General features: G+C 70.3%; 208 protein-coding genes and 2 pseudogenes (2 of these 210 only partly in view). 86 read left to right on the top strand and 124 right to left on the bottom strand.

From position 1 onward, the window contains the following. Window positions 1-541, top strand: the 3' end of a protein-coding gene (gene mptB, locus AB0M01_RS21920) for a polyprenol phosphomannose-dependent alpha 1,6 mannosyltransferase MptB (protein WP_363672215.1). 950 nt of this gene lie to the left of the window's left edge; only the last 541 of its 1,491 coding nucleotides appear in the window; its start codon lies beyond the left edge, outside the window; it ends in the stop codon at window positions 539-541. Here mptB and menD read toward each other — a convergent pair. Genes menD through menE form a run of 3 tightly spaced genes read right to left on the bottom strand, consistent with a single transcriptional unit; the run spans window position 435 to window position 4,092 of the window. Continuing rightward, window positions 435-2,072 carry a 2-succinyl-5-enolpyruvyl-6-hydroxy-3-cyclohexene-1-carboxylic-acid synthase gene (gene menD / locus AB0M01_RS21915; RefSeq protein ID WP_363672213.1) on the bottom strand — a complete coding sequence of 546 codons (1,638 nt, stop codon included), beginning with the start codon at window positions 2,070-2,072 and terminating at the stop codon, window positions 435-437. The two genes, mptB and menD, sit on opposite strands and share 107 nt — an antisense overlap. Further along, complete coding sequence (locus AB0M01_RS21910; RefSeq protein WP_363672211.1) at window positions 2,069-3,010, bottom strand: o-succinylbenzoate synthase; 942 nt, start codon at window positions 3,008-3,010, stop codon at window positions 2,069-2,071. The genes menD and AB0M01_RS21910 overlap by 4 nt, the downstream gene beginning before the upstream one ends. Beyond that, a complete protein-coding gene (gene menE / locus AB0M01_RS21905; RefSeq protein ID WP_363672209.1) occupies window positions 3,007-4,092 on the bottom strand; it encodes an o-succinylbenzoate--CoA ligase in 1,086 nt (361 codons plus the stop codon). The genes AB0M01_RS21910 and menE overlap by 4 nt, the downstream gene beginning before the upstream one ends. 61 nt (window positions 4,093-4,153) lie before the next feature. On the opposite strand from menE, the gene AB0M01_RS21900 reads away from it, so the two are divergent. After that, window positions 4,154-5,026, top strand: a complete 873-nt coding sequence (locus AB0M01_RS21900) for a 1,4-dihydroxy-2-naphthoate polyprenyltransferase (RefSeq protein WP_363672207.1) — start codon at window positions 4,154-4,156, stop codon at window positions 5,024-5,026. On the opposite strand, the gene AB0M01_RS21895 is transcribed toward AB0M01_RS21900, so the two are convergent. After that, a complete protein-coding gene (locus AB0M01_RS21895) occupies window positions 5,027-6,136 on the bottom strand; it encodes a PLP-dependent cysteine synthase family protein (RefSeq protein ID WP_363672205.1) in 1,110 nt (369 codons plus the stop codon). An 83-nt stretch (window positions 6,137-6,219) separates the two neighbouring features. Between AB0M01_RS21895 and AB0M01_RS21890 the strand changes: the two genes are divergently transcribed. Genes AB0M01_RS21890 through AB0M01_RS21870 form a run of 5 tightly spaced genes read left to right on the top strand, consistent with a single transcriptional unit; the run spans window position 6,220 to window position 9,617 of the window. Further along, a complete protein-coding gene (locus AB0M01_RS21890; protein WP_363672203.1) occupies window positions 6,220-6,576 on the top strand; it encodes a hypothetical protein in 357 nt (118 codons plus the stop codon). Then, entirely contained in the window at window positions 6,573-7,586 is a 1,014-nt protein-coding gene (locus tag AB0M01_RS21885; protein WP_363672201.1) for a M48 family metallopeptidase, read from the top strand. The genes AB0M01_RS21890 and AB0M01_RS21885 overlap by 4 nt, the downstream gene beginning before the upstream one ends. Window positions 7,587-7,611: 25 nt before the next feature. Then, window positions 7,612-8,097 carry a GNAT family N-acetyltransferase gene (locus AB0M01_RS21880; protein WP_363672199.1) on the top strand — a complete coding sequence of 162 codons (486 nt, stop codon included), beginning with the start codon at window positions 7,612-7,614 and terminating at the stop codon, window positions 8,095-8,097. A gap of 40 nt (window positions 8,098-8,137) precedes the next feature. Next, complete coding sequence (locus AB0M01_RS21875; protein WP_363672197.1) at window positions 8,138-9,298, top strand: SGNH/GDSL hydrolase family protein; 1,161 nt, start codon at window positions 8,138-8,140, stop codon at window positions 9,296-9,298. 28 nt (window positions 9,299-9,326) lie between these two features. Then, window positions 9,327-9,617, top strand: coding sequence for a hypothetical protein (locus AB0M01_RS21870; protein ID WP_363672195.1), 291 nt, complete (start codon window positions 9,327-9,329; stop codon window positions 9,615-9,617). A gap of 63 nt (window positions 9,618-9,680) precedes the next feature. Here AB0M01_RS21870 and AB0M01_RS21865 read toward each other — a convergent pair whose 3' ends face one another. The 9 genes from AB0M01_RS21865 to hemL all read right to left on the bottom strand — a co-directional run bounded on the left by AB0M01_RS21865 (window position 9,681) and on the right by hemL (window position 18,281). Continuing rightward, window positions 9,681-11,255 carry an MFS transporter gene (locus tag AB0M01_RS21865; protein WP_363672193.1) on the bottom strand — a complete coding sequence of 525 codons (1,575 nt, stop codon included), beginning with the start codon at window positions 11,253-11,255 and terminating at the stop codon, window positions 9,681-9,683. A gap of 60 nt (window positions 11,256-11,315) precedes the next feature. Next, entirely contained in the window at window positions 11,316-11,927 is a 612-nt protein-coding gene (locus AB0M01_RS21860) for a TetR/AcrR family transcriptional regulator C-terminal ligand-binding domain-containing protein (protein WP_363672191.1), read from the bottom strand. Between the two features lie 219 nt (window positions 11,928-12,146). Continuing rightward, complete coding sequence (locus tag AB0M01_RS21855; protein WP_363672189.1) at window positions 12,147-12,398, bottom strand: DUF4229 domain-containing protein; 252 nt, start codon at window positions 12,396-12,398, stop codon at window positions 12,147-12,149. 1 nt (window position 12,399) lies between these two features. Next, window positions 12,400-13,368, bottom strand: coding sequence for a c-type cytochrome biogenesis protein CcsB (ccsB, locus tag AB0M01_RS21850; RefSeq protein ID WP_363672187.1), 969 nt, complete (start codon window positions 13,366-13,368; stop codon window positions 12,400-12,402). Beyond that, the gene (locus AB0M01_RS21845; protein ID WP_363672185.1) at window positions 13,365-14,987 is read right to left on the bottom strand and encodes a cytochrome c biogenesis protein ResB; all 1,623 of its coding nucleotides are present in this window, start codon (window positions 14,985-14,987) and stop codon (window positions 13,365-13,367) included. Before AB0M01_RS21845 ends, ccsB begins: the two co-directional genes overlap by 4 nt. Window position 14,988: 1 nt before the next feature. Then, a complete protein-coding gene (locus AB0M01_RS21840) occupies window positions 14,989-15,732 on the bottom strand; it encodes a cytochrome c biogenesis protein CcdA (protein ID WP_363672183.1) in 744 nt (247 codons plus the stop codon). Between the two features lie 2 nt (window positions 15,733-15,734). Next, a complete protein-coding gene (locus tag AB0M01_RS21835) occupies window positions 15,735-16,298 on the bottom strand; it encodes a TlpA disulfide reductase family protein (RefSeq protein WP_363672181.1) in 564 nt (187 codons plus the stop codon). Beyond that, window positions 16,298-16,921, bottom strand: a complete 624-nt coding sequence (locus AB0M01_RS21830) for a histidine phosphatase family protein (protein WP_363672542.1) — start codon at window positions 16,919-16,921, stop codon at window positions 16,298-16,300. The genes AB0M01_RS21835 and AB0M01_RS21830 overlap by 1 nt, the downstream gene beginning before the upstream one ends. A 37-nt stretch (window positions 16,922-16,958) precedes the next feature. Beyond that, window positions 16,959-18,281, bottom strand: a complete 1,323-nt coding sequence (hemL, locus tag AB0M01_RS21825) for a glutamate-1-semialdehyde 2,1-aminomutase (RefSeq protein ID WP_363672179.1) — start codon at window positions 18,279-18,281, stop codon at window positions 16,959-16,961. A gap of 233 nt (window positions 18,282-18,514) precedes the next feature. On the opposite strand from hemL, the gene AB0M01_RS21820 reads away from it, so the two are divergent. Continuing rightward, window positions 18,515-19,882 carry a lytic murein transglycosylase gene (locus AB0M01_RS21820; protein WP_363672177.1) on the top strand — a complete coding sequence of 456 codons (1,368 nt, stop codon included), beginning with the start codon at window positions 18,515-18,517 and terminating at the stop codon, window positions 19,880-19,882. A 111-nt stretch (window positions 19,883-19,993) separates the two neighbouring features. Here AB0M01_RS21820 and AB0M01_RS21815 read toward each other — a convergent pair whose 3' ends face one another. Both AB0M01_RS21815 and AB0M01_RS21810 read right to left on the bottom strand, forming a co-directional pair. Next, the gene (locus tag AB0M01_RS21815) at window positions 19,994-23,644 is read right to left on the bottom strand and encodes a S8 family peptidase (protein ID WP_363672175.1); all 3,651 of its coding nucleotides are present in this window, start codon (window positions 23,642-23,644) and stop codon (window positions 19,994-19,996) included. A 251-nt stretch (window positions 23,645-23,895) separates the two neighbouring features. Further along, window positions 23,896-24,858 carry a TIGR03560 family F420-dependent LLM class oxidoreductase gene (locus AB0M01_RS21810; RefSeq protein ID WP_363672173.1) on the bottom strand — a complete coding sequence of 321 codons (963 nt, stop codon included), beginning with the start codon at window positions 24,856-24,858 and terminating at the stop codon, window positions 23,896-23,898. A gap of 123 nt (window positions 24,859-24,981) precedes the next feature. Between AB0M01_RS21810 and AB0M01_RS21805 the strand changes: the two genes are divergently transcribed. Beyond that, entirely contained in the window at window positions 24,982-25,671 is a 690-nt protein-coding gene (locus AB0M01_RS21805) for a hypothetical protein (protein WP_363672171.1), read from the top strand. A gap of 186 nt (window positions 25,672-25,857) precedes the next feature. Then, entirely contained in the window at window positions 25,858-28,995 is a 3,138-nt protein-coding gene (locus AB0M01_RS21800; protein ID WP_363672169.1) for a glycoside hydrolase family 3 N-terminal domain-containing protein, read from the top strand. A gap of 45 nt (window positions 28,996-29,040) precedes the next feature. On the opposite strand, the gene AB0M01_RS21795 is transcribed toward AB0M01_RS21800, so the two are convergent. From AB0M01_RS21795 to AB0M01_RS21785, 3 genes are all read right to left on the bottom strand, one after another. Then, a complete protein-coding gene (locus AB0M01_RS21795; protein WP_363672167.1) occupies window positions 29,041-31,185 on the bottom strand; it encodes an MMPL family transporter in 2,145 nt (714 codons plus the stop codon). A gap of 115 nt (window positions 31,186-31,300) precedes the next feature. Further along, on the bottom strand, window positions 31,301-32,209 hold the full coding sequence (locus AB0M01_RS21790) for a DJ-1/PfpI family protein (protein WP_363672165.1): 909 nt from the start codon (window positions 32,207-32,209) through the stop codon (window positions 31,301-31,303). 7 nt (window positions 32,210-32,216) lie between these two features. Beyond that, a complete protein-coding gene (locus tag AB0M01_RS21785; RefSeq protein ID WP_363672163.1) occupies window positions 32,217-32,816 on the bottom strand; it encodes a cysteine hydrolase family protein in 600 nt (199 codons plus the stop codon). 222 nt (window positions 32,817-33,038) lie between these two features. Between AB0M01_RS21785 and AB0M01_RS21780 the strand changes: the two genes are divergently transcribed. Beyond that, window positions 33,039-34,250: an aldose epimerase family protein gene (locus AB0M01_RS21780; RefSeq protein ID WP_363672161.1), complete on the top strand. Its 1,212-nt coding sequence runs from the start codon at window positions 33,039-33,041 to the stop codon at window positions 34,248-34,250. A gap of 77 nt (window positions 34,251-34,327) precedes the next feature. Next, the gene (locus AB0M01_RS21775; protein ID WP_363672159.1) at window positions 34,328-35,812 is read left to right on the top strand and encodes an alpha/beta hydrolase; all 1,485 of its coding nucleotides are present in this window, start codon (window positions 34,328-34,330) and stop codon (window positions 35,810-35,812) included. On the opposite strand, the gene AB0M01_RS21770 is transcribed toward AB0M01_RS21775, so the two are convergent. Continuing rightward, window positions 35,806-36,966: an FAD-dependent monooxygenase gene (locus tag AB0M01_RS21770; RefSeq protein WP_363672157.1), complete on the bottom strand. Its 1,161-nt coding sequence runs from the start codon at window positions 36,964-36,966 to the stop codon at window positions 35,806-35,808. The genes AB0M01_RS21775 and AB0M01_RS21770 overlap by 7 nt on opposite strands. A 106-nt stretch (window positions 36,967-37,072) precedes the next feature. Here AB0M01_RS21770 and AB0M01_RS21765 point away from each other — a divergent pair, with 106 nt between their 5' ends. Next, on the top strand, window positions 37,073-37,762 hold the full coding sequence (locus tag AB0M01_RS21765; RefSeq protein WP_363672155.1) for a TetR/AcrR family transcriptional regulator: 690 nt from the start codon (window positions 37,073-37,075) through the stop codon (window positions 37,760-37,762). After that, window positions 37,759-38,265 carry a GrpB family protein gene (locus AB0M01_RS21760; protein ID WP_363672153.1) on the top strand — a complete coding sequence of 169 codons (507 nt, stop codon included), beginning with the start codon at window positions 37,759-37,761 and terminating at the stop codon, window positions 38,263-38,265. Before AB0M01_RS21765 ends, AB0M01_RS21760 begins: the two co-directional genes overlap by 4 nt. A gap of 4 nt (window positions 38,266-38,269) precedes the next feature. Here the strand turns inward: AB0M01_RS21760 and AB0M01_RS21755 are convergent, their stop codons facing one another. Together AB0M01_RS21755 and AB0M01_RS21750 are read right to left on the bottom strand one after the other, a co-directional pair. Next, window positions 38,270-40,699, bottom strand: a complete 2,430-nt coding sequence (locus AB0M01_RS21755) for an AAA family ATPase (RefSeq protein ID WP_363672151.1) — start codon at window positions 40,697-40,699, stop codon at window positions 38,270-38,272. 126 nt (window positions 40,700-40,825) lie between these two features. Beyond that, complete coding sequence (locus tag AB0M01_RS21750; RefSeq protein ID WP_363672150.1) at window positions 40,826-41,200, bottom strand: MerR family transcriptional regulator; 375 nt, start codon at window positions 41,198-41,200, stop codon at window positions 40,826-40,828. A gap of 53 nt (window positions 41,201-41,253) precedes the next feature. Here AB0M01_RS21750 and AB0M01_RS21745 point away from each other — a divergent pair, with 53 nt between their 5' ends. After that, window positions 41,254-42,138, top strand: a complete 885-nt coding sequence (locus tag AB0M01_RS21745) for an NAD(P)-binding domain-containing protein (protein ID WP_363672148.1) — start codon at window positions 41,254-41,256, stop codon at window positions 42,136-42,138. Window positions 42,139-42,147: 9 nt separating this feature from the next. Further along, window positions 42,148-43,350, top strand: coding sequence for a cytochrome P450 (locus AB0M01_RS21740; protein WP_363672145.1), 1,203 nt, complete (start codon window positions 42,148-42,150; stop codon window positions 43,348-43,350). 43 nt (window positions 43,351-43,393) lie between these two features. Here AB0M01_RS21740 and AB0M01_RS21735 read toward each other — a convergent pair whose 3' ends face one another. Beyond that, window positions 43,394-44,857 (bottom strand): hypothetical protein, encoded by a 1,464-nt coding sequence (locus AB0M01_RS21735; RefSeq protein ID WP_363672143.1) that lies wholly within the window; start codon window positions 44,855-44,857, stop codon window positions 43,394-43,396. Window positions 44,858-45,143: 286 nt separating this feature from the next. Between AB0M01_RS21735 and AB0M01_RS21730 the strand changes: the two genes are divergently transcribed. Beyond that, on the top strand, window positions 45,144-46,031 hold the full coding sequence (locus AB0M01_RS21730; protein ID WP_363672141.1) for a phosphotransferase: 888 nt from the start codon (window positions 45,144-45,146) through the stop codon (window positions 46,029-46,031). On the opposite strand, the gene AB0M01_RS21725 is transcribed toward AB0M01_RS21730, so the two are convergent. From AB0M01_RS21725 to AB0M01_RS21710, 4 genes are read right to left on the bottom strand one after another with little or no spacing between them, the layout of a single operon-like run. Continuing rightward, the gene (locus tag AB0M01_RS21725; protein ID WP_363672139.1) at window positions 46,023-47,150 is read right to left on the bottom strand and encodes a Gfo/Idh/MocA family oxidoreductase; all 1,128 of its coding nucleotides are present in this window, start codon (window positions 47,148-47,150) and stop codon (window positions 46,023-46,025) included. The genes AB0M01_RS21730 and AB0M01_RS21725 overlap by 9 nt on opposite strands. 20 nt (window positions 47,151-47,170) lie before the next feature. Further along, window positions 47,171-48,502, bottom strand: a complete 1,332-nt coding sequence (locus AB0M01_RS21720) for an extracellular solute-binding protein (RefSeq protein WP_363672137.1) — start codon at window positions 48,500-48,502, stop codon at window positions 47,171-47,173. Between the two features lie 26 nt (window positions 48,503-48,528). Further along, window positions 48,529-49,413 (bottom strand): carbohydrate ABC transporter permease, encoded by an 885-nt coding sequence (locus tag AB0M01_RS21715; RefSeq protein ID WP_363672135.1) that lies wholly within the window; start codon window positions 49,411-49,413, stop codon window positions 48,529-48,531. Next, window positions 49,403-50,302: a sugar ABC transporter permease gene (locus AB0M01_RS21710; RefSeq protein ID WP_363672133.1), complete on the bottom strand. Its 900-nt coding sequence runs from the start codon at window positions 50,300-50,302 to the stop codon at window positions 49,403-49,405. The genes AB0M01_RS21715 and AB0M01_RS21710 overlap by 11 nt, the downstream gene beginning before the upstream one ends. Window positions 50,303-50,479: 177 nt before the next feature. Between AB0M01_RS21710 and AB0M01_RS21705 the strand changes: the two genes are divergently transcribed. Further along, window positions 50,480-52,228, top strand: coding sequence for a hypothetical protein (locus AB0M01_RS21705; protein WP_363672131.1), 1,749 nt, complete (start codon window positions 50,480-50,482; stop codon window positions 52,226-52,228). Window positions 52,229-52,449: 221 nt separating this feature from the next. Next, window positions 52,450-52,809 (top strand): STAS domain-containing protein, encoded by a 360-nt coding sequence (locus tag AB0M01_RS21700; protein WP_363672129.1) that lies wholly within the window; start codon window positions 52,450-52,452, stop codon window positions 52,807-52,809. A gap of 43 nt (window positions 52,810-52,852) precedes the next feature. On the opposite strand, the gene AB0M01_RS21695 is transcribed toward AB0M01_RS21700, so the two are convergent. After that, window positions 52,853-53,515, bottom strand: coding sequence for a hypothetical protein (locus AB0M01_RS21695; protein WP_363672127.1), 663 nt, complete (start codon window positions 53,513-53,515; stop codon window positions 52,853-52,855). A 103-nt stretch (window positions 53,516-53,618) separates the two neighbouring features. Between AB0M01_RS21695 and AB0M01_RS21690 the strand changes: the two genes are divergently transcribed. Then, the gene (locus AB0M01_RS21690) at window positions 53,619-54,842 is read left to right on the top strand and encodes an MFS transporter (RefSeq protein ID WP_363672125.1); all 1,224 of its coding nucleotides are present in this window, start codon (window positions 53,619-53,621) and stop codon (window positions 54,840-54,842) included. A 1-nt stretch (window position 54,843) separates the two neighbouring features. Here the strand turns inward: AB0M01_RS21690 and AB0M01_RS21685 are convergent, their stop codons facing one another. From AB0M01_RS21685 to AB0M01_RS21640, 10 genes are all read right to left on the bottom strand, one after another. Beyond that, entirely contained in the window at window positions 54,844-55,146 is a 303-nt protein-coding gene (locus AB0M01_RS21685) for a hypothetical protein (RefSeq protein ID WP_363672123.1), read from the bottom strand. Window positions 55,147-55,690: 544 nt separating this feature from the next. Then, window positions 55,691-56,440 (bottom strand): aminoglycoside phosphotransferase family protein, encoded by a 750-nt coding sequence (locus AB0M01_RS21680; protein WP_363672121.1) that lies wholly within the window; start codon window positions 56,438-56,440, stop codon window positions 55,691-55,693. 320 nt (window positions 56,441-56,760) lie between these two features. Further along, window positions 56,761-57,429, bottom strand: a complete 669-nt coding sequence (locus tag AB0M01_RS21675) for a class I SAM-dependent methyltransferase (RefSeq protein ID WP_363672119.1) — start codon at window positions 57,427-57,429, stop codon at window positions 56,761-56,763. A 96-nt stretch (window positions 57,430-57,525) separates the two neighbouring features. Next, a complete protein-coding gene (hemB, locus tag AB0M01_RS21670; protein ID WP_363672117.1) occupies window positions 57,526-58,506 on the bottom strand; it encodes a porphobilinogen synthase in 981 nt (326 codons plus the stop codon). A gap of 3 nt (window positions 58,507-58,509) precedes the next feature. Continuing rightward, window positions 58,510-60,177, bottom strand: coding sequence for a uroporphyrinogen-III synthase (locus AB0M01_RS21665; protein ID WP_363672115.1), 1,668 nt, complete (start codon window positions 60,175-60,177; stop codon window positions 58,510-58,512). 62 nt (window positions 60,178-60,239) lie between these two features. Beyond that, on the bottom strand, window positions 60,240-61,121 hold the full coding sequence (gene hemC, locus AB0M01_RS21660) for a hydroxymethylbilane synthase (RefSeq protein ID WP_363672113.1): 882 nt from the start codon (window positions 61,119-61,121) through the stop codon (window positions 60,240-60,242). Then, on the bottom strand, window positions 61,118-62,404 hold the full coding sequence (locus tag AB0M01_RS21655) for a glutamyl-tRNA reductase (protein WP_363672111.1): 1,287 nt from the start codon (window positions 62,402-62,404) through the stop codon (window positions 61,118-61,120). The genes hemC and AB0M01_RS21655 overlap by 4 nt, the downstream gene beginning before the upstream one ends. Next, window positions 62,401-63,156, bottom strand: coding sequence for a redox-sensing transcriptional repressor Rex (locus AB0M01_RS21650; protein WP_184799268.1), 756 nt, complete (start codon window positions 63,154-63,156; stop codon window positions 62,401-62,403). Before AB0M01_RS21650 ends, AB0M01_RS21655 begins: the two co-directional genes overlap by 4 nt. 124 nt (window positions 63,157-63,280) lie before the next feature. After that, on the bottom strand, window positions 63,281-63,523 hold the full coding sequence (locus tag AB0M01_RS21645) for a glutaredoxin family protein (RefSeq protein ID WP_363672109.1): 243 nt from the start codon (window positions 63,521-63,523) through the stop codon (window positions 63,281-63,283). Continuing rightward, window positions 63,520-64,968 (bottom strand): AMP-binding protein, encoded by a 1,449-nt coding sequence (locus AB0M01_RS21640; RefSeq protein ID WP_363672107.1) that lies wholly within the window; start codon window positions 64,966-64,968, stop codon window positions 63,520-63,522. The genes AB0M01_RS21645 and AB0M01_RS21640 overlap by 4 nt, the downstream gene beginning before the upstream one ends. A 37-nt stretch (window positions 64,969-65,005) precedes the next feature. Between AB0M01_RS21640 and AB0M01_RS21635 the strand changes: the two genes are divergently transcribed. From AB0M01_RS21635 to AB0M01_RS21625, 3 genes are all read left to right on the top strand, one after another. Further along, window positions 65,006-65,893: an HAD-IB family hydrolase gene (locus AB0M01_RS21635; RefSeq protein WP_363672105.1), complete on the top strand. Its 888-nt coding sequence runs from the start codon at window positions 65,006-65,008 to the stop codon at window positions 65,891-65,893. A 44-nt stretch (window positions 65,894-65,937) separates the two neighbouring features. Beyond that, complete coding sequence (locus AB0M01_RS21630; RefSeq protein WP_041289570.1) at window positions 65,938-66,480, top strand: sigma-70 family RNA polymerase sigma factor; 543 nt, start codon at window positions 65,938-65,940, stop codon at window positions 66,478-66,480. Window positions 66,481-66,923: 443 nt separating this feature from the next. Further along, window positions 66,924-67,784: a DUF5667 domain-containing protein gene (locus AB0M01_RS21625; RefSeq protein WP_363672102.1), complete on the top strand. Its 861-nt coding sequence runs from the start codon at window positions 66,924-66,926 to the stop codon at window positions 67,782-67,784. A 51-nt stretch (window positions 67,785-67,835) separates the two neighbouring features. Here AB0M01_RS21625 and AB0M01_RS21620 read toward each other — a convergent pair whose 3' ends face one another. From AB0M01_RS21620 to AB0M01_RS21600, 5 genes are all read right to left on the bottom strand, one after another. Then, entirely contained in the window at window positions 67,836-68,078 is a 243-nt protein-coding gene (locus tag AB0M01_RS21620; protein WP_363672100.1) for a hypothetical protein, read from the bottom strand. A gap of 79 nt (window positions 68,079-68,157) precedes the next feature. After that, window positions 68,158-68,295 (bottom strand): hypothetical protein, encoded by a 138-nt coding sequence (locus AB0M01_RS21615; RefSeq protein ID WP_363672098.1) that lies wholly within the window; start codon window positions 68,293-68,295, stop codon window positions 68,158-68,160. Between the two features lie 3 nt (window positions 68,296-68,298). After that, on the bottom strand, window positions 68,299-69,378 hold the full coding sequence (locus tag AB0M01_RS21610) for a lysophospholipid acyltransferase family protein (RefSeq protein ID WP_363672096.1): 1,080 nt from the start codon (window positions 69,376-69,378) through the stop codon (window positions 68,299-68,301). Then, a complete protein-coding gene (locus AB0M01_RS21605; RefSeq protein WP_363672094.1) occupies window positions 69,371-70,378 on the bottom strand; it encodes an NAD-dependent epimerase/dehydratase family protein in 1,008 nt (335 codons plus the stop codon). Before AB0M01_RS21605 ends, AB0M01_RS21610 begins: the two co-directional genes overlap by 8 nt. 67 nt (window positions 70,379-70,445) lie before the next feature. Beyond that, the gene (locus AB0M01_RS21600; protein ID WP_008356322.1) at window positions 70,446-70,547 is read right to left on the bottom strand and encodes an AURKAIP1/COX24 domain-containing protein; all 102 of its coding nucleotides are present in this window, start codon (window positions 70,545-70,547) and stop codon (window positions 70,446-70,448) included. Window positions 70,548-70,634: 87 nt separating this feature from the next. On the opposite strand from AB0M01_RS21600, the gene AB0M01_RS21595 reads away from it, so the two are divergent. Next, window positions 70,635-71,300 (top strand): class I SAM-dependent methyltransferase, encoded by a 666-nt coding sequence (locus AB0M01_RS21595; RefSeq protein WP_363672092.1) that lies wholly within the window; start codon window positions 70,635-70,637, stop codon window positions 71,298-71,300. 11 nt (window positions 71,301-71,311) lie between these two features. Here AB0M01_RS21595 and AB0M01_RS21590 read toward each other — a convergent pair whose 3' ends face one another. Further along, window positions 71,312-71,833 carry a GNAT family N-acetyltransferase gene (locus AB0M01_RS21590; RefSeq protein ID WP_363672090.1) on the bottom strand — a complete coding sequence of 174 codons (522 nt, stop codon included), beginning with the start codon at window positions 71,831-71,833 and terminating at the stop codon, window positions 71,312-71,314. A 5-nt stretch (window positions 71,834-71,838) separates the two neighbouring features. Continuing rightward, window positions 71,839-73,689, bottom strand: a complete 1,851-nt coding sequence (locus AB0M01_RS21585) for a BTAD domain-containing putative transcriptional regulator (protein WP_363672088.1) — start codon at window positions 73,687-73,689, stop codon at window positions 71,839-71,841. 84 nt (window positions 73,690-73,773) lie between these two features. Here AB0M01_RS21585 and AB0M01_RS21580 point away from each other — a divergent pair, with 84 nt between their 5' ends. After that, window positions 73,774-74,640: an alpha/beta hydrolase gene (locus AB0M01_RS21580; RefSeq protein WP_363672086.1), complete on the top strand. Its 867-nt coding sequence runs from the start codon at window positions 73,774-73,776 to the stop codon at window positions 74,638-74,640. Window positions 74,641-74,699: 59 nt separating this feature from the next. On the opposite strand, the gene AB0M01_RS21575 is transcribed toward AB0M01_RS21580, so the two are convergent. Further along, a complete protein-coding gene (locus tag AB0M01_RS21575) occupies window positions 74,700-74,915 on the bottom strand; it encodes a helix-turn-helix domain-containing protein (protein ID WP_012923942.1) in 216 nt (71 codons plus the stop codon). Window positions 74,916-75,050: 135 nt separating this feature from the next. Next, the gene (locus AB0M01_RS21570) at window positions 75,051-76,226 is read right to left on the bottom strand and encodes an acetoin utilization protein AcuC (RefSeq protein ID WP_363672084.1); all 1,176 of its coding nucleotides are present in this window, start codon (window positions 76,224-76,226) and stop codon (window positions 75,051-75,053) included. A 233-nt stretch (window positions 76,227-76,459) separates the two neighbouring features. Here AB0M01_RS21570 and AB0M01_RS21565 point away from each other — a divergent pair, with 233 nt between their 5' ends. The 4 genes from AB0M01_RS21565 to AB0M01_RS21550 all read left to right on the top strand — a co-directional run bounded on the left by AB0M01_RS21565 (window position 76,460) and on the right by AB0M01_RS21550 (window position 81,262). Next, a complete protein-coding gene (locus tag AB0M01_RS21565) occupies window positions 76,460-77,116 on the top strand; it encodes a DUF4097 family beta strand repeat-containing protein (RefSeq protein WP_363672082.1) in 657 nt (218 codons plus the stop codon). Between the two features lie 30 nt (window positions 77,117-77,146). Continuing rightward, entirely contained in the window at window positions 77,147-79,339 is a 2,193-nt protein-coding gene (locus AB0M01_RS21560) for a DPP IV N-terminal domain-containing protein (protein WP_363672080.1), read from the top strand. Window positions 79,340-79,501: 162 nt separating this feature from the next. After that, the gene (gene trpS / locus AB0M01_RS21555) at window positions 79,502-80,476 is read left to right on the top strand and encodes a tryptophan--tRNA ligase (RefSeq protein WP_363672078.1); all 975 of its coding nucleotides are present in this window, start codon (window positions 79,502-79,504) and stop codon (window positions 80,474-80,476) included. Window positions 80,477-80,521: 45 nt separating this feature from the next. After that, complete coding sequence (locus AB0M01_RS21550; RefSeq protein ID WP_363672076.1) at window positions 80,522-81,262, top strand: endonuclease/exonuclease/phosphatase family protein; 741 nt, start codon at window positions 80,522-80,524, stop codon at window positions 81,260-81,262. Here AB0M01_RS21550 and AB0M01_RS21545 read toward each other — a convergent pair. From AB0M01_RS21545 to proC, 5 genes are all read right to left on the bottom strand, one after another. Further along, the gene (locus tag AB0M01_RS21545) at window positions 81,252-82,154 is read right to left on the bottom strand and encodes a TIGR03560 family F420-dependent LLM class oxidoreductase (RefSeq protein WP_363672074.1); all 903 of its coding nucleotides are present in this window, start codon (window positions 82,152-82,154) and stop codon (window positions 81,252-81,254) included. The two genes, AB0M01_RS21550 and AB0M01_RS21545, sit on opposite strands and share 11 nt — an antisense overlap. Window positions 82,155-82,164: 10 nt before the next feature. Continuing rightward, the gene (locus AB0M01_RS21540; protein WP_363672071.1) at window positions 82,165-84,567 is read right to left on the bottom strand and encodes a glycoside hydrolase family 65 protein; all 2,403 of its coding nucleotides are present in this window, start codon (window positions 84,565-84,567) and stop codon (window positions 82,165-82,167) included. Continuing rightward, complete coding sequence (locus AB0M01_RS21535) at window positions 84,564-85,292, bottom strand: beta-phosphoglucomutase family hydrolase (RefSeq protein ID WP_363672070.1); 729 nt, start codon at window positions 85,290-85,292, stop codon at window positions 84,564-84,566. The genes AB0M01_RS21540 and AB0M01_RS21535 overlap by 4 nt, the downstream gene beginning before the upstream one ends. An 11-nt stretch (window positions 85,293-85,303) precedes the next feature. Continuing rightward, the gene (locus AB0M01_RS21530; RefSeq protein WP_363672068.1) at window positions 85,304-85,867 is read right to left on the bottom strand and encodes a hypothetical protein; all 564 of its coding nucleotides are present in this window, start codon (window positions 85,865-85,867) and stop codon (window positions 85,304-85,306) included. A gap of 111 nt (window positions 85,868-85,978) precedes the next feature. Next, a complete protein-coding gene (gene proC / locus AB0M01_RS21525; RefSeq protein ID WP_363672066.1) occupies window positions 85,979-86,788 on the bottom strand; it encodes a pyrroline-5-carboxylate reductase in 810 nt (269 codons plus the stop codon). Between the two features lie 230 nt (window positions 86,789-87,018). Between proC and AB0M01_RS21520 the strand changes: the two genes are divergently transcribed. Next, on the top strand, window positions 87,019-87,513 hold the full coding sequence (locus AB0M01_RS21520; protein WP_363672064.1) for a hypothetical protein: 495 nt from the start codon (window positions 87,019-87,021) through the stop codon (window positions 87,511-87,513). 64 nt (window positions 87,514-87,577) lie between these two features. Here AB0M01_RS21520 and AB0M01_RS21515 read toward each other — a convergent pair whose 3' ends face one another. The 8 genes from AB0M01_RS21515 to AB0M01_RS21480 form a co-directional block, all read right to left on the bottom strand. Beyond that, window positions 87,578-90,109 carry a tetratricopeptide repeat protein gene (locus tag AB0M01_RS21515; RefSeq protein WP_363672062.1) on the bottom strand — a complete coding sequence of 844 codons (2,532 nt, stop codon included), beginning with the start codon at window positions 90,107-90,109 and terminating at the stop codon, window positions 87,578-87,580. A gap of 78 nt (window positions 90,110-90,187) precedes the next feature. Next, complete coding sequence (locus tag AB0M01_RS21510; protein ID WP_363672060.1) at window positions 90,188-91,117, bottom strand: proline dehydrogenase family protein; 930 nt, start codon at window positions 91,115-91,117, stop codon at window positions 90,188-90,190. A 251-nt stretch (window positions 91,118-91,368) separates the two neighbouring features. Further along, window positions 91,369-92,397, bottom strand: a complete 1,029-nt coding sequence (locus AB0M01_RS21505; protein WP_363672058.1) for a DUF695 domain-containing protein — start codon at window positions 92,395-92,397, stop codon at window positions 91,369-91,371. A gap of 137 nt (window positions 92,398-92,534) precedes the next feature. Beyond that, the gene (locus AB0M01_RS21500) at window positions 92,535-93,272 is read right to left on the bottom strand and encodes an ABC transporter permease (protein WP_363672056.1); all 738 of its coding nucleotides are present in this window, start codon (window positions 93,270-93,272) and stop codon (window positions 92,535-92,537) included. Between the two features lie 63 nt (window positions 93,273-93,335). Continuing rightward, complete coding sequence (locus tag AB0M01_RS21495; RefSeq protein WP_363672054.1) at window positions 93,336-94,025, bottom strand: ABC transporter ATP-binding protein; 690 nt, start codon at window positions 94,023-94,025, stop codon at window positions 93,336-93,338. A 47-nt stretch (window positions 94,026-94,072) separates the two neighbouring features. Then, window positions 94,073-94,603, bottom strand: a complete 531-nt coding sequence (locus AB0M01_RS21490; RefSeq protein WP_363672540.1) for a TetR family transcriptional regulator — start codon at window positions 94,601-94,603, stop codon at window positions 94,073-94,075. A gap of 107 nt (window positions 94,604-94,710) precedes the next feature. Then, window positions 94,711-95,571 (bottom strand): sugar phosphate isomerase/epimerase family protein, encoded by an 861-nt coding sequence (locus AB0M01_RS21485; protein ID WP_363672052.1) that lies wholly within the window; start codon window positions 95,569-95,571, stop codon window positions 94,711-94,713. 22 nt (window positions 95,572-95,593) lie between these two features. Beyond that, the gene (locus AB0M01_RS21480; protein ID WP_363672050.1) at window positions 95,594-96,526 is read right to left on the bottom strand and encodes a Ppx/GppA phosphatase family protein; all 933 of its coding nucleotides are present in this window, start codon (window positions 96,524-96,526) and stop codon (window positions 95,594-95,596) included. Between the two features lie 157 nt (window positions 96,527-96,683). Between AB0M01_RS21480 and AB0M01_RS21475 the strand changes: the two genes are divergently transcribed. Continuing rightward, window positions 96,684-97,430, top strand: a complete 747-nt coding sequence (locus AB0M01_RS21475; RefSeq protein WP_363672048.1) for a hypothetical protein — start codon at window positions 96,684-96,686, stop codon at window positions 97,428-97,430. On the opposite strand, the gene AB0M01_RS21470 is transcribed toward AB0M01_RS21475, so the two are convergent. Then, on the bottom strand, window positions 97,423-98,373 hold the full coding sequence (locus tag AB0M01_RS21470; RefSeq protein ID WP_363672046.1) for an NAD-dependent epimerase/dehydratase family protein: 951 nt from the start codon (window positions 98,371-98,373) through the stop codon (window positions 97,423-97,425). The two genes, AB0M01_RS21475 and AB0M01_RS21470, sit on opposite strands and share 8 nt — an antisense overlap. Window positions 98,374-98,476: 103 nt before the next feature. On the opposite strand from AB0M01_RS21470, the gene AB0M01_RS21465 reads away from it, so the two are divergent. The 3 genes and pseudogenes from AB0M01_RS21465 to AB0M01_RS21455 all read left to right on the top strand — a co-directional run bounded on the left by AB0M01_RS21465 (window position 98,477) and on the right by AB0M01_RS21455 (window position 99,832). After that, window positions 98,477-99,109: a VOC family protein gene (locus AB0M01_RS21465; protein ID WP_363672044.1), complete on the top strand. Its 633-nt coding sequence runs from the start codon at window positions 98,477-98,479 to the stop codon at window positions 99,107-99,109. After that, window positions 99,106-99,552: pseudogene (locus AB0M01_RS21460) on the top strand (Type 1 glutamine amidotransferase-like domain-containing protein); the annotation flags it as partial. The gene AB0M01_RS21465 and the pseudogene AB0M01_RS21460, both read left to right, overlap by 4 nt. A gap of 19 nt (window positions 99,553-99,571) precedes the next feature. Further along, window positions 99,572-99,832 carry a hypothetical protein gene (locus AB0M01_RS21455; protein ID WP_363672042.1) on the top strand — a complete coding sequence of 87 codons (261 nt, stop codon included), beginning with the start codon at window positions 99,572-99,574 and terminating at the stop codon, window positions 99,830-99,832. Here the strand turns inward: AB0M01_RS21455 and AB0M01_RS21450 are convergent. Beyond that, the gene (locus AB0M01_RS21450; protein ID WP_363672040.1) at window positions 99,829-101,232 is read right to left on the bottom strand and encodes a wax ester/triacylglycerol synthase family O-acyltransferase; all 1,404 of its coding nucleotides are present in this window, start codon (window positions 101,230-101,232) and stop codon (window positions 99,829-99,831) included. The genes AB0M01_RS21455 and AB0M01_RS21450 overlap by 4 nt on opposite strands. Before the next feature lie 114 nt (window positions 101,233-101,346). Continuing rightward, the gene (locus AB0M01_RS21445) at window positions 101,347-102,771 is read right to left on the bottom strand and encodes a beta-N-acetylhexosaminidase (RefSeq protein WP_363672038.1); all 1,425 of its coding nucleotides are present in this window, start codon (window positions 102,769-102,771) and stop codon (window positions 101,347-101,349) included. Between the two features lie 175 nt (window positions 102,772-102,946). Between AB0M01_RS21445 and AB0M01_RS21440 the strand changes: the two genes are divergently transcribed. After that, the gene (locus AB0M01_RS21440; protein WP_363672036.1) at window positions 102,947-104,185 is read left to right on the top strand and encodes an MFS transporter; all 1,239 of its coding nucleotides are present in this window, start codon (window positions 102,947-102,949) and stop codon (window positions 104,183-104,185) included. Here AB0M01_RS21440 and AB0M01_RS21435 read toward each other — a convergent pair. Then, window positions 104,156-105,028, bottom strand: coding sequence for a GNAT family N-acetyltransferase (locus tag AB0M01_RS21435; RefSeq protein ID WP_363672538.1), 873 nt, complete (start codon window positions 105,026-105,028; stop codon window positions 104,156-104,158). The genes AB0M01_RS21440 and AB0M01_RS21435 overlap by 30 nt on opposite strands. A 61-nt stretch (window positions 105,029-105,089) precedes the next feature. Here AB0M01_RS21435 and AB0M01_RS21430 point away from each other — a divergent pair, with 61 nt between their 5' ends. From AB0M01_RS21430 to AB0M01_RS21380, 11 genes are all read left to right on the top strand, one after another. Then, window positions 105,090-105,785, top strand: a complete 696-nt coding sequence (locus AB0M01_RS21430) for a class I SAM-dependent methyltransferase (RefSeq protein WP_363672034.1) — start codon at window positions 105,090-105,092, stop codon at window positions 105,783-105,785. Between the two features lie 72 nt (window positions 105,786-105,857). After that, on the top strand, window positions 105,858-106,418 hold the full coding sequence (locus AB0M01_RS21425) for a hypothetical protein (RefSeq protein ID WP_363672032.1): 561 nt from the start codon (window positions 105,858-105,860) through the stop codon (window positions 106,416-106,418). After that, window positions 106,415-107,659 carry an ABC transporter substrate-binding protein gene (locus AB0M01_RS21420; RefSeq protein ID WP_363672030.1) on the top strand — a complete coding sequence of 415 codons (1,245 nt, stop codon included), beginning with the start codon at window positions 106,415-106,417 and terminating at the stop codon, window positions 107,657-107,659. The genes AB0M01_RS21425 and AB0M01_RS21420 overlap by 4 nt, the downstream gene beginning before the upstream one ends. Beyond that, window positions 107,659-109,434, top strand: a complete 1,776-nt coding sequence (locus tag AB0M01_RS21415) for a sugar ABC transporter permease (RefSeq protein WP_363672028.1) — start codon at window positions 107,659-107,661, stop codon at window positions 109,432-109,434. The genes AB0M01_RS21420 and AB0M01_RS21415 overlap by 1 nt, the downstream gene beginning before the upstream one ends. After that, a complete protein-coding gene (locus AB0M01_RS21410; RefSeq protein WP_363672026.1) occupies window positions 109,431-110,756 on the top strand; it encodes a hypothetical protein in 1,326 nt (441 codons plus the stop codon). The genes AB0M01_RS21415 and AB0M01_RS21410 overlap by 4 nt, the downstream gene beginning before the upstream one ends. Window positions 110,757-110,834: 78 nt before the next feature. After that, window positions 110,835-112,247, top strand: coding sequence for a DNA repair protein RadA (radA, locus tag AB0M01_RS21405; RefSeq protein WP_363672024.1), 1,413 nt, complete (start codon window positions 110,835-110,837; stop codon window positions 112,245-112,247). A gap of 112 nt (window positions 112,248-112,359) precedes the next feature. Further along, entirely contained in the window at window positions 112,360-113,295 is a 936-nt protein-coding gene (locus AB0M01_RS21400; RefSeq protein ID WP_363672022.1) for a beta-ketoacyl-ACP synthase III, read from the top strand. Between the two features lie 243 nt (window positions 113,296-113,538). Next, window positions 113,539-114,633: a DNA integrity scanning diadenylate cyclase DisA gene (gene disA / locus AB0M01_RS21395; RefSeq protein ID WP_363672020.1), complete on the top strand. Its 1,095-nt coding sequence runs from the start codon at window positions 113,539-113,541 to the stop codon at window positions 114,631-114,633. A gap of 200 nt (window positions 114,634-114,833) precedes the next feature. Then, window positions 114,834-116,321: a DHA2 family efflux MFS transporter permease subunit gene (locus tag AB0M01_RS21390; RefSeq protein ID WP_363672018.1), complete on the top strand. Its 1,488-nt coding sequence runs from the start codon at window positions 114,834-114,836 to the stop codon at window positions 116,319-116,321. A gap of 207 nt (window positions 116,322-116,528) precedes the next feature. After that, window positions 116,529-117,095, top strand: coding sequence for a helix-turn-helix transcriptional regulator (locus AB0M01_RS21385; RefSeq protein ID WP_363672017.1), 567 nt, complete (start codon window positions 116,529-116,531; stop codon window positions 117,093-117,095). Continuing rightward, a complete protein-coding gene (locus AB0M01_RS21380; protein ID WP_363672015.1) occupies window positions 117,077-118,576 on the top strand; it encodes a DHA2 family efflux MFS transporter permease subunit in 1,500 nt (499 codons plus the stop codon). The genes AB0M01_RS21385 and AB0M01_RS21380 overlap by 19 nt, the downstream gene beginning before the upstream one ends. Here AB0M01_RS21380 and AB0M01_RS21375 read toward each other — a convergent pair. After that, window positions 118,573-119,283 (bottom strand): hypothetical protein, encoded by a 711-nt coding sequence (locus tag AB0M01_RS21375; RefSeq protein ID WP_363672013.1) that lies wholly within the window; start codon window positions 119,281-119,283, stop codon window positions 118,573-118,575. The two genes, AB0M01_RS21380 and AB0M01_RS21375, sit on opposite strands and share 4 nt — an antisense overlap. A gap of 32 nt (window positions 119,284-119,315) precedes the next feature. Between AB0M01_RS21375 and AB0M01_RS21370 the strand changes: the two genes are divergently transcribed. Further along, a complete protein-coding gene (locus AB0M01_RS21370) occupies window positions 119,316-120,209 on the top strand; it encodes an A/G-specific adenine glycosylase (protein WP_363672011.1) in 894 nt (297 codons plus the stop codon). 75 nt (window positions 120,210-120,284) lie between these two features. Here AB0M01_RS21370 and AB0M01_RS21365 read toward each other — a convergent pair whose 3' ends face one another. Further along, window positions 120,285-121,235 (bottom strand): DivIVA domain-containing protein, encoded by a 951-nt coding sequence (locus tag AB0M01_RS21365; RefSeq protein ID WP_184799394.1) that lies wholly within the window; start codon window positions 121,233-121,235, stop codon window positions 120,285-120,287. Between the two features lie 72 nt (window positions 121,236-121,307). Further along, a complete protein-coding gene (locus AB0M01_RS21360) occupies window positions 121,308-123,641 on the bottom strand; it encodes a kinetoplast-associated-like protein (RefSeq protein WP_363672009.1) in 2,334 nt (777 codons plus the stop codon). Between the two features lie 311 nt (window positions 123,642-123,952). On the opposite strand from AB0M01_RS21360, the gene AB0M01_RS21355 reads away from it, so the two are divergent. From AB0M01_RS21355 to AB0M01_RS21335, 5 genes are all read left to right on the top strand, one after another. Continuing rightward, complete coding sequence (locus AB0M01_RS21355; RefSeq protein ID WP_363672007.1) at window positions 123,953-126,607, top strand: hypothetical protein; 2,655 nt, start codon at window positions 123,953-123,955, stop codon at window positions 126,605-126,607. Next, window positions 126,607-127,116 (top strand): hypothetical protein, encoded by a 510-nt coding sequence (locus AB0M01_RS21350; RefSeq protein ID WP_363672005.1) that lies wholly within the window; start codon window positions 126,607-126,609, stop codon window positions 127,114-127,116. Before AB0M01_RS21355 ends, AB0M01_RS21350 begins: the two co-directional genes overlap by 1 nt. A gap of 101 nt (window positions 127,117-127,217) precedes the next feature. Then, window positions 127,218-128,534, top strand: a complete 1,317-nt coding sequence (locus AB0M01_RS21345) for a hypothetical protein (RefSeq protein WP_363672003.1) — start codon at window positions 127,218-127,220, stop codon at window positions 128,532-128,534. 696 nt (window positions 128,535-129,230) lie between these two features. Continuing rightward, window positions 129,231-129,689, top strand: a complete 459-nt coding sequence (locus AB0M01_RS21340) for a helix-turn-helix domain-containing protein (protein ID WP_363672001.1) — start codon at window positions 129,231-129,233, stop codon at window positions 129,687-129,689. Window position 129,690: 1 nt separating this feature from the next. Beyond that, on the top strand, window positions 129,691-130,239 hold the full coding sequence (locus AB0M01_RS21335) for a PIN domain-containing protein (RefSeq protein WP_363671999.1): 549 nt from the start codon (window positions 129,691-129,693) through the stop codon (window positions 130,237-130,239). A gap of 141 nt (window positions 130,240-130,380) precedes the next feature. Here the strand turns inward: AB0M01_RS21335 and AB0M01_RS21330 are convergent, their stop codons facing one another. From AB0M01_RS21330 to AB0M01_RS21315, 4 genes are all read right to left on the bottom strand, one after another. Next, window positions 130,381-132,915 carry an ATP-dependent Clp protease ATP-binding subunit gene (locus AB0M01_RS21330; RefSeq protein ID WP_363671997.1) on the bottom strand — a complete coding sequence of 845 codons (2,535 nt, stop codon included), beginning with the start codon at window positions 132,913-132,915 and terminating at the stop codon, window positions 130,381-130,383. Window positions 132,916-133,266: 351 nt separating this feature from the next. Continuing rightward, the gene (locus AB0M01_RS21325) at window positions 133,267-133,599 is read right to left on the bottom strand and encodes an Lsr2 family protein (protein WP_363671995.1); all 333 of its coding nucleotides are present in this window, start codon (window positions 133,597-133,599) and stop codon (window positions 133,267-133,269) included. Between the two features lie 230 nt (window positions 133,600-133,829). After that, window positions 133,830-135,350: a lysine--tRNA ligase gene (lysS, locus tag AB0M01_RS21320; RefSeq protein ID WP_363671993.1), complete on the bottom strand. Its 1,521-nt coding sequence runs from the start codon at window positions 135,348-135,350 to the stop codon at window positions 133,830-133,832. A 10-nt stretch (window positions 135,351-135,360) separates the two neighbouring features. Next, complete coding sequence (locus tag AB0M01_RS21315; RefSeq protein WP_363671991.1) at window positions 135,361-136,572, bottom strand: MFS transporter; 1,212 nt, start codon at window positions 136,570-136,572, stop codon at window positions 135,361-135,363. A 60-nt stretch (window positions 136,573-136,632) separates the two neighbouring features. Here AB0M01_RS21315 and AB0M01_RS21310 point away from each other — a divergent pair, with 60 nt between their 5' ends. Together AB0M01_RS21310 and AB0M01_RS21305 are read left to right on the top strand one after the other, a co-directional pair. Next, on the top strand, window positions 136,633-137,208 hold the full coding sequence (locus tag AB0M01_RS21310) for a helix-turn-helix domain-containing protein (protein WP_363671989.1): 576 nt from the start codon (window positions 136,633-136,635) through the stop codon (window positions 137,206-137,208). A gap of 64 nt (window positions 137,209-137,272) precedes the next feature. Continuing rightward, window positions 137,273-137,929 carry a DedA family protein gene (locus AB0M01_RS21305; RefSeq protein WP_363671987.1) on the top strand — a complete coding sequence of 219 codons (657 nt, stop codon included), beginning with the start codon at window positions 137,273-137,275 and terminating at the stop codon, window positions 137,927-137,929. Window positions 137,930-137,934: 5 nt separating this feature from the next. On the opposite strand, the gene AB0M01_RS21300 is transcribed toward AB0M01_RS21305, so the two are convergent. Further along, on the bottom strand, window positions 137,935-139,221 hold the full coding sequence (locus AB0M01_RS21300; protein WP_363671985.1) for a hypothetical protein: 1,287 nt from the start codon (window positions 139,219-139,221) through the stop codon (window positions 137,935-137,937). An 81-nt stretch (window positions 139,222-139,302) separates the two neighbouring features. Here AB0M01_RS21300 and AB0M01_RS21295 point away from each other — a divergent pair, with 81 nt between their 5' ends. After that, entirely contained in the window at window positions 139,303-139,704 is a 402-nt protein-coding gene (locus AB0M01_RS21295) for a TIGR03668 family PPOX class F420-dependent oxidoreductase (RefSeq protein ID WP_363671983.1), read from the top strand. On the opposite strand, the gene AB0M01_RS21290 is transcribed toward AB0M01_RS21295, so the two are convergent. The 7 genes from AB0M01_RS21290 to AB0M01_RS21260 all read right to left on the bottom strand — a co-directional run bounded on the left by AB0M01_RS21290 (window position 139,705) and on the right by AB0M01_RS21260 (window position 149,303). Further along, the gene (locus AB0M01_RS21290; RefSeq protein ID WP_363671981.1) at window positions 139,705-140,970 is read right to left on the bottom strand and encodes a hypothetical protein; all 1,266 of its coding nucleotides are present in this window, start codon (window positions 140,968-140,970) and stop codon (window positions 139,705-139,707) included. Between the two features lie 8 nt (window positions 140,971-140,978). Next, window positions 140,979-142,241 carry a hypothetical protein gene (locus AB0M01_RS21285; protein ID WP_363671979.1) on the bottom strand — a complete coding sequence of 421 codons (1,263 nt, stop codon included), beginning with the start codon at window positions 142,239-142,241 and terminating at the stop codon, window positions 140,979-140,981. 2 nt (window positions 142,242-142,243) lie between these two features. Next, the gene (locus AB0M01_RS21280; RefSeq protein ID WP_363671977.1) at window positions 142,244-143,497 is read right to left on the bottom strand and encodes a hypothetical protein; all 1,254 of its coding nucleotides are present in this window, start codon (window positions 143,495-143,497) and stop codon (window positions 142,244-142,246) included. Between the two features lie 8 nt (window positions 143,498-143,505). Next, on the bottom strand, window positions 143,506-144,792 hold the full coding sequence (locus AB0M01_RS21275; RefSeq protein ID WP_363671975.1) for a hypothetical protein: 1,287 nt from the start codon (window positions 144,790-144,792) through the stop codon (window positions 143,506-143,508). Next, window positions 144,765-147,290 carry a hypothetical protein gene (locus tag AB0M01_RS21270; protein WP_363671973.1) on the bottom strand — a complete coding sequence of 842 codons (2,526 nt, stop codon included), beginning with the start codon at window positions 147,288-147,290 and terminating at the stop codon, window positions 144,765-144,767. The genes AB0M01_RS21275 and AB0M01_RS21270 overlap by 28 nt, the downstream gene beginning before the upstream one ends. Window positions 147,291-147,404: 114 nt before the next feature. Beyond that, window positions 147,405-148,871 (bottom strand): multicopper oxidase family protein, encoded by a 1,467-nt coding sequence (locus AB0M01_RS21265; protein ID WP_363671971.1) that lies wholly within the window; start codon window positions 148,869-148,871, stop codon window positions 147,405-147,407. Next, window positions 148,872-149,303: a hypothetical protein gene (locus AB0M01_RS21260; RefSeq protein ID WP_363671969.1), complete on the bottom strand. Its 432-nt coding sequence runs from the start codon at window positions 149,301-149,303 to the stop codon at window positions 148,872-148,874. Window positions 149,304-149,468: 165 nt separating this feature from the next. Here AB0M01_RS21260 and AB0M01_RS21255 point away from each other — a divergent pair, with 165 nt between their 5' ends. Further along, a complete protein-coding gene (locus tag AB0M01_RS21255) occupies window positions 149,469-150,986 on the top strand; it encodes a nucleotidyl transferase AbiEii/AbiGii toxin family protein (RefSeq protein WP_363671967.1) in 1,518 nt (505 codons plus the stop codon). On the opposite strand, the gene AB0M01_RS21250 is transcribed toward AB0M01_RS21255, so the two are convergent. The 5 genes from AB0M01_RS21250 to AB0M01_RS21230 are packed head-to-tail and all read right to left on the bottom strand — an operon-like array spanning window position 150,970 to window position 155,947. Continuing rightward, window positions 150,970-151,734, bottom strand: a complete 765-nt coding sequence (locus tag AB0M01_RS21250) for a type III pantothenate kinase (protein ID WP_363671965.1) — start codon at window positions 151,732-151,734, stop codon at window positions 150,970-150,972. The two genes, AB0M01_RS21255 and AB0M01_RS21250, sit on opposite strands and share 17 nt — an antisense overlap. 3 nt (window positions 151,735-151,737) lie before the next feature. Then, window positions 151,738-152,592, bottom strand: a complete 855-nt coding sequence (gene nadC, locus AB0M01_RS21245; RefSeq protein WP_363671963.1) for a carboxylating nicotinate-nucleotide diphosphorylase — start codon at window positions 152,590-152,592, stop codon at window positions 151,738-151,740. 4 nt (window positions 152,593-152,596) lie between these two features. Beyond that, window positions 152,597-154,258 carry an L-aspartate oxidase gene (locus AB0M01_RS21240; RefSeq protein WP_363671961.1) on the bottom strand — a complete coding sequence of 554 codons (1,662 nt, stop codon included), beginning with the start codon at window positions 154,256-154,258 and terminating at the stop codon, window positions 152,597-152,599. Between the two features lie 22 nt (window positions 154,259-154,280). Beyond that, window positions 154,281-155,108 carry a pantoate--beta-alanine ligase gene (panC, locus tag AB0M01_RS21235; RefSeq protein WP_363671959.1) on the bottom strand — a complete coding sequence of 276 codons (828 nt, stop codon included), beginning with the start codon at window positions 155,106-155,108 and terminating at the stop codon, window positions 154,281-154,283. Continuing rightward, the gene (locus AB0M01_RS21230) at window positions 155,105-155,947 is read right to left on the bottom strand and encodes a Rossmann-like and DUF2520 domain-containing protein (RefSeq protein WP_363671957.1); all 843 of its coding nucleotides are present in this window, start codon (window positions 155,945-155,947) and stop codon (window positions 155,105-155,107) included. The genes panC and AB0M01_RS21230 overlap by 4 nt, the downstream gene beginning before the upstream one ends. Window positions 155,948-156,069: 122 nt before the next feature. Between AB0M01_RS21230 and AB0M01_RS21225 the strand changes: the two genes are divergently transcribed. Both AB0M01_RS21225 and AB0M01_RS21220 read left to right on the top strand, forming a co-directional pair. Then, the gene (locus AB0M01_RS21225; protein WP_363671955.1) at window positions 156,070-156,636 is read left to right on the top strand and encodes a 2'-5' RNA ligase family protein; all 567 of its coding nucleotides are present in this window, start codon (window positions 156,070-156,072) and stop codon (window positions 156,634-156,636) included. Beyond that, window positions 156,623-157,513 carry an SAM-dependent methyltransferase gene (locus tag AB0M01_RS21220; RefSeq protein ID WP_363671953.1) on the top strand — a complete coding sequence of 297 codons (891 nt, stop codon included), beginning with the start codon at window positions 156,623-156,625 and terminating at the stop codon, window positions 157,511-157,513. The genes AB0M01_RS21225 and AB0M01_RS21220 overlap by 14 nt, the downstream gene beginning before the upstream one ends. 14 nt (window positions 157,514-157,527) lie before the next feature. Here AB0M01_RS21220 and AB0M01_RS21215 read toward each other — a convergent pair. Both AB0M01_RS21215 and AB0M01_RS21210 read right to left on the bottom strand, forming a co-directional pair. After that, window positions 157,528-158,607: pseudogene (locus AB0M01_RS21215) on the bottom strand (PH domain-containing protein); the annotation flags it as partial. A gap of 191 nt (window positions 158,608-158,798) precedes the next feature. Then, window positions 158,799-159,287 (bottom strand): PH domain-containing protein, encoded by a 489-nt coding sequence (locus AB0M01_RS21210; RefSeq protein WP_363671951.1) that lies wholly within the window; start codon window positions 159,285-159,287, stop codon window positions 158,799-158,801. A gap of 26 nt (window positions 159,288-159,313) precedes the next feature. On the opposite strand from AB0M01_RS21210, the gene AB0M01_RS21205 reads away from it, so the two are divergent. From AB0M01_RS21205 to AB0M01_RS21180, 6 genes are all read left to right on the top strand, one after another. Then, window positions 159,314-160,519, top strand: a complete 1,206-nt coding sequence (locus AB0M01_RS21205; protein WP_363671949.1) for an NADH-quinone oxidoreductase subunit D — start codon at window positions 159,314-159,316, stop codon at window positions 160,517-160,519. 202 nt (window positions 160,520-160,721) lie between these two features. Continuing rightward, on the top strand, window positions 160,722-161,051 hold the full coding sequence (locus AB0M01_RS21200) for a helix-turn-helix transcriptional regulator (RefSeq protein ID WP_363671947.1): 330 nt from the start codon (window positions 160,722-160,724) through the stop codon (window positions 161,049-161,051). Next, complete coding sequence (locus tag AB0M01_RS21195) at window positions 161,038-162,342, top strand: HipA domain-containing protein (RefSeq protein ID WP_363671945.1); 1,305 nt, start codon at window positions 161,038-161,040, stop codon at window positions 162,340-162,342. The genes AB0M01_RS21200 and AB0M01_RS21195 overlap by 14 nt, the downstream gene beginning before the upstream one ends. A gap of 41 nt (window positions 162,343-162,383) precedes the next feature. Then, window positions 162,384-162,761 carry a DUF6153 family protein gene (locus tag AB0M01_RS21190; RefSeq protein WP_363671943.1) on the top strand — a complete coding sequence of 126 codons (378 nt, stop codon included), beginning with the start codon at window positions 162,384-162,386 and terminating at the stop codon, window positions 162,759-162,761. A 52-nt stretch (window positions 162,762-162,813) separates the two neighbouring features. Then, window positions 162,814-163,461 (top strand): thioredoxin domain-containing protein, encoded by a 648-nt coding sequence (locus tag AB0M01_RS21185; protein WP_363671941.1) that lies wholly within the window; start codon window positions 162,814-162,816, stop codon window positions 163,459-163,461. Then, a complete protein-coding gene (locus tag AB0M01_RS21180) occupies window positions 163,445-164,005 on the top strand; it encodes a vitamin K epoxide reductase family protein (RefSeq protein ID WP_363671939.1) in 561 nt (186 codons plus the stop codon). Before AB0M01_RS21185 ends, AB0M01_RS21180 begins: the two co-directional genes overlap by 17 nt. On the opposite strand, the gene AB0M01_RS21175 is transcribed toward AB0M01_RS21180, so the two are convergent. The 16 genes from AB0M01_RS21175 to dacB all read right to left on the bottom strand — a co-directional run bounded on the left by AB0M01_RS21175 (window position 164,006) and on the right by dacB (window position 177,054). Then, a complete protein-coding gene (locus tag AB0M01_RS21175; RefSeq protein ID WP_363671937.1) occupies window positions 164,006-164,800 on the bottom strand; it encodes an inositol monophosphatase family protein in 795 nt (264 codons plus the stop codon). It lies immediately after the preceding gene. Between the two features lie 114 nt (window positions 164,801-164,914). Beyond that, window positions 164,915-165,355 (bottom strand): hypothetical protein, encoded by a 441-nt coding sequence (locus tag AB0M01_RS21170; RefSeq protein ID WP_184799463.1) that lies wholly within the window; start codon window positions 165,353-165,355, stop codon window positions 164,915-164,917. An 11-nt stretch (window positions 165,356-165,366) separates the two neighbouring features. Continuing rightward, window positions 165,367-165,879: a DUF3180 domain-containing protein gene (locus AB0M01_RS21165; RefSeq protein ID WP_363671934.1), complete on the bottom strand. Its 513-nt coding sequence runs from the start codon at window positions 165,877-165,879 to the stop codon at window positions 165,367-165,369. A 2-nt stretch (window positions 165,880-165,881) separates the two neighbouring features. Continuing rightward, a complete protein-coding gene (gene folK, locus AB0M01_RS21160) occupies window positions 165,882-166,448 on the bottom strand; it encodes a 2-amino-4-hydroxy-6-hydroxymethyldihydropteridine diphosphokinase (RefSeq protein ID WP_363671932.1) in 567 nt (188 codons plus the stop codon). Next, window positions 166,445-166,834 (bottom strand): dihydroneopterin aldolase, encoded by a 390-nt coding sequence (gene folB / locus AB0M01_RS21155; RefSeq protein WP_363671930.1) that lies wholly within the window; start codon window positions 166,832-166,834, stop codon window positions 166,445-166,447. Before folB ends, folK begins: the two co-directional genes overlap by 4 nt. Next, window positions 166,831-167,337, bottom strand: coding sequence for a nuclear transport factor 2 family protein (locus AB0M01_RS21150; RefSeq protein WP_363671928.1), 507 nt, complete (start codon window positions 167,335-167,337; stop codon window positions 166,831-166,833). Before AB0M01_RS21150 ends, folB begins: the two co-directional genes overlap by 4 nt. Continuing rightward, window positions 167,334-168,131 (bottom strand): dihydropteroate synthase, encoded by a 798-nt coding sequence (folP, locus tag AB0M01_RS21145; RefSeq protein WP_363672536.1) that lies wholly within the window; start codon window positions 168,129-168,131, stop codon window positions 167,334-167,336. The genes AB0M01_RS21150 and folP overlap by 4 nt, the downstream gene beginning before the upstream one ends. A 142-nt stretch (window positions 168,132-168,273) precedes the next feature. Continuing rightward, window positions 168,274-169,425, bottom strand: a complete 1,152-nt coding sequence (locus AB0M01_RS21140; RefSeq protein WP_363671926.1) for a S1 family peptidase — start codon at window positions 169,423-169,425, stop codon at window positions 168,274-168,276. Between the two features lie 182 nt (window positions 169,426-169,607). Then, window positions 169,608-169,868, bottom strand: a complete 261-nt coding sequence (locus AB0M01_RS21135) for a Txe/YoeB family addiction module toxin (RefSeq protein WP_363671924.1) — start codon at window positions 169,866-169,868, stop codon at window positions 169,608-169,610. Next, window positions 169,865-170,107 carry a type II toxin-antitoxin system prevent-host-death family antitoxin gene (locus tag AB0M01_RS21130; RefSeq protein WP_363671922.1) on the bottom strand — a complete coding sequence of 81 codons (243 nt, stop codon included), beginning with the start codon at window positions 170,105-170,107 and terminating at the stop codon, window positions 169,865-169,867. Before AB0M01_RS21130 ends, AB0M01_RS21135 begins: the two co-directional genes overlap by 4 nt. Window positions 170,108-170,160: 53 nt before the next feature. Beyond that, complete coding sequence (gene folE, locus AB0M01_RS21125) at window positions 170,161-170,733, bottom strand: GTP cyclohydrolase I FolE (RefSeq protein WP_363671920.1); 573 nt, start codon at window positions 170,731-170,733, stop codon at window positions 170,161-170,163. Between the two features lie 40 nt (window positions 170,734-170,773). Beyond that, the gene (gene ftsH / locus AB0M01_RS21120; protein ID WP_363671918.1) at window positions 170,774-172,804 is read right to left on the bottom strand and encodes an ATP-dependent zinc metalloprotease FtsH; all 2,031 of its coding nucleotides are present in this window, start codon (window positions 172,802-172,804) and stop codon (window positions 170,774-170,776) included. 195 nt (window positions 172,805-172,999) lie between these two features. Continuing rightward, a complete protein-coding gene (gene hpt, locus AB0M01_RS21115) occupies window positions 173,000-173,551 on the bottom strand; it encodes a hypoxanthine phosphoribosyltransferase (RefSeq protein WP_363671916.1) in 552 nt (183 codons plus the stop codon). 4 nt (window positions 173,552-173,555) lie between these two features. Next, complete coding sequence (gene tilS / locus AB0M01_RS21110; protein WP_363671913.1) at window positions 173,556-174,491, bottom strand: tRNA lysidine(34) synthetase TilS; 936 nt, start codon at window positions 174,489-174,491, stop codon at window positions 173,556-173,558. Between the two features lie 73 nt (window positions 174,492-174,564). Further along, on the bottom strand, window positions 174,565-175,647 hold the full coding sequence (locus tag AB0M01_RS21105) for a zinc-dependent metalloprotease (protein ID WP_363671911.1): 1,083 nt from the start codon (window positions 175,645-175,647) through the stop codon (window positions 174,565-174,567). 36 nt (window positions 175,648-175,683) lie between these two features. Next, window positions 175,684-177,054, bottom strand: a complete 1,371-nt coding sequence (gene dacB / locus AB0M01_RS21100) for a D-alanyl-D-alanine carboxypeptidase/D-alanyl-D-alanine-endopeptidase (protein WP_363671909.1) — start codon at window positions 177,052-177,054, stop codon at window positions 175,684-175,686. A 50-nt stretch (window positions 177,055-177,104) separates the two neighbouring features. Here dacB and AB0M01_RS21095 point away from each other — a divergent pair, with 50 nt between their 5' ends. Both AB0M01_RS21095 and AB0M01_RS21090 read left to right on the top strand, forming a co-directional pair. After that, window positions 177,105-177,593, top strand: a complete 489-nt coding sequence (locus AB0M01_RS21095; protein ID WP_363671907.1) for an inorganic diphosphatase — start codon at window positions 177,105-177,107, stop codon at window positions 177,591-177,593. A 91-nt stretch (window positions 177,594-177,684) separates the two neighbouring features. Further along, window positions 177,685-179,238, top strand: coding sequence for an alpha/beta hydrolase (locus tag AB0M01_RS21090; protein WP_363671905.1), 1,554 nt, complete (start codon window positions 177,685-177,687; stop codon window positions 179,236-179,238). On the opposite strand, the gene AB0M01_RS21085 is transcribed toward AB0M01_RS21090, so the two are convergent. The 4 genes from AB0M01_RS21085 to AB0M01_RS21070 form a co-directional block, all read right to left on the bottom strand. Next, window positions 179,225-179,395, bottom strand: coding sequence for a hypothetical protein (locus tag AB0M01_RS21085; protein ID WP_363671903.1), 171 nt, complete (start codon window positions 179,393-179,395; stop codon window positions 179,225-179,227). The genes AB0M01_RS21090 and AB0M01_RS21085 overlap by 14 nt on opposite strands. 89 nt (window positions 179,396-179,484) lie before the next feature. Then, window positions 179,485-180,867 carry a C40 family peptidase gene (locus AB0M01_RS21080; RefSeq protein WP_363671901.1) on the bottom strand — a complete coding sequence of 461 codons (1,383 nt, stop codon included), beginning with the start codon at window positions 180,865-180,867 and terminating at the stop codon, window positions 179,485-179,487. 232 nt (window positions 180,868-181,099) lie between these two features. Next, the gene (locus AB0M01_RS21075; protein WP_363671899.1) at window positions 181,100-181,918 is read right to left on the bottom strand and encodes an endonuclease/exonuclease/phosphatase family protein; all 819 of its coding nucleotides are present in this window, start codon (window positions 181,916-181,918) and stop codon (window positions 181,100-181,102) included. Window positions 181,919-181,987: 69 nt separating this feature from the next. Continuing rightward, a complete protein-coding gene (locus AB0M01_RS21070; RefSeq protein ID WP_363671897.1) occupies window positions 181,988-183,067 on the bottom strand; it encodes an oxidoreductase in 1,080 nt (359 codons plus the stop codon). Between the two features lie 95 nt (window positions 183,068-183,162). On the opposite strand from AB0M01_RS21070, the gene AB0M01_RS21065 reads away from it, so the two are divergent. Further along, window positions 183,163-184,062, top strand: coding sequence for a bile acid:sodium symporter family protein (locus tag AB0M01_RS21065; RefSeq protein ID WP_363671895.1), 900 nt, complete (start codon window positions 183,163-183,165; stop codon window positions 184,060-184,062). Here AB0M01_RS21065 and AB0M01_RS21060 read toward each other — a convergent pair. Beyond that, the gene (locus tag AB0M01_RS21060) at window positions 184,059-185,363 is read right to left on the bottom strand and encodes an RICIN domain-containing protein (RefSeq protein ID WP_363671893.1); all 1,305 of its coding nucleotides are present in this window, start codon (window positions 185,361-185,363) and stop codon (window positions 184,059-184,061) included. The genes AB0M01_RS21065 and AB0M01_RS21060 overlap by 4 nt on opposite strands. A gap of 36 nt (window positions 185,364-185,399) precedes the next feature. Next, window positions 185,400-186,266, bottom strand: coding sequence for a helix-turn-helix transcriptional regulator (locus AB0M01_RS21055; protein WP_363671891.1), 867 nt, complete (start codon window positions 186,264-186,266; stop codon window positions 185,400-185,402). A gap of 100 nt (window positions 186,267-186,366) precedes the next feature. On the opposite strand from AB0M01_RS21055, the gene AB0M01_RS21050 reads away from it, so the two are divergent. Further along, a complete protein-coding gene (locus AB0M01_RS21050) occupies window positions 186,367-187,107 on the top strand; it encodes an SDR family NAD(P)-dependent oxidoreductase (protein WP_363671889.1) in 741 nt (246 codons plus the stop codon). On the opposite strand, the gene AB0M01_RS21045 is transcribed toward AB0M01_RS21050, so the two are convergent. The 8 genes from AB0M01_RS21045 to AB0M01_RS21010 form a co-directional block, all read right to left on the bottom strand. Beyond that, on the bottom strand, window positions 187,104-187,403 hold the full coding sequence (locus tag AB0M01_RS21045; RefSeq protein WP_344182297.1) for a thiamine-binding protein: 300 nt from the start codon (window positions 187,401-187,403) through the stop codon (window positions 187,104-187,106). The genes AB0M01_RS21050 and AB0M01_RS21045 overlap by 4 nt on opposite strands. 30 nt (window positions 187,404-187,433) lie before the next feature. Further along, window positions 187,434-189,041 carry an MDR family MFS transporter gene (locus AB0M01_RS21040; RefSeq protein ID WP_363671886.1) on the bottom strand — a complete coding sequence of 536 codons (1,608 nt, stop codon included), beginning with the start codon at window positions 189,039-189,041 and terminating at the stop codon, window positions 187,434-187,436. Next, a complete protein-coding gene (locus AB0M01_RS21035) occupies window positions 189,038-189,694 on the bottom strand; it encodes a TetR family transcriptional regulator (RefSeq protein ID WP_363672534.1) in 657 nt (218 codons plus the stop codon). Before AB0M01_RS21035 ends, AB0M01_RS21040 begins: the two co-directional genes overlap by 4 nt. Before the next feature lie 75 nt (window positions 189,695-189,769). After that, window positions 189,770-190,813, bottom strand: a complete 1,044-nt coding sequence (locus AB0M01_RS21030; RefSeq protein ID WP_363671884.1) for a dihydrodipicolinate synthase family protein — start codon at window positions 190,811-190,813, stop codon at window positions 189,770-189,772. Window position 190,814: 1 nt separating this feature from the next. Beyond that, window positions 190,815-191,831 (bottom strand): NAD-dependent epimerase/dehydratase family protein, encoded by a 1,017-nt coding sequence (locus AB0M01_RS21025; protein WP_363671882.1) that lies wholly within the window; start codon window positions 191,829-191,831, stop codon window positions 190,815-190,817. Then, on the bottom strand, window positions 191,831-193,012 hold the full coding sequence (locus AB0M01_RS21020) for an amidohydrolase family protein (RefSeq protein WP_363671880.1): 1,182 nt from the start codon (window positions 193,010-193,012) through the stop codon (window positions 191,831-191,833). The genes AB0M01_RS21025 and AB0M01_RS21020 overlap by 1 nt, the downstream gene beginning before the upstream one ends. Then, on the bottom strand, window positions 192,999-193,757 hold the full coding sequence (locus AB0M01_RS21015) for a 6-phosphogluconolactonase (RefSeq protein ID WP_363671878.1): 759 nt from the start codon (window positions 193,755-193,757) through the stop codon (window positions 192,999-193,001). Before AB0M01_RS21015 ends, AB0M01_RS21020 begins: the two co-directional genes overlap by 14 nt. Window positions 193,758-193,761: 4 nt before the next feature. Further along, window positions 193,762-195,306 (bottom strand): glycoside hydrolase family 3 N-terminal domain-containing protein, encoded by a 1,545-nt coding sequence (locus tag AB0M01_RS21010; RefSeq protein WP_363671876.1) that lies wholly within the window; start codon window positions 195,304-195,306, stop codon window positions 193,762-193,764. Window positions 195,307-195,475: 169 nt separating this feature from the next. Between AB0M01_RS21010 and AB0M01_RS21005 the strand changes: the two genes are divergently transcribed. The 6 genes from AB0M01_RS21005 to AB0M01_RS20980 are packed head-to-tail and all read left to right on the top strand — an operon-like array spanning window position 195,476 to window position 201,552. Continuing rightward, complete coding sequence (locus AB0M01_RS21005; protein WP_363671874.1) at window positions 195,476-196,753, top strand: extracellular solute-binding protein; 1,278 nt, start codon at window positions 195,476-195,478, stop codon at window positions 196,751-196,753. Beyond that, window positions 196,750-197,673, top strand: coding sequence for a sugar ABC transporter permease (locus AB0M01_RS21000; protein ID WP_363671872.1), 924 nt, complete (start codon window positions 196,750-196,752; stop codon window positions 197,671-197,673). The genes AB0M01_RS21005 and AB0M01_RS21000 overlap by 4 nt, the downstream gene beginning before the upstream one ends. After that, window positions 197,670-198,503, top strand: coding sequence for a carbohydrate ABC transporter permease (locus AB0M01_RS20995; RefSeq protein WP_363671870.1), 834 nt, complete (start codon window positions 197,670-197,672; stop codon window positions 198,501-198,503). Before AB0M01_RS21000 ends, AB0M01_RS20995 begins: the two co-directional genes overlap by 4 nt. Beyond that, window positions 198,500-199,705: a Gfo/Idh/MocA family oxidoreductase gene (locus tag AB0M01_RS20990; RefSeq protein ID WP_363671868.1), complete on the top strand. Its 1,206-nt coding sequence runs from the start codon at window positions 198,500-198,502 to the stop codon at window positions 199,703-199,705. Before AB0M01_RS20995 ends, AB0M01_RS20990 begins: the two co-directional genes overlap by 4 nt. After that, window positions 199,702-200,688 carry a LacI family DNA-binding transcriptional regulator gene (locus tag AB0M01_RS20985; protein ID WP_363671866.1) on the top strand — a complete coding sequence of 329 codons (987 nt, stop codon included), beginning with the start codon at window positions 199,702-199,704 and terminating at the stop codon, window positions 200,686-200,688. The genes AB0M01_RS20990 and AB0M01_RS20985 overlap by 4 nt, the downstream gene beginning before the upstream one ends. 12 nt (window positions 200,689-200,700) lie before the next feature. After that, window positions 200,701-201,552 (top strand): LamG-like jellyroll fold domain-containing protein, encoded by an 852-nt coding sequence (locus tag AB0M01_RS20980; RefSeq protein WP_363671864.1) that lies wholly within the window; start codon window positions 200,701-200,703, stop codon window positions 201,550-201,552. Here AB0M01_RS20980 and AB0M01_RS20975 read toward each other — a convergent pair. Next, window positions 201,549-202,025, bottom strand: coding sequence for a MarR family transcriptional regulator (locus AB0M01_RS20975; protein WP_363671862.1), 477 nt, complete (start codon window positions 202,023-202,025; stop codon window positions 201,549-201,551). The genes AB0M01_RS20980 and AB0M01_RS20975 overlap by 4 nt on opposite strands. A gap of 37 nt (window positions 202,026-202,062) precedes the next feature. On the opposite strand from AB0M01_RS20975, the gene AB0M01_RS20970 reads away from it, so the two are divergent. From AB0M01_RS20970 to AB0M01_RS20960, 3 genes are all read left to right on the top strand, one after another. Then, the gene (locus tag AB0M01_RS20970; protein ID WP_363671860.1) at window positions 202,063-203,325 is read left to right on the top strand and encodes a nucleotide disphospho-sugar-binding domain-containing protein; all 1,263 of its coding nucleotides are present in this window, start codon (window positions 202,063-202,065) and stop codon (window positions 203,323-203,325) included. 4 nt (window positions 203,326-203,329) lie between these two features. Next, window positions 203,330-205,783: an excinuclease ABC subunit UvrA gene (locus AB0M01_RS20965; protein WP_363671858.1), complete on the top strand. Its 2,454-nt coding sequence runs from the start codon at window positions 203,330-203,332 to the stop codon at window positions 205,781-205,783. 71 nt (window positions 205,784-205,854) lie between these two features. Next, window positions 205,855-206,691 (top strand): SAM-dependent methyltransferase, encoded by an 837-nt coding sequence (locus tag AB0M01_RS20960; RefSeq protein ID WP_363671856.1) that lies wholly within the window; start codon window positions 205,855-205,857, stop codon window positions 206,689-206,691. Window positions 206,692-206,851: 160 nt separating this feature from the next. Here AB0M01_RS20960 and AB0M01_RS20955 read toward each other — a convergent pair whose 3' ends face one another. Genes AB0M01_RS20955 through AB0M01_RS20945 form a run of 3 tightly spaced genes read right to left on the bottom strand, consistent with a single transcriptional unit; the run spans window position 206,852 to window position 209,575 of the window. Beyond that, on the bottom strand, window positions 206,852-207,385 hold the full coding sequence (locus tag AB0M01_RS20955) for an Lrp/AsnC family transcriptional regulator (RefSeq protein WP_363671854.1): 534 nt from the start codon (window positions 207,383-207,385) through the stop codon (window positions 206,852-206,854). Continuing rightward, the gene (locus AB0M01_RS20950) at window positions 207,382-208,851 is read right to left on the bottom strand and encodes an aldehyde dehydrogenase family protein (protein WP_363671852.1); all 1,470 of its coding nucleotides are present in this window, start codon (window positions 208,849-208,851) and stop codon (window positions 207,382-207,384) included. Before AB0M01_RS20950 ends, AB0M01_RS20955 begins: the two co-directional genes overlap by 4 nt. Beyond that, entirely contained in the window at window positions 208,841-209,575 is a 735-nt protein-coding gene (locus tag AB0M01_RS20945) for an SDR family oxidoreductase (protein WP_363671850.1), read from the bottom strand. The genes AB0M01_RS20950 and AB0M01_RS20945 overlap by 11 nt, the downstream gene beginning before the upstream one ends. A 113-nt stretch (window positions 209,576-209,688) precedes the next feature. Between AB0M01_RS20945 and AB0M01_RS20940 the strand changes: the two genes are divergently transcribed. Continuing rightward, window positions 209,689-210,135 (top strand): MarR family transcriptional regulator, encoded by a 447-nt coding sequence (locus tag AB0M01_RS20940; RefSeq protein WP_363671848.1) that lies wholly within the window; start codon window positions 209,689-209,691, stop codon window positions 210,133-210,135. After that, window positions 210,132-211,352 (top strand): MFS transporter, encoded by a 1,221-nt coding sequence (locus tag AB0M01_RS20935; RefSeq protein WP_363671846.1) that lies wholly within the window; start codon window positions 210,132-210,134, stop codon window positions 211,350-211,352. The genes AB0M01_RS20940 and AB0M01_RS20935 overlap by 4 nt, the downstream gene beginning before the upstream one ends. A gap of 3 nt (window positions 211,353-211,355) precedes the next feature. Here the strand turns inward: AB0M01_RS20935 and AB0M01_RS20930 are convergent, their stop codons facing one another. Then, on the bottom strand, window positions 211,356-213,242 hold the full coding sequence (locus AB0M01_RS20930) for an ABC transporter permease (protein ID WP_363671844.1): 1,887 nt from the start codon (window positions 213,240-213,242) through the stop codon (window positions 211,356-211,358). A gap of 69 nt (window positions 213,243-213,311) precedes the next feature. Next, a complete protein-coding gene (locus AB0M01_RS20925; RefSeq protein ID WP_363671842.1) occupies window positions 213,312-213,899 on the bottom strand; it encodes a TetR family transcriptional regulator in 588 nt (195 codons plus the stop codon). 91 nt (window positions 213,900-213,990) lie between these two features. Between AB0M01_RS20925 and AB0M01_RS20920 the strand changes: the two genes are divergently transcribed. After that, window positions 213,991-216,504: a bifunctional FO biosynthesis protein CofGH gene (locus AB0M01_RS20920; protein WP_363671839.1), complete on the top strand. Its 2,514-nt coding sequence runs from the start codon at window positions 213,991-213,993 to the stop codon at window positions 216,502-216,504. On the opposite strand, the gene AB0M01_RS20915 is transcribed toward AB0M01_RS20920, so the two are convergent. The 3 genes from AB0M01_RS20915 to AB0M01_RS20905 form a co-directional block, all read right to left on the bottom strand. Further along, a complete protein-coding gene (locus tag AB0M01_RS20915) occupies window positions 216,482-217,396 on the bottom strand; it encodes a GNAT family N-acetyltransferase (RefSeq protein ID WP_363671837.1) in 915 nt (304 codons plus the stop codon). The two genes, AB0M01_RS20920 and AB0M01_RS20915, sit on opposite strands and share 23 nt — an antisense overlap. 528 nt (window positions 217,397-217,924) lie before the next feature. Then, complete coding sequence (locus AB0M01_RS20910) at window positions 217,925-218,536, bottom strand: hypothetical protein (protein ID WP_363671835.1); 612 nt, start codon at window positions 218,534-218,536, stop codon at window positions 217,925-217,927. Then, window positions 218,529-220,496 (bottom strand): acyl-CoA dehydrogenase, encoded by a 1,968-nt coding sequence (locus AB0M01_RS20905; protein WP_363671833.1) that lies wholly within the window; start codon window positions 220,494-220,496, stop codon window positions 218,529-218,531. The genes AB0M01_RS20910 and AB0M01_RS20905 overlap by 8 nt, the downstream gene beginning before the upstream one ends. A 58-nt stretch (window positions 220,497-220,554) precedes the next feature. Here AB0M01_RS20905 and AB0M01_RS20900 point away from each other — a divergent pair, with 58 nt between their 5' ends. The 6 genes from AB0M01_RS20900 to lanKC form a co-directional block, all read left to right on the top strand. Continuing rightward, on the top strand, window positions 220,555-220,950 hold the full coding sequence (locus tag AB0M01_RS20900; protein ID WP_363671831.1) for a TOBE domain-containing protein: 396 nt from the start codon (window positions 220,555-220,557) through the stop codon (window positions 220,948-220,950). After that, entirely contained in the window at window positions 220,951-221,805 is an 855-nt protein-coding gene (modA, locus tag AB0M01_RS20895) for a molybdate ABC transporter substrate-binding protein (protein ID WP_363671829.1), read from the top strand. It begins immediately after the preceding gene. Window positions 221,806-221,843: 38 nt separating this feature from the next. After that, window positions 221,844-222,653 carry a molybdate ABC transporter permease subunit gene (modB, locus tag AB0M01_RS20890; RefSeq protein ID WP_363671827.1) on the top strand — a complete coding sequence of 270 codons (810 nt, stop codon included), beginning with the start codon at window positions 221,844-221,846 and terminating at the stop codon, window positions 222,651-222,653. Then, window positions 222,650-223,717 carry an ABC transporter ATP-binding protein gene (locus AB0M01_RS20885; protein WP_363671825.1) on the top strand — a complete coding sequence of 356 codons (1,068 nt, stop codon included), beginning with the start codon at window positions 222,650-222,652 and terminating at the stop codon, window positions 223,715-223,717. The genes modB and AB0M01_RS20885 overlap by 4 nt, the downstream gene beginning before the upstream one ends. A gap of 207 nt (window positions 223,718-223,924) precedes the next feature. Then, entirely contained in the window at window positions 223,925-224,878 is a 954-nt protein-coding gene (locus AB0M01_RS20880) for a hypothetical protein (protein WP_363671823.1), read from the top strand. A gap of 241 nt (window positions 224,879-225,119) precedes the next feature. Further along, window positions 225,120-227,191, top strand: partial view of a class III lanthionine synthetase LanKC gene (lanKC, locus tag AB0M01_RS20875; protein ID WP_363671821.1) — the 5' portion only. 484 nt of this gene lie beyond the right edge of the window; only the first 2,072 of its 2,556 coding nucleotides appear in the window; the start codon lies at window positions 225,120-225,122; the stop codon falls past the right edge of the window.

The raw sequence follows: 227,191 nt of genomic DNA, 5'->3' as shown, positions 1-227,191 counted from the left end.
GTCCATCGCCAACCTGGTTGGGCTGGGCACGTCCGGCGTACTGGACTGGCTAGGAGCCGAGGACGCAGCTCAGCAGGCGCTGCAGATCATCCGGCTGCTCGGCATCCTCGCGGCGCTCGGTCTGATCGCCGTACTCGGGCTGCGGTCGCACATCCATCAGGCGGCGCGCGCTGTCGGCGTGGCGATGCTTGCCGTCGTACTGCTCGGGCCGACAGCGCACGACTGGTACTTCCTCTGGTGCCTGCCGTTCCTGGCCGTCGCCAGGCCCGGTAGACGCCTCATGACCGCACTGGTCGGCGTCAGCATGATCCTGACGGTCGCCGCACCGCTCAACTCGTCGCTGCGCGGTGCGGTCATCCCCATCCTGGTCACGACGTCGCTGGTGCTAGTGGTCGTCGGCACGCTGCTCGGCCGGCTCCGCACGCTGCAGCCCGCTACTGCGCCCCGACCGCCTCGTTCACCGCAGCCTGCAGCTCCAGGTGCAGCGTTGACGGCCGTGGCAGCCGCACCTCCACCAGGTCCACGCCCGCAACAGTCCTGACCAGCGCGGCGCGCAGCTCGTCGGCGGTCGTCACCAGCGTGTACGGCGTACCGGTGGCTGCTGCCAGCGCGCCGAAGTCCGTCCCGTGCGGCGTACCGAAGACCCGCTCGAAGTCGGTCGAGCCGGCCTGCTCCAGCGTCGAGAAGATGCCGCCGCCGTTGTCATTGACCACCACGATCCGCAGGTCAGGCCGGGCTTCGGCGGGCCCGATCACCAGCCCGCTGAAGTCGTGTATGAAGGCCAGGTCACCGATCAGCGCGTACGTCGCCCCGGCGTTCGCCAGCGCGGCACCGACAGCGGTCGAGACCGTCCCGTCGATCCCCGCCAGACCGCGGTTGGCCACCGTGCGGATCGGTACGACGGGCGCCAGGTCCAGGTCACGCACCGGGTTCGATGAGGCGACCACGAGCATCCCGTCCGCGCCGACGGCCTCGCCGACGATCGCTGCGACGCCAGGGCCGGTCAGCGAGCCGGCGAGCAGCTTGTCGATCGCCGGACGGGCCAGCTGGTCGGCCTGCTGCCAGCGGGCCAGCCAGTCGGTGCTGTCGGCGTCGATGACCTCCACACCGGTCAGCACGGTCGCTGCCCGGCGTACGGCGTCCGGCCAGGAGCCGGTCGGCGCGACCACGACCACCTCGACGTCGGGCCGGCCCAGCAGCCGGGTGATCGGCCGGGACAGCGTCGGGTGCCCGAACACCACCACCCGCTCGATCTCCGCCGCGAGCTTCGTTGCTCCCAGCAACAACCGGTACGCCGGGATCACCGACGGCCCGATCCGGGCCCGGCTCGACGGCTCCGCGAACAGCGGCCAGTTGCCCGCCTCCGCGGCCAGCCGCGCGGCCTGCGAAGCGCCGTCGCCCGCGACCACGACGGTCTTCGGCCCGGCCGACAGCGACGACGGCTGAGCACCAGCAGCGCGCACACTCGTCCACGGGCCGCTGCTGCGCCCGTCGAGCGGCTCCGGCCAGTCCGGCCCGTCCGTCGGCACCAGCGGCTCGGTGAACGAGCAGTTGAGCTGCACCGGCCCCGGGTCGTTGCTACGCACTCCGACAGCAGCAGCAACCGCCCGCGCGATCTGCGACCGCCAGTACGCGACCTGGCCGGTCTCACGCCGCGGCACGCCCATCTCGTGGAACAGCCGCACCGCACCGCCGAACACCTTCAGCTGGTCGGTCGTCTGGTTCGCACCGCTCCCCCGCAGCTCCGGCGGCCGGTCCGCGCTCAGCACGAGCAGCGGCAGCCCGCTGTGCGACGCCTCCAGTACGGCGGGGTGCAGGTTGACCACCGCCGTACCGGACGTGGTGACCACCGGCACCGGCAGACCGGTCCCCCGGATCAGCCCGATCGCCAGGAAGCCCGCCGTACGCTCGTCGACCCGCACGTGCAGCCGCAGCCGGCCCTCGCGGTCAGCAGCGGCCAGCGCCATCGCCAGCGGAGCGCTGCGCGAGCCGGGCGCGAGCACGACCTCCCGGACGCCGCACCTGATCAGCTCGTCGACGACAACCGTCGCGAACGCAGTGGACGGGTTCATCCAGCACTCCTCTTCAAGGCTTCGACTCTGGCCAGCCGTGCTTCCCACACGGCCGCAGTCTCGGGTGACGCAGTAGCTTCGGCCAGCAACGCCGGATCGGGCGTGAGCCGCTTCACCGGCAGGAACCCGTCGACCGGCAGCAGCGGCTCAGCGACGACCTCTCCGGTGAACATCGCGACAGTCGCCAGCCCGCACGCGTACGGCAGCTCCGGCAACGCAGCAGCGAGTGCGACGCCGGCAGCGATCCCCACCGACGTCTCCAGCGCCGACGAGACCACTACCGGCAGCCCGATCTGCTCAGCGATCTCCAGACAGGCCCGCACGCCACCGATCGGCTGCACCTTCAGCACAGCGATGTCAGCGGCCTCCAACTCCCGGACCCGCAGCGGATCCTCCGCCCGCCGGATCGACTCGTCAGCTGCCACCAGTACGTCGGTACGCCGCCGCACCAGCGCCAGGTCCTCGACGGTCCAGCACGGCTGCTCGACGTACTCGAGGTCGAACCGCGACAACTCCTTCAGCGCCGCGAGAGCCTCGTCGACCGACCAGCCGCCGTTGGCGTCGATCCGGACCCGCCCAGCGCTGCCCAGCGCGTCCCGGACGGCTTCGACCCGAGCCAGGTCGTCAGCAAGCGTCTGACCCGGCTCAGCGACCTTCACCTTCGCAGTAGCGCAGCCGGACGCCCGCACGATCTCAGCAGCTCGCTCCGGTCCCAGCGCGGGCACAGTGCAGTTCACCGGGATCTGCTGCCGTAGCGGCGCCGGCCAACCCTTGAAGGCAGCCTCCTGCGCAGCCCGGAGCCAGGAGACGCAGGTGGCGTCGTCGTAGTCCCGAAACGGGCTCCACTCGGCCCAGCCCGCCGGCCCCTCGAAGAGCATCCCCTCGCGCACGGTGATGCCCCGGAACTTGTTCTTGAGCCCCAGCGAGTAGGTGATCACCGCACACCCGCCAGCAACCGCTGCCGGTCCACCTTGCCCGACCCGAGCATCGGCAACGCGTCCAGCCGAACCAGCTCGCGCGGAGCCCACGTCCGCGGGAGGGTCTCGGCCACGTGATCTCTCAACGCGTCCAACGACGCAGTACCGACGACGAACGCCACTACCCGACTCCCCCACTCCTGATCAGCCACACCAAGCACCACCGCGTCAGCAACGTCCGGGTGCTCCAGCAGCCGAGCCTGTACGGCGGGCAGCGTTACGTTGACCCCACCGGAGATCACCACGTCGTCCACGCGGCCGACGACCTCCAGCCGCTCGTCGACGAACCGGCCGCGGTCCTGTGTCCGGAACCAGCCGTCGCGCAGCACCTCCGCGGTCAGCGCGGGCTGCAGCCGGTAGCCGGAGAACAGCGTCGGGCCCTTGATCAGGATCCGCCCCTCGTCCAGCGCAACCTCTGTCCCGTCCAGCGGTAGCCCGGCGTACACGCACCCGCTCCCCGTCTCGGTCATCCCGTACGCGGGGATCGCCGTCACCCCCGCGGCCGCCGCCCGCGCCTTCAGCTCAGCCCCCATCGACGCCCCGCCGATCACAATCGCGTCGAAGCTCCGCAGCGCGTCCGGCGCCGAGTCCAGGTACCGGCTCAGCTGCGTCGGCACCATCGCCGTGTACCGCCGCGCCCCGGTCATCTCCGCCACCGCAGCCAGGTCGTCGGCCACCACCGGCGTCGTACCGGCCAGCAGCGACCGAGTGAGGATCTGCAGCCCGCCGACGAAGTACGGCTTCATCGGGAGCAGCCACTGGCCCGGTCCGCCGAGCCGGTCGTGCGTGGCCGTGGCGGAGGCGACCAGAGCGTCCCGCGACAGCAGGACCCCCTTCGGCTCACCCGACGACCCCGACGTGGTCAGTACGACGGCGCAGCCGTCCTCCAGCGGCTCGTCCGGCGCGGCGGCCCGGCGTACGCGCTCGGCAGCCGCCGGGTCAGGGGGCACCGGGGCGAACGGCCGGCCGGTACCGTCCAGCACCTCGGACAGCGCGGCAAGGACGGCCTCAGGCGTGCCGGGCACCAGACGCAGACTAGACATACTCCGCTGAGCGTAGCCCCGACGCGCGATCGCCGACCCGACGGCTGACAGAATCCGGGCCATGGCCAACCTTTCTCAGTGGATCGAGGGCGCCCGGCCCAGGACGCTGCCTGCCGCCGTCGCCCCCGTGCTCGTCGGCACCGGCGCCGCCGCGTACCTGGACGGCTTCGTCTGGTGGAAGGCCCTGCTGGCCCTCGGCGTCGCCCTGGCGCTGCAGATCGGCGTCAACTACGCCAACGACTACAGCGACGGCATCCGCGGCACCGACGAGAACCGGGTCGGCCCACTGCGACTGGTCGGCTCCAAGGTGGCCACCCCGCGCGCGGTGAAGACCGCCGCGTTCACCTGCTTCGGTGTGGGCGCCGTGCTGGGGATCGTGCTCTGCGCCACCTCCAGCTGGTGGTTGCTGGTCGCAGGAGCGGCTTCGCTGGTCGGGGCGTGGTTCTACACGGGCGGCAAGTCGCCGTACGGGTACCGCGCGCTGGGAGAGGTCAGCGTGTTCCTCTTCTTCGGGCTGGTCGCAGTGCTCGGTACGACGTACGTGCAGGCCGAGACGCTGCACTGGACGGCCGTCGCCGGTGCGGTAGCCATCGGAGCGATCGCGTGCGCGCTACTGGTCGCCAACAACCTGCGCGACATCCCCACCGACTCGGTCACCGGCAAACGCACGCTCGCCGTGGTCATCGGCGCGGCCCGCTCCCGGCAGCTGTACGCCGCACTGATCGCGCTCGCCTTCATCCTCGCCGCACTGTCCGCGCTGGCCACCCCGTGGACGCTGCTGGCCCTGATCGCGCTGCCGCTGGCCATCAAGTCCATCCGGGTAGTGGTCAGCGACGCCGTCGGCCCGGCCCTCATCCCGGTGCTGAAGGGCACCGGGATGACAGAGCTGGTGTACGCCGTCGGACTGACTGCTGGTCTGTTCCTGGGGAGCTGACTACTCGCGCCAGAGACCTGTCTCGGCGAACCCCCGCAGCGTCTGCTCGTACGGGCTGATGTCGATGCTGTTGCTCCGCAACCAGTCGTCGTCGTAGTACGTGTTCGTGTACCGCTCACCGCCGTCGCACAGCAGCGTCACGATGCTCCCGCGCTGCCCCATCCGCCGCATCTCCGCGGCCAGCCGCAGCGAGCCCCACAGGTTCGTCCCGGTCGACCCGCCGACCAGCCGTCCGGTGACCCGCGAGCAGAACCGCATCGCCGCGATCGACGCCGCGTCCGGGACCGCGATCATCCGGTCCACCACCCCGGGCACGAACGAAGGCTCGACCCGCGGCCGCCCGATCCCCTCGATCCGCGACGGCCGCCCGGTGGCGAAGTCGCTGTCCGCGGCCTCGAAGCCCGGGAAGAACGCCGACCCCTCCGGGTCGACGACCGCGACCGACGTCGCGTGCCGCTGGTAGCGCACGTACCGCCCGATCGTCGCCGACGTACCGCCGGTCCCCGCGCCGACCACGACCCAGGTCGGCACCGGGTGCTGCTCGAGCGCGAGCTGCCCGAAGATCGACTCGGCGATGTTGTTGTTGCCGCGCCAGTCGGTCGCGCGCTCGGCGTACGTGAACTGGTCCATGTAGTGGCCGCCGGTCTCCTCGGCCAGCCGCTTGGCCTCGCCGTAGATCTGCCCGGACCGCTCGACGAAGTGGCAGCGCCCGCCGTAGAACTCGATCAGCTGGATCTTCTCCCGGCTGGTCGAGGCCGGCATCACCGCGACGAACGGCAGCCCGAGCAGCCGCGCGAAGTACGCCTCGCTGACCGCAGTCGACCCGCTGGACGCCTCGATGACGGTCGTCCCCTCCTGGATCCACCCGTTGCAGAGCGCGTAGAGGAACAGCGACCGCGCCAGCCGGTGCTTCAGCGAGCCGGTCGGGTGCACCGACTCGTCCTTCAGGTACAGGTCGACCCCGCTCATCGCCGGCATCGGGAACACGTGCAGGTGCGTGTCCGCACTCCGGTTGGCGTCCGCGTCGACCACCCTGACCGCCTCGGACACCCACGCCCGCTGCTTGTCGTCCCGCCGGTCCACTTCCCTGCACGCCAACACGTCACTCATGAGCCACAGGCTAGGGCTACTCGCGGCGAGTTGAGTATTCCTACTCTCTGCAACCACCCCCGGCGGCGGGCAGGCTGAGACGCATGATCCCCCTGGGTTTCGAGTTGCACCTGTCGCCGGTCGAGCAGGCCGTGCTGCTGCTCGTGCTGGGCGCACTGGCCGTTGCTGCCGCGCTGCCGGCCAGCGCCGTACTGGCTGCTGTAGGAGCGGGCAGGGCACGAGCAGCCGGGCGCAGCGGCGTCGGCAACGGCCTCTGGTACTGGCTGTGGGGTACGGCGCTCAGCTGGGCGGCCATGATCGGTTGCCACAACCTGCAACTCGGCTGGTGGGCGGTGCCTCTCGGCTGGCTCCCGGCCCTGGTGGCCGCCTGGCTGCTTCGGTCCGGACCCTCCGGGCGGCTACTTTGGGGGGACGTACGCCGACCCGTGGGGGAACGATGACGAACGACGAACGGCCGACCCGGCAGCGGGTGACGCTCACCGACATCAGCTCGCGGGCCTGGGAGCACCCGGCCGACCGGGGCGCCCTGGTCGCGCTGCGGCAGCTCAAGGGCTTCGACTTCGTGCTCCGGAAGATGTCCGGGCTGATCAACGAGCGGGCCTTCCGGCTGCAGTTCCTCGGCTCGGCGATCAAGGTCGACGAGCGGCAGTTCCCGGCCGTGCACCGGCTCTACACCGAGGCCGGCGCGACGCTCGACGTCCGGCAGCTGCCCGAGCTGTTCGTCACCAACAGCCCGATCTGGAACGCCGTCACGATCGGTATGGACCGCCCGTTCATCGTCGTGAACAGCGCGCTGGTCCAGGGCCTGGACGAGGAGGAGCTGCGGTTCATCCTCGGCCACGAGCTCGGCCACGCGCAGAGCGGGCACGCGCTCTACCAGTCTCTGCTGCTCTGGCTGATGCGGTTGACCGGCGCGATCAACTGGATGCCGATCGGCGCGCTCGGGATCCGGGCCATCATCGCCGCCCTGCACGAGTGGTCGCGCAAGGCCGAGCTGTCCGGCGACCGGGCCGGTCTGCTCGCCGTACAGGACCCGGCGGTCGCGCTGCGGGTCCAGATGAAGCTCGCCTCCGGCGGCCAGCTCGACCAGCTCGACACCACCGCGTTCCTCGCCCAGGGCACCGAGTACGAGAGCTCCGGCGACCTGCGCGACTCGGTCCTCAAGCTGCTGCTGCTCGAGGCGCAGACGCACCCGCTGGCCGTCATCCGCGCGCACGAGCTGCGCCGCTGGGTCGACGAGGGCGAGTACACCACGATCGTCTCCGGCGACTACCCCAAGCGCCAGGACGACGGCAACGCCTCGATGAGCCAGGAGGCGAAGAACGCCGCCAAGTCGTACTCCGACGCCTTCGCCCGCTCCCAGGACCCGCTGGCCAAGTTCCTCCGCGACCTCGGCGACGGCCTCGGCGGCGTCCGCGACTGGGTCAGCTCGAAATTCCCCCCGCGCTGACGACGTCGTAGGCCATGCTTGACCGGTGATCGATCTGCACGTCCTGACACCGGACGACTGGAAGACCTGGCGCGAACTGCGGCTGGCGGCGCTCGCGGACGCGCCGGCCGCGTTCGGTTCCCGGTACGCCGACTGGGTGGACGCCGAGGAGGACCGCTGGCGGGCCCGGCTGGCTGTCCCCGGCTCGTACTGCCTGATCGCCACGCTCGCCGGTGCCCCGGCGGGGATGGCGAGCGGGGTGCCGGCCGAGGACGAGCCGGACGTCCGCGAGCTGATCTCGATGTGGATCGCGCCGGTCGCCCGGGGGCGCGGGCTCGGGGACGCGCTGATGGCGGCGGTCGAGGACTGGGCCCGCTCGGACGGCGCCCAAGCCGTCGAGCTGTCGGTTGTCCAGGGCAACGAGAACGCGCACGCGCTGTACCTGCGGAACGGGTACGTGCTCACCGACAAGACCGGTGACCTGATGCCCGACGGCGTCCACCGCGAGCTGGTGCTGCGCAAGACGCTGTAACTGACTTGCCCAGGGCAACCGGCGGGGGCAGGCTGCAGGTATGCCTCAGTGGATCAGCACGCCCATCACCGCCGAGCTCGTCCGCGGCGCCATCGAGTTGGAGAAGACCGAGTACGGCGTACTGCCGCACCGCCTCGGCGCCCTGGGCCGGGAGCAGAACGTCGACGGTCAGCTCGCGATGGCCGAAGCCCAGCCGTCGGGGGTGCGGGTCGTCTTCCGGACCGCGGCGGCGGCGATCGAGCTCGACGTGCTCCCGACCAAGATGGCCTACGTCGGCGTGCCGGCCCGGCCGGACGGCATCTACGACCTCCTGGTCGACGGCGAGCTCGCCGCCCAGGGGACGGCGGACGGCGGCAACGTGCTGACCATCGACTTCTCCACCGGCAGCCGGGTGACCACGCCCGGACCGGTCGGGTCCGTCCGGTTCAGCGGCCTGCCGGCCGAGACCAAGGACGTCGAGATCTGGTTGCCGTACGCCGAGATCACGCAGCTCGTTGCCCTGCGCACCGATGCGCCCGTCGAGCCCACGCCGGCCACCGGGCGTCGTACCTGGTTGCACCACGGCAGCTCGATCAGCCACGGGTCCAACGCCGACAGCCCGACCGGGATCTGGCCGGCGCTCGCCGCCAGGCAGGCCGGGGTCGAGCTGGTCAGCACCGGCTTCGGCGGCAGCGCGCTGCTCGACCCGTTCACCGCGCGGACCCTGCGCGACACCCCCGCCGACCTGATCAGCGTCAAACTCGGCATCAACCTGGTCAACACCGACCTGATGCGCCTGCGCGCACTGGGCCCGGCCGTGCACGGCTTCCTGGACACCATCCGCGAGGGGCACCCGACGACGCCACTGCTGGTGATCTCCTCGCTGCACTGCGCGATCCACGAGCACACCCCCGGGCCGCTCGCGCCGGACTTCAGCGACGGCACGGTCAAGTTCATGGCCACCGGCGACCCCGAAGAGGTTGCCGCAGGCAAGCTAACCCTGACCGTCATCCGCGAGGAGCTGGCCCGCGTCACCGCCGCCCGCGCCGCCGGCGACCCCAACCTGCACCACCTCGACGGCCTCACCCTGTACGGCGAGGCCGACGAAGCCGCCCTCCCCCTCCCCGACCGCCTCCACCCCGACGCCGCCACCCACCGGCTGATCGCCGACCGCTTCGTCGAGCACGCTTTCCTCAACGGCCCGTTCGCCGAGAAGAGCTGACTGGTGTACGAGCGGGCACCGGGAACCCATGCCAACTCCCGACGGCCACCACGTCGTCATCAACGGCCGTAAGTGGCGAGCCACCGACCCCGCGATCCCTGACGACGTCCGCGACCGGCTCCAGCACGCCCTGATGGCAGCCCGCCGCGCCATCGCCCAGGCCCACCGCGACGACGACCCCGAGGCGGAACGCCGAGCCAGGTCCCGCGTCCAGACCGCGAAGGTCGCCCTCGGTGAGCGCGGTACGCCGTGGTGGGAGCAGACCGCCCAGGAGCGGGAAGACCGCTGGTCGAGCGGTCTGCGTCAGCTCGACGACTGATCGGGAACGACGAAGGGCCGTATCTCCCGCCCCCGGGGACACGGCCCTTCTGTCAGAGGTGCGTCAGCCGATGTGGACGCCGCCCGGCTGACCGTCGTTGGCGAGGTCCTTCGCCTTGACGGACAGGCCCAGGATGGTGATCAAGGCCGCGCCGAGGATGATGAACGCCGAGACCGTGAACGCCTGGGTGAAGCCGTGCGTCGTGGCGACCGCGGTGAACTGGCCCTCGAGCTGCTTCAGCTGAGCCGGGGACTGACCCGACTCCGCCGCCTTCTGCAGACCCGGGGCGAGCTCGGCGAACTTGTCCTTGATCGCGTTCGCCGAGACCGTGCCCAGCAGGGCCAGGCCGACCGCGCCACCGATCTGCTGCACCGTGTTCAGTACGGCGGAGCCGACGCCCGAGTCCTCGTTGGCCACACCGGAGACGGCGGTCAGGGTGAGCGGCACGAAGATCAGGCCCATCCCGAACGACAGCAGCAGGATGAACGGCAGCACGTGGGTCAGGTACGTCGAGTCGACCTCGAGCCGCGAGAAGCCCCACATGCCGAGGCCCGCGAGAGCCGCGCCTGCGCCGGCGATCCAGCGGGGGTCGATCCGCGCGATCAGCGTGGAGGCGACCTGCGCCGCGACCACGATGCCGAGGCTGAACGGCAGGAACGCGAAACCGGTCTTCAGCGCGCTGTAGCCGAGGATGTTCTGGATGTAGATCCCGAGGAAGTAGAACATCGAGAACATCGCCGCGCCGACGATCAGCATCACGAAGAAGCTCACGCCGCGGGTCCGGTTGGCCAGGATCCGGAACGGCATCAGGGCGTGCTTGGAGCGCGCCTCGATGACCAGGAAGACGGCCAGCAGCACCAGGCCGCCGATGATGTACAGCAGCGTCGCGCTGTCACCCCAGCCGGCCGAGCCGGCGTGGGTCAGGCCGTAGACCAGCGAGGTCAGACCGACCGTTCCGGTGACCGCACCCGGGATGTCGAACTTGCCGTGCTGGCGGGCCGACTCCCCGAGGTAGCGGATCGCCAGTACGGCGACGATCAGGCCGATCGGGGTGTTGATGAAGAAGGTCCAGCGCCAGGACGCCTCGGTCAGCGCGCCACCGAGGATCAGCCCGACGGCGGCACCGGCGCCCGACATCGCGGCGTACACGGCCATCGCGCGGTTGCGCTCCTTGCCGGCCGGGAACGTCGTGGTGATCAGGGCCAGCGCGTTCGGCGAGGCGGCCGCGGCCGCGACGCCCTGCAGGATCCGGCTGGCCAGCAGGATCGTCTCGTTCTGCGCGATGCCCCCGACGAACGAGGCGACGCCGAACAGCACCACACCGAACATGAACACCTTGCGGCGCCCGAGGATGTCACCGATCCGGCCACCGAGCAGCAGCAGGCCACCGAAGGCCAGCGCGTACGCGTTGACCACCCAGGGCAGGGATGCGTTGGTGAAGCCGAGGTCGGTCTGGATGTGCGGGAGCGCGATGTTGACGATGGTGCCGTCGAGCACCACCATCAGCTGCGCCATGCTGATCAGCGCGAGCGCGATCCCGAGGTTGCGGTGACCGTGGGCCGCGGGCTCGGTCGCTGCGTTCTCAGCGTCGACCGGTCGCCCTTCGGGCGGATCGGCCTTGACGACGTCTTCGGACATAAGTGGTAGATCCCCTCTTGGTGGTACTGGCTTCTGGGTCGCCGACCGGCCCCACACCGGTCAGCTCGCCTGCGACCCCCGCGCCGCAGGCAGGATCACGTGGTCGATCACGCGCAGGATCAGGTCCTCGGTCGGCTCGACGCCGAGGACGAAGGCATGGTGGATGACGAGCGCCGGCAGGGTCTGGGAGAGCAGCTCGACATCGACGCCGGCCGCGATCTCCCCCCGGGCGACGGCCCGCTCGTAGACCCGGCCGGTGAGGCCGAGCCGTGGCTTCAGGAAACGCTCCTTGAAGGCGAGCTGCAGGTCGTCGTCGCGGTGCAGCGCGGTCAGCAGACCGGCCATCACCGACATCGGCATCTCGTCGGTGAAACCGCCCTCGTTGCAGGACAGCGCGATCAGGTCGCCGCGCAGGCTGCCGGTGTCGACCTCGTCCGGGATCGGGCAGCCCTTGGCCCGACTGATCGCGTCGACGACCAGCTCGGCCTTGCTCGTCCAGCGCCGGTACAGGGTCGCCTTGCTGGCCTTGGCGGCGGTCGCCACAGCGTCCATCGTCAGCCGGTCGTACCCGAGCTCCGCGACCAGCTCGACGGTCGCGTCGAGGATCTCGTCCTCACGCCCACCCTCGACCCGCGGCCGCTGGCGGGGTCCGGCTTCGGTTACCTCGGTCATCTTCACCCTGTGTGATCGCAACGCAACAGATAGAACGAAACGGTTTCGTTTCATCCACCACGTTACGACTCATGTGAAGGAATGCACAAGCGATTTTTCCAGAGTTCGCCACGTGGCCTGGATCACTCTGCGTACCACCCACCCAGCTGGTACGACGAACAGAAGGCCCCGCCGACCATCAGGTCGGCGGGGCCTCGAAGCACAGCGAGGGCGCGGGACTCAGTCCTCGTCCTCGGCCTTCCGGGCGGCCTCGAGCCGCTCCGTCATCAGCGTCGCGCGGGTGTCGATCCGCGCCGCCAGCCGGTCCCGCCAGGCCCGCAGCACGAAGATCGACAGGATCGACGACACGATCAGCGCGATCAGCAGCAGCGGGAACAACCCCAGCCAGCTGCTCAGCGCGAACCACAGCACCGCGAACGAGGCGGCGAACAGCGCCAGCCGCAGACCGGTGTAGATCAGGAACTCCTTCATGTCACACCCCGGCGTAGGAGTGCAGCCCGCTGACCAGCAGGTTCACCCCGACGAAGTTGAAGATGAAGACCACCCAGCCGACGATCGCGATCGTCGCCGCCCGGCGGCCGCGCCAGCCGGCGGTGGCCCGGGCGTGCAGGTACGCCGCGTAGACGACCCAGGTGACCAGCGACCAGACCTCCTTGGGGTCCCAGCCCCAGTACCGGCCCCAGGCGTACTCGGCCCAGATCGGCCCGGCGACCAGCACGCCGAAGGTCCACAGCGGGAACGCGAACGCGAGCACCTTGTACGCCGTACCGTCCATCGCCTCGGCGCTCGGCAGCCGGCGCAGCGACGCCGGCATGGTGCCGCCGTCCACGACCTTGCGCTCCGCGCGGGCCTTGACCAGGTAGAGGATCGAGACCAGGCCGCCGATCGTGAACGCACCGCCGGAGATCGCCGCGGCAGCCACGTGGATCACCAGCCAGTACGAGTGCAGCGCCGGGACCAGCGGGCCGGCCGGGGTGTAGAGCGCCAGGGTCGCCAGGCCGAGCACGGCCGCGACGACCAGCGTGACGCCGAGCCCGAGCCACTGCAGCTTGTAGCGGTGGACGAAGCCCAGGTAGACCGCGGCGACGGCCAGCGAGGCCGAGATCGAGAACTCGTACATGTTGCCCCACGGCACCCGCTCGGCCGCGAGGCCACGGGTCAGCACCCCACCGAAGTGCAGCACGAACGCCAGGTAGGTCAGCAGCAGCCCGACCCGGCTGGCCGCCTCCGCGCGGGAGGAGCCGGTGGGGACGACGACGCTGCTGTGCGCGGTCTCGACGGAACCGGCGGCACCGACCAGGGCCGGCTCGTTGACCTCGGCCTTCGTCACCGCGCGGCTGACCGCCCACTCCATCGCGTGCGCGACCATCGCGATGGCGTAGACGACGGTCGCCGTCGGGACGAGGAGGTTGGAGACTTGTGCGTAGGTCTCCGGGCTCATGGCTGCTCCTGCGGGGTCGGGCCGTCGGGGCGCGGTTCTGGGGACTTGAGGGTGCGAGCGATGGCCTGGATCTCGTCTCCGAGCCCCCGCTCGGCACCGCGGTCCAGGCCGGCCACCTCGACCACGGTACGCCCGTCCTGCGTGCGCACCCGCACCCAGGTCCGGCGCGGGTGGACGAACAGCGAACCCATCAGGCCGAGGATCGCCAGCAGGATGCCGGCCAGCGCCAGGTTCATCCCGGGGACGTGGCTGACCTGCAGCTTCACCCAGCGGTCGTAGGAGTCGAAGGTGAACGAGCCGCGGCCGTCGGGCAGGTCGATGCTCTGGCCGGGCGCGAGCTGGAAGCGCAGCTTGTCACCCTTGCCGTTGTCGAACTGGGTCAGCTTGGACTTGTCCAGCTGGTAGACCGACTGCGGCTTGCCGTCCTCGGTGCTCGGCCGGCCGTAGTACGCCGTCATCGCCAGCGCCGGGTTCAGCGAGTCGGGGAAGACCGAGACCGGGCCGCGCTGGTCGATCACCGCGGTCGGCAGGAAGAAGCCCTCGAAACCGAGCTGCTCGGGCCGGGCGTCGGGTGCCTTGATCACACCGAAGGAGGAGAAGTTGCCGTCCTGCGGCAGGAACGGCGCCGGGCCCGAGAACGCGACCTGGCCCTGTCCGTCGCGCACGGTGACCCGCGGCGCATAACCGTGGCCGAGCAGGTGCACGCTGGTGCCGTCGACCTTGAGCGGGTGGTTGACCCGCAGGTCGTACGACTTCTCCGCCGACTCCGGCGTCTCCTGGTAGGTCAGGCTCGCGTTGAACTCCCGGGCCGCACCGCGCTGCGGGCCGTCCTGCTGGAACCGGACCTGGAAGTCCTTGACGGTCAGCGAGAACGGCGGCAGGTCGTCGGCGCCGAACGCGCGGCCCGGCGTGAAGTCGTCGTACTGGGCCACCGCGTTCGAGAAACCGTTGCCTACGACAACCAGTACGGTGCCGCGGTAGCCGAACAGCGCACCCCAGGCGACCCCGACCAGGGCCAGGATCAGCGAGAAGTGGAACAGCAGGTTCCCGGCTTCCCGCAGGTAGCCGCGCTCGGCGCCGAGCGCGCCGTCGTACACCTCGACGCGGAAGCGCCGCTTGCGCAGCTCCCGGCCGGCCAGCTCGAGCAGCGGCCGGTCGTCGTCGGGGTCGAGAGTGAACTTCTCGTACTGCGGAAGGCGGTCCAGGTTGCGCGGCGGCTTCGGCGGACGGGCGCGCAGGGCCTTCAGGTAGACCTGCAGACGCGGAACCACACAGCCGATCAGCGAGATGAACAGCAACAGGTAGATGGCCGAGAACCAGGCCGACTTGTAGACGTCGAACAGGCCGAGCTTGTCGTAGAACGGGCCGAGCTTCGGGTGCTGCTCGAAGAAGTCCGAGACTTTCACCGGGTCGACCGAGACCTGCGGGATCAGCGATCCGGGCACCGCGCCGACCGCCAGCAGGAACAGCAGCATGAGCGCGGTCTTCATCGACGTCAGCTGGCGCCAGGCCCAGCGCAACCAGCCGACGAAACCCAGCGCCGGCGGGTCGGGCCGCTCCGGCGGCTTGCCGCCGGACATCGTGGCCTCGGGCTCGACCTGTTCCTTGACGTCGCTCACGTCAGACCGCCGATCCGAAGTTGGCGACCCACTGGCGAAGGTCCGCGGTCATCGTGTCCCACACTCCTGTCAGCAGCAGCAGACCCACCGCGATCATCAGTACGCCGCCGATCCGGATCACCAGCAGCTGGTGCTTGCGGACCCAGGCGACCGCGCCCAGCATCCGGCGGAAGGCCAGGGCCGCGACGATGAACGGGATCCCGAGGCCGAGGCTGAACACCAGCGCGAGCGTCGCGCCGCGGCCGGTGCTGCCCTCGGTGGCGGCCAGGTTCATCACAGTGCCGAGGGTCGGCCCGATGCAGGGCGTCCAGCCGAAGCCGAACAGGACGCCGAGCAGCGGCGCGGCCGCGATCCCGACGGCCGGCACCCGGTGCACCCGGACGTCGCGCTGCAGGAAGCCGAACCCGCCCAGGAAGATCAGCCCGAGCACGACGGTCGCGCCGCCGAGGATGCGGGTGATCAGCGTCTGGTGGTCGAGCAGCGCGTTGCCGATGGCACCGAACAGCACACCGGTCAGGATGAACACCGACGAGAACCCGGCCACGAACAAGCTGGTCCCGGCCAGCATCCGGCCGCGCTGCTTGGAGCCCAGCTCGGCCGCCGACAGGCCGGTCACGTACGAGAGGTAACCCGGCAGCAGCGGGACGACGCACGGCGAGAAGAACGAGATCGCCCCGGCCAGCACCGCGATCGGCAGTGCCACCAGCATCGAGCCCGTCATCGACTGCGCGAACCACTCGCCCATCGTCAGCCGGCGTCCTTCACCATGCCGAGCAGGGTCTGGGTGGTGACCGAACCGATCACCCGCGCCGCGACCTTGCCGTTCTTGTCGATCACCAGCGTGCTCGGGATCGAGCTCGGCGAGATCTGCCCGCGGAAGCCGAGCAGCTGCTTGCCGCTCGGGTCGTACAGGCTCGGGAAGCCGACGCCGAACTCCTGGACGAACTTGCGCGCCGGGGCCTTGTCCAGGTCCCGGGTGTTCAGGCCGATGAACTCGACGTCCGCGCCGAGCTGCTTGTGCGCGGCAACCAGATCCGGGGCCTCGGCCCGGCAGGGCGGGCACCACGAGCCCCACACGTTCAGGACGACGACCTTGCCCTTGTGGTCGGCCAGCTTCCAGGACTTGTCGTCCAGGGTGTCACCGCCGAAGTCCGGCGCCGGCTTGCGGTCGGCGGCGGCGAAGCTGGAGACCCGGCCGTTACCGCTGACGAAGCCGGACTGGCCGCTGCGGTTCTCGCTGGTCTCCTGCCCGGAGCTGCAGGCCGAGGCCAGCAGCGCGACCAGCGCCACCACGACCGCCGTACGGCGCATCAGGCACCGCCCGCGAACTTCTTCGGGTTCTTGACCGGGAGCAGGTCCTTGGCCGGTTCGGCGTACCCGACGGAGACGATCTGGTCGCCGTGGAAGGTGAAGCTGGTCAGGCTGGCCAGGCTGCACTGCCGCTTGCGCGGGTCGTGCAGCATCCGGCGGCCCTCGATCGCGGACCGGACGATCCAGATCGGCAGCTGGTGGGAGACGATCAGCGCCTCGTGCCCCGCCGCCTTCTGCCGAGCGGTCTCGATGGCGTCGCGCATCCGGCGGACCAGCTGGCTGTACGGCTCACCCCAGGACGGCTTCCACGGGTTCCGCAGCAGCCACCAGGCGCTCGGCTGGCGCAGCGCACCGTCGCCGACACCGAACTTCTTGCCCTCGAACTGGTTCGCGGCCTCGATCACCCGCTCGTCGATGTCCGGCGTCAGCCCGAAGGTGGCGGCGATCGGCTCCATCGTCTCCTGGGCCCGCTCCAGCGGGGAGCTGACCAGGTGCACGATGTCGCGGCCGGCCACGTGCTCGGCGACCCGGTCGGCCATCTTCCGGCCGAGCTCGGACAGGTGGTAGTCGGGAATCCGGCCGTAGAGCACGCCGGCCGGGTTGTGCACCTCGCCGTGCCGCATCAGGTGCACGACCGTTGTCTCGGTCACCGAAACCCCTTCAGTTCTGGACGGCGGCCGCCGCGCGAGCGGCCGGGGCGAGTGCGGTCTCGAGCCGGGACAAGGCGTCGTCGTCGATCGCGGCACTCACGAACCACGCCTCGAACGCACTCGGCGGCAGGTAGACACCGGCGTCCAGCATGGCATGGAAGAAAGCGGCGAACCGTGGCAGCACCTGGGCTCCGGCACCGGCGAAGTCGCGGATCGGACCGCTTGCCTCCTCCGACTCCACGAAGAAGACGCTGAAGAGGTTCCCGGCCGCCTGGATGACGTACGGCACACCTTCCTTGTCCAGCGCGGTGCCGACCAGGCGCTGGATGGTGGCCGAGGTCTCGTCGAGCCTGGCGTAGACCTCGTCGGTCGCCAGCCGCAGCGTGGCCAGCCCGGCCGCCGTGGCGACCGGGTTCCCGGACAGCGTTCCGGCCTGGTAGACCGAGCCCTCCGGCGCGAGGTGGGCCATCACGTCGGCGCGGCCGCCGAACGCCGCGGCCGGGAAGCCGCCGCCCATCACCTTGCCGAAGGTCATCAGGTCCGGCTGCACGCCGTCGACGCCGTACCAGCCGGAGCGGGTGATCCGGAAGCCGGTCATCACCTCGTCCGAGATGAACAGCGCGCCGTTCTCCTTGCAGAGGCCGGCGAGGAAAGCGTTGAAGTTGTCCTGCGGCGGCACGACGCCCATGTTGCCGGGCGAGGCCTCGGTGATCACGGCGGCGATCTGGTCGCCGTACTCCGCGAAGGCGGCGCTGACCGCGGCCTGGTCGTTGTACGGCAGCACGATCGTGTCGGCGGTGGTCGCCTCGGTGACCCCCGGCGTACCGGGGATGCCGAGGGTGATCACGCCGGAGCCGGCCTGGGCCAGCAGCGCGTCGACGTGCCCGTGGTAGCAGCCGGCGAACTTGACGATCTTGTCGCGGCCGGTGAAGCCGCGGGCCAGCCGCAGCGCCGACATCGTCGCCTCGGTGCCGGACGAGACCAGGCGGACCTTGTCGACCGGGGTCCGGCCGACGATCTCCTGGGCGAGCAGCACCTCGGTCTCGGTCGGCGTACCGAACGACGTGCCGCGCGACACCGCGGCCTGGACCGCGGCGATCACCTCGGGGTGCGCGTGGCCGAGCAGCATCGGGCCCCAGGAGCAGACCAGGTCGAGGTAGCGGTTGCCGTCGACGTCGGTGATGTGACATCCGTCACCCGAGGTCATGAAGCGCGGGACCCCACCGACGGCGCGGAACGCGCGGACCGGGGAGTTCACGCCGCCAGGCGTGACAGCGGTGGCTTGGTCGAACAGGGCGGCGGAGCGAGCGGTGTGGTCTGACACGGCGGCCATTCTCCCCGACAGACCAGCGCGCCGAGTGGGCGGGCAGGGCGTGGGGGGTTCCGCTGAGCGTTGTTACGGGCGAGTATGGGTACCCGGTGACCGCTTGTGCACAGTCCGCGCCCGCTTCGTAACCCACGCACGGGACAGGCGTTAGACCAGGTGAACGCGGTAACGGGGCCGACTAGAAGACGTGTCCGCAGCGTGGGGCGGGACAGGTCGATGAGTCACGGAGGGGATCATCGATGGCGAAGGGCAAGCGCCGCGCCACTGCGGGCGGGTGGCGTCAGGTGGCGCCGCTGGTTCCGCTGGCGCTGTTCGCGAGCGCGTTCACCGTCAGTGCGACCGACGACCCGGCGGTCGCGACCGCCGCGCTGGACCAGGGCCTCGGCCCGAACGTCCCGGTCGTCGTACCGAAGCAGCCGATCAGCGACCCGGCGAACGTGCCGGTGCCGGGCTCGGTCGGCAACGGCGTGGACAAGACCGAGGAACCGACCCAGGTGGTCTCCGGTCTGTCCCGGAACGGGATTCCGACCGCCGCGCTGAAGGCGTACTCGCGCGCCCAGCAGGTGCTCGCGCAGGCCGACCCGACCTGTCACCTGCCGTGGACGCTGGTCGCGGCGATCGGTCGCGTCGAGTCGAACCACGGCCGCTTCGGCGGGAACGCGCTGACCACCAGCGGGGTCGCCACCCCGGGGATCTACGGCCCCCGGCTGGACGGCGTGAACACGGCCCGGATCACCGACTCCGACGCCGGCCGCCTGGACGGCGACGGCGCCTTCGACCGCGCGGTCGGGCCGATGCAGTTCATCCCGGCGACCTGGCAGGCGATGGGTGTCGACGGTGACGGCGACGGCGTGAAGAACCCGCAGGACATCGACGACGCGGCGATGTCGACCGCGGTCTACCTGTGCTCCGGCGGTGTCGACCTGACCCGCGCCGGCGACCTGAACGCGGCCGTCCTGCGCTACAACCACTCCCAGGCCTACGTCGACCTCGTGGTCAGCATCGCCAAGGCGTACGCCGGCGGCAGCTGGATCGTGGTCGGCAACGGCACCGAGGACGGCGACCAGGGCGTGCTGCGCGCCGACGGCCGCAACGACGACGACACCATCGACGCCCCGGCCGACGAGAACCTGCCCAAGGCGATCGACCTGCCGGTCTACCCGCCGGCCAAGCCGGGGTCGAAGCCGACACTGCCCGGTGACGGCGGCCAGACCAGGCCGACCACCAGGCCGACCCAGAAGCCGACCGGCAAGCCCACCCCGGGCAAGCCCGGTACGACGAAGCCGACGCCGGACAAGCCGACCACCCCCAGCAAGCCCAGCACCCCGCCGCCGAGCACGCCGAACGGCGTCGCCACGCTGCAGACCGCGGCCGGCGTGGTCGTCGGGACCGTCGGCAGCACCCTGACCGAGCTGACCAAGGCCGCGCAGTACTGCCAGAGCGAGATGGCCAAGGTCACCATCAAGAACCCGACGCAGGCCCAGCTGCAGAAGTGCGTGACCGCCTTCCAGACCGGCGGCACCGCCGCGGTCGACCAGGTGATCCGCAACCTGCTGTCCCTGCTCGGCCTGCTGGGCGTCCTCGGTGGAGGGTTGCTCGGCAGCTGACCACCCCCTAGACGGCGCGCCGCCCCCCACCCCTCCCTTGGCGCGCCCCCGGCGACGCCACGGAGCACCTCCCCCCAGCTTCGTGGCGTCGCCCTTTTCGTGGTCAAGCGCTTACTTCACCCAGGGCTTCTCGATGGTCTGGGTGATCCGGTTGCCGAGCAGGTCGGTCGAGGTGACGCGGAGCTTCGCGGCCGGGCCGGGCGGCACGGTGGTGGCACCGAACCACAGCGGGAGCGGCGTCCACTTCTTCCCGTCCAGGCTGACCTCGGCCGTCGTACGGAAGAAGCCGAGGCCGCGGGCACCTGGCTGGTAGCCGGGCTTCAGCTCCAGCCGGCGACCGGTCAGCTTGTAGTCGATCTGGATCAGCGGCAGCACCTCGCGGGTCTTCACCTGGCCCGAGCGGAAACGCCACTCGGTCTGGGTCGCCGTCGACGTGGTCGCCCACGTGTTGGGCGCGCGGCGTACGTCGAGACTGAGCTCGTACCACGCACTCTTCGCCGGTACGGCGAACTGCGCCACCGACCAGTCCTTGCGCCCGATCTCCTTGCCACCACTCGTGAGCTTGAGCAGCGTCGCGTCGCCGCGCATGTCGCTCCATCCGTAGATCGTCCGGTCACCGTTCACGTGCTGCGGGATCGCGATCCGCAGCGCGTTCTCGAACCGCGCCACCGGCAGTCCGTCGATCTCACTGCCCGTCGCGTCCGGGATCGCCGGCCGCGCGATCGGCGCCCACACGTCGCGGGTCACCCGCTCGTTCGGCCGGTAGCTTCGCGCCAGGCTGTACTCGAAGCCCGACTCGTTCCACTCCCCTGCCGACGTCTTGTCGTCCCAGGTCGTGCCCGGTGTGTCGGACGCGATGTAGTCGGTCCGGGTCACCGGACCGGCCACCAGCCGGGTCGCTCCGAGGCCCGCGCTCACCCCGGGGAGGTGGGCCGACCGCTGGTCGAAGTGGAGGACGTTGGCGTCGACCCGGGCGAAGTTGGTGGTGACGACAGCCGGACGCAGCTTGGCGAAGTCGTAGGTCAGCGGGCCCTTGACCTGCTGCGGTCCGGTCACGAGGTCGTAGCGGTAGGTGCTGTCCTTCAGACCGGTCAGTTTCACCTGGACAGGCCGTTGCTTCAGCAGCTGCAGCAACTTCGCACCCTCCGCTTGCCGCAGCAGGTAGAACGGCAGGTCGAGCCAGGCGCCGTCGCTCCAGAAGCCGGGCTGCTCGTTGTACATGAAGACTGCCTTCGCGCCGGCCGCCTTCGCCGCCTCGACCTGCGGGAACGTGTGCTCGTAGTCCACGTAGCGGATCAGCGCGATCTTGTCGCGAACGTCCTTCAGCTCCTCCGGCCGGCCGTCACCGGCGTTGACGAGCTGCAGCGCCTCGGTGCCGACGTACCCGACGTTGCCGCCGTCCCGCGGAGTCGGCAGCCGGAAGCCGCCGGCGCCGAGAACGTCGGCGGTCAGCTTCGGCTGCGCCAGGTCCCAGCGCTGGACAACCCGGGCCGAACCGTCCTGCACCTTGCCGAAGTCACCGACATACACGTTGCCGCTGACCTCCCGGTCGTAGCCGAACCCCGACACGGCCTCCCGCGCACCGGTCTTGCGGTGCCAGGCGATGCCGAAGTTCTCCAGATCGGCGCGCTGCGGCGTCTTCACGGTCACCAGGTGGGCCTTGCGGGCGTCGAAGACGAACGTCCGGTCGCCGCTGATCTTCGCCTCGGGCGCACCGAGCAGGGCGACGCCGTTGACCCAGTCGGCCTCGTCCGAGCCCATCACGTAGGCCATCACGGCGTACCGGCCGGTCGGGACGTCCAGCGTGCGCCGGCCGTTCTCGTCGAAGACGATGGCGTTGATGTCGCCGGTGTCGAGGTTCCAGAGCTGGACACCGCTGTTCGCCGCGACGGTCGGCCGCGCGGGCTTGCCGTCCCGGCCGATGCCCTTCACGGTCACCTGGTGCAGGCGACCACCAGCGGCGAAGCCCAGACCGGTCCGGTACGACGTACCGCCGGCTCTGGCCACCAACTCACCGGCATACTTCGCCGGACCGGTCTTTCCCAGATCGAGCCGAACCGTCGCCGAGGCAGACCCGCCGGCCGGAACCACAAGCCGGCTCGGCGTGACAGCCAGGACCGCGCCGACACCACCCGGCGACTTGGCCTGCACCGACAGCTCCAGCGTCACCGCCTTCCCGGAAGTGTTGCTGTAGGCGACCTTCCGCTCGACCGGCTTCGGCGCCGTACCGGTCCAGGAGACGTCACCGAAGAACACGTTCGCCGTGTCGGCCAGCACCTTCGGGTCCAGCGCCCGCGGGATGTCGATCCGGCCCATCCCCTGCGCCGCCGTCGCCACGCCCTTGCTCGGCACAGCCGTCGTGGTGAGCGCCGCCTTCAGCTGCTGCCCGGTCCACTCCGGGTGCCGCTGCGCGAGGATCGCCGCCGCGCCCGCGACGTGCGGCGTCGCCATCGACGTACCGCTCATCGCCGTGTAGTGCTCGTCGACGATGTGCCCCTGCTCGGTCCCGGCCGCGCGCGCGGCCACGATCTCGACGCCCGGCGCGGTCACCTCGGGCTTCAGCGCGCCGTCGCCCAGCCGCGGCCCGCGGCTGGAGAAGGCCGCGAGCTTGTCGTCGCGGTCCACCGCCCCGACGGTCAGCGCCGTCTCCGCGGCTCCCGGCGTACCGACCGACTCCTCGGTGCCCGCGTTGCCCGCGGCAACGACGAACAGCGCGCCGCTGGACTTCGACAGCCGGTCGACCGCCGCGCTCATCGGGTCGGTCCCGTCCGACGGCAGCCCGCCGAGGCTCATGCTGACCACCTTCGCGCCCTGCTGGACGGCCCACTCCATCCCCGCGATCGCCTCGGAGTCGAGCCCCCCGCCGCTGTTGTCGAGCACCTTGCCGACCAGCAGCTCCGCGCCCGGCGCGACGCCCTTGCGCTTGCCGCCGGACGCCGTACCGAGCCCGGCGACGGTCGACGCGACATGCGTGCCGTGCCCGTGGCCGTCCTGGACACCCTGGTCCGGGACGAAGCTCGCCTCGCCGACGACCTTCTTCTTCAGGTCCGGGTGCCCCGCGTCGTACCCGGTGTCGAGCACCGCGACCTTCACCCCGCGTCCGTCGTACGACGAACGCCAGGCGGCCGGCGCACCGATCTGCTGCGTGGAGCGGTCGAGCGTCGCGTGGGTGCGGCCGTCGAGCCAGAGCTTGGTGACGCCGCTGCTGAGGGTCCGCGGGCCGGCGATGCCCTGCCAGAACTGCTTGGCCTGGGACTTGTCGACCGACACCGCGGTGGTGCCGACGCTCGCCAGCGTCCTGCGCTGCGTGCTGCCCTCGGGAGCGGCCGGGGCGCTGGCTCCGCTGAGCAGCACCGGCAGTTTCGCCGTACTGGCGTCGTCGTAGCCCTGCTCGGCGAGCAGGCTCAGGTTGAACAGCCGCCGGTCGACCGCGCCCGCGGTGAACAGCTGGTACGCCGCCGCGGGGACGACGGTGAGCTCACCGTCGAAGTCGCCGAAGTAGTAGTTGGAACCGTCCACGAGTCGCCCGGTCCGGCTGCCGTCGGCGGCGACGGTCAGCTCGGCGACGTCACCGGTGACGAGCGTGATCCGGTACGTCGAGGCGCCGGGCGTCGCGAAACCGGTGGCGCCGGGTGAGGGGGGAGGGGCCCCGGCACCACCGGTGGTCGGCGGCCCTGCCTGCGCCTGCACCGGTACGGCGACCGCCAGCGTGCCGACGATCACCGAACTGAACATGCTGGTCGCGCGTCGTGACCACCGCATCCTGGGCTCCTCACCGGGGCCCGACGGGCGCGGGGCCACCGTGAGCGAGCCTGACAGTTGCCTTCAGCCACGGTCCATCGGTTGCGCTGACCGGCACCCGCCATGGCCGGTTCCGGTCAGCGGCCGGGCTGTGGCGTTGGGTTGCTCGCAGTTCGGTTGGGTCGCAGTTGCGAGTTTTTTCGGCCGGGCAAGCACAACGGCCCGGATCCCCCTGACGGGATCCGGGCCGGTGTGCTGCTCGACGTCGAGGCTCAGGCGAAGCGCTTGGCCACCCGCTCGACGCGGTCGACCAGGTCCAGGTCGTAGGCGACACCCGGTACGTAGAAGATCACGTAGTCGGCGCCTGCCTCGAGGGCCGCCTCGACCTTGAGGGCGATCTCGTCCTCGGTCGCGATCGTGTTGTCCTTGCTGAACTTGTCCCAGTCCTGCGGGCCGCGGGCCTTGTCGGTGGCCTTCTTCGGGTCGTCACCGGCGTCGATCGGGAACACGTTCAGCCCGGTCGACTTGACGATCTCGTCGTAGTCGCGGCCGACCTTCTCGCAGTGGCCCTTGAGGATCGCGGCCTTCTCCCGGATCACGTCCGGGTTGCCGCCACCGATGTTCGCGGCGTCGGCGTACTGGGCGACCAGTTTCAGCGTGACCTGCGGGCCACCGCCGCCGATCCAGAACTTCGGCTTGGTGTTGTTGGCGCCCTTGGGCAGGTTGATCGGGCCGTCGATCGAGTAGTGCTTGCCGTTGTAGACCGGCCGGTCCTCGGTCCACATCTTGTGGATGATCTCGGTGGCCTCCCGGAACGCCGCCATCCGCGGCTTCACGTCGGTCCACTCGTAGCCGTAGGCCTTCCACTCGTGCTCGTACCAGCCCGCGCCGATCCCGGCGTACAGGCGGCCGTGGCTGGCCACGTCGACGGTGGACGCGATCTTGGCGTACAGCGCCGGGTTGCGGTAACCGTTGCAGCCGACCATCTGGCCGATGTTCACCCGCTTGGTGTCCCGGGCCAGCGCGGCGGTCGCCGACCAGCACTCGAAGGTGGTGTTGTCACTCGGCTCCGGAACGGTGTGGAAGTGGTCGAACAGCCAGATCGAGTCCCACGAACCGGCGTCGGCCCGCTTCGCGACATCCGTCATCGCCTCCCACTGCTCCACCGGGTCGGCGATCGCGGTGAGGTCCATCTTCCAGCCCTGCGGTACGAAAATCCCGAAGCGTGTACTCATACCGCTATCCTTTCCCGCCCGCACTGAACCGGTCCACCACCTGACGGACGGGATTCCTTCTCACACCCAGCACCGTGGTTTCTCAATCGAACTCCGGACGCCGCGGCGACGTCGTACGAGACCGTGAACAAGTTCGACCACCTCTTCGCCACCGCGGCCCCGCTGATCACCGCGGGCCGGCACAGCGTCGACATCCCCCCGACCGAGAACCACCCCCGCTGGCCGGTCAGCGCGGTGCTGCGCCCGGATCCGGCCGACCCGGTCGCGCTCCGCCTCGACGCGTTGACTCTGGAGGCCGCCGCAGTCGCCGGCCCCGGCCACTACCAAACCGGCCAGTCCGGCTCAGCCCACCTCACCGTCCGAGCCCTCGAACGCCACCACGAGGTCGTCCACCCCGACGAACCCCGCATCCAGCGCTACACCGAAGCCCTCCGCGCGGCCGCCACCGAAACCCCACCACTGACCTTCACCGTCACCGGCCTGACCCTCACCCAAGGCACCGTCATGGCCTGCGCCACCGCCTCCAGCCCGCACCCCGACCACTTCCAGAAGCTGTACGCCGACGCACTGGGCCCCGACGCCTGGCTCGAAGGCGACACCCAACGCGACATCTGGTACCTCAACCTCCTCCACTTCGCGGCACCCATCCCCTCCCCCACCGCCTTGATCAACTGGGTCGAGGCCCACCGCGACCACCCCCTCGGCCAGTTCACCGTCGACACGACGGAACTGGTCCGTTTCCGCCACACCTCGGGCGCCCGCCCCCACATCCGTCCGGAGACTTTGGCCACGGTCGCGCTCATACACGACTGACGCTCCTGCGGACGCCGGTCTTGCTCCGTGAGAGCGCTCTAGTTCCGGAACCGGTGGGGTCTTGACCGGGGGGTGGGGAGGGCTGAGCATCGGGCCCGACACGGGTGTGAGGCGCCTGTGCGGAGAGTCAGGGAGTCGCCCATGCCCAGGTGGCCAGGGAAGCGTGTTCGGGGTCGGACTGTGGGGGTGACGGTGCTCGCGGTGGTGGCGGGGCTGTTGCCGTTGGGGGTGGCTTCGCAGGCCGCGGCCGACGACCCGGTGCCGACCGTGCTGGCGGCGTTCGAAGGGGATGAAGCGTTCGCGTCGCCCCCGAACCCGGGGATCTTCGGGTGGGGCAGTGACGCGGACGATCCGCCGACGATGGAGTTCCAGGCGCGGGACGACGCGCCGGTGGGCGAGAAGGTGCTGCACGGGACCTACAACGTCAGCGGGTACGGCGGGTTCAGCCATGACGTGACGTTCGACCAGGACCCGGGGAACTGGTCGGCGTACAAAGGGATCCGGTTCTGGTGGTACGGGCAGAACACCGCGCCGCTGCCGCCGGGGTCGGGCAAGCGGATCTTCTTCGAGATCAAGGACGGTGGCGCGAACGCCGAGGCGTCGGAGCTGTGGAACACCAGCTTCACCGACGACTGGCAGGGCTGGCACCTGGTCGAGATCCCGTTCAGCGAGCTGAACTACCGCGGCGACTACCAGCCGGTCGGCGGGATCGACCAGATCCTCAACCTGACCCAGATGTGGGGTTACGCGTTCACGATGCCGGTCGGTACGCCGGGTGAGTTCGCGATCGACCAGGTCGAGATCTACGGCAAGGCCGACCCGGCGCTCAAGGCGAGCGTGGTCACCGACGCCGGCGTCTACCCGGTCAAGGAGGGCGGCACCGCGGCGGTGAAGGTGTCGGTCGCCACGACCGGCAGCACGCCGCTGGAGGAGCCGGTCACGGTCGACTTCCGCAGCGGCACCGGTACGGCGGGAGCCGACGACTACAACCCGGTCTCCGGTGCGTTCACCTTCCCGGCCGGTACGCCGTCCGGTACGTCGCACGTCGTGCAGGTGACGACCCGCAAGGACAGGACGGCCGAGGCCGCCGAGACGATCCCGGTCGAGCTGACCGTGACCGGCGCGAAGCCGCCGGCCACCCAGCCGGTCGTCGTGATCAACGCCCACGACCTGCCCTACCTGAACGCCAAGCTGCCGATCAAGGCGCGGGTCAGCGACCTGCTCAAGCGGATGACGCTGGCCGAGAAGGTCGGCCAGATGACCCAGGCCGAGCGGAACGCGGTCCGGACCAAGTCCGACATCGCGACGTACGCGCTCGGTTCGCTGCTGTCCGGCGGCGGCTCGGTGCCGACCCCGAACACCCCGGCGTCCTGGGCCGCGATGATCGACAGCTTCCAGCTGAACGCGCAGGCCACCCGCCTGCAGATCCCGCTGATCTACGGCGTCGACGCGGTGCACGGGCACAACAACGTGATCGGCGCGACGATCCTGCCGCACAACATCGGCATCGGCGCGACCCGTGACCCGGACCTGTCCCGCCGGACCGGTGAGGTCGCGGCGACCGAGGTCCGCGCGACCGGCATCCCGTGGGACTTCGCGCCGTGCGTCTGCGTGGTCCGCGACGACCGCTGGGGCCGCTCGTACGAGGGCTTCGGCGAGGACCCGGCCCTGGTCAAGGCGATGGCGACCGTGATCACCGGCATGCAGGGCAAGGCCGACGGCAGCCAGCTGAAGCAGAACACCCACGTGCTCGCCAGCGCGAAGCACTACGTCGGCGACGGCGGGACGAAGTACGGCTCGTCGACGACCGGGGCGTACAAGATCGACCAGGGCGTCACCGAGGTGACGAAGCAGGAGCTCGAGGCGATCCACCTCGACCCGTTCAAGACGTCGGTCGACCTCGGCGTCGGGACCGTGATGCCGTCGTACTCGAGTGTCGACATCATCGGCGATGACAAGCCGGCGGTGAAGATGCACGGCAACGCCGAGCTGATCAACGGCGTGCTGAAGGACCGGATGGGCTTCGAGGGTTTCGTGATCTCGGACTGGCAGGCGATCGACCAGCTGCCGGGCGACTACAACAGCGACATCCGGACCTCGATCAACGCCGGGCTGGACATGATCATGGTGCCGACCCGGTACCAGGACTTCACCCAGGGCCTGACCACCGAGGTGACCGAGGGCCGCGTCGCGCAGTCCCGGATCGACGACGCGGTACGCCGGATCCTGGAGCAGAAGTTCAAGCTCGGCCTGTTCGAGAAGCCGTACGCCGACACCAGCAAGCTGGCCGAGGTCGGTGGCGCGAAGCACCGGGCGGTCGGGCGCGAGGCCGCGGCCAAGTCCCAGGTGCTGCTGAAGAACGACGGCAACGTGCTGCCGCTGAAGTCGACGGCGAAGGTTTACGTTGCCGGGAGCAACGCGAACGACCTGGGCAACCAGCTCGGCGGCTGGAGCATCAGCTGGCAGGGCGGCTCCGGCGCCACCACGACCGGGACGACGATCCTCGACGGCATCAAGCAGAACGTGCCTGAAGCAACCTTCAGTCAGGACGCGTCCGCGCCGCTCGAAGGTCACGACGTCGGCGTCGTGGTGGTCGGCGAACGCCCGTACGCCGAGGGGATCGGCGACGTCGGCAACGGTCACGACCTGCTGCTCAGCGACGCCGACAAGGCGTCGGTGGACAAGGTCTGCGCCGCGATGAAGTGTGTCGTGCTCGTGGTCTCCGGCCGGCCGCAGGTGGTCGCGGACCAGCTCGGCGACATCGACGCGCTGGTCGCGTCGTGGCTGCCGGGCACCGAGGGCGCGGGTGTCGCCGACGTGCTGTTCGGCAAGAAGGCGTTCAGCGGGCGGCTCCCGGTCACCTGGCCGAAGTCCGAGGCGCAGCAGCCGATCAACGTCGGGGACGCGGCGTACGACCCGCAGTACCCGTACGGGTGGGGTCTGACCACGCAGGCGGCGACGCGGCAGAAGTTGCTCGATGCAAAGGTCGCGCTGCTCCGGAAGGGGCTGCTGGACCCGAACGTGCTGGTCGCGGCGATCTCGATCGACGTCGCGCTGCACGTGAAGGACTGGTCGGGGCCGCAGGCAACGACTGCTCTCGCGGCGCTGACCGCTGCAGGCAAGGCGCTGCAGCGGAGCCGGGTGGACGGGTTCGCCGAGGACGACGCGGTGGTCGCGGCCGCGCGGTGGATCGCGCAGGACCAGATCGGGCAGAACCTGGATGCTTCGGTGTCCAAGCTGACCGCCGACGCCGAGCACCTGGCGCTGAGCGGTGATCTGGGCGGTGCGATCGCGAAGCTTGCGGCGGCGTACAAGCTGAAGTAGGCACGCAGGAAGGGCCCGGCTCGAGAGCCGGGCCCTTCCGTGCGTTCAGACCGCGACCAGCTCGCGTTCTTCCGTGCGGGTTGCCTCAGGCAACTTGTTCGGCCACCAGGCCCGGCGCCCGAGCAGGACCAGGATCGCCGGCAGCATCACGATCCGGACCAGCGTCGCGTCGACCAGGACGGCGACCGCGAGGCCGATGCCCATCTGCTTCATCTCGATCATGCCGAGCGTCGCGAACAGGGCGAACACCGAGACCATCACCGCAGCCGCGCTCGTCACGACCCCCGCCGACTCGGTGATCCCGCGGCGTACTGCCTCGGCCGGAGCCAGTCCGTCCTGGACGGCCTCGCGGATCCGGCCGAGCACGAACACGTGATAGTCCATCGAGAGCCCGATCAGGATCACGAACAGGAACAGCGGGATCCACGAGATCACGAAGCCGGGCGAGGTGAAGTCGAGCAGGCCCTCGGCCCAGGTGTGCTGGAAGACCAGCGAGAGGGCGCCGAAGCAGACCGCGACCGATGCCAGGTTGAGCAGCGTCGTGACGAGCGCGATCGCCGGGCTGCGGAAGGTGAACAGCATCATCAGCAGCGTCAGCCCGAGCACGAACGCGATCACGTACGGCAGCTTGTCGCGCTGGTTCTGCCCGTAGTCGACACCGCTCGCGGTCTCGCCGCCGACCGCCCAGGTCGCTCCCGGCACCTCGGCGAAGGCGGCCGGGACCAGCTCGTTCCGCAGCTGATTCAACGCGACCTTCGCGTCGTCGCTCGTGTCCGGCAGCACCGACACCAGCGTCAGCACGGAGGTGTCCCCCGCGGTCCGCACAGCCTGACCAGGCGGTACGACGAACTGCTTCGACGCCACGGCCGACCGCTGCAGCTGCTCCAACGCCGGGACAGTTGCGTCGCCCTTGGCGACCACGTCGTACGCCATGCCCTCGGACGGGAAGTTCGCCTGCAGTTGCTGCATCGTCTTCACCTCGGGGATGCTCGACGGCAGCGTGTTCAGGCCGCCCGGGTCGGTCTTCATCCCGAGCGCCGGTACGGCGAGCGCGACCACCGCGACGGCGGAGATCAGCAGCGCGAGCTTCGGGAACCGCAGTACCGGAGCGACCAAGCGGCGGCTGATCCCGCCGGGACCGATCCGCCGGTTGAGCCGCCAGATCAGCGGGACGCGCGGGCGGTCGACGCGGTGGCCGAGCTTGGCGAGCAGCGCCGGGAGGACGGTCAGCGAACCCAGGACGGCGACCGCGACGACCACGATGGTGGCGGTGGCCATCGAGGAGAAGACCGGGTCCTGGGCGACGTACAGGCCGGCCATCGAGACGATGACCGCGAGACCGGAGACAACCACCGAGTGTCCCGACGTGGCCGCGGCGATCTCGACGGCGTCGACGGTACCGTGACCGCGACGGCGTTCCTCGCGCTCGCGCTTCAGGTAGAACAGGGAGTAGTCGACGCCGACCGCCATACCGATCAGCAGGACGACGTTCGCGACCGAGCCGCCGTCGGGGAACAGGTAGGACAGCGGCGCGTAGAAGCCGAGGGCCGCGCCGACCGCGGAGAACGCCAGCAGGACAGGGATTCCGGCCGCGATCAGGGCGCCGAAGACGAGCAGCATCAGGGCGAAGGTGATCGGCAGGCTGAGCTTCTCGGCCTTGGCGAGATCGTTGCCGACCTGCTTCCAGATGCCGGCGTCGAGGGACGCCGCGCCGGTCTGCTGGATGGTGAGGCTCTGGTGTCCTTTCTGTACGTCGGCGGTCGCGGCGACGAGCTTCTCGACGTTGTCCGCGGCGTCGTCGGCGCTGCCCTTCAGCTCGATCGGGAGCAGGGCGGCCTTGCCGTTCTCGGCCCAGACGGGCTCGCCGACGCCTGCGACGGGGTCGAGCGCGGTCATCTTCTGCTTGAGCTGCGCCAGAGCGGTGGTCGCCTCGGCGCGGTTCAACGGGCCGTCGGGATCGGTGACCAGCACGGTCTCACTCGGCTTGCCGTCGAGACCCGCCTGATGAATCAGCTCCGCGGCCTGCCCGGACTGCCCGACCCAGGTGTCGGCGGCCTTGGTGGTCTGCTTCGGAACCATCACGGACAACCCGACCGCGACGGCGACGAGAATCAGCCAGAGACCGATCGCCCGCCATGGATGGGTCGCACTCCACCGCGCGGCGCGCACGGTCACGGATCCCCTGCTCATCTTCTGCCCTCTCGCCAACCCCGCCCGGGCGCCCTGCCCGCTGGTTGAAAGCCTGGTGGGAAATGAGAGGGATCTCAGGAGACGCAGCTCCCCAGGGGAGGTAGGTCTAACTCCCCTACGCAGATCTGGAACGCAACCGGCGGAGCATTCTCGGGTCTTCGAAGCCGACGACTCGGGACGCCGACTCGACCGTTGTCCCGTGGGCGATCAGGTGTTCGGCTCGTTCCAGGCGGAGGAGTTGTTGGTAGCGCAGGGGGGTGAGGCCGGTGGCGGCGGTGAAGACTCGGGTGAGGGTGCGTTCGCTGACGCCGGCGCAAGCGGCCAGCTCGGACAAGGGCAGGCGGTCGGCGTAGCGGCTGTCGATGACGTCCTGGACTCGGTGGGCGAGGTCGCTCAGGTGGCCGCGGTGGCGGAGCATTGCGCTGTCCTGGAGCTCGTCGCCGTTGCGGCGGGCGTAGACGACCATCTCACGGGCGACCCGGGCGGCCGCGACCGCGCCGTGCTCGACGGCGACCAGGTGCAGGGCGAGGTCGATGCCGCTCGCGATGCCGGCCGAGGTGATCACCCGCTCGTCCATCACGTAGAGCACGTCCCGGACGATGCTCGCCTTCGGGTAGCGCGCGGCGAGCTCGTCGGTCAGGTCGTGGTGCGTGGTGTAGCGGCGTCCGTCGAGCAACCCCGCGGCGCCCAAAGCGTCAGCGCCCGAGCAGACGCTGGCCACCGAACCGCCCGCGGCGTGGTGCGTTCGCAGCATCTGCTTGGTTCGCGCGGAGATCGGCGGCCACGGCGACAACCGCGGTGACCGCCAGCCCGGTACGACGACCAGGTCGTCCCGCCCGAGCGCAGGCCAGTCCAGAGAAGCTTTGACCGGCACGCCCTGCGCGGTCGACACCTCCTCGACGTCCGCCACGTAGTGCAGCGTGTAGCCGTACCCGAGATCGGCAGCCGTCGAAAACACCTGCGCCGGCCCGGCGAGATCGAGCAGGTGCAGCCGTGGGACCAGGAAGAACACGACCTTGCGCATGATCCGGTCAGGATCCCACAAGCACACCGGCCTGCTCGTCGAGCGTCCGGATGGTGGCGAACCGTCCCGCCAGCGCGTACTCGGTCCGCTCGACGACCACCGACGGCATCAGCGTCCGCGGATCGGCCAGCACCTCCTCGAGCGTCGCGTCGGCGGGCAGCGTCCAGTGCGGCAGCGGCGTCGTCGCGGTCGCCTCGGTCACGAACACCACGTCGTACCCGAGATCGGAGGCGACCCGTGTGGTGGTCTCGCAGCACTGCTCGGTGCGGATCCCGCTGATCACCAGCTCGCGGATCCCGTGCTGGGTGAGGAGCTGCTGCAGATTCGTGGTGGTGAAGGCGTTGTGCGACGTCTTGCTGATCACCGGCTCACCCGCGCGGGGCTCGAGTCCTTCGATCAGCCGGACGTTGCCGGACGCCGGGTCGAACACGGTGCCGGTGCCGGGCTCGGTGTGCAGCACCCAGACCACCAGATCGCCGCGCTCGCGCGCGCTGGCGACCAGCCGGTTGACCCGGTCGGCGATGTCGGGGTGGTTCACGGCCTGCCAGTTCGGCCGGACCCGGAAGGACTCCTGGACGTCGATCACGATCAGCGCAGTCTGTGTCATGCCTCCAGCCTCCCCGTACGGCGGACGCCGCGACAGTCACCATCACGCCGTACGGCGGACCGATCCGGTCACCACCACCGGCCTCAGCCAAGGCGCCGCCCAGTCATCGGACGAATCCGAACGGTTACGAACTGTTCCAAACATCGGACCGAGCTGCTTACAGTGCCCGGGCCGGTGTGAGAACGCTCTCGCCGGCCCCGCCCACCTGATCGAGGAGCTGACATGACCGACCACCTGCCGCGTCGCCACGTCCTGCGCACCGCCGGCGCGCTCGGCCTCGGCGCCGTCGCGGCCGGAGCCCTGACCGGCCCGGCCGGCGCCGTACCGGCGGCCACTACAGTCGCGTCCATGGGTTCACACCACGGCCGCCTGTCCATCCGCAAGGACCCGTTCGGCACCACCCCGGAGGGGGTCGGCGTCGACGTGTACACCTTCACCAACGGTCGCGTCACGATCTCGATGCTGACCTGGGGTGCCACCATCCAGCGGGTCGAGACCCCGGACCGCCGGGGCCGCACCGAGAACATCAGCCTCGGCTTCGACAACCTGCCCGACTACGCCGCGCTCAGCCCGTACTTCGGCGCGACCATCGGCCGCTACGGCAACCGGATCGCGAAGGGGCAGTTCTCGATCGACGGGAACAAGTACCAGATCCCGGTCAACGACGGCGAGAACGCGCTGCACGGCGGCACGCTCGGCTTCGACAAGAAGGTCTGGAAGGCGAAGGTCGTCCAGACCGGGCAGCACGTCGGCGTCGCGTTCACGTACGTCAGCCCGGACGGCGAGATGGGTTTCCCCGGCACGCTGACCACCACCGTCACCTACACGCTCGGCTTCGACGACGACCTGCGGATCGACTACCACGCGACCGTCGCGGGCAAGCCGACCGTGGTGAACCTGACCAACCACGTCTACTTCAACCTGGCAGGCGAGGGCAGCGGCTCGATCGAGGGCCACGTGCTGGAGCTGAACGCACCGTCGTACACGCCGGTGGACTCCGGGCTGATCCCGACCGGCGAGATCGCGCCGGTGGCCGGTACGCCGTTCGACTTCCGGCGGCCGACCGCGATCGGCAAGCGACTGCGCGACGACCACCCGCAGCTGGTGATCGGGCGCGGCTACGACCACAACTTCGTGCTCGGCGGCAAGGCCGACCGGGACGGGCTGCGGTTCGCGGGCCGGTTCACCGAGCCCGAGAGCGGCCGGACGGTCTCGGTCCGTACGGCGGAACCCGGCGCGCAGTTCTACAGCGGCAACTTCCTCGACGGCACCTTCCAGGGGATCGGCGGTAAGACGTACCGGCAGGGCGACGCGTTCGCGTTCGAGACCCAGCACTTCCCGGACTCGCCGAACCAGCCGGACTTCCCGTCGACGGTGCTGCGGCCGGGGCAGACGTACTCGACCCGGACGATCTACTCCTTCGGGACCGACTGACGGGGTAGTCCTTTCGTCGCACCCCGAGGGTCGCCAGGGGGACGCGTCAGCGGGCCTGGAACGCCCACGATGGAAACATGTTCAGAACAGCCGTTCCGCTGACCGTCGCCCTCGCCTCGATCACCGCCGCCCTGGTCCCTGGTGTGTCGCAGGCCGAACCTCTTGCCACCGGGATCACCTGGACCGACTGCCCGGCCGACATCTCCCCGGTGCCGATCCCGAAGGGCATGCAGTGCGGCACGCTGAAGGTGCCGCTCGACTACCGCGCCCCGGACGGCCGCACGATCGACATCGCCGCCTCGCGACTGCCCAGCACGAAACCCGAGAAGCGCCGCGGCGTCCTGCTGACCAACCCCGGCGGTCCCGCGGCCGGGCAGAACTACCCGGCGTTCCTCGTCGCGGCCGGGCTCCCGCAGAGCGTGCGCGACCTGTACGACGTGATCGGGTTCGACCCGCGCGGGATCGGCAAGAGCACGCCGGTGACCTGCGACCTCACTCCCGAACAGCTCGGGACCGGCAACATCCCGCCGTACGCGAAGAACGCGGCGGACGTGGCCGCTCGGGCGGCCGAGGTCAAGCAGGTCGCGCAGCAGTGCGCGACCTCGAAGACCGCCTGGATGCTGCCGCACGTCAACCCGGCCAACACCGCTCGCGACATGGACTCGATCCGCGCCGCGCTCGGTGAGTCGAAGATCTCGTTCGCCGGCGCCTCCTGGGGCACGCACCTCGGCGCGGTCTACACGACGCTGTTCCCGCAGCGCAGCGACCGGATCGTGCTCGACAGCAATCTCGGCCCCGGCGGCTGGGACTACCCGAGCGACCGGCTCTGGTCGCAGGGCGTCGAGGACCGCTTCCCGGACTTCGCGAAGTTCGCCGCGGCCAACCACCGCGAGTACGGTCTCGGCCGGACGCCCGCGCAGGTCAGGGCCAAGTACTTCGAGCTGGCCAAGCGGCTGGAGAAGAAGCCGGTCCAGACGCCGGACGGGCCGTTCGACGCGGTGGCGTTCCGGTTGCTCAACTTCGGGCTGCTCTACGGGCCGACCCAGGCTCCGCTACTCGCCAGCATCTGGAAGGCCGTCGACGCCAACCAGCCGCCGCCCCCGATCCCCGGGGACCCGGCCGGCGCGGAGAACCTGATCTCAGGCCGCTACTACATGGTCTGCAACGACGGCTACTGGCCGAAGTCGGTCAGCACCTACCAGCGCGCCGTGGCCGCTGACCGGATCAAGTACCCGCTGTTCGGAGCCGCCGGAGCCAACATCACCCCGTGCGCCTACTGGCCGGACCCGGCCGAGCCGGCGGTGAAGATCACCGACCGCGGACCGTCCAACGTGCTCCTGGTCCAGAACCTGCGCGACCCGGCCACGCCGCTGGCCGGAGCTCGGCAGCTGCGCAAGGCCCTGGGCGATCGAGCCGTCATGGTCACCGCCGACCAGGGCGGGCACGGCGTCTACCCGGGCGGCAAGAACCGTTGCGCCAACCACGCGGTGACGACGTTCCTGACCACGGGTGAGCGTCCGGAGCACGACTACCACTGCGCGGCGGCCGCCGCACCTCAGTGAGCCTCGTAGTCACGCAGGTCGATGTCGTTGGCGGCCTTGTCGGCGTACTTGGTCATCAGCGCGAACATCCGTGAGTTGAGGAACCAGTTGCGCAGCTTGATGCCGGTCGCGGTCCTCGGAGCGAGGAAGCGGCCGGCATTGCTGTTGCCGGCGATCTTCGCGTAGCGCTTCATGATCTCGTCGTACTGCGCGTAGGCGATCTTGTAGTTGCCCTGAGCAAGTTTCAATTCGCCGGCCAGGACGTAGGCGCCGACCACGGCGAGGCCGGTGCCGAAACCGCCGAGGGTGTTCCCGTACGCCGAGTCGCCGACCAGCGCGGCGCGGCCCCTGGTGTAGCGGCCGTCCATCCGGACCTGGCTGATCGAGTCGAGGTAGAAGTCGTCGAACTCCTTCATCTCCTCGAGCATCCGCGGCACCTGCCAGCGGACCCCGGCGTACGCGCGCCGGACGATCTCGCGCTGGGCCTCGATGTCGTCGCGGCTGTAGCCGAGCTCGGGTGAGGCGAACATGTAGAGCTGCTGCGCCTTCGAGCCGCCGCTGACCGCGAGCCGGCCGGGGGTGTTGTGGCCGTGGGCAACCTGTCGCTCGCGCGATCCTTCGCCGCTCCACGGGCTCGCGCCGGCCACGCAGTAGTAGTGGCCGAGGTGCTTCACGTAGTCCTGCTCGGGGCCGAAGGCAAGCTTCCGGACCCGGGAGTGGATGCCGTCGGCACCGACCACGAGGTCGAAGGTGCGACTGGGTGCGAGCTCGAAGGTGACCTCGACGCCGTCCGCGGTCTCGTGCAGCGCACTGATGGAATCGCCGAAGAGGTACTCGCAGTTCGCGGCGGTGCGCTCGTACAGGATCTCGGACAGGTCGCCGCGCAGGATCTCCAGGTCGCCGCCGGTGAACTCGCCGCGGGCCACGGCCAGCTCTTGGTCGTTCTCGTCGACGAAGACGGTGTCGGTGGTACCGGTCCGGCGGCGGCGCACCTCGTCGAGGATGCCCATCCGCTCCAGCACGGCGAAGTGGGTGGCGCCCTTGAAGTCGACGGCCTGGCCGCCCGGGCGCAGCCGCGGCGCCCGCTCGACGACGGTGACCTCGAAGCCGTACCGGTGCAACCAGTACGCGAGAGCGGGGCCGGCGATGCTCGCGCCGGAGATCAGGACCTTCATGACAACCCCTCCTGGGACTGCGTCTCATGGACTCTGTTTCCGGTGGACGCGAATTAGAGTATGGTAGACACAGTTCGACGTCAACAGTTTTCCGAGGAGGTCCGCGATGCCGGTCCCGACCGCCACCGAACTGCTCTGGGGCACCCAGCAGCGCGCCCGGCGCGGCCCGAAACCCGCGCTGTCGCTGGAGCGGATCGTCGCCGAGGCGATGGCCCTGGCCGACGCGGAAGGCCTGACGAATTTGTCGATGCAGCGCTTGGCGGAGCGTCTCGGCTTCACCAAGATGTCCCTGTACCGCTACGTCCCCGGCAAGGCCGAACTGACCGCCCTGATGCTCGACGCGGCGATCGGCGAGCCACCCACACCTTCTTCCGATTGGCGCACGGGCCTACAGGCCTGGGCCGACACGATTCACGCCCGCTACAGCGCCCACCCCTGGGCGATCGACCTCACCACCGGCCAACGCCCGATCGGCCCCAACGAGCTCGGCTGGATGGAAACCGCCCTGACCTGCCTGTCCGGAACCGGCCTCACCGGCTCCGAGCGCCTGGACACAATCGTCCTCCTCAACGGCCACGTCCGCAGCCTCGTCGAGCAACTGGCCCCACCCGGCGCATCCCACGACGACTACACCGTCCAGCTGGCCGAAGTCCTCTCGACCGCCGGCCACGCCTACCCCGCCGTCACCGCCGCCTTCGCCGAAGAGTCCGCCGCAACCGAGCAGAGCAACGCCCTCCAGTACGGCATCACCCGAATCCTCGACGGCCTCGCCGTCCTGATCGAGTCCCGCGCATGACGACGATCGCCGACTACGACCCCACCTGGCCCACCCAGTACGCCGAGATGGCCGCCCACCTGCACCCGATCCTCGGCGACCCGATCGAGCACATCGGCAGCACCGCCGTACCGGGCCTCGCCGCCAAACCCGTCATCGACATCGCCGCCGCGCCCGACCGCCCCGTCGACGACCAGGCCCTCGCCGCCCTCGGCTTCCAGCACAACCCCCACGGCCCGCCGGGCCGTCGGACTTACACGCGGGTGGTCGACGGCGTCCTCACCCACAACCTGCACGTCTTCCCCACCCCGGCCTGGCCCGAACTCAACCAGCGCCTCCTCCGCGACCACCTCCGCGCGACCCCCGAAGCCGTCCGCCGGTACGCCGCCCTCAAGCGGCAACTGGCCGCCGAGGGCCTCACCGGCTTCGACTACACCAAGGCCAAGACCGACCTGATCCAGGAACTCACCGACACAGCCCGAGCCCACCACGGCTTGCCCTCGGTGCCGGTCTGGGAGTCATGAGCATTCAGTTCTCGGGTTGGTCGAACGGTAAAGGATTCGGTGACTGCGCCGCGGGCGGCTTTGGCACCGGCTTGCTTCGCTGTAGCCCCGCAGCCTTCTTCCACCGCGCAACCTGCGGCTTGAGATCAACATCGACCGCCTTGCACATACCGGTGAAATGATCGTGGTCACAGCTGTACACGAAGCGGAGTACCTGCCCTAGTTCCTCCGAAACCATGGCCGAGCCGAGAGTGACGGAGGGGTTTGGCTCGTCACGATGTGAGGCTCCGTGGACGAAGCGGATCATTCGCTGCGTCAGCTCGTTCGGCACCTCACCCATCGACGCTGCTCGTTCCACCTTGCTTCGGAAATCTCCACCGCTGGGAGCCTTGAACGCGACGAAGCCCTCCAGCAATCTTCTCGCGGCATTCCCGAGCAACGGCAGGTCGGCGTCCACCTGCGTCGACACGGCCTCCGCGATCCGGTGAAAGATGTAGTGGTACTCCGTGGGGTGTTCGAGCAGTCGTGGTGACATCGGATGCAACGAGATCTCACGGTCCCCGGACGCTGTCATGTGCGCCTTCGTCTCCAGGAACTGGACCTGTGGAAACTCCTTCTCCTTGGTGTCTCCCGATCTGATGGCGCGTACTGAGGCCGCACGAGCCTTCTCGCAATTCACCAGAAGCAGTCTGAACAGATCGAAGTCGTGGGTCAGGACGATCATCTGCGCGAAACTCTTGGTCCGCTCCGTGACAAGCGAGAAGGCCGCGAACAACCCGTCCTTGTCGAGGCTGGTCACCGGGTCGTCGATCACCACCAGGTCGGTGGCCGGAGTGACGTCGTCGGCTTCGAGACTCCGCAGAAAGTACAGCAGGGCGATCGAACTCCGCTCTCCCTCGCTGAGATTCACGGCAAGCTTCTCACCGCGAAGTACCCGGTATCCCTGACCGTCCTCGCTCACGGTCAGCGTCAGGTGGACGTGCCCGAGATGGTCAGCCAGGTCTTGATTGATGAGGTCGGCCATCTGCCCCACCTCCTGTTGATCGTCTTGCCAGCGCCGTTCTTCCTGACGCAGGCTCCTGATCTGTCTCTCCAGACTGCTCTGCACCCTGGTTGCCAGTTCCTGCCTGCGCACCGCGGTCAGATACCGCTTCCTGAACGAGTCGACCAGGTGATGGAGAATCTCGGACTCCGCCTGCTGCCGCACCTCGCTCATTCGCTCGACATCAGCGTTGTTGGCGGCCAGAACCTCGCCGGCCTCCGAAAGATCGGCGGCGTCCGGCGCAGCAGCATCGCGTGGAGCAACCTCCTCGTACAGGTTCTCCGCTCGCTGCGAGACCACCGCCGCCACTGTGTCGAGATGGTCCGCTGAGCTCCGCCGCACGGCATCGAGCGTCGCGAGCACGTCCTTCCATCTCACCTGGTACGCCGGGAGAAGATCGTCCGCCTCGGGCAGTTCTTCCCACCATGACTGAAGCGCGCCCTGTGCTTCTCCGATCTGCCGCGCCAGCGACTCCAGATCGTCTCGCAGCTGAGCTGACGACGTGTCGAAGTGCGATGAGTACGCGGTCCGTAGCTCCTCGGAGAGGCGGCCGGATTCACAGAACCTGCACAGGTCCCCAGCCTGGTGCAGGTCGAGGCCCGCTTGAATCCACTCGGAAAGCACTCGGTCGTTCTCCAGCGCAGAACGAACCACGCTGCTCAGCTTCCGTGAAACGGCCTCGCCGACCCGGCTGCCGAGGTCCAACAGGTCGAGCGGTGGCGCCGCAATAGCCGGCACCCGCCGAGGAGCGTCCTGTCGTCGCAGGAGGTCCATGTGCTGCCCGTACCGCACCTCGTCCAAAGCGACCTCCGGCTGAGATTCCAGCAGCAATTTCTTGACCGTTGCGACCGTGAACACGCGGGAGTTGTACGTCTGCTCACGGACTGTCCCTAAGACCTCCAGCACCCGACGTTTCGCGTCCTCTTTCGCCGCCTTCTCATCCCGCGCGAGCGTGCCCCGGGTGGCCCGCACGGTCTCCAACCACCTGTTGTCGCGGACGAGACTGTCCTGGACCGAGCGCAGCGCCTTTTCAGCGTGAACGTTCCGGGCACCCAGTTTCAGAATTCCTGCCGACGCGGCACGTCCGTCGAGGAAGAAGGCCAGTTCCTCCTCGACGAAGTACCGGTTGAAGACGTGAATGCGTCGCACGACAGACTCCGGGAGCGGCCCCGTCCGCCATCGGTTTCCTTCGGCATAGCTGGCCAGGACAGCCGACCGTCCCGAATTCTCATCGGTTCCGTCGATCGTTCGCAGAACCTCAGCGAATGTCGTCTTGCCGGTGCCGTTCCGGCCGAAGATGACCGTCTTCTTGCCGAGCCAGCATCCGGTTCGTGTGAAGAGATCACCGCCGATCCCCCGAAACGACTCCATCGGCGCGAACGTGCGCACCTTGACGGTCCCCGCGTCTGTCATTTGTTCTCGACCCTTCTCGCAGTGCATCAAGCGACTCTGCAGACCTTGATGCGCAGTGCTTCCGGGTTTGTTACGGGGCGTCACCAAACGCGTTTTGGAAAGTTACTTACCGTGCTGCGGTCGTAATCATGACGCCTGGTAGACGCCCTCCGGCAGCGGGTTGCTGATGATCGTGGTCAGCGCCGTGCGGGCGGTTTCCAGGGCGGTGATGGTGGCGGTGATGCGGTCGCGTTCCTTTTCGAACTGGGGGACGAGCTCGGGGCAGAGGGCGACCAGGGTGCCGTTGGACTCGGTCATGCAGGGGAGGAGCTCGGCGATGGCGACGGTGCCGAGGCCGGCGCCGAGGAGGATGCGGATGTGGCGGACGCGCTGGACGTCGGCTTCGGCGTAGACGCGGTAGCCGGTCGAGGTACGGGTGGGAGCCAGCAGGCCCTGTTCCTCGTAGTAGCGGAGGAGGCGGCCGCTGACGCCGGTGCGGTGGGACAGTTCGCCGATGCGCATCTGGTCTCCCGAGCTTGACTCTCACAGTGATGTGAATGTCTAGCGTGCCGGACATGACCGACAATTCCGCAGTCACCGTTCTCGGCCTCGGGCCGATGGGACGCGCGCTCGCCTCCGCCTTCGCTGCCGCTGGACACCCGACCACCGTCTGGAACCGTACGCCGGGCAAGGCCGGCGGGCTCGCCGTCACCGAAGCATCCACCGCCGCCGAGGCTGTTGCCGCCGGCCCGCTCGTCGTCGTCTGCGTGCTCGACTACGACGCCGTCGACGCGATCCTCGACTCCGCGGCCGACGCGCTGAAGGGCCGGACCGTCGTCAACCTGACCGCCGACTCCCCCGACCGCGCACGTCGTACGGCGGACTGGGCCGCCGCGCGCGGCATCGACTACCTCGACGGCGCGATCATGACCCCGACCGTCACCATCGGCGGTCCCGACGCCGTCTTGCTCTACTCCGGCCCGCAACACCTGTACGACGACCACGCGCCGGCCCTCGCCGCCCTCGGCGGCACCGCGAGCCACCTCGGCGAGGACCCCGGCCGCGCGGCGGCGTACGACGTCGCGCTGCTCGGGATCTTCTGGACCGCGATGACCGGCATCATGCACGCCTTCGCGCTCGCCAAAGCCGAGAACATCGCCGCCGCCGACCTCGCCGGCTTCGCGCGCGGGATCACCGACCTGCTCTCCCCCAGCCTCGACGACCTGGCCGCGAACGTCGACAGCGGCAACCACCCCGGCACCTTCTCGAACATCACCTCGGCAGCCGCCACGCTCGAGCACATCGTGCACGTCTCCGAGCAGCACGGCATCGACGCCGGACCTGTCGAAGCCGCCCGCGCGATCGCCCGCCGAGCGATCGCCGACGGCCACGGAGGTGACGACTTCAGCCGGATCACCGACACACTGCTCAGCCGAGCGAAGGGTCACCTAACTACATAGGGTCGAACCATGACGGAGACCGTGCTCAACATCCCGTTCGACGACGCGTTCCGGTTCGACCCCTCGCCGACCTTCGCGGAGCTGCGCGAGAACCGGCCGGTGGCGCGGGTGCGGACGCTCGCGGGCGCCGAGGTCTGGCTGGTCACCCGGTACGACGACGTGAAGCTCGTGCTGGCCGACCCGCGGTTCTCCCGCGCCGCGGTGGTCAAGCAAGGGGCGCCGCGGGTCGCGCTGGCCAAGCCGATGCCGAACAGCCTGACCACGACCGACCCGCCGGAGCACAGCCGGCTGCGCAAGCTCGTTTCGTCGACGTTCGCGCACCGGCGGATCGAGCGGACGCGGCCGTGGGTCGCGGAGCTGTCGGCGCAGCTGGCCGACGACGTCGCCGCGGCCGGGGACGGCGCGGACATCCGTGAGCTGGTGGCGCTGCCGCTGCCGATCCAGGTGATCTGCCAGCTGCTCGGCGTACCGTACGAGGACCGCGAGCAGTTCCGGGAGTGGACCGAGCTCGGCTACAGCATGAAGATGGCCGAGAAGGACCTGGTGGAGAACGCGATGACGTCGCTGACGGCGTACATCGAGGAGCTGGTCGACCGGAAGCTCGCGAACGCCGACCAGCCCGCCGAGGACCTGCTCGACGAGCTGGTCCGGGCGCGCGAGGAGGGCGACCGGCTGAGCCAGGAAGAGTTGATTGCCTTCGGCGTCAACCTTCTGGTCGCCGGGCACGAGACGTCGGCCAACCAGATCTCCAGCTGCGTCGCGACGTTGCTGCGCTGGCCGGAGAACTGGGCGCGGCTGGTCGCCGAGCCCGAGCTGGTGCCGTCGGCGGTGGAGGAGCTGCTGCGGTTCAACCGGTTCTCGGAGGTCGGGCAGCTGCGCGTCGCGGTCGAGGACCTCGAGCTGCACGGCGTACAGATCAAGGCCGGGGAGGGCGTGATGGCGGCGCTCAACTCGGCCAACCGGGACCCGCGGGCCTTCGAGGACCCCGACGAGCTGCGGCTGGACCGGAAGGAGAACAAGCAGCTGTCGTTCGGCTTCGGCCCGCACTTCTGCCTCGGCGCGCAGCTGGCGCGGATCGAGCTGCAGGAGTCGCTGCTCGCGCTGCTGCGGCGGTTCCCGAAGCTGTCGCTCGCGAAGCCCGCCGAAGAGCTGGAGTGGCGAAGGGTGCTGGTCAGCGGCCTCGCCGAGCTCCCGGTCAACCTCGGAAACTGAAAGGACCCGCACCGACAAGGTGCGGGTCCTCCCAACATTCAGATCAGTTCTTCGACGAGACCAGCTCAGCCTCGTACTGCTCGATGAAGCGGCTGGCCATCGGCTCGCTGCAGCCGATCGCCTCGGCGAGCTTCTTCGCGCTGCGCTCGTGACCCTCGGGCCAGTCCGACAGCATGTTCCAGGCGCGCATCCGGCGCTTCTCCAGGTCGGTCGGCTCCGGCTCCCCCTCGGCGGCGACGACCTTCGGCGCCGGACGGGACGCCTTCGTCTTGGCCGCCGGCTTCGGCGCGGGCGCGGGCTCGGTCACAACGACCGGGTCGACGACGACCGGCTCCGGCAGCACCGGCTCCGGCAGGACCGGCGGCAGCACGGTCTCGACGACCGGCTCCGGTACGCCGGGACGCGAGACCTGGTCGGCCGGCGCGAACGGCGACGGCTCCGACGGCTTCTGCACGACCGGCGACGCCTTCACCGGCTTGCGGACCCCGTTCACCACGTGCTCGGACTCGTCCTCGACGACCTCGGCCTCGGCGACGCCCTCGGCGTTCACCGGCGGATCGACGATGGCCATCAGCTCACCGGTCATCGCCTCGCCCCAGGCGTCCTCGTCGCGCAGGTTCACGCCACCGTCGGTGCGCACCTGCTGCGCCTTCAGCGCCTTGCCCTCGACCACCCAGACCGCGGCGCGCAGGTCGTTGCGCTCCTCGGCCGGCGGCTCCTCCGGCGGCGGCGAGATGGCCCGGGTCAGCTTGTTGGTGACCACCTCGTAGTTGATCCGCTCCTCGAGCATCCCGGCCAGCCGGTCGGCGTCGTACGTCGTCTCGGCGATCTTGGCCAGCCGCTCGTCCTGGTGCTCGGAGCGGATGTACTCGGCAACGGTCCCGGCGATCGCGTTCCGGCGGGCGGCGTTGCGGACGTGGTCGCGGGCCGCGCGGATGCTCTCGAACATCCCGTACCCGTGCTCGATCGCGAGCGACCGGGCCTGCCAGGTCAGCCGCGGCTCGCGCAGCCACTGCACGACGCCGTACACCGGTCCGGTGTTGGCCATCTGGCCCGACACCCGGAGCGCGTCGCGGCGCCGGGCCGAGCTGTGGATCAGCCAGAGCACGTACGCGAACGCGGACAGGCCGCCGAAGCCGAAGGCCAGGAACCGCTCCTCGGGCCGCCAGTGGCCGACCACGTTGAAGACGAGTGCGACGATCGCCGCGAACAGCGACATCGCGCGGTAGGCGTAGGCCTGCTCGCCCTTGCGCCGGCGCAGGTCGGCGAGCGCCGCGGTCGCCACACCGCCGAGCTCGATGACGGCGACGGCGGGGGTGACGAGGGCGATCTTCAGGAACGTCGAGAAGCCCTCGTCGGGCCAGGGGATGTGGGTGACGCCGGCCCAGACCTGGCCGACGAGTGCGGCGGTGGCCGCGGTGGCGTAGAAGGCGTAGGCGACCTTGTCCGCACCTGTGAGGGGTACGTTCGCGAGTTCGCCGGAACTGGTGCTGGTGTTCTCCTGCAAGACGTGATCTCCTGACCGGTTTGGGCTCTCCGGCAGTTCGTCGGTGGTGGTCGTCGTACCGCGACCGTCTGGGCCTCCCCAGGCAAGTACTGCAGCGGCTGCACGAGGCTACCGGTTCCTGGGGCGTTCAGGGGAGGTGAATCCGTACAACGATTCCGTCCTACCCCGTGGACCTCAGCTGTCCCGCAGGAAAACCCGCTTCCTGCGCGGCGCCCGAGTACGGAATCGTCTGCTTCAGTACTCTCCAACGCCTGCCACCCCCGCGACGTCACGCAAAGGACATCACATGGTCCGCGCCCTGAGATCGTTGCCCCACCCGGACAGCCTCCGCGACCACCTCGCGGAGGTCTACCAGCTGCCGTTCACCGGGTGCGAACTGCGGCGGTCGCTGGTCAACGACGTGTACGAGCTGAGCACGCCGACGGAGGCGTACGTCCTCAAGCTGTACGCCGGACGCCCGCTCGCCGACATCCGTTGGGAGGCAGGTCTTTGCGAGCACCTGGTGGGGAAGGTCGCGACGCCGCGGGTGCAGCCGCTCGCTGACGGGTCGGCGGTCGGCGTACTGGCGCTGCCGGAAGGCGATCGTCCGTACCTGCTGACGGCGCTCGTCGAGGGGTTCAAGCCGCAGCCGCCGTTCACCGACGGGTTGTACGAGGAGTTCGGTGAGCTGGTCGCGCGGTTCCACCTGGCGGCGGACACGTTCACGCCGGTACGCCGTACCTCCAACGACCTGGACCAGATGGTCGGCGAGATCGTGCCACTCGTCTCGGCGCCGGACGCGGAGCTGGTGCGAGCCCTGGCCGGGAAAGTTGCCGACGGCGTGAGTCGTGGGATCAGACATGGAGATGTCTCCCTCGACAACATCCTGATCACTCCCGACGGCCTCAACCTGCACGACTTCGATCTCGCCGGCGAAGGTTCCCTCGCCGCCGACTTCACTGGCGTCGCCGCGACTCCGCACTGGGACGCGTTCCGCACGGGCTACGAGCGGCACCGCGCGATCCCCGCGGCCGACCTCGCCGCGATCGACCGGCTGGGCATCGGCGAACGGATCGCGAACCTGCACTTCCATCTCGTCCGCAAACCGCTGTGGCGAGGCACCGAGTCCCGCACCGAAGGCTGGGCAGCCGGCGAACTGTCCGAGCTTCGCCTGGCTGCGGGACGCCTACTGTGAGGCCCAGGGCGCTCCCAGCTCACTGAACAACTTCAGGTTCTCGGCCGCCAGTTCAGCCCACTTCCCGACCTCGGCGACCCCCGGGTGCCGCTGCAGCCCTTCGCCGTACCAGGTCACGTACGCCGGATCGATCGCCCGCGGCGGCTCGGCCAGCCGCACCGCCTCGAGCACTTTGGTGAAGCCGCCGAGTTGGTCCAGGGGTGCGAGCAGCTCGACGGTTGGGTCCTCGCGGTGCTCGATCAGGTTGAGCAGCAGGTCGTCGCGCTCGTACGTCGTACCGGTGGTGACGCCGTCGACCGTCAGGTCGAGGCGGTCGGACGGATAGGTCAGTACGGCGCGGCCGCGCGAGCCGTGCACGATGATCCGCGGCTCGGCGCCCGGCGGCTCCGCCGCGAGGGTGAGTGCGGCGACGATCGTCGTCCCGCGCGCGGTCCGGATCCGCACGCTGGAGGTGTCGTCGGACTCGATCGGGTTCGCCCGGTATAGCTCGGTCTCGACCGCCGCGACCTGCTCGGCCGCGCCCGACCCGTCGACCAGCAGCGCCGTCGCCGACGCGTGCGCGAACGCGTTCGTCACCGCTCCGTCGACCACCGCGACACCGTCCAGCTCGCGCCGCCCGGCCCAGCGGGCGCGCTGCCAGTACTCCTGCTTTCGGATCCAGGCGCCCACCGTGCCGATCCCGCGGATCTCGCCGAGCCGCCCGTCGGCCACCCACTCGCGCATCGCCCGGGCGGCGCGCGAGCCATGCACCTGGAAGCCGACCTGACAGACGCGCCCGGTCTCGTTCACCACTCGCACCAGCCGCTCGAACTCGGCAAGCGAAGCCGCCGGCGGCTTCTCCAGCAGCACGTCGGCACCCGCGCGCAGAGCCAACTCGGCCAGCGGAACGTGCGTGTGGATCGGCGTACAGATGACCACGACATCCACGGGAGTTGCTGCCAGCAAACTCTCGAGATCACCGAAAACAGCAACCCCCGGTGCGAGCTCGTCCGGCGGCCGCGGGTCCGCGACAGCCACCAGCCGAACGCGCCCGGCTGTCTCCAGCCGGGCGACGTTCCGCACGTGCGCCGTCCCGTGACCGTGGACACCGACCAGGGCGATCCTCGGTACGTCGTTCACGCGGTTGCCTCCTGCAACATCTACTTGGCCAGCTCGCCGTTCATCTCGTCGAGGAACTTCTGCGCTGCGTCCGCCGGTTGCAGACGCCCGAAGAGCACCTCGGTCGTGTAGCGCTGGATGATCTTCTCCACCTGACCACCACCGACCGGCGGCGGGGGCGACGGCTTGCCGAGCTCCTTGGCGATGGCCTGGATGAAGGCGGCCGAGGCGGCGTCGGCGGGCTGCAGCTTCGAGGTGACCGCGGCGCGGATCTCGGTGTTCGGCGGGACGCCCCGCTCGGCGAGCAGCAGGTTGCCGGCGGCGGTGTTGTTGGCCAGGTAGCTGACGAACTTCGCGGCCTCCTTCGGGTGCTTGGAGCGCGACGAGATCGACCAGAACATCGAGCCCTTGTAGTACGAGCCGTTCTCGGTCGCCTTGCCGGTCGCGCTCGGCAGCCGGAGCAGCTTGAGCTGCTGCCCGGACGCCTTGCTGAGCGCGTTGAGCTGGTTGCTCCAGGCGTAGCTCATGGCGAGCTTGCCGGTCGCCATCCCGGACTGGTCCAGCGGCGCGGTCATGTCCTGCGAGGTGAACTCCGCCGACGGCGTCGCCTTCGACGCCTGCAGCGCGAGCAGGTCGGTCCAGTACTGCGTGAGCTTGTCCTTGCTGATCCCGAGCTTGCCGTCCTCGGTGAACAGCGACTCGCCCTGCTGCCGGGCCCACATGTTCAGGCTGGCGTCGTTGGTGCCGTACGCCGCCGTACCCCAGCCCTTGCCGTTGAGCTTCTGGCTGATCTCGGCCGCGACCTTGCCGTAGTCGTCCCAGGTCCAGGTGGTGTCGTCGGGGATCGCCACCCCGGCGGCCTTGAACACGGCCGGGTTCGCGACGATCGTGAACGCGTTGATCCCGGCGTTCAGCCCGTACAGGCCGCCGTCGAACTCGCCGGCGCCGAGGGTGTCCGGCTCGAACTTGCCGGTGTCCAGCCCGTCGGCCTTCTTCAGGTCGAGCAGCGCGCCGCGGTCGGCGTACTCGCGCAGGTACTTCTCGTCCATCTGGATCACGTCGGGCGCGTCGTTGGCGGCGACGGTGGTGGCGAGCTTGTCCCAGTAGCCGGCCCACTCGCCGAACTCGCCCTTGATCTTGATGTTCGGGTTCTCCTTCTGGAAGGAGTCGATCACCTGCTGGGTGATCTTGTGCCGGGTGTCGGAACCCCACCAGTTGAACCGGAGGGTGACCTCTCCGTTCGCGGAGTCACCGCCGCCGCCGGAGTCGCCACCGCAGGCGCTGGTGGCCAGCAGCGCAACGGCGACCGCGACGGCGGCCAGGGCCCGCACCCGCCGGCGGGGCGGTGCGGTCAGTCGGGGTAGCGGCCTCATGGGGTGAACCTTTCTGACGATCGGGACTACTTGATGCCGGTGGTGGCGATGCCCTTGATCAGGAACCGCTGGCCGAGCAGGAAGGCGAGGAAGACCGGGACCAGCGAGACCACCGACATCGCGAACAGCGATCCCCACGACGTACTGGCGGTGGCGTCGACGAAGGCCCGCAGCGCGACCGGGACGGTGTACATCTTCGGGTCGGTCAGGTAGATCAGCTGGCTGAAGAAGTCGTTCCACGTCCAGATGAAGGTGAAGATCGTGGTGGTGGCCAGCGCCGGCACCATCAGCGGCAGGATCACCCGCAGGAAGATGCCGCCCTTGCCGCAGCCGTCGATCCGGGCGGCCTCGTCCAGCTCGCGCGGGATGCCGCGGATGAACTGGACCATCAGGAAGACGAAGAACGCGTCGGTGGCCAGCAGTTTCGGGACGACCAGCGGCAGGAACGTGTTGATCCAGCCGGCCGTGCTGAACAGGATGTACTGCGGCACGATCACGACGTGGATCGGCAGCATGATCGTGACCAGCATGATCGCGAACCAGAACTTCTTGCCGGTGAAGTTCAGCCGGGCGAACGCGTACGCCGCCATCGAGCACGACACCAGGTTGCCGACGATCGAGCCGAGCACGACGGCCGCGGAGTTGAGCAGGTAGCGGGTGAAGGGTTCGGTGAGCGCGTTCCAGCCGACCCGGTAGTTGTCGATCCGCAGGTCGCGGATCAGGATGCCGGGGTCGCGGAAGATCTCGTTGCCGGGGCGCAGCGAGCTGACCACCATCCAGATCACCGGGTAGAGCATCACCAGCGCGGTCGCGGCCAGCGCGACGTGCGTGAGCGCGGGGCGGACTCGCCGCCAGGCGAGCGTCGTACCGGAGGTGGCCGGGACCGGGCGGGTCAGGGTCTCAGTCGTCATAGAACACCCAGTACTTCGAGGCGACGAAGTTCGCCGCGGTGAGGACGGCGATGATGACGAGCAGGAACCACGCCATCGCCGAGGCGTAGCCCATGTCGAAGTTGCCGAAGCCGCGGTCGTACAGGTAGAGCGTGTAGAACATCGTCGAGTCGGACGGACCGCCGGTGCCGCCGGAGACGACGAAGGCCTGCGTGAACGACTGGAACGCGTGGATGATCTGCAGCACCAGATTGAAGAAGATGATCGGGGTCAGCAGCGGCAGCGTGACGCTCGCGAAGCGGCGCAGCGGGCCGGCGCCGTCGACTGCCGCCGCCTCGTAGTACATGGTCGGGATCTGCCGCAGGCCGGCCAGGAAGATCACCATCGGGGCGCCGAAGGTCCAGACGTTCAGGACGACGAGCGTGCCGAGCGCCGTACTGGGGTCGGAGATCCAGCCCTTGCCGTCGAAGCCGAGCGGGGCGATCACCTGGTTGAGCAGGCCGTCGGTGCCGAAGACCTGCTTCCACAGGATCGCGATCGCGACGCTCGAGCCGAGCAGCGACGGGAGGTAGAAGACCGAGCGGTAGAAGGCCATTCCGCGGACGCCACGATCCAGTACGACGGCCAGCAGCAGCGCGACCAGGAGCTGCAGCGGGACCGAGACCAGCACGTAGGTGAAGGTGACCTTCAGCGAGTTGTGCAGGCGCTGGTCGGACAGCATCCGGGTGAAGTTCTCCAGGCCGGTCCACTGCGGGGCCTGGATCAGGTTGTAGTCGGTGAAGGCCAGGTAGAGCGAGGCGATCATCGGGCCGACCGTGATCACGAACAGGCCGGCCAGCCACGGGGACAGGAAGAGGTAGGCAGCGACGTTGTCCTTTTTCTGCCCACTCAATTTCTTTCCTCCGGTCATTTTGGAAAGCGTTTGCCCAGGCCGGTCAAACTAGTGGAGCGGACCGGTTCAGACAAGAGTTCACCGGGTGATTGGGTGACCGGTTCCGGACACCTGCTGAGTCTTGACAGTGCGACGGCGGCCGAGAACAGTACTGGGCATTTGGCAATCGCTTTCCCGCCGCTTTCGGAGGCTCGTATGCACCGCCGCACGTTCCTCGCCGGATCCCTGGCCGGGCTGTCCGCCGGCACCGTCCTCCCGTCTCTCGCGACCGCGGCCCCGGCCGCCGCGGACGAGGAGCTGCTGACCGCGCTGACCCGCTTCAACGAAACCCAGATCCCGCTCGTGCTCGGCAATTACCAGAGCACCGGCGACAGCGTCCGGACCGTCGCCCGGAAAGCGCGGCGACTCGTTTCCGGCTACATCTGGAACCGGTCGCGTTTCCACCACGACGCGACGTTGCTCGCGCCGCTGCGTTTCCTGGTCGACAAACTCGAGAGCACCCAGCACGACGACGGCACGTACGACGTCGGCAACCTGCACTCGCCGCCGGACAGCGCGTTCGCCGTACAGGATTTCTGCACGGTCTACGCGCTGCTCGACGCGGACGGCAGCGCCGCGACGGTCGCACACCGCGCGGTGCTCGAACGCGTGATCCGCAAGGCCGGGCCGGCGCTGGCCTCCGGCGGCGTGCACACGCCGAACCACCGCTGGGAGGTCTCGGCCGCGCTCGCGCGAACCCACCACCTGTTCCCGGACCGCCGGTACGCCGCCCGCATCGACGACTGGCTCGACGAGGGCATCGACGCGACCCCCGACGGGATCTACAGCGAGCGGTCGGCGACGTACGCGTCGGAGGTGACGAACCCGAGCCTGCTGACGATCGCTTGGCTGCGCCACAAACCGGAGCTGATCGGCTTCGTACGGCGCAACTTGGAGGCGACGCTGCATCTGCTGGAGCCGAACGGCGAGGTGGACACGATCGCGTCGCGGCGGCAGGACCAGACGCGGGTGCGCGAGGTGTGGTGGTACCTGACGCAGTTCCGCGAGCTGGCGCTGCACGATCGCGACGGGCGGTTCGCGACGGTTGCCAAGGACATCGAACGGCGTGGGACGGGTGAGTTGGGCGACTTCCTGGCGGAGGTGTTGGAGCGGCCTGAGCTGGCTGCAGTACTGCCGGGTTTGAAGGCTGCGCCTGCTGACTTCGTGGCCGAGTACCCGGCGCACGCGTTGGCGCGGATCCGTCGTGGGGACCGGACCGCGACCGTGTTCGGTGGGACCGACTTCCACGACATCCCGGTGATCGCGTCGGGGCTGTCGACCAACCCGACGTTCTTCAAGCTGCGCAAGGGTGCGGCGATCCTCGACTCGGTGCGGTTGTCGCCGCAGTTCTTCAGCACCGGGCACTTCCGGAGCGACGGGTTACGGCGTACGGGGTCGCGGACGTTTCGGCTGGCCGACGAGGTGAAGGTGCCGTACCACCTGCCGCTGCCGCGTCGCTATCGGCGCGAGGACGGCGACTACCCGCTGACGCTGGACGGGCGGTTCTACGCGTCGATGGACTTCCCGCACCGGCCGAAGCAGTACCGGACGCTGCGGACCGCGGTGACGGTGTCGGAGGTTTCGGGCGGGTTCGACCTGGCGGTCGAGCTGGCGGAGTCGGAGGTGCCGTTCGCGATCGAGCTGTGCTTCCGTAGCGGTGGTTCCTTGAGCGGGGTCCAGGCATTAGATGCTCCGGGCAACTATCAGTTGGTGGAGGGGATCGGCTCGTACGTCGTGGGCTCGGACCGGATCACGTTCGGGCCGGGGAACGGGGCCACGCGGGTGTCGATGGATCCGGGTGAGCGGTACACGCAGCTGAACGGATCGCTGGTGCCGGACGGGCAGCGGGTGTACATCACCGGGCGGTCGCCCGGGCGGTTGGTGCTGCAGCTGCGGACTTCCTGAGCCGCCGAGCTCCGGACGGCGACTGTTCGTGGTGGGGCTTCCACGCTCCGCGCACAACGGCGTATCGGCAGGGTGTGGATGGTTGAACTGTCGGTCTGACGGGTGATACTGCTCGCAGACTGATGGTTCAGCCCCGAGCCATCGCCGGCGCGGCTCACCGCCGCGGCCGGCGGACCCGGTGCGACCCACCGGCCGCCGACAACCCGAGGAGTATCCAGATCGTGGCTGCCGACAGCACGGATCTGTCCGTCCAGGTCGACCATCTCGGCCCGCACCCGCTGGTCCGGCTGTCCGGCGACGTCGACGCCGAGTCGGCCCCCGCACTGACCGAGACCCTCCGCGCGGTGCTGACGACGATCGGCACCAAACCGCTGGTCCTCGACCTGACCGAGGTCGAGTTCATGGACTCCAGCGGGCTGGGCGTCCTGATCGGCGCCCACCAGCAGGCGGCGGTTCAGGGCGGTGCGCTGATCCTGGCCAACCCGCATCCGCGGGTCGCGAAGGTCCTCCGGATCACGAAGCTGCACAAGGTGTTCACGGTCACGGAGACGGTGGAGGAGGCGCTCGCCTCGGAGGCCTGACCCGGCGAGCGGCGGATGCTCCTCGGGGCCCGGCGCCCTCCGGCTAGCGGGTGCGCTCTCGGATCTGTCCTTCAGAGCGATTGGTCTGGGAGTGCCCCCGCGACGCCGACCCCGGCGCAACCTGCTGCGACTTCGGCGTCGGGTTCTGCGCCGCGTTCGCGGCTTTCGCCAGATCCGCGGCCTTCACCAGCGACCCGTCCTCCCCGGCCTGCGCGAGCGCCTGGCTCCCCTCGGTCGCCTCCGCCCGGTTCGTCTCCGACCGGCCGAGCGTCTCGACAGCCTTCCGAAGTACCTCCCGTACTCCGTCAGCCCCCTCCTGAGCGGCCCTCCCCGAGCCCTTCGCACCGGCCCGCATCGCCTCGTCGACCCGGCGCCCGCCCTCGACGAGCGACCCGTGCGCCCTGTCCACAGCACCCCGCAGATCCGTCAGCTGATTCCCCAGCCGCTTGAGCTCCGGCGTCTCCGTCCCGACCCCGGCGACCACGCCGTCGCGCGCGTTCAACCCCGCCGTCAGATCGCGCCCGGCCCGCTCCAGCGTGCTCCGAAGCCCGGCAACCTGCCGATCAACCTGCTCCAACGGCGCTGCAGACCCGCCGCCGAGCTGCTTGGCCAGCCCCTCGGCATCCCGCTGAACCTTCTCCATCAGCGGCACCGCCTCCCGCACCGCCTTCGCGACATCCTGCGCCAGATCCTCCAGCTCACTCATCGCTCAGCATCTCCCCTGTCGTCCACCACGGCCCACCCACCGTAGACGAGCCCCGGCGCAAACCCGTTGCCCCAGCACCCCACCCCGACCAGGATGAATCCTCGTGCCCCGCCGCCGACTGCTCGCCGACCTCACCCCGCTCCGCGAGTCGACCGACTTCCGCTGGCTCTGGGCCGGCCAGTCGCTGTCCGCCGTCGGCAGCACGATGACCATGGTCGCCGTCGCCATCCAGGCGTACGACGTCACCGGCTCCTCGATCGCCGTCGGCGGCCTCGGCCTCGCCAACCTGATCCCGACCCTCCTGCTCGGCCTCTTCGGCGGCTCGATCGCCGACGCCGTCGACCGCCGGCGCCTCGTCCTCCTCACCAGCACCGGGCTGATGGCCGTCGGCATCCTCCTCGCCGTACAGGCGTTCCTGCACTGGGACCGGCTCTGGCTCCTGTACTTGCTCACAGCAACCTCCGCCGCCTTGGCCGCCGTCGACGGCTCGGCCCGGCGGACGTTCCCACCCCGCTTCCTCCCGCAGCGCCTGCTCCCCGCGGCCGCGGCCCTCAACCAGCTCTCGTTCCAGGTCGCGATCATCGCCGCCCCGCTGCTGGCCGGCGTGCTGATCGCGACGACCGGCATCGGCGCCGCGTACGCCGCCGACGCGTTCACGTTCCTCGCCGCCCTGGCCGGCATACGCCGTCTCCCACCGATGCCCCCGGCCGGCGGCGGCTCGACGGTCAGTCTCCGTTCCGTTGCCGAAGGCATCCGGTACGCGACCAGGCACCCGCTGATCGGCATGATCTTCCTGCTCGACCTCAACGCCACCGCGCTCGCGATGCCGACGGCCCTCTTCCCCGCCCTCGCCGACACCCACTTCGGCGGCGGCCCACAAACCGTCAGCTACCTGTTCGCCGCCATCGGCGTCGGCGGCATCGTCGCCGCCACCCTCTCCGGCCCACTCGGCCACCTCCGCCACCAGGGCCGCGCGATGCTCATCTCGGTCGCCCTCTGGGGCACCGCCATCGGCACCGCCGGGCTCACCAACCACCTCTGGCTGGCCCTCATCTGCCTGGCCACAGCCGGCGCCGCCGACATCGTCACCACGGTCTTCCGCGCCACGATCCTCCAAGCCAACACCCCCGACGAACTCCTCGGCCGCGTCAGCTCCCTCGACCTGATGGTCGGCATCGGCGGCCCCAACCTCGGCAATGTCCGCGCCGGCGCCCTAGGCGGCCTCCTCGGCCCAGCCCCCGCCTTGGTGCTGGGCGGCCTCACCTGCCTCATCTGCGCCGGCATCCTGACGCTGTCATCCAGAACGTTCCGCCAGTACAAGCCCTGACCTACCCCAGCCCCTCAACCCACCGAAGCTCGCCGTACAACCGCTCCCGATCAGCCCGCCGCAACCCCGGCTCGAGCATCACCAACAACGTCCGGATCCCGACCGTCGGCGGACAGCAAGCCCAAACCCCACACTCGCCATCCCGCAGGTCGAACCACGGATGCATGCCATCAGCAACAACCCGGTGCCAGTCATCGACAACCTCCTCCGCCGACTCCCCACCCTCCAACCGCCGCAACGTGTCACGGGTGAGCACCGACAACCCCGGCACCTCGGACAACCACGGATACCGACGTACCCTCACCACAACTCATCAAGCCGCGCCAACCGCTCCCTGAACCGCCGCGCATCCCGCGGCGGCAGACTGTGCTCGACCGCCGCAAGCACCGCCCGCACCTCTCCGAACGTCGCGCAACACTCCCAAACGCCGCACCCCTCGAACTCCGGATCCAGCACCCGATGCTCCGGCCGCCGAACAAGAACCTCCCACTCCCGCAAGGCCAACGCCACCTGCCCCGGAAAGAACCGCCCCCGCTCCAACCGAGCAACCACCACCCGCCCGTACGGCGACAGCCCGTCGATCCGAGAACCCTCACGAGGGCGCCCCGCCCTCCGCAGCCGAGTAACCCCATCGGCCTTGACCTGCCCAGGACGCCTACGCGGCATGTCCCTTTCGTGAAGTCAGCATCCGCAGATCCTCCCACCGCGACCGCGCCGCAGGCAACCGACCTGTGCGCCGACACCCACCACTGATCAACCCTCCAGTGCAGCCCCTGACCGCCGATTCCCAGGCGTGACGCGCGGCTGCGACAGTTGGTTGATCAGTGGTGCACGTCGGTCCTCGGCGCCTACAGCCAACCGCAGGCCACGCGCAGGAAGTCATCCCGCCGAGCCGTCGCCGTTGCGTCGTAGAGCTCGGTCGGGGTGTTGAGCGCGGCCACGGCGTCCCAGTACTCCACGTCCGGGGCCCTGCATCCGGTTGCGGTCTCGTACCCGTCGAGCACCACCGCCGGCGCCGCCGCTCCGAACGAGATCGCAACCTGCTTCCGCAGCTCCCCGAGGTCAACCCCGCGGGCTCCGACGCCAGCCGTCTTCCAGTCGATCAGCGCGGCGACCTCGTCCCCGCTCCACACGAGATTTCCCGGCCACACGTCCCCGTGGAGGAATACGTGATCGCCCGCCGGAATCCCATTCGCTCGGACCACCTCGTCAGCCGCCTGCAACAGATCCGTGGTCGCCATCTTCCCCGTACGCCGATCCGCCGCGAAGTCATCCACCGCGATCGGCCGAGGCCGAAACGGCAAGTCGTCCGATGCCTCGATCGAGACCGCATGGACCCGCGCAAGCACAGCCCCCGCAGCCCGCAACTGCACCGGCGAAGCCACTGCCCAACTGCTCGCACCTTCGACAAGACTCTCGAGCGTCACCGGCACGCCGTCCAAAACCTCGAACCCCAGCAAGCGAGGCGCCAGCAAGCCATGCCTCCCGGCAACTTCGAGCCCCGCAGCGCCAGTACGCACCATCGCCACATCAATCCGCGGCGTCGGCGCCCGCAGCACGGCTCTCGTCAGCCGCCCACCGCGCTCGATCCCCAGCAACCAGGGCCCTTGATCACCATGCAACGCCTCGACCTCAAGCGTCCTGGCACCACGGCCAATGGCAGCAGCTGCCCATTCCAGCATTCGCTCGGTCGGCCATTCGCCGCCTGCGCCCTCAGCTTTCCCGCACACCAGCAGCCTAGCGACCGAGCACCGCCTGTACGCCGTACGCCGGCCCGGCGGGTGTTCCGATTCAGCGGCAGAGAGCGCACACAGGTAGCGGCAGAGAAGGCACGACCCTAGCGGCAGAGACGGCACGTACTCAGCGGCAGAGACGGCACACAGGCGGCGGCAGAGAGCGCATCGAGCGCTCAGATGGGTCAGCTCGCGAGGGCGGTCCAGGTCAGCGTGTAGCGCCAGAAGAGGCTGCGTCTGGTGCGGGCGCCGGGGAGTATGCGGCTGGCGGTTCGGGCGATTTCCTCGAAGGGTTCTGTGGCCGTGGCGGTGGGGGCGGTCATGTGGGGCGGAGGTTCGGTTGCGCGGCGGGGGTGAACGACGGCGCCCACGATTGGGTTCAGGATCAGCGAGGCGATCGACCATGGGAGGTCTCCGCGGGATTCGCTGCTGAGGCCGATCACGACGAGGCGGCCGTTGGGGCGGAGGAGGGCGCGGGCCTGTTCGAGGGTGGGTTGCAGCGGGAGATGATGCAGGACCGCGACGAAGGTGATGAGTTCGTAGCGGGTCTGGTGGGAGTCGTCGAACGGCTCGTTGAGGATACGGACGTTGGGGAGGTCTGCGGTGGTGCGGCGGGCGCGGTCTGCCGTCGCGGCGTCGGGCTCGAGGCCGGTGACCGCGGGGAGGATGCCGGCGAGCCGGCGGACGAGGTTGCCGGTGCCGCAGCCGACGTCCAGGGCGTCCGTTCCACCGGTGGCGCGGACGCGGCGCGCGTGGTGGAGGACGAGCGCGGCGTAGGCGTCGTTGTGCGACCAGGGGTGCGCGTCGTTGAAGCGGCCTACGGCGGTCAGTGCTCGCTGGAGGGCGGGAGGCATGGTGCGACAGTACGGCGGCGCGCGGTCCAGCCGGGTGGACGGTGAGCGCACACCTCGGGTCGGTGAGAGCGGACCGTAGCCGGCCGCGTGGGGCTACTACCGGTGGAGAAGCTCAGCCGCCTCGGAAGCCCAGTACGTGAGGATCGTGTCCGCGCCTGCCCGCTTGATGCTGGTCAAGGTCTCCATGATCGCCCGTTCGCGGTCGATCCAGCCGTTCGCGGCGGCCGCCTCGACCATCGCGTACTCGCCGGAGATGTTGTACGCCGCGACCGGCACGTTCACGTGATCCCGCACCTGGCGGATGATGTCCAGGTACGCCAGCGCAGGCTTGACCATCACCAGGTCGGCGCCCTCGGCGACATCGAGGTCGACCTCGCGGATCGCGTCGCGGGCGTTGCCGGGGTCCTGCTGGTACGTCTTGCGATCTCCCTGCAGCGACGACCCGACGGCCTCGCGGAACGGGCCGAAGAAGGCCGACGCGTACTTCACGGCGTACGCCATGATGACGGTGTCGGTGAACCCAGCGGCGTCCAACGCACGACGAACGACGCCGACCTGGCCGTCCATCATCCCGGACGGGCCGACGACATGTGCCCCGGCGGAGGCCTGCGCGACGCCCATCTCGGCGTAGATCTTCAGCGTCGCGTCGTTGTCCACGCGGCCGGCGGAATCGAGCACCCCGCAGTGCCCGTGCGACGTGAACTCATCCAGGCACAGATCCGACATCACCAGCAGGTCGTCGCCGGCCTCGGAGACCGCGTCGGCGATCGCGACGTTCAGGATCCCGGCCGGATCCAGCGCCCCGGACCCGACAGCATCCTTCTCAGCCGGTACGCCGAACAGCATCACCCCGCCCAGCCCCAGCTGCACGGCCTCGGCGACCGCCTTCCGCGCGGTGTCGCGGGTGTGCTGGTAGACCCCGGGCATCGAGCTGATCGCCACCGGCTCCCGGATGTCCTCGCGGACGAACATCGGCAGGATCAGCTGCCGCGGCTCGATCGTCGTCTCCGACACCAACCGCCGTACCGCCGCCGACGAGCGCAGGCGGCGCGGGCGGACATCCGGGAATCCAGGCATGAGCTAGCTCTTCCTCCGCGATCCCGCGCGCCGCTCGGACGGGCGGGTGACGGGTTCCCCCGCCTCGACCATGGTGTCACGCCGGTCCGCGCCGAAGCGGGCCAGTGCGTCGGCCAGCTCCTCGGCCGACGGCGACTCGGCCATCGCGTCGACGCGCAGGCCGTGCTCCTCGGCGGTCTTCAGGGTGGCCGGGCCGATCACCGCGATCACCGTGGAGGCGTGCGGCTTGCCGGCGATGCCGACCAGGTTCCGGACGGTCGACGACGAGGTGAAGACCACCGCGTCGAACTTGCCGGACTTGATCGCCTCGCGGGTCGGCGCGGGCGGCGGGGCGGCCCGGACCGTCCGGTACGCCGTGACGTCGTCGACCTCCCAGCCCAGGTCGGTCAGACCGGCGACCAGCGTCTCGGTCGCGATGTCGGCGCGGGGCAGGAAGACCCGGTTGATCGGGTCGAGCACCTCGTCGAACGGCGGCCAGTCCTCGACCAGGCCGGCGGCCGACTGCTCACCCGACGGCAGCAGGTCGGGGCGGATGCCCCAGGCGGCGATCGCCTCGGCGGTCTTCTCGCCGACCGCGGCGATCTTCAGCCCGGAGAACGCGCGCGCGTCCAGCCCGTACTCGTCGAACTTCTCCCGGACGGCCTTGACGGCGTTGACCGAGGTGAACGCGACCCACTCGTAGCGGCCTTCGACCAGGCCACGGATGGCCTTGTCCATCTGCTGCGGGTTGCGCGGCGGCTCGACCGAGATGGTCGGGACCTCTTCGGGCATCGCGCCGTAGCGGCGCAGCCGGTCCATCAGCGGACCGGCCTGGTCCTTGGTGCGCGGCACCAGGATCCGCCAGCCGAACAGCGGCTTGGTCTCGAACCAACTGAGCGCCTCGCGCTGCTCGACGACCGAGCCGACCACGATCACGGCCTCGCCGGTGACCTTCGCGGCGCGCAGGTCGGTGACGATCGTGCCGAGGGTGCCGACGACGCTGGTCTGGGCGGTGGTGGTGCCGCCGACGGTCGCGCAGACCGGCGTACCGGCGTCGAAGCCGGACTCGACCAGCGCGGCGGTGACGTCCTTGAGGACGTCGACCGCGTTCAGCAGGACCAGCGTCTGCTTCGGGTGCAGCCGGCTGAAGTCGAGCTTGGCCTCGGCCAGGTCGAGGACCGTGACCTCGCGCTCGCTCTTCACGGTCAGCGGGATTCCCGCGTACGCCGGTACGGCGCTGACCTCGCTGACGCCCGGTACGACGTTGAAGCTGATCCCCGCCTTGCGGCAGGCCGCGGCCTCTTCGGCGCCGCTGGAGAAGGTGAACGGGTCACCGGTCAGCAGCCGTACGACGTTCGCCGCGGTCTTGGCGGTCTTCACCACCAGCCGAGCCCGGGCGGCGACCTTCAGCGCCCGGCTGCCTTCGGCGCCGGAGCCGTCGATCACCTCGACGCCGGGCCGGCAGTAGGCCAGGAAGGCGTCGTGCTCGGGGCCCTCGACCACAACGGCGTCGGCGTTGGCCAGGACGTCGCGCCCGGCGATCGTCAGCAGCGCTGGATCACCCGGTCCGACCCCGACGAACGTGACGTGCCCGAGCGGTCTGGTCTGCTTGGCCGTGCTGCTTGTCGCCGCGGCCTTCGCCGGCACCTTCTGCGGAGTCTGGGTGGCCGCTGCTGTCTTCGCGCTGCTCACGTCTGCCGTCGCCTTCGCCCTTGTCTTGCTCGTCTTTTCCGTCGTCGTGCCCCGTGCCGGTGTCATGTCTGCTCCAGCAACTCGTGCGCCAGCGCCCGGCCGACCGCCTGTGGATCGTCGACCGACCCGTTCGCGGACAGCCTCCGGACCCCGTCGTCCTGACCGAGCGCTCCGCGCAGCCACAGCTCCGGCCCGTCCTCACCTTCGACCACCTCGGCCAGCGCCCCGACCGGTGCGGTGCACCCGGCCTCGAGGGTCGCCAGCAGCTGCCGCTCGGCGGTCACCGCGGCCCGGGTGGCCGGGTCCTCCAGCGGCGCCAGCGCGGCCAGTACGGCGGTGTCGTCGCTGCGGCACTCGATGCCCAGGGCACCTTGTCCCGGCGCCGGCAGCACCTGGATCGGGTCCAGCGTCTCGGTGATCTCGTCCAGCCGGCCCAGCCGGGCCAGCCCGGCCCGGGCCAGCACCACCGCGTCCAGCTTGCCTTCGGCAACCATCCCGATCCGGGTGTCCACGTTGCCGCGGATCCCGGTCAGCTCGACGCCGAGGCCGAGGGCCTCGATCTGCGCCTGCCGGCGCGGTGAGCCGGTCCCGATCAGGGCGCCGGTCTGCAGCTCGCCGAGGGTCAGGCCGTCGCGGGCGACCAGGACGTCGCGCGGGTCCTCGCGGACCGGGATCGCGCCGAGGGTCAGGCCCTCGACCGGCGCGGTCGGCAGATCCTTCAGCGAGTGCACGGCGATGTCGATCTCGCGGGCCACCAGGGCGTCGCGCAGCGCGCTGACGAAGACGCCGGTGCCGCCGATCTGCTCCAGCGGCGCGCGGTTCACGTCGCCGGTGGTGACGATCGGGACCAGCTCGACCTCGTGCCCGAGGGCCCGCAGCGCGTCGGCGACATGGGTGGCCTGAGCGGTCGCGAGCGCCGACCGGCGGGTTCCGAGCTTGATCATGCGGACTCACCTCCGGTGGTGGTCTTGGGGGCGGTGACCGCGTCGACGGTCGCCGGGTCGAGCGCGAACAGCTCGCGCAGCGCGTCGGCGTACGTCGGGCCGCCCGGATCGGCGGCCAGTTCCTTCACGCGGACGGTCGGGGTGTGCAGCACCTTGTCGACGACGCGCCGGATGGTCCGGGCGACCTCGTGGCGCTGGTTCTCGTCGAGGCCGGGCAGCCGGCGGTCGAGGCGGGCGAGCTCGGAGTCGACGAGCTCGCTGGCCATCGCGCGCAGCGCGACGACGGTCGGCGCGACCGAGGCGGCGCGCCGGGTCGCCTCGAAGGCCCCGGTCTCCTCGCCGACGATCCGGCGGACCTCGTCGATGTCGTGCTCGCTGCCGCCCGCCGTACCGGCGAGGTCGGCCAGAGTGACCAGCGTGACGCCGGGGATCCGGGCGACGCCGGGCTCGACGTCGCGCGGCAGCGCGACGTCCAGGACGCCGATCGGGCGCCCGTCGGAGGCGTTGCGGATCATCTCCTCGGTCAGCACGGTGCCGCGGGCCCCGGTGCAGCTGACCACCAGGTCGGCCTCGGCCAGAGCGTCCGGTACGCCGGCCAGCGGGATCGCCGTACCGCCGATCCGCTCGGTCAGGGCGATCGCGCGCTCGTGGTTGCGGTTCGCGATGGTGACGCTCGCGGCACCGCCGTTGATCAGGGTCTGCGCGGCCAGCGAGGCCATCGAGCCGGCACCGACGATCAGCGCGCGGCGGCCCTCGAAGCCGCCGACGGCATCCAGGCCGGCGGTGACCACCGAGCGGCCGGCCGAGTCGATCCCGGTCTCGGTGCGGGCCCGCTTACCGGTCCGCAGCGCGTGCTGGAACAGAGCGTTCAGGCCGCTGCCGATCGTCTCCAGGTCCTGGCCGACGCGCAGCGACTCCTTCACCTGGCCGAGGATCTGGCTCTCGCCGACGACCATCGAGTCCAGCCCGACCGACACCTGGAACAGGTGCGCGACGGCGCCTTCCTCGAAGTGCACGTAGAGGTGCTCGGCCAGGTCGAGCAGCGGGACGCCGGTGATGTCGGACAGGATCGCGGTGACCTCGTCCATCCCGGCGTGGAAGCGGTCGACGTTGGCGTAGACCTCGGTGCGGTTGCAGGTGGCCAGCACGGCCGACTCGCTGACGGCGGGACTGTGCTGAACGGTGATCGCCAGCTTGGTCGCCGCGTCCGCGTCCAGCGCGACCCGCTCCAGCACGGAGATGTCACCACTGCGATGAGAGATGCCGACGACCAGGTAGCTCACGCGCCCACACCTCCGCCCACGGAAGGCAGATCGGGCAGACCGTTGATCGCTGGTAGTTCGGGCACCTCGGGGAGCGCCGCCTCTCCGGACTTTCGTTGTTCGTGGTACGCCAGGATCTGCAACTCGATCGAGAGGTCCACCTTGCGGATGTCGACGCCGTCGGGCACGGACAGCACCACCGGCGCGAAGTTCAGGATGCTGGTCACCCCGGCCGCGACCAGCCGGTCGCAGACCTCCTGGGCCGGACCGGCGGGAGTGGTGATGACACCGATCGAGACCCGGTCGGCGGCGACGATCTCCTCCAGCTCGGCGAAGTCGCGGACGACCATGTCGCCGATCCGCTCGCCGACCAGCTCGGGCGCCGCGTCCAGCAGGGCGACGATCCGGAAGCCGCGGGTGCCGAACCCGGAGTAGTTGGCCAGCGCGTGGCCCAGGTTTCCGATCCCGACGATGACGACGGCCCAGTCCTGGGTGACGCCGATCTCACGGGCGATCTGGTACCGCAGGTACTCCACGTCGTACCCGACCCCGCGGGTGCCGTAGGAGCCGAGGTAGGACAGGTCCTTGCGGAGCTTGGCCGAGTTGACGCCGGCCGCGGTCGCGAGATCCTCGCTCGACGCGGTGGCGATGCCACTGTCCGACAGCGCGGTCAGGGCCCGCAGGTACACCGGCAAGCGCGCGACAGTGGCCTCGGGAATGCCGCGTTCGGTTCGCGTCGGCGCGCCGGGGCGACGGCTGCGGGCAGGCGTCACAGTTCTCCTGGAAAGGTGGTTCGCGAGTCACTCGCCTCACGGCGGGCGACACCCCCACTCTAGGAGCTTGTGAACGTGAGAACAAAATCGGCGGTGACACCCATGACGGACGTCACGTCGAAACTCACGCTGTTGTCAAGGCCCTCTTCAGCCGGGCGGGGTCGACCCGCCAGAAGTCGTGCTGGCGGCCGTCGACGAAGGTGACCGGGATCTGCTCGCCGTACTCGCGGAACAGCTCGGGGTCCTGGGTGATGTCGATCTCGGTCCACTCCACGCCCAGCTCGGCGCAGACCGCGGCCACGATCGCCTGGGCGTCCTCGCACAGATGACAGCCGGGTTTGCCGTACAGCGTGACCCGCGCGCTCACCGGTCCGCCTCCCGGAGCCGGCCCTTGGCGACCTTGCCGGTGACCGAGTGCGGCAGGTGGTCGACCACCTCGATCTCGACCGGGCACTTGAACCGGGCCAGCCGCTGCCCGGCGTACGCGAGCACCTCGGCCACGTCGACCGCAGCACCGGTGGCCGGTACGACGAACGCCTTGACCGCCTCGCCGGTCTCCTCCGACGGGACCCCGATCACCGCGGCCTCGCGGACCCCGGGAGCGCCGACCAGGACCTCCTCGACCTCGCTCGGGAACACGTTGAAGCCGCTCACGATGACCAGCTCGCGGAGCCGGTCGACCAGGTACAGGTCGCCGTCGGCGTCCAGGAACCCGACGTCTCCGGTGCGGTACCAGCCGTCGGCGTCCGGGCCGTCCGCGCCGTCGGGCCAGTAGCCGGAGAACAGGTTCTTGCCGCGGACCAGGATCTCGCCCGGGTCGTCGCCCTCGACGTCCTCGCCCTGCTCGTCGGCGATCCGCAGGTCGACACCGGGAAGCGGGCGGCCGACCGAGCCCGGCTTCGGCTCCTCCTCGCCGAGCGTCGTGGTGACGCCCGGGGACGCTTCGGTCAACCCGTATCCCTGGTGGACGAACAGGCCGGTGACCTGCTCGAACCGGTCGGCCAGGGCGCGGTCCAGGCTCGACGCGCCGGTCAGCACGACCTTGACCGAGGCCAGCCGCTCCCGGAGGTCGTCGCGGGCCAGCAGCGCGTGCAGAGCGGGCGGCGCGAGCGGGAGCCGCGTCACGGCGTACGAGCTGATCAGGTCGACCGTGCCGGTGGAGTCGAACCGCTGGTCGATCACGAGCGCCGCGCCGGTGGCGATCGCCCAGCCGAGGACAGCGTTCAGGCCGAACGCGTGGAACATCGGGAGCACGCCGAGCACCACGTCCTCGGGGCCCATCCGGTCCTCGCCGAGACCGGCCAGGTTCTCCACGTTGGCGGCCAGCGCGCGGTGGGTCAGCATCGCGGCGCGCGGGTCGCCGCTGGTGCCGGAGGTGTAGAGCAGGACCGCAAGGCTCTCCGGGTCGGTCTGCGGCGACAGCGGAGCGTGACCGCCGAGGTCGCCGGCCCGGACCACCTTGACGCCCTCGAGCTTGTCCGCGAGGTCGCCGTCGGCGACCGCCAGGCGCGCTCCGGAGTGCTGCACGACGTTGCCGATCTCGGGCTTGGTGAGCCCGGTGTTCAGCGGTACGGCGACCAGCCCGGCGCGCAGACATCCCAAGTAGGCCGTGACGAACTCGATGCTGTTGGCCATCAGCAGGATCACCCGGTACCCGGGCACGAGACCGGCACCGGCGTACCCCTGGGCGGTCCGCTCGACGGCCTCGTCGAGCTCGCTCCAGGTCAGTCGCCGGTCACCGTCGACCAGCGCGAGACGCTCCCCATGACGTCGCGCTGTGTCACGAAGAACATCCGCGAAGTTGAAGTTCACAGCGCGAGTCTGTCATGTTCCGGTTAAGGTGCTCAGAGTGACCAGGGACCTACGCGCCAGGTCCGTGCTGGCCGGTGAGGCGAGTGCGGCGGCGGCCGAGCTGGAAGCCGCGCTGGCGACCCCCTCGGTGAGCCACGCGGCCGCCTTCTTCGACGTGGACAACACGCTGCTGCAGGGCGCCTCGGTGTACCACCTGGCGCGTGGTCTGTACCGGCGCCGGTTCTTCACGTTCGCCGAGATCGCCGCCAAGGCCGGGCAGCAGCTCGCCTTCCGGCTGCGCGGCGAGACCCCGGACTCGGTCGCCAAGGCCCGCTCCGCGGCGCTGTCGTTCATCGCCGGGCACCGGGTCACCGAGGTCGAGATCCTGGTTGAGGAGATCTTCGACGAGCTGATGGCTGACAAGATCTGGCCAGGGACGAAGGCGCTCGCGCAGCAGCATCTGGACGCCGGCGAGCGGGTCTGGCTGGTCACGGCCGCCCCCGTCGAGGTGGCCCGGGTGCTGGCCCGGCGGCTCGGCCTGACCGGCGCGCTGGGAACTGTTGCAGCCCAGAGTGACGGGGTCTATACAGGTGTACTTGTGGGCGATATTCTGCACGGCCCGGCCAAGGCGGAAGCCGTCCGGGCACTGGCCAAGCACGAGGAGCTGGACCTGACCGCGTGCTCGGCGTACTCGGACTCGGTGAACGACTTGCCGATGCTGGAAATGGTGGGGAATCCGTGGGCGATCAACCCTGACAGCAGGCTGCGGCGGCATGCCCGGACGGCCGGCTGGCAGGTCCGGGACTACCGGACCGGACGCAAGGCGACGCGCCTCGCCCTGTTGACAGCGGGTGCTTCAGGCGTAACGCTCGGTGCTGTCTCAGCCGCTGTGGCCATCCAACGATGTCTCAGTCGCGGATGTGCCAGTCGTAGACGTGTCAGTTGAAACGGGGAGAGATCTTGACGACGCCGGAGCCGAGCCCGGACGGGATGAGACGTGCAGAGCTCGTCGATCGCGCCCAGGCTGGAGACGTCGGTGCATTCGGTGAGCTGTACGACGAGTACTCGCTCACCGTCTATCGCTACATCTACGCGCGGGTGTCGTCCTCGGCCCTGGCCGAGGACCTGACCAGCGAGACGTTCGTCCGGGCGCTGCGCGCGCTGGACTCGTTCCGCTGGCAGGGCCGGGACTTCGGTGCCTGGCTGGTGACGATCGCCCGCAACCTGATCACCGACCACTACAAGTCGGGCCGGGTCCGGCTCGAGGTGGTCACCGACGAGATCGAGACGCACGACCGGCAGACCGAGGGGCCGGAGGTCGACGTCCTGGCCGCCGCGACCGCCGAGGTGCTGCGGGACGCCGTCGCGGCCTTGCCGGACGAGCAGCGCGACTGCCTGACCATGCGATTCTTCGCCGGTCTGTCGATCGCCGAGACGGCCAAGGCGCTGGAGAAGTCCGAAGGCGCGGTCAAGCAACTGCAGTTGAGGGCCGTCAGGCACTTGGCGAAGGTAATCCCCAAGGACTTGAGGTGAGGCGGATGACAACCAAGGTCTTCCGTAACCAGTCAGGGAGTTTCTTCGTTTGCCTGGTGAGGACCTGTCGGTGACCCCGACTGGACCATTGAGGAGAACGAGAACTCATGAGTGACCTAACCAGGGCTCGAGCGCGCGCGGATGCCTTCGCGCACGCCGTCGATCACGGGCCCCGTCACTCTTCGCGACTGAGCGATGACCCTGAGTTGCTGGAAGCTGTGGAACTGGCCGGGCGGCTGAGGACCGCCGGGGCAGTGGCACCGCGACCGGAGTTCAGCGCCGAGCTGAGGCACCGTCTGCTGGAGCAGGCGGCCGCCAGGGCGGCGACGACTCCGACCGTTGTGCACAGCTCACCGGACAGCGAGGAGGACTTGCCGCCCCGCGAGGACGACGAGGCGTCCGTGACACCGATCCGTCATCGCCCCGGCCGGAGGATCCGGCTGGTGGCGAGCACCGCCGCGCTCGTACTGCTCGGAGGTGGCATCGGTTCCGCTGCCGCCGCCCAGCAGGCGATGCCCGGCGACACGCTGTACGGGATGAAGCGCAGCATCGAGAACGTGTCGACCAACGTCAGCGTCGGGGACGACTCCCGCGGCCGGCGGGACCTCGAGCACGCGATGACCAGGCTGTCCGAGGTGGACGCGCTGGTGTCGAACGGCGGCGACGTGGCCGTCATCAACAGCACGCTCGGCCTGTTCAACGACCAGGCCCGCAAGGGCGTGTCCCGGCTCGTGGCGTCGTACCAGCAAGACGACGACCCCGGCTCGATCACGGCGATCACGACGTTCATCACCAGCGCCCGCCAGGCCATGGGTGAGCTCGCTCCGAAGTTGCCGCCCGACTCGCTGAAGGCCGCCGTCGAGGCGGTCACCACGATCGACGAGCTGACCCGGCACACCAAGCTGGCCTGCCCCAAGTGCGACCAGCCGAAGCCGGCCAAGAACGTCACCGAGCCGAGCACGGAACAGCCGAACGCGCAGCCGAACGACCCCGAAGACCCGGTCAAGTCGGGCCCGACGGTGCCGTCGGCCAAGCCGAGCGCGAAGCCGAGCACGGCGCCGACCGAGGTCCCGGACACCACCAAGGTGGAGGAGCGGAACACGACGCAGCCGACCAAGCTGCTGACCCCGCCCGGCAACCAGCCGTCCGGGACGCCGACGTCGACGTCGTCCGGTACCCCGCTCCCGAGCCTGCCCACCCCCGGAACGCCGAGCTGGCCCTGGCCGTTCCCGACCCTGAGCCTGCCACTGCCGACGATCAACCTCCCCGGCGTGATCCAGACTCTGCTGCCTCCCTGGAAGTAGCACCTGAAGTGAAAGAGCCCCCGGCGACGGTGTCGCCGGGGGCTCTTCTTTTTACTGCACTGCTTTGAGCCAGGCGTCGTGGTGCTGCTCGACGTACTCCGCGGCCGGTCCCCAGTAGTCGGCGTGGCCTTCCGCGTGCAGGCGAGCCCACGGCTGCTCCCCCGTCTCGGCACCGCGGACCAGCAGTTCGAACATCCCGCGGGTGTGCGCGGCGATCGCCTGCGGGAACTCGCGCCGCTCGGCATCCTCCACGCCGTCCCAGTCGATGAAGACCCAGCGATCGCCGTCGATCACCAGGTTCCACGGCGCGGGATCGTTGTGACAGATCAGCCGGCCACCCGCAGGATCCGGGATCGGCTGGTACCAGTGCGCGTCAGCGGGTGGGCTGATGGTCGAGGACGGCCTCGACGGCCGGCGTGGAGGCGGTGACCGGCTTGCGCACCGTCGTACCGACGCGGAGGACCGCGTCGGCGACGTTGCCGCCGTGCAGTAGCTCCTCGACCTCGCTCAACGCTCAGAAGAAGACGCTGCGGCGCTGCATGAGCAGGGCGTACAGGGTCTGCTGGATGGTCTCGCGGACCTGGTCGGTGACGTTGAAGACCAGCATCGGGTCGTCGGCGGCGCCGTCGGGGAAGTCGTCGGTGCGGATGGGTTCGCCGAACTCGATCAGCCACTTCGACGGCAGCGGGACCATGCCGAGCGGGCCGAGCAGCGGGAAGAACGGGGTCACCGGGATGTACGGGACGCCGAGCAGCCGGGCCAGCGACGCGATGTTGCCGACCAGCGGGTAGATCTCCTCCGCGCCCACGATCGAGCACGGCACGATCGGTACGCCGGTCCGCATCGCGGCGCTGACGAAGCCGCCGCGACCGAACCGCTGCAGCTTGTAGCGCTCGCTGAACGGCTTGCCCAGGCCCTTGAAGCCCTCGGGCCAGACGCCGACCAGGTTCCCCTCGCGGAGCAGCCGCTCGGCGTCGTCGTTGCCGGCCAGCGTCGCGCCGCCCTTGCGGGCCAGCTCGCCGACGAACGGCGTCCGGAAGACCAGGTCCGCGGCGAGTGTGCGCAGCGGGCGGTTGGTGTGGTCGGCGACGATCAGCTGGGTGATCAGGCCGTCCAGCGGCATCGTGCCGGAGTGGTTCGCGACGATCAGCGCGCTACCGGTGTCGGGGATGTTCTCGATCCCGCGCACCTCGACCCGGAACCACTTCTCGGCCAGCGGGCGTAGCCCGGCGAGCAGCACCTGGTCGGTCAGCTCGGCGTCGTACCCGAACTCGTCGACTTCGTACTGCCCGGTCAGCCGCCGGCGCAGGAACGCCAGCCACTCCGCGACCTTCTGTTCCCCGGCCGCGCCGAAGAGGTCCCGCACCATCCGCTCGAACGCGACGAAGTCGGGAGCTGAGGCATCCACAGACTGATCAGGTACAGAGTTGTCCACAGAGATCTGAGGATCTTCTTCGGTCTGAACCTCGGGCTCGATCTTCTTGTTTTTCTTCCCGGCCAGCGAGCGCGCGGCCGCCGACGGCGTCGTACGCCGGGCACTCCCGCGCCCAGGGCGCCCGCCGGAGCCGATCGGGATGATCTCCGCGTCAGCCACGCAGTGCTCCCAGCCCGGCGGTGAGCAGCTTCGACGCCGTGGTCATCGCGCCGGTGCTGATCGAGGCGCGGAAGTCGTCGAACGCCTCCGCGGTCGTGTACTGCGGCTCGAATCCGAACTCGGTCCGCATCCGGGTCGTGTCCACCGCGCGGCCGTAGGTGAGAAAGGTGATCTGGTCCGGCGAGAAGTCGGCCAGCCGGGCCCGCCGGACGACGGCCGCCGTGCTCGACGCCGTGAACGAAGGCAGCCGGACCACCGGGCGGCCGAGCCGCCGGATCGCCTGGGACAGCACGAGGACACCGTCGCCGGCCAGGTTGAACGTGCCCGGGAGGTCCTCGACGGTCGCGTGGTGGATCGCCTCGACGCCGTCGCTCTCGTGCAGGAACTGCAGGCGGGCGTCGTACCCGAAGACGGTCGGGACGACCGGCATCGCGAAGTAGCGGGTGATCGGGGAGTCGGTCTGCGGGCCGATCCAGTTCGCCATCCGCAGGGTGCTGACCGTCACGTCGGGGCGGCGCCGGGCGAACCCGCGCACGTACCCCTCGACCTCGACGGCGTCCTTGCTCAACCCGGTGTGGTGGATCGCGCGCGGCGCCATCTCCTCGGTGAACATGGCCGGGTCGCGCGGACCCGCGCCGTACACCGTGGTCGACGACTTGACCACCAGCTTGCGCAGGCCGGGCGCCTTCTGGCACGCGGCGAGCAGCTGCATGGTGCCGATGACGTTGATCTCCTTCATCGACGACCGGCCACCGGCGCTGCCAGGGGTCGCCACCACGCCCGTGTGGACGACAGTGTCGACGTCCTCACCGGCGATGACCTTGGCGATCACGGGGTTGCGAATGTCGGCCCGGACGAACCGGACCCGGCCGAGCTCGGCCCGCGGCGGGACCACGTCGATCCCGATCACGGTCCCGATGGAGGGGTCCGCGGCCAGTCGCCGCGCACACCGAGCACCGGCGTCCCTCGAGACGCCGGTCACCATCACCACCTGTGCCACGAGTGACCCCCAGCCAGACAGCAACCCCGCACAACGCCGCTCTGGTGACCAGAGCGGCTGGAACTGCTTACTTGCCGAGCTTGCGGCGCTGCACCCGCGTCTTCTTCAGCAGCTTGCGGTGCTTCTTCTTCGCCATCCGCTTACGGCGCTTCTTGATAACCGAACCCACAGTTGGACCTTCCAAACTTAAAGAGAGCGTCGGCAAAGCCTACCCGCAAGTGTGCGTAGGCACCTAAGTGAGGGGTAGGTAAGGGGGATGAGAGCTCGATACAACGGCGTCGCCGACTGGTACGCCGCTCGCAGCACGCACTGGGCCGAGGACAACCGCGACGACCTGCTGGAGCTGCTCGGGCCCGGCCCGGGAAGGCTCTGTCTGGACCTCGGCTGCGGCACCGGAAACTACTTCGAGATGATCGCCGAGACCGGGCGGAGGATCGTCGGGCTGGACCGGTCGGCGGACCAGTTGCGGTACGCGAAGGCGAAGGGCGGCGTGCCGCTGGCCGAGGGTGACGCGGCCCGGTTGCCGTTCGCGGACGAGAGTTTCGACGACGTCGTCGCGTTGTGGATCTCGACCGATCTCGACGACTTCCCGGGGACGCTGCGCGAGGTCGCTCGGGTGCTGCGGCCGGACGGGTTGTTCTACTTCTACGGCGCGCACCCGTGCTTCAACGGCCCGCACATCGAGTACCAGGAGGACGGCGGGCGGCTGGCACACCCGACGTACCGGCAGTCGGGCTGGCACGAGCCGGCGCCGTGGACCGGGGACGACGGGATCAGGCGGACGGTGGGGATGCGGCACACGCCGCTGGCCGAGTTCCTGAACGCGTTCCTCGCGGCCGGGCTGCTGCTCGACCACGTGGTCGAGCCGGCCGGTGGGCCGGTGCCGGGTGGGCTGGCCGTCCGCGGGAGGCGGATCGGGTAGGTGCCGCGCCGCTAGTCGGCCGGGTGCGACCAGATGCGGAGCTGCAGGTCGCGGCTCTTCTGCATCAGTCTGATCGGCGGGAGGTCGGTCGGGGTGTAACCGGTGCGGGTGGCGACGGCCTCGCTGGCCTCGTTGCCCGGCTCGATCTCGAGGATCACGCGGTGCAGACCGAGCACCTCGTGCGCGTACCCGGTCAGTACGTCGAGCGCCCGCCCGGCCAGCCCCCGCCCGCGGTACGCCGAGCCGACGACGTACCCGAGCGCACTGGTCCGCTGGTTGATCATCACCTCGCCGAGCGGCTGCTCGCCGTCGGTGGTGATCGCCAGGTGGATCCGCCCGTTGTCGGTGTGCGCGGCGTCGTAGTACTCCTCGGCCGCCGCCAGGTCGAACGGCGTTCGCAACGGCGTCCAGTACGCGACGTCGGGGTCGTCGAACAGCTGCGACATCGCGACCAGGTCCCCGCGCTCCCACTCCCGCAGCACCAGCCCGTCCCCCGCGATCCGCAGCCCGGGACCGCCGTACCTGATCGTCATGCGGGTCAGTCTGCAGCAGGATCGCGCTTCAGGCGATGCCAGATCTCGCGCACCGGGCCGAGGGTGACGAGGCCGCTGCCGGCGCTCTCCTCGGCCAGGGCGGGCGCGAGCGCCGCGGCCGCGCGGGCCATCGCCGCTTTGTTGCCTTGGGCAAGCGCTGCCTCGCCGACCAGGGTCCAGAGCAGCTCCTGGAGGAGGTCGTTCGGCGGGTCCGGTACGGCGTCCAGGCCGGCGCCGGTGATGAGTGGGCGCACCCAGGGTTCGTACGGGCCGTAGTCCGCGTCGGCGTCCAGCGGGGTGTTGCCTAGCCGCACGGTGAGGACGGCGAGTGCGAGCAAACCCCCTTGCAGGCCAGGCATTCCGGCACCGTCGAGGAGTTTGGCGGCGTCGCGGTAGGCGGCTTCGCTCGGGTCACGCAGTACGGCGTACCAGCGGGTGAAGACCGCGACCAGCGGCGTCTCGTACCGCGCCGCCAGCTCGTCGGCCGCGGCAGCGTGAAGGCTGGCGGCGACGAAGTCGCCGAGGGCTGCGCGGGTCTGGATGCGGATCAGATGACCGAGCACTTCGTACGTCGGGAGCCCGTGCTTGCGCGCGAGCGCGATCAGCTCGACGCCGATGAAATCGCGTTCCAGCGCGAGCCCGGTGCTGTGGAACGTCTGCATGAACTCGCCGTTGAGCGCGAACGCGAGCAGCGCTGGGTCCTCCAGCTCACGAGCAATCGCCACGGCCTCCAGCGCGGCAGCACGTGCGCGTGGTGACCCGCTGCCCCGGGACTCGATGGCAATCGTCGCCAGCAACCGTGCCCTCAACCGCACAGAAGACAACTGCTCGAGTGTCCGCTCAGCTGCCGCGACCACCACCGCGGCTTGCTCCTCGTCGTCCGAGCGCGTCCAGATCGCCGGTACGTCGTACGCGCCGATCACCCGCGCCGTCAGCTCCGGATCCCCCAGCTCCTCGGCCGCCGCGATCGCCGCCACCCGCTGCTCCCGCGCCGCCACGAGCCCACCGCCGCCAGTGATCGCCAGGCTCCGCAGCAACCCGACAGTCGACTCCAACCGCGCCCGAGCCCCCACTGCCTCGTACGACGCGACAGCCCGCTCCCACACCGCACTGGAGCTCTCCTGCAGGTGATCAGCCTGCCGCAGGATGTCGCCCTCCAGCTGCTGCAGCGCCGGCCCTGGGGCGACCCCGAGCTGCTCGACCAGCAGTCCCCGAGCCCGCCGCAGCACAGCCAGCGCATCCCCCTGCCGCCCCGACCGGTAGAGCGCCAGCGCCAGCAGCCGCCAGCCCTCCTCTCGCCACGGGTGCTCCGTGACGTGCGCATCCAGCTCAGCCACAGCCTCCGCAGCTCGTCCTGACCCCACCCGCCCAGCGGCGACCAGCTCCACCGCCTGCAGCCGCAGCTCCGTCAGCCGAGCCCGCTCCGCTCGCGCCCACGGCTCGTCGGCGAATTCGGCGTACGCCGGTCCCCGCCACAGCCGCAGCGCCTCCTCGACCCCGACGCCGTCCCGCACCGCATGCTCGAACCGCCAGGCATCGACAGCGTCCTCCGGCAACCGCAGCGCGTACCCCGGCCCCTCGGTCACCAGCACCTGCGGCTTCCCCCGCGCGGGCCGCTCCGGCTCCACCGCCCGCCGGAGCGCGGCCACGAACGTCCGCACCGCACTCACCGCGCCGGCCGGAGGCGCCACCCACAGATCGTCGACCAGTACGTCGACCGGCACCACCCGCCCGCGCGCCACGATCAGCCGCGCGAGGACCGCCCGATGCCGGGGCCCCTTCAGCGCGAGCGGCTCCCCGTCTTTGCCCCAAGCAACAACAGGGCCCAGCACCCCGAACCCCGGCCGCTCGATCACCCCCCAAAGTTAGCGCGCTCATCGAATGCTCATCCGCGGGCCGGAGGCTTGGACCGGTACTGAAGACCGGCAACGAGGAGTCCGATGAGTGAGATCGAGTGTCAGCGGGTGGTTGTGGCTGACGGAGTCGCGTTGAACGTGGCGGTGAGTGGGGCCGGGAGTCCCGTGGTGCTGCTGCACGGATTCCCGCAGACCCACCTCATGTGGCGGCACGTCGCCGCCGAGCTCGCTGAGCACCACACGGTGATCTTCCCCGACCTGCGCGGGTACGGCGCCAGCGACAAGCCCGTGGAGGCGAGCGAGGACACCTACTCCAAACGCACGATGGCCGCGGACATCGTCGCGCTCGCCAAGGAGCTCGGGCACGAACGCTTCGCGCTGGTCGGCCACGACCGCGGCGCGCTGGTCGCGTTCCGGGCGGCGATGGACCACCCGGAGGCGGTGACCCACCTGGCCAGCCTCGATGTCCTGCCGACCCTCGACATGTGGTCGGTGATGCAGGGCACCTCGGCCGCGGTCGGCTTCCACCTCTACCTGATGGCTCAACCACCGGGTCTGGCCGAGACGATGATCACCGCGAGCGCCGACGCGTTCTTCGGCTACTTCCTCGACCTGTGGGTGAAGACCCCGGAGGCGATTCCGGCGGACATCCGTACGGCGTACCTCGACGCCTGCCGCGATGCGGTCCCGTCGATCGTCGCCGACTACCGGGCGAGCGCCGGCATCGACGTACGCCACGACCAGGCCGACCTCGACGCGGGCCGGAAGCTGACCATGCCCGTAGCCGTGATGCAGCAGGACTGGGGAAGCGCGCTGGGTTTCGACGCCGCCGCGCGCTGGCGCGCCTGGGCCCCGGTCATCGTCCACCACACCACCACCAGCGGCCACTTCATGGCCGAGGAGTCCCCGCACGAGGTCACTGACCTCATCCGGCAACTGCTGAAGCGCTGACGCAGGGCAAGGCGCAGCGGCCGGTCCCTTCGGGATTCCGGCCGCTGTGCTTCTCGTAGTTATCCGGCCTGGAAGAAGGCGCCCTTGAGGTAGTCGTGCACCGCGTCCTCCGACACCCGGAACGACCGGCCCACGCGGACCGCGGGCAGCTCGCCGGAGTGCACCAAGCGGTACACCGTCATCTTGGACACGCGCATGGCCGTGGCGACTTCAGCCACGGTCAGGAACTTCACCTCGGCGAGCGGCTGCTCACCACCGGACTTCTTTGATGCCATAACGCACCGCACTTCCAGCACGGATCGTGCGCCGGCTTCCCCTCCGGCACCTCCGCCCGTGCATGAACCGAGCGTAGTGGCTGATGGTACGAATGGGAAAGAGGGTGTCTGGTGTGACTCGGCCGAACGTTCGATTCAGTACGTCGGGTCGAGGCCGAGCAGCGGGAACGAGACGTCCCGGGTGGCCTTGATCGAGCGGTCCAGCCAGGTGTCGGGGTTGTAGCCGGCCGACCAGGGCTCGTACGAGCCGTCGTTGCCGTCGGTCATCCGGCCGGGCGCGATCCGCGCGTAGCGCAGCTTGACCTCCTCGCGCCAGGACTCCGGTACGGCGGTGGTCGGCTCGACCGGCTTCCCGGCGACGATCGCCAGCAGGTGCGTCCAGGCCCGCGGGACGACCTCGATGATCGCGTAGCCGCCGCCTCCGGTCGCCACCCACTTGCCGCCGCAGACTTCGTGGGCGAGGTCGTGCAGAGCCGCGTACGCCGCGCGCTGGCCGTCGACGGTCTTGGTCAGGTGCGCGAGCGGGTCCTCGACGTGGGAGTCGCAGCCGTGCTGCGTGACCAGGACGTCAGGCCCGAACACCTTCACCACGTCCGGGACGATCGCGTGGAACGCGCGCAGCCAGCCGGCGTCGCCGGTACCGGGCGGGAGCGGGATGTTCACCGCGGTGCCCTCGGCGCCCGGCCCGCCGGTCTCCCCCGCCGTACCGGTGCCGGGGAAGAGCGTGGTCGGCGACTCGTGCAGGCTGACGGTGAGGACGCGCGGGTCGTCGTAGAAGACCGCCTGGACGCCGTCGCCGTGGTGCACGTCGACGTCGACGTACGCGACCTTGCGGGCGCCGTGGTCGAGCAGCCACTGGATCGCGATCGCGGGGTCGTTGTAGACGCAGAAGCCGCTGGCCTGGGCGCGCATCGCGTGGTGCAGGCCGCCGGCGATGTTGGCGGCGTGCAGGACCTCGCCCTCCCAGACCGCGCGGGCGGCCTCGACGGAGGCACCGGCGACGTGCGCGGAGGCGTCGTGCATGCCGGGGAAGCAGTAGGTGTCGTCGGTCCCGAGCCCGTGCCGCAGGTCGGGGACGTCCGGATCCTGGCCGGCCCGTTTCACCGCGGCGATGTACTCCGCGGTGTGCACGGTGCCCAGGAGGTCGTCGGACGCGGTCGGGGCCGGGACCACCCGCAGCTGGTCCAGGACCCCGAGGGCCCGGGCCAGCTTCACCGTGAGCTCGACCCGGACCGGGCTCATCGGGTGGCCGTGCCCGAAGTCGTACGCCGTCAGGCCCTCGTCGAAGACCAGCATCGCCTCACCACTCATGCCCAAGACCTTAGCCCCGGCCGCGCGGACACGCCCGCCGGAGCGTTCACCGGCAAGCCAACGCAACGACATCATCCACCGTTGTTGCGTTAGATTCTCAGCCAGTGCAATGAAATAGCGGCTCTGACCTGCGCAAACGCCTCAAACGCTGACAATTCTTGTTGCCGGATTCATGAACGCAACGTAGCGTTTCCCTCATCAGAAACACCAACGACGAACCCCCGGAGCACACCATGCAGACCTTCGCCAGCACCTCCCCGATCAGCACCGTCGTCGACATCCCGGCCGGCCGGATCCAGCTCATCGCCGCCGACCGCACCGACACCACCGTCGACGTCCGGCCCGCCGACGCGGCCAAGAACCGCGACGTCAAGGCCGCCGAGCAGACCACCGTCGAGTACGCCGACGGCGTGCTGCGGATCGTCACCCCCACCAAGCACCAGATCCTCGGCAGCTCCGGCTCGATCGAGGTCACCGTCCAGCTCCCGACCGGCTCGCGGGTCGAGGCCACGGCGGCCGGGGCCGAGCTGCGCGCGGTCGGCCGGTTCGGCGACTTCGCCTTCGAGGGCGCCCAGGGCGACCTCAAGATCGACGAGGCCGCGACCGTCCGGGTCGACACCAAGGCCGGCAACGTCACGATCGGCCGGCTGAACGGCGACGCCGAGATCAGCACCCTGCAGGGTGACCTCACCGTCGACGACGCTGTCAGCGGCACCGTCGTCCTGACCACGCAGGCCGGGAACATCTCGGTCGGTTCCACGGCCTCGGCCGCCCTGGACGCGGGCACCACGCTCGGCCGGGTGCAGAACTCGCTGAAGAACGACGGCGCGACCGCCGTGACCATCAAGGCCACCACCACCAAGGGCGACATCACCGCCCGTGGCCTCTGAAGAACACCAGCCCGTAAAGGATTCCAGCGCATGACCAGCACGCAGCAGTACCAGGCGGCGGAGCAGCTGCTCCGCCGCCCCGCCCGCCCCGGCGAGCTCGTCGTCGGGGACAAGGTCCGGCCGCAGTGGATCGACGGCGGCGCCCGGTTCTGGTACGCCGTCAACACCGGCACCGAGCACCGGATCGTCCTGGTCGACCCGGCCGCGGGCACCCGTGAGATCGTCGCCGAGCCGCCCGCGGCCACCGCGCCGGGCAACGCCGAGGACCCCACCGCGCCGAACACCGCCGAGACCGACGCCGAAGCGCCCGCCGCGCCCGGCAGCCCGTCCGCCAACCCCCTCGACGTCGCCTCCCCCGACGGCAAGTTCGCGGTCTCCCGCCGGGGCCACGACCTCTGGGCGGTCTCCGCCGACAGTGAATGGGCCCTGACCACCGACGGCGAAGCCGACTACGCCTACGGCGCCGGCCCGTCCTCCACCGCCAACCCGACCCTGCTCCGCAAGCTCGGCATCCCGTACCTGCCCCCCGCTGTCGCCTGGTCGCCCGACTCGACGAAGGTCCTCACGCACCGCACCGACGAGCGCAACGTCCGCCAGACCCACCTGCTGGAAGCCCGCCCGGCCGACGGCAGCGCCCCCACCGTCCACACCCAACGCTTCCCGTACGCCGGTGACGAGCACCTGCCGCTGGCCGAGCTGGTCGTCCTGGATGTTGCCACCGGCAACGTGGTCCGCGCCCAGGCCGAGCCGCTGCAGACGCCGGTGATGTCCCCGGTCACCTCCCAGTGGGCCTGGTGGGCTCCCGACGGCTCGGCGGTCTACTACCTCGGCCGCCCGCGCGACCTGCGCACTCTCACGCTGCACCGCCTCGACCCAGCGACCGGCGAGGTCAGCACGGTGATCACCGAGTCCGGCGAGACCCGCGTCGAGCCCAACCAGTTCATGACCGAGGCGCCGATCGTCCACACCACCACCGACGAGGTCCTCTGGTACTCGCAGCGCGACGGCTGGGGCCACCTCTACCGGTACGACGTCCGCACCGGCGAGCTCCTCAACCAGGTCACCTCCGGCGACTGGGCAGTCCGCCAGATCCTCCACGTCGACGAGCAGGAGCGCGTCGTCTACTTCACCGCCTCCGGCCTGGTCGCCGAGGACCCGTACCGGCGGACGGTCTGCCGGGTCGGCCTCGACGGCAGCGGCTTCGTCAAGGTCACCGACGACGACCAGGACCACGTCGTCACGGTCTCGGCCAACCACCAGTACTTCGTCGACTCCGCCTCGACGGTCGAGACCCCGCCGGTGATCAGCGCCCGCAACTGGGACGGCAAGATCCTGGTCGAGCTCGAACGCGCCGACATCAGCAAGCTCGTCGCCACCGGCTGGACGGCGCCGGAGCGCTTCCGCGTGAAGGCGGCGGACGGCGTCACCGACCTGTACGGCGTCCTGTACCGCCCGCACGGTTTCGAGTCCGACCAGCGCTACCCGATCGTCGACAACCTCTACCCGGGCCCGCAGGTCACCCGCGTCGCGCCCTGCTTCGACCCGGGCGGCATGGGCCTCGACGCGGAACCCCTGGCCGCGCTGGGCTTCGTGGTGATCGCACTGGACGGCCGCGGTACGCCGGGCCGCAGCAAGGCGTTCCACGACGCGTCGTACGGGCACCTGGCCGACGCGGGCTCGCTGGAGGACCACGTCGCCGCGCTGCAGCAGCTGGCGGCCACCCGGCCGTGGATGGACCTGGACCGGGTCGGCGCGTTCGGCCACTCCGGCGGCGGGTACGCCGCGGCGCGGGCGATGCTCGACTTCCCGGCGACGTACCGGGTCGGTGTGGCGATGTCCGGCTCGCACGATCCGCAGTTCTTCAACGCCGGCTTCGCGGAGGCGTACGACGGCGCGGACGCCCCCGAGACCTGGGCCCGCTCGTCCAACGTGCAGGCCGCCGACCGGCTCGAGGGCAAGCTGCTGCTGGTGCACGGCGAGATGGACGACCAGGTCCACCCCGACCACACGCTCCGGCTCGCCGACCGGCTGATCGCCGCGAACAAGGCGTTCGAGCTGCTCGTCGTACCGGGTGCGGAGCACGCGTTCCTCGACTGCCTGGCCTACGTCCGCGGGCGTTGCTGGGACTTCCTGGTCCGCGAGCTGGCGGGCACCGAACCGCCCGGCTACCGGCCCGAGCCGATCGTCATCGGACCGGAGCTCTTGGCCGAGATGTTCGCCTGATCTATGCTGCTCCGTGTGAACCGACTGACTTCGCAGCAGTGGTGGGCCGCCTGACGGCGGACCCCCAGCGTTCACACGCATCCAGAGGCCGCCTCGCCGAGGCGGCCTCTTTTTGTTGGCCTCGGACGGGGTGGCGTCACCACCCACGGAAGAGGAAACAAGATGACTTCGGTGTCCGGCATCATGCCGACCGGCCGGCTGACCCTCGGCAACCACCTCGGCGCGCTGCGCCGCTTCACCGACCCGGACGGGTTCTACTTCGTCGCCAACCTGCACGCGATGACCATGCGGCACGTGCCCCGGCGGCTGGCCGAGCTGACCCGGGAGACCGCGACGCTGATGCTGGCGGCCGGGTCCCCCGAGGGCACGGTGTTCGTGCAGTCGGAGGTCCCGGCGCACGTCCAGCTCGGGTACCTGCTCGAGTGCACGTCGTACGTCGGGGAGCTGTCCCGGATGATCCAGTACAAGGACAAGGGCCGGGACAGACCGATGACCCGGGTCTCGCTGTTCACCTACCCGTGCCTGATGGCCGCCGACATCCTGCTCTACGGGACCGACCGGGTGCCGGTCGGCGACGACCAGGACCAGCACGTCGAGCTGGCCCGGGACGTCGCGATCCGGTTCAACCGCGAGTACGGCGAGACGTTCGTCGTCCCGGAGCTGGCCAAGGCGGCGTTCGCGACCCGGATCAAGGACCTGCAGACGCCGACCGCGAAGATGAGCAAGTCCGACGTCGACGACGCGATCGGGACGATCCGGCTGCTCGACCCGCCGGACGTGATCCGCCGGCAGGTGATGAAGGCGGTCACGGACTCGGAGAACGTGGTCCGGCACGATCCGGAGCTGAAGCCGGGCGTGACCAACCTGCTGGAGATCCTGGCCGCGTGCACCGACGGTGATCCTGGTGAGCTGGCCAAGGGCTACCGCAGCTACGGCGAGCTGAAGACCGACGTCGCCGATGCGGTGCTGAGTGTGATCGAACCGCTGCAGCGCCAGTACGCCGTACTGGCGTCGGACCCGGCGACGGTCGACGCGCTGCTGGCCGCCGGACGGGACCGGGCGATCGAGGCCGCCGCGCCTTTGTTGCTGAAGGCAAGCACTGCGATGGGGCTGGCCACGGAGCGCGCCCTGGTTTGAAGGGGTGACGGCCGGGAGTCGGCGCAGGTTTGGTTGGATCGAGGGATGACTGTGCAGCTGCCGGTGGCGACGTTCAACATCCGGAACTCCTCGGCGCCGGACGGCGACGACTCCTGGCCGCTCCGCCGGGAGGCGACGGTCGCGGCGATCGCCGCGCTGGAGGCGGACGTGGTCGGGTTGCAGGAGGTGCTGCCCGATCAGCTCGACTACCTGCGCGAACGCTTCGGCGGCTGGGAGATCGTCGGCGCCGGGCGGGACGACGGCCTGGCGGCGGGTGAGCACTCGGTGGTGATGGTCCGGCCGGGCGCGTGGACGATCGCTTCGTACGAGACGCGCTGGTTGTCACCGACGCCGGAGCGGCCGGGGTCGGTCGGGTGGGATGCGGACCTGACCCGGATCGCGACGCTGGTCCAGCTCGAGTCGGCCGGTCAGCGGGTCGGGGTGGTCAACACTCACTACGACCACCTGGGGGAAACCGCCCGGGTCGAGTCGTCCCGGTTGATCGATCAGTGGGCGACGGCCGATCAGCCGTGGATCCTGATGGGTGACCTGAACGCCGAACCGGGCTCGCCGCCGCTGAAGGTGCTCACCGACGCGGGCTGGACCGACACCCTGCCTGCGGACGCCGGCGGGACGTTCCACGACTTCACCGGGGTGGCCGACGAGCGCATCGACCACATCCTGGTGAAACACCTGAACGTGCTGACGGCAGAAGTCGCCCAGGACCGGCCAGACGGTCGCCTTCCGAGCGACCACTGGCCGGTCGTCGCGACGCTCAGATCTTGACCAGCACCTCTTCGCGCAGCCGCTCCAGCGCGTCGAAGCGCTGGTTCCCCGAGCCGTAGAACGAGTCCGGGATCAGCAGCTCGTCGATGCCCGCGTCCGGGTACTGCGACAGCGTGTCCAGCACCTGCTCGGCGCTGCCGATCACGACCGGGCGGCCGGCCGCGATCAGGTTGTCGCGGTACGCCTCGGCCTCGGTGTCACCGGCGTCGATCACCTTGATCATCGCCTGCGTCGACCGCCGTACGGTCGAGGGGTCGCGGTCGAGCTTCTCGCAGTGCGCGCGGAAGACCTCGCCCTTGTGCCGGGCCAGCTCCGGGAGCCCCCAGTGGTTCCACTCGTCGGCGTACCGGGCGACGATCCGGAGCGCGACCTTCTCGCCCGACGCGCCGATCAGCAGCGGCAGGTGCGCGGGCTTCGGCTCCAGCGGCGCGCCGCTGAGCTGGTAGTGGGTACCGTCGAAGCTGAAGCGGTCCTCGGTGAGCAGCCCGCGGATCACCTGGCAGGCCTCCTCGAAGCGCGCCAGCAGCTCCTTCACCGGCGGCAGGGCGATCCCGTACACCTCGTGCTCGTTCACCTGCCAGCCCGCGCCGACGCCGAGCACGAACCGGCCGCCGCTGAGCTGGTCCATCGTGGCCGCCCAGTTCGCGACCACGGCCGGGTGCCGGTAGGTGTTGCCGAACACCATCGACCCGACCCGCACCCGCTCGGTCCGCGCCGCGAGGGCGCCGAGCAGCGCCATCGCCTCGTTCACCGGCACCGACAGGTCGTCGTTGTTCTGCATGAAGTGGTCGGCGATCCAGACGCCGTGCCACCCGGTCCGTTCGGCGTACTCCGCACCCTCGAGAATCTCCGGCCAGGTCCGCGAGGCGGCCGGCCACAGGGAATAGTCCATGGGACCGACCCTATGCCTCCCCGGCCAGGTGCTTCTCGCGGTTCTCCTTCGGGTGCTTCGTGACCGCCGACATCGGCTCGCGGCCGACCGGCTGCGGCGGGCGGGGCAGCAGCGGCTTGCGCTTCTTCAGCGGCTTGGTGACCGGCTGGTCCGCGGTCACCACGACCTCCTCCCCGGCGTGCAGGAAGCTGATCCGCGCGTCGGGTCCGTCGTGGACGGCGTACGTGACCTGGTGGTGCTGGACCTCGACGCGGAGCCGGACCCCGCGCCAGCGGACCCGGAAGACCAGGCCGTCGAGCCCGTCCGGCAGCGCCGGGTCGAAGCTCATCCAGCCGTCCTTCTCGCGCAGACCGCCGAAGCCCGCGACCAGCGCCATCCAGGCGCCGGCCAGCGACGCCATGTGCAGCCCGTCGCCGGTGTTGTGATGCAGGTCGAGCAGGTCGATCAGGGCCGCCTCGTAGGCGTAGTCGTAGGCCAGGTCGAGGTGCCCGACCTCGGCCGCCGCGACCGCCTGGACGCACGCGGACAGCGACGAGTCCCGGACGGTCAGCCGCTCGTAGTAGTCGAAGTCGCGCGCCTTCTGCTCGGGCGTGAACGCGTCACCGCACCAGTACGTCGCCAGCATCAGGTCGGCCTGCTTCACCACCTGGCGGCGGTACAGCTCGAAGTACGGCGCGTGCAGGAGCAACGGGTATCGGTCCTTGTACCCCTCGAAGTCCCACTCGGCGTACCCGGTGAAGCCCTCGGACTGCGGGTGCACGCCGAGCTTCTCGTCGTACGGGACGTAGACGGCGCCGGCCGCGTCCCGCCAGGCGGCCTCCTCCTCGGAGTCGACCCCCAGCTCGCGCGCCTTGGCCGGGTACTTGGCCGCGTACGACGCCGCGGCGCGCAGGTTCCGGGCCGCCATCAGGTTGGTGAACACGTTGTCGTCGGCAACGGCGCTGTACTCGTCCGGGCCGGTCACGCCGGGCAGGTGCCAGCGGCCGTCGCGGTCGTGGTGCCCGAGCGAGATCCACAGCCGCGCGGTCTCGACCAGCAACTCGACGCCGACGTCGGTCATGAACCGCTCGTCGAGGGTCGCGCAGTAGTACCGGGTCACCGCCTCGGCGATGTCGGCGTTCAGGTGGAACGCCGCCGTCCCGGCCGGCCAGTAACCGGAGCACTCCTGCCCACGGATCGTCCGCCACGGGAACGCCGCGCCCTTCAACCCCAGTACGCCGGCCCGCTCCTTGGCCTGCTCGAGGATCGAGTGCCGCCAGCGCAGCGCGTCGGCGGCGGCGTCCGGGATCGTGTAGGTGAGCACCGGGAGCACGAAGCCCTCGGTGTCCCAGAACGTGTGGCCGTCGTACCCGGCGCCGGTCAGCCCCTTCGACGGGATCGCCCGCCGCTCGGCCCGCGCACCGGCCTGCAGCACGTGGAAGAGCGCGAACCGGACCGCCTGCTGGAGCTCGGCGTGGCCGTGGACCTCGACGTCGGCGGCGTCCCAGAAGTCGTCCAGGAACTCCTTCTGCTGCTTGACCAGCCCGTCCCAGCCGGAGAACTGCGCGCTGGCCAGGGCCGCCGCGACCTGGTCCGCGATCGCCGTCTCCGACCGCAGGCTCGACCAGCCGTACGCGACGTACTTGACGACCCGCAGTTTCTCGCCCGGCTGCAGCTCGCAGATCACGGTGTTGCGGGCCCAGTTCTCCCGAATGTCCAGGTCGATCTTGGTGCGGACGGTGGTGTCGACCTCGTGCGCCATCCCGGCCGCCATCAGCTGGTTGCTCTGGCAGGTCCGGTGCACCAGGACGACGTCCTCGTCGTCGCCGTGCCGCGAGACCGGTTGCAGCGGGTTCTCCAGCACCGCCGAGACCCGCGGGTCGTCGGACAGCCGCGGCTGGGACTCGTTCGCGACCAGCTCGGACTGGATCACGATCCGGGTCGGCTGGTCGACCGCCTCTACGACGTACTCGATCGCGGCGATCGCGCGCTGGGTCAGCGACACCATCCGGCGGGAGCGGATCCTGACCCGCTTCCCGGCCGGGGACGTCCAGTCGGCGTCGCGCTGCAGCAGGCCGGCGCGGAAGTCGAGGACCCGCTCGTGGCTGTGCAGCTCGCCGTACCGGACGTCGAACGGCGAGTCGTCGACCAGCAGCCGGATCAGCTTGCCGTTGGTGACGTCGACCAGGGTCTGACCGGACTCGGGGTAGCCGTAGCCGGCTTCGGCGTACGGGAGCGGGCGGCGCTCGTAGAAGGAGTTCAGGTAGGTGCCGGGGATCGCGTACGGCTCGCCCTCGTCGAAGTTGCCGCGCAGGCCGATGTGGCCGTTGGACAGCGCGAACAGCGACTCCGACTGGGCCATCCGGTCGAGGTCCAGCCCGGTCTCGCGCAGCGACCAGGGCTCGATCGGGTGCTCGGCGGCGCGCTCGGTCATTTCGCTTCCCCGTCCAGCAGTTCGGCCAGGTCCTGTACGACGACGCTCGCGCCGTGCTTGCTCAGGGCATCGGCCTGGCCGACCCGGTCGACGCCGACGACGTACCCGAAACCGCCGGCCTTTCCGGCCTCGACACCGGCCAGGGCGTCCTCGAAGACGACCGCCTGGGACGGCTCGACACCGAGCTGTTTCGCGGCGGCGAGGAAGGTGTCGGGCGCCGGTTTGCCGTGCAGGTGCTGCTCCCGGATGGTGACCCCGTCGACGCGCAGCTCGACGTACTGGGCCAGGCCGGTCACCTCCAGCACCTCGGCCGTGTTCGCGCTCGACGAGACGACCGCGCGGCGCAGGCCGGCTTGCTGCGCGGCCTGCAGGTAGCGGCGGGAGCCCTCGAAGACGCGGACACCGTCGGTGCGGATCTTGCGCTGGACCGCGTCGTTCTTCCGGTTGCCGAGGCCGTTCACGGTGTTGGCCGACATCGGGTCGTCCGGGTCGCCCTCGGGCAGCGTGATGTCGCGGGAGGCGAGGAAGTCGCGGACGCCGTCGGTGCGCGGCTTGCCGTCGACGTACTGCTCGTAGTCCTCGTCGGTGAACGGGCTGCCGCCGCGATCGGACAGGAACGCGTCGAACATCTCCTTCCAGGCCGCGGCGTGTACCGCCGCGGTGTCGGTCAGTACGCCGTCGAGGTCGAACAGGCAGACCGTGACCCCCGCGGGCAGTCCCAGCATCGCTGCACCTTTCAGATCATGTGCCAGCGAACCAGGAACGCACCCACCGACAGCACCAGGTATGTCAGTACCAATACCACCCCGAGGCCAGGACGGGGGCGCGACCGGCGGACCGGCCGGTCGGCAGCTGCTTCCCGGGCCGCCTCGATCACGCCGGCGACCTCGTCGGTGCGGCCCTTGGTGATGCCGTTGATCTCGTTCTCGTCGCGGCCCGAGCCGAGCACCACCGACCCGTCGACGACCTCGACCCGGTCGACGTCCTGCCAGGCCAGGCTGCGCACCAGCAGGCTGGTCCGGGCCTTCAGCGTGGCCTCGGTGATCTCGACCTTGTACAGCACGACGCCGCCCGCGACCCGGACCACCGAGGCGCCGATCAGCGTGAACAGGCCGACCGCGAGGAAGTCGCGAGCGCCCATCCAGAGCCAGGAGTTCAGCACCGGGACCGCGACGAACGGCAGGACGAACAGCGCCCAGGCCCACCACGGCGCACGGTCGAGCGGGACCCGCCACGGCAGCGCGGGCAGCCGCCCGGCGGCCGGAGCCGTGGCGGCCGGGTCCACCGAATGGTTGTTCATGGCCGGGACCATAGTCGTCTCATCCTTGAAGTGGCAGGAAACCGCGACGACAACACTAACGGTGAGGCGCCGTACGGCGTTACTCGTGCTCCGTGGCGCAGGTTCGCCGCGTTACTCGGCGGCGAGGTCGCGCGAGCGGTTGCGGGCCGCCTCGATCGCGGACAGGAACGCGGCGCGGACCTTGTGGTCCTCCAGCTCGCGGACCGCGGCGGCCGTCGTACCGCCCGGTGAGGTGACGCGCTCGCGCAGGACGGTCGGGTGCTCACCGGTCTCGCGGAGCAGCTTCGCCGACCCCGCGACGGTCTGCACGACCAGCTCGGTTGCCGTACCGCGCGGCAGGCCCATGTGCACGCCGGCCTCGATCATCGCCTCGACGACGAAGAAGATGTACGCCGGTCCGGAGCCGCTGATCGCGGTCACCGCGTCCTGCTGCTTCTCCGGGACCCGCACGACCTTCCCGGTCGCGGCGAGCAGGCCCTCGGCCAGCACCAGGTGGCTCTCGTCGCAGTGCGCGCCACGGGAGATCGCCGCCATCCCCTCGTCGACCAGGGCCGGGGTGTTCGGCATGACCCGGACCACCGCGACGCCCTCGGGCAGCCGCGACTCGACGAACCCGGTGGTGATCCCCGCCGCCAGCGAGACGACAGTCTGCTCCGGCCGCACCGCGGGGGCGATCTCCTTGAGCAGCTCCGGCATGTCCTGCGGCTTGACGACCAGGACGAGCGTGTCCGCCTTCGCGGCCGCCTCGACGTTGGTCACCACGTCCACGCCGTACCGCTCCCGCAGCTCCGCCGCCCGCTCCTCGCGCCGCTCGGTGATCAGCAGCTCCGCCGGTCGCCGCCCGGCCCGCAACAGACCCGACAACAGGGTCTCCCCCATCACCCCGGCTCCGAGAATCGCCACCTGCCCGTTCGCACTCATGCGCTCAGGCTAGCCGTTCGACTTTGATCGAAATCCGGGTCGTGCCCACTGCGTGGGACGGAAGCTGCTGCGGCAACCGCCCTGCCGAAAGGAGACCCCATGCCACGCACCGACGGCACCCCAGCCTCCGTCGGCTGGTGATCGAGTTCGATCGAAAAGGCGGACGGGCTACCGGGCCTTCACACAGAGTGAGGGGGACAGTACAACCTCCGCCCGAAAGGTCGTTCTGAATGTTGAAGTTGCTTGGGACTACGAAGCGCGTTCTCGCTGTTGCCGCCGGCGTCATGCTGATCGGGGCCGGTGCGGCCAGCACGGCGAGTGCTGCTCCGGCGCCGGTCGACCTGCGTGATGCCGCCCAGTCCGGTGAGGCCGTCAAGGTTGTCGGGGCCGATCGGATGGTCGCCGCGGCGGCGCCGCCGGCCGGGTGCGTCGGGATCTACACCAGCTGGGCCGCCACCTGCTTCCAGTGGGACGGCGACGACCAGTGGGTGGTCGACCTCGACGCGAACGGCTGGACCGCGGTCGCCGGTGTCGACACCAACTACGGCAAGGAGCGCGACTGCGCGGCTCCGGCCGCGGCCGACGGGTGGAAGGAGTGCAAGTACGACCACCGCGAGGGCACCTGCGTGCGCTTCTTCCTGTACGAGAAGAAGTCCAACGGGACGCTGAACCGGGTGAGCGCGTACTCGCCGTGGTACAGCACCTCCAACGGCGCCCGCTGCTGACCTGATCTCCCGTCCGCCTGGCGCTTCGCGGGTCAGGCGGACGGGAGCCGGCGGTGACGTGCGGTCAGGCGGACGGGAGTTGGCGCCGCCGGACGGTCCGGTGCCCGGCCGTCGCCAGCCGGCTCCCGACCACGGCGGCCTCCGGGCAGCCGAGGTCGAGGAACGCCGTGTACGCGCGCCACCAGAAGTCCGTCGCCGCGGCCGTCAGCCCTTGCGCCGCGAGGATCTCGCCGATCCCGGCGCAGGCACGGCCGACCTCGTACCGGTCGTCGATCCGGTGCGCCTCGGACAGCACGTACTGGTGCCGGTGCATGCCATCGGCGTACCGGCCGGCTCTGGTCAGCGCGAAGCCGTAGTCGTTGGCGACCTCCAGCGTCACCGGCAGACTCCCCACCTGTACGGCGAGCCGCAGCGCCTCGTCGTGCCGCGCCAGGGCCTCGTCGATCTGCCCAGCGGCCCGGTGCAACCGGCCGAGACCATTCAGTGCCTCCGCCTCCGGCAGCGGCGCCGCCAGCCGCCGCGCGTGGTCGACAGCGGCCCGGAACCCCAGCAACGCTTCAGCTCGCAGCCCGAGCACCGCGCTCGCCTCCGCCACGTTGGTCAGCGCCTCCGCCTGGTCGCGGCTCCGCTCCCCCAGCTCCCGGCTGACCGCGAGCCCCTGCCGGAAGTGCTCCAGCGCCGGTCCGGTCAGCCCGAGCCGCAGCTTCGACCAGCCCAGCTCGGCCAGCGCGGTGGCGGTTCCGGATTTGTTGCCGCTGGCATCGAACAGCGCGAGCGCCTGCTCGGCCAGGGCGATCGCGTCGGCGTACCCGCCGAGCCGCCGGTTGCACATGCCGATGTTCACCACGCTGCAGGCCTCACCGCCGGGGTGACCGATCCGGCGGGCCACCTCGAGCGCCTGCTGGTAGGCGTCGCGGGCGTCGACGTACCGGCCGAGGCGCCAGTAGGTGCAGCCGAGGTTGTTGTACGAGCGCCCGCGCAGGCGATCGGTCTCCGCGCAGCTCACCGCCTCCCGGTGCAGCGCGACCGCGTCGTCGTAGAACGCGGCGGTGTCCAGGTAGCGCTGCAGGATCATCGACAGGTCGGTCGCGTACGACGGGTGCCCGAGCTCGCGCGCGGCCAGGGCGGTGGCGATCAGGTTGTGCCGCTCGGTGTCGAGCCATTCCTGCGCGTCGGCCAGACCGGCGAACGTGTCCGCCGGGTGGTCGCGCAGCATGTCCAGCTGGTTCCGGTCGACCGGCGCGTACGCCGAGGCGGCTGCTGCGACCAGCGATCGGTAGTGGGCGAGCAGCTGGGCCACGGCTGCCCGGCGTACGGGGGCGGGCTCCTCGTCGCTGACGCGGTCGAGGGCGAAGACGCGGACGAGGTCGTGGAGCTCGTAGCGAGCGCCGCTCTTCCTCAACAAGCTCGCTGCGACCAGGTCCTCCAGCGCGGTCTCAGAAGGGACACCGGTCAGCGCAGCCGCTGCCTGCACGTCCAGGTCGCGCCCGGGGTGCAGGGTGAGCAGCCGCAGCATCCGCTGGCTAGCGGGCTCGAGTGCTTGGTACGACATCGACAGCGCCGCCGCTACACCGTCGTCCAGCCGCAGCCGGGACTGGTGCTCCAGCAGCCGCTCCAGGTGGTCCTCCGCCGACCAGGACGGCTGCGCCTTCATCCGCGCCGCCAGCAGGGCCAGCGCGAGCGGCAGGTGCCCGACGGCGTCAGCGAGCTGCGCCTTCACCTCCGGCGCCGTGGCACCGAGCAGCAGCGCGGACTCCTCCGGCTCGAACACGTCCAGGTGCACTCGTACGGCGTACTCGGGACCTGCCATCCGGCGGCGGCTCGTCACCAGCGTCACGCAGCTCGGGCTCTCCACGAGTAGCGGCTGCAACTGGTCCTCGGACGCAGCGTTGTCCAGCAGTACGACGGCCCGCCGGTCACCCAGCAGCTCCCGGAACAGCCCGGCTCTCGCCGCCAGCCCGAGCCCGTGGATCCGGCTGCCCGCGACACCCAGGTGCCGGAGGAAGCCGTCCAGCACCGCAGCCGGGTCGGCAGGCGGGCGGTCCGGATCGTAGCCGCGCAGGTTGACCGACAGCTGCACCTCGGCGTCGCCGATCAGCTGGCCGGCGAGGTGCTCGGCCAGGGTGGTCTTGCCGACCCCCGGCATGCCGTCGACCAGCACCAGCCGGGTCTCCGCGCTGCTGACTTCCGCCAGCGTCTCAGAGACCGTGTCGGTCCGGCCGACGAACACCCCAGTCCCGCCGCCGACCACGTCGGCGACCCGGACCACTGCAGCCTCCGCCGCCAGCCCGGAGACGACCTGGTGGACCTGCCGCCACTCGGCAACCCGCGCCTGGTCGGTGAGCAGCGCACGGGCGATGTCGACGACCAGCTCGACGTCCAGCCGGCTCCGCCCGGGCAGCAGGCAGCGGTAGACCGTGTTGTACGCCGGGAGCTCGGCGATCCCCCGCTCCTGCCGCGAGCGCAGCACGCGGCGGTGCAGCTCCCGGAACGACACTCCGGACCAGCTCTGCAGCCGGCGCAGCCGCACGCTCAGCTCGTCGATCGTCCGCGCTCCCGCGGGCGACGGCGGTTCCCCGGTTCCAGCGACCGTCACGATCAGGCCCTCCCCAGATCGGAAGGGACCCACCCTAAAGGCGGAACGCGGGCCGGCCGATGGAATGTGGGGAACTGCTCACTTCTTGCTGATCAGCGACCGGGCGAAGAACTGCAGGTTCGCCGGGCGCTCGGCCAGCCGGCGGACCAGGTAGCCGTACCAGTCCTCGCCGTACGGGATGTAGACGCGGACCGTGTTGCCCTCGCGGGACAGCCGGAGCTGCTCCTCGGGGCGGATGCCGTAGAGCATCTGGTACTCGTAGCTGTCCGGGGCGCGGTTGGCCCGGTCGGCCAGCGAGCCGGCGATCGCGATCAGCCGCGGGTCGTGGGAGGCGACCATCGGGTAGCCGTCGCCGTTCATCAGGATCTTCAGCGCCCGCACGTAGGCCTTGTCGACGGCCTGCTTGTGCTGGAACGCCACCGACTCGGGCTCCTTGTAGGCGCCCTTGCACAGCCGCACCCGGGAACCGGCGTGGGCCAGGTCGACGCAGTCGCCCTCGGTCCGGCGCAGGTAGGCCTGCAGCACGGCGCCGGTCTCGGGGAAGTCCTGCCGCAGCTCGCGCAGGATGCCCAGCGTCGAGTCCGTGGTGGTGTGGTCCTCCATGTCGAGCGTGACCGTCGTCCCGGCGTTGCGCGCGGCCAGGCAGATCGTCCGGGCGTTCTCCAGCGCGATCTTCTCGCCGTCGCCGGGCAGTGCCTGGCCGACGGCGGACAGCTTCACCGAGACCTCGGCGTTCTGGGTCAGACCGGCCTCTCCCAGCTGCTTGAGCAGCTCCAGGTACGCGTCCGCGGTGGCGGTCGCGGCGGCCAGGTCGGTGGTGTCCTCACCGAGATGGTCGAGCGTCACGTTCAGGCCGTTGCTGACCAGCTTCTCGGTGGCCAGCACGGCCTCCGGAGCGGTCTCACCGGCGACGAACCGGGCGACGATGCCGCTGGAGACCGGCAACGACGAGACAGCCTTCTTGATCTGGGGACTGCGGGACACGCCCAGCAGGACTCGCCGAAGCACTCGTGTTCCTCCTCATCGCCCCCTGGCCCCGTATGCCAGGGGTGTCAGCAGGCTACGCGCCTGAACCGGACGGCCCCTAATCGTGTGGCCCGGACCACACCAGTACGCCGAGTGGTCCGACTCTGCCACACCTGGCCTCCAGCGTCCGAAGAAACCGCATGCGTCCGAAGAAGCCGAGGCTGTAGCGCACCCTTCTTCGGACGCATTGCCCTTCTTCGGACGCTGCGCTGGGGTCTGTTGCGCGGCTCGATTCAGCTGCCCAGGTGGTTGAGGTTGTGCCAGCCCGGGTCGGGAGTCGTGGTCAGCGAGACCTCGCCGTGCGGCCAGCCGGTCGTCGCAGCCTGGAGCTGGGCCGGCGCCGGCGTGCTGCCGTCGACGTAGTAGTGCAACGTGCGGGCTCCGGCGATCGTCTCGTGGGCCAGCAGACGACCGGAGTCGCCGAGGCGGTTGGTGAGGTGGTCCTCGAGGTCGCGGAGCTGGTCGAGCATCTCGGCGTCGGGCAGGCCGTCCTCGCGGCCCGCGGGGTACGCGATGGTGACGCCGACGTGGGTGTCCAGGTGCGGCAGCCGGATCGAGCGCAGCGGGACCTCGGTGGTCGCGATCAGGCGGTGGCCGTCGACGACCCCCTCGAGCAGACGCCAGGTCGGGTCACCGTCCTCGGTGGTGAACCCGGCGGCGAACTTCGCGACCGCGGGCAGCAGCTCGGCGATCGGCTGCCCGTCGGGCGGCGGCGCGACCAGCGTCTCGACGGCGCCGATCCAGGTCTCGGTCATCTCCTCGCCCAGCGACAGGTCGAGCAGCAGGAACGTCACCCGGCGCTGGGCGTCCTCCGACAGCTGCGCGAAAACAGGATGGTGTACGCCGACGTGCACGGCCGCGGCGCGCTCGTCCGGGTCGATCGCGACCACGGCTTGCTCGGACGCTACCGGCGGCATCCCGTCGAACTGGATCGTCACCTCCGGCGAGGGCCGGCGCAGGTCGGCGTACTCCCAGAACTCGTCCGACGGCGGGGCCGCGCGCAGCCAGCGGCGGGCGACCGCGCGGGTCGCGGGGTCACCGGCGGCGGTGACGACGAGCGTGTGCTTGGCGTGCAGGCCGGGCCCGAGCTCCCAGTCGAGGCCGCCGTGGATGGCGTTGACGTGCTGGGCCAGTACGGCGGAGGTGGAGGCGGGGTCCTTCCGCGCGATCGCGGCGGCGATCTCCTCGGCACCGGAGGTGGTCCACCAGCCCCAGAAGCTCTCGATCGGGTCGACCGACCGCCGCCGTTTGAAGATGCGCATGCCCCCATGATCCCTCGCCGGGGGCCCATCTCCGGCGAACGCGGACGCCCATCACCCACTAACCCCTCCTCCTGCCCGGCGCTCAGGCGGGGCACCTCCCGGCGAGAGGGGGTTAGTGGGTGGTGGGCGTCCGCTGCTCAGGCCGTCCGGCGCTTGAGGGTCGCCGCGCCGAGGCCGAGGGCGCCCACGATGAAGGCCGCCACCACCAGCGCGTCCAGGCCGGCGCCGGCCCCGAAGCCGTTGCCCGCGGCAACTCCGGCGACCGCGTCGACGGCGTACGAGAGCGGCAGCACGTCGCTCACCGCCCGCAGGACGCCGGGCAGCTGCTCGCGCGGGACCAGCAGGCCGCAGAGCAGGATCTGCGGGATCATCACCGCCGGCATCATCTGCACCGCCTGGAACTCCGTCGCCGCGAACGCGCTCGCGAACAGGCCGAGCGCCGTACCGAGGACACCGTCGAGTACGGCGACCACGCCGAGCTGCCAGGCGGCGCCGCGGATGTCGAGATCCAAGGCGTACAAGGAGATCGAGACCACCACGGCGGCCTGGACGACCGCGATCAGCGCGAACGCCAGCGCGTAGTCGAGCAGGAAGTCGAGCTTGCCCATCGGCATCGTGAACAGCCGCGCGAGCGTCCCGGTCGAGCGCTCCCGCAGCGTCGCGACCGAGGTCACGATGAACATGATGATCGCCGGGAACACCGCGAGCAGCGGGCCGCCGACCCGGTCGAAGGTGGTCGGCGAGTCGGTGAACATCCACCACATCAGGCTGACCAGCAGCGCGGGCAGGACGACGAGCATGGCGACGGTCCGGTGGTCGCGGCGCAGCTGGGCCAGCACGCGCGCGGCGACGGCGAAGGTGACGCGGGGCGTCATCGGGCACCCCCGGACCGGACGATCGCGCTGCTCATCGGGCACCTGCTTTCCGGTCGATCAGCGTCAGGAAGCCTGCTCGATGTCGTCCGTACCGGCGGCCGCGAGCAGCGCGCCAGGAGTGTCGTCGGCGAGCAGCTCGCCGTCGCGCATCAGCAGCAGGCGGTCGCAGCGGCTCGCCTCGTCCATCACGTGGCTCGACACCAGCAGCGTCGCACCGCCGTCGGCCAGGCGGTGGAAGAGGTCCCAGAGGTCGCGCCGCAGGACCGGGTCGAGGCCGACGGTCGGCTCGTCCAGGACGAGCAGCTCCGGGTTGCCGAGCAGGGCGGCGGCGAGTGAGGCGCGGGAGCGCTGACCGCCGGAGAGCTGGTCGACGCGGGCTCCGGCATGCGTCGAGAGGTCGACGGCGTCGATGACCCGCTCGACGTCGGACGCGTCGACGCCGAGGACGGCGGCGAAGAAGCGGAGGTTCTCGGTCACCGTCAGGTCGCCGTACACGCTGGGTTCCTGGGTGACGTAGCCGATCCGGCCGCGCAGCTTGGCGGCGCCGGCGGGCAGGCCGAGGACCTGGACGTCGCCGGTGACGTTGGCCTGCAGGCCGACGATCGCGCGGATCAGCGTGGTCTTGCCGCAGCCGGACGGGCCGAGCAGGCCGGTCACCGAGCCGGTCGCGAGGTCGGTGCTGATCCCGTGCAGCACCTCACGGTCGCCGCGGACGACGACCACGTCCCGGCACTGCACCGCGTTTTTCATCATGTGATGAATTTAGGACGATCCGCAGATGTTGGCAAGAGGGTGTGGGGTCAGTCGGTGAGGTACTGCTGGAGGACGGGCGCGATCCGCTCGACCAGGGTCGGCATCGGGGCGGAGGCGATCGGCTCCAGCTCGAGCAGGTAGCGGGTGAGGGCCATGCCGATCAGCTGGGACGCGACCAGCGAGACGCGCAGGCGGGCGTCCTCGCCGCCGATCGCTTCCGAGACGGGGACGAGGATCAGGCGGCTGATCCCGTCGCGCATGAGCTGGGCGACCTGGTCGCTGGAGACGACGCTGCGCAGGAAGGCCTTCATGCGCTGCTGCCCGTCGGGTGATTCCCAGACGGTGAGGAAGACCGTGACGATCCGTACGCCGAGCTCGTCGCGCGGGCCGTCGAGCACGGTGGCGGCGACCTGCCGGGGGTCGATCGGGAGGGCCATGGCTTCGACGAAGAGTTCGTCCTTGCTGTCGAAGTAGTGGTGGACCAGCGCCGCATCGACACCGGCCGCACGAGCGACGCCGCGCATCGAGGTCGCCGCAAAGCCGTTGCCGGCAAAGGATTCTCGGGCTGCCGCGAGAATCTCGCCCCGGGTGTCCGGGCCACCCGGCCGGCGTCCCCGGCCGCCCGCGCCCTGATCCCCGTCAGAGGGAAGAGCAGAGAGGTGAGAAGGCGCGGACTTCTTCGGGCTCACGGAGTCAGCTCCGAGACCTCGCCGTCCGGGGTGACGGCGAAGCCGGTGTGACGGGGGGCGGCGGGGGTGCGGACGAAGTGCTTGCGGGTGAACTCCAGCGACTCGATCAGGTCGACCTCGCGCTCGGAGCGGGTGGCGGCGCGGCGGGTGTTGATCTCGATGATGATGTGCCCGCGGAAGTCCTGGTTCGCCAGGCCCTGCAGGAGATCCGCGGCGCGCTGCGTGCCGCGGCCGGGGACCAGGTGCTCGTCCTTGGCCGAGCCGGTGCCGTCGGTGAGGTGGACGTGCTTGAGCGTGCGGCCCATCGTCGCGGCCAGCTCGACGCAGTCCTGCTCGGCGGTCGACGAGTGCGACAGGTCGAGCGTGGTGTGCGCGTAGGTCTGCTCGGTCGGGTCCCAGCTCGGCGCGTACGCCTGCAGGCCCTTGCCCGGCGCGCGCCACGGGTACATGTTCTCGACCGCGAAGACGATCCCGCTGTCCTGCTCCAGCCGCGCGATCCCCTCGACGAACCCGCGCGCGTAGTCGCGCTGCCAGCGGAACGGAGGGTGTACGACGACGACGTCCGCGCCGAGGTCCTTGGCCGCCTCGGCCGACCGCTCCAGCTTGCCCCACGGGTCGGTCCCCCAGACCCGCTGCGTGATCAGCAGGCAGGGCGCGTGGATCGCGAGCACCGGCAGCTGGTGGTAGTCGACCAGCCGCTTGATCGCGTCGATCTGCGTGCTCAGCGGGTCGATCCCGACCATCACCTCCACCCCGTCGTACCCGAGCCGGGCGGACAGCTCGAACGCGCTCGCGGTCGACTCGGGGTAGACGGACGCGGTGGACAGGCCGATCTTCGCGGCCGTACGGGTGCTCATCGGTGAGTGCCTTCGTGGGAGTTCATCGGGGTTGCAGCTGGTCCAGCCGGTTCAGGATGACGCCTTCGCGCAGCGCCCACGGGCAGACCTCGAGCGACTGCACGTCGAACAGGTCCATCACCGCGTCGGCCACCAGCGCGCCCGCGACCAGCTGGGTGGACCGCCCGACCGAGACACCGGGCAGGTCGGCCCGCTCGGCGGCGGTCATCGCGATCAGCTTCGGCACCCACTCGGTCAGGTCGTCGCGCTGCAGCGAGCGGGCGACGTACGGGCCGTCGTCGGACGGCGCCGCCCCGCAGATCCGGGCCAGCGACCGGAACGTCTTGCTGGTCGCGACCGCGCGCTGCGGGCGACCCGCGCGCAGCACGTCGCCGGCGACCGCGGCCATCTCGACCCGGATCCGCTTGCGCAGGGCCCGGACCTCGTCCTTGTCCGGCGGGTCGCTGGTCAGCCCCTCGCGGGTCAGCCGGCCGGCACCGAGCGGCACCGACACGGCGATCGTCGGCTCCTCGTCGGACCCGGCCGCGATCTCCAGCGAGCCACCACCGATGTCGAACACGGCCAGCCGTCCCGACGACCAGCCGAACCACCGGCGTACGGCGAGGAAGGTCAGCCGCGCCTCGTCGTGCCCGCTGAGCACCTGCAGGTCGACACCGGTCTCGGCGCGGACCCGCTCGATCACGGTCAGCCCGTTCGGCGCCTCGCGCAGCGCGGAGGTCGCGAACGCGAGCACGGACTCGCAGCCCTTGTCCTCGGCCAGCTCCGCGGCTTCCTGGACGAAGGCGGCCAGGTCGTCGGCACCGGACTGGTCGATGTTGCCGGACTTGTCGAGGTGCTCGGCCAGCCGCAGCTCGGTCTTGTGCGAGTACGCCGGCAGCGGCGCGGCACCACGGTGCGCGTCCACCACGAGCAGGTGGACGGTGTTGGAACCTACGTCTAGTACGCCGAGCCGCATGACCACCACGCTACTGGACGGTCGTCCAGACCTTCCTTCGGCCAGTCGCGTCTTGGACGGGATCTGACCTGTCACCTACCGTCCGGCAGGCAGAACGCAAGTGCTGCACCGGCTGTCGGATGCCGGAGATCGGTAGCGGTGCGCGTACGCTTTTCGGGTGCCTGAGGTTTCTCTCGATTTCCCCCGTGCCTACGTCGAGTTCGTCGACCCCGACGACGCCGACCAGGTGTTCCGCTGCGACCTGACCTGGCTGACGTCCAACTGGACCTGCATCTTCGGCGGCGGCTGCCGCGGCATCTACAAGGGCCGCCCGAACGACGGCTGCTGCACGCTCGGCGCGCACTTCTCCGACGAGGACGACGAGAAGCGGGTCAAGGGCTACGTCAAGCAGCTCGGCAAGGAGGACTGGCAGTTCCGCAAGGAGGGCAAGGCGAACGGCTGGGTCGAGACCGACGACGACGGCGACCGCAAGACCCGGGTCTGGGACGGCGCCTGCATCTTCCTGAACCGTCCGGGTTTCGAGGGCGGCGCCGGCTGCGCGCTGCACGGGCTGGCGCTCAAGCAGGGCGTGCACTTCGTCGAGACCAAGCCGGACGTGTGCTGGCAGCTGCCGATCCGGCGCACGTTCCGCGACGTGGAGCGGCCCGACGGTACGTCGTACACGGAGGTCGGGATCGGTGAGTACGACCGCCGCGGCTGGGGCCCGGGCGGGCACGACCTCGACTGGTACTGCACCGGCAACACCGAGGCCCACATCGGCGTCGAGGCGGTCTTCGAGTCGAGCAAGGTCGAGCTGCAGACGCTGATGGGGCTCAAGGCGTACGACGTACTGGCGGAGTACTGCCGGCGGCACCTGGAGGCCGCGCGGCCGTTGCTGCCGCACCCCGCCTCCAACCTCAGCTGAGCTTGCCGTTGGCGACCAGCCAGTCGATCGCCTCGAGCGTGGTCTCCAGCGCGGAGTAGCGCGGCCGGAAACCGAGCAGCCGCGCGGCCTTGTCCATCGAGCAGTGCGGGCTGTGCGCGATGTGGTCGTACGTCGCCTGGGCGCTGCGCTCGTCGACCGTCGCCTTCCACTGCTCGAACGGGAGGAAGGCGAGGTTCGCCTCCTGACCGAAGTGGGCCGCGACGCCCTCGGCGTACCCGCGCAGCGTCATGGCGCCCTCGGCGACGGCGTGGAAGCTCTCGCCGACCGCGACGGAACGGTTCGCGATCGCGGCCAGGAAGATCCCGGCGACGTCGGCGGCGTGCACGTGCTGGATGGTCTCCAGGCCGAAGTTCGGCAGCGTCAGTTCGGCGCCCTGGGCAAGCTTGCTGAACACGCTCAGGTCGAGGTGACCGGCCGGGTTGATCGGGGCCCAGCCCGGCCCGCTGATGTGGCCGGGGTGGATCACGGTCGCGGGCAGGCCGTGGCGACGGGCCTGGTCGAGCAGGTAGGTCTCGATCGCGGCCTTCCGTACGCCGTACTCGCCGAACGGGCGGCGCGGGGTGTCCTCACGGGTGGGGACCTGGGCGCTCGGCCCGTGCACCCAGATCGTGCCGCAGTGCAGCAGGTGCTGGATCGTGCCGTTCAGCGCCTCGGCGAGCTGCCGGGCGCTGTCCTCGGTGAAGGAGATCAGGTCCACCACGACGTCCGGCCCGAGGTCGGCCACCCGCTGCGCGAAGGTGCCCGCGGCATCTTCGCTGTCGCGGTCGGCGTGGACCAGCTCGACCTGGCTCCACTCCCCGCTGGAGCTGTACGGCGTACGGGTGCCGCGGGTGATGACGACGACCTCGTGACCGGCCCGGACGAGGCCCGGGACGAGGTAGGTGCCGATGTGGCCGGTGCCTCCGATGACGACTGTTCGCATGCCCCGAGCCTGCCTCTTCGGCCTGGGCGATTCAGGTAAGGGTGCCCTTTGCTGCGACACCCCGGATCGGCGGATGTCGACGGTGGGGCCCAGAATGACTGACATGCGCTTGGATCATCTGTCGTACGCGGCCGGACCCGACGGGTACCGCGCCACGGTCGAGCGGTTGTCCGCGCTGCTGGGGGCGGACTTCGTCGACGGTGGCGTGCATCCGCGGTTCGGGACCGTCAACCACATTCTCCCGCTGGAGAACGACCGCTACATCGAGGTGGTCGACGTGCTCGACCACCCGGCGTCGGACAAGGCGCCGTTCGGCCAGGCCGTGCGCGCCCGCAAGGAGCTCGGCGGCGGCTGGCTCGGCTGGGTGGTCGCCGTCCGCGACATGGAACGGATGGAGAAGCGCCTCGGCCGCGACGCCGTCCCCGGCAACCGCCACCGCCCCGACGGCGCGAACATCACCTGGCGCCAGATCGGCGTCAAGGGCCTGATCGCGGACCCACAGCTCCCGTTCTTCATCCACTGGGACGACCTGGGTCAGCACCCGTCGGTCGGCGGCAAGGGCATCAAGCTCACCGCCCTGGAGATCGCCGGCGACCCGACCCGCGTGACGGACTGGATCGGCCACCCGGCAGACCACCTGCTGGACGACCTGGACGTCGCCTGGGTGGGCCCGAACGGCCAGCCTGGGTTGAACGCGGCGGTCTTCCAGACCCCGAACGGCATCGTCCGGTTGTGATCGCCCCGGACCCGCCGCCCGCGGCGGGTCGCCCGGCGCGTCAGATCCTCGCCGTCTCCGGCGTCCTCGTCGGCGACCGCTCGCGGACCCTGCGCCTGATCGAGCACGCGATCTCGCTCGCGGGTGTCGCCAAGCCCAGATTCTGCTTCCTACCCACCGCCGAGGGCGACCACCCCGCGGCCGTGCAGTGGTTCACCGACACCTACGGCGGCGACCCTTCGGTGGAGACCTCGGTCTTCACGCTCTTCCCCCGCCCGAGCCTGTCCCGCGACGAACTGCTGGCCCAGGACGTGATCTGGGTCGGCGGCGGCAGCGTGGTCAACCTGATGGCGCTCTGGCGCGCGCACGGCGTCGACGAGATCCTGCGCGAGTGCTACGAGCGCGGCGTCGTACTCGCCGGCCAGAGCGCGGGCAGCCTGTGCTGGCACCGCGGCGGCGTGACCGACTCGTTCTCCGGCGATTTTGGATGCCTACGGCAACTGCCTCGGCTGGCTGCCGTGGAGCAACGGCGTGCACGACGACCTCGGCGACCAGCCGCGGCGTACGGCGTACCGTCGATTTGTTGCCGATGGCACCTTGTCGGCCGGGTACGCGACCGAGGACGGCGTCGGGCTGCACTACGTGGACGGCGAGCTGCACGAGGTCGTGTCGGTGCTCCCCGAGGCTCGCGCCTGGCAGGTCACCGCTGGCGGCGAGCGCGAGCTGATCCCCCGCTTGCTCTAGAGGCGTTCCAGCTCCTGCAGGGCTGTCTCCAGATGACTCAGCAAGCGCTGCAGGTGTGGCACCGTGCGGCGGCAGCCGGTCAGGCCGAAGTGCAACTGGTGGTCGTAGCTGGTGACGCTGATGTTCAGCGCTTGGCCGTTCAGCACGATCGACGCGGGATAGGTCCCGAGCAGCCTCGACTGGTTCCAGTACAGCGGGCTCTCGGCGGGCCCGGGGATGTTGCTGATCACCACGTTGTACGGCGGCGGCGTGCGCCCGGCCAGCCCGGGCAGCACGGCGGCGGGACCAGCCGAGCCGAGGCCGAGGGCGCCGATCATCAGGTTCTGCAGCGGGCTCAGCTCGGACAGGACGCTCTTGCCGTAGCTGGTCGACTCCATCACGCGGCGGATCCGGCGTTCGGGGTCGCGCTCGTCGGTGGCGAGGTCGGCGATCATCGTGGCCAGCGAGTTGCCGCCGCCCGGCCCCTGACCCTTGGTGGAGCGCAGTGAGACCGGGACCATCGCCGTCAATCCCTTGTCGGGAAGGGCGTTCTGCTCCTCCAGGTACGCCCGGAGCGCGCCGCCGCACATCGCCAGCATCACGTCGTTCAGCGTCGCGCCGGTGATCACGCGGACCTTCTCCAGCCGTTCCATCGGCCACGACTGCGCGGCGAACCGCCGGGCGCCGGTGATCGGCTGGTTGAAGATCGTCCGTGGCGCCTGGAAGGCGACCGGCGAGTGCTCGACCGCGAGCGAGTGGACGGCGGTCTTGAGCCCGACCGGCGACAGCCCGGCCAGATCGGCGACGAAGCGACCAACTCCGCCGACCGCACTCCCCGCCCGAGCCAACACACCTGGAGAGTCTTCAAATCTGTCGGCCTCCGGCAGCGCGAACGGCGCAGGCATCCCCGTCCTCGTCGGGTCGGTGGTCAGCGACGCCTGCATCAGCCTGAGCGCACTCACCCCGTCGAGCAGCGCGTGATGCACCTTGCAGTACACCGCGAACCGCCGACCCTCGACGCCTTCGATCAGGTGCAGCTCCCACAACGGCCGATGCCGATCCAGCAGCGTCCCGTGCAGCCTCGAAGTCAGCTCGAACAGCTCCCGAAACCGCCCCGGCCTCGCGAGCCCGGACAACCGCACGTGGTACTCGAGATCGATCTCCTGATCGGTCTCCCACGACCAGTACCCGAGATCCACCGCCCGGTTCCGCACCCGCCTCGCGAACAGCGGACTGACCGTCTCCCCGGCGACCATCTCCTGGTACAACCCGGCCAGGAAGTCCCGCCCACCGTCGGGAAACACGTGGTCCCGCCCGGCACCCTCGGGCAGCTCGAACAGCATCAGCCCACCGACGTGCATGGCCTGCTCGCGCGTCTCGCCGAGCAGGAACATGGCGTCGAGCGGTCCCACCGCGGTCATAGATCCTCCGCTCCGACCCGGGCTCCACCGACGACTCATCGTCGTCGGGTGGAGCCGGGCGCGTCTATACCTGCTAACGCAGCGGGGGCGGATTTTGTTATCTCTTCAGGTACCTCAGTCCAGCGGTCGGTAGTTCACACCCAGCGCCTCGATCCGCGCCAGGTGCGGCCGCAGCCGCGTCAGGAACTCGTCGTACGACGCCTTCGGCGAACCCCAGGCCCGCTCGGCGACGGCCGACAGCCGCGGCAGCAGCATGTAGCCGACCTGCTCCGGGCCCTCCATGTACTCGGTCCACACGTTGCACTGGGTGCCGATGATCCGCGCCTGCTCCTCCTCGGTGAGCCCTTCGGGCACCACCTCGAAGTCGTAGACCTTCTCCAGCGGGATGAACCCGCCGATCGCCAGCGGTTCGGTGTCCGGGTCGCCCTGGTAGTAGTCGAAGTACACCGACTCGCACGGCGACATCACCACGTCGTGCCCGGCCTTGGCCGCGACCTCGCCGCGCTGCGCGCTGCGCCAGGCCATGATCACGGCGTCCTTCGGGCAGTCGGTCTCGACCATCTCGTCCCAGCCGACCAGCCGCCGGCCCTGCTCGGTGAGCACCTCGGCGACCTGCGCGGTGAACCAGCCCTGGAGCTGGCTCGCGTCGGTCAGCCCGAGCTCGGCCTGCCGCTTCTGCGCGTCGTCGGACTCGCGCCACTGCACGTCCGGGCACTCGTCGCCACCGAGGTGGATGTACGGGCCGGGGAAGATCTCGAGGACCTCGCGCAGCACGGTCTTCACGAACTCGACCGTCGCGTCGTTGACGTTCAGCACGTCGTCGCTGATGCCCCAGATCTGCCGGACCCCGAGCTGGGTGTCGGGGTGGTTGCCGAGCTCCGGGTACGCCGCGATCGCGGCCTGCATGTGACCGGGCAGGTCGATCTCGGGGACGATCGTGATGCCGCGCTCGGCGGCGTACGCGACGATCTCGCGCAGGTCGTCCTTGGTGTAGAAGCCGCCGTGCCGCTGACCGTCGTAGGTGAACTCGGTCTGGCCGTGCGACATCTTGCCGACCATCGACTCCGGCCGCCAGCCGCCGACCTCGGTCAGCTTCGGGTAGGCCTCGATCTCGACCCGCCAGCCCTGGTCGTCGGTGAGGTGCAGGTGCAGCACGTTCATCCGGTGCAGGGCGACCACGTCGACGACCTTGAGCACGAAGTCCTTGGGCATGAAGTGCCGGGAGACGTCGAGCATCATCCCGCGCCAGCCGAACCGCGGCGCGTCGGCGATCCGGACGGCCGGCACCGAGACCTGGCCGTCGGCGGCCGGCTCGGCGGCGTCGAGCAGCTGCCGGTACGTCGTCTCCGCCCAGCGCAGCGCGTCCTCGGAGCCGGCCGACAGCCGGGCACCGTCGGCGGTGACGTCGATCCGGTACTCGGTCGCGCCGAGGTTCTCGACGACGGTCCGGACCGCTTCGGCGGCCGGGTCGGCGCTGATCCAGGCGCCGTCGTCGACGACGAGCTCACGCGGTGCGGGGACGATCGCGATGTCGGGCATCCGGGCTCCAGAGGTTGTTTGGCAAGAACGTTGCGGAATAGACCTTACAAGCGCGACCCCGGGCCCGAACAGGGACGGTCCACGCTCCGAACTGCCCACAAGTCCACGGGGTGAGCAGTTACGCGCCAGACTAATTCCCCTGCCGCGACAACGATCCAGGTGAGAGGGTGAGCCCGTGACCGCCGACCCCGTGCCGCAGGACGTGACCCCCGGAACCCTCCAGCGATCCACCCTGCGGGTCCTGGTGGTCAGCAACGTGGTCGGTGGGGTGGCGGTGGCCAGCGGCTTCGCGGTCGCCGGCCTGCTCGCGGAGAACATCTCCGGCTCGACCTCGATGGCCGGCCTGGTCGCCACGTCCACCACCCTCGGCGCGGCCGTGCTCGCCGTGCCGCTGGCCGGTCTGGCCCGCAGCCACGGCCGCCGGGTCTCGCTGGCGACCGGCTACCTGATCGCCACGGTCGGAGCGGCGCTGAGCATCGTCGCCGCCCAGATCGACTCGCTGATCCTCCTGCTGCTCGCTGGCTGTCTCTTCGGCAGCGGCTCGGCCGCCAACCTCCAGTCCCGGTACGCCGCCACCGACGCGGCCGATCCGAAGTACGTCGCCCGCTCGCTGTCGCTGGTGGTCTGGGCAACGACCATCGGCGTGGTGGTCGGCCCGAACCTCACCGGCGTCGGCGGCTCGGTCGGTACGTCGCTCGGTGTGCTGGCGCTCGCCGGGCCGTACCTGTTCTCGGTGGTCGCGTTCGCGCTCAGCCTGGTGACGGTCTGGTTCGGCCTGCGCCGGCTGCAGCAGTCGACGCCGCGCAAGAAGGTGGAGCGCCAGCCGCTGGCCACTACCTTCCGCCGGGTGATGGCGATCCCGCATGCCCGCCTCGGGCTGTTGTCGATCGCCACCGCGCACTCGGTGATGGTCGGCGTGATGTCGATGACCTCGGTCCACCTGCGTCACCACGGCGCCTCGCTGACCATCGTCGGCTTCGTCATCAGCGGTCACGTGGCCGGCATGTACGCCCTGTCCCCGGTGATGGGCTGGCTGGCCGACCGGCTCGGCCGGATCCCCACCATCGGCATCGGCCTCGCCGTACTGGCTGTTGCGATGACTGTCGCCGCGCTGGCTCCCGACGAGGCACACGGCCTCACCGCACTTGCACTGGTCCTGCTGGGCCTCGGCTGGTCGGCCTGTCTCGTCGCTGGTTCCACACTGCTCTCCAACTCGGTCCCCACCGACATCCGTACGTCGGCGCAGGGCCTGTCGGACCTGACCATGGGCGCCTTCGCGTCAGTCGCCGGTACGGCGGCCGGGCCGGTGCTGGCGCAGCTGGGCTTCCACTGGCTGGCTGTGCTGTGCGGGCTGCTGCTGATCCCGGTGGCACTGACTGCCGCGTTAACCAAGCAGCAGGTGCAGAGTGCGTGAGCCCGGCTTGAAGCCGATGCTCTGGTAGAGCGCCCGCGCCTTCGGGTACCCGTCGTCGCCGCGCGGGCAGACGACCGCTCTCGTCCCACCTGCTGCGCGCAGCGCATGCAGCGCCGCCAGATTGACCGCCTGGCCGAGCCCCTGACGCCGGTACGCCGTCGCGACGCCCACCGGCTCGACCAGCCCGACCTGGTACTGCTCGTCCAGCCAGATCAGCGCCGACGCGACGAACTCACCGGCCTCGTTCACCACCACCCAGTCCAGCTCGGAGCGGTACGGCCAGGCCGACATCACCGCGGCCATCGCGCCCTCGTTCATCTTCGACGGCGCCAGGTCCGACCAGGCCGCCCGGTGGACAGCGGCACGCTTCGCCACCTCGTCCGCTCGGACATGGCGCAGGGTGAGGCCGTCGGGGGCGACCGGAGTGGCCAAGGCGTCCAGCGAGATCCAGTGGTGGGTGTAGTACGGCGACTGGTCGTCGCGGCGGAAGCCGGCGGCCTCCAGCGGCGCGAGCAGGTGGTGCTCGGTCTCCAGCACTCCGGTGGCCAGCTGGTCGCCGTCGGCGGTCTCCCGGAACCAGTGGATGACCTGGTCGGCCAGCTCCGGGCGGGCCGGGTCCACTGCCATCAGCAGGTGGCCCGGCTGCTCCAGCCAGCCCCACGCGACGACCGGACCAACCGTGCCGTCGCGCCAGACCGCCGTACGCCAGTCTGCTGACCGGGCGGCGTTCGCGCTGCGCTCCCAGGCCAGGTCGCCGAGGTGGAACCGGGAGGCCGGGCTCCAGACCCGCTGGGTGAGTTCCTGCATCTCCCGGAGGCCGTCGCGGCCGGCGTACTCGGTCATCTGCACCTGGCGAGGGTCGCAGAGCGGAGGGGCCGGCTCAACCGCATTAGGCTGGGCCGTCGTGAGCATCGCCGAGGGTGGGATCCCCAGCCCCAACATCTGGCACCACCCGCAGACCTACGAGATCGAGAACCGGGCCGTCGACCCGAACGGTGTGATCGAGCCGGCCATGCGGGCGATCCGGGACTGGGCCGGCGCGACCGTGCTCGACCTCGGCTGCGGGACCGGGTTCCACCTGCCGATGTTCGCGCAGACCGCGGCCAAGGTGATCGGCGTCGAACCGCACGGCACGCTCGCCGCGTCGGCGCGGCGTCGGACGCGACAGTTCAGCAACGTCGAGGTCAAGCAGGGCTCGGCGCAGCAGCTGCCGGTCGCGGACGCGTCGATCGACGTCATGCACGCGCGCTGGGCGTACTTCTTCGGCCCGGGCAGCGAACCGGGCCTGGCCGAGCTGGACCGGGTGATGCGGCACGGCGGCACGGCGTTCGTGATCGACAACGACGGGAGCCGCTCGACCTTCGGCCGCTGGTTCAGCGCGGCGTACCCGATGATCAAGGCGCCCGAGGTGGAACGGTTCTGGACCTCGCGCGGCTGGCACCGGACGCCGCTCGACATGGGCTGGCGGTTCGAGACCCGCGCCGACTTCGAGGCCGTGGTCCGGATCGAGTTCCAGCCGCAGATCGCCGAACGCATCATCACGTCGTACGCCGGCCACGAGGTCGACTACGCGATCAACCTGTGGAGCCGGACCTACTAGACACGCGGTCCGCTGCAGTGGACCGGTCGGCGTCCTAGGGTGAGCATTCGACCTGGGAGGCGCCTCGCCGGCATGGACGGACTGCTGCTCCAAAGACTGCTGCCAGGACTCCCCGACGAGGTGAGGGTCCGCGCAGGAGAGCAGCGCTCGCTGGTGCTCCCGACGAAGGCCGAGGCGCGGCTGTGCGCGGACCTGATCGCTGGACTCGACGAGCCCCCACCGCATGCCACTGTCGAGACCAGCGGGTCGGTGCGGCTGGTTCCTGCCGAGGGCGGGCTGCTGCCGCACCTCACAGTGCTCGGCAACATCGTGCACGGGCACGTCTCCACGCACCGGGCCACTGCTGAGGCAGCGGACAAGCAGTGCCGGCTCACCGCGACCAATTGCGACCTGGGCGACGTGCTGGAGCGCCACCCGCACGAGATCACCCCAGGACGACGCCGGCTGGCCGGACTGGCCCGTGCTGTCCGTGCGGAGCCGTCGGTGATCGTGCTGGAGGATGCGCCCGGGCTGCCGACCTGGGGGTCGTTGCTGCGCTCTGACAACATCACCGAGCTCTGGTCGATCGCGCTGGTGCTGATCACCAGCGACGCTGCGCGGACGAAGGACTTCGACAGCGGTGGTGACGCATGATCCGCCGACGCGTACTGCTAGCAGGTGCAGCTGCTGCGACGCTCTCCGGCTGCAGCTCGGACGTGCTCGGGCTGAGCCGCAGCGTGCGAGTAGCGGTGAGCTGGGGTGGTCCGGAGCTGCGGGCGTTCCACCGGGTGCTGGACGGGCTCGGCAAGCTCGACTACCCGGTCGAGGTGATCCCGCTCGGCGACGCCATCTCCACAGCGTTCGGAGCGCGCTCAGGACGGCGGCCCGACCTGGTGATGCTGCCGCAGCCCGGTCTGGTCCCGCCGCACCGCGCTGACCTGGAGGAGATGCCGGACGACCTGGCCGGGCGCGGCCGGGCCCGGCTCTGGGACGAGCTGCTGACGCAGGATGGCCGGACGTACGGCGTACCGTTCAAGACCGCGCACAAGTCGGCGGTCTGGTACCGGCCGTCGGTGTTCCGCGAGGCGCGGGTGCAGCCGCCGACGCAGTGGGACGAGTGGCTCGAGCTGAACAAGGCTCTGTCGACCAGTGGCATCAGGCCGCTCGCGCTGGGCGCAGGCGACGGCTGGGCGCTCACCGACTTCCTGGAGAACGTCCTGCTCGGTACGGCGCCCGACGCGTACCGCGCGCTGGCTGTGGCGGAGCATCCGCGGCCGTCGCGAGTACCTGAGTTCGCTAGCGCGTTGCAGCAACTGGCAACGATGTGGGCTGCCCCGGGTGCGCTGGCGGGCGGCGTGGAACGCTCGCTGACCCAGCAGTTCCCGGACGCGGTCCTGGAGGTCTTCGGCCACCGCCGCGCGGCGATGGTGGTCGCGTCGGACTTCGCCGAGCCGGTGATCCGCTCGTTCGCCGCCGACCCGGCCGACGTCAGCCTGTTCACCTTCCCGGCCTTCGGTGCGGGAGCGGCCGCACCGGTGGTGGTCGGCGGTGACGTGATGGTGTTGCAGCGGCCGGCGACCGACGACGCCTGGGACCTGTTGCGCCGGCTCGCCACACCGGCCGCTCCGGCGCCCTGGATCTCGTCCGGCGGCTTCCTGGTCGACGGACGCACCACCGGCTACTCCCCTGAGCTGACCAGGTTGGCCGACCAACTGGTGGCGCCCGGTACGTCGTTGCAGTTCGACCTGTCCGACCGGCTCGGTGACCTGGGCGGCATCGACGGGCTCTGGCGCGTGCTGACCGATCTGCTGGTCCAGGTCGGCAACCGCGGGCAGGACGTCGTACCGGAAGCTGTGCGGTCCGCGCTGGACGAGCTGGGCAAGGTGGAGAGCTGATGGGCCTCAGCAGCAACGGCTTGTCGCTGGAGATCGCCGGCCGGTCCGTGTCGGGCCGCCCGGTGACCGGTAGACCGCAGCGACCGGCAGGGCCTTACCTGCTGGGGATTCCGGCGCTGCTGCTGACCAGTCTGCTGCTGGTGCCGATCGTGATCACCGTCGTGGCGGCGTTCCGGTTGCCGGACGGGTCGTTCGGGCTCAGCAACTTCGCGGTGATGGGCGACCCGGCCGCACTGCACGCCGTACGGAACAGCGTGGCCTGGATCGCGGTGGCCGTCGCACTGGTCGTCGTGGGCTTCCTGCTGGCTGTGGTGAGCTACCGCCTGCCTGGCGTCTCCTCGTTTCTCCAACCAGCGTTGGTGATTCCGTTCGCTGTGTCGGTGCTGGTGTCCGGTGCGACGTTCCGGCTGATCTTCGACCCGGCACCTGAGCGCGGCACGGTGACAGCGGTGTGGAGCTCGCTGTTCGGTACCAGTCCGGTGTGGCTCGGCCCTGGTCTGTTCTGGCTGGTGCTGGTCTCCGCCTTCGGCTGGACCTGGCTCGGGTACGTCGTCTCGCTGTTCCGCGCCGGGCTCGACGCCATCCCCGACGACGTCAGCCGGACGATCGCTGCCGAGGGGCTGACCGGGCTGCGGCGCTGGCGGGTGCTGGAGCTTCCGCTGCTGCGGCCGATCACCGGTGTCATCACGCTGACGCTGGTAGTTGCGGCTGTTCGCGTCTTCGACCTGGTGCTGATCGTCGTGCCCGGGCCGATGCAGCACGACGCTGACGTGCTCGGCCTCAACTGGTGGCGCGCAACGACAGCAGGTGGCGACACCGGTCGTACGGCGGCGCTCGGCGTGGTCCTGTTCGCCATCGTGGCCACGGTGGCGGTGATCGGGGTGCGTGGGCTGCGCCGGCGGCGCTGGGCGATGCCGGTGAGCGTCGTACCGGCTGACGCGTCGCTGCAGAGATCCAAGCCCAGCAAGCGAGTACGACGGATCGGCTGGACCGCTGGGTTCGCCGTCAGCCTGTTCTGGACCCTGCCGGCCGTCGTACTGGTTGCTACTGCGCTGCACTCGCCGCGGGAGGCCGGGCTGCACGGCTGGTGGTCGCTGCGCGGGCTCGGACTGTCGTCGTTCGACGCTGCGGCGAGTACTGGTCTGCTGCGGGCGTTGCTGTCGACTGTGCTGATCTCCTCTGTCGCAACGGTTGTGCTGCTGGTTGTTGCTGTGCCAACGGCGTACCTGGTCGCGTGGGGTGGGCTGCCAACCTGGCTGGGCCGCGTGGTGACGTCGGTCTTCGTGGTGCTGGCTGTGACACCCGTGCAGATGTACGCCGCGCCGCTGCGGGATGCGATCGACGCGGCGGGGCTGACCGGGTCGCGAATCGCCTTGGGGCTGGTGCATGCGGCGGCTGGGCTGCCGTTCGCCGTACTGCTGCTGCGGTCTGCGTTCGCGTCCGCTCCACCGACACTTGTTGCTGAGGCGCTGCAAGGGCCGGCGCGGCAGAGCGCCGTACTGGCTACTGTGCAGCGGACCTATCGGCCTGCGGTGATCGCTGTTGCGGTGCTGGAGTTCGTGCTGGTGTGGAACGACTTCATCGTCGGGTTCCTGATCAGCGGAGCCGGTACGACGCCACTGTCGCTGGTGCTCTGGGGTGAGGCGCGGCAGTTCTCGGCGTCGAGCGGGACTGTCGCGGCAGCTGCTGTCGTGGCTTCCGTCGTACCGGCGGTGCTGATGCTGACCTTCTGGCGAACTGTGGTGCGGGGACTGACAATCGGGAGCCGGCCGTGAGCTCCGAGGAGGAGAAGCCGAAGGACGAGCGGCGGAGGGGTGACTTCCTCGGGATCAGTGCGATCGCGGCGGGTCTGCTGTCCGGGCTGGCCAGCGAGAAGCTGTCGCAGAGCCTGGACAGCACGGGGTGGATCCGCACCGTCGGCTTCAGCCTGACTGCACTGTTCGTGGTGATCTGGGGGATCTACAACGCTCCGGTGCTGCTGCGGAAGTACAGGCGGTGGCGTGCAGGGGCTGCTGCGCCCAGTACTCCGTCAGAGCTGCAGGCAGCGGCCGAAGAGGCCGAGCAGTGGCTGGTGGCGCTCGGCTCCGAGTCTGGTGGGCTGGCTGCGGCGGAGTGGTTCCAGCAGAACGAGCCGCGGTTGCGGGAGCTGCTGGTCGAGGAGAAGCCGGTGGCGGCGACTGCTGACGACCTGGCTCGGATCTGCGACGCACTGGACGCCTGGTACGTGCGGCAAGGGCACGCGGACGACCTGCTGCAGATCAGCATCTTCCTGCTCACCGTGGCGGAGGGGACCGGACGGCACGACCTGGAAGAGCTGGCGACGGCGCGTCAGGCCACGGCGTACCGGTTGCTGAACGACCTTGGCACCGCGATCACGATGATCGCGGTCTCGGCCAACATCTCACCGGCCCAGCGCGAGCGAGCCGGCCGGACCCTGCCGGGACGATCACCACACAGCCGGACAGGCGCCGCGGTGGAGACCAGGCGGCAGGTCGAGTCGGCGCTGATCAACCTGGCGCGGGCCGACTCCGCGCCGGTCGGGAATGAGCGGAACGAGGCGGTGGCGCATGCCCGGAGCCGGCTGGACGATGCGCGGCTGAGCCGGCCCGGGCCGGACTTGGCGGCTGATGTGGCGATCTCCATCAACTTGGCGATCGTGCAGCTCTACCAGGAGGACGGAGAGGGCGCGCTGGAACTGCTGACACCTGCGCTGGCCCGCGCGGCCGCTGCTGCTGATCGCAGCGCGCAGGCGCACGTGTCCGAGCTGATCGGCGTCGCCGCGTGGATGCTGAAGCGCCCTGACCAGGCGGAGAGGTGGTGGGGGCGCGCCGAGCACCTGTACTCGGAGATCGACGAGCGGGAGGGGCAAGCTCGTTGCCTGCAGCACCTGGGGTCTGCTGCTGTGGTTGCTGGTGATCGGGCTGGTGGCAAGAGCCTGCTGCAGCAGAGCGCCGTGCTGCGTAGGTCCGAAAGCCCTCTTCTCAAGAAGTACCTGGACGCCGCGACTCAGACGACTCCGGCTCCGGTCGAGCCCTCAACCGCCCCACGACCCATCAGCTGGCTTCGCCACAAGATCAACCAATGGCGTCTCCGTTGAAACTGCTTCTTCTCCTCTGTCCACAGGGCTCGGCGGCGCCGGTCGTGGATTGTCGGTGGGGTCGCCTAGGTTGGGAACATGGTGAAGGCGGCGGGGCAGACCAAGTCGAAGGCGGCGGGGAAGTCGCCGTTCCAGTGCTCGGAGTGCGGCTGGAGCGCGGCGCGCTGGATCGGGCGCTGCGGCGAGTGCCAGGCCTGGGGCACCGTCGTCGAGGTCGGCGCACCCAAGGCCGCCCGGATCACCGCCGGACCGATCTCCTCCCCCGCGATGCCGATCGCGCAGGTCTCCGCCGTCGAGGCCGAGTCGCGAGCGACCGGGATCGGCGAGCTCGACCGCGTGCTCGGCGGCGGCGTCGTACCGGGCGCGGTGATCCTGCTCGCCGGTGAGCCCGGCGTCGGCAAGTCCACGCTGCTGCTCGAGGTCGCGGCCCAGTCCGCGCGCAACGGGCACCGCACGCTCTACGTCTCCGGCGAGGAGTCCGCCGCCCAGGTCCGCCTGCGCGCCGGCCGGACCGACGCGCTCGTCGACGAACTGTTCCTCGCGGCCGAGACCGACCTCGGCGCGGTCGTCGGCCAGGTCGACGCGGTCGAGCCGTCGTTCCTGGTGATCGACTCCGTGCAGACGATGGCGCACCCCGAGGTCGACGGCGCCCCCGGCGGCGTCACCCAGGTCCGCGAGGTGACCGGCGCGCTGGTCCGGCTCGCCAAGGAGCGCAACATCGCCGTCGTCCTGGTCGGGCACGTCACCAAGGACGGCGCGATCGCCGGCCCGCGGATGCTCGAGCACCTGGTCGACGTCGTGCTCGCCTTCGACGGCGACCGGCACTCCGGCTTCCGGATGGTCCGCGCCACCAAGAACCGGTTCGGCCCGTCCGACGAGGTCGGCTGCTTCGACATGGTCGACACCGGCATCGTCGAGGTCAGCGACCCGACCGGCCTGTTCGTCTCCGAGCACTCCGAGCCGGTCGCCGGCACGTGCGTGACGGTGATGATGGAGGGCCGCCGCCCGCTGCTCGCCGAGGTGCAGGCACTGGTCGGACCGTCCTCGGCGCCGCAACCACGGCGTACGACGTCCGGCCTGGAGTCGTCGCGGGTCGCCATGGTGCTGGCCGTGCTCGGCAACCGGGCAGGCGTCAAGCTGCACGACCACGAGGTGTACGTCGCGACCGTCGGCGGCGTGAAGATCACCGAACCGGTCGCGGACCTGGCGGTTGCCATCGCGGTCGCGTCGTCGGTCACCGACAAGCCGATCCACCCCGGCCTGATCGCGATCGGCGAAGTCGGCCTGGCCGGCGAGGTCCGCCGCGTCGGCGGCCTCGAGAAACGCCTGGCCGAGGCAGCCCGCCTCGGCTTCACCAAGGCCATCGTCCCCGCCGACGTCCCAAACCGCGGCAAGGACCTGAAGCCGCTCGACATGCAGGCCAAGTACGGCCTGCGCGTCTTCGCCGCAGGCGACATCCGAGCCGCCATGCACGCCGCCGGCATCCTCTAGGACTCTGTAATGAGTCTCACAAGAGTGAGACGGGTGTCCACACCCTGATTCGTCATTACGTACTCTGGATGGCGGCCCACCCCTCCCTGCGGCCGCCCACGAAGGAGCCCCCATGACCGGATCCAGAGTTGTCGCGCTCGGCCACTACCAGCCCGAGCGGGTGCTCACCAACGCCGAGCTCGCCACGATGGTGGACACCAACGACGAGTGGATCCAGAGCCGGGTCGGGATCAAGGAGCGCCGGATCGCGGCCCCCGACGAGCAGGTCGACGAGATGGCCTGGCGGGCCGCGGAGAAGGCGATCGCGAACGCCGGCCTGGACAAGGCCGAGATCGACTACGTCGTCGTCGCCACCTGTACGGCGATCGACCGCTCCCCGAACATCGCCGCCCGCGTCGCCGCCCGGCTCGGCCTCGGCCACCCGGCCGCGATCGACATCAACACGGCCTGCTCCGGTTTCAGCCACGCGCTGTCCACCGCCGACCACGCGATCCGCGCGGGCGCGGCCTCGAAGGCGCTGGTGATCGGCGTCGAGAAGCTCACCGACTTCACCGACTGGACCGACCGTACGACGTGCGTCCTGGTCGGCGACGGCGCCGGCGCGCTGGTCCTGGTGGCCAGCGACGAGCCTGAGGTCGGGCCGGTCGTCTGGGGCTCGGTGCCGGAGATGTCCGACGCGGTCCGGATCGAGGGCGACGGCAAGTTCGCGCAGAACGGGCAGAGCGTCTTCCGCTGGACCACCACCCAGCTCCCGGCGATCGCCAAGCAGGTCTGCGAGAAGGGCGGCATCGCGCCCGAGGACCTCGGCGGTGTCGTCCTGCACCAGGCCAACCTGCGCATCATCGAGCCGCTGGCCAAGAAGCTCGGCGCGGTGAACGCGGTCGTCGCGCGCGACGTCGTCGAGTCCGGCAACACCTCGGCCGCGAGCATCCCGATCGCGCTGTCCAAGCTGGTCGAGCGCCGCGAGATCCCGGTCGGCGCCCCGGTACTGCTGTTCGGCTTCGGCGGCGGTCTGTCGTACGCCGGTCAGATCATCCGCTGCCCCTGAGCGAGACTCGCCGTAAGGACGCAGACAATTTTCTGCGTCCCGGCGGCCGGGCCGTTGGTTGACCGGTGAGGGTTTCCGACTCTGCCCGGTCCCGCAATCACGTCTCTTCACGCCGGAAAATTAGTTGCACGCGTCGGGTGCACACCCAGATGCACGGGCGTTTGCAAACGCCCGTGCAAGGAGTACCCGCTCCGGCCGGTATTGGCTCACACCACGCCGCGGACCCGCATAGACTCAGGGACCGTGGCCCCGAATTCCGACAAGAACAGCACCGAGACCCGGATGCGCGCGACCCTCGCGGCCGTGGCACCCGGTACCGAACTGCGCGAAGGCCTGGAACGGATCCTGCGGGGCCGGACCGGCGCCCTCCTGGTCCTCGGTCATGACAAGACCGTCGACGGCATCTCCACCGGCGGCTTCGAGATCGACGTCGAGTTCACCGCCACCGGCCTGCGTGAGCTGAGCAAGATGGACGGCGCGATCATCCTCGACCGCGACGTCAGCCGGATGCTGCGCGCCGCCGTGCACCTGATGCCGGACCCCTCGATCCACACCGAGGAGACCGGCACCCGGCACCGCACCGCCGACCGAGTGGCGCGGCAGACCGGCTTCCCGGTGATCTCGGTGTCGCAGTCGATGCACATCATCGCCCTGTACGTCGACGACCAGCGCTACGTGCTGGAGGACTCCGGCGCGATCCTGTCCCGGGCCAACCAGGCGCTGGCCACCCTCGAGCGGTACAAGCTGCGCCTCGACGAGGTCTCGGGCACGCTGTCGGCGCTGGAGATCGAGGACCTGGTCACCGTCCGGGACGTCGCCGCCGTCGCCCAGCGACTGGAGATGGTTCGCCGGATCGCCACCGAGATCGACGGGTACGTCGTCGAGCTCGGTACCGACGGCCGCCTGCTCACCCTCCAGCTGAACGAGCTGGTCGCCGGTGTGGCCGGCGAGCGCGAGCTGGTCGTCCGCGACTACCTGCCGCCCGCGACCGGCCGCAAGGCCAAAACGGCGGACGACGTACTGCTGGAGCTGGACGCCGTCAGCCCGACCGACCTGCTGGACATCGGCCAGGTCGCGCGGGCCCTGCAGCTCGGCGGCGCCGAGCAGCTCGACGCAGCGGTCACTCCGCGCGGGTACCGGCTGCTGGCCAAGGTGCCGCGCCTGCCCGGCGCGGTCATCGACCGCCTGATCGAGCACTTCGGCCACCTGCAGAAGCTGCTCGCCGCGAGCATCGACGACCTGCAGACCGTCGACGGCGTCGGCGAGAACCGCGCCCGCACGGTCCGCGAGGGCCTGTCCCGGCTCGCCGAGTCGAGCATCCTCGAACGCTACGTCTGACCGCCGTACGCCGGCTCGCCCCACTGCGGCCGCCGGCGTACAGGCTGCTGACCGGGCTTCGTTCCACCTGTCGCTGACGTCTCCACCGGGTCGCCGTGTCCGCACGGCGGCCCGGCGTCTTTGGGTCGCCCCTCTTGCTTACTGACTTGTCAGTGAGTCACACTCACCGAGGACCGCTCCGGCTGAGATGAGGAACTCGCATGGCCGCTCTACGCCAGCACGACCCGGCGACCACCGTCCGGCCCTGGCCCGCGCTCTGGGCGCTGATGCTGGGCTTCTTCATGATCCTGGTCGACTCGACGATCGTCTCGGTCGCGACGCCCGCGATCCTCACCGACCTGCACGCGGACATCGGCAGCGTCGTGTGGGTCACCAGCGCCTACCTGCTCGCGTACGTCGTACCGCTGCTCGTCACCGGCCGGCTCGGTGACCGGTTCGGCCCGAAGAGGCTCTACCTCACCGGCCTGGTGCTGTTCTCGCTCGCGTCGGTGGCCTGCGGCCTGACCGGCACGATCGAGCTGCTGATCGTCGCGCGCGTCTTCCAGGGCTTCGGCGCCGCGCTGATGACCCCGCAGACGATGGCCGTCATCACCCGGATCTTCCCGGCCGACCAGCGCGGCCGCGCGATGAGCCTGTGGGGCGCGACCGCCGGCGCCGCGCTGCTGGTCGGCCCGGTGCTCGGCGGCGTCCTGGTCGACGGCCTCGGCTGGCAGTGGATCTTCTTCGTCAACGCACCCGTCGGCCTGGTCGGCTTCGTCCTCGCGCTGCGCCTGGTCCCGAGCCTGCCGACCCAGGACCGCCGCTTCGACCTGCTCGGCGTGGCGCTCAGCTCGGTCGGCCTGTTCTGCCTGGTCTTCGGCATCCAGGAAGGCCAGAAGTACGACTGGGGCCGGATCACCGGACCGATCTCGGTCTGGTCGCTGATCGCCGCCGGGCTCGTCGTCCTCGGGATCTTCGTGTTCTGGCAGGCCCGGAACACCGGCGAACCGCTGCTGCCGCTGTCGCTGTTCAAGGACCGCAACTTCTCCCTGGCCAACCTCGCGATCAGCACGATCGGCTTCGCGATCACCGCCCTCACCTTCCCGCTGATGCTGTACGCGCAGAGCGTGCGCGGCCTCGACCCGACGCCGGCGGCGCTGCTGATGGTTCCGATGGCCGTCATCTCCGGCCTGCTGGCGCCGTTCGTCGGCAAGCTCACCGACACCGCCTCGCCGCGGCTGCTGGCCGGCTTCGGCGTGCTGTGCTGCTCGGCGTCGCTGTTCTGGCTCAGCGCGGTGATCACTCCGACCGTGCCGATCTGGCAACTGCTGCTGCCGATCGGGCTGCTCGGCGTCGCCAACGGATTCATGTGGGCACCGATCGGCGCGACCGCGACCCGCAACCTGCCGTACGCCCAGGCCGGAGCCGGCGCGGGGGTCTACAACACGACCCGGCAGATCGGCGCGGTGCTGGGCAGCGCGGGCATCGCCGTACTGATGGAGTCGCGGCTCGCGCACAACCTCCCGGCCGCGCCCGGCGGCGGTCCGTCGGCCGAGGCGAGCTTCGGCCGGATCGTGCCGGAGCCGCTGCAGCAGGGGTTCAGCGACGCGATGGCCCAGTCGCTGCTGCTTCCGGCGGCGGTGCTGGTGATCGGCCTGATCGCAGCGCTGTGCTTCACGCGATCGCAGACCCGCAAGACGTCGATCTAGTCGCTCCCGCTCCCGCCCTTCCCCTCCCCCTCCCGTCTCCCTCCTCCCTGCCCTTCCCCTCGTCCCGGCCTTCCCCTCTCCCTCCCGCGGCCCCGGTGGATCCCACCGGGGCCGCGGCGCGTCCACACCAGAAACTTGCTTCCGAGACAGCATCCGAGCAATACTCCACGTGGAATAATTCGCACGGAATAGTTCGAGGTGGAACACGTGGCGGAGTTGACGCCTCTGGGGATCGCGGTGCTGGCGCTGCTCGACGAGCGGCCGATGCACGCCTACGAGATGTACCAACTGCTGCTCCAGCGGCAGAACAGCCGGCTGCTGAAGGTGAAACCCGGCTCGCTCTACCACACGGTCGAGCGGCTGGCCGGCCAGGAACTGGTCCGCGCGACCGGCACCGAACGGGCCGGCAACCGGCCCGAGCGGACGACGTACGAGCTGACCCCGGCCGGCAAGCAGGCGCTGCAGCAGCGGGTCCAGGCCGGGATCGAGACCTACGTCTACGAGTACCCGCTGTTCCCCGTCGTCCTGAGCGAGGCGCACAACCTCGAACCCGCCGACGCCGCCGAGCGGTTCCGGCGCCGGCTGGTCGAGCTGGCCGGGCAGATCGCCGAGCTCGACGCCGTGATCGCGGACGTCACCGACCGTGGGGTACCGGAGCAGTTCTGGATCGCCGCGGACTACAACCGGGCAGTGCTGGCCGCCGAGCGCACTTGGCTGACCACCCTCCTGCACCGCATCGAGAGCAAGGATCTTTCATGGCAACACCGCAAGTGAGGCCCGACGTGCGGCCGTGGCCGGCGCTGTGGGCGCTGGTGCTCGGCTTCTTCATGATCCTGGTCGACTCCACGATCGTGTCGGTGGCGACACCCGCGATCCTGACCGACCTGGACGCCGACGTCAGCAGCGTGGTCTGGGTGACCAGCGCCTACCTGCTGGCGTACGCCGTACCGCTGCTGATCACCGGGCGGCTCGGCGACCGGTTCGGCCCGAAGAAGCTCTACCTGACCGGCCTGACGCTGTTCACGCTGGCGTCGGTGTGGTGCGGGCTGACCGGGACGATCGAGATGCTGATCGTGGCCCGGATCTTCCAGGGGCTCGGCGCCTCGCTGATGACGCCGCAGACGATGGCCGTGATCACCCGGATCTTCCCCGCCGACCAGCGCGGCCGGGCGATGAGCCTGTGGGGCGCGACGGCCGGCGTGGCGACGCTGGTCGGCCCGATCCTCGGCGGTGTCCTCGTCGACGGGCTCGGCTGGCAGTGGATCTTCTTCATCAACGCGCCGGTCGGTGTCGTCGGCTTCGTGCTGGCGCTGCGGCTGGTGCCGGACCTGCCGACCAACGAGCACCGCTTCGACCTGCTCGGGGTCGCGCTGAGCTCGATCGGGCTGTTCTGCCTGGTGTTCGGCATCCAGGAGGGGCAGAAGTACGACTGGGGTCAGATCAGCGGGCCGATCTCGGTCTGGTCGCTGATCGCCGCCGGGCTGGTCGTGATCGGGGTGTTCCTGTTCTGGCAGGCGAAGAACAAGGGCGAGCCGCTGCTGCCGCTGTCGCTGTTCAAGGACCGCAACTTCTCGCTGGCCAACACGGCGATCACGACGGTCGGCTTCGCGATCACCGCGATGACGTTCCCGCTGATGCTGTACGCCCAGAGCGTGCGCGGTCTCAGCCCGACCCGGTCCGCGCTGCTGCTGGTGCCGATGGCCGTGATCTCCGGCGCGCTGGCGCCGTTCGTCGGCCGGCTGACCGACAAGGCGCCGCCGCGGTTCATCGCCGGCTTCGGGCTGCTGTGCTGCTCGGTGTCGCTGTTCTGGCTGAGCCAGGTGATGGAGCCGACCGTCCCGATCTGGCAACTGCTGCTGCCGATCGCGCTGCTGGGCGTGGCGAACGGGTTCATGTGGGCCCCACTCGGTACGACGGCCACGCGCAACCTGCCGTACCACCAGGCGGGCGCGGGTGCGGGCGTCTACAACACGACGCGTCAGGTCGGCGCGGTCCTCGGGAGCGCGGGCATCGCCGTACTGATGGAGTCGCGGCTGGCCGCGAACCTGCCGGCCGCACCGGGTGGGTCGTCGGCGGAGCCGAGCTTCGCCGGGAAGCTGCCGGAGGCGATCCACCAGGGGTTCAGTGACTCGATGGCGCAGTCACTGATCCTGCCGGCGTCGGTGCTGATCATCGGGTTGGTGGCAGCGCTGTTCTTCACGCGGCCGGCGCACCTGCAGGCGAAGGCGTACTCGGGGTCGGCGAAGGCGGACTAGGAAGCGACGACGTAGAAGGCCTGTGCGGCGGACGCCTGTCCGTCGTACACGGCCTTCGCCACATAGGTTCCGGGCTTGGCCTGCGGCTGACCCGGCAGGCAGCCCGGGCCGGAGCGGCGCCCGTCCCAGGCCACGGTGCTCGTCGACTGCTTGCCCTTGGCAACAAGGAAGGTTGCCCGCGGCACGGTCTGCTCGCACTGCGTGGTGGACCAGATCTGGTCCGCTCCCGAGGTGATCGTCAGCGACAGCAACGTCGGATCGATCGCCGCCTTGCACTCCGCACGGACCGCGCTCAGCTGGACGGCGAAGTTCAGCGCACCCCCGGCCTTGATCGTCCGGACCGCCGGCAGCACCGCCACCCGGACGTCACGACCGGCGCAGTCCTGTGGCGGCTCAGGCGTCTTCGGGGTCTCCGGAGTGCTCGGCTTGCCGGTGGGCTTCCCGGTCGGCTTGCCGCTGGGCGGCGGGGTCTTGACCGGGGTCTGCTCGTTCACACCGGTTGTCGGCGTACTGGTCGGGTCGACAGGAGCAGTGGGGTTCTCGTTCTGGGGTCCGCCCGCTGCCGTGTTCTCCGGCTTGTCGCCGCCGCCACCGATCAGACGCCCGAACAGCACCAGCACCACCACCAGGGCGACCAGCAGCAGGCCCCTGCGGAACCAGTAGACGCTGGCAGGCAGGTGCCCGACCGGACGGAGCAGGCTGCTCATGTCCGCACCTTAATGTCAGGATTGACCCCGACATGTCAGACTCGCCGCTCCCCCTCGCATCCACCTTGCACGCCCCCGTGCTCCAGTGGTACGCCGCCAACGCCCGAACCCTCCCCTGGCGCGACCCGGACGCCGGTCCGTGGGCGGTGATGATCAGCGAGTTCATGCTGCAGCAGACGCCGGTCGCGCGCGTGCTCCCGGCGTACGAGACGTGGATCCGCCGCTGGCCCAAACCAGGCGACCTCGCCGCTGAGCCCTCTGGCGAAGCCGTCCGCGCCTGGGACCGCCTCGGCTACCCCCGGCGCGCCCTGCGCCTGCACGCCGCCGCCCAGGCCATCGTCGAGCGCCACGGAGGCGAGGTCCCCTCCGACCACGCCGCCCTGCTGGCCCTCCCCGGCGTCGGCACGTACACGGCAGCCGCCATCGCCTCCTTCGCCTTCGGCCAGCGCCACGCGGTCGTCGACACCAACGTCCGCCGAGTCTTCGCCCGAGCGCTCACCGGCGTAGCGCAGCCGACGATCTCCCCCACCGCCGCCGACCAACGCCTGGCCGCCGCCGCCCTCCCGATGGAGGATTCCGTGGCTGCCCGCTGGGGCGTCGCCACCATGGAACTGGGCGCCCTGATCTGCACCGCCCGAGTCCCCCGCTGCAACCAGTGCCCCATCAGCACGTCCTGCGCGTGGGTCCTGGCCGGCTCCCCGCCGTACGACGGCCCGCCCCGCAAAGGCCAAACCTACGAAGGCACCGACCGCCAGGCCCGAGGCCGCCTGCTGGCCGTCCTCAGAGCGGCTACCAGCTCGGTCCCCAAACAACAGCTGGACGCCTGCTGGCCGGACGCACCCCAACGCGAGCGAGCCCTCGACGGCTTGGTAGCAGACGGCCTCGTCGAGCCGCTCCCCCGCAACCGCTACCGGCTTCCGCAGTAAGAACGCATGCTCAAGGCCGGCTCCTCCCTTGCGGGAGGGCCGGCCTCAGAGCGACCGAGCAGTGGTGGAGGCTGCTCAGTTCTTCTTGCTCGACGTGGCGGTTTCGTCCTCGTCGTCGGCGAGCAGGTCGAGCGGCATCGCGGGGCTGCCGGACAGCGTCGCCAGCATCTGGCGGACGTTGGTCAGCTGCGCGTTGATGCTGTCCCGGCGCTGGGTCGCGGCGGCGAGCTCGCGCTCGGACTCGGCGCGGATCCGCTCGGACTTGTCCTTCGCGGCGGCGACGATCTCCTGCGCCTGACGGTTCGCGTCGGCCAGCTGCTGCTGGGCCAGGCGCTCCGCCTCGGACCGGGACCGGTCGGCCTCGCGCTGCACCTGGGCGGCGCGGTCGGTGACCGCGGCCAGCTGCTGCTCGGCCAGCGCCGTCCGGGCGGCGAACTCCTGCTCGACCTTGCCGCGGCGCTCGGCCAGGGTGGTCTCGAAGGCGGCCGCGGCCTGGGCGGACTTGGCCCGCTCCTGCTCGTACAGGGCCTGCGCCTCGCTGCGCCGCGCGTTCGCGTCGCGCTCGGCCTCGTCACGCATGTCGTCGGCCTGGGTCCGGGCCTCCTCGAGGATCCGGGCGGCCTCGGCGTCGACCTCGCTCTTCCAGTCCAGGGAGTACTGCTCGGCCTCCTTGCGGACCTTCTTCGCGTGCGCCTCGGCGTCGGCGACGATCGCCTCGGCGTCGGTGCGGGCGCGGGTGACCAGGTCACGGGCCTCGTCGTCGGCCAGGGACAGGATCTTGGCGACCCGCTCACCGAACTCGGTGAACGTCGGCGCCCGGTCCTTGTTGTCCTCCTGCGCCGAGATGACGGCCGACTCGGCGGCGTCGGTCCGGGTCTGCAGCTCCTGGACGTGCCGCTGCAGCTGCTCGGACTGCTGCTGGAGCGCGGTCAGCGAGGTGGTCAGCTCCCGGACGTGCTGATCCACCTGGGCCGGCTCGTAGCCACGCAGAACGGTGCGGAACGGGGTTGGTGCTTCACTGCTCATGTCTTCAGATGCTCACTTCGACTGGTGGGTGGATCACACATTGTCACTGACAAGGATCTGACTGTCACGTCCTCATCCTGATTCCCCCGTGGAACCCTCGCTGGAGGACATTCCACCATCAACGCGGAAGCCGGGTACAGCGAGTGCCTCGATCACACCCGAAAGCTGGGTGAGCTCCTTGGTGATCTCGTCGCGGCGCTGGTTCAGCGCGGCGACCCTCGCCTCGGCGTCGGCGAGAAGTTTTCGGGCCTGCGAGCGCAGCTCGTCCGCGTGCGCGCGGGCCTGCGCCTCGAGCTGCTGGGCGTCGGCGCGGGACTTGCGGATCAGCTCGTGCGACTGGCGCTGCGCGTCGGCGAGGTCGTTCGCGGCCCGCTCGCGCAGCACCTGCGTACTGGCTTCGGCCTCGGCGACGCGGCGGTTGGCGCGGTCGACGATCTCCTTGGCCTCGGCCTCGGCGGTCGCCTTGAGCCGCTCGGCCTTGGCCTGCGCCTGGACGGTGACCCGCTCGGCCTGCTGACCGGCGTTCTCCATCGCGGCCTCGGCCTGCGCGGTCGCTTCCCTGAGCGCGGCGTTGGCCTGGTTGGTCTGCTCGGCGTTCTGCCGGGTGATCTCTTCCTGGGTCGCCTTGAGCCGGCTGGTGGAACGGCCGACGACGCGGCGCAGGTGGGCGCGCTTCTCGCGCATCAGCTCGGCGGCCTCGGCGGCGGCCTTGTCCCGGATCGCCTGCGCCTCGGACTCGGCCGCGGAGACCAGCTCGCCGACGGTCTGCTTGGTCCAGGCGGTCTGCTTCTCGGCCTCGGCGAGGGCGACCTCGGCGGCCTTGTTGGCGTCCTCGACGATCCGCTGCGCTTCGGCGGACGCCGTACGCCGGTCCGCCTCGATGCTGTCGACGACGAGCTTGGCCTGCGCGCGGGCGTCGGCCATCAGCCGTTCGTTGGCCGCCTCGGCCTCGGACTTCTGCCGCCCGAGGTCCTCGACGGCCTCGGCCCGCAGCTTGTCGATCTCGAGCGAGATCGCGGCGAGCTTGGCCCGCTCGGTCTCCTCCAGCTCCGCCGTACGCCGTTCCAGCTCGGCGCGGTTCTCGCCGCGGAGCCGCTCGATCTCGGCGTGCGCCTCGGCGATCTCGGCGCGTGCCTTCTCCCGGGCGGCCTCGACCTCGCGCTCGACGGCGACCCGCAGGTCCTTCGCCTCGGACTCGGCCCGCGAGATCAGGTCGGCCTCGGCCCGTACGGCGGCCTGCGACACCAGCGCGGCCTGCTCACCGGCGTCGGCGACCAGCTGCTGCGCCTCGCGGCCGGCGCGCTCGACGTTCTGGGCGGCGGCCTCGCGGGCTTCGCGCGCTTCGACGAGCAGCTCGTCGGCGTCGGCCTTGACCTGCGCGGCTGCGGTCTCGGCCTGGGCGATCCGCCGCGCGGCCGCGGTCTCGGAGTCTTCCTGGAGCTTGTCGACGGCGGCCTGGGCGTCGGCCTTGAGCTTCGCGACGGCAGCTTCGGTCTCGGTCCGGAGCCGCTCGGCCTCGGCTTCAGAGTCGGCCTTCAACTTGGCCGCGGCGGCCTCGGAGTCGGCCTGCACCTTCGCGGCTGCCGCTTCGGAGTCGGCCCGCAGCTGCGCCGCCGCGGCCTCCGAATCCTCCTTCAGCTTGGCGGCCGTCGCCTCCGACTCGGTCCGGACCTGCTCGGCCGCGGCCTCGGCCTCGGCGCGGTGGTCGTCGGCGGCCTTGCGGACCCGCGCGGCCTCCATCTCGGCGTCGGCGATCCGCCGGGCCGCCGCGGCCTGCGACTCGGCCCGCAGCTCGTCGGCCGCGGTCTGGGTGTCGGTGCGCAACTTGTCGGCGGCGGCCTCGGACTCGCTCCGGCGGCGCGTCACCTCGTCGTCCACGGCGACGCGCAGCTGCTCGGCCGCCGACTCGGACTCGGTCTTCAGGCGGTCCGCCGTACTGGTCGCGTCGGCCCGGACTTTCGCGGCCTCGGCGTCGGCCTCGTCGCGCAGCCGCTTCACCTCGGCCGCGGTGTCGGCGCGGAGCTTGGCGACCTCGGCGGTCGCGGTCGCGCGCAGCTGCTCGGTCTCGTCGGCCGCCTCGGTGCGGACCCGCTCGGACTCGGCTTCGGCCTCGGTGCGCAGCTGGTCGGCCGCGCGCTCGGCGTCGGCGAGCAGGCGCTCGGCGGAGGCGGTCGCGTCGGCGCGCAGCTTGCGGGCCGCGGTGTCGGCCTCGGCCCGGAGCTGCTCGGCCTGCCCACGAATCTGCTCGGCCTCGCGCAGCGCGGAGTCGTTCTCGAGCTCGGCCTGCTCGCGCAGGGTGTCGGCGATCCGCTGCGCGCGCTCCAGCACGCCGCCCGCTTGCCGCACGCCAAAGGAACCGGCGTCGACGACCGGTTCCTGGGTCAAGGGCAGACGCGGTGCGTCCATGCGACGAGATGATTCCATCTCCGGCCCCCTCTCCAACAGTCCGGGTCCACTTGGCGCAGTCATGCTCTTACAACGAGCCACAACCGGCTACGGGTAGCTTCTTTTTTATGCCGTTGCGTGATCTTCCCACTGAATCGAAGGCCGCAGCGGGCCTGTTACAGGTGCAGCGGCTGCGGCACCGCGTGACCGTACGACGGACCGGGTGGCCCGGTCCAGCACTGGCCGGACTCGCTGTGGTCACAGCGGTTTCGCTGCTGCTGCCGGGCTCGGCAAGTACAGGCTGTTACCTCTGGCGAGCCACCACCCAACCAGTGCACGGACGTGGTCCGGCGCTGGTCCTGCCGCTCGCTCTGGTCCTGGTCGTGCTCGCGGATCGCTTGTGGGCGGACAAAGTGGCGGCCCGGCGGCAGGTGCGGGGCTGGGCCGCGCTGGGGCTCGGAGTGCTCACCGCTGTGGTCTGGACTGGTCTGGTGGTTCAGGGCCGATCGGGTTGCGCCACCTCACCGGCTGTGATCGGTGTCGTCGGGTCCGGCGTCCTGGCGACGGCGATCTGCGCGCACTGGGCGGCCCGTCACGAGGCGGTCGCCGAGCTGTTGCCGGAACGTCCCGAAAAATCTTCCGAGGATCCGCTGAACCAGTCCGAATTGCGGGCAACCTTTGTCCAGCTCTGCGATTTCGTCGCTCCGGGGACTGCTCGGCGGACCGTTGCGGCGCTGCTCTCGGCCGTCGCCGCGGCGCTGTTGCTGCTGTCGACGCTGCTGCCTTGGCGCGAGCTAGTGGACCCGGTGGCGCTCGGTCCGGCAGGTGCTGAGGCCGGGCTGCTCCGCTCGCAGCTGTGGGAGCTGCCGTACGCGCTGACCTGGGCGGCGCTCGTCGCTCTGCTGGCGGTCGTCGTGCTCGCCACCTCGATCACCGGCCCTGCGCTGGTACGGCGTACTGCTGCTGCGCTGACCGGAGCGCTGACTGTCACCGGGACGCTCCACTCACTCGCGCAGCTCCCGCCGCGTCTCCCCGACGGCGTCGGCTACCAGCCAGGTCTCGGTGTGTGGGTGGGCTTAGGTCTGGGTGTGCTGCTCCTGGTCCTGGCGCTGCTGCCGCTACGGCAGGTGTTGGTCATCTGCGTAGCCGCTGTGCTCGGCCTGGTCGGCGGGCTGCTCGTGCCGGACGCTGCTGGTACGTCGTACATGCCTGAGGTCGTTCCCGGCTCACCGCACCGGCTGCTGAACCTCAACGGCGGTCAGCTCGAGGACCAGCTCGGCATGCGAGTAGCGATCGGTACCTCCGACCCGCTCGACTCCATCGCAGGCAACCTCGACGGCTCCCCTGGCGAGTGGCTGCTGGGCCGCACCGGCTCCGAGGGCTCGACAGTCTTCGCGTACGTCGACGGCGTCGCGCTCCCACAGGTAGCGCTCAGCCATGGGACCACACCGCCGGCCCTGCTCGGTGTGGCCGACCACCGGATGCTGCTGCTCGCAGGTGGCGCCAGCGATCGCCCCTGGGCCGTGCTGTCTGTGCCGCTCAACCTGGTTTCAGCGGACATCAGTCTGAGCCACCAGGACCCGGACGGCCGGTACTACGTGACGCCTGGCATCGAGATCCTCGCCAGCGGCACCGGACCGGCTCTGACGCATCGGAACGCGGACCGCTCGGTCGTCATCTGGGGAGGCACCAGCACCTGGCAGATCCCGGCTGCAGCGCTGAAGCCCGGGATGAAGCTGGCCGACTACCTGGTGAACCCAGGGCCGGGTGCACCAGGCAACTCGGTCTCCACCGGGCCGGACGGCACAGTCGCCTGGCGGACGAGCCAGACCGGTCTCGCACTGCGCCGCCCGGGCTCTGGTGCCATGCAGGTGACAGGTGTCGCTCCGGCGGGGTGTCCGCTGAGTCGCGACGCGGCCAGCTCGTCGCTGACCGTCGAGGCGTTCGCTGTCGACGTGCGCGGCAACCTGTGGCTCGGCGGTAGCGCGCAGACCGCGGTGATCACACCGGACGGCGTACTGCGGCCGCTGCCTTCGCGGGTCGCTGGAGTGGACAGCATCGAGGCGCGGCCCGACGGGTCGGTCGTACTGGGAGTGTCGCCGGGCGGTGGGGACCAGGTGCTGGTCGTACCGGATGCGGCTGCGTCTGCTGCTGCGTACCCGGCTGCTGATGAGCCGGCCGCTCGGTGCGATCGGCGGAAGCCTGCTGGCGGCAGTACGTCGTACCGGGCGGCCGTTGTGCCGCAGGTGCCTTTGGTGGAGCCGCCGGTCACCGTGGAAGGCCAACCAGGCAAGGCCGTCCCGGGTGCGAACTCGCAGCTGGCGCTGGATGCTGCCGGGCGGCTGGTCCGGATGCGGCTGCCGAACGCGGCACACGCGTGGGCTCCTGACGGGCTCGGCGGGCTCTGGTGGACCGTCGCCAGTCGCAGCAAACCGTCGACCGAGCTGGGCGTTCACTTGGTTGGCGGGCACGCGACTGTGGTGCAGGACTCGTTGCCATCGGCCCCTGAACAGCGCGGTGAGTCAGCGGCTGCTGCTGGCGAGTTGCTGGTCACCTCGATCGGTGGCGGCCAGTACAACCTGTACGGACCGGGCGCGAAACGCCTTCAGCTGAACGGGAAACTCCGCGCTCTTGTGCAGCTGCCAGCTGGTGCGGTGGCGGCGGTGCTGGGCGAGCGGCTGATCCAGGTTGAGCGCGACGGCCGGGAGACCGTGCTGCTCGGTGGCGCGTCTACTGGTTGGCCGGTGTCAGCAGCTGGCGTTCCGGCTGCCGAGAGGACGACGGACGGAACCTGGTTCGCCGGGCCCGACGGGAGACCGTGGGTCTACGACGGCGTCCACCTGACACGGGTTGACGGTCCTGGTCGCGTCACGGTCGTCGCCGGTCCGGCTGACGGCGTACCGCAAGCTGCTGACGACCTGACGGTCATCGGCGAGGCGCTGTACTTCGAGCTGGGCCACGACGTGATCCGCCTGGGGGTGCGGTGATGCTGCCTGATGAGGAGCTGCCGGACAAGCTGGAGCAGGAGGAGAAGCGCCAGGCCGTCGTACAGCACCGCTGGTTTGCGCTGGCGACGCTGCTCGCCACACTGCCTGCTGGAGTGGCGTTGCTGCTGCCGTGGGCGTTCAGCCGTCGGCTGGGTCAGTCGGTGTGGCAGCTGGGCTTGGAGACTCAGCCTGCGCTCGCGCTGACCTGGCTGGCCGGGCTGCTGGCCGCCGTACTGGCTCTGGTGCTGGGGCCTGGTCAGCTGGCGCAGCTGGCTGCTGGTGTCTCTGGGGTCGTTGCGCTGGTCTACGGCGCTGGCGGCTGGCAGGCCAACAACGCCAGCGTCCTCAGCGACACGTGGCCCGGGCCTGGTCCTGTCGTGGCGCTCGTGTCCGGGCTGATCTGGGTGCTGTGCGCCAGCGCGCAGCTCATCGCCGACCGCCCGCATCCTGTCGAGCCCGACCCCGAGTCGCTTGCCAACGCCGTACGCCGGCTGCGCCAGAACCGCTGAAAGTTCCCCCGAGCGAGGGACCCGAACCCCTCGCAGGACGGAAGTGCTCACCCCGCCTTCAGCTGCACCGTGGAACCACACGAGCAATCTGGAGGACTTTCATGACCACCGCCGTTCACCCCCAAGGCCGTACCGGCCCCCGCACTCGCGGCCCCGGCCGCACCCGCCGCCTCCCGATCGCGGTCGCCGTCCTGTCCCTCCTGTACGGCGTCCTCGGCGTGACCTGGCTCCTCAACGGCCCGATCGACTACCCCTTCGGCCCCACCGGCCCCGACGCCGACCGCATCTCGCTGCTCGCCTTCATCCCGACGGACGTCGGCGCCGGTCTGATCGCCGTCCTCGGCTTCCTCGGCGTACCGGCCGCACTCGCGCACACCCAATCCACGTGGACACCATCGGCGTACCGACCGCTGCTCGCGTTCACCGCCCTGCAAGCGATCGTCTTCGGCCTGCTCGCACCGAGCATGACCGTCATCGTCCTCGCGGGCTACCTGCTCGTCCTCGTCGGCCTGCCCGTCGCCTTCGCCTTCCTCGTCGCCGGCGCCTGGCGCCAGCCAGTCACCCGCGCACTTCTGCTCGGCGTACTGGCCCTGGTCGCCACGCTTCAACTCACCACTGGTCTCTTCGACTGGGAGGCGTTCCGCAACCTCGGCACAGCGCTCGCCCACGTCCCAGAACGCGTCGGCACCACGCCGCTGTTCGTCCTCACCGCGTTCCTCCTCGGCGCCGGCTGGACCGCCCTGGGCATCCGAACCCTCCGTACGGCGCAGTCCCGCTGCCCCCACTGCGGCCGCTCCCACAGCACCGCTGCGTCGCCCGGCGTCTCGCCGACCGACCCTCGCGGGCACGACTCCCCCGCCCGGACCGCCCGAGAGTCGGCGACGCCCAGCCCGCACTGGACCGACCCCGAGTCCGCCCGCCGCTGGGGCTTCTGGGCCACGATCATCGCCGCCCTCTGCCCGATGCCCTACGCCCTCCTCCGCATGACTTGGCTGCTCCCCACCCCCATCGGCCTGGGCATCGACTCCGCCGACCTCGACGCCGACCCCGGCATGAAGCTCTTCGGTCTCGGCCTCGGCCTGATCGCCCTGGCCTCCGGCATCGTCACCCTCGGCCTGATCCGCCCCTGGGGCGAAACCTGGCCTCGCTGGATCCCGTTCCTCGCCGGCCGCCCAGTCCCGATCAAGGCCGCCGTCATCCCCGGCGCCACCGCCGCGGCCTTCCTCCTGGTCAGCAGCCTCTCCCTGGTCCAGATGCTCTGGCTCCCCGAGGAGTCCCTGCTCACCAACCTGGGCCACCTGGCCCTCTTCCCCTTCCCCCTCTGGGGAACCACCCTCGCCATCGCCACCGCGGCCTACTACTACCGCCGCCGCCCACCCTGCCCGTACGCCGTCACCCAGGCCGCCGCGACACGGTAACCGTCGCCCCCTGAGCCACAACCCCCTGCGGCAGTTGCGCCATCCCCGTCCCACTCGACCACTTCCCAGCAGCCCGCAGGTAGTCGATCAGAACCCGCTGCCCCTGCCCGTCCACCACGACCGGCACCAACTCGAAACTCCCCGAAGACGCCTCACCCCCGATCGTCACATCAGGACAAGTCAGCGCCTCCCCTTCCCCCACACAAGGCCCAGCCGCCGGGTAGTACGGCGCCCCCACCCCCGCCTTCCGAATCAGAACCCACACCCCTTCCCCCGGCCGCAACCCCCGCACAGTCCCCGTCACCCGCTCAACCGGCCCCACCACAGCCCCCGCCGCCGGCACCCCGATCCCCACCACCCGCTCCGCCACAGGCTCAACCCGAGCCGCCTTCTCCCCGTCCCGCCACCCCACCACAGCAGCCGCCACCCCACCCACAGCCACCACCCCACAAACCACAGCCACCACCCGCCACCACCCAGCCACCAAAGCCCGAGCCCGATGCTTCCGACGAGCCATCCGACCCTCCTCGCCAACCCAGTAGCCACCGCAGCCACCCTGCCGGTGCCCACTCATTGTCATCGACACCCCCCAACCCCCGCTGCCTCAGCCACGCCGTACCTGAGCTCGACTACCCGGCGTACCGGTTGCGTTTACTGCGTTTGTTGCGGATACTTCGATTGATCAGGAGGAGTCCCATGAACGCACCCGAACCGGCGACCGCACGCCCCGACGCCGCCGAGGTCAAGACCGCCGACATCGCCATGCGCCGGGTCAAGCGGTACCTCGCCGACCACACCGACGAACGCGACATCCGCGTCGTCGTCGGCGGCGACCCCGACGACACCCTGGCCATCCCGCGCAGCGCCGTCGAACTGCTCGCCCGCGTGCTCGCCCACATGGCGGCCGGCCAAGGCGTCACCGTCGTACCGGCCCACGCCGAGCTGACGACCCAGCAGGCAGCCGACATCCTGAACGTCTCGCGACCGCACCTGATCGGGCTGCTGGACGCCGGCGAGATCGCCTTCCGCAAGGTCGGCAGCCACCGCCGCGTCCGCGCCGACTCGCTGCTGGAGTACCGCCGCCGAGACGACCAGACCCGCCGCGAGGCCGCCGACGAGCTCACCGAGCTCAACCAGGACATGGGCCTGTACTGACGTGCCGTTCATCGTCGTGTACGACGCCAACGTCCTCTACCCCAACAGCCTGCGCGACCTGCTGATCCGCGTCGCCCAGGCCGGCCTCGTCCAGGCGAAGTGGACCGACCAGATCCTCGACGAGACCTTCCGCAACCTCCGCATCGACCGCCCCGACCTCGACCCCGCGAAGCTCGACCGCACCCGCACGCTGATGAACAGGGCGATCCGCGACGTCCGCGTCACCGGCTACGAGCCCCTGATCGGCACCGTCGACCTCCCCGACCCCGACGACCGCCATGTCGTCGCGGCCGCGATCAAGTCCCACGCCCAGGTCATCGTCACGGAGAACACCAAACACTTCCCGCCGGCGGCCTTGACCCCGTGGAACCTCGAGACCCGCAACGCCGACGAGTTCGTCCACGACCTGATCGACCTCAACCGCCAGGAGGTCTACGCCCAGATCCAACGCATGGCCGACGCCTGGATCCGCCCGAGCACCGTCGAGGACGTCCTGAACGCCCTCGAACACCTGGGGCTGTTGGAGAGCGTCACCGCCCTCCGCAGTTGACGACGATTGCCTGTTGCGTACGACGGCGCAAGCCCGCCGAACCAGGCAAGCGACCGAAGGAGCCCGCGTGGGAAAGAAGCACCAAAACCAAAGACCCCGCGAACCAAACTGGTCCGCGGGGTCTGAGGTTCAGCTAACCGATCAGCTGTCCTGGAGCCCCGTGCCGCCGCCGGCGATCTCGGTGAGTTCCAGGTCGGGGGTGCTCTTCTGGGTTCCGGTGAACGTGAAGTACTCCGGGACCCCGTCCTCGCTGACCGTGCCTTCCGGCGCGACATCGACCAGGACGATCTGTCCCGGGCGAAGTTCGCCGAAGAGGATCTTCTCGGCGAGGACGTCCTCGACGTCGCGCTGGAGGGCGCGGCGTAGTGGGCGGGCGCCGAGGACCGGGTCGAAGCCGCGGTCGGCGACGAGGGCCTTGGCCGCGGGCGTGAGCTCGATGCCCATGTCCTTGTCCTTGAGGCGCTCCTCCACCTGGGCGACCATCAGGTCGACGATCTTGACGATCTCGTCCTTGCCGTGCTGGTGGAAGACGACGATCTCGTCGACGCGGTTCAGGAACTCGGGCCGGAAGTGCTGCTTGAGCTCCTCGGTGACCTTGGCCTTCATCTTCTCGTACGAGCCGGAGACGTCGCCGACCTGGGAGAAGCCGAGGCTGACGGCCTTGGCGATGTCCCGGGTGCCCAGGTTCGTGGTCATGATGATGACGGTGTTCTTGAAGTCGACCACCCGGCCCTGGGCGTCGGTCAGGCGACCTTCGTCCAGGATCTGCAGCAGCGAGTTGAAGATGTCCGGGTGGGCCTTCTCGACCTCGTCGAACAGGACCACGCTGAACGGCTTGCGGCGCACCTTCTCGGTGAGCTGGCCGCCCTCTTCGTAGCCGACGTACCCGGGAGGCGAACCGAACAGCCGCGAGGCCGTGTGCTTCTCGGAGTACTCCGACATGTCGAGGCTGATCAGCGCGCTCTCGTCGCCGAACAGGAACTCGGTCAGCGCCTTGGACAGCTCGGTCTTACCGACACCGGACGGGCCGGCGAAGATGAACGAGCCGGACGGGCGGCGCGGGTCCTTCAGACCGGCGCGAGTACGGCGGATCGAGCGCGACAGCGCCTTGACCGCGTCCTCCTGGCCGATGTACCGCTTGGCCAGCTCCTTCTCCATGTCCAGCAGCCGCGAGGACTCCTCCTCGGTCAGCTTGAAGACGGGGATGCCGGTCGCGGTGCTGAGCACCTCGGCGATCAGCTCCTCGTCGACCTCGGCGACGACGTCCATGTCGCCGGCCTTCCACTGCTTCTCGCGCTCGGCCTTCGCGTTGATCAGCTTCTTCTCGTCGTCGCGAAGCGACGCGGCCCGCTCGAAGTCCTGGGCGTCGATCGCCGACTCCTTCTCCCGGCGCACGTTCGCGATCTTCTCGTCGAACTCGCGCAGGTCCGGCGGAGCGGTCATCCGGCGGATCCGCAACCGGGCCCCGGCCTCGTCGATCAGGTCGATCGCCTTGTCGGGCAGGAACCGGTCGGAGATGTACCGGTCGGCCAGCTGCGCGGCGTTGACCAGCGCGGCGTCGGTGATGGTGACCCGGTGGTGCGCCTCGTACCGGTCGCGCAGGCCCTTGAGGATCTCGATCGTGTGCGCGATCGAGGGCTCGGCGACCTGGATCGGCTGGAACCGGCGCTCCAGCGCGGCGTCCTTCTCGACGTACTTGCGGTACTCGTCGAGGGTGGTCGCGCCGATGGTCTGCAGCTCGCCGCGGGCCAGCATCGGCTTCAGGATGCTCGCCGCGTCGATCGCGCCCTCGGCCGCACCGGCCCCGACGAGGGTGTGGATCTCGTCGATGAACAGCACGATGTCGCCGCGGGTGCGGATCTCCTTGAGCACCTTCTTGAGGCGCTCCTCGAAGTCACCCCGGTACCGCGATCCGGCGACCAGGGCGCCCAGGTCGAGGGAGTAGATCTGCTTGTCCTTGAGCGTCTCCGGCACGTCACCGCGGACGATCTGCTGGGCCAGACCCTCCACGATCGCGGTCTTGCCGACGCCCGGCTCACCGATCAGGACAGGGTTGTTCTTGGTCCGCCGGGACAGCACCTGCATGACCCGCTCGATCTCGGTCTCGCGCCCGATCACCGGGTCGAGCTTCGATTCGCGGGCGGACTGGGTGTAGTTCCGGCCGAACTGGTCGAGCACCAGGGAGCTGCTGGGAGCACCTTCGGTGGCCCCGGCGCCGGCCGTGGCCGTCTCCTTGCCCTGGTACCCGCTGAGCAGCTGGATGACCTGCTGCCGGACCTTGTTCAGGTCCGCGCCGAGCTTGACCAGGACCTGCGCGGCGACACCCTCACCCTCGCGGATGAGGCCGAGCAGGATGTGCTCGGTGCCGATGTAGTTGTGGCCCAGTTGCAGGGCCTCACGCAGGGAGAGCTCCAACACCTTCTTGGCGCGAGGGGTGAACGGGATGTGCCCGCTCGGAGCCTGCTGTCCCTGGCCGATGATCTCCTCGACCTGGGAACGGACAGCCTCCAGCGAGATGCCAAGACTTTCCAGAGCCTTGGCGGCGACACCCTCACCCTCGTGGATCAGGCCGAGCAGGATGTGCTCGGTCCCGATGTAGTTGTGGCTGAGCATCCTGGCCTCTTCCTGGGCCAGGACGACTACCCGACGGGCGCGGTCCGTAAATCGTTCAAACATCGCCAAAGCGCTCCTTGCCTCAGAGGAGTCGGACGTGCCGTGTGGGCCGACCCCCGTACATGCATGCTAGTCCCCGGCATCGACAGGCTCGCTCTCAGCGAACAAGACACGACCTCTCGCCCGGCCGCCTACTGGGGATCACAAGGGAACAACCCCTGGGGTCCCGGCGGTGTTCCCGGCGCGCCCGGTGTTCGCCACCAGCGAATTCACGGCGATAGCTGCCTCGGAAGGCATCACCACCGAACGACTCCGGTCACCGTGTCCACACTGTGAAACAACCGGAATGCGGACGGTCCCGGCGCCTTCGCAGGCACCGGGACCGGTCGAACCCGGGATCGGATCCGCGGGGTGCTACTTCGCCTCGTTGTACGCCGCGCGCACCTCGGCCGAGATCCGGCCGCGCTCGCTGACCTCGTAGCCGTTGTCCTTGGCCCACGCCCGGATGTCGGCGGAGTCGGTGGCCGACCGGCCCCGACCGCGACCGCCACGTCCGGCCGGCCCACGGCGCCCGGCGACCTTGCGGGCCACCCCGACGTACCCGTTCAGCGCGTCACGCAGTTTGGCGGCGTTCTTCTTGGACAGGTCGATCTCGTACGTCGTGCCGTCCAATCCAAAGGTCACGGTCTCGTCGGCCTTACCACCGTCGAGATCGTCCTCGAGAACTACCTGGACCCTTTGCGCCATCGATGACAGTCCTTTCCGCGCCCGCCACCGGGCACAATCCCCCTACTTTTTGGCTTCCCCCTGATTTGTACAGCACAAACCCGGGCGTTGTCATTCAACAGGCGGAATGTGGGGAAAGATGTGACTTAAAACCCCGTCACGCACCGTATGCAACGGCAACGGAATGGACCCGGAAATGAATCGGCCCGTTGGTTGTGGTAAGCAACAGCTCCGAACGGGCCGATTCCCGGTCACTCCGGACGCAGCAACGGGAACAGAATCGTCTCCCGGATCCCTGCCTCGGTGAACAGCATGATCAGCCGGTCCAGCCCCATCCCGAGCCCGCCGGCCGGCGGCATCCCGAACTCCATCGCGCGCAGGAAGTCCTCGTCCAGCTCCATCGCCTCGGGATCGCCGGCGGCGGCCAGCATCGACTGTGCCACCAGGCGTTCACGCTGAATGACTGGATCGTTCAACTCGGTGTACGCCGGTGCCAGCTCGACCCCGTTGATGATCAGGTCGAAGGCCTCGACCAGTCCCTCGGTGGTCCGGTGCGGCTTGGCCAGCGGCCGCACCGAGGCCGGGTAGTCCTGGACGAAAGTGGGCTGGATCAAGGTGTGCTCGACCAGCTTCTCGTACAGCTCCAGAGCGATCTCGCCGGCATTCCAGCCGGGCTGCAACTCGACCTGGTGGGCCTCGGCGAGCTTGATCAGCCGGGTCGCGTCGGTGGTCACGTCGACGGCTTCACCGACCGCTTCCGAGATCAGGTCGAAAACACTCGCCGACCGCCACGGCAGGGTCAGGTCGATCTCCGAACCGTCGCGCCCTGTGACGGTGGTACGACCGACCGCCTCGCCGGCATTGAGGACCAGGTCGCGGGTCAAAGTCTTCATGGAGTCGTAATCACCGTAGGCCTGGTAGGCCTCGATCATCGAGAATTCCGCGGCATGGGTGGAGTCCAGGCCCTCGTTGCGGAACGTCCGGCCGATCTCGTAGACCCGGTCGACGCCGCCGATCATGGCCCGCTTGAGGTCCAGCTCGAGCGCGATCCGCAGCAGCATGTCCTGGTCGAAGGCGTTCAGGTGGGTCCGGAACGGCCGGGCCGCGGCGCCGCCGTTGGTGAGCTGCAGCACCGGGGTCTCCACCTCGACGAACCCCTGGTCGTCGAAGGTCTTGCGCAGCGACTTGAGCACGGCGGCCTTGGTCCGGACCATGTCGCGGGCCTCGGGCCGCACGATCAGGTCGACGTACCGCATCCGGACCCGCGCCTCCTCGCTGAGCGGGTGGTGCTCGTTGGGGAGCGGGCGCAGCGTCTTGGCCGCCATCTGCCAGGCGGTCGCCTGCACCGACAGCTCACCGCGCCGCGACGTGATCACCTCGCCCTGCACCGACAGCAGGTCACCGATGTCGACCAGCGCCTTGAACCGGGCCAGCTCCTCCTCGCCGACGTCGGCCAGCGACAGCATCACCTGCAGCTCGGTCCCGTCGCCCTCACGGAGCCGGACGAAGCAGAGCTTGCCGGTGTTGCGCAGGAAGATGACCCGCCCGGCGACGGCGACCTGCTCACCGGTCCGGGTGTCGGGCTCCAGCTCCTGTACGTCGTACCGGGCACGGAGGTCCTTGAGCAGGTGCGTCCGCTGCACGGTGATCGGGTACGGCTGCACCCCCTCGGCGAGCAGCCGGTCACGCTTCTCCCGGCGGACCCGCATCTGCTCGGGCAGGTCGTCCTGCCCGCTGTCGGGGGTCACCGGGGTCTCACGTGGCTCAGTCATAGGGCAAAGGCTAGTGACTGACCACCTCCGGGACCGAATCGTTTGTCCTGACCACCAGTACGGCGGCCAGCGCCGCAGCCACCCCGCAAGCGATCCCGCAGACCACGAACGTCGTCCGCGTCCCCAGTACGGCGGCCAACAGTCCACCGAGCGGCAGTGCGACCAGGCTGCAGGCCCGCACGGTCCCGCCGAGAGCAGCGATCGCCCGGCCGCGGACCTCCTCCGCCGTACGGGTCACGATCAGGGTGCTGGACGCAGCGTTGAGCAGACCGCCCCCGGCGCCGACCACCACAGCCCCGACGAACAGTGCGAACGCTCCACCGGCCACACCCATCAGCACACACGCAGCACCGATCGCTGCCATCCCGGCCAGCATGGCTCGCGACCTGCCCGTGGCTGACGTCAGCCGGCCGGTGCCCCAGGCTCCCAAGATCGCCCCACCGCCCTGCGCCGCCATCACCCAGCCGTAGCCGGCCGCGTCGAGCCCGAGCTCGTCGGTGACCAGGAACACCTCGACCACGTTGACGGCCTCGCCGACCACCACGAACACCCACAGGCAGACCACCAGGATCCGTAGCAGCGGGTCCCCCAGCAGGCTGCGCAGTCCAGCTGTCAGCGCGCCCTGCTCCCGTACGGCGTCTGCCACTGGCCGCCGCCTCGTCCGGACCGCCAGCGCGACCAGCGCGACCACACCGAAGGTAGCGGTGTCGACGAGCAGAGCCCCCCGCTCACCTGACCAGCTCACCAGTACGCCGCCGGCGGCCGACCCCGCCAGGGTGGCAACACCGACCAGAGCCTGGCTCGTACCGGTAGCCCGGCCGACGAGCTGCTCACCGACGATCCGTGGGATCAACGCAGCCCAGGCCGGACCGGCGACCGCCTGGCCCACCTGCAGGAGGCAGACCAGCGCGAGCGTCTCGGCGAGGCCGTGGCTGAACGCGAGCCCCAGACCGGCGACCACCTGCAGCAGGGACGCGCAGACCAGGACGGCGCGGGAGTCGTACCCGTCGACGATCCGGCCGGCGAACGGGATCATCGCGACCGTCGGTACGGCGAACGCCAGCAGCAGGGCGGTGACCGCACCCGGCCCTCCGGTCTCGGAGACCCTCAGCATCAGGGCGACCAGGGCCACCGAGTCCCCGGCGTACGAGAGCGCCCGGGCCGGCAGCACCAGCCGGATGTCGCGGAAGGACCAGATCGAAACCTGAAGTGTTTGCTTCACATATGTGAAGTTACTGCTTCAGAGTTTCGCCGGTCAAGGCTTCTGGCTACGCTGAGCGCCGTGGCCGAGAAGATGCGTGAGCTCACCGACCCGCGCGCGATCCGCGCGCTGGCGCACCCGGCCCGGCTGCGGGTGATCGACGAGCTCTACAACGGCAAGGTGCTGACCGCGACCGAGTGCGCGAAGCTCGCCGGGCTGACCCCGTCGGCGATGAGCTACCACCTGCGGGCCCTCGAGCGGTGGGGAATCGTCGAGCGCGCCGACGAGTCGGCGGACGGCCGCGAGCGACCCTGGCGGGCTCCCGCCGAGCGGGTGAAGATCTCGACGCAGTCGTCGGGCGCCGGGCGGCTGGCCGGGCAGGCGCTGATGCGCAGCTCGGTCGAGCGGATCCTCGAGCAGTTCCAGGAACTGCCGGCCAGCGATCCCTGGGACGACGTCAGCTCGATGAGCCGGTCCCGGTTGTGGCTCACCCACGACGAGACCGGGCAGTTCAACCAGGAGCTGGAGGAGCTGGTCGAGCGCTACCGCAAGGGCCGCAGCCAGACCTCGCACCCGGCCGGTGCCCGCCAGATCAGCACGCTGCTCGCCGTCGTACCGACCGGCGATCCTCCGGCCAACACCGGATCGGCCAGATAAATTCCTGCCGACGGATACTTCACAGATCAGTAAAACGGTTGCCTGACAGTGCCACGATTGGACCATGGGGGAACTTCACGCACTGGCGATCGCGGTACCGACCGGGGGCCTCGCGGTGCTGGCCTACCTGGTCGTCGGGCTGGTCATCGGCGTCGAGTCGATGGGCATCCCGCTGCCCGGCGAGACCACGCTGATCGCCGCGGCGCTGATCGCGTCCCAGGGCGACCTGCGGCTGTGGCTGGTGATCGCCGCCGCCGCGACCGGCGCGATCGTCGGCGACTCGATCGGCTACTTCATCGGGCGCAAGGCCGGCCGCGGGCTGTTCGAGCGGCTCGGCCGGCGCTCCAAGCACTTCTCCGGCGACCGGATCGAGCGCGCCGAGCGGTACTTCCACAAGTACGGCGTCTGGACCGTGTTCTTCGGCCGGTTCGTGGCGCTGCTGCGGATCTTCGCCGGGCCGATGGCCGGCATGCTCCGGATGCCGTACCCGCAGTTCCTGGCCGCCAACGCGGCCGGCGGGATCGCCTGGTCGACCACGATCGGGATCGTTGCCTTCAACATCGGTGACAACGCGGACCGGATCTTCGGCGAGCTGTCGGTCTGGGCGCTGGTGCTGATCGGCGTCGCCGCCGTCGCGGCGTACGCGGTCTACAAGCTGCGGCACCGGCGGCGGACCGAGCCCGAGCCGGTCGAGCTCGGCGAGACCGTCGACGCGCAGTAGCGCGATCAGCGGATCCGCAGCACCAGGCTCGGCGTCGCCGTCCCGTAGACCGGTGTGCCCTGGTACGTCGTACCGGGGACCAGGAAGCGGTACGCGAACAGCCCCGGCTTGACCGCCTTGAAGCTGATCGCCGCCCGGCCGCCGCGCATCGGCGTCGGCTTCACGTTGCCCCAGGCCCGGCCGTTCCAGAACTGCAGCATCGCGGTGGTGTTCTGCGCGGGCCGTACGACGACCGCCGCGTTGATGACCTCGTTGCGGTTGTGCAGGTTGCCCCCGGCGTACCCGGCGCCCTGGATCAGCAGCCGGCTGCGGGTCAGGTAGTTCTTGCTGCTGGAGGCCGCGGTCAGCGCGCCGACGCGGCTGTTCACCGGCACGTACGCCCGGTACGTGCGGGTACCGCCGGTGTTCACCCGGATCTCGAAGTGCCCGCCCGGCTGCGTGCTGCCGCGACCGGCCTGCACCCACGGCCCACCGGCCCGGTTCTGCGCCAGCACCACGACCGGCAGCCCGGCCGCCGTCGACTGTTGCACCGAGCAACGAGATCCACCGCAGCTGATCTCCTGCTGGATGGTCCGGCCGCGGATCAGCATCTGCTTGCCGAACGTCCACAGCGTCGGTACGGCGGCCGTCGTCGCGGTCGTCCGCCCGGCGATCTCCGCGCCGGTCAGCGAGGCCCACTCGTTCTTCGCGCGAAGCTGGAAGTAGTACGGCGGCCGCACGTTCTTCAGCACCAGGCTCGACTTGGTCGTCGGCGCCGCGACCGGTTTGAACGGCTGCCCGTTGACGCCGATCACCGGCGTGTACTGCTGCGTCCCGGCCGGCACGTCAAGCGGGTCGTTCGGCGTGAAGTCCTGCCCCGCCGCCGGCACCTTCCAGCTCACCTGCACGTCCTTGCCGGACACCCGCGCGACCGCGTCGGTCGGCCGCAGCGGCCCGTCGGTGTCGAACATCGGCGACCGGGCCGGCTTGCTCGTCACGCCGCCTCTCGACGTACCGATCGACACCGCGACCCGATAGTTCCCGTCGGCCGGGAACGCCGACGTCGGGATCGCCCAGGTGTTCGGGTCCCCGGCCGCGACGTACTTCACGTACGACGGGCTGCTCGACACCACACCCTCGATCGAGATCCGGTTCGGCGCGTTGTCGTCCTTCCAGCTGACCTGGACGGCCGTCTTCGTCGCGTCCCACGCGACCGAGACCCCGGTCGGCACCGGGTCCGACGTACAGGCGGTCAGGACTCCACCGAGCACTGTCGCGGCAACGACGGCAGGCAGTAACCGCACCCCGCCCATCGCACCTCACCTCACCGGAAGCTGGAACGCGTTGACCATACATAGTTGGCACCCCACGCTGCCTAGCCGGAGGGCCGAATCGTGATACTCCCCACCGACCTCTGCCGCACTCGCTTCGCCGCGGCCGAGCGGGCTTTCCTGGCCACCACCGGCCTGGACCTGAGGCCGCATGTGGTGCCCGTCACGTTCACTCTCGCCGACGACGTGATCGTGATCGCCGTCGACCACAAACCCAAGACGACCCGGAATCTACGGCGTCTCCGCAATCTCGCCGAGAATCCGAAGGCCACTGTCCTGATCGACCACTACGCACCCGACTGGACCCACCTGTGGTGGGTCCGAGCCGACTGCACGGCGGTTGTCGCGGCAGAGCACCCTCTCGATGCGCTGGCCGCCAAGTACCCGCAGTACGCCGAGACGCCGCCAGCCGGCCCTTTCATCGTCGCCCAGGTGACGAAGTGGACCGGCTGGTCAGCGAGCTAGCTAGCGGTACGTCGTGAGCGCGAACTGGTTGCTGTACGCCGCGGCGACACCGAGCCCGTTGAACGTGTGCGCCGGGACGTAGTACCGGTACGAGGTGGTGCCCACGGTCGTCTGGTGGATGACGCCCGTCGCGGCACCGTTCTTGAGGGTGACGTTGCCGACGGCCGTCCAGGTGGAGCCGGTCCAGCGCTGGAGTTGGGCGGTGCCGTTCACCTCCGGGGAGACCGAGAGGTAGGAGTCGACCTTCTCGCCGGCGACCGTTCGCGGCGTGGCTGGGACGGCCTCGGCCTTCTGCTGGGTCGTGGTGGTGACCGCGGGACTGTAGCCGCCGTACCAGACCGACGGCTCGTCCTGCGCCGTCGCGTTGGCGAACGCGACGCGGTACTGACGGGTGCCGCGGCTGGCGACCGTGAACTCGAAGTAGCCGTCGAAGACGTTGTGCGACGCCACGGCGTACCAGGGACTGGTCGCGGAGTTCCGGGCCTGCAGCGTCGCGCCGACGAACTCCGCGCCGACGTACGTCCCCTTGATCACCGTGTCGGAACCCGCGACCACCCAGGTCGGGATCGTCGCGTTGATCTGCGTCCGGCCGGTGCGGACCGTCTCGCTCGGGTTGCCGGTGAACCACTCGTTCTCGGAGAGCACGTAGAAACCGAACGGTGCCACCGGCCCGGTGAAGGTCAGCTCCGTCGCCGGGCCGGCCGGCCCGGCAGGCTGGCTCGGCTGGCCGCCTCCGAGGGTGTAGACCGGCCGCGAGATCGCCGGCACGTCCCGGTCCAGGGGATCACCTGGCGTCTTGTCGACGCGCGCCGGAGTGCCGGCCGTCCATTTGACCTGCAGCGTGCTCGTCCCCGATCCGGCCCAAGACACCAGCTTCGGCGCCCCCAGCGCGATCGTGTCGAACTCCGGCGACAACGCCACCGGGCTCGTCTCGCTGTCCGCCGTACCGACCGAGACGCCGATCTGGAGGAACGTCTTGAGACTCCCGAGCCCCGACAGCGTGGTCTTCCGGACGTCCACCGCGTTCGGCGCACCCGCCGCCACGTACTGCACCGCCTTCTCGTCGGTGCTCCCGGCAGACTGCACGAAGACCCGGTTCGGCTGGTCCCCGGTCTCCTCCCAGGTCACGTGGACGTACTCGAAGGTGTCGTCCTTCCAGCTGATCTTCACGTTGGTCGGGGCGTCGTCCGCGGCGAACGCGGGAGTCGCCGTCAGCCCACCGAACGCCAGGCCCACGCAGACCGCGGCAACTGCTGTCTTCTTCATCTGTGTCCTCACCGCGTCGTCGTCAGTACGAACTGGTTGCTGTACGCCGCGGCCACGCCGAGGCCGTTGAACGTGTGCGCCGGCACGTAGTACCGGTACGCCGTCGCGCCGATCGTCGTCTGGTGGATGATCCCGGTCGCGTTGCCGTTGGTCAGGGCGACGTTGCCGACAACCGTCCACGCGGAGCCGTTCCAGCGCTGCAGCTGAGCCGCGCCGCTCACCTCAGGCAGCACCGACAGGTACGCCGGGACGCGCGACCCCGCGACCGCGCTCGGCGCCGCCAGGCTCGCGATCGCCTTCTGCTGCGTCGTGGTCGTGACCGCCGGGGTGTAGCCGCCGAACCAGACGACCGGCCCCACGGTCGACGCGATGTTCGCGAACGCGACCCGGTACTCACGGGTGCCGCGGCTGGCGACGCGGAACTCGAAGGTCCCGTCGGTCAGGTTGTTGTACGACGTCACGGCGTACCAGGGGCTGGTCGCGGAGTTCCGCGCCTGCAGCGTTGCGCCGACGTACTCCGGGCCGCTGTACGTCCCGCGGATCACGGTGTCCGTCCCCGCGACCGCCCAGGTCGGGATGCTCGCGGTGAACTTCGTCCGCCCGGCGTGCACCAGCTCGCTCGGGTTCCCGGTGAACCACTCGTTCTCGGACAGCACGTAGAAGTCGTACGGCGCGTCCGGCCCGGTGAAGGTCAGCTCCGTCGCCGGCCCGGTCGGCCCAGCCGGCTTCGACTCCCCACCGGCGACCTTGAACCGCGGGTCGAACCGCACCGGGTCGCTCCGGTCCAGCGGATCCCCCGGCGTCGAGTCGTTCCCGGCCGGAGCCGCCGCCCACTTCACGTGCAGCGTGCTCGTCCCCGACCCCGCCCACGACACCAGCCGCGGCGTCCCCGCCTCGAACGTGTCGAACGCCGCCGACACCGCCACCGGACTGGTCAGCCCGTCCGCGGTCCCCACGGCGACCCCGACCTCGAGGGTGCCGTTGGTGTTCCCGTACTCGCTGACCAGGTCTTTCCGCAGGTCAACGACGTTCTCCCCGTCGGCGGCGACGTGCACCGCGAACTTCTCGACCGCCGATCCGGTCTTCCGCACGAAGACCCGGTTGGGCTGCGCGCCGGTGTCGGTCCAGGTCACCCGGATGAACTCGAAGGTGTCGTCCTTCCAGCTGATCTTCACGTCGGTCGGCGCGGGATCGGCAGCGTGGGCGGGCATGGTCGACAGTCCACCGAGCACCAGACCGGCGGCCAGGGCAACTCCGACGTGGTTCTTCATGGTCATTCTCCTGGGCCGACGTTGTTGACGAAGGTGTTGGTGTACGCCGCGGCGAACCGGGCGCCGCCGAAGCTGCTCGCGGGGACGTAGAACCGGTACGCCGTACGCCCGGGCTTGGTGGCGACGACCGAGCCGTAGCCGGTGCCGGCCTTCACCGCGACCGGGCCGACCGCCGACCATGCCTTGCCGGTCCACCGCTGCAACTGCGCGGTGGTGTTGACCCCGGGGTAGACGTAGACGCCGGCGGTGTTCCGCATGTTGGGGATGATCGGGTCCCCGGCGAAGAACCCGGAAGTCCGCAGCTGGGTGGTCGACGCCACCGGCGCCGTCGCCGCGCCGTACGCGATGACCGCGCCCGCGGAGTACGTCGCCGTCGGCGTGACCACGCGGTACTGGCGACTGCCTCCGGTGCCGAGCTGGAAGCCGAACGTGCCGCCCCTGAACACCGCCGACGCGACGACGTACCAGGGACTGGTCGAGCTGTTGCGGGCCTGCAGGGCGACCGGCCGGCTCTCGGCCGACGGCGTGTACGTGCCGGCCACCCGCGCGGAGTCCTGGTAGACGACCCAGGACGGGACCGTCGCGGTGAGCCGGGTCGCCTCGGCCGTCAGCAGCCTGCGGTAGAACTGGTTGCCCCATTCGTTGTACCCGGCAACATAGAGCGAGTACGGCGAACGCAGCGTGTAGGTCGCCTGGGTCGCGGCGCTCCGGGCCGCGATCGGGTACGACTTGCCGGACCCCGTCGGCACGTAGTTCACCTGGTACGTGAGCGGCTCGGTCCGGTCGAGCGGATCGTTGGGCGTGGTGTCGCGCGAGGCGTCCTTCCAGCGCACAGTGCTGACACCTGCCGCCGACAGCGTCCGGGACACCACCTCCGGCGCATCCGGCGTGTTCGCGTCGAAGCCCACCGACCGGACCGCCGACCGACCCGCCCCCGAGACCACGAACTCGAGCGGCGTGTCCCGCCCTTCCCGCCAACTGGCGTCCCGGATTCTGGCCGCCGGAACCTCCACGGAGTTCGGGTGGTCGGCCAGGACGGAGTCGGCGTAGTACGCCGTGCTGAAGCCCTGCTTGTACAACTGGATCGAGTTGCCGACCGGCTCGGCCTCGTCCCAGCTCACGACGACCGTCTGGAACGTCGTGTCCTTCCACGCGACCCGGACGTTGGTCGGCACCACCTCGGCGGCCGCCGGCGCGGCAACCAGCAACGAGGCGGCCAGCCCGGCAGCGAGCGCGAGTCCGATCTGCTTCTTCATGCCCGGCCTCAGGCCACGGTGGTGAGGACAAAGTTCGCGGAGTAGGCCGCGGCGTACGGAAGGCCCTTCACCGTCATCGCCGGCACGTAGTAGCGATACGCGACGCGGCCGAGGGCGCCGCCCTTGACGTACCCACGGGCGAGCCCGGTGGCCGTGGTGACGGGTCCGACCGTGCTCCAGGTCTTCCCGGTCCACCGCTGCAGGATCGCCGTGTAGTTCGCCGCCGGCGAGCTCGACAGGAGAGCCGTCGCGGTCTGGCCGCGCTTGACCGTGGTCGGCATCCAGCGCACGTCGTAGGGGTTGACCTGGATCGTCGTCGTCTGAGCCTGGCTGAAGCCGCCGAAGTACACGACGTTGCTGCGGTCGTCCGCGCGGTTGGGCACCTGGACGCGGTACTGCCGCGACCCCGAGGCGCCGAGGTCGAAGCGGTAGGTGCCGTCGTAGTTCGGCTGCGAGGCGACGACGGACCACGGACTGCTCGCCGTGGTCCTGGCCTGCAGGATCACCTGAGCGCGGTCGCCGCCGAACGTCCCGGTGATGGCGGGTCCCGACAGCGGCGAGGCGGCCTTCGCCCACGCCGGGATGACCGCCGTCAGCCTGCTGGGTTCGGCCCGCACCAGATCGCTGCTGAACGATCCCCACTCGTTGGTGGCGACGACCTCGAACCGGTACGGCGGCGGCGGTCCGGTGAAGCTGATCGCGGTCGCCGCCGACGCCGCGGCGAGGTCAGTGATCTTGCCTCCGGCAACGATTCGCGGCGTGTACAGCGTCGTGGCGGTGAGGTCGAGCGGGTCGTTGGGCGTCGAGTCCGTGCCGGAGACGGGGAGCGGCTTCCACTCCACCCGCAGTGCGCTGCTGCCCGACATCGTCGCCGAGACCTTCGAGACCGGCACGGCCGGTGTGGTGTCGAACCGCGGCGAGACACCCGCCGGGCCGGTCTCCCCGGCCGCCACCTCGATCTGCAGCGTTTCGGCCACCGCCTGCAGCCTGGTCGCCGGGTAGTCGACCACGTTCGCGGCTCCCGCCGGGACGAACACCGGGAGCGCGGTCTTCGTCCCGCCCACCGGCCGCACCACCACCTTGTTCGGCAGGTCGCCCGCGTCGGTCCAGGTCACCCGGACGACCTCGTGGGTCGAGTCCTTCCACGCCACCATCACCGCGCTCGGCGCCGGGTCGGCCGCGGCGGCTTCGGTGGCCGTCAGCACCGAACCGAGCAGACCGGCGGCGACAGCGAGCGGAGTCAGCTTCTTCAGCACAGCAACGCCTTTCAGCGAGGACCGGTCGAGTAGTGGCATCCCTGCGACGGCAGGCAGGGGCCGGCCATCCCCGGGATGATGTTGTTCACGAAGGTGTTCGTGTACGCCGCCGCGAACCGGGTGCCGCCGTACATCGTGGCGGGCACGTAGTACCGGTACGCCGTCCGGCCGGGCTTGGTCGCGATGATGTAGCCCTTGCCGGTGCCGCCGCGCACCGCGACCGGTCCGACCGTCGTCCACGCCTTGCCGTTCCAGCGCTGCAACGTGGCGGTGGTGTTCGCCTTCGGGTAGACGTAGACACCGGCGGTGTTCCGGTCGTAGGTGCCGAGCTGCGGCGAGACGAAGAAGCCGAACACGTCGAGCTGCGTGGTCGACGACGAGGTCGCGCTCACCCCCTGGTACGCGAGCGAGCTGCCGAACCACGTGGCCGGCGCCACCACCCGGTACTGACGGCTGCCGCCGGTCCCGAACGGGAACGAGAACTTGCCGTTGCTGAACTTGCCCGAGCTGACCGTGTACCACGCGCTGGTCGACGTGTTCCGGGCCTGCAGCACGATCTGCCGCGACTCGTACGCCGGCGCGTAGGACCCGGTGATCGTCGAGGCCCGGTTGTAGACGGCCCAGGCCGGGACCTTCGCGGTCACGGTCGTCGGGTGCGTGGACAGGAAGTTGTAGGCGCTGGCGCTGCCCCACTCGTTGTAGGCGTCGACCCACAGAGTGTGCGCCGATCGCAGCGTGTAGGTCAGCTGCGTCGCGGTGGTCCGTCCACCGATCTTGATCTTGGAGTATCCGGCCGCGTCGTACCCCGCCTGGTAGGTGATCGGCGAGTTCAGGTCGAGCGGGTCGTTCGGCGTCAGGTCGGTCAGCGGCGGCGACTTCCACTTCACGGTCATCGCGCCGGACGCGGCCAGCGTCGACGAGACTCGCTGCGGAACGGCCGGGACGTCCGCGTCGAAGCCCGGGGAGAGCGCCTCGGGACCGTCCGACCCCGCCGACACGGCGAGCTCCAGCGGGAGGTCGTCACTCATCCCGGAGTAGTTCCCGGAGACGGCGAAGGTCGACAGGTCGATCGAGTTCGGCTGCTCGGCGGTCGTCGACCAGGACCGGTACACCTTGGTCGAACCGCGCTGACGCAGCGAGATGACGTTCGCGACCGGCGCGGCCTCGTCCCAGCTCAGCACGATCTGGCCCACCGCGTTCGGTTTCCAGCTGAGCTTGACGTTGGTCGGCGCCGGCTCCACGGCGTGGGCCGGGGAGGCGACGAGCACCGAGGCGACGAGGCCGCCGGTGACGACGAGGGCAGGGAGGATTCTCATGGATGCCTGTTCAGCTCGTGGTGAGGACGAAGTTCGGCGAGTACGCCGCCTGGTAGGTGGCGCCCCGGTAGGTGACGGACGGGACGTAGTAGCGGTAGGCGACCCGGCCGGCGGTGACGGCGCGGACGTGGCCGACGCCCCGGCCCGCGCGCACCGTGACCGGGCCGACGGTCGTCCAGGTCTTGCCGTTCCAGCGCTGCAGGACTGCCGTGGTGTCGGCCGGGGGTTCACGGTGACGTGCGCGTCGCCCATCTGTCCCTTCCGGATCGGGCCCGCCTGGAAGATGCCGTAGGTGTTCAGCTGGATCTTCGTGGTGGCGATCGGGCTGTAGGCGCCGAACCACACCGCGGTGCCGATCACAGCGTTCGGGACCTGCACCCGGTACTCACGCACACCGGGACGCACCAGGTCGAAGGAGTAGTTACCGGTGGAGTGCGTCGTCGTGACGACGTACCAGGGACTGGCCGGTGTGTTGCGGGCCTGCAGGATCACCGTTCGCCCGTCGGTCCCGGTGACGGTCCCGGTGAGCGTCAGCAGGTCCTCGTAGCGGGCCCAGGCGGGAGCGCGCAGGGTGGGAGCGCTTCGGTTCGCCTTGAGGGCCGCCACGACCGGACCGGAACCCCACTCGGTGAGCTGTCGCACCTGCAGGGCGTAGAACTTCGCCGGCGGGGTCACCGTCAGCTGGGTCGCGGTGCTCGGTCCGCCGAGGTCGACGTTCGTACCGTCGACCTGGGAGTTGACCTGGAACCGCGGTGGCGCCGTGACGTCGAGCGGGTCGCCCGGCGTACCGTCCGCCACGCTGGCGGCGCGCCACCGGACAGTCACGGCGTTGCCCGTGCCGATGGTGTTCGAGATCGGCACCGGCGCCGGTGCCTGCTGGGTGTCGAACTCGCGGGACAACGCGATCGGGCTGCTGCCGGCCGAGACGCCGATCTGCCTGACCTGCAGGCTCGGGAGGTAACGAGCCGGAATGTCCACCGCGTTCGGTGCGTCCGCCGCCACCAGCACCTGCTGCTCGACGATGGGCTGTCCCTGACGGTGCAGGACGACCCGGTTGGGCTGTGAACCCTCCTCGTCCCAGCTCACCAGGACCTGCTGGTACGTCGAGTCCTTCCAGGCGATCCGCACGTTGGTCGGTGCCGGGTCGGCGGCGTGCGCGGGTGTGGTGACGGCGGTGGCGAGCAGGGCGCCGCAGAGCAGGGCGGTGGCGAGGCGCTTCAAGAGGTGTCCCCAGGGTGAAGAGGGCCATGTTCCCCCACGGCCCAGCCAGCGCATTCTTCACGAATGGAGACAGGATTGGCAACAAAGTTGCAGGTTGTTGCAAAGCGATCGGGGTCACTCCGGTTTGTTGCCGTGGGCACCGCCGGTGTGGAAGGTGCTGGTGACGCCGGCGTACATCAGGTGGGTGACCAGGCCCTGGGCCGCGTGCTGGAGGTTGTGGCAGTGGTCCATCCAGAGGCCGGGGTTGTCGGCGACGAAGGCGATCTCGAAGGTCTCGTCGTCCTCGACGTTCAGCGAGTCGACCCACCAGGGGCTGCCGGTCGCGGCGACGCCGTCGCGGCTGAGGACGACGACGTGGTGGCCGTGCAGGTGCATCGGGTGCACCTGGCCGGAGGTGTTGCGGACGGTCATCCGGACGACGTCGCCGTCGGAGACCATGAACATCGGGACGTTCGGGAGCTGGTGGCCGTTGATCGTCCACCACAGGCCGGGGCGGCCGTCGAAGAAGCCGGGGCGGCGGCCGATCCGGTACTCGAAGTGCCTGGTCGCCTTGGCCGGGTCGAACGCCAGGGGCTTCGGTACGCCGTAGCTGAGCAGGTCGACACGGTCACGCGGTTCGCCGGCCTGGGGTGCGGTGCCGGCGCCGATCACGAGCGTGGTCGGGCCGCCGCCGAGGCCGATCCTGACGGCGGATCCTTGGGGGACGGTGAGTTCGAGGTCGATTCTTCCGCCCGCAGTGACGAGGATCGACTTGTTTTCGACGGGTGAAGGTTGGTTCAGGTCAGTGCCGTCGACGGCGACCACCTTGTACGCCGTACCGTCGACCCACGCGGCCATCGGGCCGTTGTCGGTGTTGATCAGGCGGACGCGGAGCGTGGCGCCGGGCCGGGCGTCGACGCGGCGTTCGCCGTACTGGCCGTTGACGGTGCGGAGCTTGTCGTAGGTGTGCATGGCGGCGATCACGTCTTGCGGTGTCGGCGAGATGACCAGTACGCCGTACAGGCCTTTGGCGACCTGCTCGTGGGAGACCTGGTGCGAGTGGTACCAGTAGGTGCCGGCGTCGACGGCGACGAACTTGTAGACGAAGGTCTGGCCGGGGAGCACCGCGTCCTGGGTGACCCCCGCGACGCCGTCCTCGGCCGGCGGGACGTCGACGCCGTGCCAGTGCAGGGTCACGCCGTCGGGGACGGACTCGTTGTGCAGGGTGACCTGGACGAGTTGGCCTTGTTTCGCGGTGATCTGCGGGCCGGGTGAAGTGTGGTTGAGGGTGTAGCCGTCGACCGGGGCGCGGCCCTCGATCGGGATCTGCTCCTTGCGGGCGGTCAGGTCGACGAGGACGTCGGCCTTGCGGTCGGCCGGGACGGAGAAGGACGCGAGGTCGCGGCCGTGGCCCGAGTGTGCGGTGGTCGTCGGCCCGCCGCCGAAGTCGGCGTACCCCATGTCCATCGGGGAGAGGTCGTTCGGGATCAGGCTCTGCTGCCAGAAGAAGATGATCGGCGCGAGGATCGCGACGGTTGCGGCAAGAGCGAGCACGAGCCGCCGCCGGGATCGTTCCGGCGGCGAACTCGTTGCTTCAGGCATCTAGATGTTGGCGTCCGCGGCGGCCGGTGCCTCCGTACGGGTCGCCGCCCGGCGGCCCGCGATCCCCGCGACCGCCAGCAGCGCCAGCGCGTTCGCCCCGTGCAGCGCGCCCACCGCCGGTACGCCGAACGACACGAACGCGAGCGCGATCTGCAGCACCACCAGCCCGACGACGTACAGCGCCCACCTCACGCCGCCCGCGACATGCGCGAAGAACGAGACGATCAGCAGCGCCAGCGCGAGCAGCGGGATCACCATCGAGCCGACGATGCCGTGCAGGGCGTGCCCGAAGTTGCCCTCGTAGTTCTTGTCGATCACCAGCCCGCCGTCCATGTCCTTGAGCGCGGTGAACCACCCGAGCGCGATCGCCATCGCCTGCACCAGGACGCCGACCCCGATCAGCAGCGCGAGCCACCGGTAGACCGATTTCATCTGATCCTCCCCCGGATCCGCGCGGCCGTCGGCCGGAAAAGTCCCCACCCTCCGGCCCGGACCCCGCCCGGGAGCCGCGCATTTCTCAATATGCGACTGTTGCCGCCCGCACACAAGGCCCGAAACCCGGTGACCTGCGGTGACGCGGCGTGAGATCGTTCCCCGGTGCCCGACTACTTCGGCGACTTCGAGATCCACCTGACCGGCTACTCGACGCAGGCCGACCGACTGCAGCTGCTGGCGGAGCGGCACGGTGTGAAGTTCAGCGACATCGAGCTCGACCGTGGCCGGCACCGCCAGCAGCCGATGCTGACCATCCCGGCTCGCGGCACGCTCGCCGAGGTCCGGGCCGAGGCCGAGCGGTGGGACGAGCGGGTCTCGCGGCTCAGCTTGTACCCCGTCCGGGTGAAGATCGAGGCGGCGCCGTGGAACGCCGGCGTACCGGTCGGGGACGCCGACGCGGATCCCGCGCTGTACTTCGAGCACCACGTGAAGCTGCTGCTCGACGAGCTCACGGTGGCGCAGACGATCGCCCTCACCGAGCTCGCCGAGCGCCACGGCGCGCGGCTGTCGCGCAACGCCCGCCGCCACCTGGCCGAGGGGCGGCACGAGCGGTTCGTGACCCAGCGCTGCTTCGGAGTCGGCAGAACCACCGCCCACGCCCGGCTCGAAGCGCTGGTCGCCGACCTGCGGGCCGCTCGTCACCGGATCCTCGAGACCGAGGAGGAGTACGTCGTCCACGACAGCGCCCTCGCGCTCGACGCGGGCTGGCTGACGACGATCGACCAGCACGCCGACTCCTACGAGGACCAGCACCGCCACGCACCAGAAGGCTCCGAGGACTACCCCGCGACGTACAAACCGTTGCCCCAGGCCCCCGAATACCAGCACCGCGCGGCCTTCGACCCCTCATTGCAGCACTACAGCAACGCCTACCGCGCCGGCCGCCCGCGCTTCATCGACCCGGACGCGCAAGCCCGCTGGCGGACCACCCGCCAGGAGGTGATCGACCACCTCCTCGGCCTGATCGCGACCTCGCAGTGGGCCGACCACCTCGTACTCCGCGGCAGCGTCACCCTGCGCGCCTGGTTCGGCGACGAGGCCCGCGAGCCCGGCGACCTCGACTTCGTCGTCGTCCCGCAGTCGATCTCCGCCGACGACCCGCGCCTGCTCGACGACGTGATCGCCCTGGTCGCCGCCGACCCGGGCCCAGGGCTCAAAGCCGACGAGGTCGCGCGCGACGAGATCTGGACCTACGACCGCGTCCCCGGCCGCCGCCTGGTCTTCCCGTACGCCGGCGACGGCACCATCCAGCTCGACTTCGTCTTCAACGAGGAGCTCCCGATCCTGCCGGAGCGGCTCCCGATCGGCAGCGGCCACCTGCTGACAGCCACCCCCGAACTGTCACTCGGCTGGAAGCTCCTCTGGCTCACCAGCGACCTCTACCCCCAGGGCAAAGACCTGTACGACGCCGTACTGCTCGCCGAACGCACCGACATCTCACCGGCGCTCATCCGCACGCTGCTGGACGGCGAGGAGTTCAGCCCGCTGACCGTGCTCGCCCTGGAGGTCGACTGGCGCAACTTCGCGGACGAGTACCCGAACGTGGAGGGCGACGCCGAGCACTGGCTGCGACGACTGGCGCTCGCGCTGGAGCGGTCGTACGTCAGTGGTTCCGGGTGAACGCCTGATCGAGGCCGAGCAGCGGCAGGAACGGCTCGTGCTGGGTGATCAGCGCGGACTCCGGCACGATCAGCGGTGCCAGCGCGCCGGTCGCCACGACCGGGACCTCGCCCGGGACCAGGCCCTGCTCGGTCAGGATCCGGGTCACCAGCCCGTCGACCAGAGCGGTGAAGCCGAAGATCGCGCCTGACTGCAACGCCTCGACAGTGTTCTTCGCGACGGCGGCCCGCGGACGCGTCAGCTCGACCCGTCGCAGCTGAGCCGCATGCTCACCCAGGGCATCAGTCGCCGTCTCGATGCCTGGGGCAATCGATCCGCCGACGAACGCACCCGCCGGGTTGACCAGGTCGACGGTGGTCGCCGTACCGATGTCGACGACGACACACGGCGCGCCGTACCGGTTGACCGCGGCGAGCGCGTTGGCGATCCGGTCGGTGCCGACCTCGCGCGGGTTGTCGACCAGCACCGGCAGGCCGGTCTTCACGCCGGGCTCGACCACGACGCTCGGCACGTCGCGGTAGTACCGCGACACGACGTCCCGCAGCTCGTGCAGCACGTGCGGTACGGCGGAGCAGACCGCGACGCCCGACACCGGCGTCTCGCCGGCCAGCAAACCCTCGAGCAGGACCGCCCATTCGTCAGCGGTACGGCGGGAGTCGGTGCCCACCCACCAGTACCGCTTGACGGTGCCCTCGAAGACCAGCCCGACCAGGGTCCGGCTGTTCTCGACGGCGACGGCCAGCAACATGGGTCAGGCTTCCTGGAGATCCAGCGCGATGTCCAGAACAGGCGCCGAGTGCGTCAGCGCACCGACGGCCAGGAAGTCGACGCCGGTCTCGGCGACCTTGCGGGCGACGTCCAGCGTCAACCCACCGGACGCCTCCAGCCGTGCCCGCCCGGCGATCTTCTCGACCGCGTCGCGGAGCTGGTCGATCTCCATGTTGTCGAGCAGGATCAGGTCCGCGCCGGACTCGAGCGCGATCAGCGCGTCCTCGACCGAGTCCACCTCGACCTCGACCGCGATCTCCGGGTAGGCCTTGCGGACCAGCCGGAACGCCTCGGCGACGCCGCCGGCCGCGATCACGTGGTTGTCCTTGATCAGCGCCGCGTCGGACAGGCCCATCCGGTGGTTCCTGCCGCCACCGCACCGGACGGCGTACTTCTCCAGCGAGCGCAGCAACGGCATCGTCTTGCGGGTGTCGCGGATCACCGCTCCGGTGCCCTCGACCTCGTCCACCCAGCGCCGGGTCAGCGACGCGACCCCGGACAGGTGGCAGACCAGGTTGAGCATCGTGCGTTCGGCGGTGAGCAGCTTGCGGGTCTTGCCGCGCACGGTCATCAGGACGGCGCCGGCCTTGACCTGCGTCCCGTCGGTGACCGAGTGCTCCACCTCGACCTCGTCGCTGCCGGCGACGATCCGGATCACCATTTCGGCGATCTCCAGCCCGGCGACGACGCCGTCGGCCCGCGCCACCAGCTCGGCGACCGAGACCTGCGCCTCGTCGACGGTGGCCGTGGTGGTGACATCGACACCGCCGGCCAGGTCCTCCTCGATGGTGGCCCGGACGAGGTCCTCGACCCACCGCTTGTCGAGCGTGTCATCCATGTCGCTACTTCCCCTCCGATGCTTCCTTCAGCGCCACGAAGGCCGTGGCCGGCCGGGCGGTGGTTCCCTCGCCCGGCAGCGTGAGGTCCAGATTGCCCGACCACTGTGCGTCGTCGCGATCCGGGTGGTCCTCACGCCAGTGCGAGCCACGGCTCTCCTCGCGGGCCGTGGCCGCCGCGACCAGGGCGGACGCGACGGTGACCAGGTTGGTGGCTTCCCAGCCCGGCGTACCGGGTTCGCCCGCGGGCTGCTCGATCAGTGCGCCGAGCCGGTCGCCGGCGTCGGCGAGCCCGGTCGCGCTCCGGATCACTCCGGCACCGACCGTCATCACCCGTTGCAGCTGCGGTACGACGTCTGCGTCCACCAAGCCGGGAACCCTACCGTCCGCGGCCGGTTCGCGCAGGTCGGGCAGGTTCTCGGCCAGCGCGGCGGCGATCCGGCGGGCGAAGACGAGGCCTTCGAGCAGCGAGTTGGAGGCGAGCCGGTTGGCGCCGTGGACGCCGGTGCAGGCGACCTCGCCGCAGGCGTACAGGCCCGGTACGGAGGTCTGGCCGTCCAGGTCGGTCCAGACGCCGCCGGAGGAGTAGTGGCAGGCGGGCGCGACTGGGATCAGCTCCCGGACCGGGTCGATGCCGTGCGAGCGGCAGGAGGCCAGGATGGTCGGGAACCGGACGCGCCACTTCTCGTCACCGAAGTGCCGCGCGTCGAGCAGCATGTGATCCTTGCCGGTAGCAAGCATCTGACGCATGATCGCCTTGGCCACGATGTCGCGGGGGGCCAGGTCGGCGAGCTCGTGCTGCCCCTGCATGAACCGGTTGCCCTCGTGGTCGACCAGGAACCCGCCCTCGCCGCGGACGGCCTCGGAGACCAACGGCTGCTGGCCTTTCGCACCCTTGCCGAGCCAGAGCACGGTCGGGTGGAACTGGATGAACTCCAGGTCCCGCACCTTCGCCCCGGCGCGCAGCGCGAGCGCCATCCCGTCGCCGGTCGAGACGCTCGGGTTCGTCGTGGCGGCGTACAGCTGACCGAGACCACCGGAGGCCAGTACGACGGCGCGGCTGCGGATCGCACCGACGCCGTCGAGCTGCCCCTCGCCCATCACGTGCAGCGTGACGCCGGCGACCGCGCCGGACGCGTCCTGCAGCAGGTCGAGGACGAGCGCGTGCTCGATGATCCGGATGTCGTCGGCGCGCTTCACGGCGGCGACCAGCGCGCGCTCGATCTCGGCGCCGGTCGCGTCACCGCCGGCGTGGGCGATCCGGTTGCGGTGGTGCCCGCCTTCGCGGGTCAGCGAGAGGTCACCGTCGGCGAGTTTGTCGAACACGGCTCCGAGCTCGATCAGATCCCGTACGGCGTCCGGTCCCTCGGTCACCAGCGCCCGTACGGCGGCCGGATCGCTCAACCCGGCGCCCGCGACCAGCGTGTCCTGCAGGTGCTCCTCGGGCGAGTCCTCCGGGTCGAGCGCGGCCGCGATCCCGCCCTGCGCCCACTGCGTCGAGCCGGAGGCGACGACGTCCTTGGTCACCACCAGCACGGACCCGAGCTCCCGCAGCCTCAACGCGGCGGTGAGCCCGGCGATCCCCGACCCGATCACCACCACGTCCACGGTGTCGGTCCAGCCGGGCGCGGGCGCAGCGAGCCGTTGTGGGACGGCGGGTGCAGTCATTCGTTGACCGTATCAATGGTTTTCATCGGAGGGTGATGGAAATGTTGTCGATGAGACGGGTCGCGCCGACGCGTGCGGCGATCAGCATCCGGGCCTCGCCGGGGCCGATCACCGGCCCGAGATCCGGCGCTCTGAGCGCCAGGTAGTCGATCTTCACCGACGGGACCGCCTCCAGCTCCGCGTGCGCGGCCGCCAGTACGGCGTCCGGTCCGTTCATGCCGGCCTTCGCGCCCGCGGTGAGCGCCCGGTACAGGACCAGCGCCTCGTCACGCTCGGTCTCGTCGAGGTAGCGGTTGCGCGACGACAGCGCCAGCCCGTCGGGCTCGCGGACCGTCGGGACCGGGACGATGTCGACGTCCCAGTCGAGGTCGCAGACCATCTCGCGGATCAGCGTGAGCTGCTGGTAGTCCTTCTCGCCGAACAGCGCGAGATCCGGCGAGGTCAGGTGCAGCATCTTCGCGACCACCGTCAGGACGCCGCCGAAGTGCCCCGGGCGGACCTGTCCCTCCAGCTCGTCGGCCAGCGGCCCCGGGTGCACGGTGATCGACGGCTCGTTCGGGTAGAGCTCGTCGCGGGACGGGTTGAAGACCAGGTCGACGCCCTCGGCCTTGGCGATCGCCAGGTCGCTGGCCAGCGTCCGCGGGTACCGGTCGAAGTCCTCGGTCGGCCCGAACTGCAACGGGTTCACGAAGATCGTCAGCAGCACGCTGCCCTCGGGCCCGACCCGCTCGCGAGCCTCGGCGAGCAGCGCGGCGTGGCCGTCGTGCAGCGCGCCCATCGTCATCACGACCGCGCGCGGCCGGACCGCCGTCGCGGCGCGCAGCTCGGCCTTCGTCTGGGTGAGTCTCATCGCGGTGCCTCCCCTGTCCGGTGCCGCTTCAACAGCTCGGCGAACCGTGCGGCCGTCCCGCCGTCGATCCGCCCGTCCTCCGTCACCCGTTCCACCGTCGCCCCGGCCAGATCGGCGTACGTGCTCGCCGTCCGGCTGTCCAGTACGGCGAGGTGGGCTGCCACCGTGTCCACGTCACCGCGCGAGATCGGCCCGGTGAGCGCATCATGACCGGACCGCAGCGCGTTGTCGAGGGTTGCGGTCAGCAGCGGCCGAAGTGCCGCCGCGGGATCCGCGACACCGGCCGCGCGGAGCGTCTCGGACGCCTGCACGACCAGCGTCATCAGGTGGTTCGCGCCGTGCACCAGACCGGCGTGGTAGAGCGCGCGCTGCTCCTCGGCGACCCACTGGACTGCCGCGCCGAGCTGCTTGACCAGGCGCTCGACGAACGCCACAGCGTCGGCAGGAGCGGTGGCGGTGAACACCACTCCGGTCAGGTCGACAGGGCCGCCTGGGAACGTCATCGGCGGGTGCAGAGCGACCGGAGTCGCTCTGGTGCCTTGCAGCGGTTTGAGGCCGTGTGCACCCGACAGGTGTACGACGTACTGGTCGGGAGTCAGCGGCAACGTCGCCGCGACCGCTCCGATCACGTCGTCCGGTACGGCGAGCAGCACGACATCCGCTGCCGCGGTGACCTGGTCAGGTGGGAGCACGGGGACGTGCGGGAGCAGGAGGGCGGCCCGGTCGAGCGATGCTCGCGAGCGCGCGCTGACGCCGGTCACGGGGTGTCCGGCCGCCGCCAAGGCTGCTCCCAAGGCGCTACCGGCCCGCCCGGCTCCGATGATGCCGATGCGTTCCATGTCCACTCTCTACGTTCCAGTCCCGTTGCCGGGTACCAGACGATTGGTGCGGTTGCGGACCAGGGTACGGCGGATCGGTGGGATGTGGTCGAGTCGTGCGTCACAGGTGGGAGCATGAGCGGGTGAGCAGATCTCCTTGGGCGGAGCCGACCGGACTGACCGCGATCCTGATCGCCGTACCGGAGCTCGCCGGGTTCACCGAGCGGTGGCGGTCGGTCTCGTACTCGTCCGCGCGGCCGGAGCTGCCGCTGAGCGCGCTGGTGCCGCCGCACGTGAGCGTGCTGGTGCCGTGGGTGCAGGACCCGTCGCCGGAGGACGTGCAGCGGCTGACCGAGGCCGTGGCGGACGTGGCGCCGTTCGAGCTGTCGTTCTCGGCAGCTGGGCAGTTTCCGAACGGTACGACGTGGCTGATGCCGGAGCCGTACGACGAGGTGCTTGCCCTGGTCAACGCGGTGCTGTTCGCGTTCCCGGAGTGCCCGCCGTACGGGGGTGAGCACATGGAACCGCATCCGCATCTGACGATCTCGTCGTCGGCGCAGGGCGGTCCGGCGGTGGTCGCCGAGGCGGAGGAGGCGCTGGCGGCTGCTCCGCCGCCTTCGGTGCGGCTGGATGACCTGACGATCTGGCGGGAGGGCGACGACAGCGTGTGGCAGTTGATCGGCTCGGTGCCGCTGGGTGCTCGTGCGTAGCTACCACCGAGCCTGGGAGGACGCTCTCTACGGTCCTGACGGCTTCTACCGGCGTGAGCGCCCTGCTGCGCACTTCCGCACCTCAGTGCACGCATCTCCCCTCTTCGCCGGCGCACTGGTCCGCCTGGCGCGTGAGATCGGCGCCGACCACCTCACCGACATCGGCTCCGGCTCCGGCGAGCTGGGCGCCGCTGTGCGTCAGCTAGCCCCTGACCTGGCCGTCACCGGCATCGAGCTCGACGACGAGCTCCCCTCCACGCTGAGCGGCCTGGTGATCGCCAACGAGTGGCTCGACAACGTCCCGTGCGCCGTAGCCGAGCTGGACGACTCCGGCGTCCCCCGGTACGTGCTGGAGGACCTGTCCCTCGGCCCGGTTGTCGAGGGCAACGAGCGCGCCTGGCTCAACACCTGGTGGCCGCTGGCCGAGCCCGGTGACCGGGCGGAGATCGGCACCACCCGCGACAGCGCCTGGTCCGGCGTACTGGACCGGCTGGACGACGGCCTGGCAGTAGCAATCGACTACGGGCACCTGCGGAGCAGCAGGCCGCCGTACGGGACGCTGACCGGCTTCCGCCACGGCCGCGAGTGCGAGCCAGTCCTGGACGGCTCCTGCGACATCACCGCCCACGTAGCCCTCGACTCCCTCGGCGGCACGATCACCACCCAGCGAGACGCGTTGCTGGCGCTGGGAGTCTCAGCAGCCCGTCCCGACCACGCCCTGGCCAGCAGCGACCCCCAGCGCTACGTAGCCGAGCTCTCGTCCGCCGGAGAGGCCGCAGAGCTGCTGGACCCCGCCGGACTCGGCGCGTTCGGCTGGGTGTGGACAGGGAGCGGCCCAGACGTCGTACGGCGTGCTTCGCGGGCTCTGGTGGTCTGAGCTTCCAGCAGGTGAGCTGCGTCGGCCACATCCCGGTGGAGCGCGACGGCGTCGGTCGGGCCGAGCGGGGTGTCGACGTGGACGTTGGCGATCCGCAGGCGGCGCTGCAGCGGGCCCTGCTGGACGCGGACCGACTGGGTCTTGTGGTGGAGGACCACTGAGGTCTTGCGGCTGATCCAGCCGCGCTGGGTGACCAGGACCTGGTCGTCAGCGCCGTACGCCAGGTAACGCCAGCCGACCGGGCGTAGCCATTTCACACGGCTCGGTGCGTGATGCATCTCGATGGCCGACAGGTCGAAGCCGGGCAGGACGCGGTTGAGTACGCCGGCGACCTCGTTGCGCTCGCCCACCGGCAGCAACTGGATGCCGTTCTGGTCCTCCTCGTCGGCCGAGACGCCGCCGGCCACACCCGCGATGTCCAGGTCCACCCGGGACCAGCCCAGCCGGCGCCAGATGATCGGCTCGGTGATCAGCAGGCCCTGCACCCGGCCCGGCGGGACGGTCTGGCGCTGCAGGTCGAACAGGCCGCGCTTGGTGCGCAGGCCGTCACGGCTCTCGACCAGCGTGAACTTGTGGTTGCCGACGACCTGCTTCCAGATCGGCTGCACCACACCGAGCAGCAGCGGCAGACCGGCGAACAGACCGACGTGGAATTCCAGCACCGTCGTCGCCACGATCAGCCAGACCAGACCGGCGAGGCTACCGAGCACCGTCGACGACAGGATCGTCGCGCCGAGCAGGCGGCCGGTCGGAACCACCAGGATCGGCGGCGGCTCGTACTCCTGCGCCTCGAGCGTCTCCTCGGCCGCCTGCTCGCCCTTGGCGCGGACCAGCAGGATGCCGCGCAGCTTCGCGGCCTCCTCGGACGTGAAGTAGCTCAGCTTCCCGTCGCTGCGGCTCCCGCCCGCGACGTCCATCCGCAGCTCGGCCATGTTGAACAGCCGCGCGACGAAGGGCTGTGCGACGTCGATCGCCTGGATCCGGTCGAAGCGGATGATGCGGGTCCGGCGGAAGAGGAACCCGCTGTCGACCCGGATCGCCTCGTCGGTGAGCTGCCACTTGGTGAACCACCAGGACAGCGCGCCGAGCAGCATCCCGCCGACCAGGACCGCGCCGAGCGCGATCCCGGCGATCGTGAGGTTGCTGCGCAGGCCTTCGTTGTTGGCCATCGCGAAGGCGGCGACGACGAAGTACCCCCAGCCTTTGACGAAGGGGGTGAGGGGGTGGAGGCGGTCGCCCTCACGTTCGGTGAGAGGCGTTGTCGGAGCCTGCTCCTCTGATTCGGTCACAGGCCCCACGCCTGGGCCTGGCCGAGGGCGGAGAGGCGGTCACGCAGACGGCTCGCCTCGTCCGGGTGCAGCCCGGGGATCTTCGCGTCCGTCGCCGGCGTCGCCGTGTGCAGCTCCACCGTCGCGATCCCGTACGACCGCTCCAGCGGCCCCGCCGCGACATCCACGAACTGCATCCGCCCGTACGGTACGACGACCAGCTGGCGGAACATGATCCCGTGGCTGACCAGCAGCTCGTCCTCGCGCTCGGCGTACTTCCAGGACCGCTGGTTGCGCCCGATCAGCACCCACGACCACCCGAACACCGCCGCGACCAGGAGCACCCACAACCCGCCGTACAGCCAGCTCAGCATCAACCCGAGCGGCACCAGCCCGGCGACCGCGACCACCCCGCACAGGATCGCGGCAGTCACCCGCCGCACCGCAGCGAGCTTCGGCGAGACCGGCGTCCAACTGACATCCGAAGGTGCGAAGAGGTCGTCCACGCACCAAGCCTGTCACGATAGGGGGTATGAGTGCGGAATCTGTGGTCGGAATCGGCGCCGGAGCGGTTGGGTTCGACCCGGCGTACGAGCGTGGCGGGACGGGCAGCGGGTCCGACCTGCCGACCACCGACATGGTGCTCAACATCGGCCCGCAGCACCCCGCCACGCACGGCGTCCTGCGGCTGCGGCTGACCCTCGACGGCGAACGCATCGTCGGCTGCGAACCCATCATCGGCTACATGCACCGCGGCGCCGAGAAACTCTTCGAGGTCCGCGACTACCGCCAGATCATCGTGCTGGCCAACCGGCACGACTGGCTCTCGGCGTTCTCCAACGAGCTCGGCGTCGTGATGGGCGTCGAACGGATGATGGGCCTCGAGGTCCCCGTCCGCGCCGTCTGGATGCGCACCCTGCTCGCCGAGCTGAACCGGGTCCTCAACCACCTGATGTTCCTCGGCTCCTACCCGCTCGAGCTCGGCGCCATCACGCCCGTCTTCTACGCTTTCCGCGAGCGCGAGACCATCCAGTCGGTGCTCGAGGAGCTGTCCGGCGGGCGGATGCACTACATGTTCAACCGCGTCGGCGGCCTCAAGGAAGACCTCCCGTACGGCTGGCTCGGCCGCACCGCCGCCGCCTCGAAGGCTGTCCGCGAGCGGCTTCCCGACATCGAGAACCTTGTCCTGGGCAACGAGATCTTCCGGGCCCGGACGGTCGGCGTCGGGCGCCTCTCCCCCGAGCTGATCGCGTCGTACGGCGTGACCGGCCCGATCGCCCGCGCCTCCGGCGTCGACGCCGATCTCCGCCGCGACGAGCCCTACCTCGCGTACGACGAACTGCTCCGCGACGGCGTCCTCCGCGTCGTCACCCGCTCCGAAGGCGACTGCTACGCCCGCTTCGCGCTGTTGCTGGACCAGGTCAAGATCTCCCTCGACCTCGTCGACGCCTGCCTCGACCGGCTCGCTTCCATGCCCGCCGGCCCCGTCAACGTCCGCCTCCCCAAGATCCTGAAAGTCCCCGAGGGCCAGACCTACACCTGGACCGAAAACCCCCTCGGCATCAACGGCTACTACCTGGTCTCCCGCGGCGACAAAACCCCCTGGCGCCTGAAACTCCGCTCCGCGAGCTTCAACAACATCTCGGTCCTCCCCGAAATGCTCCCCAACACCATCGTCGCCGACATGATCGCGATCCTGGGCAGCATGTTCTTCGTGGTCGGGGACATCGACAAGTAGCTGCTGTTTTCCCCACGCGGCCAACTACGCGCCGGGTGCCGCGCTGACGCGCGGAGTGGAGTGGGCGCTCGCGCGGGAGTGGGCGCTGGCGCGCGGCCCCCGACGGTTCGCCACTAGATAGCAGATCGGTCTTATGCCTCATATTTGCATCCTTAAGTGTGTTAGTGTGTCAAATATGAGTCGCTAAATCCGGGAGATCATCATGGCCGAGACTCGTCCCACCCCCGCCCCGGTCAGTCGCGCCCTGGCGCAGACCGGCGTGCATCTGGCGACCTGGCGCCGTCTTCAGCAGCTGACGTCCGGGCAGGTCGCGGACCGGGCCGGGATTTCCCGGGCCACGCTGCAGCGGCTCGAGTCCGGTGCGGGGGCCAGTTTGGAGAACACGCTGCGCGTGGCCAGAGCCCTGGGTGTGATGGATCTGCTCGTCGCCTCCCTCGATCCGTACAGCTCCGACGTCGGGCGCCTGCGTGCTGACCAGGAGCTGCCGCAGCGCGTTCGCCGTCCGAAGGGGCGGACCGATGCCGCGGGGTGACCGGAGGGCCGAACGGACGATCGCGGCGACCGGTGAGCCGCTGCCGTCGCGGGTCGACGTCTGGGTCCAGGTCGACGGGACGGATCTGCTCGCCGGGCATCTCAATTCTCACTACGGTCGCGGCGCCGAGTCGGCGACCTTTCTGTACGACGCCGCGTACCTGGCCAACCCTCGGTCGTACGATCTCGAACCGGCGCTGCCGCGCGTCGCCGGGGCGCTGCACACAGCGGTCGGCGTTCCGATCTTCCACTCGTTCGCCGACAGTTCGCCGGATCGCTGGGGCAAGGCCCTGATCACCAAAGCGGAACGACAGCGGGCACGGACAGCCGGCTCAACTCCTCGGACGCTGAGTGAGTTCAGCTATCTCCTGGGCGTCCGGGACGACCTGCGCCAGGGTGCGCTCCGATACGCCCTGCCGGGCACCCGCGACTTCATCGCCGACGACACCACCGGCGTACCGGCGCTCACCGACTTGCCCGAACTGCTGAACCTCGCAGCCCGCACCGAGAACGACGATGCCGACCTGACCGAGGTTCGCCGGCTCGTCCGCGCCGGCAGTTCGCTCGGCGGTGCCCGACCGAAGGCGCACGTCAGGACCGACGACGGGACGATCGCGATCGCGAAGTTCCCCAGCCGGGCGGACTCCTGGAACGTGATGGCCTGGGAGAAGATCGCCTTCGATCTCGCGACCGCGGCGGGGATCGCGGTGCCGCGGTCGCGATTGCTGACGATCTCGGGGCGCGACGTGCACGTCATCGACCGGTTCGACCGGGCGGGCACGCAGCGGATCGGGTACATCAGCGCGATGACGATGCTGGAGGCCCGGGACGGCGACACCGGAAGTTACCTGGACATCGGGTCGGCGATCGAGGAGCGCTCTGCCGCCGCCACGGCCGAGCTGCGGGACCTGTGGAGGCGGATCGTCTTCTCGGTCCTGATCTCCAACGTGGACGACCATCTGCGCAACCACGGCTTCGTCCGTGCTTACAACGCGTGGACGCTGTCGCCGGCGTTCGACCTCAACCCCGATCCTTCACCGGGTGCGAAGTACCTGGCGACGGCGATCAACGAGGACGAGACCGACGCAAGCATCGAGCTCGCACTCGAGGTCGCTGAACTCTTCCGCCTCACGCCGTCCGAGGCGCTGGGCATCGCCGCCGAGGTGAGCCGTGCGACCTCTCGCTGGGCAGAGGTCGCGGCACGTCAGGGCCAGACCAAGAAGCAGATCGACGAGATGGCGCCGGCGTTCGAGCACGCGCAGGCGGTCGCGGCCCGCAAGCTGGACGGCTGACCGGCCGATCGCGTCACCACCGCACGGCTAGGGTGTCCGCGATGGACACGTCAGGCGTGAACCCAGCCGCGCGGTGGTCGCGTGTGCTGATGCTGCTCGGCGTGCTGCTCGGGTTCTTGGTGCTGCACGGGCTGGCGGATCATGACGCGTTTCGGGCGTCCGAACTCAGCGCAGCGCCCGTGGCCGTCGTTCACGCCGAAGGCGAGCAGGCGCTCGCGCCGGCGCCTTCGCACGACGGGCACCTGGTCGTCGGGTGCGACGGGCTGCTCGTTGGCATCGGGTTGCTGCTGGGGATCGCTGTGCTTCGGCTGGTGACCGTCGCTCGGCGTTCGGGAGCTGCAGTCCGGGCAACAGCGCCCGCCGTCCGGGTCTGGTGGGACTCGCCTTCTCTGCCTCAGCTCTGCGTGCTTCGAGTGTGATCCGTGGTTCGCGCCACGGACTCATTCATCGGATCAGCAGAGGAACACCACCATGAGCATCAACACGAGAATTTCCCTTGGCATTGCAGCGGCATTCGCAATCGTCGTCGGCATTGTGCTGGAGATCGGCGCGCGAGGTGAGGAAACAACAGCGAACGTCGACCGCCACGAACGCGTCGTACGCCCGGACAGCCACAAGCTCGGTACACCAGCGCCTGACGACAAAGTCACCTTCGTCGAATTTCTCGACTTCGAGTGCGAATCCTGCCGGGCTGCCTTTCCGGTCGTCGAGGAGCTGCGGAAGCAGTACGCCGGGAAGGTCACCTTCGTCGTGCGGTACTTCCCGATCCCCTCGCACTTCAACGCCGAGCGGGCGGCAAGAGCCGTCGAAGCGGCGGCGCAGCAGGGGAAGTTCGAGCAGATGTACCAGAAGATGTACGAGACCCAGGCCGAGTGGGGCGAGCAGCGGGTCCCGGCCGACGCGCGGTTCCGCGGGTTCGCGCAGGAGCTCGGGCTCGATCTGGCGAAGTACGACCAGGTCTACGGCGATCAGGCGACGCTCGAGCGGATCAAGAAGGACGTCGCCGACGGCGAGGCGCTCGGCGTCGTCGGGACGCCGACGTTCTTCCTGAACGGCACGAAGCTCGAGCCGGAGTCCGCCGCGGATCTCAAGGCGAGCATCGATGCCGCGCTCCGATAGCTTCCCGCGGCTCCTGCCCTGGCTGCTGCTGCTAGGCGGGCTGACCGGGCTGATCGCGTCCTCGGTGCTGACCGTGGAGAAGATCGCGATGCTGCGCGACCCGGGCTACGTGCCCTCGTGCAGCATCAATCCGGTGCTGTCCTGCGGCTCGGTGATGACCGAGCCACAGGCCGAGGTGTTCGGGTTCCCGAACTCGCTGCTCGGGATCGCCGGATTCGCGGTCGTCGCGGCGACCGGCGCGGCGCTGCTCGCCGGCGCGACACTGCGCCGCTGGTACTGGCTCGGGCTGCAGGCCGGCGCGATGCTCGGCGTGGTGTTCGTGCACTGGCTGATGTTCCAGAGCCTGTACCGGATCGGGGCGCTCTGCCCGTACTGCATGGTCGTCTGGGTGGTGACCGTCCCGATCTGCTGGTACGTCGTACTGCGCAACTTCCCGGTGCGCGTCGCCGTCCGGTTCCACGGCGTTGTGCTGACGCTGTGGGCGGTCGGCGTACTGGCGTTGATCACCGAGCAGTTCTGGCCGTACTGGCGGACGCTGGTCTAGTCAGGTGCGGACGGCCTGCTGGATCAGCGGGAGGATCTCGTCGGCGATCCCCGGCGACAGGGCGATGGTCGCGCCCGAGGTGAGGTCGTGCGGGGAGCCGTCGACGTCGACGACGATCGCGCCGGCCTCGCGGGCGATCACGGCGCCGGCGCTGGTGTCCCAGGGCTTGTTGCTGAACATGATCGCCGCGTCGAGGCTGCCGTCGGCCACCAGCGCCATGTGCAGGGCGGCGGTGCCGAGCATCCGGATCCGCTGGACGCGCGGGACGAGCAGGTCGATCAGGGCGAACCGCGGGCGGTTCTTCTCGACGGCCTGCTCGTCGACCGCGAAGTCGCCGGCCATCACGAGCGCCTCGGACAGCACCGTCGTACGGCTGGCCTTGATCGGTTCTCCGTTGCGCGAGGCCCCCAAACCGTCGGCGGCCAGGTACCGGGTGCCGAGCATCGGGAAGTCCAGTACGCCGACCAACTGCCGCTTGCCGGAGACGAGGCCGAGGGAGATCCCCCACAGCGGGACGCCGTGCACGTAGTTGACCGTGCCGTCGATCGGGTCGAGCACCCACGACAGCTCGCCTTCGCCCGGGAACGCGCCCTCCTCCTCGCCGAGGAACGCGATCTCCGGCGTCACCTTGGCCAGGTGCTCCCGCACCGCCTGCTCCACCGCGATGTCGGTGTCGGAGGCCATGTCCCGGTCCCCCTTGGAGTGCAACGCCCCCGGCTCCCGCGACTCCACCAGGTCAGCAGCAACCGCCACCGCCCCTTCAGCAATCTCCAGCAAACGGGGCAGGTCGCTCACACGCATCTCCTCAGCTAGGTCAGTACCAGCAACCTAACCGAGCTGCGGTCCGCTCAAGAGCACCGGGTACGGCGTACGGCCGGCCCGCCGCGAGGCGAGACCTGCCAGCGCAGCTCAGGAAGCAGCGAGGCCGCGGAGCTTGAGGTCGACGACCGTCGGCGCATCGGCCTGGGAGTGCTTGTCGCCGGCGGCGACGACCGTGGCGACCTCCTCGTCGATCTTGTCGAGGCGCTGGTCGATCTTGTCCAGGCGGCGCTGCATCAGGTCGACGAACTCGGCGTTCTCGACGACGCGGGCGCTGGTGATGCGGGAGTACTCCTGCGCGACCTGGGCGCGTTCGTCGCTGTGCGCGAGGCGCTCGACCAGCAGCTGGTGGCGGATCAGCAGCGAGGCACCGATCGCGACCAGGACGGCGGCGACCGCGGCGGCGCGCAGGATCCACGCGTTCTGGGCGAACAGCGCGATGCTGACGGCCAGGCAGACGACGATCAGCAGACTGTTGGCGGCGGTGAGAACTGTGGTCCTGGTTCGACGGCGGCTACCCCTTGACCCCATGGACCGACATGTTAGGGGGTCTCGTCGGGGTCTTCGGGAATACGACACGCACGTTCGAGCAACAATCCGGCCGTGACGACCAGCACTGAGATCACGGCGGCGACACCCGCTGTGATCACCCGGTTCCGCGGCCCGCTGGAGCCCACCGCGTTCAGGAAGGATAACGCGAACCCTGCGTAAACACCGGTGCACAACGCGCCGACGAACGCGCTGGCTTTTCCGATCATCAGCAGGAACACCGCGCGCGACGGCTCGATCCGTTCGCGGCGGACCTGGACCCGCTGGTTGGTGTTGCGCGCGGCAACGAACAGCAGCGCGGCCAGGAACGACCAGGCGACCAGCGTCAGCCAGGACACCGTGGGCGCGACGCCGCCGCCGGACTCGATCGCCTTGACCATGGTGACCCCGATCGCCGCCCCGAGGACGGCGATCGCGATCAGCAGGCGGCGCGACGTCGGCCGGACCGAGCCCGGCCGCGGCGGCTGCTGGCCGGGCGCGCGGCCCGGCCCAGGACTGCCAGACACCACTACTGCAACTCGATGGTCGGGTCGTCGAGCTTGGTGACCCCCGCCGTGCCGACCTTCGCGAGCAGGTCGGCGACCGGGCCGAGGCCCGGCAGCTCGGCGTCCGGCTCGATGTCCAGCCACGGCGCCAGCACGAACGCGCGCTCGTGCGCCCGCGGGTGCGGGACCGTGAGCTCCTCGGACTCGATCGTCTTCTTGCCGTACGTGATCAGGTCGACGTCCAGCGTCCGCGGCGCGCCCGGCACGCTGCGCTCCCGGCCGAAGGCCTGCTCGACCGCGTGTGCGCGGTCCAGCAGCGTCTCGACGGCCAGCGTGGTGTCGGCCAGCAGCACGATGTTCAGGTACGGGCCGGACTCGTCGGGGCCGCCGATCGGCTCGGTCTCGTAGACCGGCGAGACGTCGACGACCACGACGTCAGGGGTGTCGCGGAGCGCGTCGACGGCGCCCTGGAGGTTCGCCTCCCGGTCGCCGAGGTTGCTGCCGAGCGACAGGATCACCTGGCGGATCGGCTTCAGGCCGCCGCTGAGGGTGTCCGCGTCGATGACGTGGGGACTAGGGGTCTCGGTCACGGGGTCTCTCCGTTTGTGCGCTGCACGGTCAGGACAACATCGTCGAACGGCACGGTGATCGGCGCCGAAGGTTTGTGGATGGTCACCGCCGTCGCGGTGACGCGCGGGTCGGCCAGGCAGATCGTCGCGATCCGCTGGGCCAGGGTCTCGATCAGGTCGACCGGGTCGTTCTCGATCGCCGCGTGCACCTGCTCGGCGACCACGCCGTAGTTCACGGTGTCGGCCAGGTCGTCGGTGGCGGCGGCCTTGCGGGTGTCCAGCTCGAGCCGGACGTCGACGACGAACTCCTGCCCGTCGGCGCGCTCGTGGTCGAACACGCCGTGCCGGCCGTAGCCCCGGATGCCGCGGATCTCGATCACGTCAGGGGGAACCGCGGGACCGCTCATTGCGCCTCCTCCGATGGACCCCCAGACGACAGTACCGGGGAGGCGTGGTGGATCCACAACCGCCAGCCGGACGACGTCCTGCGGAACACGTTGGTGGCCAGCGCCTTACCGCCCGCGAAGCCCTCCTCGGGCGCGCCCTCGCCGGACGACAGCACGTTCTCGGTGCACGTGACGTACGCCACGTCGCCGTCGACGCGGGCCTGAACGTCGGTCAGGAAGAACTGGATGTACGGCGTGTTGGCGAAGATCATCGCCCAGGCCCGCATCATCTCGGAGTACCCGGAGATCGCCGCGTTGCCGGGGTGGATGCAGACCGGGTCCGGCTCGGGCAGCCAGACCGCGGCCATCAGGTCCAGGTCACCGGCCTCGAACGCGTTGTAGAACGCCGTGTTCGCGGTCAGTACGCCGGCCTCGGGCGACGGGCCCCGCGGACCGGTGCCGCGCTCCGGCGTACCGGACGCCGCGGCCGGCTGCTGCTCCTGGTTCGGCTGTTCCTCGGTCATACAGCTCCCCACCTGCTCGCCACCCGGACCGCGTCCGCGCTCGGTGCCACCGAATGTGCCCGGACGCACCAGGCCCCATTCGCGGCGGCCAGGGCGGAAACAGCAGCGCTCGCGTCGTCTCGTCGTACGGCGGGCCTGGGCTCGCCGGTGTGCTCGTCGGCGAGCAGCCTACCGAGGAACGCCTTGCGGGACGCACCGATCAGCAGCGGCCGCTCCAGTACGCCGAACTCGCGCAGCCGCCGCAGCACCTCCCAGTTGTGGTCCGCGTTCTTCGCGAACCCCAGTCCGGGGTCGAGCGCGACCTTGGCCAGGTCGATCCCGGCGGCCGCGATCGCCTCCAGCCGGACCGCGAGCTCGGCGATCACCTCGGCGACGACGTCGTCGTACCGGGCCCGGTCCTGCATGTCGGCGGAGTGCCCGCGCCAGTGCATGCAGACGTACGGCGTACCGCGGTCGGCGACCAGCGGGAGCATGTCCGGGTCGGCCAGGCCGCCGGAGACGTCGTTGACCATCACGGCGCCGGCGTCGAGGGCCAGTACGGCGACGTCGGCGCGCATGGTGTCGATCGAGATCAGCGCGCCGTCGGCGGCCAGCGCCTCGATCACCGGCAGCACCCGGCGGATCTCCTCGGCCGGCTCGGGCCGGACCGCGCCCGGGCGGGTCGACTCACCGCCGACGTCCAGCAGGTCGGCGCCCTCGGCCATCAGCTCGCGTCCGTGCTTGATCGCGGCGGCGGGCTCGAACCACTCCCCGCCGTCGGAGAACGAGTCCGGGGTCACGTTGACGACACCCATCACCAGCGCGCGGTCCGGTGTGGGCAGTCCCTGAACGTGACTCGGTGGGGCAGTTCGCACTGGACCACCGTAGTGGTCCCGGCCGAACTGCCCCACCTAGGTACCAGGCCCCCATCAACTCCCGAGCGCCTGCCGGGGGTCGCTAACCCAGTACCAATGAGGCGTTACTAGCGGACAACGCCTCACCGATCGGTTGTGAGTAGGACTCGTTGGTGCGGCCACGCTTCTGCAGGCACTCGCCGCTGAGCAGCGCCGCGCCGCTGGTGATGCCGAGCGCGTAGCTGCCGGTGATGTTGGGGCCGCCGGAGTCGCCGGTCTGGACGCAGGCCGTGTGCTGGTACAGGCCCTTGACGATCTGGTTCTCGCCGTAGTTCACGGTCACGTTCTTGGCGACCACCCGGCCGCAGGACCAGCGGGTGGACTTGCCGGACTTGCAGACCGAGGCGCCGACGGTGACGCCCGCGGTGCCCTGGAGCCGGATGTCGCCGTCGTTCCAGCGCTCGACCTCGCCGCGCAGGTCCCAGCCGTCGATCACCTTGACGGTGCCGAAGTCGTTGCCGGGGTAGCTGGAGCTGCGGGTCTCGCCGAGCACGTACCCGTTGCGGGAGAACGACGGCTTGCCCGCCGTACAGTGCCCGGCGGTCAGGAAGATCCGGCTGCCGTCGTCGGTCCGGGCGTTGAAGCCCAGAGAGCAGGTGTAGCCGGTGTTCTTGTCGACCTGTACGCCGCCGCGCAGGCCGAAGTCGTCGGCCGTCGGGCGGATGGTGCCCGGCGAGGTGCGGATCGTGACCCGGTCGCCCTTGGCGGCGGCCCGGCGCAGGAAGCGCTGGGTCCGCAGGTCGTCGGCGCCGTCGGGCACGGTGACCACGACGGTGCCGCTGATCGGGTCGACGTACCAGGACTTCACCTGGCCGGCCGTGGAGCCGGTGGCGAGCCTGTCCAGGTCGCGCTGCACCGACTGCAGTTGGGCCGCGGTGAAGCGAACCAGCCGCGGCACCGCCCCGGCCGCGCGGACCAGCTCCGCGGTCGCCTCGTCAGCGACGGCGACCACCAGCTCACCACTGTCGTCCAGGTAGCTGCCGACGATCCGGGAGCCGAGCTTGGTGTCCAGCTCAGCGGCCTTCAGGATCCCCTGCCGCTGCAGCACGTCGGCGTCCTGCGCCTCGACCGTGCCACCCGCTCCCGCCTGTCCAGCGCGGGATTCCGCCTGCGCACCGTTCGCCGCTACCAGTCCCGCCGCGGTCAACGCGACGATCCCAGCCACCGCGGCACCGATCCGGCCACGCCCAGCCATACGTTCCTCCTCACAAGGCCGCCCCGAGTCGGGCGCCACTACGGAACGTAAACGCTCAACCACGGAAAGTCCATGGTCAGCAGCCTCTGAGTTCTCAACGATTCGCAGCCGCCGGGGCTATGGCCAAGTCCCGACAACCGAGGCGGGCTCCGGCATCAGCCGTGGAGCCCGCTCGAGTACTCCTACTTCCCGTAGTGGAACCGGGCCTGAAGAATCACCAGGTCGTCACCGTCGACCAGGTACACCAAGCGGTGCTCGGAGTCGATACGGCGAGACCACGCCCCCTGCAGCATGTGCTTCAACGGCTCCGGCTTCCCGATGCCGCTCTGGGGGTCGCGAAGTGCATCCTCGATCAACTTGTTGATTCGCTTGACCTGCTGCCGATCTGCCTGCTGCCAGTAGGTGTAGTCCTCCCAGCCGTGCGAGGTGAAAACGAGCCTCACGTCAGGTCGTGCTCTTCCCGCTCGCCGCGCTGAGCCTGCGCGAGGCTCTCCAGCAGCCTGCGGGCGTTGGCCGGCACGCGGAGGAGATGAGCGGTCTCCTCAAGTGCCCGGTAGTCGTCCATCGACAGCAGGACGGCGTCTCCGGCCTTGGAGGTGATCTCCACCGGCGTGTGATCCTCGTTCACCTGCTCGATGAGCGGAAAGAGGTCGCGCCGAGCAGCCGAGGCTGTGATCGCCATACCGAACCTCCCAGAGATAGTGGTACCAGAAATGGTACCACTATGTTCCGAGGTCAGCCGACGATCAGGCTCATCGCCTCGGCGCGGGTGGAGGGGTTGCGGAGCTGGCCGCGGACCGCGGAGGTGATGGTCTTGGCGCCCGGTTTGCGGACGCCGCGCATCGTCATGCACAGGTGCTCGCACTCGATCACGACGATCACGCCGCGCGGCTTGAGGATCTCGACCAGCGACTCGGCGACCTGCGTGGTCAGCCGCTCCTGGACCTGTGGACGCTTCGCGTAGACGTCGACCAGCCGGGCCAGCTTGGACAGCCCGGTGATCCGGCCGTCCGGCCCGGGGATGTACCCGACGTGCGCGACCCCGGTGAAGGGCACCAGATGATGCTCACACAGGGACCAGACCTCGATGTCCTTGACCAGGATCATCTCGTCGTGGCCGAGGTCGAAGGTGGTGGTCAGGACGTCGGAGGCGGTCAGGCCGAGGCCGGCGGTGATCTCGGCGTACGAGCGGGCGACGCGGGCCGGGGTCTCCTTGAGGCCCTCGCGGTCCGGGTCCTCGCCGATCGCGATCAGCAGTTCGCGGACGGCGCGCTCGGCCCGCTCATGGTCGAACGCCGGCGAGGTCACGAGGACCTCGCCGGCGTCGGGAGCACCGCAGGCAGGTGGGTCATTCAGCCGGAGGCGTCGGGCCGCTGCCGTAGTTCGGGCCGTGGGCGGCCTCGTCGGGGCCGACCGACCCGCCCGGGATGACGTCCTGGAGCGAGCCGTTCTGCTCGGCGCGCGACGGGAGCGGCATCACCGGCGGCTGCTCGGACGGCACCCGGGTCGAGGACCCGGTCCAGGCCGGCCGCATCTCGCGCTTGTGCACCGGCGCGAAGATCTTGGCGATCTCGCCCTTGTCCAGGGTCTCCTTCTCCAGCAGCTCCTCGACCAGGTGGTCGAGCACCGCGCGGTTCTCGACCAGGATGTCGAAGGCCTCCTGGTGCGCGTTCAGGATCAGCTTGCCGACCTCCTCGTCGACCGCCGCGGCGATCTCCTCGGAGTAGTTGCGCTGGCTGCCCAGGTCGCGGCCCAGGAACGGCTCGCTGCTGTCCTGACCGAACTTGATCGCGCCGAGCCGCTCGGTCATGCCGTACTGCGTGACCATCGCGCGGGCCAGACCGGTCGCCTTCTCGATGTCGTTGCTGGCGCCGGTGGTCGGGTCGTGGAAGACCATCTCCTCGGCGGCGCGGCCACCGAGCATGTAGGCCAGCTTGTCGAGCATCTCCGACCGGGTGGTGGAGTACTTGTCCTCGTCCGGCAGGACCATCGTGTAGCCCAGCGCGCGGCCGCGCGGCAGGATCGTCACCTTGTGCACCGGGTCGGAGTGCGGCAGCGCGGCGGCGACCAGGGCGTGCCCGCCCTCGTGGTACGCCGTGAGCACCTTCTCCTTGTCCGACATCAGCCGGGTCCGGCGCTGCGGACCGGCGATCACGCGGTCGATCGCCTCGTCGAGCGCGTTCTTGTCGATCTGCTGCTTGTTCAGCCGGGCGGTCAGCAGGGCCGCCTCGTTCAGCACGTTGGCCAGGTCGGCACCGGTGAAGCCCGGCGTCCGGCGGGCGACCGCGGTCAGGTCCGCGTCCTCGGCCATCGGCTTGCCGCGGGCGTGCACCTTCAGGATCTTGTCGCGGCCCGGCAGGTCCGGCGCGTCGACCGGGATCTGCCGGTCGAAACGGCCCGGGCGCAGCAGCGCCGGGTCGAGCACGTCCGGCCGGTTGGTGGCGGCGATCAGGATCACACCGCCGCGGACGTCGAAGCCGTCCATCTCGACCAGCAGCTGGTTCAGGGTCTGCTCGCGCTCGTCGTGGCCACCGCCGAGGCCCGCGCCACGGTGCCGGCCGACGGCGTCGATCTCGTCGATGAAGATGATCGCCGGGGCGTTGGTCTTGGCCTGCTCGAACAGGTCGCGGACCCGGGAGGCACCGACACCGACGAACATCTCGACGAAGTCCGAGCCGGAGATCGAGTAGAACGGGACGCCGGCCTCACCGGCGACCGCGCGGGCCAGCAGGGTCTTACCGGTACCGGGCTGGCCGTAGAGCAGCACGCCCTTCGGGATCTTGGCGCCGACCGCCTGGAACTTGCCCGGCTCCTGGAGGAACTCCTTGATCTCGCCGAGCTCCTCGATCGCCTCGTCGGCCCCGGCCACGTCCGCGAAGGTGGTCTTCGGGGTGTCCTTGGTGACCAGCTTGGCCTTCGACTTGGCGAAGCTCATCACCCGGGAGCCGCCGCCCTGCATCGAGTTCATCAGGAAGATGAACACGACCGCGATCAGCAGGAACGGGATCAGCGTCGAGAAGACCTGGCCGATGAAGCTCGGCTTCGGGTTCTCCACGTCGTACCGCTCGATCTTGCCCTGCTGGAACAGCGTCTGCAGCGAGGTGCCGAGAGTGTTGGCCTGGCCGTCGACCCAGTGCGCCCGCACCTTGGTGCCGTCGGTCTTCTCGACCCGGATCTCCTGGTCGGGATCGATCAGCGTGACCGACTTGATCGTCTTGTCCGACGAGGTGGTGGCCTGCTGGATCAGCTGCACGACCTGGCCGGTGGGCTCGGTCTTGTACCCGGTCGAGCCGGTCAGGAGCTGCCCGATCACCAGCACGCCCAGGAAGGCGACGACGATCCAGAACAGGGGTCCGCGGAAGATGCGCTTCACGTCCATGATCGAGGCTCGAGCCCCGTCCCTCCTAGCTCAGCAGGCCCGGGTATGGGGGCCTTCGACGGTAACACCAGTCCAAGTGTCTCGTGTCGCACAAGACAACACACCACGAGGGTCACCTGACGACGGTACGGTCCGTTGTACAGGCTGTCACCAAGTCCCGCCTGGAGGGGCCCGCCGGGCACCGGCGGAGGGGGCTCAGGAGTAGACGTGCGGCGCCAGCGTGGCCACGCAGCGCAGGTTGCGGTACTTCTCCGCGTAGTCGAGGCCGTAGCCGACCACGAACTCGTCGGGGATGTCGAAACCGACGTACTTGACCGGGACCGCCATCTTGGCCGCGTCCGGTTTGCGGAACGCGGTGCAGATCTCGACCGAGGCGGGCTTGCGGGACTCCAGGTTGCTGACCAGCCAGGTCAGCGTCAGCCCGGTGTCGATGATGTCCTCGACGATCAGCACGTGCCGGTTGGAGATGTCGGTGTCCAGGTCCTTGAGGATCCGGACCACGCCCGACGACTTCGTCCCCGAGCCGTACGACGTGACCGCCATCCAGTCCATCTCGACGTGCCGGCTGAACGAGCGGGCCAGGTCGGCCATCACCATCACGGCACCCTTGAGGACACCGACCACGAGCAGGTCCTTGCCCTCGTAGTCCGCCTCGATCCGCAGCGCCAGCTCCTTGAGCTTGGCCAGGATCTCCTCCTCGGTATGGAGGATCTCGGTCAGGTCCTTCTCGATGTCCGAAGCGTCCACGGGATTAGCCTGACACACCCCTGGCCAGATGGATGAATCCGCCTCGGCGGACCGCGCGAACGGCTTGTGGCAGGTCGATCCAGCGCTGCCCGCGCCAGTCGGTGATCAGGGTGTCGACGGCCGCGACGTGGCCGGCGGTCAGGTCGGTGGCGTGGCAGCCGGCCTCGAGCGCGGCCTGGCGCAGGGCGCGGGTGCGGATCGCCTGCGGCTCGGCGGCGAGCATGCCGATGTCGCAGACCACCTCCTCCCCAGTACGCCGTACGGCGGTCTCGGCCAGGTCGGCGGCGAGCGCGTCGAGCGCGTCGGCGTCCGCGCGGAGCAGCCCGGCGGTCCGGGCCAGCGCCTCGGTCACGCCGGGGCCCAGGGCCTCCTCGATGACCGGGAGCACCTCGTGGCGGACCCGCACTCTCCTGTACTGCGGGTCGTCGTTGTGCGGGTCGTGCCACGGCTTCAGCCCGGAGGCGATGCACGCGGCGGCCGTGGAGGCGCGTGGGACCTCCAGCAACGGTCGCCTGAGCAGCCCGGCCACCGCTGCCATCCCAGCGAGCGAGCGGGCGCCGGAGCCACGCGCCAGCCCGAGCAGGACGGTCTCCGCCTGGTCGTCGCGGGTGTGCGCCAGCAGGACGACGTCGGCGCCGAACGCGTCGGCGGCGTCGCGCAGCGCGTCGTACCGGGCCGTGCGGGCCGCGCCCTCCGGCCCTCCTTCGGTGCCGACCTCCACTGCGCGCACCTCGACCGGGTCCAAGCCGACAGCCCTGCACTGGTCGGCAGCCACGGCTGCCACGTGAGCGGAGTCAGCCTGCAGCCCGTGGTCGACGATCACCGCACCCGCCCGCAGGCCCAGCTTGGGTGCCTCGAAGGCGGTAGCCGCTGCAAGCGCCAGCGAGTCAGCCCCACCGGAGCAAGCGACCAGGACAGTTGTCTCGGCAGGAAGGTCCACGAGAGCTGTGCGGACGGCTTCCCGGACTCTGGCGACAGCTGGGTGCAGTTTCCCGCGCCGGCTGTCGACCAGGTCATCCGTGGAGTCGGCTGACCCAGGCATCGGGGTTGGCGATCTCGTTCTTGGTGGGGAGCGTGTTCGGGCCGGTCCAGACCTTGTTCAGGCCCTCCATGCCGACGCGGTCGACGACGCGGCGGACGAAGGCGGCGCCGTCCTGGTACTGGCGCAGCTTGGCGTCCAGGCCGAGCAGCTTCTTCAGCAGCTGGTCCACCGGGTTCCCGCCCGCGCGCCGCGAGCTGAACTTCGAGCGGATGGTCTCGACGGTCGGGATCACCGACGGGCCGACGCCGTCCATCACGAAGTCCGCGTGGCCCTCCAGCAGCGACATCACCGCGGTCAGCCGGTCCAGCACGGCCCGCTGCTCCGGCGACTGCATCAGGTCGACCAGGCTCAGCTCGGCCTCGCCCTTCACCGACCGGCCCAGCCGCTGCACGGCCTCGCGGAACATCGCCGCGTACGCCGAGGCGTCCAGCTCGGCCTGGTCCAGGAACAGCGCGATCTCCGAGCGCAGGTGGTCCCGCAGCCACGGTACGGCGGTGAACTGCACCCGGTGGGTCTCCTCGTGCAGGCAGACCCAGAGGCGGAAGTCCCGCGGTACGACGCCGAGCTCCTTCTCCACGTGCATCACGTTGGGCGCGACCAGCAGCAGCCGGCCGGTCAGCCCGGGCCGCGCCGGGTCCGGCTCGGCCGGGTAGAACGGGTCGAACTGGCCCAGCACCCGCGACGACAGGAAGGCGAGCAGCGCACCGGCCTCGATGGCGGTGACCCGGGAGCCGACCGCGGACGACAGGCCGCCGGTGTTCTCCTGCTTCTCCCGCAGCTTGTCGGCCAGCGGCGCCAGCACGGTCCGGAAGCCGTCGGCGTTGGCCTGCACCCAGCCCGGCCGGTCGACGACCACCACCGGTGCGGTGGCCGAGGTCGCCTGCAGCCCGGTGAACTCCCGCACGTGGTGCTCGGACTCCGCGGCGAACTGGCGCAGCTCGGCGACCACCTGGTCCGCCTCCGCCCGGCTGACCACAGGACCCGGTCGCAGCAGCTTCCGGGCCACTCCGGTCGCCAGCTGCCAGTCGACCATCTCCGCCGCTTCAGCCGTCATACACCGACCCTAATCCCATGTTCCAACAAGCGCCTGTCAGACAGCACAGCCACAACCGGCCAAAGCAGCAACTGCTCTGTCCAGCGCGGCCCTGGCCTCCAGCGGCTTGTCAGCCGGTACGGCGTCCGTGGCCACCGCGAAGACCAGCAGCGACCCCGTCCGCGTTCGCACCAGTCCAGCCAGCGAGTGCACACCGGTCAGCGTGCCCGTCTTGGCCCGCACCAGCCCGGTGCCGCCCGCCGTCCCCGGTCCGGCGAACCGCTTCTCCAGCGACCCGGTGAAGCCGGCTACGGGCAGCCCGCTGATCAGGTGTCGCAGCTCCGGCTTGCTGACCGCCACCCGGACCGCACCGGCCAGCACGTCGAGCGGAACCTGGTTGGTCCGCGACAACCCGCTGCCGTCCTCGATGCGCGCCTTGCTGACGTCCAGCCCGAGCTTGGTCAGCGTGGCCCGCAGTCCCTTGAGCCCGCCGGTGTACGAGCCGCCGTTGTCGGTCGCCAGGCCGACGTGCCGCAGCAGGACCTCGGCGCCGTCGTTGTCGCTGTGCAGGTTCACGTACTCGACGATGTCCCCGACCGGCGCCGACCTGACCGTGGCGATCGGCTTCGCCGTCTCCGGCGCCTGCAGCGGCTTCACACCGGCGTTCAGCTTGATGCCGGCGGTCCGCAGCAGCGCCGCGAAGGAGGTGGCGGCCGCGGCGGCCGGTGAGGGAGCCCGCTTGGCCATGCCCGGGCTCAGCCGGCCCTCGTTCACCCAGAGCGCCGACGTCGGGGCGGCGATTCCCTCGGGGATGTAGTTGGCCTCCCACTTGGCGTTGGCCGCCGGACCGGAGAACAGCGACGCGTCGTACGAGAGGGTGACGGTGCTGACGCCCTGGACGCGCAGCGCCTTCGCCGTACTGGTGGCGAGGTCCTGCAGCGTGGCCCGGACCGGGAAGTCCAGCGGGTCCTTGGACCGCTTCACCGTCAGCAGCGGGTCACCGCCGCCGACCAGGATCAGCGAGCTGCCGCTCAGCACGGTCGAGGTCGTGAACTCGTGGTCCGGCCCGAGCGTCTCCAGCGCCGACACCGTGGTCAGCAGCTTCAGCGTCGAGGCCGGGACGTACGGGCGCGTCGTACCGACCGAGTAGAGGGTCTTGTTGCGGGAGGCGTCGAACACCGTCGCGCCGTAGTGCTTGCCGAGCGAGGGGTCGGCCAGCGCGGCCGCCAGCGCCTTCTGCACGCCGGCAGCGGTGGGCGCGACACCCTCTGCTCTCGCCGCCGCCAGTACGACGGGCGCCGCCGTACCAGCTGTGCCACTGGTCACATTCCGGGGCGACGCGGGCACCGCCTGGGCCGCGCCGACCAGTCCCGCGAGCGCGGCTCCGGCCGCCAGCGTGACGAACACCGCACGGGGAGGACGGGCCACCAGCCTGCTCCTGTCATTTGGTCGGTCCGAACCGTGACAGTATCTGCCGTATGGAGTTCGACGTCTTCATCGAGATCCCCAAGGGCACCCGCAACAAGTACGAGCTGGACCACAAGACCAACCGGCTGCGGCTCGACCGCACCCTGTTCACGGCCACTCAGTACCCCTCCGACTACGGGTTCATCGAGGACACCCTCGGTCAGGACGGCGACCCGCTGGACGCGCTGGTGCTGCTGACCGAGCCGACCTTCCCGGGCTGCCTGATCCGCGCCCGGGCGATCGGCATGTTCCGGATGACCGACGAGAAGGGACCGGACGACAAGGTCCTCTGCGTCCCGGCCGGCGACCCGCGCCAGGAGCACCTGCGCGACATCCACCACGTGCCGGAGTTCGACCGGCTGGAGATCCAGCACTTCTTCGAGGTCTACAAGGACCTGGAGCCGGGCAAGTCGGTCGAGGGCGCCACCTGGGTCGGCCGCTCCGACGCCGAGGCCGAGATCACCGCCTCCTTCGAGCGCCTGAAGACCGAAGAGCACTGACCTGCAGCTAGCTGCAAAGGACTGCCGGGTGACCGGCCGTCCTCGGTAGGTTGCCCTCCGTACGGACCATTCCGACGGAGGGACCGCCCACATGACCTGGAAGCGCCTCACTCGGCCGGCAGCCGCGGTCTCTGCCCTGCTCCTGCTGGCCGCCGGACTCGTCACTCAGACAGCTGCCGCGGCACCACGCTCCATCACCTGGACCCCGTGCGCCGAGATGCCGACCATGTCCTGCGGCACCATCACCCTCCCCGTCGACTGGTCCAAGCCCACCGGCCCCACCTTCGAGCTGGCCCTGGCCAAGCGCCCCGCCGACGACCCGGCCTCCTCCAAGGGCCCGCTGTTCATCAACCCCGGTGGCCCTGGCGGCTCCGGCGTCAGCTACTCCTTCTCCGCCGGCGCCCTGTTCAGCCCGGCCATCCTGCGCAGCTTCGACATCATCGGCGTCGACCCGCGCGGCGTCGCCCGCAGCCACCCGGTGGTCTGCTCGGCGACAGCGCTCGACCAGCCGGGCTTCACCGTGCTCCCCCGGACACCTGCCGAGTACACCGCGCTCACGGCGTACAACAAGCAGCTCGCTGCCGACTGCCGCAAGCAGACCGGCCCGCTGTACGACCACGTCGACTCCCTGTCCGTCGCGCGTGACCTGGACGCCGTCCGCGCCGCCCTGGGCGCCGACAAGCTCAACTGGTACGGCGCCTCCTACGGCAGCCTGATGGGCCAGATGTACGCCGAGCTGTTCCCGCAGCGGATCCGCAGCATGGTCAACGACGGCAACATGGACCACAGCCTCGGCAAGTGGCCGTTCCTGCTCAGCGAGGGCGCCTTCGCCGAGGACTCGTTCCAGCAGTTCGTGGACTGGTGCGGCCAGAGCACCAACTGCGCGCTCAACGGCCAGGACGTCCCGAAGGTGTACGCCGAGCTGCTCGCCAAGGCCGACGCCGGCGAGCTGGTCGACCCGGCGGACGGCTCGAAGCTGTCGAACTGGGGTCTGCTCGACGTGACCCAGTTCTACTTCGTCCGGCCGCGCTGGGTGCAGCTCGGCCAACTGCTCGCGTCGCTGCACAGCGGTGAGCCGGCCGCCACCACGTTCCGCTCCGCCGCGTCGGAGCTGGCCAAGAGCCGCGGCACGCAGCGGCAGGCGGACGAGGAGCTGGTGGAAGACGTGCGGCCGCAGTTCTGCCAGGACTGGTCGGTGCCGGTCAGCGGGTTCCGCGAGCTGGACGCGATGTACAAGGCGAGCCTGAAGGTCGCGCCGCGGATGCGGGCGTCGACGCTGGCGCTGTCCTCGATGACGGCCTGCATCGGCGTACCGGGCAAGGTGAACAACCCGCAGCACCGGCTGAAGGTCAAGGGCGCTCCGACGATCCTGATGCTGAACGGTGTGCACGACCCGGCGACCGGCTACGCCTGGGCGCTCAACGTGAAGCGTCAGCTGGGCAAGGGCGCCGTACTGGTCACGTACGAAGGTGCTGGGCACGTCGTCTACAGCCGGACGGCCTGCACGCGAGCTGCTGCCGACAACTACCTGCTCGACGGGACGCTGCCGGCCGACGGCACCCGCTGCGCCGCGAACAACCCAGCACTCGCCAGGACTGCTCAGACCGAACCGCAGAGCACAGGCCGCTGGGCTACCAGCCGATGAGCGAGTAGGACGGACGGCTGACCTCGACCGGCTCAGCGACAGCAGGCGCCGGTCGGGTCTCGCCGCCGGGGCAGTTGGCGGCCTCCTGCTTGGGGGCCGCCGGGCGGCGACGGGTCAGCACTGCGGCGAGACGGGTGCGGTTGCGGGTCGGACTCATCAGCTACCACCGTTCTGCTGTGGTGTCAGGGGCGGGCTAACGGGTGGGCTGCGGCGGCCGGGACAAGCGCCGCCGCAGCGGATCAGGGGCTACGGGCGCCCGAAGAAGTCCGGGTCCTCCCAGTAGTAGACGCTGTCGATGGTGACCGGGCGGCCGGTCCGGGGCGCGTGCACCATCCGGCCTCCGCCCAGGTACATCGCCACGTGGAAGATCGTGCCCGGGTCGTTCGCGTTCTCGGCCCAGAAGATCAGGTCGCCCGGCCGCAGCTCGTCCTCGGAGATGTGCCGGACCTGCTCGTACTGCGCGACGCTGTAGTGCGGCAGCGAGACGCCGGCCTTCTTCCAGGCCTTCATGGTCAGGCCGGAGCAGTCCCACGAGTCCGGACCGGCGGCGGCCCAGACGTAGGGCTCGCCGAGCTGGGACAGCGCGAACGCGATCGCGGCCGCCGCGCCCTTGCGGTTCGGAGTACTGCTGCCGCCGTCGCCGCCGGGCCGGTCGGTCTTCGGCTTCGGCTTCTTCTTCGGCGGCTTCGTTCCGTGCTTGGCCGCTTCCTCCCGCTCCTCGCGATCCTTGCGGGCCTGCTCGGCCGCAGCCCGGGCCCGCTCGGCCGCCTCCTTGGCGGCGATCCGCTTGCGCAGCTCCTCCGCCTTCTTCGCGGCCAGTGCGGCGGCTCGCTGGCGCGCAAGCTCCTCGAGTCCCCGCTGCCGCTGGTCGGCCACCTGGTACGACGTACTGCGCAACGCCGCGAGCTGCGTGATCTGCTGCGTGCGCTGGACGCCGATCGCCGCGACGGCCGACGCCTGGTTCGCCTCGGCGGCCTCGGCCGCCTTCTTCGCCTTGGCCGCCTCGTCGGTCGCGGCCTGCACCTTGGTGACGGCCTGGTCGGCCTGCACCTTGAACGCGTTGCTGACCACCTGCGTCGCGGTGAAGCGCAGGTACGAGCCCTGCATCGCCTGCGACACCGACCGGGCCGCGCCGGCCGAGTCGAGCAGCTGCTGCGGCCCGTCGGCACTCAGCAGCGGTCCGAGCTGCGCGAGATCGCCACCACCCTGGTACGACGCCGCCGCGAAGCGGCCGATCTGGCGGCGCTGGTCCGCGAGCGTCTGAGCGGCCTTGGCGGCCCGGCTCGCGGCGGCGGCCGCCTCGGCCTTCGCCTTGGTCAGCCGGTAGACGGCGCCGTTGTACTTCTCGGCCGCGATCCCGGTCTCCCGGCCGAGCTGCTCGAGCCGGGCGTTCGCGCCGGCCAGCTGCTGCTCGATCGCGGCGACCTGGGCGGCCTTCGCGGCGGCGGCCTGCTTCGCCGCGTCGACCTGCGACTGCGACGGGATGACCGGCGGTGTCGGCGCGGCGTCAGCCGGCTCAATGGTCAGGGCCATGCTTCCGGTCAGGCAGATCGCGAGCACCCCGGAGAGCAGCGCCCTTCCGGTCTTCCCAGTGCCTGCGACCCGGCTGCCGGACGGGGGCGTCCGCATCGGGTTCTTCCTTCCGCCGGTCGCGAGCTCCTTCCCCAGAGCTCCCGATCCACTTGGCCCTCCTGGGCCACAGGAGTGACACTAGTTGCCTTCAGCCCCATTGGGAACACTTGTCCCACGAAGAACTTTGTTGCACCTGCGTGTCGGCTTGACAAACTACAAGCTTGTAATTCCTTCCGGGACAAATAAAGGCGCCCTCCGCAACCGCGGAGGGCGCCGGAAACCGGGTGGATCAGCGAAGGGTGAACGAGGCAACGACCGGAAGGTGGTCGGAGGCAAGCGTCACCGGGACGGTCGCCGCGGTCGGCCGGAGACCGGCGTTGTGCAGCAGGAAGTCGATCCGCTTGGTCGGGTTGCCGGCCTCGATCGTGTAGCCCGGTCCCTTGCCGACCTGCGGCCAGGTGTCGCGGAGTACGGCGGTCAGCGTCTTGATCTCCGGCGAGGTGTCGACGGCGTTCAGGTCGCCGACCAGCAGCGTCGGCTTCTTCGACGTGCCGAGCAGCTCGACGACCTTCTTGGCCTGCTCCAGCCGCTCGTCGTTGTTGTTGCTGGTCAGGTGCGTGTTGGCGAACCGCAGCTCCTGGCCGCGCACCTTCAGCGTCGCGACCGCGAGACCGCGCTGCTCACCGGTCGGGTACTTCGGCAGCAGCGTGTTCTTGAAGTCCTTGATCGGGTAGCGGGACAGCACCGCGGTCCCGTACTGCCGGCGCGGCTCACCGGGGTTGACCGGCGGCAGGTCGAGGTTCGGCGCGAAGCGGTAGTGCATCTTCAGCCGCTTGGCCAGCCAGGCCGCCTGGTCGACCCAGTTGCTGCGGACGTCCCAGTGGTTGTCGACCTCCTGCAGCCCGACCACGGTCGCGCCCGAGGACTCGACCACCTTCGCGACCCGCTCGAGGTCGAGCACGCCGTCCACACCGGCCGCGTGGTGGATGTTGTAGGTGATCACCTTCAGCGTCCGGTCGTCGTGCCGGGGGCTCGCCGCGGCGGCAGTCGGCAGCACCATCAGCAGCCCCGCGACAGCAGCGAGCAGACTCTTGGGGAGGATTCGCATGACCTCAATCCTTCCCGAGCCGGTGCGACCCCGGTACGACGTCCGAGTGTCGGCGAGTTGAACACCGGTTCACCGGCTCAGCGTCAGCCGCCCCACGACACCCTTCGCGCCCGACCCCCAGCAGCCGGCCTGCCGGCCGTGGCCGCCGCACTCGACGCTGTCCAGGTTCGCGTCGGAGAACTGCTTCCAGTGGTGGCCGCCGTCGAGCGAGACGTCGCTGCCCGACGGACCGACCGCGACGACGGTCGCGAGCGTGCCCGGGACGAACGCCGAGCCGCTGCGGTAGCCCTTCGGCGCCTGCGCGGCCGGGATCAGCCGCCAGCTGCGGCCCCCGTCGTACGTCACCGACGCGGCGCGAACCGCCTCGGTCGGCTTCTCGAAGTCGCCGCCCAGCGCCACGCCGTACAGGGGACCGCGGAAGGCGAGCGTGAAGATGCCGGCCGCGGCGCCGCTGGCCATCGGCGAGTCGGTGACCTTCCAGTGCCGGCCACCGTCGACGGTCCGGAAGACCCGCGGCCGGTCGCCGCCGCCGGTCGCGAACCACGCGGTCCGGCCGGTCCCGGCGACCAGGCACGTCCCGGACGCGGCGAAGGCGAACTCACCAGGCAGCGCGGCCGGCATCCCGGCCGAGGACTGCACCTTCCACGACTTGCCACCGTCCGACGTACCGGCGATCCGGAACTTGCCGTCGACCGGGTCGCTCAGCGCCAGCCCGTGCCTGGAGTCGTTGAAGTCGAAGCAGTCGTAGAACGCGGTCGGCTCGGTGTTCCGGAAGGTCTCGGTCCAGCTCTTGCCGCCGTCGCTGGTCCGGTAGACCCGCGAGTCCTCACCCGGCCCGATCGCCAGGACGACGGCCCGCCGCGCGTCGAACGCCTCGACGTCGCGGAACAGCAGGGCCTCGGCGCCGGCCGGGCTCACGTTCTGCCACTTCTTCCCGCCGTTGGTGGTCAGCAGCACCTGACCCGCACTGCCCGCCACCCACGCGACGTCCTTGTTCACCGCGGCCAGGCCGCGGAACTGCGACTCGCTGCCGGTCGGCGTCAGTTCCCACTGGTACGACGGCCGCCCGGTGGCGTGCGCGGGGGTCAGCTGCGTGGCGGCGAGCAGGACTCCGGCCGCGAGTGCGGCGGCGATGCGCAGGGTCTTCATGACCGGCAAAGCTAATACACCGTCGCGGCGAGCACGACCCCTTGCCGACACCCGGGCGCACTGTCACTCTGAGCACCCGCCAGAAGGAGGCTGACGTGAACGACTCCGTGCTCACCTCGGTGCTGCTGCCGATCGCGCTCGCCGTGATCATGTTCGGCCTCGGCCTGACCCTGACGGTCCGCGACTTCACCCGGGTACTCCGGATGCCGCGCGCCGTACTGGTTGCCCTGGGCACCCAGGTGGTGCTGCTCCCGGTGATCTGCTTCGGCCTGGTCAAGGTCTTCGGCCTGGCCCCCGCGCTGGCGGTCGGCATGATGCTGCTGGTCGCCTCCCCCGGCGGCACGACGGCCAACCTGTTCAGCCACCTGGCCGGCGGCGACGTCGCCCTGAACGTGACGCTGACCGCGGTGAACTCGGTGCTCGCGGTGATCACCCTGCCGATCGTGGTCAACCTGTCGCTGAACCACTTCCTCGGCGACGGCCAGATCGGCCTGCAACCGGCCAAGATGCTGCAGGTGTTCGCGATCGTGCTGGTCCCGGTCGCGCTCGGCATGCTGGTCCGCGCGCAACGCGCGGCGTTCGCCGACCGGATGGCCCGCCCGGTCAAGCTCGGCTCGATCCTGGTGCTGGCCCTGGTCATCTTCGCGGCGATCTTCACCGAGCGCGCCAACATCCTCGACTACCTGGTCGAGGTCGGCCTGATCGCGCTCACCCTGAACGTGCTCAGCCTGGCCATCGGGTACGCCGTACCGAAGCTGACCGGCCTGGCCGAGCGCCAGTCGATCGCCTGCTCGATGGAGATCGGCATCCACAACGCGACGCTGGCCCTGACGATCGCCCTCAGCCCGTCGCTGCTCGGCAGCAGCGAGATGTCCATCCCGGTCGCCGTCTACGGCATCGTGATGTTCTTCCCGACCGCCCTGTTCGCCTACTACCTCAGCCGCCGCGGGGTCCGGTCGGGGAACGAGTCGTTCCCCGACCGGGCCGCCGCCTAGGCCAGCTTGAACGACTGGGTCGCGGACCCGTTGCAGGTCAGCTGAACCAGCTGGACCTGGTCGGCGGTGGAGCCGCCGGGGACGGTCAGGCACTTGCTGCTGTGCCGGCTGACGAAGTGGAAGTATCCGTCGCCCTCGGCAACGGCCTGCCACTGCTGGTTGTTGCCGTTGCTGTAGGTCCACAGCTGCAGGCCGGCGTTGTCGGCCGCGGAGACACCGGTGATGTCGATGACCTTGGTGGCGTCGTTGCGGTTGTTGGCCCGGACGAAACCGCCCGAGGTCGGCTGGAACTGCCACTGCTGCGCGGTGGTGGAGTTGCAGGCGTACTGCTGCACGACCGTGCCGTTCGTCGTACCGGCGGCGCGGGCGTCGACGCACTTGCCGGTCGCCTTGTTGGTCGCGGTGTAGAAGGTGTTCGGCTCCGGCTGCCCGGTCGGCGGGTCGACCGGCGGGGTGCCGCCACCGCCCATCCACTTCAGCGAGTCCATCACGAAGGTGTTCTGGGCCGCGCTGTCGAAGGTCGACGACAGCCGGGTGTTGGTCTCGTAGTTCATCGCGTTGTGGCCGAAGTTGGCGTAGACCATCTTGAAGTTCTTGTTCGACCAGACGATCGGGTGGTAGCCGGCGTACCAGGTCTGGTTCGGGTCGGTGCCGACCGGGTAGCTGCCCGGGTCGATCGCGGCCAGGATCTGGATGTTCGGGTTGTTGCGCAGGTCGTTCTGCCAGCCGTACCACTCACTGACCGAGGACCGGAACGTCGCGCCCGTGTTCACCAGGGCCGGGTGCGAGCGGTTCTCGGTGCGCAGGTTCACCGCGGTCGGGCCCCAGGTGTTGGTCTGGAACCGGCCGGTGCCGAGGAAGGTCTGGAAGAACCACGGCCAGCTGGGCGGCGTCTGGGCGTCGTTGTACGCCGTGACGTGAAAGCCGAACCAGCCACCGCCGTTCTCCATGTAGCGCTGGAAACCGGCCCGCTGCGAAGACCCGGTCGGCGCGCCGTCGAGGAACATCACCACCTGGTACTGGGACGCGGTGATGTTGTTCAGCCGGTTCCAGTCGGTGGTCGCGGTGTAGGTGAACCCGTTCTGGGCGGCGAACTGCGGGAACCGCTGGTTCGCCTCCTTGACGAAGTCGATGTGCGCGGCGTCGTAGTTGCCGTTGTAGAAGGCCAGCACGTTGAAGGTCGCTTGAACCTTCTGCTCCTGCTGGGTCCGGGCCTGGGCGGCGGGCACCGCGGCCAGCAGCAGGAACCCGAGCATCACGGCCAGCATTTTGGGCAGGAAAGAGCGTCGGACGAAAGGCATGGGGGCGGTCCTTTCCGTGAAATTTCAGGGCTTAAACTAACTTTCAGCTTTAGCCTCTGCAAGCCCTTTCCAGAAGTTTCCTTCGTTAAGCACGCTGAGCAGCTGCAGCCGCTCCGCGCTCTCGCTGCCGGGCTTCGCGGTGAACACCACCAGCGTCTGCTGCTGGTCCCGGTTGTCGATCACCTCGCAGTACAGCTCCAGCTCGCCGACCACCGGGTGGTCGAAGAACTTCGTCCGGCTGTGCGTCACCCCGACCTCGTGCCGCTCCCACAGCTCGGTGAACTCAGGGCTCAGCTTGTGCAGCGCGGCGACGATCGTCGCGGCGTACGACGACGGCCCGTCCGCGGTGAACACCCCGCGCAGCATCGAGACCAGCATCCGGCCGTGGTTCGAGCGGTCCGGCTCCCGGTACAGCGTGCGGCTGTCCGGATCGGCGAACCAGCGGTAGATCTCGCTGCGGTCCATCCCCGTCCGGTTGGTCTGCTCACCGGCGAACGCGACGTGCGCCGGGGTCTGCGCGAGCGTCTCGCCGCAGCGGTTGAGCAGCAGCGCGGGGGTGTCCTGCAGCCGGTCCATGATCCGCAGCATGCCCGGGTCGACGTGGCAGGCCCGCGTCGTGCGCGGCGGCGTACCGTGCCCGGCGAGCACGAACACGTGGTCGCGCTCCTCCAGCGTCAGCCGCAGCGCGCGGGCGATCGCGCCGAGCATGTCCACCGACGGTTGGGGCCCACGGCCCCCTTCGAGGCGGCTGTAGTAGTCGGTCGACATCGACGCCAGCGAGGCGACCTCCTCGCGGCGCAGGCCCGGGGTCCGGCGGCGCCGGCCGCGCGGCATCCCGACGTCCTCGGGTTGCAGGGCTTCCCGGCGCTTGCGCAGGAAGTCGGACAGTTCGCCGTACTCCATGCTTCCAGGTTCTCAGGCCGAGCCAGCGCTAACCACTGCCTGCCGAGCATAGGCTCAGCCGGGGCTGGTTAGGGTCCCCGGACCGGCCGACGCTGGGGCCATGAAAACGACTGGCAACACGATCTTCCTCACCGGCGGCACCTCGGGCATCGGGCTCGGGCTGGCCCGCCGGTTCCGCGACCTGGGCAACACCGTGGTGATCAGCGGCCGGCGCAAGGACCTGCTCGACCAGCTGGCCGCCGACGAGGGTTTCGGCACCGTCGAGCTGGACGTCGCCGACCCGGCGTCGATCGCGGCGGCGTACGAGAGTGTGACGACGCGCTACCCCGAGACCAACGTGCTGATCACGATGGCCGGCGTGATGCGCGGCGAGGACCTGCTCGACCCGGCACACCTGGAGACGGCCGAGGAGGCGATCGAGATCAACCTGCTCGGAACCATCCGGTCGATCACGAAGTTCCTGCCGTTCCTGCTGGACAAGCCGGAGGCGACGATCGTCACGGTGTCGTCCGGGCTGGCGTTCACGCCGCTGGTGGTGACGCCGACGTACAACGCGACCAAGGCCGCGGTGCACAGCTACTCCGAGGCGCTGCGCGCGCAGCTGCGCGGGACGAACGTCCAGGTGATGGAGCTCGTTCCGCCGGCGGTCCAGACGTACCTGTTCGAGGGGAAGGCACCGGACCCGAGCTGGATGCCGCTGGAGGAGTACGTCGACGGGACCATGCAGGCCTTCGCCGACCAGCCCGACGCGCACGAGGTCCTGTTCGGCGTCGGCTTCCTGCGCAACTCCGAGCTGGAGAACCGGTACGCCGAGACGTTCGCGACGCTCAACAACCACTAGTCGCCGAGGGCTTGCTCCAGCCGCTCGACCTTCGCGGTCAGCTGGCCGGTGTACCCCGGCCGAATGTCGGCCTTGAGCACCAGGCTGACCCGCGGCGACACCGCGGCGACGGCGTCGACGGCCTGCTTGACCACCGCCATCACCTCGTCCCACTCACCCTCGAGGTTGGTGAACATCGCGTTGGTCTCGTTCGGCAGGCCGGAGGCGCGCACGACCCGGATCGCCTCGGCGACCGCCTCGCTGACACCACCGGTCTCGTCCCCGGCCGCCGGGCTGATACTGAAGGCAACGATCATGCCGACAGGGTAGTCAGCCCGGCCCAGGGATCAGACGTCGTCCTGGACGACCTTCTCGCGGGCCTCTTCCTCGGCCCGGCGCTCGGCGCCGCTGGTGGTCATCAGCGGCTTCTCCTTGATGAACAGCACCGCGACCAGCGCCAGCACCGCGAACGGGACCGACATCATGAACAGGTCCGCGGTCGCCGCGCCGTACGCGTTCTCCACCACGGCGCGCGCCTGCTCCGGCAGCTCCTGGATGTTCGGGACCGCGCCGCCACCGCCGGACGAGGCACCGCCCGGGTTCAGCGTCTCGGTGACCTTGTTGGCCAGGATCGCGCCGAGCACGCTGACCCCGATCGTGCCGCCCATGCTGCGGAAGAAGCTGACCGCCGAGGTCGCCGCGCCCAGCTCACGCGCCGGGACGTCGTTCTGCGCGGCGAGCACCAGGTTCTGCATCACCAGGCCGATGCCGACGCCCAGCACGATCATGAACGCCCACAGCAGGTACTTCGAGGTGTGCGCGTCGATGGTGCCGAACAGCGCGAGCCCGATCGGCAGCAGCACGCTGCCGACGACAAGGTAGATCTTCCACTTGCCGTACTTCGTGATCAGCCCACCGGCGATCGTCGAGGCGACCATCATGCCGAGGATCATCGGCAGGCTCATCAGCCCGGCCTTGGTCGGCGTGTACCCCTGGGCGATCTGGAAGTACTGCGCCAGGAACACCGAGCCACCGAACATCGCGACACCGACCAGCGCGCTGGCGACGATCGACAGCGTCACCGTGCGGTTGCGGAACAGGTCCATCGGGATGATCGGCTCGGGGTGCTTGCGCTCGACCATCACGGCGGCGACCAGCGCGGCCAGGGCGGCACCGACGAGCAGGAAGCTCCAGCCCGAGGCCCACTCGAACTTGTTGCCCGCGAACGACGACCAGACCAGCAGCGTGCTGACCCCGGCGGTGATCAGGAACGCACCCCACCAGTCGATCTTCACGTCCCGGCGTACGGTCGGGAGCTTCAGCGTGCGCTGCAGCAGCACGATCGCGGCCAGCACGAACGGCACGCCGACCAGGAAGCAGGCCCGCCAGCCCAGCGGCGAGTCGACCAGGAAGCCGCCGAGCAGCGGACCGCCGACGGTCGCCGAGGCGAAGATCGCGCCGAAGATGCCGGAGTACCGGCCGAGCTCGCGCGGCGGGATGATCGCGGCCATCACGATCTGCACCAGCGCGGTCAGGCCGCCGGCGCCCAGGCCCTGCAGGACCCGGCTGCCGAGCAGGACCTCGATGTTCGGCGCGAAACCGGCCACCAGCGAGCCGATCACGAAGAAGCCCAGCGAGAGCTGGACCAGCAGCTTGTTGTTGTAGAGGTCGGCGAGCTTGCCCCACAGCGGCACGGTGGCCGTCATCGTCAGCAGCTCCAGGGTGACCACCCAGGTGTACGACGACTGGCTCGCGCCGAGGTCGTGGATGATCCGCGGCAGCGCGGTCGACACCACCGTGCCGGCCAGGATCGCCACGAACATGCCCATCATCAGGCCGGAGATGGCCTGGACGGTCTGGCGAGGAGTGAGCGCGGCCACCTCGGCGGCGGCCGCTTCCGGCGGGGTGACCTCGCCCGCCGCGTCGGACGGCGTGGGCGATGAGGTCGTTGTCATGACTGACCTTCCTGATCTCTGGTGAGAATGGTTCTGTCGTACGCGGGATCCAGACCGTCGGCGAGCAGCGCGAACGCCTCGTCCACCAGCACGGTCAGGCCGGGCACCTCGTGCCCGCCCGCGAGCTTCTGCTTCTCCGCCGCGACCCGGACGGCGGTGGTGACGGCGCCGACCAGCAGCGCGGGACGCAGCGATGTCGCCGGCTCACCCATCCGCTCGGCAAGCGCGGCGGACAACGCCCGCTCGTCCTCGGCCCCGAGCAGCACGAACTGGGCCAGCAGCGCCGGCGACCGCCCGATCAGCTCGAAGCGCTGCTTGGCGTCGCCGGCCTTGTCCTCGAAGTCGGCCAGAGCCTGGCTGACCAGCACCCGCAGCATGGTCAGCGGCGACTGCTCGGCCGGCGCCTCGCGCAGCCGGGTCAGCGAGCGCTCGAGGTCCTCGGGGTCGCGCCCGAGGATGGCGTGCTCCTTGTGCGGGAAGTAGTTGAAGAAGGTCCGCACCGAGACGTCGGCGGCCTCGCTGATCTCCTCGACCGTGACGTTGTCCGGCCCCTTCTCGATGGCCAGCCGCAGGGCGGCGGCAGCCAGGGCGAGCCGCGTCTCCCGCTTCTTGCGCTCGCGCCGGCCACCGGCCACGACGTCTTCGGTCTGCATCACGAGATCTATGGTGACTCGAACTTGCAGTCCGTGCAAACTATTTGTGACTGCAATCTTGCGGTCACGCACTGATCACTCTCCGTGCTCAAACCATCGATTCAGGTTCTCGGCCACGAACGCGTCGTCGGTCAGGTGCGGGTACGCCGCGACGACCCGGTCCAGCTCCTCGGCCTGCCCCGGGGACAGCCGCTCGTCCGGGTCGAGCAGGTGGATCCCGTCCAGCAGCCCCTGCCGGCGCAGCACCTCGTGAATGCCGGCCACGCAGCCCGCGAAGTTCCCGGCCACGTCGAAGACGGCAGCGTTGGCGTCGGTGAGCTGCGCCCCCAGCGTCAGCAACTCCTCCGACACCGGCTCCCGGCGGACCCGTTCGAACAGCTCGACCGCGGCCCGCGTCCAGACGGCGTTCTGGCCGAGCAGACCGCCGACGATCCGCTGCGAGACCTGCTTCCCGTCGACCGTGAACCGGTACGTCGTCAACAGGTCCGCCACGATGTTGTCGTCGTTGCCGGTGTAGAGCGCGATCTCGGCGGCGCGGCTCGACGTACAGACCGCGCGGACCACGTCGATCGTCCGGTACCGGTCGAACGGCGCGATCTTGATCGCCGCCAGGCTGGGCAGCTCGGCCAGCCGGGCCCAGAAGCTGTACGGCAGCGCCGGACCGCCGACGGCCTGCTGCAGGTAGAACCCGAACACCGGCAGCACCTCACCGACGGCCCCGATGTGCTCGATCAGCTCGTCCTCGGACGCGTCGCCGAGGCCGCGCAGGATCACCATCGCCAGGTCGTACCCGAGCTCGGCCGCGAGCTTCGCCTCGGCGACGGCCTGCTCGACCGGACCGGCGACACCGGCCACCATCACGATCGGACGGTCCCGCGGCGCCTCGCGGACCGTCTCGATCGCCAGCCGCAGTACAGGTTCGAGCAGGCCCGCGTCGCGGATTCCGAACTGGGTGGTGTGCACACCGACGGCGAGACCGCCGGCACCGGCGTCGAGGTAGTAGCGGCTGAGCGCCCGCTGCCGGCGTACGTCGAGCTGCAGGTCCGGCGTCAGCGCCAGCGGGTGGGCCGGGATCAGGACGCCCTCGCGGAGCGCGGCAGCAGTTGCTTCAGGCAACATGTCAGAACCGCCCGTCGCGCTGCTGGAAGTGCGTCGCCTTGCCGTGCGTCGCGCCGTCGGAACGCACCCAGTCGGCCGTCCACTCCAGCAGCGTGCCGAGCGCGACCTGCGGGTACCCGAACAGCCGGTGCGCCTTCGCCGCGTTCGACAGCAGCGCCGTCGGCTCCTCCGCCCCGGCGAACCGAGCCGGTACGCCGAGCAGCTCGCCGAAGCGTTCCGCGATCCACCGCACCGAGGCGGTCTCGGGCCCGGCCAGGTTCAGCACGAACGGCGGCGCCGAACAGTGCTCCAGCATCCGCAGCGTCCACGCGTTCACGTCGCCCTGCCAGATCACGTTGACGTTGCCCATCCGCAGGTCCACCGGCTCGCCACGCGCCACCGTCCGCGCCAGCTCCAGCAGTACGCCGTACCGCAGCTCGACCGCGTAGTTCAGCCGCGCGATCGCCACCGGCGTGCCGTTGGTGCGTGACCAGTGCTCGAACAGCCGCTCGCGACCCAGGCAGGACTGCGCGTACTCGCCGACCGGGTCCGGCGCGACGGTCTCGTCGGCGCCGCCGGACGTCACCGGGAGCAGTGGGTAGACGTTTCCGGTGCTGAAGGCAACGATCCGGGCGTCCCGGAAGCGCTGGGCGACCAGGCCGGGCAGGTACGAGTTGAGCGCCCAGGTCTGGTGCTCGCCGCCACTGGTTCCGAACTTGCGCCCGGCCAGGTAGATCACGTTCGGCGCGGACGGAAGCCCCGCGAGCTGGTCGCCGTCCATCAGGTCGGCCTTGGCCAGCTCGACCCCGCCGTCCCGCAGCCGGGCGGCGGTCTCGTCGTCGAGGTTGCGGGCCACGCCGATCACGCGGTTGTCCTTGCCGGCCTTGTCCAGCGCCCGGCGGGCCATCAGCGCGAGCTCGGGGCCGAGCTTGCCGCCGACGCCGAGCAACATCAGGTCGCCGTCGAGCCGGGCCAGGCTCTCCACGACTTCGGTGGCCGGAGCGGACAGGGCGTCGTACAGGTCGGTGAGCGTCTTCATCAGGTCTCCTCACTGGACACGGACGGCGAGCGGTGGATCCACCGGCCGCCGGACATCGTCGCGACGACCGACAGGTCCTCGCCGAGCACCGCCAGATCGGCGTCGTGGCCGGGCGCGAGCCGGCCCTTGCGGTCGAGGCCGAGCACCTGCGCGGGCCGGGTGCTGGTGGCGGCGACAGCCTCGGGCAGCGGCCAGCCGAGCCCGCGGTGCAGGTGGACGAGCATCCGGCTCAACGGCGTGACGCTGCCGCCGAAGGCGTCCTGGCCGACGATCTTGCCGACGCCGTCGACCACCTCGCACTCGACGACACCGAGCCGGTAGCGGTACCCGTTCGGCATCCCGGCGCCCGGGGTGGCGTCGGAGACCGCGACCAGCCGCCCGGGCAGGCAGCGGCGGGCGATCTCGATCAGCACCGGCGGCAGGTGGTGCCCGTCGGCGATGATCTCCGCGGTCAGGCCGTCGGAGGCGAGCGACTCCTCCAGCAGGCCGGGGACCCGGTACGGTCCCTCGCGCACGGTCGTGGACTGGCAGCTCCAGAGATGGGTGAGGTGACTCAGCCCGCCGGCGACCGCCGCGCCGAAGTCCGCCGCGCGGGCCGAGCTGTGCCCGGCGGCCATCACGACACCCGCGCCGGCGAGACGGCGTACGAACTCGGCGGCACCGTCCAACTCGGGGGCGACGGTCACCATCGTCACCAGGCCACCGCGCGCGAGCAGCCGGTCGGCCTCGCCGGGTGACGGTGCCCGCAGGACGGACGGGTCGTGCGCGCCGCACTGGTCGGCGGCGAGATACGGACCCTCCAGGTGGACGCCGTGCAACCCGTCGCGGCCCACGGACCCGGCCAGCGCGTCGAGGCGTTGCTCCAACTCGTCCGGCGCGGCCGAGACCAGCGACGCCTGCAGGGTCGTGACGCCGTGCCGCGCATGGAAGGCCACCACCTCGCGATGCGCCTGCGGATCGGGCTCGTCGAACGACCGACCGCCACCGCCGTGCACGTGCAGGTCCACCAAGCCCGGCACGATCGTGCACCCGTCGTACCGGACGGTGGACGCCGGAGCCTCCGCATCCGGTACGACGGCCGCGATCACGCCGTCGCGGACGACCACCGAGAACCCGTCGACGACCTCGTCGGGCAGCACCAGCCGCGCGCCGGTGAGAACCTGCGGCTCAGCGCCCGGCATCGGGCGCCGACTCGACGTCGAGGAAGAGCCGGACCCGCGGATGCGTGCGCAGCGCGGTGCCCGGGAAGTCCGGGCCGATCGGCCGCGTCAACGTGTCGTGCACGGCCTGCCGCTTCGGTGCGCCGGGGACCGAGGCGATCACCTCGCGCGCGTTCAGCAGCCGCGGGATCGTCACCGTCACCGCGTGCGTCGGTACGTCGTCCAGCGTGGCGAAATGCGCCTCGTCGACCTGCTGCCGGCGGCTCGTCGCGTCCAGCGCGACCACCTTCGCGGCCCGCGGGTCGCCGAAGTCGGCCGGCGGGTCGTTGAAGGCGAGGTGCCCGTTCACGCCGAGGCCGAGCAGCACCAGGTCGAACGGCGCGTCCCCCATCAGCTGCTCGTACCGTTTCGCCACCGTCTCCGGGTCGGCGGCCGGCTCGATCGGCCAGAACGTTGCCTGAGGCACCTGATCGAGGAAGGTCGTGCGCAGCCAGTTCGCGAAGCCCTGCGGCGCGTCCGGCGCCAGGCCGACGTACTCGTCCATGTGGAAGCAGACCACGCGGCCCCAGTCGATCCCCGGCTCCCGCGCCAGCGCGGTCAGCGTCGCGGCCTGGCTGGGCGCCGCGGCCAGCATCAACCGGGCCTGTCCGCGTTCCGCGATCGCCCGCCGCAACACCGTCGCGGCTTCCCCGGCCGACGCCAGCCCGAGCGCGGCCCGCGTCGGGTAGGTGCTCGTCGTGGGGGGATGGTCGGTCCCGACCGTCATCGGCTCACTCCTCGTCCGTCAGTACGTCGAACGCCGCGTCGATCGCGGCGTCGGTCACGATCCCGAACGCGTCCACGGCTGCCGCCGTCAGCACGCGCCCGGCACACTCCCCGAAGGCCTGCGCGGGCTCACCGGAGTTGATCACCACGACTGCGTGCGGGTCCCCCACGGCGTCACGCACCACCTCGAGCTGCCGGGCGAGCGGCACCGGACCGGGGTCGACCACCGGAATCAGCAACGCCCCGGGGTTCCGCGCGCCGACCTTCGCCAACGCACCCGGCACCAACGCTTCGGGCTCGAGGGTCAACGGCAGCCCACGCCGCACACCGACCTCGCTGAACCTGCGGGCCAGAGCGGAGTCCCCCACCACAACTTGCTTCGGTCCGACAACCACTGGCTCTCGCGTGAACAACGACACTGTTGCCGACCTGCTCGGGTCCTCCCAGACAAGCCCCTCGTCGAGCGCCGCCGCCCGGTCGAAATCCAGTGGCTGCGGCTGATCGAGGCCGATCGCGACCCGCGCCCGCAGCAACCGCCGCACGCTCGCGTCGATCTGCTCCTCGTCGAGCCGGCCCTCGGCCAGCGCCGCGAGCAGGTGGGCGACGATCCGCGGCGCCTCGGCGGCCGCGCATTTCGCGTTCGCCACGTCGGCTCCGGCCCGCAGCGCCAGCACCGCGCCCTCGGCGGCGTCGTACTGGCCAGAGACCGCGGCCATTCCGAGCGAGTCGGTGATGATCACTCCCTCGAACCCCAGTTCCTCCCGCAACCACACCCGGTTGACCGTCCGCGAGAACGTCGCCGGGACGTCGATCCCGAGCGCCGGGAGCTCCAGGTGCGCGACCATGATCGACGCCACCCCGGCCTCGACGGCCGCGCGGAACGGCGCCAGGTGGATCTCCTCGTGCTGCTCGACGGTCCGCGCGACCCGCGGCAGATCCAGGTGGCTGTCGACGCTGCTGTCGCCGTGCCCGGGGAAGTGCTTGGCCGTCGCGAGCATCCCGTGGTCCTGGTAGCCCCGGATCTGCGCGGCACCGAGCGCCGCGGTCTGCTCCGCCGGTACGCCGTACGCCCGGATGCCGAGGATCGGGTCGTCGGGCACGGTGATCACGTCTACGCAAGGGCTGAAGGTCCAGTGGAATCCGGCGGCCCGCGCCTCCAGCGCTCCGGCCGCGGCGACCCGGTAGGCCAGCTCCGCGTCACCGGTGAGCCCGATCCCCCGCGGGTACGGGAAATCGGTCCCGCCGCTGCCGAGCGCGTAGGCCAGGCCACTCTCCAGGTTGCCGGCGAGCAGCGCCGACGGCAGACCGGCCGCGGCGCAGATCTGCCTGACCTCGTCGTGGTACCGCGCGGCGGCCGAGACCGGCATCGCCGGGACGCTGTGCAGCGCCCCGATCCCCAGCTCGAGCGCCGCCCGCGTCGCGGCGTCCGGGCGGCCGTCGGCCACCCCGGGCACGACCAGCACCAGCTGGGCCAGCTTCTGTGCCGGGGTCAACCGGCCCAGCAGGTCGTCGATCCACCGCTCACCGCGATCGCTCAGCGTTCCGGCCATGCCTCACGTCCTTGTCAAAGGTTTGCACAGATTCTGGAACCAATCCTGAGTGGAACAGCAGAAGCTGTTGACCACAAGGCAGTACCAGCCTACGGTTCCCCTACCGTTTGTCAAAGGTTTGCACAGATCCGGAGGAACTCTCATGCGAGCGCTGACACGACACCCTCGGATGACCGCCGTCGCCGCCGGCACGGCCCTGCTGCTGACCGGCTGCGGGCTCGGCGGCGCCCCGGCGACCGCGCCGGTCGACACCGGCGGCAAGGTCGAGGGGACGATCACCTTCCAGACCATGCAGCTGTCGCCGACCTTCGACGACTACCTGAACGCCACCATCGACGCCTTCGAGGCCAAGTACCCCGGGACGACGGTGAAGTGGACCGACATCCCGAGCAACGCCGCCGCCCGCAAGGTCAGCGCGGACGCGATCGCCGGGACGCTGCCGGACGTGATGGATCTCGACACCGGGACGCTGGCCCCGCTGGGCCGCAAGGGCCTGACCGTCGACATGGCCACGGCCGCCGGTGACGTCAAGGACAGCTACGTCGCGACCGCCTGGCAGTCGTTCGCCTTCGGCGGCACCGGCGCCGCCGCCCTGCCGTGGTACCTGAACACCCCGGTCCTGATCTCGAACAAGGCGGTCCTCGGCAAGGCCGGCCTCGGCTCCAGCCCCGACCCCACCGGGTACGACGAACTGCTCACCCGCTCTGCCCAGATCGCCAAGGCGACCGGCGTCGCGGGCTTCCAGCCGACCGAGACCGGTTTCGCGAACTCGCTGCTCACCGTCGGGGTCCCGCTCGTCGACGAGACCGCCACCAAGGCCGTCGTCAACACTCCGGAAGCGGTCGCCTTCGTCACGAAGCTCGCCGAGCTCTACCGCTCCGGCGGCATCCCCAAGGACAGCGTCAGCGCCAAGGAGCGCAGCGAGATCGAGACCTTCTCCGAGGGCAAGACGGCGTACCTGGAGTCGGGCGGTTCGCGGCTCAAGATCATCAAGGAGAACTCGCCGGCCGTGTTCGGCAGCGTCGCGGTCGGCAAGCCGCTCGGCGACGCGGCCAAGCGGACCTGGGTGGTCGCGCACGGCCTGGCCGTCCCCACCAAGTCCGGCAACCTGCCGACCGCCGTCGCGTTCGCGAAGTTCCTCACCTCGGCCGAGAACCAGCTGGCCCTGGCCAAGGTATCGAGCGTCTTCCCCAGTACGACGGCGTCGCTGAACGACCCGTTCTTCGCCGTCGGCGACGGCGACCTGACCGCGGCGGCCCGCCGGATCGCGGCCACCGGCCTGCGCGACGGCCGGACCACGGTCAAACCGCCCGCCGCGGACGCGGAGTACGGCGCGACGCTGTGGTCGGCGGTCCAGCCCGCGATCCTCGGCGACGTCGCCCCGGCCCAGGCGCTCGGTGATGCCGAGGCCAAGCTGACCAAGATCCTCCAAGAGCGGCAGAAGTGACCACCATCGCCACCGGCCGCCGGGTGCGGGTCCGGCGCGTCGCCGCCCCCGCGGCGCGCCGGCACCGCTGGTACGTACCGCTGCTGTTCATCGGCCCGGCGCTCGCGCTGCAGATCACCTTCCTGTTCCTGCCGCTGGCGAACACGTTCGTCCTGGCCTTCACCGATGCCAGCACGCTCGGCGGCGGCCGGTTCACCGGCCTGGCCAACTTCACCGAACTGCTCGCGGACACCACGTTCTGGAACGCCGTCGGCCGCACCTTCCTCTACATGGCGGTCTCCGTGCCCGCGCTGGTGATCATGTCGACTTGCCTGGCCGTCCTGGTCAACACCAGGCTGCGCGGCGCCGCGTTGGTCCGGCCGCTGCTGTTCTCGCCGATGGTGCTGCCGCTGGCCGTCATCGCGGTCGTCTTCCAGTACCTGCTCAACTCCGACGGCCTGGTCAACACCGTCCTGCAGGGTCTGCAGCTGGTCAGCGAGCCGGTCCCGTTCCTGACCGATCCCGACCTGGCGCTGTTCAGCTTGACGCTGGTGACGATCTGGAAGGGCTGTGCGCTCTACACCCTGATCACGCTGGCGGCGTTGCAGAACGTCTCCCCCGAGCTCGACGAGGCCGGCCGGCTGGACGGCGCGGGCTGGTTGCGCCGGACGCTCAGCGTCACGCTGCCGCAGATCCGCGGTACCACGGTGATGATCGCGATCCTGGCCGCGATCGCGACGCTGCGGGTGTTCACCGAGCCGTTCGTGATCACCGGCGGCGGGCCCGGCGACTCCACCCAGACGATCGTCGTCTACCTGTTCCAGAAGGGCATCTCGCCCGGGACCGACGCCGGCTACGCGTCCGCGATCAGCCTGGTGCTGTTCGTCTTCGTGCTGGTCGTGTCCGGTCTCAGCTGGCTCGTCTCCCGGAGGACCCGATGAGCGCTCAGATCGGTACCCGCGAAAAGCTGATCCGCTGGCCGCTGATGCTCCTCGCCGTCGCGACCGTGCTCGGCCCGCTGCTCTGGCAGGTCGGTACGGCGCTGAAGAGCGCGGGCGAGTCGGCCGTCGGCTTCCCCGGCACGCTGCTGCCGCAGCACCCGACGCTGGACAACTTCGCGACCGCGTTCACCGAGATCCCGCTGGTCCGCTACGTGCTCAACTCGGTCGCGATCTCGGCGATGGGCATGACCACCAACCTGGTACTCGCGACCCTGACCGGGTACGCGCTGGCGCGGATCGCGTTCCGCGGCCGGAGCCTCTACACGATGTTGCTGCTGGCAACGGCCGTGCTGCCGTTCGAGGTGATCCTGGTGTCGACGATGCTGGTCACCCGCGACCTCGGGCTGAACGACACGCTGCTCGGCGTCGTCCTGCCGCAGGCCGTCTCGATCGTCGCGATCTTCGTGATGCGGCAGGCCTTCCTGCGGATCCCCGACGAGCTGGCCGAGGCGGCCGCGATCGACGGCGCCGGACCGTTCCAGGTGTTCTGGCACGTGATGCTGCCGTCGGTTCGCGGGTCGCTGGCCGTGGTCGCCGTCCTCGGCTTCCTCGACTCCTGGGACCACTTCATCTGGCCGCTGGTGATCCTCAGCGACCCGTCGAAGTACCCGGTGAACGTCGGCGTCCAGTACCTGTCCGGAACCTTCTCCGCCGACCAGCGGGTGATCTCCGCCGCCGCGATCGTGGTGATGATCCCGCCGCTGCTCGTCTACTTCCTGCTGCAGAAGCAGGTCTTCAAGGGCCTGGCCGAGGGAGCGCTGAAGGGATGAGACCCACCGTCCTGCTCGCCGGTACGGCGGGCTACGGCCGTACCCACCTCGACCAGTTGCTCACCTGGCACGCCGACGGCGTCATCCGGCTGGCCGCTCTGGTCGACGTGAACCTCACCGCCGAGACCCGGCAGTTGGCGGCAGCGGCCGACCCGATCTGGGCCCGCTCGATCGAGGAAGCTCTCGACCGGACAGCGATCGATCTCGCCGTCGTCGCGACCCCGCCGCACACGCACTACCCGCTCGCCCGCACAGTCCTGGACGCCGGGATCGCCCTCTACCTGGAGAAGCCACCGGTCCCACTGCTGCAACAGCTCGACGCGCTCAAGCCCGTACGCCGGGCCGAGGTCGGCTTCCAGCTCGCGCGGGCCTCGATCGAAGCGCTCGAAGCGGTCCTCGCCGACGACCGTATCGGCGAGGTCACCCGCATCACCGCCCACGGCTGCCTGGCCCGCCCAGACTCGTACTACGCCCGCAACGCCTGGGCGGGCTCCTGGTTCGCCGACGGCCAAGCGGTCCTGGACGGGCCGCTCTTCAATCCGCTCGCCCACATCGTGCACACCGCGCTCACACTCGCCCGCCGCATCGAGCCGGCCTGGCAACCGGACAGCGTGGAGGCCGAGTTCTACTCGGTGCACGAGATCAGCGGCGACGACACCGCGGCGATCCGGGTCCGTTCGGTCTCCGGTCCACCGGTGCTCGCCGTGGGGACCACCGTCGCGGACGTCGTCGGCGAGCCGTCGATCACCGTGCACGGTTCGCGCGGCGCGGTGACCGTCCGGCACCGCGACGCCGCCGGGTTCGTGGTCACCGATGGTGTCCGGTCCGAGCTGCCGGCGCTCCCGGCACCGGTCGCGCCGCTGCTCGCCGCGCTCCGCGACCTCGACGGCGCGCCCGATCCGCTGATCAGCTTCGACGCCGTCCGGCCCTTCGTCACCGTCGTCAACGCCGCGGTCCAGGCCGTCGGCGCGCCGACGAGCATCGCCGGCCGGCAGCACGTCGTACCGGCCGGGGACGAGACCCGGCGAACCGTGCCCGGCCTGTCCGGGCTGATCGACCGGGTCGTCGGCACTGGTAGCCTCTTCGGCGAACTGGGCGTGCCCTGGGCCGGTCCGGCCGGCTCGATCGGCCTTCGGGGGTACGACGGTCTGTCCCATCCCGCGCTGGCCCCGGGCCGTCGTACGGACCGGGAGGCCAGATGAGCGCGCGAACACGGCCGGCAACTCTCAAGGACGTCGCCGAGGCGGCCGGGGTGTCGATCTCCACCGTCTCCCGGGTCTTCTCCAGCCCGGGCCGGATCTCCCCGGAGACCTCGCGCCGGGTCCGCGAGGTGGCGAGCCGGCTGCGGTTCTCCCCGAACGTGATGGCCCGCTCGCTGATCACCGGCACCTCGCCGAACATCGGCCTGGTCGTCCCGGACATCTCCAACCCGTACATGACCACGCTGCTGAAGGCCGCGCAGCGGGTCTCCCGGCTGCAGTCGACCGGCATCTTCGTCGCCGACACCGACGACAGCGCCGACATCGAGCGCGAGGTCTGCGAGCAGTTCGCCCAGCAGAGCCGCGGTGTGGTGCTCTGCGCGCCGCGGATGAGCACCTCGCACATCCGCGAGATCAGTCAGCTCGTGCCGCTGGTCCTGGTGAACCGGGTGGTCGAGGGCATCCCGAGCATCTACACCGACTCGCGCGCCGCGCTGCGCGAACTGTTCGACGACCTGGTCGAGCAGGGGCACCGCCGGATCGCGTACCTGCCCGGCCCGGCCGCCTCCTGGTCGAACAAGCAGCGCGCGCGGACGGTGACCGACCGGGCCAAGGCTCTCGACGTCGAACTGGTCCGGCTCGACCCGACCGAGGGCTTCCACGCCGACGGCGTCGCCGCGGCCGCGGCCGTGCTGAAGCACGGTGTCACCGCCGTGATGGCGTTCGACGACGTCCTGGCCGCCGGGCTGGTCGAGGGGCTGCGGCGCCTCGGCAAGTCGGTGCCCGACGATGTCAGCGTCACCGGCCACGACGACATCCTGTCCGAACTCGTGCACCCCGGTCTGACGACCGTGACCGGCCAGAGCGACCGCGTCGGTCAGCTCGCCGTTGCCCGGCTGCTCGACGGTTCCGACTCCGACGGTGCCGTCGGCGTCAAGGCCACCGTCGTCCGCCGGCTGTCCACCGCACCACCCCGTACGGCCTGAAAGGACTCCGCCATGTCCAGTTCACCCAGCCGCCGCCGTTTCCTCGCCCTCACCCTCGCCGCGGCCGCATCGGCCACGGTCCTGCCCGCCGAGGCCGTTGCCTGCGGCAACTACGATGCCGTGGTCCGGCAGGACCGGCCGGTCGCCTACTGGCGACTCGACCGCGCGACCTCCGGCAGCGAGGCGTCCCTCGTCGGAGGGTCCGCTCTGACCGGCACCTACGCGGGCTCCCGCACCGCCACCACCCTCCCGAACGGCGACCGCGCGACCGCGTTCGACGGCGCCACCGGGTACTTCCAGGTCGCCGACCACGCCGTACTGAGTCCGGCGACCACCGGCGTCCTCACGCTGGAGGCCTGGATGCGGCCGGACACCCTGCAGTTCCCGCACGCCCAGAGCAGCGGGTACGTGCACTGGATGGGCAAGGGCGAGACCAACCAGCACGAGTACGTCGCCCGGATGTACTCCCAGGTCAACACCGAGAACCGCCCGAATCGGATCTCCGGCTACCTGTTCAACTCCACCGGAGGACTCGGCGCCGGCTCGTACTTCCAGGACCCGGTCGTCGCCGGCGGCTGGATCCACTACGTCCTGGTGATCAACGCGAACGCGAAGAGCACCACCTACCCCAACGGCTACACCAAGATCTACCGCGACGGCGTCCTGCGCGACACCGACGACCTGAGCATCTCCGGCCAGATCATCGTCCCGTCCGACGGCTCCGCCCCGCTCCGCGTCGGCACCCGCGACTTCGGCTCCTGGTTCCAGGGCGCCGTCGGCAAGGTCGCCGTCTACGACAAGGAACTGAGCCCGACCCGGATCACCGCCCACCAGCAGGCGATGACATCCCCCGGCCGGCGCTAGGTCAGGCGCCCGAGGACGCGGTCGGCCAGCCCACAGAAGGTCTCCAGCTCTTCCGGGCTGAGGTCGCCGAACCACTCGGCGACCGCGGCGAAGTCCCCCTCGTCGCGGCCGCGCCAGTAGGCCGCGCCGGCTTCTGTTGCTGCCAGCAACTTTCGCCGCTTGTCGGCCGGGTCCGGCACCACCTCGAGCAGTTCCTTGCGCACCAGGACGGCGACGATCTGCGCGACGTTCTGGTGCGTGCTGCCGAGCGCGGCCGCCGCCTCGGCCATCGACGGCGTACCGGCCGCCTTGACCACCGTGATCAGCGCGGCCTGCTGAGTGGTCAGACCGTCCTCGCGGAGCCGCTGGTCCATCAGGTACCGCAGCTTCTGGGCCAGGGCGAGCGTGGTCCGGAACGCCCGCACCGACGGATCGAGCGGCGAGTCCGGCCCGATCCCCAGCAGGTCCAGGGTCTTGTCCTTCGAAGCTGACATAGGCAATATATTACCTAATTAGTCCGAGGAGGCCACCATGATCTGCCTGCTGCCGCACTGCGCCTACCTGTCCGAGACCTCGCGGATGCTGGAGCTGCACCGCGCGCTGACCGCGCTCGGCGTCCCGGTCCGGGTCGCCACCCACGGCGGGCCGCACGAGCGGCGGCTGGTCGAGGCCGGCGTCCAGTACGACGTACTCGGCCCTGGTCTGTCACCGGCGCGGTCGGCCGCGTTCGTGGCGTCGGCGATCGGGCTCGGCGATCCGAGCCAGAGCATGTACGACGACCCGGAGCTGCGCGGGTACGTGCAGGCCGAGGCCGAGTACTTCCGGGCGCACGGGATCACCGTCGCCGTCACCGGCTTCACGTTGACGACGCTGCTGTCGTCGCGGCTGGCCGGCGTCCAGGTGATCACTGAGCACGCCGGCAGCTTCGTCCCGCCGGTCTTCGAGCGGCGGATGCTGCCGAACCCGAGTACACCGATCGATCGACGACTCAGCCGGCTGCCGGGGTGGTTGCGCCGGTACGTCCTCAACAAGACGCTCCATCGGCTCCCGGCGTACACGGCGGGGTTCAACCGGATCGCGACCGAGCTGGGTGTCGAGCAGGTCCCGAGCCTGCCGGCGCTGCTGCTCGGCGACCTGTCGCTGGTGCCGGAGATCCCCGAGGTGCTCGGGATCCCGAACGCCGACCTCGAAGCCTGGCGGCCCGGTCGTGGGTACCGGTCGGGTGCGCGGCTCACCTCGGTCGGGCCGCTGTACGCGCACCTCGACCTGCCGATCCCTGCGCACGTGGAGAAGTTCCTGGGCGGTGAGGGGCCGGCGGTCTACGTGGCGATGACCTCGACGCCCGCGGCGATGGTCCGCGAAGTGGTCACCGCTCTGCAGGCGCTCGACGCGCGCATCCTCGTCGCCGGGACCGTCCACGACCTCCACGACCTGCAGTCGCCGCAGGTCTGCGTCGGGGGCACGCTGCCGAGCCATCTCGTGATGCCCCGCGTCGATCTGGCGGTGACGACCGCCGGGCAGGGCAGCACGCAGACCGCGATGGCTTCCGGCTGCCCGTTGCTGGGCATCCCGCTGCATCTCGAGCAGGACCTGAACATCCACCTGATCGAGCGCCTCGGCGCGGCCCGCCATATCGCTCCCCCGGACCTGCGGCAACTGACCGCCACAGCCACCGCCATGCTCGGGAACGCCAACCACCTCGCCGCCGCCGAACGCATCCAGAAGCTGTACGCCGCAGCCGACGGACCGGCCGAGGCGGCGCGGGCCATCGTTGCCCAAGGCTCCTTACGATGAACTCATGCGATGGGGCGAGCAGGTCTCGGTACGTGGCGCGCGGGTGCACAACCTCAAGGACGTCGATGTCGACGTTCCCCTTCGGCAGCTCGTCGGGCTGACCGGCGTCTCCGGATCCGGGAAGTCCTCGCTCGCGCTCGGCGTCCTGTACGCCGAAGGCTCGCGCCGCTACCTCGAGGCGCTCTCCACCTACACCCGGCGCCGCCTGTCCCAGGCCGCGCGCGCCGACGTCGACGCGGTCGACGGTGTCCCGGCGGCGATCGCGCTGCATCAGCGGCCCGGCGTACCGGGGGTGCGGAGCACGTTCGGTACGGCGACCGAGCTGCTCAACGCGCTCCGGCTGATGTACTCGCGGCTCGGTGTCCACCGCTGCCCGAGCGGGCACCCGGTGCCGCCGACCATCGAGATCGCGTCGACCGGGTTCGCGACCTGCCCGGTCGACGGGGAGCGGTTCGCGGCACCCGGCGCGGAGGAGTTCGCGTTCAACTCCGACGGCGCCTGCCCGACCTGCTCGGGGACCGGCGAGACGCGGCAGATCGACCAGCGTTCGCTCGTACCGGACGAGTCGCTGTCGATCGCGCAGGGTGCGGTCGCGGCCTGGGGATCGTTCGGCGCCGGGCTGCTGCCGCAGGTGGTCGCGCAGCTCGGCGTACGGACCGATGTGCCGTTCCGGGACCTGACGCCGGCCGAGCGCGAGACCGTGCTGCACGGCGAGGAGACCTCGCGGGTCGTGGTGGTGGCGAGCAAGAAGGGCAACGCGTTCGAGCTGAACGCGACGTACCGGAACGCGAACCGGGTGATCGAGGACGCCCTCGGCAACGCGCAGAGCGAGACGGCGGTGACGCGGCTGGACCGGTTCGTGCACGTCGCCGAGTGCCCGACGTGTGGCGGATCGCGGCTGAACGAGCGGGCGCGGTCGGTGCCGTTGAACGGGGTGACGCTGGACGTGATCTCGACCTGGCCGCTGGACCGGACCACCGAGTTCGTCCGCGCGCTGCCCGCGGCACTCACCCCAGAGCTGCGGCGGATGGCCGAGCAGATCGTCGAAGCCTTCACGGCGAACGCCGATCACCTGCTCGGGCTGGGGCTCGGGTATCTGTCGCTGGGGCGCGCGTCGCGGACGCTGTCAACAGGCGAGCTGCAGCGGGTGCAGCTGAGCCGGACGCTGCGGAGCAGCGCGACCGGGCTGCTGTACGTGCTCGACGAGCCGTCGATCGGGTTGCACCCGAGCAACATCGACGCGCTGATGCAGGTCGCGCGCCGGCTGATCGAGACCGGGAACTCGGTGGTGCTGGTCGATCACGACGTGCGGGTGCTGCGGCACGCGGACTGGCTGATCGAGATCGGTCCGGGCGCGGGCTCCCAAGGTGGGCAAGTAGTTGCCACCGGCAAGGTCCCGGAACTGGAAGCGGCCGGCGGCTCGCTGATCGGCGGGTTCCTGAGCGGACGCGAGCCGGCGGTCGTCCGCCCGCGGGTGGACGACGTCTTCGAGCACGGCCGGATCCACCTGGAGACCGGACCGCGCTTCACCCTGCACCCGTTGGACGTCGACTTCCCGCTGCAGCGGCTGACGGCGGTGACCGGGGTGTCCGGTTCGGGCAAGACGACGCTCGTACTGGAAAGCCTCGCTGCCGCGATCGGCGCGCGGCACGACGACCGCCCGCTGCCCACCCATGTCCGGCAGCTGAAAGCGGACGAGATCGAGCGGGTGGTGGTGGTCGACGCGACCCCGATCGGCCGCAACGTGCGATCGACCGTCGCGACGTACAGCAACCTCCTGGACGACCTCCGCCGGGCCTTCGCCCGGGAGACCACCGAGTACGCCGCGGCCGACTTCTCCTACAACACCGGCAGTCTGCGCTGCCCACAGTGCGAGGGCACCGGGCAGATCTCGCTCGACGTGCAGTTCCTCCCCGACGTCGAGATCCCCTGTCCGCTCTGCGGCGGCACCCGCTACAGCGCGGAAGCCGACCAGGTCACCCTCGACGGGATGACCATCGCCCAGACCCTCGCGCTGACCGTCGCCGAGGCCCGGCAGCACTTCCCGAAGCTCCGCAAGCTGCAGGCCCGGCTGCGGACGCTCGACGAGGTCGGCCTCGGGTACCTGATCCTCGGCGAGGCGACCCCGGCGCTGTCCGGCGGTGAGGCCCAGCGCCTCAAGCTCGTCGCCGACCTGGAGAAACCGCAGCGGGGCACGCTGTTCGTCTTCGACGAGCCGAGCGTCGGCCTGCACCCGGCCGACATCCGCGTCCTGCTCACCGTGCTCGACCGGCTGATCGCCGCGGGCGCGACGGTGATCGTGATCGAGCACGACACCGACCTGATCGCAAACGCCGACCACGTGATCGATCTCGGGCCCGGCGGCGGCGACCAGGGCGGCCGGATCGTGGCGGCCACGACTCCGCAGCGGCTGCACGAGTTCCCCGAGAGCGTGACCGGCCGGTACGTCGACCACTAGGGCCTGGTCACCGGCTGCGCCGCAACCGCTACGATTCTTTCCTACTTCACGGGACAGCGCGAGGAGCAGCGATGAGTGACCTTCCGGACGAAAGCGCGAACGCCGACCGGATCGACCTGAGCGTGCCGCACAGTGCCCGGGTGTACGACTACTTCCTCGGCGGCAAGTCGAACTTCGCGATCGACCGGACGGCCGGCGACCACCTGCTGGAGGCGTTCCCGGGGTTCCGGACCGCCGCGCAGTCGAACCGGATGTGGATGCACCGGGCCGCCAAGTACGTCGCCGAGCGCGGCATCACCCAGTTCCTCGACGTCGGCACCGGCATCCCGACCAGCCCGAACCTGCACGAGGTGGTCCAGGCGATCGTGCCGCAGGCACACGTCGTGTACGCCGACAACGACCCGATCGTGCTCTCGCACTCGCGCGCCCTGCTGGTCAGCGCACCGGAGGGCGAGACGGCGTACGTCGAGGCCGACGTGACGAACCCGCAGGCGATCCTGGAGTCCGACGAGGTGCGCTCGCTGCTCGACCTGAGCAAGCCGGTCGCGCTCAGCCTGGTCGGGGTCTTCCACTACATCACCGACGACCAGAAGCCGTACGAGCTCGTCCAGCAGCTGCTCGAGCCGCTGGCCTCGGGCTCGTTCCTGATCTTCTCGCACTGCACGCCGGACTTCGCGCCGGCCATGTGGGAGCAGGCGATCCAGGTCTACAAGGCCGACGGCGGCGACGCGCAGGTCCGCAGCAAGGCCGAGATCGAGCAGTTCTTCACCGGCCTGGAGCTGGTCGAGCCGGGCGTCGAGGTCCCGTTCCGCTGGCACCCGGACGAGGAGACCGAGCAGCTCGCCGAGCGCAACGTCTTCACCGACGTCAGCTGCAGCCTCTGGGTCGGCGTCGCGAAGAAGCCCTGACCGGTCGGCCGGCGTCCTCGGTACTCGAACCAGTCGTCGCCTGACGTCTTTCAAGTACCGACCCTCGATCGGTGGCCGGTACTTGAAGACAGTTGGCGGGTTGAGTCCGGTGGCTGATTGACCGCCGGTCCTCGACCGGTGCTCAGTGCGTTGCGGGCTGCTAGAGCTTGCCGAGCAGCCCGGCCCCGAAGTTCTTGGCCGGCATCTCGGCCACCGACAGCAGCGTCGCGGTGCGCTGGATGCCGGGGATTCGCCAGACGTCCTCCATCAGGATCGTCCGCAGCTCGGCGTAGTCGCGGACCCGCATCCGGATCAGCAGGTCGAGGTCGCCGGTGACCAGGGTGACGTCCTCGACCTCGGCCAGCTCCCAGAGCCCGGTCATGATCGTCGCCACGTCGTACCCGGCGGCCGCCTCGATGGACAGGAACACGACCTGCCCGTAGCCGATCGCCGCCCAGTCGACCTGCGCGCTGAACCCGGTGATCACGCCGTTGCGTTCCAGCCGGGCCATCCGCTCGCCGACGGTCGGGGCGGAGACCCCCAGCTGGGTGGCGATCTGCCGCTGCGACGTCCGGCAGTCCTCGACCAGGATCTTCAGCAGCGCCAGGTCGACGGCGTCCAGCTCGTACGGTTCCCGCGCCGCCGCGGCGACCTCGCGGATCCGGGCCAGCGACGAGTTGTTGTCCGCGATCATCCGGCCAACCCTAGAGCCGTTTCGGACACCAGCCGCAACTGGGTGAAGGCCAGGATGCCCTCGACACCGCCCTCGTAGCCGTAGCCGGAGTTCCCGAGTCCGCCGAGCGGGGCGTCGGGCAGCGACGGCGCCAACTGGTTGATCCCGAGGTTGGACGCGTTCAGCCGCCGTACGACGTGGTCGCGCACACTCAGCCGGTCGGTGAACAGGTACGCCGCGAACGAGTACGGCGCCGCGTTCGCGGCCACGATCGCGTCGTCCAGCGCGCCGAACGACGAGACGGTCGCGATCGGACCGAACGGCTCCTCGGACAGGATCGCGGCCCCCGCGTCGAGCGCGAGCCCGGCGACGACCGTCGGCGCGAAGTAGAACCCGTCGCGCTCGACCTGCCGACCACCGGTGGTGATGGTCCCGCCGTGCGCGACGGCGTCCTCCGCGAGCCGGACCAGCCCATCCACGCGACCCTGGTGAGCCACCGCGCCGAGCGTCACGCCCGGCTCGGTCCCGTGCCCGAGCACGTACGACGCCGCCCGCGCGGTCAGCCTGGCCACGAGCTCGTCGTACAGCGACTCGTGCACGAAGTACCGCGACGGCGCGACGCACGACTGACCGGCCGACCCGAACTTCGCGCCCGCGGTCGTCGCGATCACCTGGTCGACGTCCGCGTCGTCCATCACCAGCACCGGCGCGTGACCGCCCAGCTCCAGCACCGTGCGGATCAGCTGCGGCGCCGCCTGCGCGGCCAGCGCCTTCCCGACCGCGGTCGAGCCGGTGAACGACAACGCCTTGATGCGCTGGGACGACGTGAGCTGCGCCGACACCTGCTGGGGATCACCGAAGACCAGGTTCACCACGCCGTCCGGGAGCCCGGCCTCGACGAGCAGCTCCACGACGAGCCGCGCGGTCGCCGGCGCGAACTCCGCCGCCTTGAACACCACCGTGCACCCGGCGGCGAGCGCGGCGCCGAGCTTGCGGGTCGCGAGCACCGCCGGGAAGTTCCAGGCCGTGATCACCGCGACCGCGCCGAGCGGCGTGGGCACCGACGTACGGCGGGAGCCCGCGACGACCCCCGGGAACGTGGTCGCCTGGACGCGGCCGGCCTGCTCACCGTTCCACCGCAGGGTCTCGACCGCGCGGCCGATCTCGCCGCGCGCGTCCGCCTCGGTCTTGCCGGTCTCCAGCAGGATCGTCGCGACCGCCTCCTCGGTCCGGTCGGCGAGCAGGTCCGCCGCCCGGCGCAGGATGCCGCCGCGCTCGCTCGCCGCCGACGCCGACCACGCGGGGAACGCATCGGAAGCCGCCACGACCGCCCGCTCGACCTGCTCGGCCGAAGCCAGCGAGACCGACCCGACGACCCAACCGTTGCCTGGGTCAACGTTCTCCAGAGCCCCGGCCTCGCCTGCGACCCAGGCGCCGCCGACGTACAGGTCGGCACTCATCCGGGCCGCGGCGACGTCAACGGACATAGGAAGCACCGTTCACGTCGATCGTCGTCCCGGTCGCGTGCTTGGCCAGCCCGGTGGCCAGGAACGCGATGATGTTCGCGACGTCCTGCGGCTGCGCGACCTCGCCCAGCCCGGTCTGCTCGGCGGCGACCGCGACGCCGACGGTGTCGCGGAAGTGCTCGTTCAAATCCGTGTCCACATACCCCGGCGCCAGCGCGAACGCGGTCACGCCGTCGCGCCCGTACTGGCGGGCGATCGTGCGCGTCATCGCGACCACTCCGGCCTTGGCCGCCGCGTAGTGCCAGTACTCCGGGTCCTCACCGCGGAAGGCCGCCCGTGACGCCAGGTTCACGATGATCCCGCCGCTGTCCTGCGCCGAGTACGCCGCGACCGCCGCGCGGCAGAGCACCGCGGGCGCCTTGAGGTGCAGGTCGAGCGAGAAGTCCCAGACCCGCAGCCACTCGTCGAGCGACGCGTCCAGCGGAGCCGGCGGGTAGGCACCGGCGTTGTTGACCAGTACGTCGATGCGCCCCTTGACCGCCCAGGCGTCGTCCCAGAGCCGGCCGGTCGCGGCCAGGTCGGTCAGGTCGGCGACCAGCGGCGTCGCCTGCTCACCGAGCTCCGCGGCGAGGCTCTCCAGCGCGGACTCGGCGCGGTCGTGGATCAGCGCGTGCCCGCCCTGGGCGACCACCGTCCGGGCTGTCGCGGAACCGATCCCTCCGCCCGCACCGGTGATCAGAACCACTTTTTCTTGAAGATTGCCCACCTGACTGCCTCCAAGTCATCGAACTCGTAAGGCAAACGATGCCACAAACCTTACACTGGAAACACATAGTATTCCTATGTAATATGGGAGACGTGATCGCAACAGACCTCTCCACGCTCGGTGTCGACGTAGTGGTGGCCTCGGCCCGCCTGAGCCGCCTGGCCAGCCGGGACGTCAGCGCCCTGCCGCACGCGGCGATGCGCTTGCTGGGCCGGCTCGACGAGCTCGGGCCGACCCGGATCAGCGAGCTCGCCAAGGCCGACCGCTGCTCGCAGCCGACGATGTCGACGCTGGTGCAGCGCCAGGAGGAGAGCGGGTGGGTCCGGCGCGAGCCCGACCCGGCCGACTCCCGGGCCAGCCTGATCAGCCTCACCGAGGCCGGTCTGGCCGAGCTGAACCGGGCCCGGCACGAGGCCGGTGCGGCCATCGCCCAGCGGCTGGTCCAGCTGCCCGCCGCCGACCTCACCACGCTGGAGGCCGCGGTCACCGTCCTGCAGAAGATCCTCACCCTCGAACCAGTGGAGGAAACCCCCCGGTGAGCAGCACCAGCAGCTCCTTCCTGAAGCAACCCAAGTCCGTCTGGGCGGTCGCCTTCGCCTGTGTGATCGCCTTCATGGGCATCGGTCTGGTGGACCCGATCCTCAAGCCGATCGCCGAGCAGCTGCACGCCAGCCCGTCGCAGGTGTCGCTGCTGTTCACCAGCTACATGGCCGTGATCGGTGTCGCGATGCTGATCACCGGCGCGGTCTCCAGCCGGATCGGCGCGAAGCGCACTCTGCTGATCGGTCTCGCGATCATCGTGGTGTTCAGCGCGCTGGCCGGCCTGTCGAACTCGATCGGCGCCATCGTCGCCTTCCGGGCCGGTTGGGGTCTGGGCAACGCCCTGTTCATCGCCACCGCGCTGGCCACCATCGTGAACTCCGCGGCCGGCTCGGTCGCCGAGGCGATCATCCTGTACGAGGCGGCGCTCGGCGTCGGCATCGCTGCCGGCCCGCTGGTCGGTGGCGAGCTCGGCACCATCTCCTGGCGCGGCCCGTTCTTCGGCGTCGCCGTGCTGATGACGATCGCGCTCGCCGCGACCGCGTTCCTGCTGCCCGCGTCGCCGCCGGCTCCCCGGCGTACGTCGATCCTCGAACCGCTGAAGGCGCTGCGGCACCGGTCGCTGGCCACAGTCGCGGTCACTGCCCTGCTCTACAACTTCGGCTTCTTCACGCTGCTGGCGTTCACGCCGTTCCCGCTGGCGATGTCAGCCCGGCAGATCGGCCTGATCTTCTTCGGCTGGGGCATCGGCCTGGCCCTCACCTCGGTATTCGCGGCGCCCTGGCTGCAGAAGCACTTCGGCACCCTCCCGGTGGTGATGGCGTCGCTGCTGCTGTTCGCCGCCGACCTGGCCGTGATGGGCGCCTACGCCCACCACCCGCACGTGCTCGCGGTCGGCGTGGTCGTGGCCGGGCTGTTCCTCGGGGTCAACAACACGCTGATCACCGAGGCCGTGATGGGGGCCGCGCCGGTCGAGCGCGGGACTGCGTCGGCGGCGTACAGCTTCGTCCGGTTCTCCGGCGGCGCGGTCGCGCCGTGGCTGGCCGGCAAGCTCGGCGAGGAGGTCAACGTCCAGCTGCCGTTCTACGTCGGCGCCTTCGCCGTCGTGCTCGCGGTCGGCGCCCTGGCCACCGGCTGGAAGCCGCTCGCCCACCTGCGGATCCCGTCCTCGCACTCCAAGAGCGAGGCGGAAGCGCTCACCGTCGCCGACGCCTGAGCCTCACTCCCGACCGCCGAGGACCACGACCGGGCTGAACCGGGTCGTGGTCCAGGCGGTCAGCGCCGCCGTCCCACCGACGACGGCCAGCGCCCCCGCGAGGATGATCCCGAGCAGCGTCCACGGTACGGCGACCACCACCACCCCGAACAGCTGCGCGGTCCCCGCGCCCACCCCCGCCAGCGCGGCTCCCGCGACCAGGCCGCCGAGCAGCACCCCGACCACGACCACCGTGATCGACTCGACCGTCGCGACCCCGACCACCTGACGCCGGGTCAGCCCGGCCATCCGCGCCAACGCGAACTCCCGCCGCCGTTCGGCCGCCGCCATCACGACGGCGTTCACCACGGCCACCGCCGCGTAGACCCCGGCCAGTCCCATCAGGACGGCGAAGATCCCGGTGTCGTCGCGCAGCTCGACGGCCGCCTTGTCCTCGGCCCACTCCCGCACGGTCCGCACCTCTCCCGCCGCCGACAACTCACCCGTGAGCGCCTTCAGGTCAGCACCAGGATTCACCCTCACCAACGTCTCCGTAGAACCCCCCAAACCGACGGTCAACGCCTTCGGCACGAAGAAGTTCTCCGTGACATCCAGGGTCTCCGGCATGATCGCGACCACCTTCAGCACCCGCCGCTCGCCGCCGATCGTGGCCGAGACCGACTGCCCCAGCTTGTACCCCTCGGCCGCCATCCCCGGCCCGATCGCGATCGTTGCCCCCGACAACTTGTCCAGCGAGCCGCGGCGCGGCCGCAGGTCGTGCGTGCGCTGGTACCCGGCCGGGTCGATCCCGATCGCCTCCGAGTACGTCGTCCGCTTCCTCCCGGTGATCGCGACCGGCACCGTCGTCTGCTCCGACACCGCGGCGATCCCCGGACCCGGCTGCACCGATCCCTCGACGACCAGGTCCGCCGAGATCAGCTGCCGCTGCTCCTCCCCCACCGCCTTCGCCTGCGACCCGAACACACCCCACAGCCCCGCGAGCAGCCCGACCAGCACGATCAGCGGCGCTGCGGTCGCGGCACTTCGCCGTACGGCGTGCAGGACGCCGGCGCGGGCGAGATCCGTGACGACGTGCCCGCGCAGCAACATCGCCGGCAGGCGCCCGGCGACCGGGACGACGACCGGGCTGAGCTGGCTCAGCGCGACCGAGCCGCTGATCATCACGCCGAGCGCGATCACCAACCCCGCCACGAAGTCCCTCGACGCCTGTGCGGCGACCACCATCAGGAGCGTGGCCGCGGCCGACGACAGTCCCCAGAACCAGCGCCACCCGGTCATCACCGGCATCGTCCGCGGCAGGTCGCCGATCGCTTCCAGCGGCTGGACGCGCGACGCCCGCCAGGCCGCCGCGAAGGCGCCGACCACCGCCGTACCGACGCCGACGAGCGCGGCGACCCACACCGGTCCCCACAGCCACGGCGCCTCGAACCAGGGCGGCAGGATGCCGACCTTGATCAGCAGCGCGGACTGCGCCCAGGTGCCGACCAGGCCGAGCAGCACCCCGAGGACCGTCCCGGCCAGCCCGGTCAAGGTTGCTTCGAGCAACAACATGAGCCGGAGGCTGCCGCGCTGGGCGCCGACCAGCCGGAGCAGGCCGAGCTCCCGGCGCCGCTGCACCACCGCGAAGCCGAACGTCGTACTGACCACGAACACGGTCAGGAAGACGGCGAGCATCACCGACATCCCCAGCAGCGTGCCGGCTCCGGCGTACCCCTCGCGGATCTTCGCGCGCTCCTGACCCGACAGCCCCGGCGGCAGCACCGGTCCGTCGGTCGCAGCCAGCACCTGCAGCGCCGACTGGATCAGCCCGACCCCGAACGCCACCGCCACCACAGCACCCGCGAACAGGTGCCACCGATCCCGCAACGCCCCCAGCGACATCCTCAGCATGCCCCCAGCCAACCGGTCCGGGCAGCGTCGAGCCCGGGCCGCAGCACCCGTTCGCAGGTAGTGCGCGCGCTACCTCAGGTACACCAGCAGGGCAGCGACGTCCTCCTGGTTGAACGGCCTCGCACTGACCAGCGACTGCAGCAGCAGACCGTCCAGCGCGGCGACCAGCAGGCTCGCCTTCTGGCGATTGGTGGTGAACGTCCCCGCCATCTCCGTCAGCGGCTGCAGCCAGGCCCCGGCCGCCTCCCGCAGCTCCGGCCGCCTGGCGGCCAGCAGGTACAGCTCGTACGCCGCCAGCGTGCGTCCGCGGCGGTAGACCAGCAGGTGCTCGACCAGCCGGGCCAGCTCGTCGGCCGGACGCGCGCCCAGCTCGGTCGCCCGCTCGTGCAGCTCGGCGGTGAGATCCTCGGCGGCGCTGATCAGCGCCGCGACCAGCAGGTCGTCGAGCGTCGCGAAGTGGTACGTCGTGGAGGCCAGCGAGACACCGGCCTCGGCCGCGACCGCCCGGTGGCCGACACCTGCGACACCGGCCCGCTCGACCAGGGCGAGCGTCGCGCGCAGCAGTTCCTCGCGCCGCAGCGCACCGCGCACCCGGCGCCCGTCGCTGCCCGCCCGCGACCGCCCCGCACGCCCGCCGACTACCTTGCTGACCTGCACGAACAGCAAACTAGCAAGACAGACGTACTGATTGTTTTTCGGCCCGGGATTCGCGAGATCCGGGGTCGCGGAGCGCCTAGGCTCGGATCCCGTGACCTCTCCTCTCAGCACCGCGATGCGGCGGGCGCTCAAGCGCGCGGACGACGGCAAGACCCTGGACCAGGCCGAGGTGGAGGTGCTGCTGACCGCCTCCGGCGAGGCGCTCGACGCGCTGATGGCGACCGCCGCCCGGGTCCGCGACCAGGGCCTGCAGGACGCCGGCCGGAGCGGGATCGTCACGTACTCCAAGAAGGTCTTCATCCCGCTGACCCGGCTCTGCCGCGACCGCTGCCACTACTGCACGTTCGCGACCACGCCGGGCCGCGTCGAGTCGCCGTACCTGAGCCCGGACGAGGTCCTCGAGATCGCTCGCCAGGGCGCCGCGCTCGGCTGCAAGGAGGCGCTGTTCACGCTCGGCGACGCCCCCGAGGAGCGCTGGGACGCCGCGAAGCAGTGGCTCGACGAGGCCGGCTACGACAGCACCCTCGACTACGTCCGCGCGATGGCCGTCCGGGTGCTGGAGGAGACCGGTCTGCTCCCGCACCTGAACCCGGGCGTCATGTCCTGGCAGGACCTGCAGCGGCTGAAGCCGGTCGCGCCGAGCATGGGCATGATGCTGGAGACCACCTCGCGCCGCCTGTTCGAGGAGAAGGGTCAGCCGCACTTCGGCTCGCCCGACAAGGACCCGTCGGTCCGGCTGCGGGTGCTCGAGGACGCCGGCCGCTCGAACGTGCCGTTCACCACCGGCCTGCTGATCGGGATCGGCGAGACGATCGAGGAGCGCGCCGACTCGATCTTCGCGCTGCGCCGGATCGGCCGCCAGTACGGCGGGCTGCAGGAGATCATCATCCAGGGCTTCCGGGTGAAGCCGGACACCGCGATGCGCAACGACGCCGACGTCCCGCTGGACGAGTGGCTGGCCGCGATCGCGGTCACCCGGGTCGTGCTCGGCCCGCGCGCCCGCGTCCAGGCGCCGCCGAACCTGGTCGACCTGAACGAGGCCAAGCTGCTGCTGGCCGCGGGCGTCGACGACTTCGGTGGCGTCTCGCCGCTGACGCCGGACCACGTGAACCCCGAGCGCCCCTGGCCGCACCTGGACGACCTGGCCAAGCTGACCGCCGACGCCGGGTTCACGCTGCGCGAGCGGCTCACCGCGCACCCGGAGTACCTGCGCGAGCCGTGGCTCGACCCGCGGCTGATCAACCACGTCGAGGCGCTGGTCGACCCGGCGACCGGGCTGGCGAACGAGGCCGCGATGCCGAAGGGCCTGCCCTGGCAGGAGCCGGACGGCGGGTGGGACTCGGTCGGACGGACCGACCTGCACACGGCGATCGACACCGAGGGCCGGCGGACCGAGACGCGGTCGGACTTCGACGCGGCGTACGGGGACTGGAACGTGCTGCGTGAGCAGGTCGCGGGCCGAGCCGCGCCGGAGCGGATCGACGGGGACGTCAAGGAAGCCCTCGCGGCGGCCGAGCGCGACCCGGCCGGGCTGTCCGACAGCCAGGCGCTCACGCTGATGACCGCGACCGGCCCGGCGCTCGACCAGCTGGCCAAGATCGCCGACGACCTGCGCAAGGCCGTGGTCGGCGACGACGTCACCTACGTGGTGAACCGGAACATCAACTTCACCAACGTCTGCTACACCGGCTGCCGGTTCTGCGCGTTCGCCCAGCGCCGGACCGACGCCGACGCGTACTCGCTGTCGATGGACGAGGTCGCCCAGCGCGCCGAGGAGGCCTGGGTGATCGGCGCCACCGAGGTCTGCATGCAGGGCGGCATCCACCCCGACCTGCCCGGTACGGCGTACGCGGACCTGGTCCGCGCGGTCAAGGACCGGGTCCCGCAGATGCACGTCCACGCCTACTCGCCGATGGAGATCGTGAACGGCTCGGTGCGCACCGGGCTGTCGATCGAGGAGTTCCTGATCTCGGTCAAGGAGGCCGGGCTGGACAGCATCCCGGGCACCGCGGCCGAGATCCTCGACGACGACGTGCGCTGGATCCTGACCAAGGGCAAGCTGCCGACCGCCAGCTGGATCGAGGTCATCTCGACCGCGCACAAGGTCGGGCTGCCGTCGTCGTCGACGATGATGTACGGCCACGTCGACTCCCCGCACCACTGGGTGCAGCACCTGCGCACGATCGCTTCGGTGCAGGACCAGACCGGCGGGTTCACCGAGTTCGTGCTGCTGCCGTTCATCCACACCAACTCGCCGATCTACCTGGCCGGCGTCGCGCGCCCGGGTCCGACGTACGACGAGAACCGCGCGGTGCACGCGATGGCGCGGATCATGCTGCACGGCCGGATCGACAACATCCAGTGCTCCTGGGTGAAGCTCGGCACCGAGGGCTGCGTCGCGGTCCTGAACGGTGGCGTCAACGACATCGGCGGCACGCTGATGGAGGAGACGATCAGCCGGATGGCCGGCTCCAAGCACGGCTCGCGGAAGTCGATCGAGGAGCTCACCGCGATGGCGACGGCCGCCGGGCGCCCGGCGCGTCAGCGCAGTACGACGTACGGCGAACTGCCGCAGCGCCCGATCACGGAGCTGGAGCTGGCGTGAGCCCGGCCAGCGGCAGCGGGGCACGCAGCGAGACGCTGACCAGCCCGTAGCCGAAGCCGAGCTGCTCGTTGAGGCGCCGCATGGCGTGGTTGCCGCGCTGGGTCCAGGTGTAGATCTCCGTGATCCCGTGCCCGGCGGCCCACGCCATGCTGGTGCGCTTCAGCGTCGCGGCGACGCCCTGGCCGCGCCACTCCCGGCGGACGGCGGTGTAGGCGACCTCGGCGCGCTCGGGCTTGTCGGTGTCGAGCATCAGCCCGGCGACGCCGATCACCTGCTCACCCGCGACGGCGACGAACATCGCGGCCGGGTCGTTGATCCACTCCTGCTCCCAGTCCTCGAGCGAGACCTTCAGCGCGGACGGGTGGTCCATGTCCGGGAAGGTCGGCAGCGCGACCTCGTGGTACGCCTTCAGCCACAGCTCCGGGCGCTCGGCGACCGACACGATCTCGTACGCCGCGGGCAGCTCCGGCCAGGGCTCGGCGCCGATCTTGCGCAGCTGCTCGACCTGCCGGTTCGACTCGACGAAGCCGAACCGCTCGGTGAACCGCAGCGACTCCTCCTCGTCGACGCTCGCCCCGGCCATGTCGTAGCCCTGGGCAACGGCATGCTCGGCCAGCACCCGGAGCACCGCCGTACCCACTCCACGCCGCCGGAACTCCGGCAGCACCAGCGCCGACAGGGCCTCGCGCTCCCGGTCGCCCGAGCGGTCCGCCACACCGCTGCCGACGACCTCGCCGTCGAGCTCGGCGAGCAGCATCAGCCGGCCGGGATGGTCGACGGCCCGGAGCTCCGCGACGCTCGGGCAGCGCTCGTACGGCATGATCGCGATCCGCACCGCCCGCCAGGCCTCGTGGTCGGCGTCGGTGCGCACGGTCCGGATGCTGGTCGTCATGAGCTCAGCTTGCCCGGCCGGGCCGCGATCGGCTCCTGGTTTTCGGGCCCGGGCTTGGCCCGGTGGTATCGGTCCCCAGTCGCACCGGTACCACCGGGACAAGAAAACGCCGGCCGTGCCGGGCGTCGGTCACCACCTCACTGGCGACCGGCGTCCCTGTGCGGCACGACCGGCGTCTTGCTCTGCCCCGAGAGGGCGTTCGGCCCGAAGGAAGGTGGGCCCGGACTCGTTTCCGCGGCCGGCAGGGGAGGTACAGTCCGGTCGCGGACGGGAGTTCGGTGTTCCACCAGGAGCCTGTGTCAGCGACCCGTCCGTCGCCGACAACTGAACGTTGTCATGCGAGCCCGGAGCGGGGCCATCCTCGGCATCAAACATTTGCATTGGCTTTTCAGAAGGCGACAGACTGTATACAAGTCGTCACGTTCCGTACCGACGTTGCCTGCCGCAACAAGTAAAAAGCTTGCGTGCTTGATTATCTCCGCGGCTGGGATCGCCGTGCTGGAAGGGGATCCCGGCCCCGGGAACGACTCAGTACGGGTAGGTGTCGTCGCGCCGGGTGGGGTCCATGTCCCACAGCGAGAACTCGACCACCTTGTGGGACTCCTCGCCGCCGGCCGGGCTCAGGCCGACCGTGTCGTAGTCCTTGGAGCCGATGCCGTCCAGGTAGCCGAGCAGCTCGAAGGCCGACCGGGCGTCCTCGATGTCGTCGATGACGTCGTCGTTCTGGGCCTCGTCGGCACGGCTGCGCACGTACGCGACGAACGCCTCCGGGTCGGTCACCACGAAGTCGTAGCGGGCCTGGTAGCTGAGCCGCAGCCCGTTCTCCGGGATCATCGGCTCGTCCATCTCGGCGACCCCCTCGACCAGCTCGCGGTAGTCCGCGGGGTCGTCGAAGTCGTCCGGCCCGAGCGGCACGTCGTCCAGCTCGTCGGGGTCGTAGGAGTCGATGCCCAGGAAGATGTCGCCCCAGCCGCGTTCGTGCACGGCGTCGGCCAGCACCCGCGACTGCACCCGGACGTTCTCGATCGCCGTCGTCGCCCGCAGGTCGTGCAGGTCCAGGGCGTCGGCCTGGGCCAGCAGCACCTTGGCCAGTTCGCGGGCGGCCTCGGCAGCGGAGGCGGGCTCGATCGGCTCACTCATGCAGCGACCGTACAACCATCGGTACGTCGACCGCCGCGCCCGGTACGCCGAACGCGTCCACGAGCTCGGTCGCGGAGCCCCGGATCCGGCCGCACAGCTCGTTCACCAGCGCCGTGATCGCCTTCGAGCGCGGGCCGGACAGCCGCCCGTGCTCGAGGAACCAGGCCCGGTCGTTCTCGATCGTGGCCAGCGCGTGCAGGTCGTACAGCTCCTTCAGCCGGTCCTGCGTCTCACCCTCCGGCGCCGCCTGGACCGCGTGCTGGAACGCCTCCAGCACGACCCGCTCGACGTGTGCGCGGCCGGCCGCGATGACGTGGTCCTGGCAGCGGTTGAACACCTCGAAGGCCTCGTCCCCGGCGTCGATCCCGGCCTTCAGCCGGCGCGCGACCCCGGACAGCATGTGCTGCTCGCGGAACCGCAGCAGCCCCGAGTGGTAGTCGTCGTCGCGCAGCCCAGCGTCCGGGTCGGTCGAGTCCGACCGGTTCGGTACGACGTCGCGCAGCCGCTCGACCAGACCGCGCAGCGCGGTCTTCTCGACCGCGATCTCGACCGCCTGCGCCGCGACGAAGCGCGCCGTACCGAGCGGGTCGAGCTCGCCGAACGAGCGCCGGTAGTCGGTCAGCAGGCCCTTGGCGACCAGCTGCAGCAGGACGGTGTTGTCACCCTCGAAGGTGGTGAAGACGTCGGTGTCCGCCTTGAGCGTCGACAGCCGGTTCTCGGCCAGGTAGCCCGCGCCGCCACAGGCCTCGCGACACATCTGGATGGTGTCGGTGGCGTGCCAAGTGCCCAAAGCCTTGGTCCCGGCCGCCTGGGCTTCCAGCGCGCGGCGGTCGTGCTCGTCACCGCCGGTGCCGCCGCCGCGCCCGTCGCGGGCGTCTCGCGGCTCGCCGTCGTCGGCGCCGAAGATCCGCGCGAAGTTCTCGACCAGCTCGGCCTGCGCGAAGTGCAGCGCGTACGTCCGGGCCAGCAGCGGGAGCAGCCGGCGCTGGTGCATCCGGTAGTCGAGCAGCAGCGCCTCCTCCGGGCTCCCGGGCGCGCCGAACTGGCGGCGCTGGTCGGCGTACCGGATCGCGATGGTCAGCGCGACCTTGCTCGCGTTGATCGCCGACCCACCGACCGAGACCCGGCCCTGGACCAGCGTGCCGAGCATCGTGAAGAACCGCCGGTCCGGGTTCTCGATGTCGCTGCGGTAGGTGCCGTCGGCATCGACCTGCGCGTACCGGTCGAGCAGCGCCTCGCGCGGCACCCGGACCTGGTCGAAGACGATCCGCCCGTTGTCGACGCCGTTCAGCCCGAGCTTCGGCCCGCAGTCGCTGAGCGTCACGCCGGGCAGCGGCTCACCGGCGTCCGAGCGGATCGGCACCAGCAGGCAGTGCACGCCGTGCGACTCGCCGCCGACCACGAGCTGGGCGAACACCGCCGCCAGCCGCCCGTGCCGGGCCGCGTTGCCGATGTAGTCCTTGCGCGCCGCCGCGGTCGGGGTGTGCACGACGAACTCACCGGTCGCCTCGTCGTACGTCGCGGTGGTCTCCAGCGCCTGGACGTTCGAGCCGTGCCCGGTCTCGGTCATCGCGAAGCAGCCGAGCAGGTCGCCGGTCAGCGCGTCGGCCAGGTACCGCTCGTGGTGCCGCTCGGTGCCCAGGTGCAGGATCGCGCCGGCGAACAGGCCGAACTGGACGCCGGCCTTCACCATCAGCGACAGGTCGCCGTACGCGAGCGTCTCGAAGCCGGCGATGAAACCGCCGAGGTCGCCCTGGCCGCCGTACTCCTTGGGGAAGCCGCGGGACGGGTGCCCCTGCGCGGCGATCTCCTTCAGCGTCCGGAGCACCTCGTCGCGGTACTCGTCGCGGCTCAGCCGCAGCCCGGCGTCCAGCAGGGACGCATGGCTGGCCAGCCCGTCCCGTACGACGTCACGTGCGGCCTTGTGCGGCCCGTCCAGGTAGTCGCGCAGCCCGTTCATGGTCCAAAACTACTCAACGCACAGAGCAGTCCGCAGATTCGGAACTATCATGTCCGTCATGCCGAATTTGCGGATCAGTGAGGCGGCCGCACTACTGGGAGTCAGTGACGACACCGTCCGCCGTTGGATCGACCTCAAACGACTACCGGTCACCGAGCAGGGTGGGCGGATGGCGGTGGACGGGCGCGCGCTGGCCGCGTTCGCCCAGGAGCTGGCCGAGTCCCCGGAGCCCGGTACGACGACCGCCGCCTCGGCCCGCAACCGGATGCGCGGCATCGTCACCCGGGTCGTCAAGGACGGTGTGATGGCGCAGGTCGAGCTGCAGGCCGGCCCGTTCCGGGTGGTCTCGCTGATGAGCCGCGAGGCGGCCGACGAGCTCGGCCTGGAGCCCGGCGTGCTCGCCGTGGCCTCGATCAAGTCCACCCATGTCGTCGTCGAGATCCCGGAGGTCTAGATGTTCCGCCCTACCCGCGCACCCGCCGTCCGCCCTGCCGGCTCGTCCTGGGCCCGCCGTACCGCCGTCCGCCGGACCGCCGGTGCCGTGCTGACCGCGGTCGTCGCGCTCGGGCCGGCCGCCTGCGGCGAGGACACCCCGGCGAGCTCCTCGAGCTCGTCGCCGTCGGCGGGCAGCAGCACCGCCGCCGTCTCGGGCACGGTGAACGTCTTCGCCGCCGCGTCGCTGACCGGTACCTTCACCCAGCTCGGGAAGGACTTCGAGGCCGCGCACCCGGGTGTCAAGGTGGTCTTCAACTTCGCCGGGAGCTCGGCGCTGGCCACCCAGATCAACTCCGGAGCGCCGGCCGACGTGTTCGCCTCGGCGGCGCCGAAGAACATGGACCAGGTGACCGACAAGGCGACACCGACCACGTTCGTGAAGAACGTGCTCGAGATCGCCGTACCGAAGGGCAACCCGGGCCAGATCACCGGGCTGAAGGACTTCACCGACAAGAACCGGAAGATCGCGCTCTGCGCCGCGCAAGTGCCGTGCGGCGCCGCGGCCGGGAAGGTGTTCGCGGCGGCCCAGCTGACGCCGCAGCCGGACAGCCTCGAGCAGGACGTGAAGGCCGCGCTGACCAAGGTCAGCCTCGGGGAGGTCGACGCCGCGCTGGTTTACAAGACCGACGTCCTGGCCGCCGAGGACAAGGTCGAGGGGATCGCGTTCCCGGAGTCCGCGCAGGCGGTCAACGAGTACCCGATCGCGACCCTGACCAAGGCGCCGAACGCCGACGGCGCGAAGGCGTTCGTCGACTTCGTGCTCTCGGCCGAGGGCAAGAAGGTGCTCAGCGAAGCGGGCTTCGACGCCCCGTGAGCTCTCGCCTGCAGGACGGCCTGCGGCAGGATCGCTCCATGAGCATCCGCCGCAGGCGACGGACCAGCGGCCGGCTGCCGCTGGTCCTGCTCCTGCCGGCGCTGCTCGGCCTGGCCTTCCTCCTGGTCCCGCTGATCGGCCTCCTCGCCGAAGCTCCCTGGTCGACCCTCCCTTCTCGCCTCTTCAGCGAGGAAGTCGGCCAGGCCCTTCGCCTGTCCCTTCTGTGCGCCAGCGTCGCGACGGTGATCTGCCTGTTCCTCGGCATCCCGCTCGCCTGGCTGCTCGCTCGCTCTGATCTCCCGGGCCGCGGCCTGCTCCGCGCTCTGGTGACGGTCCCGCTGGTTCTCCCGCCGGTCGTCGGCGGCGTCGCGCTCCTGCTCGTGCTCGGCCGGCGCGGGCTGGTCGGCGAACGCCTGGACCTGTGGTTCGGCTTCAGCCTCCCGTTCACCACGGCGGGCGTGATCGTCGCGGAGGCGTTCGTCGCGATGCCGTTCCTGGTGATCTCCGTCGAGGGCGCGCTGCGTGCGGCCGACCCGCGGTACGAGGAAGCGGCCGCGACGCTCGGCGCCGGGCGCTGGCTCACCTTCCGCCGCGTCACGCTGCCGTCGATCGCACCGGGCATCGTCGCGGGCGCGGTCCTGTGCTGGGCGCGGGCGCTCGGCGAGTTCGGCGCGACCATCACGTTCGCGGGGAACTTCCCGGGGAAGACGACGACGATGCCGCTGGCCGTCTACCTGGCGCTGGAGACCGATCCGGATGTCGCCGTGGTGCTGAGCATCGTGCTGCTGATCGTCTCGGTCGTCGTCCTCGCCAGCCTGCGCGAGCGCTGGATCAGTGGTCTGCGATGACCCTGCACGCAGACCTCCAGGTACGTCGTACCGGCTTCGAGCTGACGCTCGACCTTCGCATCGAACCCGGTGAAGTGGTCGCCGTCCTCGGTCCGAACGGCGCCGGAAAGACCACCGCCCTGCGCGCGATCGCCGGACTGCTGCCCGTCGACGCCGGCCGGATCTCCCTCGACGGCAAAGTCTGGGACGAGCCACCCCGCACCTTTGTCTCCGCCGACCAGCGCCCGATCGGTGTCGTCTTCCAGGACTACCTGCTCTTCAACCACCTGAGCGCGCTGGAGAACGTCGCGTTCGGCCTCCGCGCCCGCGGCGTCGACAAGCGCACCGCCCGCGCCGAAGCGGCCAAGTGGCTGGAGACCGTCGGCCTCACCGAGCACTCCAAATCGCGCCCGCGCTCCCTCTCCGGCGGCCAGGCCCAGCGCGTCGCCCTCGCCCGAGCCCTCGCTACCCAGCCCGAGCTGCTGCTGCTCGACGAGCCGCTGTCTGCGCTCGATGCCGGCACCACGCTCCACATCCGCGCCGAGCTCGGCCGGCACCTCGACCGGTACGAGGGCCGCACCCTGCTGGTCACCCACGACCCGCTCGACGCGATGGTCCTGGCCGACCGCCTGGTCATCGTCGAGCACGGCGAGGTCGTCCAGGAGGGCTCCCCCAGCGAGGTCGCCCACCGCCCGCGCACCGACTACGTCGCCCAACTCGTCGGCCTCAACCTGTACCGAGGCACCGCCGAGGGCACCACCGTCGAGCTCACCGACGGCGGCACGGTCACCATCGCCACCCCGGCCACCGGCAAGGTCCACGTCGCCTTCCCGCCGTCCGCGATCAGCCTCTACCCCGACCACCCGACCGGCAGCCCCCGCAACACCTGGCCGGTCGTGGTCACCTCGGTCGAGCAGCACGCCCACACCGTCCGCGTCCGCCTCACCCCCGCCGAGGGCTCACCGGCCCCCACCAACCTGCTGACCGACGTCACCCCGGCCGCCGTCGCCGAGCTCTCCCTCACCCCCGGCCGCCCCCTCTGGGCCACCCTGAAGGCCACCGAAACCCAGACCTACCCCAGCTGACCCCGCCCAGCTCCCCCACCCCAGCTCCCACCAGCGCCCCCGGCTGCTCCCAAAACCCCACTTTGGGCACCGCTCAGCCACGAATCCGCCGATTCGGTGACTGGCCCGTGCCCAAAGATGGCCGAGGGGGTGGTGGGGATGTTGCCTGGCGCAACGGTGTGGGGGGCGGATACTGGGGGCACGGGTCGTCGTCGGATGGGGAGCGTCGTGAGCGTGCCGAGTGTCGGGTGGCGGGAAGTGGTGGGTGCGGACGAGGAGGATCGGCACCGGCGGCAGGCCGAGGGGTTCGTGGCGATGCAGGCGCGGAAGTCGGAGAAGTTCGGCAACGGGCGCGCGCTGCATCGCAAGCAGGTGGCGGCGCTCAGGGCGACGCTGACCGTCCCCGGCGACCTTCCGGAGTACGCCCGCCAAGGTCTCTTCCGCGTGCCGGACAAGTACGACGTCTGGGTGCGCCTCTCGAACGGCGGGTTCAACCGCGCCGCGGACGCCGTACCGGACATTCGCGGCTTCTCGCTCAAGGTCCTCGGTGTCAGCGGACCGAGCGCGCTCGGTGGCGAGGCGGTCAGTCAGGACTTCGCGCTGATCAACCACGAGAAGTTCAGCTCGCCGACCAGCGAGGACTTCAGCAAGGTCGTCACCACCGCCGGGCAGACCCCTGGCCGGCTGCTGCTCAGCGTCGTGAAGGAGCCGCGCCTGATCCCGCGGCTGAAAGCGGTCGCGACCGCGCTCAAGGAGCCGTTCTCCGGCTTCGCGACGCAGGACTTCTTCAGCGCCGCGCCGATCTCCTACGGCCCGTACGCCGTCCGCGTGCGACTGCGCGCCCTGGCCGGCTACCCGAACCCCGGAGCCGTGGACTGGGCCGCGGACGTCTACGACCGGCTGGCCACCGACCCGCTGGACTACGACGTCCAGGTGCAGTTCTTCGCCGACGAGCAGCGGACCCCGATCGAGGACGCCTCGGTCACCTGGGACGCGCCGTACGAGACCGTCGCCCGGCTGACGGTCGGGCGGCAGAAGCCGGATGAGGCGTTCGCCGAGGAGGTCGACGCGGCCGTCTTCGACCCGTGGAACGCGAAGGCCGAGCACCGGCCGCTGGGCGAGGTGATGCGGGCCCGCAAGGTCGCCTACTTCGCCAGCCAGCAACAGCGCAACGCGACATGAAAGCCGAGCACGATCAAATCCATGCAAAGTTACGCCCCGTTACCTGGATGCCACGCACCGACATGATGTAACAGCGCTTTCCCCGCTCAGAATGACGTCGGCGTAACAAAGAGTGTTTACTTACTCACTCGTAGCACATGAGTTCTTCACAGCCGACTGATGACGTCATGCACTACGCCGACCCCCTCGGCGTTGCCCAAGATTCTCCGGGGCAACCACGAGAGAGGGGGGACGAACCGCCATGGAAAGTTACGAGCTGTACTGCCTGGCCGACCGGCGTTTCTACGACACTCCCTCCAGCGCCGCCGAGCAGCCGGACTTCGCGCTGGCCTCGCGGCCGGTGCCCTCGGGCTGGGACCACGTCCCCGGCGAGATGTGGATGCACTACGCGCCGAGCGGCCTGAAGCTGCCGGCCCAGGGCTGGAAGATCCACGTCTCGGCCGGCCTCGCCGACGCCGAGCGGGCGCTCGAGATCGTCTGGGACTACTGCGTTCCCCGCGGCATCGCCTTCAAGTTCCTGCGCAACGAGCCGGTCCTGGTGATGGTCAACTCGAAGTCCGCCCCGCGCGGTTCGAGCGGGAAGCTGGTGACCATCTACCCGACCGACGAGGCGCAGCTCGAGCTGGTCCTCAAGGAGCTCGACGACCTGCTGGCCGGCGTCCAGGGCCCGTACATCCTGAGCGACCTCCGGTACGCCGAGGGCCCGCTGTTCGTCCGGTACGGCGCCTTCGTCAGCCGCTACACCCTCGACCCGGCCGGTGAGCGCGTCCTGGCCCTCGAGAACGACCTCGGCCAGCTGGTCCCGGACCACCGCGGCCCGACGTTCAGCACGCCGCCGTGGATCGAGCTGCCGAGCTTCCTGCAGACCCACCTCGACGCCCGCAACGCGGTCACCACCAACGACCTCGCGTACACGATCGAGGGCGTCATCCAGTTCTCCAACGGCGGCGGCGTCTACCTCGGCCACCACAACGAGACCCAGGCCAAGGTGGTGCTCAAGGAGGGCCGGCCGTACGCCGGGCTGGACATGTCCGGCCGCGACGCGGTGGCCCGGATCGCCCACGAGCGCGACATCCTGCGGCGCCTCGACGGCCTCGACGTCGTGCCTCAGGTCCACGACCACTTCACGCTCGGCGACCACCACTTCCTGGTCCAGGAGTTCGTCGACGCGAACCCGCTGCAGCGCGAGCTGGTCCGCCGCTACCCGCTGACCCGCCCCGACGCTTCGCAGGCCGAGGTGGCCCAGTACGCCGAGTGGGCGACCAAGATGGTCGACGACGTCCAGCACGCGGTCAGCGAACTGCACGGCCGCGGTGTCGTCTTCTGCGACCTGCACCCCGACAACGTGCTGCTGAGCACCGGCGACCGGCTCGTGCTGATCGACTTCGAGGTCGCGACGCTGGCCGAGGACCAGGCCCGCTCCGCGCTCGCCCACCCGGGCTACGCCGCTCCCGGCGACCGGCAGGGCCCGGACGTCGACCTGTACGCGCTGGCCTGCATCGCGCTCGGCCTGTTCGCGCCGCAGGCGACGATGCTGCTGCACCTGCACCCCGGCAAGGCGTTCCAGCTGGCCGACATGATCGCCGAGACCTTCGGAGTCCCGCGGGCGACGCTCGACAACGCCGTCCGGACGATCGTCGGCCCGGACGTCACCGAGGACGCGGCGATGGCGGCGCTGCCGCTGCCCGGCCGCGCGCCCTGGACCGACGTCCGCGACTCTCTGACCAAGGCGATCGTCGCCGGCGCCACACCCGAGCGGGACGACCGGCTGTTCCCCGGCGACATCGCCCAGTTCCGGCCCGGCGGCGGGATCAACCTCGCGACCGGTGCGGCCGGCGTGCTCTACGCGCTGGCGACGACCGGCGCGGGCCGCTTCCCGGCGTACGACGACTGGCTGCGCGAGCGCGCGAAGACCACCGAGATCGGCCCCGGCCTGTACGACGGACTGCACGGCGTCGCGCACGTCCTCGACGAGCTCGGGTACCGCCAGGACGCGCTGGACGCGATCGAGCTGACCCTGGCCGACGACTTCGGCAGCCGCGAGCTGGGCCTGCACTCGGGCCTGGCCGGCATCGGGCTCAACCTGCTGCACTTCGACGAGTCCGGGCTGCAGACCACCGCGACCCGCGTGCTCGACCTGGTCGCGGACCGGCTCGGCGACGTCACCGACGTACCGGAGCTGAGTGGCGAGGGGAGGCCGCGGGCCGGGCTGATGTACGGCTCGTCCGGACCGGCGCTGCTGTTCCTGGCGGCGTACGAGCGGACTGGTGACACCGGGCTGCTGGACTTCGCGGAGACCGCCATCCGGCAGGA

Source organism: Kribbella sp. NPDC051770 (assembly GCF_040681455.1).
Classification (GTDB): Bacteria; Actinomycetota; Actinomycetes; order Propionibacteriales; family Kribbellaceae; genus Kribbella.
The sequence above is the reverse complement of the archived record's forward strand: the minus strand, read 5'-3'. Positions and strand labels throughout refer to the sequence as shown.

Coding starts and splice junctions, on each gene's coding strand:
- menD (WP_363672213.1), bottom strand. CDS start 2,072: ATGAACCCGTCCACTGCGTTCGCGACGGTTGTCGTCGACGAGCTGATC.
- menE (WP_363672209.1), bottom strand. CDS start 4,092: ATGTCTAGTCTGCGTCTGGTGCCCGGCACGCCTGAGGCCGTCCTTGCC.
- AB0M01_RS21900 (WP_363672207.1), top strand. CDS start 4,154: ATGGCCAACCTTTCTCAGTGGATCGAGGGCGCCCGGCCCAGGACGCTG.
- AB0M01_RS21895 (WP_363672205.1), bottom strand. CDS start 6,136: ATGAGTGACGTGTTGGCGTGCAGGGAAGTGGACCGGCGGGACGACAAG.
- AB0M01_RS21890 (WP_363672203.1), top strand. CDS start 6,220: ATGATCCCCCTGGGTTTCGAGTTGCACCTGTCGCCGGTCGAGCAGGCC.
- AB0M01_RS21885 (WP_363672201.1), top strand. CDS start 6,573: ATGACGAACGACGAACGGCCGACCCGGCAGCGGGTGACGCTCACCGAC.
- AB0M01_RS21875 (WP_363672197.1), top strand. CDS start 8,138: ATGCCTCAGTGGATCAGCACGCCCATCACCGCCGAGCTCGTCCGCGGC.
- AB0M01_RS21870 (WP_363672195.1), top strand. CDS start 9,327: ATGCCAACTCCCGACGGCCACCACGTCGTCATCAACGGCCGTAAGTGG.
- AB0M01_RS21865 (WP_363672193.1), bottom strand. CDS start 11,255: ATGTCCGAAGACGTCGTCAAGGCCGATCCGCCCGAAGGGCGACCGGTC.
- AB0M01_RS21860 (WP_363672191.1), bottom strand. CDS start 11,927: ATGACCGAGGTAACCGAAGCCGGACCCCGCCAGCGGCCGCGGGTCGAG.
- AB0M01_RS21855 (WP_363672189.1), bottom strand. CDS start 12,398: ATGAAGGAGTTCCTGATCTACACCGGTCTGCGGCTGGCGCTGTTCGCC.
- ccsB (WP_363672187.1), bottom strand. CDS start 13,368: ATGAGCCCGGAGACCTACGCACAAGTCTCCAACCTCCTCGTCCCGACG.
- AB0M01_RS21840 (WP_363672183.1), bottom strand. CDS start 15,732: ATGGGCGAGTGGTTCGCGCAGTCGATGACGGGCTCGATGCTGGTGGCA.
- AB0M01_RS21835 (WP_363672181.1), bottom strand. CDS start 16,298: ATGCGCCGTACGGCGGTCGTGGTGGCGCTGGTCGCGCTGCTGGCCTCG.
- AB0M01_RS21830 (WP_363672542.1), bottom strand. CDS start 16,921: ATGCGGCACGGCGAGGTGCACAACCCGGCCGGCGTGCTCTACGGCCGG.
- hemL (WP_363672179.1), bottom strand. CDS start 18,281: ATGGCCGCCGTGTCAGACCACACCGCTCGCTCCGCCGCCCTGTTCGAC.
- AB0M01_RS21820 (WP_363672177.1), top strand. CDS start 18,515: ATGGCGAAGGGCAAGCGCCGCGCCACTGCGGGCGGGTGGCGTCAGGTG.
- AB0M01_RS21815 (WP_363672175.1), bottom strand. CDS start 23,644: ATGCGGTGGTCACGACGCGCGACCAGCATGTTCAGTTCGGTGATCGTC.
- AB0M01_RS21810 (WP_363672173.1), bottom strand. CDS start 24,858: ATGAGTACACGCTTCGGGATTTTCGTACCGCAGGGCTGGAAGATGGAC.
- AB0M01_RS21795 (WP_363672167.1), bottom strand. CDS start 31,185: ATGAGCAGGGGATCCGTGACCGTGCGCGCCGCGCGGTGGAGTGCGACC.
- AB0M01_RS21790 (WP_363672165.1), bottom strand. CDS start 32,209: ATGCGCAAGGTCGTGTTCTTCCTGGTCCCACGGCTGCACCTGCTCGAT.
- AB0M01_RS21785 (WP_363672163.1), bottom strand. CDS start 32,816: ATGACACAGACTGCGCTGATCGTGATCGACGTCCAGGAGTCCTTCCGG.
- AB0M01_RS21780 (WP_363672161.1), top strand. CDS start 33,039: ATGACCGACCACCTGCCGCGTCGCCACGTCCTGCGCACCGCCGGCGCG.
- AB0M01_RS21775 (WP_363672159.1), top strand. CDS start 34,328: ATGTTCAGAACAGCCGTTCCGCTGACCGTCGCCCTCGCCTCGATCACC.
- AB0M01_RS21770 (WP_363672157.1), bottom strand. CDS start 36,966: ATGAAGGTCCTGATCTCCGGCGCGAGCATCGCCGGCCCCGCTCTCGCG.
- AB0M01_RS21765 (WP_363672155.1), top strand. CDS start 37,073: ATGCCGGTCCCGACCGCCACCGAACTGCTCTGGGGCACCCAGCAGCGC.
- AB0M01_RS21760 (WP_363672153.1), top strand. CDS start 37,759: ATGACGACGATCGCCGACTACGACCCCACCTGGCCCACCCAGTACGCC.
- AB0M01_RS21755 (WP_363672151.1), bottom strand. CDS start 40,699: ATGACAGACGCGGGGACCGTCAAGGTGCGCACGTTCGCGCCGATGGAG.
- AB0M01_RS21750 (WP_363672150.1), bottom strand. CDS start 41,200: ATGCGCATCGGCGAACTGTCCCACCGCACCGGCGTCAGCGGCCGCCTC.
- AB0M01_RS21745 (WP_363672148.1), top strand. CDS start 41,254: ATGACCGACAATTCCGCAGTCACCGTTCTCGGCCTCGGGCCGATGGGA.
- AB0M01_RS21740 (WP_363672145.1), top strand. CDS start 42,148: ATGACGGAGACCGTGCTCAACATCCCGTTCGACGACGCGTTCCGGTTC.
- AB0M01_RS21730 (WP_363672141.1), top strand. CDS start 45,144: ATGGTCCGCGCCCTGAGATCGTTGCCCCACCCGGACAGCCTCCGCGAC.
- AB0M01_RS21720 (WP_363672137.1), bottom strand. CDS start 48,502: ATGAGGCCGCTACCCCGACTGACCGCACCGCCCCGCCGGCGGGTGCGG.
- AB0M01_RS21715 (WP_363672135.1), bottom strand. CDS start 49,413: ATGACGACTGAGACCCTGACCCGCCCGGTCCCGGCCACCTCCGGTACG.
- AB0M01_RS21710 (WP_363672133.1), bottom strand. CDS start 50,302: ATGACCGGAGGAAAGAAATTGAGTGGGCAGAAAAAGGACAACGTCGCT.
- AB0M01_RS21705 (WP_363672131.1), top strand. CDS start 50,480: ATGCACCGCCGCACGTTCCTCGCCGGATCCCTGGCCGGGCTGTCCGCC.
- AB0M01_RS21695 (WP_363672127.1), bottom strand. CDS start 53,515: ATGAGTGAGCTGGAGGATCTGGCGCAGGATGTCGCGAAGGCGGTGCGG.
- AB0M01_RS21675 (WP_363672119.1), bottom strand. CDS start 57,429: ATGCCTCCCGCCCTCCAGCGAGCACTGACCGCCGTAGGCCGCTTCAAC.
- hemB (WP_363672117.1), bottom strand. CDS start 58,506: ATGCCTGGATTCCCGGATGTCCGCCCGCGCCGCCTGCGCTCGTCGGCG.
- hemC (WP_363672113.1), bottom strand. CDS start 61,121: ATGATCAAGCTCGGAACCCGCCGGTCGGCGCTCGCGACCGCTCAGGCC.
- AB0M01_RS21630 (WP_041289570.1), top strand. CDS start 65,938: ATGAGACGTGCAGAGCTCGTCGATCGCGCCCAGGCTGGAGACGTCGGT.
- AB0M01_RS21595 (WP_363672092.1), top strand. CDS start 70,635: ATGAGAGCTCGATACAACGGCGTCGCCGACTGGTACGCCGCTCGCAGC.
- AB0M01_RS21590 (WP_363672090.1), bottom strand. CDS start 71,833: ATGACGATCAGGTACGGCGGTCCCGGGCTGCGGATCGCGGGGGACGGG.
- AB0M01_RS21580 (WP_363672086.1), top strand. CDS start 73,774: ATGAGTGAGATCGAGTGTCAGCGGGTGGTTGTGGCTGACGGAGTCGCG.
- AB0M01_RS21575 (WP_012923942.1), bottom strand. CDS start 74,915: ATGGCATCAAAGAAGTCCGGTGGTGAGCAGCCGCTCGCCGAGGTGAAG.
- AB0M01_RS21570 (WP_363672084.1), bottom strand. CDS start 76,226: ATGAGTGGTGAGGCGATGCTGGTCTTCGACGAGGGCCTGACGGCGTAC.
- AB0M01_RS21565 (WP_363672082.1), top strand. CDS start 76,460: ATGCAGACCTTCGCCAGCACCTCCCCGATCAGCACCGTCGTCGACATC.
- AB0M01_RS21560 (WP_363672080.1), top strand. CDS start 77,147: ATGACCAGCACGCAGCAGTACCAGGCGGCGGAGCAGCTGCTCCGCCGC.
- trpS (WP_363672078.1), top strand. CDS start 79,502: ATGACTTCGGTGTCCGGCATCATGCCGACCGGCCGGCTGACCCTCGGC.
- AB0M01_RS21550 (WP_363672076.1), top strand. CDS start 80,522: ATGACTGTGCAGCTGCCGGTGGCGACGTTCAACATCCGGAACTCCTCG.
- AB0M01_RS21545 (WP_363672074.1), bottom strand. CDS start 82,154: ATGGACTATTCCCTGTGGCCGGCCGCCTCGCGGACCTGGCCGGAGATT.
- AB0M01_RS21540 (WP_363672071.1), bottom strand. CDS start 84,567: ATGACCGAGCGCGCCGCCGAGCACCCGATCGAGCCCTGGTCGCTGCGC.
- AB0M01_RS21535 (WP_363672070.1), bottom strand. CDS start 85,292: ATGCTGGGACTGCCCGCGGGGGTCACGGTCTGCCTGTTCGACCTCGAC.
- AB0M01_RS21530 (WP_363672068.1), bottom strand. CDS start 85,867: ATGAACAACCATTCGGTGGACCCGGCCGCCACGGCTCCGGCCGCCGGG.
- proC (WP_363672066.1), bottom strand. CDS start 86,788: ATGAGTGCGAACGGGCAGGTGGCGATTCTCGGAGCCGGGGTGATGGGG.
- AB0M01_RS21520 (WP_363672064.1), top strand. CDS start 87,019: ATGTTGAAGTTGCTTGGGACTACGAAGCGCGTTCTCGCTGTTGCCGCC.
- AB0M01_RS21505 (WP_363672058.1), bottom strand. CDS start 92,397: ATGCGCATCTTCAAACGGCGGCGGTCGGTCGACCCGATCGAGAGCTTC.
- AB0M01_RS21500 (WP_363672056.1), bottom strand. CDS start 93,272: ATGACGCCCCGCGTCACCTTCGCCGTCGCCGCGCGCGTGCTGGCCCAG.
- AB0M01_RS21495 (WP_363672054.1), bottom strand. CDS start 94,025: ATGATGAAAAACGCGGTGCAGTGCCGGGACGTGGTCGTCGTCCGCGGC.
- AB0M01_RS21485 (WP_363672052.1), bottom strand. CDS start 95,571: ATGAGCACCCGTACGGCCGCGAAGATCGGCCTGTCCACCGCGTCCGTC.
- AB0M01_RS21480 (WP_363672050.1), bottom strand. CDS start 96,526: ATGCGGCTCGGCGTACTAGACGTAGGTTCCAACACCGTCCACCTGCTC.
- AB0M01_RS21470 (WP_363672046.1), bottom strand. CDS start 98,373: ATGCGAACAGTCGTCATCGGAGGCACCGGCCACATCGGCACCTACCTC.
- AB0M01_RS21465 (WP_363672044.1), top strand. CDS start 98,477: ATGCGCTTGGATCATCTGTCGTACGCGGCCGGACCCGACGGGTACCGC.
- AB0M01_RS21450 (WP_363672040.1), bottom strand. CDS start 101,232: ATGACCGCGGTGGGACCGCTCGACGCCATGTTCCTGCTCGGCGAGACG.
- AB0M01_RS21445 (WP_363672038.1), bottom strand. CDS start 102,771: ATGCCCGACATCGCGATCGTCCCCGCACCGCGTGAGCTCGTCGTCGAC.
- AB0M01_RS21435 (WP_363672538.1), bottom strand. CDS start 105,028: ATGACCGAGTACGCCGGCCGCGACGGCCTCCGGGAGATGCAGGAACTC.
- AB0M01_RS21425 (WP_363672032.1), top strand. CDS start 105,858: ATGGACGGACTGCTGCTCCAAAGACTGCTGCCAGGACTCCCCGACGAG.
- AB0M01_RS21420 (WP_363672030.1), top strand. CDS start 106,415: ATGATCCGCCGACGCGTACTGCTAGCAGGTGCAGCTGCTGCGACGCTC.
- AB0M01_RS21415 (WP_363672028.1), top strand. CDS start 107,659: ATGGGCCTCAGCAGCAACGGCTTGTCGCTGGAGATCGCCGGCCGGTCC.
- radA (WP_363672024.1), top strand. CDS start 110,835: ATGGTGAAGGCGGCGGGGCAGACCAAGTCGAAGGCGGCGGGGAAGTCG.
- AB0M01_RS21400 (WP_363672022.1), top strand. CDS start 112,360: ATGACCGGATCCAGAGTTGTCGCGCTCGGCCACTACCAGCCCGAGCGG.
- AB0M01_RS21390 (WP_363672018.1), top strand. CDS start 114,834: ATGGCCGCTCTACGCCAGCACGACCCGGCGACCACCGTCCGGCCCTGG.
- AB0M01_RS21380 (WP_363672015.1), top strand. CDS start 117,077: ATGGCAACACCGCAAGTGAGGCCCGACGTGCGGCCGTGGCCGGCGCTG.
- AB0M01_RS21375 (WP_363672013.1), bottom strand. CDS start 119,283: ATGAGCAGCCTGCTCCGTCCGGTCGGGCACCTGCCTGCCAGCGTCTAC.
- AB0M01_RS21370 (WP_363672011.1), top strand. CDS start 119,316: ATGTCAGACTCGCCGCTCCCCCTCGCATCCACCTTGCACGCCCCCGTG.
- AB0M01_RS21365 (WP_184799394.1), bottom strand. CDS start 121,235: ATGAGCAGTGAAGCACCAACCCCGTTCCGCACCGTTCTGCGTGGCTAC.
- AB0M01_RS21360 (WP_363672009.1), bottom strand. CDS start 123,641: ATGGACGCACCGCGTCTGCCCTTGACCCAGGAACCGGTCGTCGACGCC.
- AB0M01_RS21350 (WP_363672005.1), top strand. CDS start 126,607: ATGCTGCCTGATGAGGAGCTGCCGGACAAGCTGGAGCAGGAGGAGAAG.
- AB0M01_RS21345 (WP_363672003.1), top strand. CDS start 127,218: ATGACCACCGCCGTTCACCCCCAAGGCCGTACCGGCCCCCGCACTCGC.
- AB0M01_RS21340 (WP_363672001.1), top strand. CDS start 129,231: ATGAACGCACCCGAACCGGCGACCGCACGCCCCGACGCCGCCGAGGTC.
- AB0M01_RS21330 (WP_363671997.1), bottom strand. CDS start 132,915: ATGTTTGAACGATTTACGGACCGCGCCCGTCGGGTAGTCGTCCTGGCC.
- AB0M01_RS21325 (WP_363671995.1), bottom strand. CDS start 133,599: ATGGCGCAAAGGGTCCAGGTAGTTCTCGAGGACGATCTCGACGGTGGT.
- lysS (WP_363671993.1), bottom strand. CDS start 135,350: ATGACTGAGCCACGTGAGACCCCGGTGACCCCCGACAGCGGGCAGGAC.
- AB0M01_RS21305 (WP_363671987.1), top strand. CDS start 137,273: ATGGGGGAACTTCACGCACTGGCGATCGCGGTACCGACCGGGGGCCTC.
- AB0M01_RS21300 (WP_363671985.1), bottom strand. CDS start 139,221: ATGGGCGGGGTGCGGTTACTGCCTGCCGTCGTTGCCGCGACAGTGCTC.
- AB0M01_RS21290 (WP_363671981.1), bottom strand. CDS start 140,970: ATGAAGAAGACAGCAGTTGCCGCGGTCTGCGTGGGCCTGGCGTTCGGT.
- AB0M01_RS21285 (WP_363671979.1), bottom strand. CDS start 142,241: ATGAAGAACCACGTCGGAGTTGCCCTGGCCGCCGGTCTGGTGCTCGGT.
- AB0M01_RS21280 (WP_363671977.1), bottom strand. CDS start 143,497: ATGAAGAAGCAGATCGGACTCGCGCTCGCTGCCGGGCTGGCCGCCTCG.
- AB0M01_RS21275 (WP_363671975.1), bottom strand. CDS start 144,792: ATGCCACTACTCGACCGGTCCTCGCTGAAAGGCGTTGCTGTGCTGAAG.
- AB0M01_RS21265 (WP_363671971.1), bottom strand. CDS start 148,871: ATGCCTGAAGCAACGAGTTCGCCGCCGGAACGATCCCGGCGGCGGCTC.
- AB0M01_RS21260 (WP_363671969.1), bottom strand. CDS start 149,303: ATGAAATCGGTCTACCGGTGGCTCGCGCTGCTGATCGGGGTCGGCGTC.
- AB0M01_RS21250 (WP_363671965.1), bottom strand. CDS start 151,734: ATGTTGCTGGCCGTCGCCGTCGAGAACAGCCGGACCCTGGTCGGGCTG.
- nadC (WP_363671963.1), bottom strand. CDS start 152,592: ATGGATGACACGCTCGACAAGCGGTGGGTCGAGGACCTCGTCCGGGCC.
- AB0M01_RS21240 (WP_363671961.1), bottom strand. CDS start 154,258: ATGACTGCACCCGCCGTCCCACAACGGCTCGCTGCGCCCGCGCCCGGC.
- panC (WP_363671959.1), bottom strand. CDS start 155,108: ATGAGACTCACCCAGACGAAGGCCGAGCTGCGCGCCGCGACGGCGGTC.
- AB0M01_RS21230 (WP_363671957.1), bottom strand. CDS start 155,947: ATGGAACGCATCGGCATCATCGGAGCCGGGCGGGCCGGTAGCGCCTTG.
- AB0M01_RS21205 (WP_363671949.1), top strand. CDS start 159,314: ATGAGTGCGGAATCTGTGGTCGGAATCGGCGCCGGAGCGGTTGGGTTC.
- AB0M01_RS21200 (WP_363671947.1), top strand. CDS start 160,722: ATGGCCGAGACTCGTCCCACCCCCGCCCCGGTCAGTCGCGCCCTGGCG.
- AB0M01_RS21195 (WP_363671945.1), top strand. CDS start 161,038: ATGCCGCGGGGTGACCGGAGGGCCGAACGGACGATCGCGGCGACCGGT.
- AB0M01_RS21190 (WP_363671943.1), top strand. CDS start 162,384: ATGGACACGTCAGGCGTGAACCCAGCCGCGCGGTGGTCGCGTGTGCTG.
- AB0M01_RS21185 (WP_363671941.1), top strand. CDS start 162,814: ATGAGCATCAACACGAGAATTTCCCTTGGCATTGCAGCGGCATTCGCA.
- AB0M01_RS21180 (WP_363671939.1), top strand. CDS start 163,445: ATGCCGCGCTCCGATAGCTTCCCGCGGCTCCTGCCCTGGCTGCTGCTG.
- AB0M01_RS21170 (WP_184799463.1), bottom strand. CDS start 165,355: ATGGGGTCAAGGGGTAGCCGCCGTCGAACCAGGACCACAGTTCTCACC.
- folB (WP_363671930.1), bottom strand. CDS start 166,834: ATGAGCGGTCCCGCGGTTCCCCCTGACGTGATCGAGATCCGCGGCATC.
- AB0M01_RS21150 (WP_363671928.1), bottom strand. CDS start 167,337: ATGACCGAGGAACAGCCGAACCAGGAGCAGCAGCCGGCCGCGGCGTCC.
- folP (WP_363672536.1), bottom strand. CDS start 168,131: ATGGGTGTCGTCAACGTGACCCCGGACTCGTTCTCCGACGGCGGGGAG.
- AB0M01_RS21140 (WP_363671926.1), bottom strand. CDS start 169,425: ATGGCTGGGCGTGGCCGGATCGGTGCCGCGGTGGCTGGGATCGTCGCG.
- AB0M01_RS21130 (WP_363671922.1), bottom strand. CDS start 170,107: ATGGCGATCACAGCCTCGGCTGCTCGGCGCGACCTCTTTCCGCTCATC.
- ftsH (WP_363671918.1), bottom strand. CDS start 172,804: ATGGACGTGAAGCGCATCTTCCGCGGACCCCTGTTCTGGATCGTCGTC.
- AB0M01_RS21105 (WP_363671911.1), bottom strand. CDS start 175,647: ATGACGGCTGAAGCGGCGGAGATGGTCGACTGGCAGCTGGCGACCGGA.
- AB0M01_RS21095 (WP_363671907.1), top strand. CDS start 177,105: ATGGAGTTCGACGTCTTCATCGAGATCCCCAAGGGCACCCGCAACAAG.
- AB0M01_RS21090 (WP_363671905.1), top strand. CDS start 177,685: ATGACCTGGAAGCGCCTCACTCGGCCGGCAGCCGCGGTCTCTGCCCTG.
- AB0M01_RS21085 (WP_363671903.1), bottom strand. CDS start 179,395: ATGAGTCCGACCCGCAACCGCACCCGTCTCGCCGCAGTGCTGACCCGT.
- AB0M01_RS21080 (WP_363671901.1), bottom strand. CDS start 180,867: ATGCGGACGCCCCCGTCCGGCAGCCGGGTCGCAGGCACTGGGAAGACC.
- AB0M01_RS21075 (WP_363671899.1), bottom strand. CDS start 181,918: ATGCGAATCCTCCCCAAGAGTCTGCTCGCTGCTGTCGCGGGGCTGCTG.
- AB0M01_RS21070 (WP_363671897.1), bottom strand. CDS start 183,067: ATGAAGACCCTGCGCATCGCCGCCGCACTCGCGGCCGGAGTCCTGCTC.
- AB0M01_RS21060 (WP_363671893.1), bottom strand. CDS start 185,363: ATGCCTTTCGTCCGACGCTCTTTCCTGCCCAAAATGCTGGCCGTGATG.
- AB0M01_RS21055 (WP_363671891.1), bottom strand. CDS start 186,266: ATGGAGTACGGCGAACTGTCCGACTTCCTGCGCAAGCGCCGGGAAGCC.
- AB0M01_RS21050 (WP_363671889.1), top strand. CDS start 186,367: ATGAAAACGACTGGCAACACGATCTTCCTCACCGGCGGCACCTCGGGC.
- AB0M01_RS21045 (WP_344182297.1), bottom strand. CDS start 187,403: ATGATCGTTGCCTTCAGTATCAGCCCGGCGGCCGGGGACGAGACCGGT.
- AB0M01_RS21040 (WP_363671886.1), bottom strand. CDS start 189,041: ATGACAACGACCTCATCGCCCACGCCGTCCGACGCGGCGGGCGAGGTC.
- AB0M01_RS21035 (WP_363672534.1), bottom strand. CDS start 189,694: ATGCAGACCGAAGACGTCGTGGCCGGTGGCCGGCGCGAGCGCAAGAAG.
- AB0M01_RS21030 (WP_363671884.1), bottom strand. CDS start 190,813: ATGTTGCCTGAAGCAACTGCTGCCGCGCTCCGCGAGGGCGTCCTGATC.
- AB0M01_RS21025 (WP_363671882.1), bottom strand. CDS start 191,831: ATGAAGACGCTCACCGACCTGTACGACGCCCTGTCCGCTCCGGCCACC.
- AB0M01_RS21020 (WP_363671880.1), bottom strand. CDS start 193,012: ATGCCGGGCGCTGAGCCGCAGGTTCTCACCGGCGCGCGGCTGGTGCTG.
- AB0M01_RS21015 (WP_363671878.1), bottom strand. CDS start 193,757: ATGACGGTCGGGACCGACCATCCCCCCACGACGAGCACCTACCCGACG.
- AB0M01_RS21010 (WP_363671876.1), bottom strand. CDS start 195,306: ATGGCCGGAACGCTGAGCGATCGCGGTGAGCGGTGGATCGACGACCTG.
- AB0M01_RS21005 (WP_363671874.1), top strand. CDS start 195,476: ATGACCGCCGTCGCCGCCGGCACGGCCCTGCTGCTGACCGGCTGCGGG.
- AB0M01_RS20995 (WP_363671870.1), top strand. CDS start 197,670: ATGAGCGCTCAGATCGGTACCCGCGAAAAGCTGATCCGCTGGCCGCTG.
- AB0M01_RS20990 (WP_363671868.1), top strand. CDS start 198,500: ATGAGACCCACCGTCCTGCTCGCCGGTACGGCGGGCTACGGCCGTACC.
- AB0M01_RS20985 (WP_363671866.1), top strand. CDS start 199,702: ATGAGCGCGCGAACACGGCCGGCAACTCTCAAGGACGTCGCCGAGGCG.
- AB0M01_RS20980 (WP_363671864.1), top strand. CDS start 200,701: ATGTCCAGTTCACCCAGCCGCCGCCGTTTCCTCGCCCTCACCCTCGCC.
- AB0M01_RS20975 (WP_363671862.1), bottom strand. CDS start 202,025: ATGTCAGCTTCGAAGGACAAGACCCTGGACCTGCTGGGGATCGGGCCG.
- AB0M01_RS20970 (WP_363671860.1), top strand. CDS start 202,063: ATGATCTGCCTGCTGCCGCACTGCGCCTACCTGTCCGAGACCTCGCGG.
- AB0M01_RS20965 (WP_363671858.1), top strand. CDS start 203,330: ATGCGATGGGGCGAGCAGGTCTCGGTACGTGGCGCGCGGGTGCACAAC.
- AB0M01_RS20960 (WP_363671856.1), top strand. CDS start 205,855: ATGAGTGACCTTCCGGACGAAAGCGCGAACGCCGACCGGATCGACCTG.
- AB0M01_RS20955 (WP_363671854.1), bottom strand. CDS start 207,385: ATGATCGCGGACAACAACTCGTCGCTGGCCCGGATCCGCGAGGTCGCC.
- AB0M01_RS20950 (WP_363671852.1), bottom strand. CDS start 208,851: ATGTCCGTTGACGTCGCCGCGGCCCGGATGAGTGCCGACCTGTACGTC.
- AB0M01_RS20930 (WP_363671844.1), bottom strand. CDS start 213,242: ATGCTGAGGATGTCGCTGGGGGCGTTGCGGGATCGGTGGCACCTGTTC.
- AB0M01_RS20915 (WP_363671837.1), bottom strand. CDS start 217,396: ATGACGACCAGCATCCGGACCGTGCGCACCGACGCCGACCACGAGGCC.
- AB0M01_RS20910 (WP_363671835.1), bottom strand. CDS start 218,536: ATGAGTGAGCCGATCGAGCCCGCCTCCGCTGCCGAGGCCGCCCGCGAA.
- AB0M01_RS20905 (WP_363671833.1), bottom strand. CDS start 220,496: ATGAACGGGCTGCGCGACTACCTGGACGGGCCGCACAAGGCCGCACGT.
- AB0M01_RS20900 (WP_363671831.1), top strand. CDS start 220,555: ATGCCGAATTTGCGGATCAGTGAGGCGGCCGCACTACTGGGAGTCAGT.
- modA (WP_363671829.1), top strand. CDS start 220,951: ATGTTCCGCCCTACCCGCGCACCCGCCGTCCGCCCTGCCGGCTCGTCC.
- modB (WP_363671827.1), top strand. CDS start 221,844: ATGAGCATCCGCCGCAGGCGACGGACCAGCGGCCGGCTGCCGCTGGTC.
- AB0M01_RS20885 (WP_363671825.1), top strand. CDS start 222,650: ATGACCCTGCACGCAGACCTCCAGGTACGTCGTACCGGCTTCGAGCTG.